We start from the raw sequence: 226,789 nt of genomic DNA on the forward strand, positions 1-226,789 counted from the left end.
CCGTGGTGGTGGTCGGGCCGGACGGCCGACCGGTCGGCACCGTGCAGGCCGAGGAGGGCAAGGGCGAGGACCCGACCCGCCTGGTCGAGCAGCCGGCCAAGGTGATGCGGATCGGCAGCATGATCAAACAGCTGCTGGAGGAGGTGAAGGCCGCCCCGCTGGACGACGCCAGCCGGCACCGGATGCGCGAGATCCACGAGCGCTCGATCGTCGAGCTGAAGGAGGGCCTCGCCCCCGAGCTGCGCGAGGAGCTGGAGCGGATCTCGCTGCCGTTCACCGAGCAGCAGGCGCCCAGCGAGGGTGAGCTGCGCATCGCCCACGCCCAGCTGGTCGGCTGGCTGGAGGGGCTGTTCCACGGCATCCAGGCCGCGCTGGTCGCCCAGCAGATGGCCGCCCGCGTCCAGTTGGAGCAGATGCGCTCCGGCCGCCAGGCGCTGCCCAGCGGCCCCGGGGCGATGGTGCCGGGCATGCCGGGGATGCCCGGTGGCCACGAGGGCCACGCCCCCGGTCAGTACCTGTGACCCGCGCGGGCCGGGGCGCGCGACGTGCCCCCGGCCCGCGCCGTCAGTCCAGCCCGAAGACCGTCTCCAAGTACGCCGCGACGCCGTCGTCGGTGTTCGCGCCGGTGACCTCGTCCGCGATCTCCCGCACCGCCGGGTGGGCGTTGGCCACCGCCACCGCCCGCCCGGCCCAGGTCAGCATCGGCACGTCGTTCGGCATGTCGCCGAAGGCCAGCACGTCCCGTTCGTCGACGCCCAGCCGGGCCGCGAACCAGGCCAGGCCGGCCGCCTTGGTGACACCGGCGGCGGAGATCTCGACCAGCCCGCTGTACGACGAGTGGGTCGCCTCGGCCAGCCCTTCCAGCGCGCCGGCCACCACCCGGACGAACACGTCCGGATCCTGCTCGCCGGCCCGGACCAGCAGTTTCACCGCGGGTGCGGCGAGCAGCTCCGCCGGCGACTCGACCGCCCGGATGGCCTCGGCGTCGGCGTCCCAGCGCAGCGGATAGTGCGCCTCGTGCCGCATCTGCCGGCTGTCCCCGACCTCCACCGCGAAGCTCACCCCGGGCACCTCGGCCCGCAGCCGGCGGGCCACCTCGGCCAGCAGCTCCGGGGCGAGCGGGTCGGCGCGCAGCACCTCGTCGGCGATCGGGTCGTACACCACCGCGCCGTTGGCGCAGATCGCCGGCAACGGCTCGTCGAGCTGGTCGTACACCAGTTGGAGCCAGCGGATCGGGCGGCCGGTGACCAGCACGACCGGCGTGCCCCCGGCGGCGATCCGGGCCAGCACCCCCGCGGTGCGCCGGCTGATCGTCCGGTCGTCGCGCAGCAGCGTGCCGTCGATGTCGGTCGCGACGAGTCGAGGTGGCTCTCCCATCACCGGGAGAGTAGTCGGTCCAGGTAGACCGCGACGCCGTCGTCGTCGTTGCGCAGGGTGATCTCGTCGGCGGCGGCGCGCAGCTCCGGGTGGGCGTTCGCCACCGCCACCCTGGACCACCCGGCCCAGCCGAACATCGGCAGGTCGTTGGGCTGGTCGCCGAAGACCAGCACGTCCGCCGGGTCGACGCCGAGCCGCTCGGCGACCACGCTCAGCCCGGTGGCCTTGTCGACCCCCGGCGGGCAGATCTCGACGAACCCGAGCCCGGCCTGGGTGAGCGTGGCCACCTCCGGCGGCACGATCCGGCGGGCGGCGGCGAGCAGCTCGTCGACGTGGTGGTCCTCGGTGCGGGCGAACGCCTTGACCACGTCGCAGGAGAGACACTCGGCCCGGCTGCGCGCCTCGAACCGGTCCGGGTAGGGCCAGCTCGGGTGGTAGTCGCCCCAGAGCGGCGCGTCGTGCTCGCCGGACGCCTCCACCATCACGGTGAGCGGGCCGACGGCGGCCTCCAGGTCGGCGAGGAGCCGGGCGAGCACCTCACCGCTGAGGCGCTCATCGCGCAGCACCAGCGGGCCGGCCGGATCGCTCTGGTCGACCACCCAGCCGCCACCGGCCATCACCAGGAAGTCGGCGGCGCGGATGTCGTTTCGGCTCAGCTCGGCCAGCCGAGGCCCGCGCCCGGTCGCGCCGACGACCGGGATCCCGGCCGCCCGCACCCGGTCCAGCACCGAGTGGGTGTACGCGGAGACGGTGTCGTCGCTGCGGACGAGCGTGCCGTCGAGGTCGGTGGCGATCAGCTTGGGCAGGCCCGGGCGGGTCATGGTTCCTCCTTCGCCCGCCACCGTCACGCCGGCCGACCAGGTCCTCGCTGCCGCGGCCACCGGACGGTGGGCAGGCAACCGTATCTCGCACGACCGGGGGCGGCCATGGCATTCCGGCGAATCGGGCGCGAATCCGAGGCGGCGATCCGGTGGCCGGCGACCGGGACGGGACCGGTCAGCGGGAGCGCTCGGGGCCGGCGAACGGCAGGGTCGGCTCCACCGTCAGGTCGGCCGGCCCCGGCGGCACCTCGTCGTCCCGGTCCCGCCGGCGCCGGGCGCACCGCTCGTCCGGCCCGTCGTCGTCCGGCGTCACGTCGGTGTCCGCCCGGTCGGTGGCCCGGTCCCCGACCCGCCCGGCCAGGTGCAGCGCGGCGGCCAGCAGCGCCACCGCCAGGAACGCGGTGATCAGGCCCCGGCCGTGCTCCACCTGGAGGCGCTGCTCGGTCGGGAAGAACAGGACATGCCGGGCGAGCTGCTGGAGGGACGCGGCGGCCGCGACCAGCACGCCGATCAGGGTCGCCGCGAGGCCCAGCCCGGCGATCCGGGCGTGCTGCCGCACCGCGGGGGCGCCGCGCAGCGCGAGCGCCACCGCGACCGACAGACCGAGCAGACCCACGAGGTACGCCGCGCCGAAGCCGCCGATCTCGGCGACGCCGCTGGGGAGCCGGAACGTGGTGTTCCCGTCCTCGCCCTCGTTCGGCACCGTGATCACCAGCCACTCGCCGATCAGCGAGGCGAGCACGGCGACCGCGCCGAGCCCGGCGAGCACCGGCGGCAGGCGGTGGTCGCGGCCCAGGCCGGCCAGTGACCGGCCCACCCGGCCGGACGGGGCGGCCTCGGCGTCGGTGTCGCCCCACTCCACCACCGTGGTGCCGTCGGCGCGGTTGTCCTGCCTGGGAATGGGGAGATCCTGCGACATGGGCCACCCTTCGGCGTCGGCGGGCCTGCGTCGAATAATGGCACAGCCGGCACCCGGCCACCGGGAGCGTGATGCGGCCGGGCGGTGCGGGGCGGCCCGGTTTCGGTTAGCGTCGGTGCCATGCCTATCCGTACCGCTTCCGCTCGTTGGCAGGGCGACCTCGCCGAGGGCTCGGGCACCGTCCGCACCGGCAAGGGCGGCCTGTCCGGCAACTACTCCTTCACGTCGCGCTTCGAGGAGGGTGAGGGCACGAACCCCGAGGAGCTGATCGGCGCCGCGCACGCGAGCTGCTTCTCGATGGCCCTCTCCAAGCAGCTCGCCGACTCGGGCGCCACCGGCACGTCGGTGGAGACGACCGCCAAGGTGCACTTCGACAAGACCGACGCCGGCATGACGGTGACCCGCATCGACCTGGAGACCGTCGGCCAGGCCCCCGGTCTCGACGAGGCCGGCTTCACCAAGCTGGCCGAGGCGGCCAAGGAGAACTGCCCGATCTCCCGGCTGCTGTCCCCGGGCGCGCAGATCACGCTGACCGCCCGCCTGGCCTGACCACGTCCGACACGGCGGGGGTGCCCGGCGGGCGCCCTCGCCGTACCGCGTGCCGACCGTGAGGGAGTGACCGGGCGACGTGGCCGTGGAGATGAGCCGGGACCGGTTCGAGGAACTGGTCGGCGAGGCGCTCGACGAGGTGCCCGAGGAGTTGCTCGGGCTGATGAGCAACGTGGTCATCCTGGTCGAGGACGATCCGCCGCCCGGCGAGAACCTGCTCGGGCTCTACGAGGGACACGCGCTCACCACTCGCGGCTGGGACTACGCGGGTGTGCTGCCCGACCGCATCCTGATCTACCGGAATCCGATCCTGGCGATCTGCGACACCGACGAGGACGTCGTCGACGAGGTCGCGGTGACAGTGGTGCACGAGATCGCCCACCACTTCGGCATCGACGACGAGCTACTGCACGCCCTCGGCTGGGGTTGACCCGGGTTCCGCCGGTCCCCGCTCGGCCGATCCCCGCGGTTGCGCCCGTCCCCTAACCTCCGGTGCAGGCACATCCCGATGCAGGAGGAAAACCATGCGCAGCGAGCTGTTCTCCGCGGCGAACCTCGAGAAGGAGTCCCAGCAGCCGGGCATGCGGCTGCAGAACTCCAAGATGCTGAAGATCGAGCTGGACGGCGAGGCGATGGCCCGCGTCGGGTCGATGGTCGCCTACCAGGGCCAGGTGCAGTTCCAGGCGCTCGGTTCGGGCGGCATCGGCAAGTTCATCAAGCAGCGGCTCACCGGCGAGGGCGTGCCGCTGATGAAGCTCTCCGGGCGCGGCGACGTCTTCCTCGCCGAGGCCGCCAAGGACGTGCACGTCATCGACCTCGAACCGGGCGACGCGCTCTCCATCAACGGGTCCAGCGTGCTGGCCTTCGACTCGTCCCTCCAGTACGACATCAAGATGGTCAGCGGCATGGGCATGGCATCCTCCGCCGGCCTGTTCAACTGCGTCTTCACCGGGCACGGCCGGATCGCGGTCACCACCAAGGGCACCCCGGTGGTGCTGAACGTGGACGCGCCGACGTACGTCGACCCGCAGGCGGCGGTCTGCTGGTCGGCGAACCTCCAGACCGGCTACCACCGGGCCGAGCAACTCGGCCTGGGCACGCTGCTCGGCCGCAGCACCGGCGAGGCGTTCACGATGAGCTTCGCCGGTCAGGGCTTCGTCGTGGTGCAGCCCTCGGAGGAGCCGCCGGTGGCCGGCAGCGGTGCCCAGCAGCAACAGCAGGGCGGCCTGCTCGGCGGCCTGCTCCAGTGACCGCCCGGGCCGGGTGCGTCCCCGCGGGGCGCACCCGGCCCGGTCAGCTCAGCTCGCCGGCGCGCAGCCGGGCCAGCCAGGCCGCCGCGTCGGCGTAGTCGGCGTCGGAGAGACCGGCCGGCGCCGGCGTCGGCCGGTCACCCGCCGCCGCGCTCCAGCGGTGCCGGGGATACGACCCGAGGAAGCGCACGTCGGCGCAGACCCGGCGCAGCCCGCGTAGCGCCTCGCCGAGGCGTACGTCGGCGACGTGCCCGGTGCAGTCCAGGAAGAACACGTACCGCCCGAGCGCCTCGCCGGTCGGGCGGGACTCGATCCGGGTCAGGTTCACCCCGCGCACGGCCAGCTCCATGAGCACGGACAGCAGCGCGCCCACCCGGTCGTGCGCGATGTAGACCGCCAGCGAGGTCAGGTCGTCGCCGGTCGGCGGCGGGGGCGGCCCGGGGTAGGACACCAGTGCGAACCGGGTCACCGCGTCGGGGTGGTCGGCGATCTTGTCGGCGAGGACGGTCAGCCGGTGCCGGCTGGCGCCGATCGGGGCGCAGACAGCGGCGTCGTACTCCCCGTTCGCCGCCCCGGCCGCGGCGGCGCCGTTGGAGAGCACGTCGACCACGGTGGCGTCGGGCAGGTGGTCGCGGAGCCAGCCGCGGCACTGGGTGGACGCCTGCGGGTGGGCCGCCACGGTGCGGATCGCGGCCGGTGTGACGCCGGACCGGCCGGCGAGCACGAACTCCACCGGCAGGACCACCTCCCGCGTGATCACCAACGGGTCGCCCTCGGCCAGTTCGTCGAGCGTCACCCCGACCGCGCCGCCGATGGAGTTCTCCAGCGGCACCAGCGCGGCGTCGGCCTCCCCGGCCCGTACGGCGTCGAGCGCCTCGCCGACGCTACGGGCGGGTGTGCGATCGCCGCGTTCGGCGGCCGGCACGGTCCGGAGGGCCTGTTCGGCGAAGGTTCCTTCGGGCCCGAGGAAGACGAAGCGGGTGGGCGGTGTTCCCGGCATGGCGACCAGCCTACGCACCCGGCATGCCGTCGCAGGCCAGGGTGCGGATGCCCGGCGGTGCGGTGGCCCGCACCTCGACGCCGCACACGTCCGTGCCGGCGGTCACCAGGATGGGCGTGCGACCCCGGGTGACCACCTGGAGTTCCTCGTGCCCGGCGACCGCCAGCACGGTGTAGTGCCAGCCCTCGGCGCAGAGCGGTCCGGTCCGGACGGTCACCCGCACGTCGCGGGGGAGCACGCCGGCGGAGCCGCGCAACAGGGTGACAATCCGGTTCCCGGACGGCGTGCCGCCGCAGGGCGCGGCGGCCGGCCCGGGTGTCGGGGCGGCGGGTACGGCCGGGACGGCCGGGACGGCCGGGGCGGCCGGCGCGCTCGCGGTGGCCGGCGCGGTCGGGGTCGGGCCGGACGGCGTGGCCGACACCGTGGGACGGGGTCCGTCGGTGCCGGCGGACGGCTCACGCAGCTCGGGCGGCTGGCCGCAGGCGGCGACCGCGAGCAGCGCGAGCAGCATCGCCGTCAGGGGCGGGGTGCGGGGCACGATGCAGTCCTCGACATCGACGGGCGTCGTCACGGCCCGGGGGCCGTGCCCATCGTAGGAAACTCGCCGGCCCGGGTGAAGCCGGGTGTCCGATCCGGTGCGCGGGCCGGCTCAGAGCACGGAGAAGAACGTCAGCGAGCCGGCCACCGCGGCGCCGGCGAGCACGGGGGTGGAGATGGCGTCCACCGTCGTGCCGGCGTCGGAGCCCGGCCCCTGCACCCGGAGCAGCCCTCGGGCCAGCCGGCCGGAGAGCAGCGCGAGCAGCGGGGGGATCTTGTCGGTCTCCTGCTCGGTCAGCTCGCTCGGGCTGGCAGTGAAGTCGACCAGGCGCAGGCCACCCTCGAGCAGGGGCAGGCCGATCACGTCCTCCGGCGCGCCGAGGCAGAGCATGTCGCAGCCGGACGAGGAGATGGCCACCACTGTGGTGTCCGCGTCGATCAGCAGGCACGGCTCGGCGGCCCGGGAGACCGTCCCGGACCACTGCGCGAAGTTGTCGGTCTCCTGCTCGGTGCGGGTGTCCGTGGGGGACGCGAACACTTCCGAGAGTGAGAGCTCGACGTGGGCCACCGCGCCTCCTATGTACACCGACGGTCCGTCCACGCTAGCCGGTCGGCACGGCGACCTTCCGGCCGCGCTGCGCCTCCCGGTCCCCACCGCGGCCGAGGGGCCGGGCGGCCCGGTGGCCGGGGACGTGCGTCGGTGCGGCGGGAGCCCCGGGGGTCGGGCGGCCAGCGACGACGCGGACCGACGGACCGGTCGGGGCGGTGTCGCGGACCGCGTGGCGTCGTCGCAGACGTTACCGCCGGGCGGCCCGCTTGTCAGCGGCCGTTCGGCCCTCGTCATACCACCGGTAGTCGGCGGATGGACGGTACGTGCCGTTCAACCACGTCGACGGAGCCTGGGCGACCCGGGACAGTTTCTCGGCGGTGGCCGGGGTGATCCGGTTGCCGGCGGCCACGAGCAGCCGGTCCAGCTCCCGGTGGGTGGCCATCAGACAGTCCTTGGGCAGGCCGTAGACGCTGATGACGCCGGAACCGACGAAGGTCAGCACCGGCGTCACCGGGATCGGCAGGCCGACCGCGTCGGAGAGCGCCTTGCTGGCCCGCTTGGCGTCGCGGCGCGCCTCGGCCACGTAGGGCGGACGCTTGCCGTTGATCTGCACGACGTCGCCGGCGACCAGCACGCGGGCCCGGCCGTGGTCGGCGATGGTGACCGCGAAGAGACCGCTCGGCCCGATCGCGAGGAACCCGGCCCGGTCGTCCGCACCGTTGTCGAACAGCGCGTCGGCGGGGTCCGTCCGGGGCCATTCGATGACGTGCCAGGCGGGCCCGAGGTGGTCGAGCTGCCCGAGGGCGCGGGCCCCGGCGGCCTCCAACCGGCGGGCGCCCCGCTCGGCCCGGCGGCGGCGGGCCCACTCCAGTGGAGTCGGCCGGGCCGGCTCGAGCGCCGACGTGGCCTCGACCCGGGGCGGTGCCGCGCGGGGCGGCAGTGCCCGGCTCGGTACGGCTCGGCGAGCGGGAAAGACAGTCATCGCGACCTCCGGCAAAAGGTCTCTCGAAGTTATGTCTCCACTACCCTACGTTGCGCACCCGGGGTCTCGGCAAGTTGGACCGCCGGAATGAGTGCGGATGAATGCCATATTCATTCACACTTCTTTTCCGGATGGTGCGGAAGCCTGCCCTAGGCTGCGAGGGTGACGCACTACGTGGACAGCGAAGTGGCCCGACTCGGCACGGTGCTGCTGCACCGCCCGGGTCCGGAACTCGCCCGCCTCACCCCACGCAACAACGACTCCCTCCTCTTTGACGCTATCCCATGGGTGGGACGTGCGCAGGAGGAGCACGACGCGTTCGCGGCGGCCCTGCGCTCGCGCGGCGTGGAGGTGCTCTACCTGGCCGACCTGCTGACCGAGACGCTCGCCGTGCCGGACGCCCGGGCCGAGCTGGCCGACCAGGTACTGCGTTCGCCGCGCCTCGGCGACACGCTCCGGGCCCGGGTCGCCGACCACCTGGCGTACCTCGATCCGGCCGCCCTCGCCGACGTGTTCATGGCCGGTCTCGCGCACGAGGAGTTGCGGATCGGCGCCGAGCGGCCGGGCGGTCTGGTCTGGACGCTGATGGACCGGCACGACTTCGTCATCGACCCGTTGCCCAACCTTCTCTTCACCCGCGACTCGTCGGTCTGGATCGGCGACCGGGTCGGCGTGACCAGCCTGGCCATGCCGGCGCGGCGGCGGGAGACCACCCTCACCGACGCGATCTACCGCTACCACCCGCGCTTCGTCGGCACCGAGTTCGTCTACCACCCCGGGCTGGAGCACCTGGAGGGCGGCGACGTGCTGCTGCTCGCGCCCGGCGTGCTCGCCGTCGGCGTCGGGGAACGCACCACCCCGGCCGGGGCCGAGCGGCTGGCCCGGCAGGTCTTCGCCGCCGGGCTGGCGCACAGCATCCTGGTGGTGCCGATCGCCCAGGAACGCGCCACCATGCACCTGGACACGGTCTGCACCATGGTCGACGTGGACGCCGTGCTGATGTATCCGAACATCGCCAGTGAGCTGTCCGCGTACACCGTCGTGGCCGGCCCCGACGGCGAGCCGAGGGTCGACGGCCCGGCCCCGTTCCTGCGGGCCGCCGCCGACGCGATGGACCTCGACCAGCTCCGGGTGATCGACACCGGCCTGGACCCGGTCACCGCCGAACGCGAGCAGTGGGACGACGGCAACAACACGCTCGCCCTCGCGCCGCGCCTCTGCGTGGGCTACGAACGCAACGTGGAGACCAACGCGCAGTTGGAACGGGCCGGCATCGAGGTGATCGCCATCGCCGGCTCCGAGCTGGGCTCCGGCCGCGGCGGCCCCCGCTGCATGTCCTGCCCCCTGGTCCGGGAGAAAGGAGGGGCCCCCTCTTAACGCCTCCGGTAGAGAAGGGGCCCCCTCTCACGCGCAGGCGTTAACAGGGGGCCCCTCCTTACACCCGGGCGGTCAGCGCAGGGTGAGCTGGCGGCCGAGCAGGCCCTGGCGGGCGCGCCGGCCGGCGGCGTCCAGCGGCTCCCGCTCGCCGAGCGCCTCGGCGTAGCGCTTGGCGAACTCGGCGACCGGGCCCTCCCACTCGGCGGCCGGAGTCTCCTCGGGCAGGTCCCACACCGGCGTCAGGCGGCCGTGCGCCCGGAACATGCCGGCGAACTTCGTGCCGTCGCCGAGGGTCAGCTCCCCGGCTGCGCCGAGGCGGGAGAGGGCGTCCAGCGCGGCGTCCTCGTCGTCCGGCAGCACCCAGCGCACGTGGGCCTTCTCCGGCACCTGGCACCAGTAGGCCGCCCGGGCCGCGTCCAGCTTCACCGTCGGGTAGATTGCCGCGTTGGCCCGCTCCAGGGACGCCTGCACCGTCCCGTCGTCGGCGGCGCCCGGGTCGAGCCAGAAGTCGAACCCGTCGTGCATGCTGATCTCCAGCGGGCCGTCCACCAGAATGTCCTGGAGACGGGGTCCGGGGCCGGGCAGCGGCGGCACGCTCACCTGCTTACCCGGCTCGGTACGCAGCGCGCAGAGCAGCGCGTCGGCCAGGTCCCGGGAGACGTCGCCGGACTGCTGGTGCCGTTGCAGGCCGACGAGGACCCGCCCGTCCGGCTTCGCCACCGCCGGGGCGGCCATCGGCAGCACGGTGGCCAGGACGACCGGCCGATCGCCGTACTCCTCGACCAGTTCCGGGGTCAGCCGCAGCGGCGCGGACGCGGCCGGCACCAGCTCACGAAGGGCGATCCACTCCGGCTCGTCGACCAGGCCCTCGAACGGTCGGGGCACGAAGACGTCCCGCACCTTCTCCCGCTTCGGGGTGGCTTCGGCCCGTTGGTTCTTTCGACGCTTGCTCACGGCGAGACAGCCTAGTACTCCAACGTCACTTCGCCTGTCTGCGCTGGTAGTGGGCCCGTCGGGCTCGGGCTTGGGATGTTCGTCGCCAGATCGACCAGTGCAGGGTGTGCGCGGGTGGGAGCGTCACGGCGAGAACGAAGGCGTTGAGGAGTCGGCGGATCTCGGCGACGGTCAGCGCGATGATCTCCGGGTCGGTGTCGGGCTGCTGGGCGGCGATGATGGTCAGGACGGCCAGGGCGAGCATGGCCAGGGTGATGAATCGGTGCCACCCGGCCCAGCCGCGGACCTGGTAGTGGTCGAGGCCGACTTGGCCTTTGCCGGTCTGGAACAGCTCTTCGATGCTCCAGCGGGAGCCGGCCACGGTGACGAGGGTGTGCAGCGGGACGGGGCGGGGTGACCAGCACAGGTAGAAGGCCAACTCACCGGTGGTGCGGTTGCGGCGGATCAGCAGCCACCGGTGCTCGACGGGGCTGGTGGCGGTGGTGATCCAGGCCCACAGGTAGTCGCGGGGACCTTTCGCTCCCGGCCCGCAACTATGCAGTTGCCACTCGGCGGTGGGGATCCGGTCGGCGAGGTCGTCGACGCGGATCAGGGTGCGACCGTCGTTGATGTGCACGCGTCGGTCGCAGCCGACGGCCAGAACGTAGCCGATCCCGCGGTGTTCGAGGTCAGCGCGTAGGCCGGGATCGGCGCCGTAGACCTCGTCGCCGGTCACCCACCCGAACGGGACTCCGGCATCCAGCGCGGCGGCGATCATCTGCCGGGCGAGGGCAGGCTTCGTGGCGAACCCGACCTGGTCGGGGACGCCGGCGGCGGCGAGGCGGTCGGGCTGCTGACACCAGGTCGTCTCGGGCAGGTAGAGCCGACGGTCGATCATCGCCCGCCCCTCGGGCGAGACGTAGGCCAGGAACACCCCGACCTGGCTGTTCTCGACACGTCCGGCGGTGCCGGTGTACTGCCGCTGGACCCCGACCGAGCACAGACCCTTCTTCAGGAACCCGGTCTCGTCGCAGGCCAGCACCGCGTCGGGGTGCCCGAGCTGCTCGATCAGCCAGGCCCGAACGTCGTCGCGGACGCCATCGGCGTCCCACACCGCCGTGCGAAGCAGCCGCTGCATCGCCTGTGGATCCTCGTGACCCGCCCGTTCCGCAAGCGACCAGCAGGTCTTGCGTTCCACGCCCGACAACAGCCCTTCCACGAACTGCCCGGCGGTCCGACGGGGCTCCGCCCGCACGAACCGGCCAGCGACACGCGCCACCGCCTCGTCCAGGACGACCCGCCACCCGGCGGGGTCTACGCTGTGGCACGCGGCCACCGCACGATCTTCGATTGTCCTCACAAACCATCGATGATCAACGCGGTGGCCGTCTTCATGCCCGCGCCACGCCCAACGCCAAAGCCAAGTGACGTTGGAGTACTAGAGCCCGGGCGGCGCCGCCGGGGGCAGGACCCGCCCTGCCCGCCCGGTCAGCCGGCGGCGACCAGGTCGGGCCGGTGCGACCGGGCCGGGTCGAACTCGGCCCACACGCTCTGGCCCAGGCCGTCCCGCTCGACGCCCCACCGGCTGGAGAGCCCGGCGACGATGTGCAGCCCGCGCCCGTCCACCGCGTCGGGTGCGGCGACCCGGAGCCGCGGGCCGGCGCCGGCGCCGCCGTCGGTGACCCGGAGCTGGACGCTCGGCCCACGATCGGTGGCGCGCAGCCGCCAGGCCACCCGGACCACGCCGCCGGGCAGCGCCTCGGCGTGCCGGACCGCGTTGCCGACCAGTTCGGCGAGGACCGCGACCAGGTCGGCCAGCAGCGCCGGGGGTACGAGGCCGGTCAGCTCGTCGGCGAGCCGGTGCCGCGCCACGCGCGCGCCGGTCGCGTGGTGGGGTACCACCACGCACCACGCACGTTCGGCCGGTCGCGTCGACACCGTCGTCCCTTCCACCGCCGTGGACACCCGGTTCATCCCCGGGGCAGCCGCACCTCCGCGACCGTACCCCCGCCGGTTCTCGGTCGCAGGGATACCCACCCGTTCTGCTGTTCAACGATCTGCCGGACGAGATAGAGACCCAACCCGGCGCCCGGGTAGCGCCGGCGGTCGCCGGACTCGCCCTGCCAGAACCGGTCGAAGGCCCGTTCCACGTGCTCCGGCCGGATGCCGATGCCCCGGTCGGCGACCCGGAACGAGACCGTGCGCTCGTTCGCGTCGGCGCCGATCTCGATCGGCGTGTCCGGCAGCGAGTACTTCCCGGCGTTGGTGCCCAGCTCGGTGAGCACGGTGGCCAGGCTGTGCCGGTCGCCGATCGCCTTGGGCAGGTCGGCCGGCAGGTCGAACACGAGCCGGTGCCGCAGGTCGGCCGGCAGGTCGAGCACCGCCGCGCGCAGCGCGTCGACCAGGTCGAACGGGGCGGCCGGTTCCCCGCCGGGACGGCTCTCGGTGGCCGCGGTGAGCAGCCTGTCGACCAGTCGGGCCAGCTCGTTGGCGCGCTGTCCGATGATCCGCGCGGCCTGCCGCCGGTCGCCGTCGCTGAGCGACTCCCAATGGTCGGTGAGCGTGTCCGCGTACCCCTTGATGACGGTGACCGGGGTGCGCAGCTCGTGGCTGGTCACCGCGACGAAGAGGTCCCGGTCGTGGTCGCGGCGCTGTTGGTCGGTGATGTCGCGGAAGGTCACCACACGCAGCGCGTTCGGGCCGGGCAGCTCACCGGAGGTGATCCGCAGCCAGCGGCCGTCCGGCAGCCGGTGATCGAGCACCTGCCCGGACGGGGGCAGCGGGAACGGCAGCGGCCGGCTCAGCGCCTCGTTCGCCGCGCGGCCGGTCACCTGGGCGGCGGCCGGGTTCCAGAGCCGGACCCGGTGGTCGCGGTCCACCACCGCCAGCCCGTCGGCGAGCGCCGCCACGACCGGGCCGTCGCCGTGCACCGGCAGGCCGGTCTGGTCGCCGTACATGTGCGCGATGCAGGCGGCCACGTAGCCGACGACCGCGCGCTGCGAGGCGTCGAGCGCCTCGCCGGCGGGATAGAGGGCGTGCAGGCTGCCCACGGTCAGCCCGGCGATCTCGGCGCGCGCCACGATCATCCGGCGCAGCCCACGCCCGGCGACCTCGTCGGCCAGCGCGCCCGGGATCGCGTCCACCCGGACCTCCCGCACCGGGGGGCCGGCCAGCAGGCAGACGGTGGCCGGGTCGGTGGCCGGCAGCGGCCGGCCGATGACGAACTCGGCGCTGCCGGTCGCCGCGATAACCCGTCCGCCGGCCGGGGTGAACTCGACGAAGACCAGGCCCGCCGCGCCGACCGTCGGCTCGACCTCGCGGAGCAGGCGGTTGAGCACGGAGAGACCGGACTCACCGGAGTTGATCATCTTGATCACGCTGGTGTGGCCGGCGATGAGGGCGGGGTAGTCGGTTCGCTCCGGCATGTCCCGAGTGTGCCGCGCCGTCCGCCCCGGTGACACCCCCGGCCGGTCGACCGCCCAACCGGCGGTCGACGGGACTCACCGGCCCAACCGGCTCAACATGCGGGCGGGTCGGTCCGTGATGACCCCGTCCACGCCCGCTGCCAGCACCAGTTCCACGTCCTCGGGCTCGTTCACCGTCCAGACGTAGACGGAGTGCCCGGCGGCCCGCAGCGCGGGTACCAGCCCCGGTCGGGCCCGGACCAGCTCCACCCCGGGGCCGGCGATCCGGCAACCGAAGGGCAGCCGGCCCAGCCGCAGCAGGCGCGGCAGCACCTCCAGCAGCAGCACCGTGGGCAGTTCCGGCGCCAGCTCGTGGATCCGGCGTACGGCCAGCGGCGAGAAGGACATCACGGTCACCCGGACCGGGTCGTCCGGGCCGGGCTCGGCGAGCCCGTATCGGCGTAGCAGGCCGATCAGCCGGCGCTCGACGTCGCCCCGGTAGCGCGACGGGTGCTTCGTCTCGATCAACAGCCGGACCGGCCGACCGGCGGCCAGCACCGCGTCGAGCAGCCGCTCCAGCGTGAGCAACCGGGTGTGCGACTCGTCGAGCCCACCGGCGCCGGCGGCCGGGTGCCAGGAGCCGAAGTCGAGCACCTCCAGCTCCGCGAGCGTCCGCGCGCTGACCAGGCCGTGCCCGTTGCTGGTGCGGTCCAGCCGGCGGTCGTGCACGCAGACCAGGTGCCCGTCGCGGGTCAGCCGGACGTCGCACTCCAGCCCGTCCGCACCCTCGTCGAGCGCCCGCAGGTAGGCGGCGAGGGTGTGCTCCGGCAGGTCGTACGAGGAGCCGCGATGGGCGAAGACCAGGGGATCGGTCATGGCCGGACGTGTCTCAGACGACCCGACCCGGCTGCCCGTCGTCGGTGACCACGGGGCGGCCGGCGGCGGCCCAGTCGCCCATCCCGCCCTCGACGTTGCGGACCTGGTCCCACCCGTTGCGCAGCAGGTAGCCGACCACCTGCCCGGAGCGCCCACCGGAGCGGCAGATCACCGCCACCTCGCGGTCGTCGGGCACCTCGGCGAGCCGGGCCGGCAGCTCGGTCATCGGCAGGTGGTGGGCGGCCGGCGCGTGGCCGGCGGCCCACTCGTCGTCCTCGCGGACGTCGAGCAGGTAGACGTCGTCGGGCACGGCCGACGCGGGCACGCTGGGAAGTTGGGCTCCGAACACGGGGAAAGCCTAGTCGCCCGTCCGGCTCAGAGCCGGTTGACCCAGCGGGGATTCGCACCGGCCCACTCCGGCACCCGGGCGTCGCGCACCGCGGTGAAGAGGTCGTCGCCGCCGGGGTCCAGCACCACGTAGGAGACCTGGTCGATGGTCTGCGGGTAGGAGGGTAGCCGCACCCCGCGCAGGGCGTCCGCCGGCAGCGCGCGCAGCGCGAAGACGAGTTCGTCCAGGGGTACGCCGTTGGTGTCGACGGTCAGCGCCCCGCCGGCCGCGCGCAGCACCCGGTCCAGCTTCACCGGGTCGCCGCGCAGGTGCGTCTCGCCGGCCCGGTCCAGTACCGCCCGCAGCATCTGCTGCTGGTGCCGTTGGCGGTCGTAGTCCCCGTTCGGCAGGTCGTAGCGCTGCCGGACGTAGTCGAGCGTCCGGGCCCCGTCCATCTGCTGGCAGCCCGGGTCGAACTGGGTCTTCGTGTGGATCGAGCGGACCGGCGTGTCCACGCACATCCGGATGCCGCCGAGCTGGTCGATCACCTGGGTGAAGCCGGAGAAGTCGACGAGCGCGGCGCCGTCGAAGCGGACCCCGGTGAGCCGGGTGAGCGTGGCGCTGAGCAGCCGGGCGCCGCCGGATCCGCCGCCGCCGTGCTCGTACGCGGCGTTGACCTTGTCCTGACCGCCGGGGAAGCCGGGCGCCGCCGGGATGGCCACCAGCAGGTCACGCGGGACGGAGATCAGGTACGCCTGCCGCATCCCGGCCGGGACGTGCACGATGAGGACGGTGTCCGAGCGCTGGTCGTCGGGGCCGGCACCGGGCCGGTGGTCGGAGCCGATCAGCAGGTAGTTGAGTGGCTGATCCAGGTTCGTCCGCTTCGTCCGGGCGGTCGGGTCGAGCAGTTGCTCCTTGGCCACCGTGCGGTCGTACCGGTGGGTGAGCCAGTGCAGACCGGCGACGCCGAGCGCGGCCAGCAGGACCAGGGCGAGGCCCGCCCCGAGCAGGAACCGGGGCCAGCGGGCCGGTCGACCCCGCCCGCGTCGGTTCCGTGCTGGCCTGGACGTGACGATCCCCCCGTGGCGTCGACATGAGACCCGCTCACATCAGGCTACGGGGGGACCGGCCGGCCGGTGCCGGCTTCCGCTATTTCCGGGTGGAGAGCACGCTCGGGTTGTTGACGACGAACTCGGCGAGCTTGTCGTCCTTGACCGCCTGGAACATGTCCATGCTGAGCTGGTTGAGCGCCTCGCGGTTGTTCCCGTTGCCGTTGAAGGTGCCGCCGTTGGTGCGCAGCGCGACGAGGTCGTTGCCGGTCACGCCCTTCATGGTGAAGATGAAATCCTCGATCGAGGTGCCGCCGGTGTCCAGGACGAAGGCCTTGCCGGCCGCCTTGATCAGCGCGTTCAGCTTGAGCGGGTTGCTCAGCGTCCCGTTCTGGGACGCCTTCTTCGCCATCGCCTTGATCAGTTGCTGCTGGTTCTGCTGCCGGTCGTAGTCACCGTTGCGGAGGGTCTTGCGCTGCCGGGAGTAGTCCAGCGCCTGCCAGCCCTCCATCTCCTGGCAGCCCTTCTTGTAGGTCACGGGCTTCATGGCCTTGCCGGTCTTCTTCGCGTCCGCGTTCCACATCGGCTTGCCGTCGACCATCGACATGTGCAGCGAGGAGACCTCTTCGGTCACGCAGATGCGCACCGTGCCGATCGCGTCGATGACGTTCTTGAAGCCGCCGAAGTTGATGATCGCGGCGCCGTCGAAGCTGATGCCGGTCATCCCCTTGATGGTCCTGGCCATCATCTGGGCACCGCCCTCCCAGCCGCCGCCGTTGCGGGCGCCGACCTGGAAAGCCGCGTTGATCTTGTCCGTGCCGCCCTTCCAGCCCGCCTTCTCGGACGGCGGGATGTGCGCCTCGGTGTCCCGGGGGATCGAGATCAGGTAAGCCTGGTCGTGGCTGGCCGGGATGTGCAGGATGATGATCGTGTCCGACCGGACGTCGTCGGCGGCCCAGCGGGCCCGCGCGTCCACGCCGAGCAGCAGCATGTCGATCGGGCCCTCGAGGCTGGCGCCACCCTCGGCGTCCGTCTTGCCCGCGTCGCCGAGCAGGTTCCGCTGGGCGATGTTGCTCGTGGCCTGACCGATCACGGCCTTGCTGCCGACGATCGCCACGCCGCTGGTCACCATCAGGATGGCGCCGAACGCCAGCGTGAGCTTCGCCCAGAGCGGGTCCTTGCGCCTGGTGCGCTTCTTCTGCCCACCGCCGCCCCCGGGGCCACGGCCGCCGGGACCGGGCTGTGTGGGGATGACCGGGGGGACCCGCCCGGAGGAACCGGGTGCCGGTGAGTGCGGGCGACGACTGGTCTGGACCGACATTCGTGCTCCAGCTCGGTGATCGGGGGCGGGACCACTTTACGTACCTGTTCCCGTTCTCGCGACCTCCTGAGGCGGGTAATCCCGTCAATCCCGGCCGATGTTCCCGAGATGTGTCCGAACGGGCGAGGGCGAGGGGCCGGTCGTCAGCCGCCGGCGTTGTCGTCCGAACCCTTCTGGTTGGCCTTGACCCAGTCGGCCATCTTGTCCCCGACGATCGCCTGGTACATCGCCAGCGCCTTCTCCCGGTCGGAGACCACCACCGACTGGCCGTCGATGGTCTGCCCGCCCAGGTTCGGGCTGGTGACGAACGTCAGGTTCTCGCCGCGCAGGCTGCGGAACTGCACCGCCATGTCGGTCAACGAGAATCCCTGGTCGACCGTGACGGCGGCGGTCACCGACTTGAGGAAGTCGTTCAGCTTCTTGGGGTTGGTCAGCGTGCCGGTGCTCGCCGCCTTGCCCATCAACGCCTTCAGGAACTCCTGCTGGTGGCGCATCCGGGCGAAGTCGCCGTCCGGGAACTGCTTGCGCTGCCGGACCCAGTCCAGCGCCTCGGCGCCGTTCATGTGGTTCACGCCCTTGGTGAACGTCCGGTACGGCTTGTGGATCGAGGTGACGGTCCGTTCCACCTTGAGGTCGACCCCGCCCAGCGCGTCGGTGACGTCCTTGAAGCCGGCGAAGTCGATGGCCATGACGTGGTCGATGCGTACGTCGGTGAAGCACTCCACGGTCTTCACCGCGAGCGGCAGCCCGCCGAACGCGAACGCCGCGTTGATCTTGTTGCGCGAGCCCGAGTCGCAGGACGCGCCCGCGTTCTCCGGGATCGGCACGTACAGGTCACGCGGCACGGAGACCAGGTAGGCGCGCTTGTGGTCGGCCGGGATGTGCATGACGATCAGCGTGTCCGCCCGCCACTTGCCGGCGCCGTCGACGGGTGCGTCCGGGTCCCGCGAGTCGCTGCCGACGAGCAGGATGTTGAACGCGCCGTCGACCTGCTTGGCCGGCCGGCCCCCGGTGATCTCCGAGAACGGGTCGGTGCGCGCCAGGTCGTCGTTGAGGTTGCGGGCGTAGAACCAGGCGCCGACGCCGCCGAGCAACGCCAGCACCAGCACCGCCACGCCGGCCACCAGGCCGATCCGGCCCCAGCGCGGGCGGGGACGGCGTCCCGGCCCGCCGGAGCCGCCGCCCGGCTCTCCGGGACCGGCCGGCCCGCCCGGCCCGCCGGGTCCGCCCGAGCGGGGCGCCTCGTCGTGCGGTGGGTACCAGCGGGCTTCGGTGGCGCGGGCGCGTGCGTTGGCACCCCGGCTGGAGCCGGGAACCTGGGCGCGGCCCGCGCCCCGGTTCAGGGGGCGGGAGAGGGGAGCGCCGGCAGACGAGGTCGCTGACATGTAACCGAGGGTAGGTCGGTCGGGCCACCGCCGCCCTCAGGCGCGCACGGCTTCCAGCCGGCTGACAGCCGGGCTCAGTACCCTAGCCGCTCGCGGAAGTACGCGATCGTGCGTCCGAGGCCGTCTTCGGGCGTCACGGTCGGCTCGTATCCCAGCAGTTCACGGGCGAGCGTCAGGTCGGGGCGGCGCATCTCCGGGTCGTCCGAGGCGCGGGTGATGTAGCTCACCTCGGAACTGCTTCCGGTGAGTGACACGATCGTCTCGGCCAGTTGCCGCATCGACATCTCGTGCTCGGTGCCGCAGTTGAGCGGGCCGGCCTGCGTCGAGTCGAGCAGCAGCAGGATGCCCCGCACCAGGTCGTCGACGTAGCAGATGGACCGGGTCTGGTTGCCGGTGCCGTGCACGGTGATCGGCTCGCCGCGCAGCGCCTGGGAGATGAAGGTCGGGATGGCGCGGCCGTCGTCCGGGCGCATCCGGGGCCCGTACGTGTTGAAGATCCGCACGATCGCGGTGTCCGTACCCCGGCTGCGGTGGTAGGCCATGGTGGCCGCCTCGGAGAAGCGCTTCGCCTCGTCGTAGACGCTCCGGATGCCGATCGGGTTGACGTTGCCCCAGTACGTCTCCCGCTGCGGGTGCTCCTTCGGGTCCCCGTACGCCTCGGAGGTGGAGGCCATCAGGAACCGCGCGCCGTCGGCGGTGGCCCGCTCCAGCAGGGCCAGCGTGGCCACCGAGCCGACCCGGAGGATCTCCACCGGGAGCTTCTCGAAGTCGGTCGGGCTGGCCGGGGACGCCATGTGCAGGATCGCGTCGAACCGCTCGGCCATCGCCGGGTGGTCGGTGGGCAGGCCGTCGGAGATGTCCGCCTCGACAAGCGTGAAGGTGGGCTTCTCCAGCAGGTGGGCCACGTTGTCCTTGGACCCGGTGACGAAGTTGTCCAGCACCACCGCGGTGCAGCCGCGCTCGACGAGCCGGTCGACCAGGTGGGACGGGACGAATCCGGCGCCGCCGGTGACGAGGATGCGGTGACCGGCGCCGAACCGGGGAGCGACCTTCATGCCCGCCACCCTATACAGGTGAGGCGGGGCCCCCGCCTGTGGCAGGGCCCCGCCTCCCGACCGTGTCGGTCAGTGCGCGCCCGCGCCGGTGAGCGAGCGCACCTCCAGTTCCGCGTACTTGTCGTCGTCGCTCTCCTTGGACAGGATCGTGCCGATCCAGCCGCAGAGGAAGCCGAACGGGATCGAGATGATGCCCGGGTTCGACAGCGGGAACCAGTGCCAGTCGTGGTCGGGGAACATCGCCGTCGGCGCGCCGGAGACGACCGGGGAGAAGAACACCAGCAGTACGGCGGCGAGCAGGCCGCCGTAGATCGCCCAGACCGCGCCCGAGGTGTTGAACCGCTTCCAGAACAGGCTGTAGAGGATCGCCGGCAGGTTGCCGGAGGCGGCGACCGCGAACGCCAGCGCGACCAGGAACGCCACGTTGAGGCTCTGCGCGAAGATCGACAGCACGATCGAGACCGCGCCGATCGCCAGCGCGGAGATCCGGGCGACGTTGACCTCCTGCCGCTCCGACGCCTGCCCGTGCTTGACGACGTTGGCGTAGAAGTCGTGCGCCAGGCTCGACGACGACGCCAACGTCAATCCGGCCACCACGGCGAGGATCGTGGCGAACGCGACCGCCGCGATGATCGCCAGCAGTGTCGCGCCACCCAGGTTCCCGCCGAGGAAGTCCACGCCGAGCGCCTCGGCCAACTGCGGTGCGGCGGTGTTGCCCGCCTTGTCCTGCGCGGTGATCGCCTGCCCGCCCACGATCGCCGCGGCGCCGAAGCCCAGGGCCAGGGTGAGCAGGTAGAACGCGCCGATGATGCCGATCGCCCAGAGCACGCTCTTGCGGGCCGCCCGCGCGGTCGGCACGGTGTAGAAGCGGATCAGGATGTGCGGTAGACCGGCGGTGCCGAGCACCAGGGCGATGCCGAGCGAGAGCAGGTCCATCTTGCTGTAGAACGTCTTCAGCGCGTCGCCTGGTGTCTCGACGCCGTAGCGCAGCCCGGGTTCGAGGAAGGCCGCCCCCTTGCCCGAGGCGTCGGCCGCGTCGCCGAGCAGCGAGGACAGGTTGAACTTGTACTTGGCGAGCACCAGCAGCGTCATCACGATCGCGCCGCTCATCAGCAGGAACGCCTTGACGATCTGGACGTAGGTGGTGCCCTTCATGCCGCCGACGGTGACGTAGATGATCATCAGGGCGCCGACCATGATGATGGTGGCGACCTTGGCGGTGTCGGCGTCCATGCCGAGGAACGTGGTGCCCGGCTTGATGCCGAGCAGCAGGGCCACCAGCGCGCCGGCGCCGACCATCTGGGCCAGCAGGTAGAAGATCGACACGGTGATGGTGGAGACCGCCGCCGCGGTCCGCACCGGCCGTTGCCGCATCCGGAACGCCAGCACGTCGGCCATCGTGTACCGGCCGGAGTTGCGCAGCAGTTCGGCGACGAGCAGCAGCGCCACCAGCCAGGCGACCAGGAAGCCGATCGAGTAGAGGAAGCCGTCGTAGCCGTAGAGGGCGATGATGCCGGCGATGCCCAGGAAGGACGCGGCGGACATGTAGTCGCCGCCGATCGCCATGCCGTTCTGGAAGCCGGAGAAGGAACGCCCACCGGCGTAGAAGTCGGTGGCGGTCTTGGTCTGCCGGCTGGCCCACACGGTGATCGCCAGCGTGATCGCCACGAAGATCAGGAACAGCGTGATGGTGAGGTTCCGGGCGGTGGTGCTGCCCGCCTCAGCCGCGAGGACCGTGTTCATCGGTCACCTCCCCCATCTCGGCGCGGATCCGGTCGGCGACCGGGTCGATCCGCCGGTTGGCGAACCGCGAGTAGAGCCAGGCGATGACGAACGTCGAGACGAACTGGAGCAGGCCGAAGACCAGGGCGACGTTGATGTTGCCGACCAGCTTCGTCCCCATGAATCCCCGCGCGTACGCGGAGAGGATGACGTAGAGCGCGTACCACAGGAAGAACGCGACGGTCATCGGGAAGACGAAGCCGCGCAGCGCGCGCCGCAACCCGGCGAACTCGTCCGACCGCTGGACGGCTAGGTACCTTTCCGCCGTCGATTCGGAGGGTGCGGACGCGGGTGTGTCCGTGGACATCTGTGGATCACCACCTTCGCAGGCGTGGGGGATTTCCGCGCACGCTAGAGAGCGCGCTTCCCGCCGCGAAAGGCTCAGTCGGGTCCCGGTCGACGGGTGCGCCGAACGGCACCACGGCTGCGCCGAGTGACGCACATCACTCCGCTAACCGGTCGGATCCAGGACGGCGCTGAACCGGGACGGAACCCGAGCCGTCGTGGGGGGCACCTTCGGAAGGAGTGCCATGCCAGCGACGAGAGGGCACCTCTACCTGCCCTACGACGACAACAGCAGCATCCAGGTCGACTACGTGCACAGCGGCAGCAACGCCCGCCGGACGACGGTGCTGGTGCCGTTCGCGGTGGACGCCGCCTGGCGCGCGCGGATCGAGGCGGCGGTCCGGGCGAAGGACCCCGGCCGCACGGACATCCAGATCAGCAACGCGGCTACCGGCGAGATCAGGCGCGTCAGCCGGCAGCCGACGGCGTCGACCCCCTCCCCGGAGCCGGACCACGTGGTCCGGCCGACCGCGGAGCAGAACAACGACCGCGCCCGGAACATCGTCGGCAACTATCTGACCGGCAGCGACATGTACACCGACCAGCACCGGTCCACGCTGGCGGACGACAGCCGGGTGCACCACCCCGGCTACAGCGAGTTCGTGTCCCAGGTGGCGGCCAACGACGCCGGCGCACCCGGGCAGGCGTTCCAGCGTGCCGCGCACGTCGAAGGCATCACCACGCGGGGGCCGGTCGGGGAACGCGCCACCTACCTCAACCCCCACAACCACACCGTGTTCGCGCAGGCCCACGAGAACTTCCACCGCATCGAGCACCCCAGCCTCCAGGCGCCCGGCAGCCGGCTCACCGACTCGACGGTGGAGGGGATGACGGAATACCTGACGCAGTCCGCGACCGGGCTGGACTTCCGCACGGCGGGCCCACCCGGGCAGCGGGGCTTCACCTACCGGGAGGAGACCCGGACCGTCCGCGACGCGGTCCGCGGCGGCGGCTACTCGAACCAGGACGTCCAACGCGCCTACCTGCGGGGCAGCGAGAGCCCGACGGAACGGATCGCGCAGGTCCAGAACGGGGGCACGGCCGCGATCGCCCGGATGACCTCCACCCCCGACGCGGGTCGGGGCGGCACCCCGGGCGCCCGACCGCCGAGCGGCGGCGCGTCCGGCCCGTCGAACGGTCAGCAGCGCGGCGGCGGACTCGCCAAGTAGCCCGGCCAGGGACCTCCGGGCCGCTCGGTCCGGAGGTCCCTAGTCGGTCAGCTCCCGGTAGCGGCCCCGGTAGTGCAGCAGGGGGGTGGTCTCACCGGGGAGGTCGACCGCCTCGACGGTGGCTTCGACCAGCAGGCCCCAGCCGTACTCCCGGGCGGCGTCGAGCCGGCAGCCGGCCCACCCACCCGCGCCCGCCGGCACCGGCCCGTACGGCGTCTCGGTCCACGCGTCGAGGGCGAACAACCCGCCCGGCGACGGGAACAGGCCGGCGAAGCGGTCGGCGAGTTGCCGGTGGGGCGGTCCCAGTGGGGTGACCGCGAACCGGCCGGCCTCCTCGACCGCCGCCCACAGTTCCGACTCCGGGTCGACGAGGCCGAGCAGCCGGTCCGGTTCCCCCTCGGCGACGAGCGTGGAGGAGACGGTGAGGCCGGCCGGGCCGGGCGCGGTCCAGAGCGTCACCGGAGCGGCCAGCCGGCCACGTAGCCGGCGAACCGGCGAACGCTGCCCGGCCGGCACCGCGAACGGGTCGGTGTGGTGGATCTCGGCACCCGGCTCATGATTCACGTGAAACATTGTGCCGCCCCGCGGTGCTTGCCGAGCTGCCTGGCGCTCCCTGGTCGCGCATTTCCACCGGGCACCACTCGACTGAGCCGCCTACCCTGCGGGGGCATGGCTCTCGTACCCCCGCAGAAGCTCGCCCAGGAGCGCGTCGTCAGCGCGGACGCCGTCCTCGGTGGCCAGGTGGACCTGCGGGCCTACCCGCACCGGCACCTGATGATCATCGCCCGGCACAAGTGGGGAAGCAGTGGCTTCCCGCCGTTGATGGAGGCGGTCGAGCACCTGTCGAACTACGGCTGGGAGTTGGTGAACGTCCTCAGCGTGGGCGAGGGCCACCACGTCTACGCGGCCATGCGCCGCACCATGTAGCGCCCTTTTTCGGCGGACGCCGACGGCGCCGAGCTAGGTGGCGAGCGAGCGGTGGGCGGCGGCCAGCACCTCCGGGTCGGCGCAGCCGGCCGCGTAGCCGGCGATCCGGCGGCGGATGTCCCGCCCGAGCAGCCACGTGCCGACCCGTTCCGCCACCGGGCGCAGGAACGCCGGGCGGCACCGGAAGTTGTAGCGCCAGGTGGCCACCGTGGTGCCCGGCTGCGGGCCGGGCGCGAAGCGCCACCCGCCGCCGAACCGCTCGAAGAACCACGGCCCACGGACCATCTTCATGCCCACGTTCGTCGGCGGCGACCAGGAGACGTACTCGCTGACCATGGTCAGGCCGTGCCGGGAGCGGGTGAAGGTGCGCACGCCACGACCGGGCCGGGTGGCGCCGTCGGTGAAGTGCTGCTCGCGGACGAACGGGTCCCACCGGTAGCGCACCGGGGCGACGGTCTGGGAGACGGCGAACGCCACGTCCGGCGGGACCGGCACGGTGACGACCGCCTCGACGACCGGCATCAGCGCTTCGGGGTGACCGTGGACAGCAGCTCCGGTTGCCGGCGGTCCAACGCGTCCCCGGCCAGGTAGGCGCCGAGCAGCGCGGCGCCCGTGCCGTAGGCCAGGCCGACCGGCAGCGCCAGCCAGAGCCAGCCGTCGCCGAGCAGGGCCGCGGCCACCACGAACGGCACCGCCGCCACCGCCGATGCAATCATCGAGAGCAGCGTGAGCAGGCTCTTCGCGATCCCCGCGCCGGTGTTCATGGCGAACGGGTTGCTCGTCTCCGGCAGCGAGTAGGCGCCGAGCACCGAGATGAAGCCGTTGATCGCCAGCCCGCAGCCGTACGCGGCGAACAGCCCGCCGGTCATCACCCCGAGCCATTCGGGCCGCCCGAGCACGGTCGCCAGCACGACCGCCACCACCAGCAGGATCGGCACCACGTAGAGCGAGAACGCCGCCATCCGCGCGCGCAGCTCCACCCGCCCGGGTACGGCGGTGACCACATTGGCGGCGTACGCGCTGCCGTCGAAGCCGAACTGGTTGGCCAGCGTCACCGAGGCGAGCACCCCGACGAAGACCATCGAGATGCTGACCAGCACCGGGGACGAGTTGGCGCTGGCCCCGCCGAACGCCGCTCCGCCCTCGGTGCTGAACGAGGCCCCGCCGAGGTTCACCATCACCGGCACGAACACGCCGACCACCGCGACCGTGATCAGGTTGGCCCGGCGCCGGGCGTCCCGCCACCAGTAGCGGCACTCCCGGGCCACCAGCGCGCCGAACCGGTCCCGCCGGGCCCAGGCGACTGCGCGGGGGAAGAGCTGCGCGATCGCGCCGCCGACCGCGCCGCGCGGAGCCTTCGCCGGCCCGGCGCTCACCGCGCCGACCATCGCCGACTCCAGCGACCGCGACCACCACAGCAGGAGTACGCCGAGCGTGGCGACGGCGATCAGCAGCTTCAGCACCGCCGCACCGGTCCGGCCCTGCGCCACGTCGATCCCGGCGGTCCACGGCGCGCCGAACGGCGTCCAGCCGACCACCCGGGCCACCCCGGTCAGCCGGTCCCAGTCGGCGTTGCGCACCGCGGCGAGCACGAGCAGCTGCAACGGCCCGAGCAGGGCGGCCAGCACCGCGAGCAGGACGGCGGCCAGATCGCGTACCCGGCGGGACCGCAACATGGTGGCGAACGCGCTGGTCACCGCGCGCGCCTCGGCCACGCAGACCAGCACCCCGGCGACCACCCCGAGCGCGCCGACCAGCGCGGCCGGCCATCCGCCCAGCGCGGCGGACGTGACCACCAGCCCGGTCACGGTGAGCGCCGTGGCCACCGCCGGGACGCTCACCAGGGCGGCGGCGAGCAGGCCGGTGACCAGGGTACGGCGGGCAAGCGGCAGCAGCGCGAACCGGGCCGGGTCCAGCGTCTCGTCCACGCCGAAGAAGACCAGCGGCAGCAGCAGCCAGCCGAGCGTCAGCACGCCGCCGCCGAACGCGGCGGTCATCAGCGCGTACCGGGGCTCGCCGGCCAGGCCGGGCGCGGCCAGCGCCAGGAATCCGCCCGCGGCGAACCAGAGCCCGAACAGCACGCCCACCACGAACAGCGCGACCCGCCATCCCTGACCGCGGAAGTTGTTGCCGAGCACCCGCAGCTTCAGCCGGACGAAGTGGCGGGGCGAGACGGCCCGCGTCGGCCGCTCGGCGGTCACCGGGACAGCCACGACAGCTCCTCGCCGGTCGCGGTCCGGCCGCCGACGACCTCGACGAACACGTCTTCCAGCGAACGGTCGCCGCGCACCTCGGTCAGCGTGCCCACCCGCTTGATCGTGCCATCGGCCAGGATCGCCACGTGCGAGCAGAGCCGCTCGACCACCTCCATCACGTGGCTGGAGAAGACCACCGTGCCGCCGCCGGTCACGTAGCGGTGCAGGATGTCCCGGATCAGCGCCGCCGAAACCGGGTCGACCGCCTCGAACGGCTCGTCGAGCACCAACAGGCGCGGGCCGTGCAGCAGCGCGCAGGCCAGGCCGATCTTCTTCTTCATGCCAGCCGAGTAGTCGACCACCAGGGTGCGGCCCGCGTCGCTGAGCGCCAGCACGTCGAGCAGTTCCGCCGCCCGCTGGTCGACCACCGCCGGGTCCATGCCGCGCAACAGACCGTGGTACGCCAGCAGCTCCGCCCCGCTCAGCCGGTCGAAGAGCCGTACGCCGTCCGGCATCACGCCGAGCAGGCGCTTCGCGCGTACCGGATCGGCCCAGACGTCGTACCCGAGGACCCGGGCCTCACCGGCGTCGGGCCGCAACAGGCCGACGGCCATGGAGAGGGTCGTGGTCTTGCCGGCCCCGTTCGGGCCGAGCAGGCCGTAGAACGAGCCGGTCGGCACGGCCAGGTCGACGCCCGCCACCGCGACCTTGGTGTCGAAGCGCTTGGCCAGGCCACGCAGGGACAGGGCCGGGTGCTGATCGGTCATGCTCCGACGGTAGCCCGCCCCGGCCAGCGCCGCTCCGGCCGGAGGACGATCTTCCCGTCATACCTGAGAGGTACGCCGACCGTCTGCAACCGGGAGCTCCGCGGGCGGGTGTCAGGCGCAGGGACGGCGACGGGGAGAGAGATGGATCCGGACAGTGGGTTCGAGGAGTTCTACCGGAGCAGCAGGCAACGGGTGGTCACCGTGCTCTACGCGTTGGGCGGTGACCTGAGCGAGGCCCAGGACGCGGCCCAGGAGGCGTACGTGCGGGCCTGGCAGCGCTGGTCACGGGTCGGCACGTACGACGACCCGGAGGCGTGGGTCCGTACCGTCGGGTATCGGCTCCTGGTCAATCGTTGGCGGAAGGTGCGCAACAGCGTCGTCGCGTACCGGCGGCACGGGCCACCACCTGCCGTCGGTCCACCCTCGGAGAACACCGTCGCGCTGATCAGCGCGCTGCGACGGCTGCCGGCCGAGCAACGGCAGGTCATCGTCCTGTACCACCTGGCCGACCTGTCGGTCGCCGAGATCGCCGCGCAGCTCGGCACGCCCAGCGGCACCGTCAAGGCGCGCCTCGCCCGGGGCCGCCGGGCTCTCGCCGCACTCCTCGACGTGACGCTCCCGGAGGAGGTCCGCCATGCCTGACCCGATCTTCTCGGATCTCTACCAGGACACCGAACACCTCATCTGGGCGCCCACCGAGCAGGTTCGCAGTCGCGGCCGGCGCCGTAGCCGGCGTAACCGGGTCGCCGCCGCGCTGACCGCCGCGGTCGCGGTGGGCGTGGTCGCGTCCGGCGTGGTGGCGTTGGCCCGCCACCCGGACGCCGCACCACCACCGGTGCCGCCGGCGACCGTCGACGCCACCACGCCGGCACCCACGCCGTCCCCGTCCGGGTCGACCGTGTCGACGCCGAGCGCGGAACCGGAGCCGAGTCGGACCACGCCCTCCGGCGCGCCCGCCACCAGTGGGAGCCCGCCCGTTCGGCCGCCCAGCCGGGCGATTCCGGTCGCGGCGATGCTGCAACTCGCCGACCTGCCCGACGGCTTCACGATGCGTACCGACGTGGACGGCGACTGGTCGCTCGAATTCATCAGCCAGTTCTGCGTGAACGAGTCACCGTCGCTCGACGTCAGGCAGGTGGCCAGCCGTTCCGCGGCGTTCGACTCGCCCTCCGACCGGCTGGTCGAACGGGTCACCCGGCACTCCGGCACCTCTGCGGCCACTGTCATGCAGCGGGTCCGCCAGTTGGTCACCGGATGTGAGCTGATGGCGTCCGGCGACTCCCTGTCGATCCTGGCTGAGTCGCTGGGCGGTGACGACGCCGTCCTGGTGGGCAGCGAGATCGGCGGAACGTCGAACCGGTGGATCTTCGTACGGCAGGGCGATCTCGTGGCGCAGATGCGACTCGATCACCAGACCACACCGGCCGAGGCCCGTGGGACCGTCAGGTCGGTGGCGAGCCGGCTCTGTGCCGGCACTGACGCCTGCTGAGGCCCGGTTGTTAACAGGGGCCCCTTCCTCTACCGAATGCGTTAAGAAGGGGCCCTTCCTTACAGGCGGAGCGACTCCGGGGTGTGCAGGCGGAGCATCGTGGTGCCGACGTCGCGTGGCAGGCGCCGCCGGCTGGCCATCGAGACCACCACCATCACGGTGAACGCCAGCGGCACCGTCCACGCCGCCGGCTGGGTGGTGAGCGTCGCCGGCCAACCGGTCAGCGGTGGCCCCAGCACCGTGAGCAACACCGCACCGATCGCCGCGCCGCCGCCGACCACCACCCCGGCGGCGGCGCCGAGGTCGGTCAGGCCGCGCCACCAGATGCCGAGCACGAGAAGCGGGCAGAAGCTCGACGCGGCGACCGCGAACGCCAGCCCCACCACCTGCGAGACGTCCAGCCCGGAGACGTTCAGCGCGAGCAGCGCCGGCACCGCGCCGGCGATCACCGTGGCGAGCCGGAACCCGCGCACCGAGCCGCGGCCCAGCACGTCCGTCGAGATCACCCCGGCCACGCTGGTGAGCAAGCCGGACGAGGTGGACAGGAACGCCGCGAACGCCCCGGCGGCGACCAGCGCGGCGAGCAGCCGGCCGGTCGTGCCGTCCCCCAGGGCCGCGCCGGGCAGCAGCACCACCACCGCGTCGGTCTGACCGGTGACCAGCAGTTGCGGGGTGTAGATCCGGCCCAGCACACCGTAGATCGTGGGCAGCAGGTAGAAGACGCCGACCAGGGCCAGCACGACAAGTGTGGTGCGCCGGGCGGCGGCGCCGTCGGGGTTGGTGTAGAAGCGCACCAGCACGTGCGGCAGCCCCATGGTGCCCAGGAACGTGGCCAGGATCAGCGAGTAGGTCGCGAACAGGCTGCGGTCGTCGTCGCCCGCGGTGTCCGGCAGCAGCCAGTCGGTGGCGGCGATCGCCGCGCCGGACACCTCCGGCACCGGGTCGCCGGCGGCGAAGTCGAGGCGGTCGCCGGGGCGTACCTCCCGCACGTCGCCGTCGGGCAGGGTGAGCGTCGCGCGGTGCTCGACCACCACGGTGGTCGCGGTCCGGAACGCCGGTCCGTCGGGCGGTGTCACCGCCGGGCGGGCATCGGCCTGCCACTGCAACGCCAGGAAGATCGCGGGTACGGCGAGCGCGGTGAGTTTGAGCCAGTATTGGAACGCCTGCACGAACGTGATCGCCCGCATGCCGCCCAGCGCCACGTTCGCGGTCACCACCACGGCCACCAGCAGTGCCCCGACCGGGTAGGGCGAGCCGGTCAGCGTGGCCAGGGTCAGCCCGGCGCCCTGCAACTGCGGCACCAGGTAGAGCCAGCCGATGAAGATCACGAAGGCGGTGGCGAGCGTGCGCAGCCGGCGCGAGCCGAGCCGCACCTCGCAGAAGTCGGGCAGGGTGAACGCGCCGGAGCGGCGCAGCGGTGCGGCCACGAACAGCAGCAGCGCGAGGTAGCCGGCGGCGAAGCCGACCGGATACCAGAGCACGTCCACGCCGTACTTGAGGATCAGCCCGGCCACGCCGAGGAAGCTCGCCGCGGACAGGTATTCCCCGCCGATCGCGGCCGCGTTCCAGGTCGGGCTGACCGCCCGGGACGCGACCAGGAAGTCGGAGGTGGTGCGGGCCAGCCGCAGCCCGTAGAAGCCGATGCCGACGGTGACCAGGGTGACCGCGACGATCGCCGGGACCACGTAGCCGTTGCCCATCAGCGCTCCGGCCGCTCGACCAGGTCGACGAAGTCCTGTTCGTGGCGTTCCGCCAGCCGCACGTAGGCCCAGCCGACGACGATCAGGAAGGGGAAGGCGGCCACGCCGAGCAGCAACCACGGCAGGTTGACCCCGAGCACGGTGACCCGCCCGACCGAGGGCGCGATGGCGAACAGCCACGGCAGCCCGCCCAACCCGATCAGCACCAGCAGGCTCAGCCGCAGGGCGAGCGAGAGCTGGGCGCGCATCAGGCCCTGCACCAGCGTCTCGCCGACCCGGGTCTGCTGGGCCAGCTCGGACCGGGTGCGGTCGGCCCGGTTGCCGGTGCGGGAGACCTCGGCCAGCACGATCCGGGTCCGCTGCGGCACGCGGGGGCCGGGCACGGCGGGCGCCTCGACGGGCCGGCCCGCCGGCGGCGACTCCTCGGCTGCGGTCATCCCCGGCAGTCTCGCCTGCTCGTCGCGAATGTCAAGAGCACCGGCGACGGCTCTGTGCACAACCTGTGGATAACCGGTCGAGCCTGTGGACAACCCGGTGGATGAGCGTGGGGTCGTTGTGGACGACCGGATCGCTCAGCCGAGGCCGACCCGGACCGGGTGGGCGGTGGCCGAGCCGAGCCAGGTGTGCGGATTGCCGAACCAGCACCAGCCGAGCTTCGGCGCGCCCTGGCTGATCCAGAGCGCCGGCACCCGACGGTCGCCGCAGCGGGAGCCCACGAGCGAGAAGCACCTGTTGCTGGCCAGCGCTGGCGGGTGCAGCGTGACGAAGGCCAGGCCCTCGTCGATGGTGATCGGCAGCCGGTCCCGCGCGGTCATGTCCTCCAGCGCGGCCGACGGGGGCTGGTTGCGGTACTCCTCGCCGCGGTCCACGTCGAACAGCAGGTACGCCGGCCCGGCGGGCACCTCCAGCTCCTTGATCGGGTGGAACGTGGGCAGGTCGTCGGCGGGGAAGTTGCGGTCGAGGACGCCGGGCTTGCGCTTGCCGGCGAGCGTGGTGAGCGCGATCCGCTCTCCGACCGGCACCAGCTCCCGCGTGGTCACCAGCAGGAACGGCACCCGCCGGTCGGTGGGCGCGGCCAAAGCGGCGGCCCCGGTGACGGCCGCGTCGCGCAGCGGGGCGAGGCGGGCGCGGAACGCCGCCTCGGGCAACCCGGCGAGCGCGGGGTAGCCGAGGGTAACCAGGCGGTCGAGTTGGCGGTCGAATTCGGCGGCGGCGTCGAACTGGTCGTCGGACATGCGGTCCTCCACGCTGTCGTACGGATTCCCGTACATTGTACGTCAGGAGGTCAGCGACTCCAGTCCTGCTTGGCCGCGCGCACCAGCTTGTCCTTCAACTCCCGGGTGTGCCGACGACTCACCGGCAGCTCCGTTCCGTCGATCACCACCACGTAGCCGGAGTTGACCAGCCGCAACTCGGCGATGAGCCGCAACTGCACCAGGTAGGAGCGGTGCACCCGGACGAAACCGGCGTCGGCCCACCGCTCGGCGAGCGTGGCCAGCGAGACCCGGACCAGATGCGACCCCTCCGCGGTGTGCAGCCGGGCGTAGTCGCCCTGCGCCTCCACCCAGCGCACCGCCGAGCGGGGCAGCATCCGGGTGGTGCCGGCCAGCTCGATCGGGATGGTCGGATCCTCCTCCGCCCGGGACAGCGCCGCCGGATGCGAGGGCACCACCCGCGAACCCGTCACCCGGCGCAGCGACTCGGCCAGCCGCTCGGCGCGCACCGGCTTGCGCACGTAGTCGGTGGCGCCCAGGTCGAACGCGTCCACCGCGCCGTCGTCGTAGGCGGTGACGAACACGATCGCCGGCGGCCGGGCGAACCGGCGCAGCACCCGGGCCAGTTCCATGCCGTCCAGGCCGGGCATCCGGATGTCGAGGAACACCACGTCCACGTCGTCGTCGCGCAGCACCCGCAGCGCCTCGGTCGCGTCGCCGGCCGTGTGCAGCCGGGCCACCCGGGGATCGGCGCGCAGGTGGTAGGCCAGCTCGTCGAGGGCCGGTGGCTCGTCGTCCACCGCCAGCACCCGGAGGAAACCGGTGCCGGGAAGCGTCATGACGAGACCCGGACGCCGGGATGGAACTTCGGCACCCGCATGCTGACCTTCGTACCCGAACCCAGGCCGGTCTCGACGACCAGGCCGAACCGGTCCCCGAACGCCGACCGCAGCCGCTCGTCGACGTTGGAGAGCCCGACGTGCTGCCCCGGGTCGTCGGTCGGGTCGCTGCCGACGCCGGACACCTCCGCGATGCCCGCGGTCAGCGTGGTCGGATCCATCCCCACTCCGTCGTCCTCCACCGTGATGTGACACTCGGCGCCCGCGTCCCGGGCCTCGATGCTCACCATGCCGGTGCCCGGCTTGCGGGACAAGCCGTGCCGGACCGCGTTCTCGACCAACGGCTGGAGACAGAGGAACGGCAGCGTCACCGGCAGCACCTCCGGGGCGATCTGGAGGCGCACCTGGAGCCGTTCGCCGAACCGGGCCCGCTCGATGGTCAGGTAGCGATCGATCGAGCGCAACTCCTCGGCCAACGTGGTGAACTCGCCGTGCGCCCGGAACGAGTAGCGGGTGAACTCGGCGAACTCCAGGATCAGCTCGCGGGCCCGCTCCGGGTCGGTGCGCACGAACGAGCCGATCGCGGTGAGCGCGTTGTAGATGAAGTGCGGGCTGATCTGCGCGCGCAGCGCGCGCACCTCGGCCCGGGCCAGCCGCTCCCGCGACGAGTCCAGCTCGGCCAGGGCGAGCTGGTCGCCCGCCCAGTGCGCGGTCTCCAGGGTCGCCTGCACCAGACCCGGGGCCGGCCGCTCGTCGGCCACCGCCACCAGCGCCCCGACCACCCGGCCGTCCGCGCTCAGCGGCGCCACCACCGCGCCGCGGACCGGGCAGTCGACCAGGTCGCAGTGCAGCTCCGACTCGTGCAGCACGGTGGAGCGCCCGCTGCCGACCACCCGCCGGGCCGCCGCGACCAACTGGTCGCCGTGGTGCGCGCCGCCGCCGTCGATGGCCAGCAGCGCGTCCCGGTCCGTCAGCGCCAGCCCGGCCGCGCCCACCAGGGCCCGCAGATGGCGTACGGCCTTCGCCGCGTCCGCCGCGCTCAGGCCGGCCCGCAGCGGCTCGGCGGCCAGCCCGGCGGTGTGCAGCACCTCGTAGGTGGCCCGCTGGGTCGCGGTGGCGATGCCCCGGCGGGCACGTAGCCGCAGCACCGCCCAGAGCGCCGCGGCCAACGCGGTGACCAGCGAGACGACGGCGAAGACCGCGGAGACGTTGGCACCCACCCCGGGAACGCTAGTACGCGCCCTTGCGCGCCAACACCACCCCGACGGTCCGCCACAGGATGCTCAGGTCGTACGCCAGCGACCAGTTGTCGACGTAGTAGAGGTCGAGCCGGACCGCCTCGTCCCAGGACAGGTCGGAGCGGCCGGAGACCTGCCACAGCCCGGTCATGCCCGGCCGCACCAGCAGCCGGCGCCGGACGTCGCCCAGGAAGTCGCCGTCGTCGGCGGGCAGCGGACGCGGCCCGACCAGCGACATCTCGCCCCACAGCACGTTGATCAACTGGGGCAGCTCGTCGAGCGACGAGGCCCGCAGGAAGCGGCCCACCGGGAAGACCCGGGGATCCTGCTTCATCTTGAACAGCATGCCGTCGGTCTCGTTCTGGTCGACCAGACCGGCGAGTCGTTCCTCGGCGTCCACGTACATGGTGCGGAACTTCCAGACCCGGAAGGTGCGCCCCTCGTGCCCGACCCGGGGCTGGCGGAAGAACACCGGGCCGGGGTCGGAGATGCGGATGGCGAGCGCGACGGCCAGGAAGAGCGGCGAGAGCAGCAGCAGGCCCATCCCGGAGGCGACCCGATCCAGCAGGCTCTTGAGCAGCAGCGCCGGGCCGGAGAGCGTCGGCTCCTCGACGTGCAGCAGCGGCAGGCCCTCGATCGGGCGGATGTGCACCCGCGGGCCGGCGATGTCGGTGAGCTGCGGCGCGACCACCAGGTCGACGCCGGAGCCCTCCAACTGCCAGGCCAGCCGGCGCAGCTCGCCCGGCTCGGCGCTGGCCGAGCCGCACACCGCGATGGTGTCCCCGCCGACCTCACGCACCAGGGCCAGCACGTCCCGGCCCGCGTACACCGGAACCGGGGTTTCCAGGCCACGGGCGGCGGCATAGCCGTCGGTGAGGTGGATGGCCACCGGCACCAGCCCGACGCCCGGGTGGCGGGTGACCGTGGTGAAGACCTCCAGGCATTCCGGCAGCGTCCCGACCAGCACCATCCGGTGCCCGGCCTGACCGGCGCGGCGGCGCAGCGCGTGCAGGCCGGCCCGGGCGATCATCCGGCCGAGCAGGATCAGCAGCAGGGCGCCGAGCAGCGCGAAACCGACCGTCCACCGGGACAGCGACGTCACCGTGGCGAAGGCCAGGAACGAGACGGTGGCGGCGACCGCCACACCGGAACGGATCACCCGCTTGAACTCGTCCGGCCCGAGGCCCAGGTAGCGCCGGTCGTACGACCGGTTGCCCCACAGGATGAGCACCCAGCCGAGCGGCAGCAGCAGGAACGCCACGGTGTAGAACCACGCCTGCGGCGAGTTCTTGAAGCCGGAGTCCGCCTGCTCGAAGATCTGCACGGCCAGGAAACTCGCCAGGGCCGCCGCGCCGAAATCGAGCAGCAGCAGCAGCGCGATGTAGGGGCGGTGCCAACGGGACACCCGACGCCGGGCGCGCGCCCACCCCGACCGGGGCACGCCGTTGTGGGACGGCGGTGTCGGCGGCTGGATCTCAAAGCTGTCGACGTGCCGCACGCTCTTGCTCCGGCCTGTGTCGGTTACCGGGCGCTGGAGGCTTGTCGTCACCTCAACCCATGTCCTCCCGCATGACCCGTTCCCTCACTCGCCGTGAGGACCCGGGTCGCTCACCGTTCCAGTCTCCCACGCGCTCGGGTGAGATCTGGCCGGCTCCCAGTCAGTTGTGAAGCCGGGGACCGAGCCACTATACCGATGGATGACCGCTCGGGTAGAGCCGCCGAGTGGGACCTTCCGCGATCCCCGGTCGATTCCGCTCAGTAATCGCCCGGTGCGATTACTCACCGTACGAGGCGGGACAACCTTCGGTCAGCCAGCGGCTTGCCGCCGGTCTGACAGGTCGGGCAGTACTGGAGGCTCGAATCGGCGAACGACACCTCCCGCACCGTGTCACCGCAGACCGGACAGGGCAGGCCCTTCCGGGCGTGCACCTTGAGGCCCGACCGCTTCTCACCCTTCAGCTCCGCGGCCCGCTGCCCCATCGACCGCCGCACCGCGTCGCCGAGCACCGTCCGGGTCGCCGCGTGTAGGCCGGCGAGCTGCTCGTCGGTGAGCCGATCGGTGATCGCGAACGGGGACAGCCGCGCCGCGTGCAGGATCTCGTCCGAGTAGGCGTTCCCCACACCGGCCAGCACGGACTGGTCGGTCAGCACTCCCTTCACCTGGCCGCGGCGGCTGCGCAGCCGCTCGGCGAACGTGGGCAGGTCGGCCGCCAGCGCGTCCGGGCCCAGCTTCGTCACGCCGGGCACCAGGGCCGGATCGGTGACCAGGTAGGCGGCCAGCTTCTTCTGCGTGCCGGCCTCAGTCAGGTCGAACCCGGAGCCGTCGTCGAGGCGCAGCCGCACCGCGATCGGACCCTTGCCGGGCCGCAGCGGGGTGGCGGACGGGAACGCCTCCCGGTAGTGCAGCCAGCCCGCGCGGGCCAGGTGGACCACCAGGTGCAGGTCGTCGCCGAACCGGACGTCCAGGAACTTTCCGTACCGGCCCGCGCCGGTGACCGTGCGGCCGGCCACCGCACTGGGCGGCGGGTCGTACGTCTTCAGCGCGTTGATCGACGCCACCTCGAACCGCTCGACCCGCCGGCCGACCGCCCGCTCACGCAGGTAACCGGCGAGCGCTTCCACCTCCGGTAGTTCAGGCACAGGACAACGGTAGCCTTTCCACCCGTGAGAATCGTGGTGGCGCACAACCGGTATCGGGAAGCCCAGCCCTCCGGCGAGAACACCATCGTCGACGCGGAGATCGCCCAGCTCACCGCCGCCGGTGTGGAGGTGCTGCCGTTCCTGCGCAGCTCCGACGAGATCCCCTCGATGTCGAAGCCGGCCAAGGCGCTGCTGCCGATCTCGCCGATCTGGGCCCCGAAGGCCCAGCACGACCTCGACCGCCTGCTGGTCGAGCACCGGCCGGACGCGCTGCACCTGCACAACCCGTACCCGCTGCTCTCGCCCTGGGTGGTGCGGACCGCGCACAAGCGCGGCGTGCCGGTGGTGCAGACGGTGCACAACTACCGCCAGGTCTGCTCCTCCGGCCTCTACTTCCGCGACGGCGTGATCTGCCAGGACTGTCGCGGTCGGAAGCTGGGCGTGCCGGCGATCGTGCACCGCTGCTACCGCGACTCCCGGGCGCAGAGCGCGCTGATGGCGACCACGCTCGCCGTGCACCGCCCCACCTGGAGGTCGGTGGACCGATTCATCGCGCTCACCACGGCCGTTGCCGACCATCTGCGGGACTACGGCATCCCGGACGAGCGGATCGTGGTCAAGCCGAACGCGGTGCCGGACCCCGGCACCCCGGTGCCCCCGGGCAACGGCTTCCTGTTCATGGGCCGGCTCAGCCCGGAGAAGGGGCTGGACCTGCTGCTGTCGGCGTGGCGTCGGCACCCGGTGGGCGCGCTCGGCCCGCTGCGGATCGCCGGTGACGGCGAGCTGCGACCGCTGGCCGAGGAGGCCGCCGCCGAGCGGCCAGACGTGCTCTACCTCGGCCAGCTCGACCGGCCGGGGGTCCGCGCCGCGCTGGCCGACAGCGCCGTGGTGCTGGCCACGTCGACCTGGCACGACGTGCTGCCCACCGTGATCATCGAGGCGCTGGCCGCCGGCCGCCCGGTGCTCGGCACCGCGCTCGGCGGTATCCCGTACCTGGTCGGCGCGGACACCCCGCGCGAGCCCGCCGGCACCGGCCCGGCCGAGGTGGCGACCGCCGCGCCCGGCGACGGTCGCGTCCCACTGCCGACCGGGGTGCAGCGCGGCGAAGCCGGCTGGGTGGTCGCGCCGGAGGTCGACGCGCTGGCCGCCGCGCTGCCGCTGGCCGCCGCCGAGGCGGGCGCGCTCGCCGGGGCGGCCCGGAGCCGCTACGAGCGCACGTTCCACCCCGACGTGATCACCAAGCGCCTGATCGACGTCTACGCCTCGCTGTCCTGAGGGGCGGTCCGTGCAGGCTGGCTTGTAGGTACAATTGCGGTGTTGTCGGCACAAGGGAGGTGTTCAGTGAGCACCGTGTCCGTGCGTGAGTTCTCCTACAACCCCAGTGCGATGTTCGCCCGCGTGGAACAGGGCGAGACGATCGAGGTCACGCGGCACGGCAGCGTGATCGCGGTGCTGCTGCCGGGCTCCGGGACGCTCGGAAGATACGCGAGCCTGGTGGCCAAAGGGGTGATTCGCCTCAAGGCGACCACCACGAACGACCTCGACCGGCTGCCCCGTTACGACGTGCCGCCCGATGTCTCCACCCTTGACCTGCTGCTGGCCGACCGCGAGGACGACGACCGGTGATCTACCTGGACGCGTCCGCCCTGGTCACTCTGATCGCGGGCCGCACCTACGTCACCGAGCTGCAGGACTTTCTGGCGAGTCGGGCGGGCATGCCGATGGGAACCAGCTCCGTCGGATTCGTCGAGACGGTACGCACCCTCGACCGGGTCGGCGACTACCCGGACGCCATGCAGATGTTGGTCCGGAACTTCACCGAGGTCCTAGTGACCGAGGAGGTCCGGGATTTGGCGGCTGCCCTCCCCACCGGTATTCGGACGTTGGACGCGCTGCACGTGGCGAGTGCCCAGGCGCTCGGTGACGCGCTCGACACGCTTGTCACGTACGACAAGCGGATGTCGGATATCGCAGCATCGGTGGGCCTGCCGGTCGCCGCACCAGGTACCGACTGAGCCTCAAGCGGCGTTAAGAGAGGCCCCTCCTCAGCGAGCGGCGCGGGCGGAGAAGGCGATGCTGGCGAGCAGGAAGCCGCCGTTCACGACGGTGAACGCCACCATCACCCAGAACGCCAGCGCCGGCGCGAACACCAGCACCAGCCCGGCCACGAAGATCACCGCGCCGTAGTCGCGGACCAGCTTCACCAGGCGTACCGGCAGCGACGTCGAAGTGACCATGCTGGCCGCGTTCGGGCCGGCCTGCATCACCGACGTCACCAGGTTGACCATCCAGGTGCCGGCGAACACCGCCACCAGCCAGACCGGCGTGGCCGGGCGCTGCGCCACCGCCACCGCTCCGATCGCGGTCACCAGCGCGATCTGGGCGGCCACGTCGCAGAGCACGTCGATCCGGGCGCCGGCCGCGCTGCCCTGCCCGGTCACCCGGGCGAGCTGCCCGTCGGCGCAGTCCAACGCGTACGCGATCTGCCAGCCGATCAGCGCGACCAGCCCGACCACCCAGGCCGCGACGGTGCCGGCGGCCACGTCGTCGGCGAGCGCGACCACGGTGATCGAGGCGGCCAGCCCCAGCACCAGGTTGGCCAGGGTCAGCGCGGTCGGGCGCAGCCCCAGCCGCTGGGCGACGAGCGCGAACGCCGCCCCGATCCACTGGCTGATCGACTCGCTGAACAGGCCGCCACCCCGGTTGACCCGGTGGAAGTCGGCGACGGTGGGACGGGGCTCAGCCACTGTGGTCGCGGAGTGCACCGGCGTAGTCTGCCAGCCGCTCCCGGGTCTCGGAAGCGGACATCGCCAGGTGTTCGAGGATGGTGTAGCGGTCCGGCCGGGTGGCCGGCGCGAACTGCACCGCCTCGACGAACCGGTCGTCGGTCAGCCCCACCTCGGCCGGCAGCCGGGGCAGCCCGTGCCGGGCCAGGCAGGCCGACATCTCGACGAACCGGCGCTCGTCGCCGCGCAGGAACGTGCAGAACAACGCGCCCAGCCCGGCCAGCTCGCCGTGCGAGGCGGTGCCGGGGAAGAGCGCGTCGATCGCGTGCATGATCTCGTGGCAGCCACCGCTGCACGGGCGGCTGGTGCCCTCGATGGCCATCGCCAGGCCACTGGAGATCAACGCGTCGGCCAGCACCGTGACGAACGCGTCGTCGGCCATGTCGCCCGGGTGGTTGAGCACCGCCTCGGCGCCCGCCCGCGAAAGCGAGGCGGCCAGCCCGTCGAACGCCTCACCGCGCACCTCGCGGGCCAGCTCCCAGTCGGCCAGCGCGCTGATGTTGCTGACCACGTCACCGAGGCCGGCGCGGTTGTGCCGCTCCGGCCCGGCCTCCACGAAGTCCAGGTCGACGATGACCGCGATCGGGATGTGCACCCCGTAGGAGCCCTTCAGGCCCTCGGTGATCAGGCTGGCCACCGGCGAGGCGATGCCGTCGTTGGCGAGCGCGGTCGCCACCGACACCATCGGCAGGCCGCGCCGGGTCGCCGCGTACTTGGCCACGTCGATCGTCTTGCCGCCGCCGATGCCGACCACCGCGTCGTACGACCGGGCGCGCAGCTTGCCGCCCAGCTCGTCGGCGGCGTCCAGGGTGCCGCCGGAAACCGTGAACACGTCCGCCGACCGCAGCGACGGCCGGAGCAGCTCGGCGATCTTCTCGCCCTGCCCCGGCCCGACCACCACCGCCACGTCGCCGCCGGCCGAGATCCGGCCGTCGGAGAGGATCGACGCCAGGTCCGCCACCGCGCCCCGCCGCACGTCGATGTGCAGCGGAGTGAGGACGCTACGGGCTAGTAGCGGCACGCGATCTCCCGCGCCCGGGCCAGGTCCTCGTGGTTGTCGACCTCGACCCAGGAGACGTCCCCGATCGGCGCCGCCCGCACCTCGCCGCCGCGGTCGGCGAACTCCTGGTAGCCGTCCTCGTAGTAGAGGTTCGGGTCGCGCCGCCAGGTCGCCTCCAGCGCGTCGGCGAGCGCGTCGGCCACCTGCGGCTCGATCAGCGTCGCGCCGATGTACTCGCCGTACGCCTCGCCCGGGTCCATCAGCTTGGTGATCCGGGTGAGCTGGCCGGCGGCGTCGAAGGTGGTCTTCATCTCCTCCTCGGCCAGTGGCTTGAGCGTGTCCACGGCAAGCAGGACGCCCGGCCCGCGCTCGGCCAGCAGCGTCTTCTCCACGCTCACCGGGTGCACGGTGTCGCCGTTGACCAGCAGCACGCCCCGGGAGAAGTGCTCCCGGGCCAGCCAGAGCGAGTAGGCGTTGTTCCACTCCTCGGCCTTGTCGTTGTCGACCAGGGTGATCGTGACGCCGTACTTCTCCGCCAGCTCGATCTGGCGCTGCCGGACCGCGTCGGCCGCGTAGCCGACCACGATCACCACCTCGGTCAGGCCCACCTCGGCGAGGTTGCGCAGCGCGATGTCGAGGATGGTGATCTCCCCGTCGACCGGCACCAGGGCCTTGGGCAGGGTGTCCGTGTGCGGCCGCAGCCGGCGCCCCGCACCCGCGGCGAGCACCATCCCGATCATGCCGACACGCTCCTCTTCTCGACCGATTCCACGAGGCGAGGATATCGTCGGCGACCCGGGAGCCGGGGTTCAGCCCGTGATCGCCCTAGAGCCCGATCGACCGCAGCGCGGCGAAGCCGTCCGTCACGATCTGCCGGATCAGCCCGTCGTTGGCGTCGCGGTGCTCGTCCAGCAGGGCGATGTCCCGCTCGGCCAGCCAGCGGAACTCGGTGTGCTCGGTAGGCTCCAGCCGGGGGCGGCTCAGGTCGCCGTCCACCCGGACCAGGAAGTCGGTCTCGATTCGCGCCAGCCCGTCGTCGCCGGTGTAGCGGTATTCGCCGACCAGGCCGAGCACGTGCGACACGGCCCAACCGGTTTCCTCGGTGACCTCCCGGCGCAGCGCGTCGTCGATCTCCTCACCCGGTTCGAGGTGGCCGCCGGCGATGTCCCAGCAGTTGGGGAAGAGCCGTCGCTCGGCGGAGCGGCGCTGGACGAAGATGCGGCCGTCGTCGTCGACGATCAGCGCGCCGGCACAGCGAAGGGGCTCGGTGGGCATCCTCCGACAGTAGCCATCCGCGCCGCTCGCGGCGATGCCCCTTCTTGTCCGGGTACGCATCGATGGCCCACCATGTCCGTAACCAGTCGCCGTCCCGCAGGAGTGATGTGTGATGCAGGTTCGGGAAGCGATGTCCAGTGAGGTTCTCGTGGTCGGCCCGGAGCACACGCTCCGCCAGGCGGCCCGGATGATGTCGGCCCGCGGTGTCGGGTCGGCGGTCGTGATCGACCCGGACTCCGAGGGGGTCGGGATCATGACCGAACGCGACGTGCTGAAGGCGATCGGCGCCGGGCTCGACCCGGACACCGAACGCACCGGCGCCCACCTGACCTGGGACGTCGTCTACGCCGGCCCGGACTGGACGGTGGAGGAGGCGGCCGCGGCGATGGCCCGGGGCGGGTTCCGCCACCTGGTCGTGCTCGACGGCCAGGAGGTGGCCGGGGTGATCTCGGTACGTGACCTGATGCGGATCTGGGCAGGGGAACACGCCCCGACCCGGGCCTGAGACGGGCGATGGCCCGGCCGGTACCGGCCGGGCCATCGTCGTGCGGTGTGTCTCGGTCGCGCCGCCCCGGTCAGGGGCCGACGAAGACCGCGGTGCCGCGCCAGTCCACGTCGTCGACGCCGGGACCGCTGCGCAGCGTGGCGGAGCCGGTCGGCGCGCCGTTGGACCAGTCCATCGAGGACAGGTTGCCGGTGCTCCGGGAGACGACGTAGAGCTTGTCACCGTCGAGGAGCAGAGCGCCCGCGTCGGCGAAACCGGTGGTGCCGGTGACCGCGGCGCGCTCCGCGCCGACGGTGCCGGTGTCCGGCGCGAACCCACGCCAGAACAGTGCGCTCTGGCCGGCCAGCGTGTAGTAGAGCCGCCCGCTCTTGTAGACCATCGCGGTCACGTTGGGCAGCTCGGCGGAGAAGTTGACGGTCATGCCCGCGTACGTCGAACCGTCCGGCGCGGAGCCGGTGACGACCTTGTCCCACTTCGCGTCGTGGTACGGGTCCACCTTCTTGGCGGTGCCGAAGTCGGCGCCGTCGAACGAGCGCTTGTAGAGGTCGCCGCCGAGGCCGTAGAACAGGTCACCGCCGACCCAGAACGCCCCCTTGACCTGCGACCAGCGGGTGTCGTCCGGGTTCGGCACCGACATCGCGTTGCCGACGTTGGTCGCGCCGTCGTAAGACCGCTTGGTGACGCTGTCGACGGTGGTGGCCGGCGGCACCGGCGGCAGCTTGACGATCTCGACAGCCTGCACCAGCGGGTTCTCCAGGACCCGGCCGAAGTCGACGTCGACGTTGCCGTCGCTGGTCACCGCGAACGCGCGCACGGTGCCCCTGTTGGTGGCGCCGGTCGCGGCGACCGGGTCGAAGTTGCTCAGCTTCTGCACCCCGTCGATGCTGACGTTGAACTTCCGCTTGCCGGCGGTGGCGGTGCCGGCGTACCGGTTGGCCAGGTAGAGCCGCACCTGCACCGGCGTGCCGGCCGGGACCGGGAAGTCCCACTGCATGTCCGGGGCGGGCGACTGGTCCCACCGCTCGCTCCGGAACAGCGTCGCCGGGGTGCCCGCCGGGACGGTGGCGTCGAGCGCCGCCTCCGTCGGATACGTATTGACCGTGCTGCCGGCGTTGTGCAAGGCGCTCGGCGCGGTCGGGGTGTCGGCGGCCCAGGCCGGGCCGCTCGGCGCCGCCACCTCCTCGCCACCGGCGTTGACCCGGTAGAGCACGTCCGACGCGTCCGGCGTCGGCGCGGTCTTGACGATCTCGATGCCCTGGACCAGCGGGTTCTCCAGGACCCGGCCGAAGTCGACGTCGACCACACCGTCGCTGACCACGGAGAAGGACTGCATGGTGCCGCGGTCGGTGCCGCCGGCGGCGACCACCGGGTCGACGTCGTTCATCTTGAGCACGCCGTCGATGCTCACGTCGAGCTTCCGCTTGCCTGCCGCCGCGGTGCCGGCGTACCGGTTGGCCAGGTAGACCCGGACGTTCACCCGGGTGCCGGCCGCAATCGGGATGTCCCACTGCATGTCGGGCGCGGTCGCCTGGTCCCACCGCTCGGTGTTGAAGAGGGTGGCCGGGGTGCTGGTCGGCACGGTGGCGTCGAACGTCGCGTTGGTCGGGTACGACTTCGCGCTGCTGCCGCCATTGTGGTAGGGGCTGGGTGTGGCGTCGGTGTCGGCCGACCAGTCCGGCCCGCCGTCGGTCGCCGGGATGGCCGGACCACCGGCGTTGACCCGGTAGAGCACCTCGGTCTGCGCCGCCCGACCGGCCTGGTAGACGTCGCCGGGCAGGCCCTTGGTGCTGGTCGAGTGCGGCGTGCTGCCCCCGTCCAGCGGGAAGAAGGCGAGCCGCTTCCGCTGGTACTCGAAGTTGCCGATGTATTCCTGGTCGCTGCCCAGCCATAGGCCCTGCGGGGTGACCAGCATCTCGGTGACGCCGTAGCCGCGCGGGTGGCGGCCCGGGTTCCAGGCCAGCGGCAGGCCGCTGAGCGGGTCGAGGGCCGCGATGCTGGCCCGCGGCACCGCGCCCGGGCCGGCCTTGTCCCGCGCCAGCGGGTTGTTGGACCAGCGGAAGTGGCCGCCGACGTAGATGGCCTTCTCGCTGATGCCGACGGAGAGGAAGGTGTCGCCGCCGCTGAAGTTGGTCCAGGTCGGCTTCTGGCCGGCGCCGGTGGCGTCGGTCTCCCAGCGGGCCGCCGAGTCGCACAACGTGCCCGGGTAGGACGCGCCGGTGGTGACCACGACGAAGTACTTGCCGTCGGGGGAGAACTGGGCATCGCGCACCCACGAGTCGAACGCGCTGTACTTGCAGGCGCCGGCGTAGCCGTCGGTGTTCCAGTCGGCGACGGTGGCCGAGTCGGCGCCCAGGTTGATCCGCACGATCTGGTCGTGCACCGCGCCGTCAGCCTTCTTGAAGTTGCCGATGACCACCAGGTGCTTGCCGTCCGGCGAGACGGTGAACTTCTCGACGCCGACGCCGGCCGAGGCGCCGCCGTTGGTCGAGGTCCAGTTGTGGTGCTCGGTGAGCGCCACGGTCAGGTAGTCGTCCACGGCGCCGGTGGTCGGGTTCAGCGAGGCGAGCCCGTTGCGGTCGGTGGTCGCGGTGACCGTGCTGAAGATGCCGCCCACCAGCAGATGGCCGTCGACGAGCACGATGTCGCTGACCGTGCCGTTGAGCGCCGGGCCCTTGAACCCGTCGACCGGGGTGCCGTCGGCGACGTTCAGCAGCGCGAGCTTGCGGACGTTCTTGTCGCCGACCTTGTTGAACGTGCCGGCGACGTAGACCGTGCCCGGCGTCGGGCCGGCGATCACGGCGGTGACGTCACCGTCGAGCACCGGCGCGAACGCGTTGTCGATCTTGCCGGTCGCCTTGTCGAAGGCGAGCAGGCCCCGGCGGTCGACCGGGGTGGGCGATGATCCGCGGTTCTGCGCGTTGGTGAACGAACCGCCGACGATCACCTTGCTGCCGGCGTCGTGGATGGCCACGACGTTGCCGTCGTTGATGTTCGGCGTCTTCGCCGAGGGCACCTCGCCGACCAGCGTGCTGTGGTCGGGCGCGACAGTCGCCGCCGGTGCGGCGAATGCCGGCACCGGGGTGAACAGGGTGGCGATGCCGAGCACGGCGGCGCCGAAGGCGGACACCGAGCGGTGTCTCAGGATCGAGGAAGGCACAGGCTGCTCCGGGGGGAACGTCGGAGGCGCTGCGATCGTGGCCGGTGCCGACGCGAGGTGTGGTGTCGCACGGCCGACCGCAGACGTGAGAGCAATACCTTCTCGCATTTGCCTGCCGCCCGTCCACCCGGGACCGGCCTTTTTGACACAACGAGCGGCCCGAGCCGAACGAAAAGACGAGTGAAGATCACTCAGTGCGTGCGGGAGATGTCGCAGCGGAGGCGCTGAGATCCGGCATCGGCGGATTGAAGTACGGATCGGTGGCCACCTCGCGGAACACCGCCGCGCTCTCCGGATCGCTGCCGAACGTGCTGTCGTACAGCGGCTTCTCGGTCTGCCTGGCCGCGAAATAGATCACGGCCTTGATCTGCGGGTGCTTCTTCAGGTACGGGCCGACCTCACGCATCCACTCGGCCCGCTGGCCCGGCCGGCCGTCCTGGGTCAGCCCGAACTCGCCGATCACCACCGGTCGCGGATGCTTCTTGGCGAACGCCATGAAGTGGTCCATCCGGTTGCTGAAGCTGTTCCACTCCGGGCTCGGATAGACGTCGGTGCAGAGCCAGTCGACCTGGTCGTCACCCGGGTAGTAGTCGGCGGCCCGGCGTTCCGGCTCGGCGAACCCGTCCGCGTGCGGGCACCACGTCCACGCCGCGTTCGTGACGCCGACCTCGGTGAAGATGGCACGCACGTGCTTCCAGGCGGCGACGTAGTCCTCGGGGGAGTGCATGCTGGCGGCCAGGTTCGGCCGGTCCATCTCCCACCGGTAGCGCAGCAGCACCGGCACGCCGAACGCCTTGACGTCCTGCGCCCGCTGCCGGATCAGGTTGTCGTAGACACCGCTGACCGTCGACCGGGTGTCGGTGCCCTGCCAGGAGATCATCTGGAGCTTGCCCTGGGCCTGGAACGCCCGCTCGGTGCCACCCGGGAACGGCTCGTTCCACTCGTGGAACATGTGCGCGATGGCGAGCTGACCGCCCGCCGCCCGGTTGAAGTCGTCCCACGCCGCCGCCCGGCCGGTCGCGTTGTGGAACTGCGGCTTCACCCAGGCGCCCACCCAGGCGCCCTTCTCCGGCAGCTCCGGCCCGCGCCCGGTGGTCTGGACCGCGCCCTTGCGGGGCGTCACCGTGGGCGGCGGCGGCACCGCCGACGCGGTCTCCCCGGCCCGGTCGCCCGACCCGGAGTCGCACGCCGCAACCGCCGGTGCCAGGAGGGCCAACGCGAACACGGCTGCCATCGTCCGTCGTAACCGTCGTACCACCGCAACCTCTCCCCAGGATGGTCGCCGGTCCACTGTCATGTCTGCCGGGCCGGCCCGCGTCCGCGGGCCGGCCCGCCGGGCGGGGCGGGCGACCCCTGGCACTCTACCCGTGCCAGCGTCCTCACGGGTGGTAGCCGAGTTCCGTCAACAGCGGGCCAGCCTGGGCCAGCACATCGGTCAGATCCTCTTCGGTCAGTCGCTTCCGCCAGCGCCCCACCGAGCCGGGCCGGGCCTGCCCGAACCGGGCGTGCAGCGCCTGCCGGCCGGCCGGGTCGCCGACCTCCAGGAAATCGGCGACCACCTCGGCCGCCTCGGCCGGTCGGGTGACCACGTCCTCGTAGCGCAGGTGCCGGACCCGGTCCGTCGGCAGCGCGGCGAGCTGGGCCAACGCGCTGCTGGTAAAGCGCCGCCACATCCAGGCGGACCGGCCCAGGTCGGAGACGCGGGTGAACTCCTCGCGCCGCTCCGGCTCCACCCAGAACCGCGGCGCGGCACCCCACGGCGTACCGCCGCGACCGCTGCGCCCGCTGCCCGTCGAGGCCGCGTTCAGCCAGGGCTGCTCCGCGTGCGACACCGCCACGTCCCGGCCGTCCCGGTGGACGTGCAGGAAGACCGCATCCGGGAAGACCTCGGCCAGGAACGGCACGATGAAGCAGTTCTCCGGGTCCTTCTCGGCGAACCGCAGCCCACCGTGACCGGCGGCGGCGAGCAGCGCCCCGTAGTAGCCGCGGAAGTAACGCGCGGCGCGCTGCCGGGTCCAGCTTCCCTCGTAGACGCACCGGGCGACCGCCTTGGTCAGCCGCGGTTCGTAGTGGTAGGACACGTCCGGCAGCGCACCCACGCAGCTACCCAGGAACGTGGTGCCGGAGCGCGGGGCGCCGAGGATGAAGATCGGTCGCTCCACCTTCAGCGTGAGCTTCCGCTTCCCGGCCTCCACCGGTCGCTCCAGGTCCCGGCGTTCCTTGCGGTCCGCCAGCAGGCCGACCGCGGCGAGCTTCGCGGCCTTCGCCGTGGACAGCCCGGATTGCGGGGCGAAGGGGGAATCGCTGGTCATCGAAGATCCCATCGGTGAGCAGGAACGGTCAGGATCGGGGCGCCGGGTCCGCCCCGGCGCGGTTGCGGCCCCGGCGCAGCGACCGGAGCGCGTCGAGGTGCAGCGTGCGCCGCCACCGCCAGGCCCCCACCAGGTACGCCGCCGTGCCGGCCAGCGCCACCAGCGCGAGCACCGGCAGCGACACGCCGAGCAGGGTGGCCGCCCCGAGCGGCAGGCCCAGCGCGACGACGGCCAGCGCCATCGCGGCCCGGGTGCCGGCGCCGAACGGGTGCAGCCGCATCGACCACCAGAGCTGGGTCAGCGGCACCAGGTTGGTGACCAGGATGGAGAGGGTCCAGGCCAGGGCGGCGCCGAGGATGCCGTAGCGCGGGATGAGCAGCAGGTTGGCGACCACGTTGAGCACCGTGCCGCCCATCGCGTTGTAGAACGTCCACGCGGTGCGACCGGCCATGTTGAGCACCATGTCGACCATGCCGCACCCGGTCGCCACCAACATGGTCAGCGCGAGCAGCACGACCACCCGGCGCCCGTCGCCGTAGCCGGCGCCGAACAGCGACAGCATGGGTGCGGCGAACGCCGCGAAGACCAGGTACGCCGGCCAGGAGAGCAGCACCAGCCAGCCGGTCGCGGCCTGGTAGAGCTGCCGGGCGTCGGCCCGGTCGTCCCGGGCGAAGGCGGCGGCGAGCCGGTGCTGAACCGAGCTGGAGAGCGCGACGCTGGAGAGCTGACCCAGCGCCAGGAACCGGGTCGCCGCCGTGTAGACCGCCGCGTCCGCCGGCCCGCGCAGCGCGCTGAGCAGCACGATGTCCAGTCGCTGCACCACGATCGCGGCCACGCTGCTGACCGCGCGGGGGCCGGTGAACCGCCAGAATGGCCCGACCATCTCGCCGGCCGGGACCGGCCGGGCCACCTGTCGGCCGGTCCGGCCGACCAACCGGCCCAGCCAGATCAGCGCGACCACGGCGGCGAGCAGGTAGGGCACCACCCAGGCCAGCGGCAGCGCGACGGTGGCGGAGAGCCCGAGCCAGGCGGCCACCGCCACGGCCAGGAACTGCACCAGGGTGCGGCCGATCCGCTCCACGGTCAGCAGCGGGCGCATCTGACCGAAGCCGCGGCAGGCGGCCAGCGCGTAGTCGTTCAGCGCGGCCAGCGGCACGAAGGTCAGCAGGATGCGCAGCGCGGTCACCGCGCCCGGCCCGGCCTCCGGCATGGTCGCCCGGGCCAGCGCCGGGGCGGCCAGCCAGCCGGCCGCGCCCAGCAGCGCGCCGACCGCCAGGACCGGCAGCAGACCGGCCAGGATCGTGCCGCGGATCTGGTCCCGCCGGTCCAGCGTGCGCTGGCGACTGACGAAGTAGACGGTGCCCACGTCGGTACCGAGCCGGGCCGCCGACGCGGCGATCATGAAGGCGCTGGTGGCGGCGAAGAACATGCCTGCCTCGCGGACCGACCAGCCGCGGGCGATCACGATGTTGAGGCCGAAGCCGGCCACCGCGGCCAGACCCACCCCCAGCAGGTTGGCGAAGCCCTGCCGGGCCGCGCCGCCCAGGCCCGCGCCCGCGCCCGGACCGACCGCCGGCAGGACGACAGTGGCGTCGGCGTCCTGCCGGGTCACCGCCGCCACGACGGCACGCGTCCCCACCACGAGGCCAGCCGCTCGTCGTACGGGGCGAAGTGGTCCTCCAGCCGGGCCCGCAGCTCGGTCGACATCGGCGAGCGGGACCGCGAGTTGTGCTTGCCGAAGGAGATGTCGGCCCAGCGGGGCAGCTCCAGGAAGTCGCAGACCGCGTCGAAGGACGGCCTCGGGTCGGCGAAGAAGTCGTCGCTGTCGATGACGTGCAGCCGGTCCCGACCGACCAGCGCCTCCAGCCGCTCCACCTGCTCGATGTAGCGACCCCGAGCCAGGTAGGAGTTGTGCTGGAGGTGCTCGCTGGCGTACGACGGGTCGGCGGTCATCCGCTCGCGCTCGCCGGCGGTCCGCTGCTCCTCCAGCGCCAGCGCCCGCTCGAAGTCCGCCTCGGTCTCGTAGCCGCGGGCCAGCTCGTGCGAGTGCGCCGAGTAGGCCCGTTCCACCGGGTCACGCAGCAGCACCAGCAGCTTCACCGAGGGCAGGTCCTTGGCGATCCGCTGCCCGGCCAGCGGGTGGAACATGTAGTAGGGGCTCGACTCGCCGGTGATCCCGCGTACGCCGACCTGCTCCCGCACCGCCTCGGCCTTGCCGGTGGTGGGGAAGTGCCCGAGGTACCAGCTCATTCCCCGGCGGTAGTCCATGTCGAAGTAGTGCACGCCCTTGTGGTAGGCGGGCGGCAGCACGCCGGGGTGCTGCGCGAGCGTCTTGAACAGCGAGGTGGTGCCGCAGCGTTGCGCCCCCACGATCAGGAATCCCGGCACCATCCGTGAGCCCGCGGTCAACCGACCGACCGTCCGGCTCACCGACTTCACCGCGCGGAGCGCCTGCTCCCTGGCCACCGTCACGTCCCCACTCCTCACTCTCACCGGGCCCGACGGGCCAGGTGCTCCTCGACGGCAGGCAGCAGCCAGGTGTCGACGTGCCCCAGTCGCGCACCCGCCTCGGCCTGCCGGTCCCGCAGATAACGCGCCGCCAGCTCCACCAGGTAGAGCACGGCGACCAGGTCGGCGCCCCCGCCGGCCTGGTCGAACGGCGCGAGCGTCCGGTCCGCGCCGGCGATCAGCGCCCGGGCGGCCGCGACCGGTTCCACCCCGTCGTGGCTCATCGCGCCCTGCACCGCGAGGTGCAGCGCGTCGTAGCCGGCCGGCACGTCGCCGGCGAACCGCTCCCAGTCCCAGACCAGCACCCGACCGTCGGCCAGCACCGCGCTGTTGCCGCCGTTCCAGTCTCCGTGCCAGGCGCCGAAGGCCACCACCGGGTCGGCGTCCGCGACCGACTTGAGCGCCGCGCGCAGCCGCCCGGCCTCCGGCCGGTCACCGAGCGCGTCCACCGCGTCGGCGAGCCGGGCCGCGTGCGTGCTGCCCGCCCACGACCCCCGGTGTACGCCGAGACAGCCGGCGACCGCCACCATGGCGGCCCGCTCGGCCTCCACCGCGACGGCCGGGGTGGCCCGGGGCAGCCGCACCGGCAGGGCCTCCTGCACCAGCAGCGCGTGCCCGTGCCAGTCACTGTGGTGCCGGACCCCGGCCAGGACGACCGGGCCGAGCGGCACCCCGGCGAGGCGGCGCAGCGCGGCGGCCTCCGCATCGACCAAGGCCCGGGTCAGCGGGTCGACGCCGAGTTTGGCGTAGCCGAGGGGCCGGCCGTCCGGGGCGAGCAGTTGCAGCACCGGTTTGCGGTTGGCCCGCGCCGGACCGATGTGCAGGCTGACCAACGCCGGCTCGCCCAGCACCTCGGTCAGGTAGGCGTTCAGCCCGCCACCGGCGACCACCAGCCGGTCGCGGAACACCACCGGCCCCAGCCCGAGCCGGAACGCGGTGGCCAGCCCCCGCCGGACCAGCTTGGCCTTGCGGCCGACCGCCTCGGTGGAGTGCCGGACGGCGGCGGCGGCGGCTCGGCCCGAGCCGGTGGGCACCAGCAGCCGGGGGCGGGCGGCCGAGGGCACCACCACCCAGCCGGCGCCGCCCCGGCGCAGCGCGGGTTCGGCAGGTGCGGGCCAGATCAGGCCGGCCAGCTCACCGAGGTAGGCGGAGCGGCCGTCGCCGTCCGGGGGTACGCGGAGCACCATCAACGTTCACCGGCTGCTTCCAGTCGGGCCCGTAGCCCGGCGATCGTGCCTTTGGGTGGCACCGGCGCGAGCGCGCGGCGGAGCTGGTCGTTGCGGGCCAGCAGGGCGACCGAGATCAGGGCGTAGGCGAGGGTGGCTTCCAGTGCGCCGTAGGTGAACTGGAAGAAGAGCATCAGAATGATCACGAGCGTGCCGGCGATCCCGATCGCGCTGTGGTCGCGCCGGTAGCGCCAGAGGGAGTAGAGGAAGAAGCCGTTGTAGGCCAGCGCGCCGACCCAGCCCTGGCCGACGAGCAGCGCCCAGAGCTGGCCGTTGCTGCCCAACTCCCGGTTGCCGCACTGCTTACAGTCGTCGGACTTGCCGATGGCGATGGACCGGTTGCTGCCGATCAGTGCCCGGTTGCCGCCGTAGCCGAGGATCGGCGAGTGGTTGGCCGCGGTGACCGCGCCCGCGGACAGCGTGGTGCGGATGTCGTCGCTGTGCCCGTTCTGCAACCGTTCGTCGAACGTCCGGCCGAGCGGGGTGGCGACGATCAGTACGCCGATCAGCCCGACCGCCAGCGCGAGCCCGCCGAGCACCACCATCCGGCCGCGCAGCGCGAGCCGGAGCGCCACATAGGCCGCGGCGATGCCGAGACCGATCCAGAGCCCGCGGTTGAGCGAGTAGATGATCGGGAAGATCGCGGCCAGCGCGATCGCCACCCCGGCGGTACGACGCAACGGCCTGCCGCCCAGCACCACCCAGCCGACGATCAGCCAGACCAGCAGGATCGCGGTGTTCTCACCCCACGAGTTCGTGTACGTGAACGGCGCGGACGGTCGCGGTGAGCTGGCCTCCCCCTCGATCACCTGCTGCACCTGGGCGAACTTCACGTCCATCAGCGAGGCGACGAAGGGGTGGGTGGCGATCGAGTGCGGCAGGACGAAGCGCAGCGGCGCGACGAAGCCCAACGTCGGGAACAGCGCGCCGATCCAGCCGCCGATGACCACCACCACGCCCATGAACCCGAAGAGCCGGATCATCCGGCGGCGGGACAGCTCCCGCTCGCCGAGGTTGTAGACGTAGAGCATGGCCACGGTCATCGCGACGAAGTTGGCCAGCCGGATGCCCCAGCCGAGGTAGCGGCCGCCACCACCGCCGGGCGGCAACGTGTTCGGGGTGGTCAGCCCGAGCATCGAGACGGACAGGAGCAGCCAGAGCAGCAGGATCAGCCAGATGCCGAAGCCGGGCGGCACCCGGACCGGACCGCGCCGGGCCATCTGCACCACCATCGGCACCGCGAAGATGATGAAGACGAAGCTGGACACCCCGAGCGCCCACCACACCGGCCAGAGCAGGAAGAGTGAGATCAGCGGCCACGCGGTCGGCAGCCGCCAGGACCAGCCCCTCGGCCGCACCGCCACCGGCCGAAAGCGCTTTCCCTCGGGCGGTGACACCGCGTCGAGGGGAACCGACCCACGCGCCGAGCGGGGCGGGGTGACAAGGCTCATTTCACGGTGACCTTGGCGGTGGTCGGCACGTAGATCACCCACGCGTTGCCGGGCGCCGGTTGCAGCAGGTCACCGCCGAGGTCGGCGATGGTGCAGACCATGCCCAGGCCAAGCTTGCGCCATCGACCCTTCGCGCTGGTCGGGCCGGACACCGCTAGCACCGCGCCCTCGCCGAAGACGTTGGCCGACGGCAGCGAGCGGTAGGACGGCTTCCGGACCTCCAGCGTGCGGTATTCCATGGTCAGCACGATCACCGAGGCCGCGGTCACCGTCGCGGTGCCGACCTTGCCCGCCCAGTGCGCCTTCTGCTTGTCGTACCGCCAGACCATCGGTGGCCCGCCGGAGACCGCGATCGACAGCTCGGCGGCCGGGATCAGGTCACGGGCGACCAGCGCGTCGCCGTCGGTGGCGTGGTCCAGCGCCGGGGTGGGCGGCTGACCGCCCTTCGGCGCGGCCTTGAACAGCGCGGCCGTGGAGGTGTAGCCACTGCTGAAGACCTTGCCCCCGTCGTCCGGGGTGACGCCGCCGAGCTTGGAGTTCTCGAACTGGCTGAGGAAGCCGGTCGGGCCGCCGTTGTAGCCGACGAACGGCTTCAGCACCGCGACCGAGCGGATGTCGACCGGCCGGATCTCGGCGACCGGGCCGATCTTGGCGGCGTCCCGGGAGTGGAACACCGCGGTCAGGTGCAGCGTGTCCGACTCGGCGAACTCGGCGTAGACCAGGTCGGCGGCGTCGAGGCCAGCCGGGGTGGTGGCGGGGCTCACCCGCATCGGCACCGCGACCGCCTGGCGGGTCGCGGCTGCCGGGGTGCCGACCGGCCCTCCGGTCAGCGGGGCCGTCGGCAGGGTCGAGGTCGGGCTGGGCGAGGCCGACGTCGGGGTGACGTCTCCCGGGTCCACCACGTCGGCGCTGCCCGGCTTGGGCTGCGGCTCGCTGCACCCCGTGCCGACGCCGAGGACGACGGCTGGAGCGAGGGCGGCGCGGAGCATCTGCCGGCGGTTCACCCCAGGTCCTCGCCCGAGTCGATGGCGTAGCTGCGGCCCTCGCCGCCGTCACCTCGGGACCGGTAGGTGCCACCGGTGCCGTTGACCGGGAGCGGCTTGCCCGGGGCCGCGCCCTCGCCGGGGACCGCGCCCTTGCCCGGCACCGCGCCCTTGACGGGGGGCGGCGGCTGCTTCGCCGGGCCGGAACGGGACGACTGCATGCGCGGCAGCACCATGGTGGACTCGGCGGACGGGCCGGGGCTGGGTCGGGGCTTGGGCCGGTTGGCCTGGCCGGCCGGCGTCGTCGAGCCGGTCGGTGCGGCCGGGCCGACCGGGCGGGTGGCGGCTCCGGTCGGTGCGGGCAGGCGCGGGGCCAGCACGGCACCGAGCACCGGCGCGTTGACCTGCTCGAACTGTTGGAGAGCGGCGGTGATCTCACCGCTGCGGGTCTTGCCGGCCTCGGCCACCACGATCACCGCGTCGACGTACCGGCCCAGCGCCTGGGCCTCCACGGCGTGGGTCGGCTGGCCGGTCTCGATCAGCACGTGGTCGAAGCGCGCGGTCAGCTCCTGCAGGATCTCCAGCAGGCCGGCGACCGGCAGCTCCACCTCCGCGTCCAGCTCGCCGGGGACGAGCACCCGGAGCTGGCCGAGGCCGGGCACCGGGGCCAGCGCCTTGAGCGCCGGCACGTCGCGACGGAGCACCGAGGCGAGGCTGTGCCGACCCTCGGTGACGCCGGTGATGCTGCTCAGCGTCGAGTCCGGCTTGGTGGTGATCAGCGCGACCTGTGCGCCGGTGCGGGCGTACGCGGCGGCCAGGTTGGCGGCGACGAACCCGGCGGCGGTGCCCGCCGAGCCGTCGCAGAGCAGGAGTTGCCGGCCGCGGCCGGCCTGGTTCGACTCGGGGACGGCGGAGAGCAAGACGTTGCGCAGCCGGCCCAGCTCGCGGGAGATGCGGTGGGTGGCGGGCAGGACGGAGAGCGACGGCGGGCGGGTCGCCAGCTCCAGCAGCAACGGCAGGCCGACCCGGTCGGAGATGTCGCGGCCGCGCCGGATCCGCGTGTCGAGCCGGTCCAGCACCAGCGCCAGCACGATGCCGAGCAGCAGACCCGCGCCCATGCCGCTGGCCAGGTTGAGCGTGCGGTTCGGTGAGCTGGGCCGCTCGGGCAGCCGGGCATCGGAGATGATCTCACCGGGATCGGAGTCGGCCGAGACCAGCGGGCTGAGCCGGTTGTTCAACCCGTTGAGCTGGTTGGTCAGCACGTTGCGGTCGGCCTCGGCGCGCTCCCGCTCGGGGGAGTTGGCCGGGGCCGCCGCGATCCGCCCGGCCACGGAGCTGAGCTGCTTGTTCAGGTCGGCGATCTGCTGCTTGAGCGCGGTGGTCTCGTTCTCCAGCGCCTTCTGCGCGGTGGCCTTGCGCAGGTCGAGGTAGGCCTGCGCGAAGGCGTGCGAACCCGCCTGCGCCTGGGCCGGGCTGGTCGCCTCATAGGCGACCTGGAGGATCTGGCTGTTCGGCGGGACGTTGACGGCCACGGACTTGACCAGCTCGTCGCCGCCGGTGGTGACCTTCATCAGGCCCTTGGCCCGCTCCGCCACCACGAGTGACCGGACCACCTGCGCCTCGGTGTCGAGGTTGACCTTGGCGTTCGGGTTGTTCTCCGGGCCGGAGCCGAGCGGGCGCACCAGCAGTGAGGTGGTCGAGGTGTAGCGCGCCTCCTGGAGCTGGCTCACCGCCAGGCCGCCGGCCAAACCGAGGACCGCGGCGAGCAGCAGGATCCACCAGCGGCGGCGCAACCAGCCCAGATAGGCCATCAGGGCAAGACCGTCGGCGTCGTTCTCGGCCAAATGGGGTGAGGGCATCAGAGTCTGTCGCTCCCTTTCGACCGAGCCGGGCAGTCCCACGGCACAGCTGGAACTGACCGTGACTTCGAGTGTCCCCGATCCGAACGTTGAGGGAAAGTCTGCTCACGTTCCGGTAAGCCTGCCCAGGTGTGGGCAGCCCGCGTAGAGATGGCCGATCGGTGCTGGCCATTCGGCGGGGTTCCCGGCAGCGGGCCCGACCTGCCCCCGGGGAGCCGACGTCGTCGCCGGTTCTCGTGCGGAGCGGTGACGGCATCCTGACACATCCCGTCGCGCAATGGTGGGCCCGCCCACCATCCCGGTGCCATCGCGCCTGACCTGCCGGCTCGCATCGTCCGCCGGATCCCGGCGGCGGGATTCCCGAGGTGACCCGACCGGCGGCCCGGGATCCGTCCAACGGCCCCTTCAGTTGTCCAGGGGCGCGCCAGTAGGTTGTCAGGGCGCGTCCGAGGGTCTTTCACGTAAACCGGACGCGGTCCGACGCGTACGGGAGGAAACGTTGTGGTGAGCGGGTCAACCGACGGCGCGGGACAGGTCCTGCTGGTCGGCTCCAGCGGCGGCCATCTGGCCCAACTGCTGGCGCTGGAACCCTGGTACCGGGATCGGCGCCGGGCCTGGGTCACCTTCGACACACCAGATGCCCGCTCGTTGCTCGACGGGGAGGACGTGGTCTGGGCCCACCACCCCACCACCCGCAACGTCAAGAACCTGGTCCGCAACGCGTTCCTCGCGCTGACGGTGATCCGCCGGCGCCGGGTGGACGCGGTGGTCACCACCGGCGCCGGGGTCGCCCTGCCGTTCGTGGTGGCGGCCCGGCTGCGTCGGATCCCGACGGTCTACATCGAGGTGTACGACCGGATCGACAGCGCGACGCTGACCGCCCGGCTCTGCCGGCCCTTCCTCTCCGCGATGCTCGTGCAGTGGGAGGAGCAGCGCCGGATGTACCCGGAGGCGACCGTCGTGGGAAACCTCCTCTGATGGCGCACATCCCCCAGCAGCGAGACCGGCGGTCGGCGCCGTTCGTGCTGGTCGTGGTCGGCACCGACGTGCACCGCTTCGACCGCCTGGTCGGCTGGCTGGAGCGCTGGCACGCCGCCCGGCCCGAGGTGCGACTCGTCCTCCAGTACGGCCACAGCCGCCCACCGGCGCTGCCCGACGCCACCCCGTTCCTCGGCCACGAGGAGCTGCAACGCGCGATGGCCGAGGCCACGCTCGTGGTCAGCCACGGCGGCCCGGCCACCATCACCGAGGCCCGACGCACCGGCCACCTGCCGATCGTGGTGCCCCGCGACCCGGCCCACGACGAGCACGTCGACAACCACCAGCAGCTGTTCTCCCGGCGACTGGGTGCGGCCGGCATGGTGCGGCTCTGCGAGTCCGAGGCCGAGTTGCTCGCCACGCTCGACGAAGGGTTGGCCGAGCCGGGCCGCTTCGTCCTGACCGTCGACCCCGGGCGGCCGGATCCGCGCGCCGAGGCGGTCGCGCGGGTCGGCGCGGTGATCGACGACCTGGTGGCCCGGCGGGTCGGCCAGCGGGCCGGCGGGCGGTGCGGATGAGCGCGCCGGAGTCGTCCCAGCCCCGGATCCTGTTCGTCGGCGGCCTCGGCCGCAGCGGCTCCACGCTGCTGGAACTGCTGCTGGCGCAGAGCCGGGACGTGTGCGCGGTCGGTGAGGTGGTGCACCTCTGGGAACGGGCGCTGGGCGCCGACGAGCGGTGCGGCTGCGGCGAGCGGTTCACCGCCTGCCCGTTCTGGCGGCAGGTCGGCGACCGGGCCTTCGGCGGCTGGTCCGCGGTCGACCGGGACGACGTCCTGGCGCTCAAGGACCGGGTCGACCGGACCCGGCACATCCCCCGGCTGGCGAAGAACTCGCTCCCCCCGGAGCAACTCGCCGACGTGCGCCGCTACGCCGACCTCTACACCCGGATCTATCGCGCCGCACTCGCGGTGAGCGGCGCGCGGGTGGTGGTCGACTCCAGCAAGCACGCCTCCCTCGCCTTCGCGCTGAGCTGGGCCGACGACCTCGACCTGCGGGTGCTGCACCTGGTCCGGGACAGCCGGGCGGTGGCCTACTCCTGGGGCAAGCAGGTGCGCCGGCCCGAGGTGGTGGACGGCGAGGACTTCATGCCGACGTTCTCGCCGTTCGAGGTGAGCAAGCTGTGGACCGCGCAGAACGCCGCGTTCCACCTGCTCGCCGCGCGGGCGAAGGTGCTCCGGTTGCGCTACGAGGACTTCACCGCCGACCCGGCCGGCACCGTACGTCGACTCCGGGAGTTCAGCGGCCTGCCGGACGATCCGGCGGCGCTGCGCATCCTGGCCGGCGGCGAGTCCGACACCTCGGCCGAGCCGGCCGCGCCGTCCCGCGCGCACAGCGTCGCGGGCAACCCGCTGCGGTTCAGCGGCGGCCCGCTGACGATCCGACGGGACGAGGCGTGGCGGGACCGCCTGCCGCGCCGCAGCCGGGCCGTGGTCGGCCTGGCCACGCTGCCGCTCCGAGTCCGCTACGGCTACCTGGGCCAGCGGGCATCCGACGAGTCCGTGGAGAGAGCATGAGTGGGCCGAGCATCTCGGTCGTCGTACCGACGCGGGACCGACCGGAGCTGCTGCGCGCGGCGCTCGACGCGATCCTCAGCCAGGCGCATCCCGGGCTAATCGAGGCGATCGTGGTCTACGACCAGTCCGAGCCGGACCGGTCGCTGGAGGCGGATCGGGGCGACCGGCGGGTCCGGGTCATCGCGAACACCCGCACCGCCGGGCTGGCCGGCGCCCGCAACACCGGCATCGAGGCGGCCACCGGCGACTGGGTGGCGTTCTGCGACGACGACGACGAGTGGCTGCCCGGCAAGCTGGCCGCCCAGTTCGGCGCGCTCGACGCGCACCCGGACGGCGCGTTGGTGAGCTGCGGCATCCGGGTCAGCTACGACGACCGCACGGTGGACCGTTCGCTGGACCGGGCCCGGATCTCGCTGGAGGCGCTGCTCCGCGACCGGCTCACCGAGCTGCACCCGTCCACGTTCCTGATCCGGCGGGCCGCGCTGCTCGACGCGATCGGCCTGGTCGACGAGCAGATCCCGGGCAGCTACGCGGAGGACTACGAGTTCCTGCTCCGGGCCGCCCGGTACGCCCCGCTGGTCAACGTGGAGAGCCCGTACGTGCTGGTCCGCTGGCACAAGCGGTCCTACTTCGCGCAGCGCTGGGAGACCATCTCGACCGCGTTGCAGTGGCTGCTGCGCCGCTATCCCGAGTTCGCCACCGTGCCGCACGGCGAGGCGCGGGTGGCCGGTCAGATCGCCTTCGCGCAGGCGGCGATGGGTAACCGGCGGGACGCGGTCCGCTGGGCCCGGCGCACGCTGGCCCGCAACCCGAAGGAGCCGCGCGCCTATCTGGCGCTGGCCGTGGCGAGCCGGGCGGTGCAGGCCGACCGGGTGCTGCGCACGCTGCACAAGCGCGGCCGGGGCATCTGAGACGGCGGCGGGCGGGCGACCTGGGGCCGCCCGCCCGCCGCTTCACTCTCGTCAGGTCAGGCCACGCAGAACGACTTCCAGGCCTGGATGCTCGGTCGGTCGAGCAGCCGGAAGTCGCCCTGGCTGACCGTCTGGTTGTAGTAGGCCACGAACTCCGGCCGCTGACCGTTCAGATAGCTGGTCATGGCGCGGATCCAGGTGGCCCGGCCGGCGCCGGAGTCCCCGGGCACCAGGTCACTGCCGGTCTCGGCGACGCCCCACGGCTTGCCCAGCGCCTTCGACTTGTTGATAATCGGGCCGTAGATCTCCTGGGGCGACGCGTACCGCTTCCATTTCTTGCCCCAGTTGTAGCAGTCCCAGCCGAGCGCCTCGATCACGTCGCCGCCGGGGTAGAACGCGTCGAAGCTGCGCCCGGACTTCGAGTCCAACGTCCAGCACATTAGTATCAGCGTGTTGATCAGCTTGGCGTTGTCGGCCCGGGCCGCCAGGCCGGCGACCCGCTTCCACGCCGCCCGGTACGCGTCCGTGGTGAACGCGCCGCGCTCGACGTCGTCCTCCGGCTCGTGGAAATAGGACCAGTAGACGTTGTGGTCGCGCGGGATCGAGGCGAACCAGGAAGCCAGGCGGGCGTCGTGCCGGCCGGAGTTGATCTCCTGGGGTGAGGCCTTGAAGGACACCACCACGGTGCGGTCCACCACGTCGGCGCGGCTGCCCTTCCAGGCCGGCGGCATGCCCGGGAAGAAGATCCGGGCCATCTGCAGCTTGCCGAACGTCTGGTCGGAACGGGTCAGCGCCTGGCCGAAGGTCTCCCCGCTCTGCACCCCGATCGACGCGCCGGGGAGCGTCAGGCGGGTGCCGGCGAAGCCCTTGGCGTTCGCGCCGGCGGACGCCGACGGCTTCGCGGCGGGCTTGCCGCCGACGCCCTGGGCGACCTTCGGGGATGCGGCACCGGGACCGGCCGGGACGCCGAGGCCGGCCGACGGCTTCGGCCCGACGGTGGTCGGCACCTCGCCCGCCTGCGGGTTGGTGGCGTCGGGCCGGAGCGCGGCCACCGCGACCCCGCCGCCGGCCACGGCCAGCACCACGGCCGCCGCGGTCATCATGCGCCAGCGTCGACGGGCCCGGCCGGGCGGCGGGGCGGGGGAGCCGGGCGGTGGCGGCGGCTGCCCCGGGCCACCGACGGCCGGCCGGGCGTGCGGCCCGACCGGGGCGTCCGGGTGCGGCGGCCCGGTCAGCGTGGCGGTCGCCGCCACGTGGCCCCAACCGGCGGTCGCCCGGTCGGCGCCGACCGGCGAGGTCGCGTCGGGTCCGGACCAGGACTGGTCGTGTCCCCACCCGGGCTGGTCGCGCCCGGATGCGGACCGGTCGTGCCCGGACCAGGACTGGTCGTGCGTCGGCCAGCTCTGGTCGGGGTGCTCGTGACCGGCCACCCCGCGTTCGGGCCAGGGCAGGTCGCCGTGGGCGTCGAGCCGGGCCGGTGGCGCGAGCGCGGCCCGGGCATCGGGCCACGGCAGCGCGACCCTGTCCGACTGGTGCGAAATGTCCTGCCCCGGCCACAGGCCGGGCGGCTGCCCGTAGGCGGCGTGCGGGTCTCGGTCGGCCGGCATGGCCCTCCCTGGCTGTCGGCGGCCCGTGTCGTGGGTTCAGGTCGGACGCGCATTCCCGCCCGACAATATCCCTCGTTCACCGTGGCCGTACGTACCGTCACTCTCAGCCGAACGCCTCACCCTGCTCACCGGTGACGGCCGAAGCGGGCATCTCGACCCCGGTACGCGAGATCGCGTCGAGCAACCGGTCTGCGATCTCGGGGCGGCAGACCAGCAGATCGGGCAGGCGCGGGTCGGACCGGTTGTAGCGCAGCGGCGACCCGTCGATCCGGGACGCGTGCATGCCCGCGCCCAGCGCGACCGCCACCGGCGCGGCGCTGTCCCACTCGTACTGGCCGCCCGCGTGGACGTACGCGTCGACCTCGCCGGTCACCACCGCGCAGACCTTGACCCCGGCCGAGCCCATCGGCACGGCCCGGGCGCCCAGCAGCTCGACCAGTTCGCCGACGAACGCCGGCGGACGGCTGCGGCTCACCGCGATGCGGATCGGCCCGTCGGTCGCCTTCGGCGTCGGGCAGGTGGTGCCGAGGACGACCGGGTCACCGTCCACCGTGGCGCGGGCCGGCATGCCGACCGCGCCGGCCACCAGCGCGCCGTCCGGCGCGGCGGAGCGCTGCCAGAGCGCCACGTGCACCGCCCAGTCGTCCCGCCCGGCCTCGGAGAACTCGCGGGTGCCGTCGAGCGGATCGATGATCCAGACCCGGTCCGCCGCGTGCCGGGGTGCGCGCTCGCCGTCGGCCCAGGCCCGGCGGGCGTCGGCCTCCTCCTCGGAGAGCACCGCGTCGGCCGGGCGCCAGCGGGCCAGCGCCGCGGTCATCAGTTCGTGCGACGCGCGGTCGCCGGCGTCCTTGAGCGCCTTCGGGTCGGCGAAGCCCTGCCGGTCGCGCAGCGCGGTGAGCGCGATCCCGGCCTCGGTGGCCAGCCACTGCGCGAACCGCTGGTCGTCGAGTCGTCCCGTCTCGTCCTCGGTCACGAGGCCCCATCCCTGTCTCGCGGGTCTGCCGACCCGTCATCCTTCGGCGGCCGGTCCGGTCGGTGCCACCGTCCGGTCGGATCGTAGACAGTCGCGAGCCGGTCTCGGCTCCGCCGGCCCTGGTGGACACCCACGACCGCCCGCATGTTGAACTTCGCGTGTATGCCGGTCGGACCCGCCGGGCCAGGCCCTAGGCTCTGCGCATGACCGCCGAGCAGCTGATCTCCTTCGCCCGTGGGGCTCCTTCGCTGGACATCGTCGATGTCGAGGGGCTCAAGGCCGCCGCCGTCCGCGCCTTCGACGCCGACCCCGCCGGGGTCACCGCGTACGGCACCTCCGTCGGCTACCCGCCCTTGCGGAAGTGGATCGCCGAGAAGCACGGCGTCGAGGCCGACCAGGTGCTGGTCACGAACGGCTCGTTGCAGGCCGACGCGTTCCTTTTCGACCACCTGGTCCGCCGCGGCGACGCGGTGGTCGTCGAGCGTCCGACGTACGACCGCACGCTGCTCAACCTCCAGCAGATGGGCGGCGAGGTGCACGGCGTGACGATCCAGCCGGACGGTCTGGACGCCGCCGAGCTGCGCAAGTTGCTGGAGTCCGGGGTCCGGCCGCGGCTGGCCCACGTGATCCCGAACTATCAGAACCCGGCCGGCGTGACGCTCTCCCTGGAGAAGCGTCGTGAGCTGCTGGACCTGGCCGCCGAGTACGAGTTCACGATCTTCGAGGACGACCCGTACGCGGACATCCGCTTCCGGGGTGAGCCGCTGCCGTCGATGCTGTCGATGGACGGCCGCGGCGTCGTGGTGCACGCCTCCAGCTTCACCAAGACGGTCTGCCCGGGGGTCCGGGTCGGCTACCTGGTGGGCCCGGCGGAGCTGATCGCGGCGATCGCCAAGAAGGCCACCAACCTCTACATCTCGCCGGGCATGGTGGCGCAGGCGATCGTGCACCAGTTCTGCGTCTCGGGGGCGATCGAGCAGTCGGTTCACACGGTCCGCACCGCGCTCGGCGAGCGGGCCGGCGCGCTGGCCGAGTCGCTGCGTCGGCACATCCCGGAGGCCCGGTTCGTGGAGCCGGACGGCGGTTACTTCCTCTGGGTGGAACTGCCGGCGGACGTGGAGGTGGACCGGCTGGCGCCGGCCGCGGCCGAGCGTGGCGTCGCGGTGGTGAAGGGCAGCGACTTCATGGTCGACGGCGGCCGGCACGCGCTGCGGTTGGCATACTCCGCCGTGACGGCGGACCGGATCGACGAGGGCGTGCGGCGGCTCGCCGACGCGATGGGCGCGGTTCGCGGCTGAAAAATCTGTCGGATTTCCGACACAAACGCCTCAGGGGTCGGCCCGGCTCTCCCGCCGGGCCGGCCCCGGGCCCACAATGCTGCGAGCGTCGCTCGTCTCTGCCGGCGGCCGCCCGGCCGGCTCGGCGACGCGTCCAGCATCACTCCCGCCCCCAAGGGTGCCGGGTGGGCCGTGTCGCCCCTCACCCCCCTGACGCGGCCGGCCCGCCCGGCGCCACACGTGATCGACAGTCCCGGTCCCCGGCGGCGTAGCCTGCAACCCGCAGCTTCGTGGAGAGGGGGCGAGAGATGACGGACCGGGTGGCACGCGAGCGAAACGCCGGCCAGCACGGCGAGCGGGCGGTCAGGCCACGCGCCTGGGCGGCCCCGGTACGCGCCATGTCCCGCATCCTCAACGCCGACGGCTCCCCACGAACGCCGCAGCCGGCCCGTTCCGGTCGCAGCGGGATCGTGGACTGCGGGCTCTACGTCGACGGCGAGCGCCGGCCCGGCCGCCCGCAGTACGCCGAGGCGCTCGCCGACGCCCGCCGGGAGCGCGACGGCTTCGTCTGGCTCGGCCTGCACGAGCCCGACCTGACCGAGATGACCGAGATCGCCGCCACGTTCGGCCTGCACGAGCTGGCCGTGGAGGACGCGGTCAAGGCCGAGCAGCGGCCGAAGCTGGAGCACTTCGGGGAGATCGCCTTCCTGGTGTTGCGCACCGCCCGCTACTGCGAGCACGCCGAGCTGACCGAGAACTCCGAGGTGGTGGAGACCGGTCAGGTGATGCTCTTCATCGGGCCGAACTTCGTGATCAGCGTGCGGCACGGCGACGCCTGCCGGCTGTCGCCGGTGCGCGCCGACCTGGAGGCGAAGCGGGATCTGCTGCGGCACGGGCCGTGGGCGGTCGCCTACGCGATCACCGACCGGGTGGTCGACCTCTACCTGGAGGTCGCCGACCGGCTGGAGGACGACCTCGACGTACTGGAGGCGGACGTCTTCGACCGCCAGAGCAGTGGCCGGATCCAGCGGATCTACCAGATGAAGCGGGAGCTGGTCGAGTTCAAGCGGGCGGTGGCGCCGTTGCAGCGACCGCTGCTCACCCTCACCTCGCAGGCCAACCGCGCGGTGCCGCAGGAGGTGCGGCGCTACTTCCGGGACGTGCAGGACCACCTCAGCCGCACGGTCGAGCAGGTCAACTCCTACGACGACCTGCTCAACTCGATTCTCCAGGCCCGGCTGGCCCAGGTCACCGTCGACCAGAACAACGACATGCGCAAGATCGCCGCGTGGGCCGCGATCGGCGCGGTGTGGACGGCGATCGCCGGCATCTACGGCATGAACTTCGACAACATGCCCGAGCTGAAGTGGACGTACGGCTATCCGGGCATCTGGGCGGTGAACCTGACCCTGTCGTTCGTGCTCTACCGCTGGTTCCGCCGCAACGGCTGGCTCTGACCGGCGCCGGCCGGGACACGGCCGGCGCGGACACGGAAGCGCCGGCCACGCGGGACGTGCCCGCGCGCCGGCGCTGCTCCGTCGGCCGTGGCCGGCTCAGCGGCGACCGCTGGCCCGGGCGGCGCTCCGGCCGTTCTGCGCGGCCTTGGTGATGTCGTCGGCCGGACGACCGGAGACGTCCCGCGCGCCCTCGGCGACCGAGGGGACCTGGCTGTTCGGGTGGATCACCGGGTCGGCGCCGGGCGCGGTGGTCGACGCGCTGCTGCCGTCGGCCACGGTCGAGCTGCCGGCGCCGGTCGGGCCGGCCTGGGTCACCTTCGCGGTCGCGTCCGGGGTCTCCACCACGATCGTGTCCACGTCCTCCCGCATCGGATCCAACGTGTCCTGCCCGGTCGGGGCGAGCGTGCCGGTCGGGTCGTACTCGGCCCACTCCGGCTGCTCGCGCCGGCGGCGCATGGCCATCGCCCCGGCCAGGCCGGCGACCGTGCCGGCGATCAGCAGGCCGGCGGTCATGCCCCGCGACCTGCGCTGCTTCTTCTTTCCGGCCTTCGTGTTCTTCGCCTTCTTCGTCATCGCGGACTGCTTCGCCGCCACGGCCTTACGGCCGGTCAGCGCCTTGCCCGCGGTCTCGGCCCGGGCGTTGCGCACGGCCAGGAGCACCGGCGCGAGCGCGGCGGCGCTCGACGCGATCCCGCTGGAAGCCCGGTCCCGGACCAGGACGGCGGCGGGTGCGACCGCGACCCGGGCTGCCTGGACCCGCGGGCCGACCGTGGCGCCGGCACCCTTCGCCGCGTGCGAGGCGGCCTGCCTCAGGTGACCGATGCCCTGGTTCAGCTCCACCTTCGCGAGCTGGCCCTGGGTCTTTCGCCGCCCGATTCCAAACACGTTCCCACCTCCTGGGAGTTGTTCCTTCGTCATCCTCCACCTTCGGATGCCTCCGCATGGCCAGATCGGGCACATGGGAGGATCCGCAAGGAACTGACCAACGAGTGAGGAGTACCCGTGGCCGAGGCTGTCTACGCCACCTTGCACACCAACGCCGGCCCGATCCGGCTGGAGCTCTTCGAAAACCACGCGCCGAAGACCGTCCGGAACTTCGTGGAGCTGGCCGAGGGCAACCGGGAGTACATCGACCCGCGTACCGGTCAGCCGGGCAGCGGGCCGTACTACGACGGCACCATCTCGCACCGTGTGATCAGCGGTTTCATGGTTCAGATGGGCGACCCGACCGGCACCGGGCGCGGTGGCCCGGGCTACAAGTTCGCCGACGAGTTCCACCCCGAGCTGCGCTTCGACCGGCCGTACCTGCTCGCCATGGCGAACGCCGGGCCGGGCACGAACGGCTCGCAGTTCTTCATCACCGTGTCGCCGACGCCACACCTGAACAACCGGCACACCATCTTCGGCCAGGTGGCCGACGAGGAGTCGGTGAAGGTGGTCGACTCGATCGCGAACACCCCCACCGGGCCGAGCGACCGTCCGCTGCAGGACGTGGTGATCGAGCGGGTCGAGATCGAGCGGCAGCAGTCCTGAGCGTCTCGCGGGTACCTTTGCTCGCATGACTGAGCGCTCCGGGCAGGCAGGCGACGCGACCGAGGGGCCGGTGCCGACCACTCCGGTCTGCTACCGGCACCCCGATCGGGAGACCTATCTCCGGTGCACCCGCTGTGACCGGCCGATCTGCCCCGAGTGCATGCGCGACGCCTCCGTCGGCCACCAGTGCCCGGAGTGCGTCGCCGAGGGACGCCGCAGCGTGCGGCCGGCGCGCACCGCCTTCGGTGGCGGTGCCGCCGGCCGCGAGGGCTATGTGACGAAGGCCCTGATCGGCTTGAACGTGGTGATGATGGTGCTCTCCGTCATCTCGGCCCGGAGCGGGTCAGCGGTCGCCGGCGGCGGTCTCGGCGGCCTGATGGGTCAGTCGACCCCGCTGACCAACTGGGGCGGCGTGATCGGCCTGGCGATCCTGCCCGACCAGACCCTGGGCGGGGTGGCCGACGGCCAGTGGTACCGGTTGGTCACCGCGATGTTCCTGCACTTCGGCGTGCTGCACCTGTTGTTGAACATGTGGGCGCTCTGGGTGCTCGGCCGGACGCTGGAGGCGGTGCTCGGGCCGCTGCGGTTCCTCGCGCTCTATCTGATCGCCGGGCTCGGCGGCAACGTCGCGGCCTACGTCTTCACCGCGCCGAACCGGTCCACCGCAGGGGCGTCGACGGCCATCTTCGGCCTGTTCGCCGCGATCTTCGTGATCATGCGTCGGTTGGGCCGGGACACCTCGGCGATCGTGCCGATCCTGGTGATCAACCTGATCTTCACGTTCACCGTGCCGAGCATCTCGGTGGCCGGGCACCTCGGCGGGCTGGTGGTCGGCGCGGTGATGGCGCTGATCCTGGCGTACGCGCCGCGATCCCGGCGGACCGCGTTCCAGGTGGCCGGCGGCGCGCTCGTGCTGGTCGCGCTGATCGGCATGACGCTGGTCCGCACCGCCGCGCTGACCGGCTGACCGTCAGCGCGCGGCGGAGCGGGCGGCGGTGAGCGCGGCGGCCACCTCGTCCAGCGGCGCGTCCAGGTCGCGGCGGCCGAACAGGTGCAGCGACTCGCCCGTGTCGATCTCCAACGTCTCGGCGGTGACGCCGCGGCGGCTGCGCCGGTCCAGCCGGATCGCCTCCACCGCCGCCCAGGGCAGTCGGCGCCGGCCGGCGTAGCCCCGGATCACGGTGAGCCCTTCCGGGTCGACGGCGAGCCGGACCGGCGCGACGAGGTCGCGCACCGCCCAGGCGAGCAGCGCGGCGGCGACCGCCCCGGCGAGCGCCGGGCGGACCGGGTCGCCGGCGGCCAGGAGCGGGCCCAGGGCGGCCACGGCGAGCGCGCCGAGTGCCTTGACCAGCGGCAGCGCCCGCGGCACCCGCCACTGCCGGGCCGGTGACGGCTGTGGATCCATGTGCCCAGCATGCCAGCCACCAACGCCGGGACGCGGGGGAGGACGACCGGACGGCCCGGCCGCGACCACCGGGGGCGCGGGGGAGGACGGCCGGTCGGGTCAGCACGTAGTATCGGGGGAAGCGAGGTTACCGGGGAGTAGACATGAGTGACGCGGTCATCGTCGGTGCGGTACGGACCCCGGTCGGGCGGCGCAAGGGCAGCCTCTCCGGCGTGCACCCGGTCGATCTGTCGGCGCACGTGCTGCGGGCCCTGGCCGAGCGCACCGGCATCGACCCCGGCCAGGTCGACGACGTGGTGTGGGGTTGCGTGTCGCAGGTCGGCGAGCAGTCCTGGAACGTGGCCCGCAACGCCGTGCTGGCCGCCGGCTGGCCCGAGTCGGTTCCCGGCACCACCCTCGACCGGCAGTGCGGGTCGAGCCAGCAGGCGCTGCACTTCGCCGCCGCGACGGTCCTCTCCGGGCAGGCCGATCTGGTCGTCGCCGGCGGCGTCGAATCGATGACCCGGGTGCCGATGGGCTCCAGCGTGGTCGGCGGGATGCCGTTCAGCGCGGCGATCCTGGAGCGTTACCGCGGGGTCGAGGGCGTCGCCGAGGACTCGCCGCTGCCGTTCAACCAGGGCGTCGGCGCGGAGCTGATCGCCGAGCGCTGGCGCTTCTCGCGCGCCCAGCTCGACGAGTTCGCGCTGGCCAGCCACGAGAAGGCGGCCGCCGCGCAGGACGCCGGCGCGTTCGACCCCGAACTGGCCCCGGTGGTGCTCGCCGACGGCGGCAAGTTCGCCGCCGACGAGGGCGTCCGCCGGGACACGTCGCTGGCGAAGCTGGGCGAGCTGGCCACCCCGTTCCGGGCCGACGGCGTGGTCACCGCCGGGTCCGCGTCGCAGATCTCCGACGGCGCCGCCGCGCTGGCGGTGACCACCGCCGAATGGGCCAGCCGGCACGGCCTGCGCCCGCTGGCGCGGGTACACACCGCGGTGGTCGCCGCCGACGACCCGGTCGCCATGCTCACCGCGCCCATCCCGGCCACCGCGAAGGCGCTGCGCCGCGCGGGGCTGGGCATCGAGGAGATCGGGGTGTACGAGGTGAACGAGGCGTTCGCCCCGGTGCCGCTGGCCTGGCTGGCCGAGACCGAGGCGGACCCGGAGCGGCTCAACCCGCGCGGCGGCGCGATCGCGCTCGGCCACCCGCTCGGCGGGTCCGGCGCGCGGATCATGACGACGATGCTCCAGCACATGCGGGACAACGGCATCCGCTACGGCCTCCAGACCATGTGCGAGGGCGGCGGCATGGCCAACGCGACGATCGTCGAGCTGCTCTGACCGGAGCCGGACGTCGCACCGTGGGTGCGATTTGCACGGATGGAAGTTCCAAAAATCGGGGGTGACCCATATCACCCCAGGTCAGCCGTTCGTTGCACCGGGTATGGACGTGTTCTCGCGAACGTTCCTTCCGGCCGCCGCCGAAACCGGGCTGGCGACCCAGACCGCCACCCGGCACATGCCGGTGTTTCGTCGCTGCGTCGGTTCCGGCGACGCCACCATCCTGGTCACCCGGTGCAGCCGCCCGGACCACCCGGTCGGCGGCGAATACCTGATGCTGCTCACCCACCGCCGGCTGGTGGTGACCCGGCAGACCCGGGTGCTGCACCGGCTGCGCCTGCACCTCAACACCGAGCTGCGCGAGCTGAGCAACGTCACCTGGAGCCCCGACCCGCGATCGCACAGCCTGGAGTTGGCGGCCACCGCCATCGACGGGGTGCGCGAGCGGTTCCTCATCCGTGCCCACCATCCCAAGCAGGTGTGGCAGCTCGACGCCCTGCTGAACCACGCCTTCCGGACCCGGCTGCGGACGCCCACGGAACGGCTGGTCGCCACCATCGGTGACCCGCCGGCCGTCGACCGGCCCGTCGTGTTCCGGCCGGCGCCGGCACGCTGACGTCCTCCTTACCGAACCCGAACATCGCCCGGACCGTCCTCGACGCCGACGGTCGGTCATCATGGGCCGGTGACCGCCGATGCCACGCAACGCGGGCTCGTCCTCGTGGTCGAGGACGAACCGGCCATCGCCGACCTGGTCCGGCTCTATCTGACCCGGGACGGTTTCGGCGTACACCTGGAACGGGACGGCACGGCCGGGCTGGCCGCGGCGCGGCGCCTGCGCCCGGTGGCCTGCGTGCTCGACATCGCGCTGCCGGGCCTCGCCGGCACCGAGATCTGCCGGCGGCTGCGCGCGGCGGACGACTGGACGCCCGTCATCTTCCTCACCGCGCGCGACGACGAGGTGGACCGCGTGGTCGGCCTGGAGTTGGGCGCCGACGACTACGTCACCAAACCGTTCAGCCCGCGTGAGCTGGTCGCCCGGGTGCGGGCGGTGCTGCGCCGCAGCGCCGGTACGCCCGTCGAGCAGCCACGGGTGCTCGGCGCGGTCACCCTGGACCCGGTCCGGCGGGCGGTGACCGCCGGCGGGGTCCCGGTGCAGCTCACCTCCACCGAGTTCGACCTGCTCGCCCACCTGATGGCCCGCCCCGGCCGGGTGTTCACCCGGGAAGAGCTGCTGGCCGCCGTCTGGGGCTACACGGCGCACGGCGGGACCCGGACCGTCGACGTGCACGTGGCGCAGGTCCGGGCCAAGCTCGGCCCGGCCGGTGTGATCCGCACCCACCGTGGCGTCGGGTACGCGGCCGATGCCTGACCAGCCCACGATGGCGCTGCCGATCGTCGGCCCCGGCGCGTCGCCCGCCCGTCGCCGGCCCGGCCGCACCCTGACCGCCCGCGCGGTGCTCGTCACCTGCGCGGTGGCGCTGGTGTCGGTGCTGGTCACCGCGTTGGTCGCGGTGCCGCTGGCGGTACGCGGCGCGGAACGGCGGGACCAGGAAGCGCTGGCCGCCCAGGCCCGGCTCGCCGCCGACGTGCTGCGGGTCCGGCCGGCACGCCAGCGCGACAACGCCGGGGACCGGCTCATCCGGCAGCTCCGCCAGCAACAGATCGACGTGTACGTGGTCCGGGGCGGCCAGGTCGACAGGCGCGGGCTGCCCGCGCCGCTCGTCGCCCGGGTCGCCGCCGGCGGGAACGTCTCCGGCCGGCGCCTCGTCGACGGGCAACGCCGGCTGGTCGAGGCGCGGGCGCTGCCCGGCGGCGACGGGGTGGTGCTCACCCGGGAGGTCACCGCCGGACCGTGGCGGCAGGTGCTGCGCGGGCTGTGGCTGCCGCTGCTGGCCGGCCTCGCCGCCGGAGCGGCCGCCGGGCTGCTGCTCGCCCGCCGGCTGGCCCGGCCGATCCGGGTCGCGGCGGACGCCGCCGCCCGGCTGCGCGCCGGCGACCGGGCGGTCCGGGTGCCGGTCGAGCCGCCCGACGAGGTCGCCGACCTGGCGTACGCGCTCAACGGGCTGGCCGCCGCGCTGGCCACCAGCGAGGGCCGGCAGCGCGAGTTCCTGCTCTCGGTCTCGCACGAACTGCGTACCCCGCTCACCGCCATCCGCGGCTACGCCGAGGCGCTCGCCGACGGCGTGCTCGACGCGGACGCGGTCCCGGCGACCGGCCGGACCGTGCTCGCCGAGGCGGAACACCTGGACCGGCTGGTCAGCGACCTGCTGGCGCTGGCTCGCCTAGAGGCCGCCGACTTCCCGCTGGAGCCGGGGCCGGTGGACCTGACCCGGCTCGCCGCCGATGCCGAGCGCACCTGGTCGGACCGGTGCGCGGCGGTCGGGGTGCCGTTCCGGGTCGAGGTGCCCGGCGTGCCGGTGCCGGCGTACACCGATCCGGGGCGCATCCGACAGGTGGTGGACGGGCTGCTGGAGAACGCGCTGCGGGTCGTACCCCCGGGGGCGCCGGTGGTGCTCGCGGTCCGGCCGGCCGGCGCGGGCCCGGCCGCCGGCGGGGTGGTGGAGGTCCGCGACGGCGGTCCCGGCTTCACCGACGACGACCTGGCGGTGGCGTTCGAGCGGGGCGCGCTGCACCAGCGGTACCGGGGGGTGCGCAAGGTGGGCAGTGGGCTGGGGCTGGCGCTCGCCGCCGGCCTGGTCCGCCGGCTGGGCGGGGACATCGTCGCCGGGCACGCCCCGGAGGGCGGCGCGGCGTTCACCGTCCGGCTGCCCGGAGACCCTTACCTGGCTCGAACATCGGCCTGACGGTCCGCTCGCGTCGGTGCGGGACGCTCCTCCCACCACCGGACGAGAGGAAACCCACGTGACACGTCAGCGGATCGTCACCGGCGTCACCGCACTGCTCGCCACCGCGGCGCTCGGCCTCAGCGGGTGCGGGGCGGCCCAGGTCGGCGCGGACCAGGCCAGGGAGAGCGCGGTCGAGGTGGCCGCCGCGATGGGCGTGGACGGGCAGGCCCTCGCCGCGCTCGGCGTCGACGCCACCGACCTGGACGTCGACCCGGTCGCCGCGCCCGCCCCGTCCGCCTCCGGCACGCCGGGCCAGCAGGCCGGCGAACACAAGGGCGACCGGGCCCAGGACTGGCGCAAGCGACACCGCGCCCGGGTGCTGCTGCGTAAGAACACGCTGCACGGCGAGGTCGTGGTGCAGACCAAGGAGAACGGGACGAAGACCGTCGCGGTCCAACGCGGCCAGGTCACCGCGATCGACGAGAAGTCGATGACCGTCAAGTCCACCGACGGTTTCACCATGACCTGGACGTTCGACGCGAAGCTGCGGGTGGTCGAGCGCCGCGCCACCATCCAGGCGACCGACGTGAAGGTCGGCACCACGGTCGGCGTGGCCGGCACCAAGGACGGTGACCAGGGGATCGCCCGGCTCGTCGTGGTGCCCCGCAAGCAGCAGTAAGGTTGACGGGCTGTCGTGACCTGCCGGATCTGCCAGGCTACGCTATGCCCCGACCTGCCATCGCGTCCGTGGAGAACCCGTGAAGCTCTCGATCCTCATGCCGGTCTATAACGAGGAAGATCGTGTCGCGGACGCGCTCAAGCAGGCGCTGGCGGTCGACTACCCGTGCGAGATCGAGCTGGTCGTGGTGGACGACGGGAGCCGGGACGGCACCGGTGAGGTGCTCGGCCGGGTCGACGACGCCCGCCTGCGGGTGATCACCCACCAGCGCAACGCCGGCAAGGGCGCGGCCATCAAGACCGCCGTCGACAACGCCGAGGGTGAATACATGGTCATCCTCGACGCCGACCTCGAATACGACCCGCAGGACATTCCGCGCCTGCTGGAGCCGGTGCTCGACGGTCGGGCCACGGTGGTCTACGGCAACCGCACCTTCGGCAGCCACAGCTCCTACAGCTTCTGGTATGTGGTGGGCAACAAGGGCGTCACGTTGGCGGCGAACGTGCTCTACAACTCCTACATCGGCGACCTGGAGACCTGCTTCAAGTTGATGCCGCTGGAGCTCTACCGCTCGCTCCAGGTGCGGTCGCGGGGCTTCGGCATGGAGGCCGAGGTCACCGGCAAGCTGCTGCGCCGGCGCATCCGCCCCTACGAGGTGCCGATCAGCTACCGGGCCCGGGGTCGCGAGGAGGGCAAGAAGATCACCTGGAAGGACGGCGTCGAGGCGATCTGGATCCTGGCCCGCGAGCGCACCCGGCGCCGCCCGGTCGGTGTCGCCGCGCGCTGACCCGCACGACCTGAGGACCCCGCACCCGGCTTCCACCGGGTCGCGGGGTCCGGTCGTGTCCGGTCCAGACCGGGGCCGAACTCGCGGCCGGCGCGCACCCGGTCCAGCAGCGCGCCCACCTCGGTGGCGGTGGTCGTCGTCATGCGGATAGCCTCGGACCTGAACCGAACTTCAACTCAAGGTCCTGTGATGCACGAGGCAACCCTCACCATCGGCCAGCTCGCCGACCGCAGCGGCGTGGCGCCCTCCGCGCTGCGCTACTACGAGCGGCTCGGCCTGATCCACGCCGCCCGCACCGGCGGCAACCAGCGCCGCTACGCCCGCACCGAGCTGCGCCGGGTGGCCTTCGTCCGGATCTCCCAGCAGGTCGGCGTGTCCCTCGACGAGATCCGGGAGGCGCTCGACTCGCTGCCCGCCGGACGCACGCCGACCCCCGAGGACTGGGCGGCGCTCTCCCGGGCCTGGCGGGACCGGCTGGACGAGCGGATCCGGCTGCTCGGCAAGCTCCGCGACGACCTGGACGGCTGCATCGGCTGCGGCTGCCTGTCGTTGCACCGCTGCACGCTCTACAACCCCGGCGACTCGCTGGCCGCCGAGGGCCCCGGCGCGCGCCTGGTGCTCCCCCGGGACTGATGCCTCACCGGACCAGCAGCACCTTGCCCAGGTGGTCGTTGGTCTCCACCAGCCGGTGCGCGTCGGCGGCGTCCGCCATGTCCACCCGTGCGTGCACCACCGGCCGGACCTTCCCGGCCTCCACCAGCGGCCACACCCGCTCGCGCACGCCCCGGGTGATCGCCGCCTTCTCGTCGACCGGTCGGGACCGCAGCGCGGTGGCGTGCACGGAGGCGCGCTTGGCCAGCAGCATCCCGAGGTCGAGTTCGCCCTTGCGACCGCCCTGCATGCCGATCACCACGAGCCGTCCGCCGGTCGCCAGCGCCGCCACGTTCCGGGGCAGGTACGACGCGCCCATGATGTCGAGGATCACGTCCGAGCCCCGGCCGTCGGTCACCCGGCGCACCTCCTCGACGAAGTCCTGCTCCCGGTAGTCGATCGTGTGGGTGGCGCCCAGCTCGCGCAGCCGCTCGTGCTTGGCGTCCCGCGCGGTGACCACCACCGTCGCGCCCAGCGCCACCCCGAGCTGGACCGCGAACGTGCCGATGCCGCTGCCGCCGCCGTGCACCAGCAGCGTGTCCCCCTCCGCCAACCCGGCCAGGTCCACCACGTTCGACCAGACCGTGCAGGCCACCTCCGGCAACGCGGCGGCGTCCACCAGGTCCACCCCGGCCGGCACCGGCAGCAACTGCCCGGCCGGCACGGCGACCTGCTCGGCGTAGCCGCCGCCGGCCAGCAACGCGCAGACCTCCTGGCCCACCGACCACCCGGTCACGCCCGCCCCGAGCGCGCGGACCGTCCCCGAACACTCCAACCCGGGGTACGCCGGCGCGCCCGGCGGTGGCGGATAGTGGCCCTGTCGTTGCAGCAGGTCGGCCCGGTTGACCGCGCTGGCCCGCACCTCGACGACCACCTCGCCGGGGCCGGGCTCGGGGTCGGGGACCTCCGCCCAGACGAGTGCCTCGGGTCCGCCGGGTTCCGTGATCGTGATCGCGCGCATGGCTCAGTCTTACCCGATCGCGCGTTCGTGGCAGACTATGCGCGGTCGGGTTCCCCATCGGGGAGCGCGTCGGGAGGGTTCGCCTAGTGGCCGATGGCGCTGGTCTTGAAAACCGGTAAGGCAGCGATGTCTTCGTGGGTTCGAATCCCACACCCTCCGCCCGCGACGCCGGGGAAGGCGCAGCTGACGGACGCGTCGGTCTGGATCGGCGAGATGGTGCGCCGGCAGCACGACAGCGGGGTATGAAGGGGCGCAGAACATTTCGCACACCCGGAAGGACCCCGTTTCGATGACCCTGGAACGACCGATCGCCCCGGACCCGTACGAGCTGCTGCCGACCGTGCCGGCGTTCGACCTGACCAGCGACGACGTGCACAACGGCGAGCCGATGGACGCCAGGTACGCGCACGGCAGCGCCGGCGGCGAGAACGTGTCGCCGCACCTGTCGTGGTCGGGCTTCCCGGCGGAGACGAAGAGCTTCGTGGTGACCTGCTTCGACCCGGACGCGCCCACCGGCAGCGGCTTCTGGCACTGGGTGCTGGTAGACGTGCCCGCCTCGGTCACCGAGCTGCCCACCGGGGCGCGGGAGACCGACCTCGGTGGCGCGTTCAGCATCCGCAACGACTACGCCGACACCGGCTACGGCGGCGCCGCCCCACCGCCGGGTGACCGCCCGCACCGGTACGTCTTCGCGGTGCACGCGGTCGACGTGGAGCGCCTCGACGTGGGCAAGGAGGCCAGCCCGGCCTTCGTCGGCTTCAACCTTGCGTTCCACACGCTGGCCCGGGCGGTGATCCGCCCGACCTACCAGGTCAAGGACTGACCCCGGGTGTAAGGAGGGGCCCCTTCTTAACACGTGGGTGTGAGAAGGGGCCCCATCTATACCGGAGGCGTTAAGAAGGGGCCCGGCCTTACACCCGGGCCACCGCGAAGACGGACTGGCCGAAGGGGGGACGGATGCGCTGCTCGGCGGCCTTGGTGGCGGGCAGCACCAGGGTGTCGTAGACCTTCACCATCGGGCCCTCCTTCGGCATCAGCCGGAAGACCTTGGTGGCCATGAAGTAGCCGATCAGGCCGAGCGCGTTCGCGTAGTGGATCTTCTCGACCGTGAGCCCGGCCTCGGTCATCGCCGTGCCCAGCGTCTTCTTGGTGTAGCGCCGCACGTGGCCGGTCGCGATGTCGGCCGGGCCCATGGCGAACTGGAACGCCGGCACGATGATGATCACCGCGCCGCCGGGCCGGACCAGGTCGCGCATGCTGCGCAGCGCGCCTACGTGGTCGTCGATGTGTTCCAGCACGTTGTAGGAGACGGCGGCGCTGTAGTCACCCCGCTCGGTGTGCGGCAGCAGCATCTGCCGGACCTCGACGCCGGGGTGCTGGCTGAGTCGCTCCTTGAGCTTGACCAGGCGGTCGGGGTCGGCCTCGGTGGCGGTGATCCGGGGGATGTGCGCCGCCCACTCGAGGGCGTAGTCGCCCAGGCCGCTGCCGATCTCGATGGGGTTGTCACCGAGGTAGGGCACCGCCAGCTCGACGAACCACCGCCGGTGGTTGACCGCCGTGGCCAGGCCTTCGAGCACCTCCGCCTGGACGCGCTGATCCCCAGTGATCTCTGCCATGCGTCGATTCCTCACGATATTACTGACCCGCGCCTGGACCGTCAGAGTCAACCATCTGGATGGCTGGCGGGAAAATCGGGGCACCGGAGTGGCCGAATTGCGGTCGGGTGGGGCACGTGATCGGCGGTCGGCGAACTCGGCACACAGTACGTGAGTCACCGAAAAATGTCACGGGCCCGTCATACTCTGACTACGCTCTGAAATGTCATGACTACTCCGCAATCGCGCGCGGGCCCACGGCGAGGCTGGCGGATCGACGCCCTCGCCGTGCTCAGTTTCGTGCTGCTGGCGTTCTGGGTGACCGCCCGACTGTGGGCGAATCCGGCGAACGGCGTACGGGACAATCGCACCGATCAGGCGCAATTCGAATGGATGATGGCGCACGGTGCCCGCGTGGCCACGGATTTCGCCTATCCGTTCACCTCGGACCAGATGAATGTGCCGGACGTCGTCAATTTGATGGCGAATACCTCCGTATTATCCATTTCGCTGCCCCTCGCGCCGGTCACGGTGTGGTGGGGGCCGCGCTGGTCGTTCCTCATTTTCCTCACCCTCGGCCTGGCCGCCACCGGAGCTTCCTGGTATCTCCTGCTCTCCCGGGTGGTGGTCGGCGCCCGCGGGCCGGCCTGGCTGGGCGCCGGCTTCTGCGCGTTCGCGCCGGCCATGGTGTCGCACGCCAACGCCCACCCCAACATCGTCAGCCAGTTCGTGGTGCCGCTGATCGTCTGGCGGACGCTGCGGCTGGCGCAGCCCGGCCGCTGGGCGCGCAACGGGGTGCTGCTCGGACTGGTGATCGTCTGGCAGGCGTTCCTCAACCTGGAGATCCTGCTGATGACCGCCATCGGCCTGGGCGTCGTGGTGCTGGCGCTCGTGCTCGGCCGGCCGGCGCTGCGGGCGGCGGCCCGGCCCTTCGCCGCCGGGCTCGCCGTCGCCGCCGTGGTGGCCGGTGTGCTGCTCGCCTACCCGCTCCACGTGCAGTTCGCCGGCCCCGGCGCGTACTCCGGGCTCTCCACGCTGATTCGCGGCTACTCCACCGACCTCGCCGCCTACCTGGCGTGGTCCCGGGAATCGGTGGCCGGCGACGCCCGGGGCAGCGCGCCGCTGGTCAAGAACGCCACCGAGGAGAACGCGTTCTTCGGCTGGCCGCTCGTGGTGCTCGTGGTAGCGCTGGTCTGGTGGCTGCGTCGCGACGCGGTGGTGCTCGGGCTGGCCGCCGTCGGGGTGGTGTTCGGTCTGTTCTCGCTCGGCCGGGAGATCCGGTTCGACGGGCGCGACACCGGCGTGCCCGGTCCGTGGGCCGCGCTGGAGAATCTGCCGGTCCTGCATTCCGTGGTGCCGACCCGCTGGTCACTCGCGCTCACCCCGATCATCGGCGTGCTGCTGGCCCTCGGCGCCGACCGGGCGCGACGCCTGGCCCGGCGGCATTCGGCGGCCCGGGGGCAGATCCGGTTCGCCACCGGCACCGTGCTCGCCATGGCGCTGCTGCCGATCCTGCCCACCCCGCTGCCGGCCACCCGACTGGACCCGACCCCGGCATTCGTCACCTCCGGGGCGTGGCGGCCCTACGTGACGGGTGGACGCAGCATCGTCACGCTCCCGCTGCCCGACACCACCTACGCGGTCCCGCTGCGCTGGTCCGCCGAGACCCGGCTGGACATGCCGCTGGCCCGGGGCTACTTCCTCTATCCGGACACCCGGCCGGGCGCCGGCCGGATCGCGCTCTTCACCGCGCCGCCGCGCCCCACCAGCACGTTCTTCGAGACGGTGCGCCGCACCGACGCGGTCCCGCCGATCACTCCGCAGGACCGGGTGGCGGCCGTCGACGACCTGCGCTTCTGGCGGGCCGGCGCGGTGATCCTCGATCCCCGGCTGCGTTCGGCGGAGTCGCTGCGCCGGGCGATGACCGAGCTGACCGGGGTCACCCCGACCCGCGCCGGCGGGGTCTGGCTCTGGGACGTCCGCCCGCTCGTCGACTGAGCGCCGGTCAGCCCTGGCGGACGCAGCAGCCCTGGCAGACCTTCGGCCGGGGCAGCGTGAAGGCGAGGCAGCAGGTGCGCCGCTGCACGGTCGGCTCACCGGCCGGGCCGGGCACCAGTTCGACCAGGTCGGCCAGGTCGAGCGCGTCGAGCAGCGTGCCGACGGTCGCGGTGGTCGGGCCGGGCAGCGCGTCCGCCGCGCGCAGGATGCCGTGCGCGATGCCGGAGGCCACCGAGCCGAGCAGGGTACGGGTACCGATCCGGACCTCGCGCTGGATGGCGGCGATCAGCGGGGCGAAGTGGGCGTCGAGCAGCGACGCGCGCAGCGCGCCGAGCAGGGCGTCCTCGTCGGCGACCACCCGCACGGCGGGCGCGCCGGCCAGCGCCAGCGGGTCGCCGGGCAGCACCGCCACGCCGGTGGAGGCGTGCAGGCCCAGGGTGAGCAACTGGTGGTGGTCCTCGAAGTGCACGAGCACGTCGGTGGGGTGGAGCAGTGGCACCCGGCGTGCCGAGGCCCAGCCGAGCACGGCCGGCAGCGCGGTCCAGTAGCTGTAGGACTTCCAGGCGAGCGCGGCGCAGGCGTGCGGGGTGCCGCCCCAGCGGCGGCCGGCGGCGGTGAGGAACTCGGGGAGCAGCGTGCCGTCGATCAGGCGGGCGGCCGGCGCCCAGCGGTCCAGCTGGTCGCGGACCAGCAGGCCGGGCGCGAGCCCGGGCAGGTCGTCGGTGCCGAACATGGCGCGCAGGGTGGCGGTCACCGGGGCGAACGGGGTGGCGACGTCGCGCCCCGGCATCACCGCAGTCACCTGGCCGTCCCCTGTCTGGTCGCCCGTCGGCCGGCGCGTGCCGTCGACCGAAGCTAAGGCTAGCCTAACCACACTCCCGGAGGAGGGGAAGTGGTGCCACGGGCTTCGGGGAGAGGTCCCGGTCACTCCGTCGCTGTCGCGTACTACCCGGCAGGGCGGGTGGAAAACGCTGCCGAGGGCCCCGGCGAACGGCGCAAGCATCGACGTGCGCCGCTGAATTGTCAAGGTGAGTGTCGAATACGAGCCAGTTTCCGTACACGGTCGGACACGAAACGTGAAGATGGTCTTCCCGCGTACGAGGATGCTGATGACCTCACCGATCGAGCGTGCCGCCGACTCGTTCGCGGCCGAACTCGCCCGGCACCGGACCGGTCGAGGGCTGTCCAAGAAGCAGTTGGCGACGCTGATGGGCTTCGACCCGTCCTACGTCAGCCACGTCGAAGGGCGCCGGCACCGGCCCACCGAGGACTTCGCCCGCCGGGCCGAGGCCGTCCTGGAGGCCAGCGGCGCGATCTGGCAGCGCTTCCGGGAGTACGACGAGCTGCGGCACAGCCGGGCCGCCGGAACCCACCGGGAATCACCCGTCCCCGGCCAGTGGTTGCCCCCGGGGACCGGCCTGGTGGTCGAACGCGAGGTCGCCACGCTCACCCACACCGGCGACGGCTACCACTGCGCGATCCGCCGCGAGCTCTACAACGCCGGCACCGAGCCGGTCACCCGCTACCTGGTCCGGGTCGCCGTCGACCGCTACCCCAACGACCCGGGCCGCTCCAACCGGCACCACCGGGAACACCCGCTCACGTTCGCCGAGCTGCAACTCACCGCCTACCGGGACGATGGCGGCGGGCGGGAGCCGATGCACTGGCGGGCCAAGCACGACCGGGACGCGTTCAAGGAGATCTGGCTGCTCTTCGAGAACGACGAGGGCCGCTTCCCGCTCTACCCGGGCGACCGGGTCACCATCGAGTACGCCTACCGCGCCGGCCGGGACAAGTGGGGCCCCTGGTTCCAGCGCGCCGTACGCCTGCCCACCCGGCACCTGGCGGTGCGGCTCGACCTGCCCGCCGACCTGGACCCGAAGGTGTGGGGCGCGGAGACCTCGCTGTCGGCCGAGGAAGGGCCGCTGCGTACCCCGATCCAGCGCGCCGTGGCGGACGACCGGGTGATCTACGACTGGGGGACCGACGACCCGCCGCTGAACGCCCGTTACCGGATGCAGTGGCGGTTCCGCAGCCACGCGGCGGACGCCGAACCGGACACGCCGCCCGCCGGCGACACCCGGGTGCGCGCCAGCGACCGGATGCGCGCGGTGGGCATCGTGCAACGCGGCGACGACGTGCTCCGGCAGCCCGCCCGCCAGTTCGACCTGCCGGCCGAGGAACCGCACGCCCGGCAGGTGGTGGACCGGCTCGCCGGCATGCTGACCCGCCTCGACGAACTGCACCCGTTCAGCAAGGGCGTGGGGCTCGCCGCGCCGCAGCTCGGGCTCGGCTGGGCCGCCGCGCTGGTCCGCCCCGCCGACCGGGCCGCCGAGCCGGTCGTGCTGCTCAACCCCCGGGTGGTCGACGCCGCCGCGGAGACCGACGAGCAGTACGAGGGCTGCCTCTCCTTCTTCGACCACCGCGGCCTGGTGCCCCGGCCGCTGCGGATCGACGTGGAACACGCCCAGTGGGACGGCAGTCGGGTCATCACGTCCTTCGAGTACGCGATGGCGCGGCTGGTCGCCCACGAGATCGACCACCTGGAGGGGCGGCTCTACGTCGACCGGATGGCGCCCAACGTGCCGCTGGTGCCGGTCGAGGAATACCGCGAGACCGGCACCCCCTGGCGCTACTGACGCGGGCGGGGGGCCGGGTCGCGTGCCCCAGGGGGCGGGGGCACGCGACCCGGCTCGGGGGGAGTAAGGCTCTAGAGGGCGCCGAACGTGTCGTAGCGGATGTGGTCCGGCGGGACGTCGTCGGCGGCGAGCGCCCGCAGGGTCGCCCGGACCATGGCGGCCGAGCCGGAGACGTAGCAGTCGTGCGTGGTCCACGGCCCGTACCGGGTGACCACCTCGGAGATGTCGCCGATCTCGCCGGCGAAGTCCGGGTCGTCGCTGCACGCCGGCGTCACCGACAGCCACGGGTGCGTGGCCACCAGCTCCTCCAGACCCGGCAGCCCGTACAGCTCGTCCGGGTGGCGGGCGCCGTAGAAGACGTGCACCCAGCGGGTCCGGTTGACCCGGGTCAACTCCTCCACCAGTGCCTTGATCGGGGCCAGCCCGACCCCGCCCGCGACGCAGAGGACGTCCCGGGTGGAATCCGGGTCGAGCGTCATCGACCCCATCGGTCCGGCCAGCCGCAGCAGGTCACCCGGCCTGGTCCGGCGGACCAGCGCGCCGGACACCCAACCGGCGCCCCCGTCCGGCGTGCGGACGTGGAACTCCAGCAGGTTCTCCTCGTTCGGCGCGTTCGCCACCGAGTACGTGCGCCAGGTGCGCGGGAGGTGGCGCGGCACCTCCACGCTCACGTACTGGCCGGCCTGCCACGGCAGCGGGTCCTGCAGGGCCCGCACGGTCAGCACCGCCGTGTCCGCGCCGTGCCGCTCGTGGGTCAGCACCTCGGCGTGCCAGAACGGCGGGTTCCCGTCCGCCTCCGCGCCGGCCTGCATCCGCTCGCTGATCCCCGCGTACGCGTCCCGCCACGCCTGGTCGTACTCCAGGTTCCAGCCGTCCCCGGCGACGCTGCGCAGCCCGTCCAGCAGCGCGACGCCGAGCGTCTCGTAGTGCTCCGGCGTCACGTGGTACTTCCGGTGGTCCCGGCCCAGCCCGCGCAGGTAGTCGTCGAACGTCTCCGGGTCGTCCATCGTCTGGGCGGCCGTGACGATCGCTTCCAGCAGGCGGTCCCGCTGCCCGCTCATCTGCACCGGGAAGAGCTTGCGCAGCTCCGGGTCGAGCAGGAACAGCCGGGCGTAGAAGTGGCCGCAGAGGCGCTCCCCGTGCTCCTCGACGAGGGCCCAGCTCTCCTTCAGCAGCCGCGCGACGTTCTCCACAGGGCACGCTCCTTCTCCGGGACGGGCGGATCGGCGCCCACAGAATGTCAACGGAGCGTGTCCACCGGTCGCACACAATGTGCGACCGGCTCATCTGCCGTCGGAAGTGGTTTCATGGTCCGGTGACGGTCGACGAGCTGGCCCGCCCGGTCTCCCGCCGGGTGCTGGGCACCGAGACGCTGCTGGTGCTCGGTCTCTCCCTCGGCCAGTCGGCCGTCTACGCGCTGGTCTCGCTGATCGGCAAGCTGACCGCGTCGGGTGGGCTGTCCAAGCAGACCGCCGCACTGAACACGTCCGCCTCGGCCCGGCCCTACCTCGACCTCACCTACCAACTACTCGGGATCGTCTTCGCGCTGCTGCCGGTGCTGCTCGCCGTACACCTGCTGGCCCGCGACCCCGGCGACCCGGCGCGGACGCTCGGCGTCGACCTCACGCGGCCCGGCTCCGACCTGGTCCGCGGCGCCGGCCTGGCCGCGCTCATCGGCCTGCCCGGGTTGGCCCTGTTCTGGGTGGCCGCCCAGCTCGGCGTGAACGCCACGCTGGTCCCGGCCGCGCTGCCGGACCTCTGGTGGGCGGTGCCGGTGCTGATCCTCGCCGCCGTGCAGAACGCGGTGCTGGAGGAGGTGATCGTGGTCGGCTACCTGGTCACCCGGCTGCGACAACTCAACTGGCGACTCGGCGCGGTGCTCGCGACCAGCGCGGTGCTGCGCGGCTCCTACCACCTCTACCAAGGCTTCGGCGCGTTCGTCGGCAACGCCGTGATGGGCGTGATCTTCGGGCTGGTCTACCTGCGCACCCGCCGGGTGGCCCCGCTCATCGTCGCGCACACGGTGCTCGACGTGGTCGCCTTCGTCGGCTACGCGCTGCTGCCGAGGTCCTGGTTCGGCTGGCTCTGACCCGTCGACCGGTAACGCCCGACCGCCCGGGCGGCGACCCGCTCGGCGGCGGCGGTCCCGCCGGTCACCGCGGCCAGCACCGCCGCACCCGGCAGCAGCCGCGCCGCCAGCCGCAGTCCGAGCCAGCCGCCCGCCTGCGCGGCCACCGGCGTGGCGAGCCGCCAGGCCGCCTCCGCCGCCCGACCCCACGGCTCGTCCGCCGGCTCGCCGGCCGCCCCGGCCGCCGCCAGCGCCGCCCGCGCGGCACCCTCGTCCGGATGCACCGACGTCAGCACCAGCAGCTCCGCCGCCCGGTCCGGGTGCGCCGGGTCGTGGTCGTAGGCGGCGGCCACGTGCAGTACCAGGTTCGCCTGCGTCCAGAGCACCGCCGCCAACTCGGCCGCCGGCGCGAACAGCCCGGCCCCCGCCGCCAGCGCGCCGCCGGTACCGGCCATCCGGACGAACCGCCGGGTCGCCAGCCGGGCCACCCCGTCGGCGTCCGCCTGCGGGTACGCCCCACGGACCTGTTCCACCCAACTGCGGGCGCGCGGCCCGAGCGCGTCCACCGCGGCCAGGGCCAGCAGCTCAGGCGCGAACCCCGGGTGGTCGCGCAGGCGCGGCCCCAGCACCCGCCAGCCCGACACCGGGGTACGCGCCACCGCCGCGATTCCGGCCACCGGCTCGGGCTCGGCCTGCTCCTGGCGGGGCGGGGTCGGTGCCGGCTGCTCGGGCCGCTCGCCGGCGGGGTCGCCGTGGTTGCCCGCGGCGGGCCGGATCGTCGACGGGGCGTCGGCCGTCTCGTCCGACGGAGTCGCGACGGGCGCCCGCTTGGCGGCGCGCTTCGCCGGGCTGGTCCGCGCCGCCGGGGCGGCCTTCGTGCTCCGGCGGGCCCGCGGGGCCCGAGGCGCGGGGTCGGCCTCCTCCGCCGGTCCGTCCGGCATCTCGGCCGACGTCTCCACCCTTTCGGGTGCGGTGAAATCGGGCGCGGCGGCGGTCTTCCGGCGAGGTGCGGCGGGAGCCTTCCGGACGGCTTTTCCGGCCGGTTTCCTCTCGGCCGGGACGGGGCGCCCCGGCTCCACGCCGACCGGGGTTTCCGGCCCCGGCCGAGTGGCCGCTGCCGTCTCCTCGGCGGGTGTGCGTCGGAGCGGCTCGTCCGTGGGCGACGTGGCCGGCGTCGCCAGGGGAGGGTGTGCACTCGGATCGGTCGGTGCCGGCGGGTCGGAGTCGGTCGGCGGCGTGGCGACCCGGGTGCCGGTTTCGCCCCCGGCGGTCGGTGCGCCGGCCGGCGTACCCGATGGGGGGGCCGGGCGCTCGACGGCCGGGCGTGGGCGCGGGGCCGGTGGGGCGTCGGCGGCCGGCTCCGGCGGCTGGAACAGGACGGTCGGCGTGGCCCGGCGCGCTCGCTTGCGCGGCGGCGCGACGTCGGTCACGTCCGCCGACGGCGGCTCGGGGGCCGGCGGCGGGCTGAAGGTGGGCCTGGGGGAGCGGCTCCGCCGGGCCTTGTCGGCGGGCTCGCGACGGGGGGTATCGCTCGGCGGCTGCTCCTGCATATCGATGGAGCGTAGTCGGCAACGTGACCTGGCACACGGCGAAGACACGGCGGCTCGGCGGGGTGCCGGTAGTCGCTTTGCCCCCGGCGGGTGTGGGCCTGTATCCTCGGGCGCGGTGACCTCCGGGTCACCGGGGAGACTTCGCCTAGTCTGGTCTATGGCGCCGCACTGCTAATGCGGTTGGGGTTTTAAAGCCCCTCCCGGGTTCGAATCCCGGAGTCTCCGCGCGAAAGCCGGTTGTGTAGACTGGCCGAGCACCAAGCGCCCGTAGCTCAATGGATAGAGCATCTGACTACGGATCAGAAGGTTAGGGGTTCGAGTCCCTTCGGGCGCACGAGATCATAAAGGGCCTGACCTGCGGAAATGTGGGTCAGGCCCTTCTTGCTGTCCGGCCTGTGGACCACAGGTGTCGCGGGATGGGACGCGGGTGCAGCCCTGGACGCCACCTTCGGGTCGAACGGGCTCCGAGCCGCCACCGGCACCCTTGGGGCCGAGGAACTGTCCGCCGCGCGGCCGGTCCGCCGATTGAGCTTCGGAGCCGGAACGAGCGGCAGGCACGTCGAGGCGCGCCTGCCGCTCGTTGTGTCCTGGATCAGAAGCCAGCCGAGATCCGGCTGAATTCCCAGTCGCTCTGGGCGATGCCACTGCAGTTGGAGACCACGCCGCCGCCGGCGCAGCCGCGATCCCGGTTCACCGCCCAGAAGGTGAATCGGGCGAGCCCGTTGCTCCTGGCGTAGTCACGGATTCGCGTCCAGGTCTCCGGCGTGGTCACCTCCTGCTGGTCGGAGAGGCCGTTCATGCCGGAGATGCCCATGTGGGCGTACGCCGTCTGGTCGTTCCAGCCGAACGTGGACTTCAGTTGGTTCTTCAGGCCCTCGGCGGCGTTGCGGGTGCTGGTGTACATGTCACTGCCGCCGCCGAAGTCGAACGGCATGATGGTGAAGACGTCCACGTTCGCGTTCAGTGCCCGGGCCTGGTTGATCAGTCGGACGCCGTGCACGTTCGGCCCGCTCGTGGTGGTGCCGAAGGTCAGGATCGTGGTGACGCCCGGGTTGTTGCGTTTGATGATGCCCAGGGCGCGCACGATGCGGTCGGCGACCGTGTAGTTCTCGAACTCGTCGTAGTTCTCGATGTCGATGTCGATGGCCTTGAGGCCGAACGTGTCGATGACCTTCTGGTACGCGCCGGCGAGGGCCTCCGGGGTCGAGCAGTTCGGGCCGAGCTTGTTGCCCTGCCAGCCGCCGATCGACGGGACGATCGTCGCGCCGGCCGCCTTGGCCTGGTTGATCCAGGACTGGTGGACGCCGCCGGTCAGGCCGCTCTCCCCGTCCCAGACCGGGTTGCAGCCGTTCGCCAGCACGAACGCGACGGTGAACGCGCGGACGCCCTGACCGGTGATCGTCGAGGGCGCCGGCGGGTTGCCCCAGCCGGGGTAGACGTACGGCGCGGCGGCCATCTTGCCGGCCGGCGGCGGGTTGGTCGGTCCGGTGGGCGGCGGGGTGGTCGGGGTGGTGCCGCCGCAGGTGCCCTGGTTGGCCCAGACGTCCCACTGGCCGCTGTGGGTGGCCGGGTTCTCGTTCTGGGTCCACCACTTGGCCTGGTAGTTGACGCCCTGGTAGGACGACTGGCCGCCGCCGACGTACACCTGGGACGCGGACCAGGCCGGGTAGCAGGCCGCGGCGGCGCTCGACGTGGACATCGGGGCGATCGCGATCGCGATGGAGGTGGCCGCTACCGCGGTCGCGGCGAGGATCTTCTGCCTGAGCTTCATGGCACTCTCCTGTGGGGGTTTCAGGGCAGGGTGTCGAGGTGGGGGCGGATGGTGTCGGCGAAGCCGTTGCCGTTGGTGACGTCCCAGTTGATCGACCAGGTCATGGCGCCACGGATGCCGGGGTAGGTGCGCGGCGGCCTGACGGAGCCGCAGTTGGTGCCGGTGGCGAGGCAGTCGAGGGCTTGGTTGACCACCGTCGGGTTGACGTAGCCGCCACCGGCGGCGCTCGGCGCGGCCGGCAGTCCCAGGGAGACCTGGTCCGGCCGGAGCCCGTTCTCGAGCTGGATGCAGGCGACCGCCACGATGAAGTTGACCGATCCCTGGCTGTACGCGGCGTTGTTGTCGCAGCCGAGCATCGCGCCGGAGTTGTAGAACTGCGTGTGGACGACGGTCAGGATGTCCTTGATGGCGAGGGCGAGTTGGAAATACTGGGCGCCGGTGCTCTGCATGTCGATGGTCTGCGGTGCCATCGTGATGATCAGGTTGGCGCTCGTCCGGTTGCGGATGTCGCGCAGCGCCTGACCCATGTAGGTCGCGTTGAGGCCGTTCTCCAGGTCGATGTCGACGCCGTCGAACCCGTAGGTTCCGATGAGGTTGACTATCGAGTTGGCGAAGTTGGTCGCGGCGCTGGCACTGGCGACCGAGATGGTGCCGCGCTCGCCGCCGACCGAGATGACGACCTTCTTGCCGCGGGCGTGCAGGGTGGCGATGTCGTTCTTGAAGTCGGTGTCGGTGTAGCCGCCGAGCGAGGCGCTCAGGCCCGCGTCGATGCTGAAGGACACCGCGCCGGGTGTGCTCGTCGCATCGGCGAACGCGACCGCCACCAGGTCGTAGCGGGCCGGGACGTCGCGGAGCCGGATCTCCCGGGCCGGGTTGTCGAAGTTCTGCCAGTAGCCGGTGAGGAAGTGCTTCGGCAGTTGACCGTTGCCGGTCGGTGGCGGCGTGGTGGCTGGCGGGGTGGTCGTGGGCGGCGGGGTGGTCGGGGGTCGCGTGGTGGGCGGCGTCGTGGTCGGTGGTGGCGTGGTCGGCGGCGTGGTGCCGCCGCAGGTGCCCTGGTTGGCCCAGACGTCCCACTGGCCGCTGTGCGTGGCCGGGTTGTCGTTCTGGGTCCACCACTTGGCCTGGTAGTTGACGCCCTGGTAGGAAGCCTGGCCGCCACCGACGTAGACGGTGGACGACGACCAGGCGGGGTAGCAGGCGGCGGCCGCGGCGGCGGACGACGCCAGATGGACGGAGGTGCCACCGGCGGCGAGCACGGCGGCCAGGACGAGGAGGGCGGGGCGGCGCATGGGGTGGGCCTTCCGGATCGGAACGGAGCCGAGGCCCTATTATTAAGAGTGTTAACAGTAAAGGTCCAGGGGTAGACCGACTTAAATTTGTCGGACAGCGCCGACGGGCCCGAGGCCCGGGGGTGCGGGTCAGCCCCCGAGGTAGTGGTAGTTCGCGTTCAGGCTGCCCGGCGCGGCCGGCGGTGGGGACAGCGCGTCCGACGGGTCGACGGTGCGGAAGCGCACCAGGTCGGGCGGGTCGGTCGAGGTGATCGTGGGCACGTCGATCGCGTCGGGCGCCTCGCCCCGCTCCACCCAGGACATCAGCGGCGTCAGGAACTCGGGAACGCCGACCTCGCTGGGCCGGTCCACCTCCGGCCCGAACAGACAGTGGTACCCGCCCGGGATCATGTAGAGCCGGGAGAACCGCTGACTCGCCGCGAACCCGCCCGCGTGCCGCTCGACCGCGGCGTACCAGTCGAGCGTCGAGAACGGCGAGATCTGCGCGTCGGCCCAGCCGTGGTAGACGATCAGCTTGCCGCCGTGCGCGCGGAACGTGGACAGGTCGGGTGACGTCGCGTTGTAGACGGCGTCGCCGAGGACCTGGAGCCGGTCGAAGGTAGCCTCGGTGAAGGTGACGTCGTCCAGGGTGAAGTCGGCCGGCGGGTTCTTCGGGTACGCCAGGTTCCTGAAGTACGCCAACGCGATCCTCGCCGCGAACGGGTCCGGCCCGACGAACGAGCCGTTCCAGCTCAGTTCCGACCCGTACGCGAATCCGCCGTTGTAGAGGTTGCGGCGCCGCGCGTCCGACGGCCCGCGGTAGGCCGCGACCGCCACCGCGACCTGCTCGCCGGTCAGGCAGTCGGGCCGGTCGGCGCCCGGGCACCGGATGGACGCGGGCTGGAAGCCGCAGGTCCGAGGATCCTCGATCAGCTCGCCGCAGGCCCGTTGCACGGCGGCGTGCAGCACCGGCAGCTTCGCCGCGGGGAGGATGTCACCCTTGTTCTTCCGCGCCAGCCAGGCGTTGGCCAAGGCGAGCGGCGCCAGGTTGTGCGCGGGCGCGCCGGCCAGGACGCCGTCGAAATCGGTTGGGAACCGCTCGGCGAGGTTCAGGCCCTGCCGGCCGCCCGTGGAGCAGCCGTCGAAGTAGCGGTAGGCCGGTCCGTGGCCGTAGAACGCTCCGGTCACCACGTCGGCGAACACCCTGAGCTTGTGCTCCGAGGTCAGTCCGAAGTCGATCCGGGCCGCCAGGTCGTGCGCCCCCCAGTTGCCGTCGCCGAGGTCGGCGCCGGTGTGCCCGCTGTCGGAGGCGGCCAGCACGATCCGCTTGTCCACCGCGGGCGCGCACCGGAATCCGAACAGCGGCAGGGTCAGGTCGGGCACCGCGCCGCAGAGGCCGCTGCAACCCTGCTGGACGTACTGCCCGGTCCAGTTGCGCAGCGGCAGCTTGATCTCGTATCTCTCGTGCGGCGGCAGCGTGCCCCGCACGTCGCAGTAGTCGGCGTCCGCCACCGCGGACTCCACGCCGGGCAGCCGGGTCAGCCCGGCGCAGCCACCCGGCGCGGCCCGGGCGGACGGCGGCGGCGGCAGGATCATGATCGCCAGGGCGGCCAGCACGGCCGTCGATGTTCGCCTCATGGTTCCCGACGCTACGGACGCGGCGCGCCTGCCGGATCGGTCCACGGAACGGCTTCCGACTCGGTCTCCCGACGGAGCGCCGACCTCGGGTGAGAAGGGGACCCCTCTCTACCGGAGGCGTTAAGAGGGGGCCCCGCCTTGCACGCCGGAGGATCTGCTCGGCGTGGTCCCCGGCGGCGGGTCGTCAGGTCGGGCCGGGCAGCCGCACCGTGACGACGAGCCCGCCGGCCCGACCGCACGCCAGATCGAGCGTACCGCCGTGGGCGTGGACGACGCTGCGCACGATGGCCAGGCCGAGGCCGGCGCCCGCGTGCCCGTCGGCGCGTACCCGTGTGGTGCCTCGCCGGAACGGCTCGGTGAGCGTCGGCACCAGGTCCGGTCGGAGCGAGGGCCCGGTGTTCGCCACCCGCAGCACGGCGCTGTCGCCGGACGCCGCGGTGTGCACCGTCACCGTGCCACCTTCGGACCGGTTGTGGACGACGGCGTTCTGCACGAGGTTGGCCACCATCCGCAGCAGCAGCTCCGCGGAGCCGCTGGTCAGGGCCGGGCCGCCGGTGACGTCGAGGGCGACCCGGCGCTGCTCGGCGACGGGGAGCAGCGTCTCGGTGGCCTCCTCGGCGAGCAGGGAGAGGTCGACCCGCTCGCGGGTGGCGACCCCGCGGTCGCCGCGACCGAGCAGCAGAAGCGCCTCGGTGAGGTCGATCGCCCGCCGGTTGACCTCGTGCAGGCGCGCGACGAGTTCGTCGCGGTCCCGCGTCGGGTCCTCGCGGGCGACGTCGAGCAGCGTCCGCGAGATCGCCAGCGGGGTACGCAGCTCGTGCGAGGCGTTCGCGGCGAACCGCCGCTGCTCGGCGACGTGCGACTCGAGCTGGTCGAGCATCGTGTCGAACGCGTCGGAGAGTTCCCGGAACTCGTCCCGCCGACCGGGCATCCGGATCCGTCGGGACAGCGATCCGGTCCCGGCGGTCCGGGCCGCCTCCGTGATCCGGGTCAGCGGGGCGAGCATCCGGCCGGCGAGGATCCAGCCGCCGAGGAGCCCGAACGCCAGCAGGAACGCCAGCGTCTCGGCCGCCCTCGGCGCGAAGACGCGCAGCAGGTTGGACCGGACCGGGAAGACGCCGGGGGTGAGCGTGTCGGCGGAGCCGGGGACGATGAGCATGGCCCGGTCGGGGACGTACCGCAGCAGGAACACCCAGACGGCGGTGAGCAGCAGGGCGCCGGCCAGCACGAGGAACCCGGCATAGCTGAGGGTGAGCTTGGCGCGCACGCTCAACCCCGGTCTCCTAGCCACGCTCGTCCCCGGTCGCCGGCGTCTGGATGCGGTAGCCGACGCCGGGCACGGTGGCGATGACCCAGGGTTCGCCGAGCCGCTTGCGCAGCGCGGAGACCGTGATGCGCACCGCGTTGGTGAACGGGTCGGCGTGCGCGTCCCAGGCCCGTTCCAGCAGTTCCTCGGCGCCCACCACCCCGCCCTCCGCGGCGACCAGGACCTCCAGCACGGCGAACTGTTTGCGGGTGAGCGCGACGTGGCGCCCGTCGCGGAAGACCTCGCGCCGGAAGGGATCGAGCCGGAGGCCCGCGATCCGGCGCACCGGAGGCCGGGCGTGCCCGCGCCGGCGGTCCAGCGCTCTCAGCCGCAGGACGAGTTCGCGCAGCTCGAACGGCTTGGTGAGATAGTCGTCGGCGCCCAGCTCGAACCCGGATGCCTTGTCGTCGATCCGGTCGGCGGCGGTGAGCATGAGGATGGGGATGCCGCTGCCGGAGGCCACGATGTGCCGGGCGACCTCGTCGCCGGAGGGCCCGGGGATGTCCCGGTCGAGCACCGCCAGGTCGTACGCGTTCACGCCGAGCAGTTCCAGGGCGGTGTGCCCGTCGCCGGCGATGTCGGCGGCGATCGCCGCCAGCCGCAGACCGTCCCGGACGGCCTCGGCCAGGTAGGGCTCGTCCTCCACGACCAGTACCCGCATGCGACTCAGTCTGCCCCGGCCGGCACCGGCCGCGGTCGCTCCGGCGCCGGCGTCCCGGTCCGCCACCAGCGGCGCGACGCGAGCCCGAACAGCGCGGCACCGACCGCGTTGACCAGCACGTCGTCCACGGACGAGACCCGGTCCAGGCGCAGCACCCACTGCAGGGTCTCGACCACCGCCGAGCAGCCCGCCCCGAGCGCGAGCAGCCGTGGCACGGACGCCAGAGCCGCGAACCGCATCGGCGCGAAGAACCCCAGCGCCGCGAGGACCAGCAGGTTGCCGCCGATCCCGAGCGGTCCCATGGTGACCAGGTCGCGCAGCGGGGCCAGGCTCACCCGACCTGGAACGACACCCGCGCCGGGTCCCGGCATCAGCGTCATCCAGACGAACGGCACCGTGCCGTAGACCATCCCCACCTCGGCCAGCGACGACCGCCACGGCGAGGTGGCGCCGGCGGCCCGACTGCGACGGGCCAGCGCCCACACCGCGAGCGCGGCCAGCGGCAGCCCGACCAGCGTCATGAGCACGACGCCGTTCTCGGTGTCGAAGCAGCCGTGCCACCGGCCGGCCCGGCAGGCCGGGGCGGCCATCAGCAGCGGTCGGCGCACGACGAACACCGCGGCGGCCAGGCCGAGGGCGGCGAGCACGACGAGCACCGTGGCCGGTGTACGGCGGGAGCCGCCCTTGCCCAGGATCATGTCGACCCGGCCGGTCTGCCCCACCTGACGAAGCTGACGCCGGCTGTCGGATCCCTGCCCATGCTCGTGCTCCTTCCGGTCGATGTGGTCGCGGTCGCCTTCCCCCTCAGCCAAGACGCCGGGATGTTGCGAGGGCGTATGCGTTTTCCGATCCGGGCAGACACGATGTTCGAGACATCTGCCTTGAAGGGTTCGTCGCCTAGGCTGGACTGCACACGGGGCCAGCAAGGTGTGACGCCGGCAAGGAGGACTGATGGCGGGATCCGTGACCGGTCCGGCCGAGCCTCCCCCGCACATCCGGTTCGTGTCGTCGGAGCCGGACGAGGCACGCGAGTTCATCGGCCGGCTGTACGACTCGCACCTGCGGGTCGGCGACGCGGTCGACGGCGGCATGTGGGTCGGCTTCGACCGTCTGGAGTTCGGCGACGTCAACCTGAGCGCGGTGCGGGTCGCGGCGGACCTCGACTTCCGGATGGAGGGCGGCGACCAGGTGCTCATCGGCACCGTCAAGGCCGGCCGGGTGGACTACTCGCGGGGTCGGGACACCGCCCGCTACGGGCCCGGCGACACATCACCCCGCTGGCCTATCTGCACCGGGTCCGTCTCGACAAGGCGCGGGAGGACCTGACTCGGGTCACGGCCGGCGACGACGGGACCGTCACGTCGATCGCGCACCGCTGGGGCTTCGCCGACCCCTCCCGCTTCGCCGAGCGCTACCGCGAGGAGTACGGCGAGACACCCGGCCGGACGCTGCGGCACTGATCCCCGTCGGCCGCCGACGTGTTGACGCGGCCGGGGAATCAGGGCAGGCTGTGGCAGCGCTCCCAACGGCGAGCTTCGATTTCCTCAGGAAGGAAGAGCTCGTGCGTCCCACCACAGCACTGCTCCCGGTCGTGCTTGCCGCCACCCTCGGTGGCCTGGCCCTGCCGGCACCCGCCCAGGCGGCGGCCGGCCCGGCGCTGGCCGTCGACGTGACCGCCGGCCGCCACGCCATCAGCCCGTACGTCTACGGCATGAACTTCGCCGACGAGGCCCTCGCCCGGGAGCTGCGGCTACCGGTGCACCGCTACGGCGGCAACGCCACCACCCGCTACAACTTCCGCACCGACACCACGAACCGCGCCTCGGACTGGTACTTCGAGAACATCCCGAACGACAACCCGGACCCGGCCAGCCTGCCCGACGGCTCGGAGAGCGACCGCTTCGTGCAGCGGAACAAGGCCACCGGCACCGACACGATCATGACCGTGCCGATGATCGGCTGGGTCGCCAAGGACCGGGCCCGGTCGTGCGGCTTCAGCGTCGCCAAGTACGGCCCGCAGGAGTCCACCGACCAGTGGGCGCCGGACTGCGGCAACGGGAAGAAGCCGGACGGCACCCTGATCACCGGCAACGACCCGGAGGACACCAGCGTGGCGGCCGGGCCGGAGTACGTCCGCGACTTCGTCACCCACCTGAAGGACCGGTTCGGCGCGGCCGGTGCCGGCGGGGTCCGGTTCTACAACCTGGACAACGAGCCGGACCTGTGGCACGCCACCCACCGCGACGTCCGACCGGTCGGGCTGGGCTACGACGAGTTGCGTGACCGCACCTACGACTACGCCGCGGCGATCAAGGCGGCCGACCCCGGCGCGAAGACGCTCGGCCCGGTCGGCTGGGGACTGAACTCGATCTTCTACTCCGGGCTGGACCAGGACACCTGCTCCCGCACCGGCTGCTGGTCGAATCCGCCGGACAAGGCCGCGCACGGCGGCCAGGACCTCGGCCCGTGGTACCTGGACCGGATGCGGGAGTACGAGCAGCAGCACGGCACCCGGATCCTCGACTACTTCGACGTCCACCTCTACCCGCAGCAGTCCGGCGTCAGCGGGTCCGGCGCGGGCAACGCCACCACCCAGGCGCTGCGACTGCGCTCGACGCGCCAGCTCTGGGACCCGACGTACATCGACGAGAGCTGGATCAACCAGCCGGTCCGCTTCATCCCGCGGATGCGCGAGCTGGCCGACCAGCACTACCCGGGCACGAAGATCGCGATGACCGAGTACAGCTGGGGCGGGTACGGCTCGCTCAACGGCGCGCTCGCCCAGGCCGACGTGCTCGGCATCTTCGGCCGGGAAGGTCTCGACCTGGCCAGCCTCTGGACCGCGCCGACCGCCGACCAGCCGGTGGCCGACGCCTTCCGGATCTACCGCAACTACGACGGCGCCGGCGGCGCGTTCGGCGAGACCTCCGTCCGGGCCACCAGCGCCGACCAGGACAAGCTGGCCGTGTACGCGGCCGAACGCACCGCCGACAAGGCGTTGACCCTGGTCGTGGTCAACAAGAGCGGCGACGACCTGACCAGCCCGGTGGCCCTCACCGGCGCCTCGGCCGGCGCCGCCCAGGTCTACCGCTACAGCGGAGCCGACCTCACCGGGATCGTCCGCGAGGTCGACCAGCCGGTGACCGCCGGCGGTTTCACCGCCACCTTCCCGGCGAACTCCATCACCCACCTGGTGCTGCCGCGCGGGACCACCCCCGGTGACACGAAGCCGCCGACCGCGCCGGGCAGGCCGACCGCCGGCACGATCACCGCCGACAGCGTCGCGCTGAGCTGGGCGCCGTCCACCGACGACGTCGGCGTCACCGGGTACGACGTGCACCGGGTCGACGCCGCCGGCACCGTGAAGGTGGGCAGCGCCACCGGCGCCACCTACACGGTGACCGGGTTGACGCCGGACACCCCGTACACCTTCGTGGTGACCGCCCGGGACGCGGCGGGGAACGCCTCGGCGGCCTCGCCCGGGCTGGCGGTGCGGACCGCACCGGCCGCCCCGACCGGCGGTTGCGCGGTCGGCTGGACGGCGAACAGTTGGCCGGGCGGCTTCACCGCGACCGTGACGATCAAGAACACCGGCACCACCGCCATCGACGGCTGGAAGCTCGCGTTCGACTTCCCCACCACCGGCCAGAAGGTCGGTCAGGGCTGGTCGGCCACCTGGAAGCAGAGCGGGGTGGGCGTGACCGCGGAGAGCCTGAGCTGGAACGGCACGCTGGCCCCCGGAGCGTCCACGAGCATCGGCTTCAACGGCACGTGGAGCGGCACCAACCCGGCACCCACCGCGTTCGACCTCAACGGCCGACGCTGCGCCTGACCGCCGCGCGGTCGCATGAGTACCGGCGTCGCAATCCCGCCGGTGCGGCGCCCCGCCCGGCCACGCTTCCGGTGTGGCCGGGCGGGGCGCCGCGGTGGGCATGGGAACTGTGGCATGTGCTGCCGTCGATGTTAGCGCCATCATCGGCCGCCGACCGATGATTCGAAAAAGTTACGACTTGACGAACGTCATGTTATCGCCCACATTCGATGGTCAAGGGCGAGGCGAGGACTCACCGGGCAGGTCTCCCTTGTCGAGATTTCGTGTACGCGTGAGTGCGCGGCATCTTGTGAGCGCTAACAACCGGATGGGCCGCCGTCCGGGCTCCAGTCATCGAGGAGGATCATGTTTGGCTTCGGTAGGTCCCCATCGGTCACCTCGCCGCCGGCACGGCGGCGGGGGTGGCTGCCGCGGGTGGTCGCGACCGGCGTGACGGCGGTGCTGGCCGGCGTCGGCGCCACGGCGGTGCTGTCGTCCCCGGCCGCCGCGGCCACTGTCGACACGAGCGCCTGGTACGTGCTGGTCAACCGCAACAGCGGCAAGGCCCTGGACGTCTACAACCTGGCCACCAACGACGGCGCGCGGATCGTGCAGTGGGCGCGCAACAACGGCAACCAGCAGCAGTGGCAGTTCGTCGACTCGGGCGGCGGCTACTACCGCCTGCGGTCCCGGCTCTCCGGCAAGGTGCTGGACGTCTACAACTTCTCCACCGCCAACGGCGGCAACATCGTCCAGTGGGCCGACGCCAACGGAACCAACCAGCAGTTCCGGCTGGCCGACTCCGACAGCGGCTACGTCCGGCTGATCAACCGGAACAGCAACAAGGTGGTGGAGGTGCAGGGCGCGTCGACCGCCGACGGCGGCAGCATCGTCCAGTACGACGACTGGAACGGCAGCAACCAGCAGTGGCAGCTCGTCCGCGTCGACGGCGGGGGCAACCCCACCACGCCGCCGCCGGGCGGCACCTGCAACCTGCCCTCGTCGTACCGGTGGTCGTCGACCGGCCCGCTGGCGCAGCCCAAGTCGGGCTGGGCGTCGCTGAAGGACTTCACCGTCGCGCCCTACAACGGCCGACACCTGGTGTACGCCACCACGCACGACTTCGGCTCGTCGTGGGGCTCGATGAACTTCAGCCCGTTCACCAACTGGTCGGACATGGCCTCGGCCAGCCAGAACACCATGAACCAGGGCACCGTCGCGCCGACGCTGTTCTACTTCGCCCCGCGCAACATCTGGGTGCTCGCCTACCAGTGGGGCGGCACCGCGTTCTCCTACAAGACCTCCACCGACCCGACCAACCCCAACGGCTGGTCCTCGGCGCAGCCACTGTTCACCGGCAGCATCTCCGGCTCCGGCACCGGCCCCATCGACCAGACCCTGATCGCCGACAGCCAGAACATGTACCTCTTCTTCGCCGGCGACAACGGCAAGATCTACCGAGCCAGCATGCCGATCGGCAACTTCCCCGGCAACTTCGGCTCCACCTACACCACCGTCATGAGCGACAGCACCAACAACCTCTTCGAAGCCGTGCAGGTCTACAAGCTCCAGGGCCAGACCCGCTACCTCATGATCGTCGAAGCCATCGGCGCCCAGGGCCGCTACTTCCGCTCCTTCACCGCCACCAGCCTGAACGGCTCGTGGACCCCCAACGCCGCCACCGAGAGCAACCCCTTCGCCGGCAAGGCCAACAGCGGCGCCACCTGGACCAACGACATCAGCCACGGCGAACTGATCCGCACCACCGCCGACCAGACCTTCACCGTCGACCCCTGCAACCTGCAACTGCTCTACCAGGGCCGCTCCCCCAACTCCGGCGGCGACTACGGCCTCCTGCCCTACCGCCCCGGCCTGCTCACCCTCCAACGCTGACACCCGGCGAATCGGATCGAGGGCCGGTCTCCCCACCCCGGGGAGGCCGGCCCGTCAGGCTGGGTAGGCCCGGGTCTCGACGGCCTTCACGGCGGCCCAGACCGGCCGGCCCGGGGCCAGGTCGAGGTGGCTGGCGGCGGCCGGCGTGATGTCGGCGGCGACCGCGATCGGGCCGTCCAGTTGCACCCGCAGGTTGTCGCCGTGGCGTTGCAGCCCGGCGATGACGGCCGGCCAGGCGTTTCGCGGGCTGCCGTCCGGCCGGCGCGGGTGCAGGGCGACGGCCGACGGTGGGAACGCGACGAACGCGTCGCCGTGCAGGGCGTCCGCCACGGTCAGGGTGAGCCGGTCGTCGACGCGTACGGCGTGGCCGTCGGCGGCGCCGCGGTAGAGGTTGAGGCCGACGAGACGGGCGACGTAGTCGGTGCGCGGCTGCGCGGTGATGGTGGCGGCGTCGCCCTCCTGCACCACCCGGCCGTCCTCGATGATGACGAGCCGGTCGGCCAGCACCAGGGCGTCCAACGGATCGTGGGTGACGAGCAGCGCGGCGCCGGCGTGGGCGTCGAGGTGCCGGTGCAGTTCGGCCCGGGTGTCGAGCCGGGTGCGGGCGTCGAGCGCGGCGAGCGGCTCGTCGAGCAGCAGCAGCACCGGGTCGACGGCCAGGGCCCGGGCGAGCGCCACCCGCTGCGCCTGCCCGCCGGAGAGCTGCCGTGGCCGGCTGCGCGCCTGGTCGGTCAGGCCGACCCGGTCCAGCCAGTCCGCGGCCCGACGTCGTGCGCCGCGCCTGTCGACGCCGTGTCGTCGCGGCCCGAAGGCGACGTTGTCCAGCGCGCTCAGATGCGGAAAGAGCAGGTAGTCCTGGAAGACCACGCCGATCGGCCGGTGCTCCGGCGGCGTCCAGCGGCGCTGCCCTGGCCGGTCGACGTCGCGCCCGGCCAGGGCCACGTGGCCGGCGGTCAGCGGTTGCAGGCCGGCGAGCGCACGCAGGGCGGTGGTCTTGCCGGCGCCGTTGGGGCCCAGCAGCGCGACCACCTCGCCGGCGTCGATCCGCAGGGGCAGGTCCAGGCGGAAGGCGGGCCGGCCGACGACCAGGTGAGCGTCCACGATCGGGCTCATGCGCTGGTGATCCACCTGTCCCGTAGGCCGGCGAGGATGGCCACCGACACGGTCAGCAGGACCAGGCTGAGCACCACCGCGCCGTCCAGGTCGCCACCCTCGATGGTCTGGTAGACCGCCAGCGGCATGGTCTGGGTGATGCCGGGATAGTTGCCGGCGAAGGTGATGGTGGCGCCGAACTCGCCCAGCGCCCGGGCCCAGCAGAGCACCGCCCCGGCGGCCACGCCCGGCGCCACCAGGGGCAGGGTGACGTGGGTGAACGTGGTCCAGCGCCCGGCGCCGAGGGTGGCGGCGGCCTCCTCGTAGCGGGCGTCGGCCCCGCGCAGCGCGCCCTCCACGGCGATCACCAGGAACGGCATGGCGACGAACGCCTCCGCGACGACCACGCCGGTGGTGGTGAACGGCAGCGTGAAGCCGAACGTGCCGTCCAGCCACTCCCCGAGCAGCCCCCGCCTGCCGAACACCAGCAGCAGCGCCACCCCGCCGACCACGGGTGGCAGCACCAGCGGAACCGTGACCAGCGCCCGGACCAGCCGGCGGCCGGGGAACCGGGCGCGGGCCAGCAACCAGGCCAGGGGTACGCCCAGCAGCAGGCACACGACGGTGGCGGCGGTGGCGGTCTGCAACGACAGCCGTAACGCGGTCAACGCGCCCGGTTCGGTGAGCCGTTGCGGCAGGGTGGTCCACGGGGCCCGGACCACCAGGCCGGCCAGCGGCAGCACCAGGAACAGCAGGCCCAGCAGCGCCGGTGCGAGCAGGGCGGCCGGCGCCCGTTGCGTCCGACGGCGGCGCGGCGGCCCGCCCGACTCGGGAGGTGCCGCCGTGTCACGGGCGCCGGTCGAGGTCATCGCCGGTCAGGGGGTCTGGAAGCCGGCGGCGGTCAGGACGGAGGTGCCCCGGTCGGAGCGCACGTACGCGACGAAGGCCCGGGCGGCGGGCCGGTTCGGCGCGTTCTTCAGCACCACGATGGGGTAGTCGTTGATCGCGCCGGCGGACTCGGGGAATTCCACGCCGTCGACGTCCGCGGCGGCCGCCCGGGCGTCGGTGCGGTAGACCAGCGCGGCGTCCACCTCGCCGAGCTTCACCTTGGACAGCGCGCCCTTGACGTCCTGCTCCAGGGTGACCGGGGTGAGCGTGACCCGCGCGGCGGCCAGCGCCTTGGTCGCCGCCGCGCCGCAGGGCACCTGCTCGGCGCAGAGCGCCACCTTCAGGCCGGGCCTGGTGAGGTCGGCCAGCGCCCGGACGCCCTTCGGATTGCCCCTGGCCACGGCGATGACGAGCTGGTTCCGGACGAACGTGGTGGGGCTGCCGTCGGCGTTGCCGGCGTCGGTGACCGACTGCATGTTCTTCGGCGCGGCGGAGGCGAACACGTCCGCGGGGGCGCCCTGGTTGATCTGGTTGGCCAGCGTGGAGCTGCCGGCGAAGTTGAACGTGACCTTCACGCCGGGGTTGGCGGCCTCGAAGTCCTTGCCGATCGTGGTGAACGACTCGGTCAGGGACGCCGCCGCGAACACCGTCACCGAGCCGGTCACCCCGGAGGTCGAGCCGCTCGGCGCGGAGCCGGCCCCGCCGGTGTCGCAGCCGGCCAGCCCCGCCATCGCCAGGGCGGTCGCCCCGGCCAGCGCGGCGCGCGCGAGACGTCTACCCACCACGTGCTCCTCCTCGTGAATCCCGGGTGCGCCGGCTCATCCGCCGACCCGTGCCCGGTGGGTCGGGGCCGACCGCTCCACCACCACGGTGGTCGACTTGATCACCGCGAACGCGACCGACCCGACCCGCAGCCCCAACTCCTCGACCGCCTCCCGGCTCATCAACGAGACGATCCGGAACGGCCCGGCCTGGATGTCCACCTGGGCCATCACCGTGTCCTTGGCGACCGCGGTCACGATCCCCCGCAGGCGGTTGCGCGCCGACGACTCCTCGGACCGGCCGTTCGCCTCGCCGGCCTGCTCGCGGACGAACCCGGCCAGCTCGACGCCGTCGACCACCCGGTGGCCCTGCTCGTCGCGGGAGGCCGCCAGCCGGCCCGCGTCGACCCAGCGGCGCACCGTGTCGGCGCTCACCCCGAGCAGCTCCGCGGCCTCCCCGATCCGAAAAACCGTCACGCCAGGCACTCTACCGACGCGCATGTACTAGGGGAAGATCGCATATCGCCTCGTGTTTGCGCCAGGAATGCGGTCATCGGGTCGGCAGGTGCGGATAGCTTTGCCGGATTGCGCGGCGGGCCCGGCGTACTGAACCAACGGCCAGCAGGTTTTTCCGGTCCGCCGGTTTCCGGCGCGTCCGAGGGGAAAGCTCGGAGGAGAAGCCAGCGCCCAGAGTCGGGAGGCGCCATGAAGATCGGTTACAAGCTGTCCAGCGAGGGATTCGGGCCGGACGAACTCGTCCGGCAGGCCGTCCGGGCCGAGCAGGCCGGCTTCGACTTCGTCGAGATGAGCGACCACTTCCACCCCTGGCTCGACGGGCAGGGGCACTCGTCGTTCACCTGGACCGTCTTCGGCGTGATCGCCGCGAAGACCGATCGGATCGGCCTGGCCACCGGGGTGACCTGCCCGACCGTGCGCTACCACCCGGCGATCATCGCGCAGGCCGCGGCCACCCTGGCCATCGTCTCCGACGGCCGGTTCACGCTCGGGGTGGGGGCCGGGGAGCGGCTCAACGAGCACGTCGTCGGTCAGGGCTTCCCGAGCGTACGAGGGCGGCACGAGCGGCTGCGCGAGGCGCTGGAGATCATCCGGCTGCTCTGGCGCGGCGGGTACCGGTCCTACGAGGGTAAACACCTCCAGTTGGAGGACGCGCGCGTGTTCGACCTGCCCGACGAGTTGCCGGTGATCGCGGTGGCGGCGAGCGGTCCGGTGTCGGCGGGGATCGCCGCCGAGTACGGCGACGGGCTGTTCGCCACCGAGCCGAAGCCGGAGCTGGTCGAGGCGTACCGGAAGGGTGGTGGCGACGGCCCGCGCTACGCCGAGGTGCCGGTGGCCTGGGCGGCCGACGAGCAGCAGGCGGTACGGGCGGCCTGGGAGACCAGCCGGTGGGCGGTCACCGGGTGGAGGGTGATGAGCGAGTTGCCGAACCCGGTGAACTTCGAGGCCGCCTCCCGGACCGTGACCGAGGACGACATCCGGCAGCAGTTCGCGGTCGGTCCCGACCCGGAGACCCACGTGGCGGCGGTGCGCACGTACGTCGACGCGGGCTTCGACCACCTCGTGCTGCAGAACGCCGGCCCGGACCCGGACGGTTTCCTCGACTTCTACCGCGACACGCTCGCCGAGCGGCTCCGCGCCCTTGGCTGACCCGATCCGGAGGTTCACCGTGAAGGCACTTGTCTACCGAGGTCCCCGCGACGTCGCCGTCGAGGACCGGCCCGACCCGACGATCCAGGCCCCCACCGACGCGATCATCCGCATCACCACCACCAACATCTGCGGCTCCGACCTGCACATGTACGAGGGACGCACCTCGGTCGAGGAGGGCAAGATCCTCGGTCACGAGAACATGGGGGTCGTCGAGGCGGTCGGCGACGCGCTCACCCGGATCAGCGTCGGCGACCGGGTGTCCGTGCCGTTCAACATCGCCTGCGGCACCTGCCGGAACTGTCTGCACGGCTGGACCAGCTTCTGCCTGCGCACCAACCCGACCGAGGGGATGGACGGCGCGGCCTACGGCTACGCCAACATGGGCCCGTACGACGGCGGGCAGGCCCAGTACCTACGGGTGCCGTACGCGGACGTCAACCTGCTGCGCCTGCCGTCCGGCACCGAGCACGAGAACGACTTCACCATGCTGTCGGACATCTTCCCGACCGGCTGGCACGGCACCGAACTCGCCGGGCAGGCCCCGGGCGACACGGTCGCGGTGTTCGGCGCGGGCCCGGTCGGGCTGATGGCCGCCCACAGCGCGATGATCAAGGGCGCCGACCGGGTGTTCGTGGTGGACAAGGAGGCCGACCGCCTGGCCATGGCCGGCAAGCTCGGCGCGATCCCGATCAACTTCGCCGAGGGCGACCCGGTCCAGCAGATCATGGACGCCACCGACGGCGTGGGCGCGGACTGCGGCGTGGAGGCCGTCGGTTACCAGGCCCACGACCCGTCCGGTGACGAGCACCCGGAGCTGGTGCTGGACAACCTGGTCAGCGTGGTCCGCTCCACCGGCGGGATCGGCGTGGTCGGGGTCTACGTGCCGCAGGACCCGAACGGCCCGGACAAGCAGGCGCGGGAGGGCCGGATCGGCTGGCAGTACGGCACCTTCTTCACCAAGGGCCAGCGGATGGGCACCGGCCAGGCTCCGGTGATGCGCTACAACCGGCAGCTCCGGGACCTGATCATCGCCGGCCGCGCCCAGCCGTCGTTCCTCGTCTCGCACGAACTGCCGCTGGCCGAGGCGCCGGAGGCGTACGGGCACTTCGACCGGCGCGAGCACGGCTGGACGAAGGTGCTGCTGCATCCCAACGACTGAGTACGCGTACGGATGGCGGGAGCGGCCGGGGCGACCAGAATTCTCCCCATGCGAACCCGAATCTCGATCGCCCTGGCCGCGGTCGGCCTGAGCACGCTCATGCTCACCACCGGCTGCTCGTTCGAGGAGTCCATCTGCGGCAGCGGTGAGTACCCGGCCATCGCGGTCGGCGCGCAGGGCGGCAGCGCCTGCTTCCCGAACGGCCAGGAGCCGACCCCGCCGTACGTCCGCTATCCGGAGGGCAAGGTGCCGCAGCACGTCGACGACGAGTGGGACGTCTACTGGCGCACCCACGGCATCGACGAGAACAACACCATCGTCGAGCGCTGAGCGCACCGGCCCCGGCGACCGGATCGCCGGGGCCGCTGCGCCGGGCGCCTACGCCGCCGGCCCGCCGGGCGCGGCGCCGAGGTGGATGTCGACGTCGGCCGGCTCGGTGAACGTCCGCTCCGCCTACCTGCGCGACCCCGAGGACAACGTGGTCGAGGTGCAGTCCTGGCTGCCCCGCTGACCCGGCCCGCTCACAACCGCTCGGGGGTGCGGATGCCCAGCAGGTGCAGGCCCTGGTGGAGCACCCGAGCGGTCACGTCACAGAGCGCCAGCCGGCTCTGGAGCACCGGTCCCGCGGACCGCAGCACCGGGCAGCGCTCGTAGAACGCGCTGAACGCGGACGCGAGCCGGTGCAGGTACGCGGCCAGGTGGTGGAACTCCAGGCTGCCGGCCACCTCGTCGACCACCGCCGGGAACCCGAGCAGCTCGATCGCGAGCGCCCGCTCGGCCGGCTCCGCCGGCGCGACGGCCGCGTCCGGCCGGGCCGCCACGCCGGCCCGCCGGAAGATCGACCGGATCCGGGAGTACGCGTACTGGAGGTACGGCGCGGTGTTCCCGTCCAGCGCCAACATCCGCTCCCAGTCCAGCACGTAGTCCTTGTGCCGGTCGCCGGACAGGTCGGCGTACTTGATCGCGCCGATGCCGACCGCGCGCCCCACCTCGGCCGCCTCCGCCTCGCCCAGTTCCGGATTACGCTCGCGGGCCAGCGCCGTGGCCCGCTGGACCGCCTCGGTCAGCAAGCCCACGAGCTTCACCGCCCCGCCGGCCCGGCTGCGCAGCATCCGCCCGTCCGGCCCGAGGATCGACCCGAACCCGACGTGCTCGGCCCGGGCCGGCGCGGCCAGCCAGCCGGCCTGCGCGGCGGTCGCGAAGACCATCTCGAAGTGCCGCCGCTGCGGCGATCCGACCACGTAGAGCAGCCGGGTCGCGCCCAGCGTGCCGGTCCGGTGCCGCAACGCGGCCAGGTCGGTCGCCGGGTAGCCGTAGCCGCCGTCCGACTTGCGGACGATGAGCGGCAGCGGCTCGCCGTCCCGGCCCACCGACCCGGGCGGGAACACGCAGTCCGCGCCGTCGCTGCGCCGCAGCAGGCCGCGCCGGTCCAACTCGGCGACGGTCGGTGCGAGCAGGTCGTGGTAGCTGCTCTCGCCCCGGAAGTCCGCCCGGGAGAGGGTGACGTCCAGCAGGTCGTAGACGGTCAGGAAGTAGCTCTCGGACTGCGCCACCAGCAGCCGCCACAGCCGCACCGTCGCCGGGTCGCCGCCCTGCAACGCCACCACCCGCAGCCGCGATCGCTCCCGGAACGCCTCGTCGTGGTCGAACTTCGCCCGCGCCGCCGTGTAGAACGCGTCCAGGTCGCCCATCGACAGCTCCTGCGCGGCCTCCGCCTCGCCCCGGTCGACCAGGTGCTCGATCAGCATGCCGAACGGCGTGCCCCAGTCGCCGAGGTGGTTGGCGCGCCGCACCCGGTGGCCCAGCCACTCCAGCAGCCGCGCCGCCGCGTCCCCGATCACCGTCGAGCGCAGGTGGCCGACGTGCATCTCCTTGGCCACGTTCGGCGCCGAGTAGTCGACCACGACGGTTTCCGGTTCGGCCACCACCGGCACCCCGAGCCGGCTGTCGGCGGCCAGCGTGGAGACCAGGTGGCCGAGCGCCCGGTCGGCCACGGTCAGGTTGAGGAAGCCCGGTCCGGAGACCTCCACCGAGGTGCAGAGGTCGGCCAGCTCCGCACGGTCCCGCACCTCCGCGGCGATCGCCCGCGGTGGCCGGCCGAGCCGGCGGGCCAGCGCGAGCGCCGCGTCGGACTGGAAGTCCGCGTGTTGCGAGCGCCGCACCACCGGGTCCACCGGCACGCCGGCCACCGCCGCGAACGCCGGCGCCAGCCGGTCGGACAACATCTTTTCAAGATCCATAGGTACGCCGATCTCGCTCGATCCGCCGCGCGGATCACCGGATGGGAGGGCGGCGGAGCGAGGGCGATCGACGACGACCGGCGGCTCGATCCGCCGGTCGCAGGAGAGGAAGGCTCAGCGCAGGCGGTCGCGGGACCGCCGGCGTCGCAGCGTGCCGAGCCGGACGTCGGGGGACGCCGTCGGGTACGCCTGCGAGCTGCTCATGCCGGCAGCGTAACCGGCCGGCCCGGGGGTGGCGCAAGCGCGTACCCGGACCGGCCGGTCGGCGTATCCGGATCGTCAGGCCGGCGTGGCGGCGGCCTTGCGGTAGCGCTCCGCCCGCCGTCGAACCTGGGTGTACGCGCTGGTCAGCCCCATCGCCCGGCGGACCTCGACGAGCGTGGCGTGCACCTGGGCGCGGGTCCGTTCGGTGCCGGCGACGATCAGCTCGTCGACCAGGCCGGGCTGCGCCTCGAACCGGGCCCGGCGCTCGCGGACCGGGTCGAGGAAGCGGTTGAGCGCCGTCGCGAGCGCCTCTTTGACCTCGACGTCGCCCACCCGCCCGGCCCGGTAGCGCGCCTTGAACTCCTCCACCTGCGCCCGGTCCGGGTTGAACACGTCGTGGTAGGCGAAGACCGGGTTTCCCTCGACCGTCCCCGGCACGTCGGCGCGGACCCGGTTCGCGTCGGTGTACATCCCCATCACCTTGCGCCGCACGGTCGCCGCGTCGTCGGCGAGGGCGATCGCGTTGCCCCTGCTCTTGCTCATCTTCCCGGCGCCGTCCGTGCCGGTGAGCGTCGGCGTCTCCGACATGATCAGGTCGGGCACCGGGAAGACGTCGCCGTAGAGGTGGTTGAACCGACGGGCGATCTCCCGGGTCACCTCGACGTGCGCGGCGTTGTCCTTCCCCACCGGCACGACCTGCCCCTTCACGCAGAGGATGTCGGCCGCCTGGAGGACGGGATAGCCGAGCAGGCCGTACGGCATCTCGTCCTTGCCGGCGTCGCGGGTCATCTCCTTGAGCGACGGCACCCGCTCCAGGCGGGGCACCGTGACCAGGTTCTGCAACAGCGTGTTCAGGTCGCCGACCTCGGGGATCGCCGACTGGAGATAGAACGTGGCGTGCTCCGGCTCGACGCCCGCGGCGAGCACGTCGGTGACCATCTCCCGGGCGTTGCCGGCCACCTGCTCGATGTCGGCGCGGGTGTTCCTCGTGGTGAGCATGTGCAGGTCGGCGATGATGAAGAAGCTCTCGTAGCGCTGATGCAGTCGCACCCGGTTGGCGATGCTGCCCACGTAGTGGCCGAGGTGCAGCCGCCCGGTCGGGCGGTCGCCGGTGAGCATGCGTGCTGAGGACATAGTGGTGGGCCTTTCGTGCCGGTCGTTGGCGGGACGCGCGGACGCGCGGACGACCCGGGTGACCCGGATCGGTGGAACGGGCTCGTCAGAACGAGCGCCGCCATCGCCCGCCGGCGCGGAACCGCAGCCCACCGGCACGAAGAACGTCGAGAATCTGCTCCCGGCCGTCGTCGGCACGACCCGGGAGACCGGCAGCGGTCTCCGGGGCACACACGCGCGACCGGTCCATGCCTGACACGGTAACCGTTCGGTCGCCCTCCGGCTGCCCTCCCGTCCGGCGACTCAGCCGTGTCGGTAGCTCTCCGAGTAGTAGGTGCCCACCCGGTCCCGGTAGTCGGGGCGCGCGAAGTCGTCCGGGTCGAACGCCGGGGACTCCTTCACCTGGTCCCGGGTCCGATCCACCCGCACGACGCGTTCCCGGTGGTCGACCCGCGCCACCGTCCCGGCGGGCAGCAGCACCTTTTTGCCGAAGATCCACGGGCCGGTGTCGACCACCAGGTAGCGGGCGTCGGCCTCCTCGCTCGCCTCGTCGATCGAGCCGATCCGGCCGTCGGTCGCCTCCACGCGGTAGCCGGTGAGGTCGATGGGCGTGCCCGGACCGGGCGCGTCCACGAGGTCGTCGCCCTCGGCGCGCTGCCGTGGCACGTCGTCCGGGCCGGTCTGGTCGTAGCCGCCGGCGAGGGCGGCCGGATCCCGCCAGGCCCATGGATTGAACGGCTGCATGTCGGCACCTCCGCGATGTCGTGTCGGCACTGACGACAGTGCCCGCCGGAACGGAGCGGGAAACGCCGAGGCACGCCGCCGAGCTGCCGGTCGTGCCAGCTCCGGTCCCGGTGCCGCTGGCATACTGGCCGACCATGGTGCTCTCGCGCGGTTGGTCGTTGTTCCTGGTCGGGGTCGGGGTGTGGACCTGGGTGATCTGGCCGAGGTTCGCGGTCGCCATCTGGCACGACACCCGGGCCTGGTCCGCCGGCGTCGTCGGCGAGGGCGGGCCGACGAGCTTCCTCTGGGTGCACGCGCTGCTCATCGCCGCGTCCCTGGCCATCGGTACGACCGCAGGCATCCTGGGCGTGCGCGGGTGGCGGGCCGCCCGCCGCGCCTCCGGACCTCGTTAGGTCGCCGGCCGGCCCACACCGCCACCCGCCGAGGTCGGGACGCCTGCGCCCTGAGCTGCGGACATAGCGCGCCGGTGATGATGTGACGCGGGACGCTGCCCCTGGATTTGACGATCAAACCCGCAGACGCGTAACTTTCTCTCTGCCAGCGCGGAACGGGGCAAACGGGATGAAAGCCCGGGAGTGCCGATCCGAGCGGGCGACCGGGTTCTCCAAGGGTGTGTTCAACCCCGAGGGCGCGGTCCGGGCGGGGCTCGCCGAAACGCCGCAGGGCGGATTTGGCGGAGCGGAACCGACGGGGTAAGGTTGTCGACCGGCAGGGCACCGGGCGAGCTTGCGGGAAACCGCGGCGGCCGGTCTGCCAAATCCGATGATCAAGCGCAGCGGTTCGCTGCTGCGCGAGTTCAGCGGCGCCGACCCGTACGAAGCATGACAGACCGGGACACACGGTTTGACACGGCGGAGACGGTGCGGTAACGTAGTAAAAGTGCCCGACGCGAGAGTGGCGGGGATGTGGACGAAATGCCCCGGGTCGGGGGTCCTCTTGGAGGGCTTCTGGGCGGTGTGTGGTTGTTCTTTGAGAACTCAACAGGGTGCTTGTAAAGCCAGTGCCAATTGTTTTATACCCCGGACTGGTCAGGCTGTTGTCTGGCTGGTTGGGATTCCTTTGGCAACACTTTTGTTGCCAGGACATTGTGTCCGACAAATAGGTTTTTGTTGGAGAGTTTGATCCTGGCTCAGGACGAACGCTGGCGGCGTGCTTAACACATGCAAGTCGAGCGGAAAGGCCCTTCGGGGTACTCGAGCGGCGAACGGGTGAGTAACACGTGAGCAACCTGCCCTAGGCTTTGGGATAACCCCGGGAAACCGGGGCTAATACCGAATATGACCTCGCATCGCATGGTGTGTGGTGGAAAGTTTTTCGGCCTGGGATGGGCTCGCGGCCTATCAGCTTGTTGGTGGGGTGATGGCCTACCAAGGCGACGACGGGTAGCCGGCCTGAGAGGGCGACCGGCCACACTGGGACTGAGACACGGCCCAGACTCCTACGGGAGGCAGCAGTGGGGAATATTGCACAATGGGCGGAAGCCTGATGCAGCGACGCCGCGTGAGGGATGACGGCCTTCGGGTTGTAAACCTCTTTCAGCAGGGACGAAGCGTAAGTGACGGTACCTGCAGAAGAAGCGCCGGCCAACTACGTGCCAGCAGCCGCGGTAAGACGTAGGGCGCGAGCGTTGTCCGGATTTATTGGGCGTAAAGAGCTCGTAGGCGGCTTGTCGCGTCGACCGTGAAAACCTGGGGCTCAACCCCAGGCCTGCGGTCGATACGGGCAGGCTAGAGTTCGGTAGGGGAGACTGGAATTCCTGGTGTAGCGGTGAAATGCGCAGATATCAGGAGGAACACCGGTGGCGAAGGCGGGTCTCTGGGCCGATACTGACGCTGAGGAGCGAAAGCGTGGGGAGCGAACAGGATTAGATACCCTGGTAGTCCACGCTGTAAACGTTGGGCGCTAGGTGTGGGGGGCCTCTCCGGTTCCCTGTGCCGCAGCTAACGCATTAAGCGCCCCGCCTGGGGAGTACGGCCGCAAGGCTAAAACTCAAAGGAATTGACGGGGGCCCGCACAAGCGGCGGAGCATGCGGATTAATTCGATGCAACGCGAAGAACCTTACCTGGGTTTGACATGGCCGCAAAACCTCCAGAGATGGGGGGTCCTTCGGGGGCGGTCACAGGTGGTGCATGGCTGTCGTCAGCTCGTGTCGTGAGATGTTGGGTTAAGTCCCGCAACGAGCGCAACCCTCGTTCGATGTTGCCAGCGCGTTATGGCGGGGACTCATCGAAGACTGCCGGGGTCAACTCGGAGGAAGGTGGGGATGACGTCAAGTCATCATGCCCCTTATGTCCAGGGCTTCACGCATGCTACAATGGCCGGTACAATGGGCTGCGATACCGTGAGGTGGAGCGAATCCCAAAAAGCCGGTCTCAGTTCGGATCGGGGTCTGCAACTCGACCCCGTGAAGTCGGAGTCGCTAGTAATCGCAGATCAGCAACGCTGCGGTGAATACGTTCCCGGGCCTTGTACACACCGCCCGTCACGTCACGAAAGTCGGCAACACCCGAAGCCGGTGGCCCAACCCTTGTGGAGGGAGCCGTCGAAGGTGGGGCTGGCGATTGGGACGAAGTCGTAACAAGGTAGCCGTACCGGAAGGTGCGGCTGGATCACCTCCTTTCTAAGGAGCACCATCCGGCGAAAGCTGGTATGGAGCCCGCGACCTGCGAATGTCGGGTCGGGGTGCTCAGATGGCGGAGACACTGGCAAGTTCGTCCTCGGCAACGGCCTGGATCCTTCTAGTACTGCTCACTTTCGGGTGGGTGTGGAGCGGAGTCCTGGTGCGGCTGGGGAGGAGCGTAAGCACCCTGTTGGGTCCTGAAGGAACAACCGCTGGTTGTTGTCTTCGGAGCCTTGGAGACGGGCGGGAGCCTGTCGGGGCGCCAGGCATGGCCTGGTTCTTCATACCGCCGGCGGTGAGCTGGGTCTGGTGGGGAACTGTTCGGGTTGTGGGTTGGTCGTTTGTTGAGAATTGCACAGTGGACGCGAGCATCTTTGTGGTCAAGTTGTCAAGGGCGAACGGTGGATGCCTTGGCACCAGGAGCCGATGAAGGACGTGGGAGGCCGCGATAGGCCTGGGGGAGCTGTCAACCAAGCTGTGATCCCAGGGTGTCCGAATGGGGGAACCCGGCATCAGTCATGTGATGTCACCCGCACCTGAACACATAGGGTGTGTGGGGGGAACGCGGGGAAGTGAAACATCTCAGTACCCGTAGGAAGAGAAAACAAATAGTGATTCCGTGAGTAGTGGCGAGCGAAAGCGGATTGAGGCTAAACCGGCGGCGTGTGATACCTGTCAGGGGTTGCGTGGTCGGGGTTGTGGGACCCTGCTGATTGTGCTGACACACGGTCGAGGAGTTACAAAGCCAGTGGTTAGTCGAACAGTCTGGAATGGCTGACCGTAGACGGTGATAGTCCGGTAGGTGAAAGCTGCTGGTCTTCTGTGGGTGTTCCCGAGTAGCGGCGGACTCCTGAAATCTGCCGTGAATCTGCCAGGACCACCTGGTAAGCCTAAATACTTCCTGGTGACCGATAGCGGACGAGTACCGTGAGGGAATGGTGAAAAGTACCCCGGGAGGGGAGTGAAATAGTGCCTGAAACCGTTCGCCTACAATCCGTCGGAGCCTTACGGGGTGACGGCGTGCCTTTTGAAGAATGAGCCTGCGAGTTAGTGGCATGTGGCGAGGTTAACCCGGGTGGGGGAGCCGTAGCGAAAGCGAGTCTGAATAGGGCGTTTTTAGTCGCATGCTCTAGACCCGAAGCGGAGTGATCTAGCCATGGGCAGGCTGAAGCGCGGGTAAGACCGCGTGGAGGGCCGAACCCACCAACGTTGAAAAGTTGGGGGATGACCTGTGGTTAGGGGTGAAAGGCCAATCAAACTCCGTGATAGCTGGTTCTCCCCGAAATGCATTTAGGTGCAGCGTCGCGTGTTTCTTGCCGGAGGTAGAGCACTGGATGGTCTAGGGGGCCCACAAGCTTACCGAAATCAGCCAAACTCCGAATGCCGGTAAGTGAGAGCGCGGCAGTGAGACTGCGGGGGATAAGCTTCGTAGTCGAGAGGGAAACAGCCCAGATCACCAGCTAAGGCCCCTAAGCGTGTGCTAAGTGGAAAAGGATGTGGGGTCGCATAGACAACCAGGAGGTTGGCTTAGAAGCAGCCACCCTTTAAAGAGTGCGTAATAGCTCACTGGTCAAGTGGTTCCGCGCCGACAATGTAGCGGGGCTCAAGCACACCGCCGAAGCTGTGGCATTCACATTTCAACTTCGCGGCGCCGTGATGTGCCGTGCAGGTGTGTGGATGGGTAGGGGAGCGTCGTGCCGGGGGTGAAGCGACGGGGTGACCTAGTTGTGGACACGGCACGAGTGAGAATGCAGGCATGAGTAGCGAAAGAAGGGTGAGAAACCCTTCCGCCGGATGACCAAGGGTTCCAGGGCCAGGCTAATCCGCCCTGGGTGAGTCGGGACCTAAGGCGAGGCCGAGAGGCGTAGTCGATGGACAACGGGTTGATATTCCCGTACCCGCGAAAGAGCGACCCTGACGAACCTCGTTGTGCTAACCACCCGAGCTCCGGGAGGTCTTCGGACCGAACGGGGGGAGCGTGGGAACCTGGCGGGTAGTAGTCAAGCGATGGGGTGACGCAGGAAGGTAGCTGATCCCGGCCGGTGGTTGTGCCGGGGTAAGCGTGTAGGCCGTGCCGTAGGCAAATCCGCGGCGCATGTAGGCTGAGACGTGATGCCGAGCCGATTCAGGTGAAGTCAGTGATCCTATGCTGCCGAGAAAAGCCTCTAGCGAGTTCTGAGCGGCCCGTACCCCAAACCGACACAGGTGGTCAGGTAGAGAATACCGAGGCGATCGGGCGAACTGTGGTTAAGGAACTCGGCAAATTGCCCCCGTAACTTAGGGAGAAGGGGGGCCGGAGACGTGAAGCCCCGCGCGGGTGGAGCGTTGTATGGCCGCAGAGAGCAGGGGGAAGCGACTGTTTACTAAAAACACAGGTCCATGCGAAGAAGTAATTCGATGTATATGGACTGACGCCTGCCCGGTGCTGGAACGTTAAGGGGACCTGTTAGCTCTTCGGGGCGAAGCGGAGAACTTAAGCGCCAGTAAACGGCGGTGGTAACTATAACCATCCTAAGGTAGCGAAATTCCTTGTCGGGTAAGTTCCGACCTGCACGAATGGCGTAACGACTTCCCCACTGTCTCAACCACAGGCCCGGCGAAATTGCATTACGAGTAAAGATGCTCGTTACGCGCGGCAGGACGGAAAGACCCCGGGACCTTTACTATAGCTTGACATTGGTATCTGAATTAGCTTGTGTAGGATAGGTGGGAGCCGGTGAAGTCCATACGCCAGTATGGGTGGAGGCAATCTTGAAATACCACTCTGGTTGATTTGGGTATCTAACTTCGGACCGTTATCCGGTTCAGGGACAGTGTCTGGTGGGTAGTTTAACTGGGGCGGTTGCCTCCTAAAGGGTAACGGAGGCGCCCAAAGGTTCCCTCAGCCTGGTTGGCAATCAGGTGTTGAGTGCAAGTGCACAAGGGAGCTTGACTGTGAGACTGACAGGTCGAGCAGGGACGAAAGTCGGGACTAGTGATCCGGCACTGGCATGTGGAAGCGGTGTCGCTCAACGGATAAAAGGTACCCCGGGGATAACAGGCTGATCTTCCCCAAGAGTCCATATCGACGGGATGGTTTGGCACCTCGATGTCGGCTCGTCGCATCCTGGGGCTGTAGCAGGTCCCAAGGGTTGGGCTGTTCGCCCATTAAAGCGGTACGCGAGCTGGGTTTAGAACGTCGTGAGACAGTTCGGTCCCTATCCGCCGTGCGCGTAGGATACTTGAGAAGGGCTGTCCCTAGTACGAGAGGACCGGGACGGACGAACCTCTGGTGTGCCAGTTGTCCCGCCAGGGGCACGGCTGGTTAGCTACGTTCGGAAGGGATAACCGCTGAAAGCATCTAAGCGGGAAGCTCGCTTCAAGATGAGGTATCCCACCCACTTTGTGGGGTAAGGCCCCCAGCTAGACGACTGGGTTGATAGGCCGGAAATGTAAGCCCGGTAACGGGTTCAGTTGACCGGTACTAATAGGCCGAGGACTTGACTACCAAGCTGCTACGCGTCCACTGTGCAACTCTGAACACTCGAACACCCCACACGCGTGTGTGTGTTTGACATGTTCATAGAGTTACGGCGGTCATGGCGGAGGGGAAACGCCCGGCAACATTCCGAACCCGGAAGCTAAGCCCTCCAGCGCCGATGGTACTGCACTCGGGAGGGTGTGGGAGAGTAGGACACCGCCGGACAATCTTTCAATGAGGGCCACCCCCGACGGGGTGGCCCTCATTGCGTTCCACCGGGAACCGCCACGACCGACCGCCGCATCTCGTACCGTCGAGCCGGGACCGCCCCACGCGTCCCCCGCCGGCCTGGCGGATCCAGAAAACGTGACATCGCGTACGGCCGGGTTCGCGCACGGAACGGACCCGCCGGGGTACAGGAGTGGTCATGGAGATCGGAATCATCGGGTCGGGGCACATCGGGGGCACCCTCACCCGTCGTCTGAGTTCACTCGGCCACGACGTCGCGGTTACCAACTCCCGCGGCCCGGAGAGCCTGACTGACCTCGCCGCCGAGAGTGGCGCGCGGGCCGGCACCCTGGAGGAGGTGGTCCAGGGCGCGGAGGTGGTGGTCGTCGCGATCCCGCTGAAGGCCGTCCCGCAGCTCCCGGCCGCGCTCTTCGACGGCAAGCTGGTCGTCGACGCCAACAACTACTACCCGCAGCGCGACGGCGACGTCGCCGAGCTGCTGGACCGCAGCCTCAGCTCCAGCCGGTGGACCGCCGACCACCTGAAGGGCGCCCGGGTGGTGAAGGCGTTCAACAACATCCAGGCGGCGCACCTGATGGACCAGGGGAAGCCGGCGGGCACCGCGGGCCGCATCGCGCTGCCGGTGGCCGGCGACGACGCGGACGCCAAGCAGGTCGTCATGGGGATCGTCGACGAGCTGGGCTTCGACCCGGTCGACGCCGGCACGCTCGACGAGAGCTGGCGGCAGCAGCCGGACACCCCGGTCTACGGCGCCGACCGGGACGCCGACGGCGTCCGGGAGGGGCTGGCCGCCGCGCGGCCCTGACCAGACCGGACATGAGGAAGGCCCCCGCCTCGGCGGGGCCTTCCTCATGCTCGGTCTCAGGCGCCGGGCTCCGGGGCGCAGATGAAGCGCGGCTCGGCGTCGTAGCGCCAGCTGAACTTCTCCCGCTTGACGACCTTGCCGTCCTTCTTGATGACCCGGAACGCGTCCTGGGCGAACCCCACGCCGCCGGCGGCGGAGATGCAGTCCGGGCCGGGCTTGAGGTAGACCGTCTTCGGCTGGGTGACGTTCCGGCGCGGTCCGTACTCGGTCTGCACGCTGTCGTAGATCTTGGTGCTCCAGATCGACACGGTGATCGAGCTGCCGGTGTACGAGGTGTCGATGAGCACCCCGTGCGGCGTGTTGTTGCGGAACTTGAAGTCGAGCTGCGGCCAGTAGATGGTCGACTCGATCACGGCCGGGTAGCGGCTGAAGTAGAACGAGTGCGGCTTGTGCTCCACGTCCTCCATGCCGGCGTAGTAGGTGGCGTTGAACAGCGTGGTGGTGAACTGCGAGACGCCGCCGCCCACCCCGGGGACCAGCTTGCCGTTCACGATCGTCGGCGCGTCCTGGTAGCCCTGGTCGTAGCCGCGCTCGCCGGTGTGGGCGTTGAGCGAGAACGTCTCCCCCGGCCGCACGATGGTGCCGTCGACGTCCTTGGCCGCCTGGACGATGTTCTGGCTGCGCGGGGAGGAGAGGCCGCCGGTGAACCGGGTGGTGAAGGTGGAAACCCGCTCCTTGATGCCCAGCTCGGCCAGCTTCGCCTCGGTCAGCTCCGGCGTGGCCGCCTTGAGCTGGGCGGTCACCGTGCGGTCGGTCGACTTGGGCAGCACCGCGAGCAGCGCGGGGCCGAGCGCGGCGGCGTCGACCTGGCGGCCGGCGCGGCTGGGCACCACCTTGGGTTTGCCGCCGGTGATGGTCAGGCCGGCGTCGCGCGGCTCCACCTCGAGCCTGGCCAGCTTGCCGCCGAGCGCGGCGCGCAGCCGCTTGACGTCGACGCGGGGCGTGACCGTGCCGTCGTCGTCGGTCGAGAAGCGCAGTGACCGGGCGATGGCGGCGGGCGGGATGGTGACCGAGCCGCCTTCGGTGGTGAGCGTGACGGGCGCGGCGACGGCCGGGCGGGCCAGCTCGGTGACGAGCCGGTCGACCTCCTCCCGGCTGGTGGCCGGCCACTTCTCCACCAGCGGCACGGTGACCGGCTGGGCGGCCAGCCAGGCCGTGGTGACGGCCTCGGTGGCGCCGGCCGTGTCGACGGTCAGCGCCGGCTTCGGGTAGACCGGCTTGGGCGTGGTGCCGGTCCAGATGACGGTCGGCATCGTCATCTCGCGCCCCTGGTCGCCGACCGCCTCGCGCAGCGCGGCACCCAACCGCTGGGCGTCCACGGTCACCACCGGCTCGATCGCCCGGGAGCCGACCAGCCGGCTGACCGCGTGCGCCTCGGCGGCGGCGGCCGCCGCCACGGTGGCGTCCACGTCGATGGCGAGCCCGACGTCGGCCGGCTTCAGCTCGGTCTTCTCTTCGCCCACGGTGACGACGATCGGGGCGTTCAGTGCGGCGGCCCGGCGCTCCAGTTCGGCGCGGAGCGCCCGGGCGGCGTCCGCCCGGCTCCGCCCGCCCAGCTCGGTGCCGAGGACCGTGGTGCCGCGGGGGACGTCGCCGGCGTACGCGTAGGCACCGACGGCGATGCCGCCGGCGAGCAGCGCGGCGGTGAGGCCGCCGGCCAGCAGCAGCCGGCCGCGCCGGGAGCGTGTCGGCTTCCGCCCGTCGGCGGCGGGCGGCGTGGCGACCGGCTCCAGCTCGACCCCGGGCCAGCTCACCGCCGCCACCTTGATGGTGGGCCGGTCGTCGGCAGCCGGCATCTTCTCGCCGCTCATCGTCACTGCAACCTCGATCGGAAATGCGTGTGCGGGGACCGCTTCCCCCGCGGGAGACACCTACGGTAACCAACGCTCGAGCCGGCCGGGAGTCTCCGGCCGGGAGGTCGTGTCGGAGCGGCGGAGGTGTCGCACCGATCACCCGTTTCGGGTCACCGTTCCGGTCCGGGTCGTGACACGGTGGGCGGGTGCGGACGGATGGCCCGGTGGTGGCGTACGGCGGCGGTTGGCTGGACCGGGCGGCGGCGCTGCGCGGCGACCCGGAGTGGCTCGCCGAGCGGCTGGGTGACCCGATGAGCGTGGTGCTGCCGCTGTGGCGGGACCGGTGTCTCGTCGACTCCGGGCGGGTGCCCGTGCGTCCGGCGGCGGTGGGCGCGGGCGAGCTGCTCGGCGGCGCCGACGAGACGGTCTTCCTCGGGCTCGACGCGGGGCGCGCGGTGTCCGCCGCCGACCTCTCCGGCCTCGAGGAGGGCGAGGCGTGCGCGCGTGCCGGCGCGGCCGAGGCGGTGGACGTCCGGGCGCTGGTGGGTGGGCTGGGCCCGGCCGAGGCGGCCGTCCAGGCGTACGCGAAGGGTCTGCTGCACTGGCACCGCGGCCAGCGATTCTGCGGCAGTTGCGGTGCCGCGACGGCGGCCGGGACGGGCGGCCACACCCGCTCCTGCACCGGTGCGGGCTGCGGCCGGTTGCTGTTCCCGCGGATCGAGCCGGCGGTCATCATGCTGGTCGAGGCGCCCGGTGAGCCGGAGCGGTGCCTGTTGGCCCGGCACCGCGGCGCGGCGGAGGACGCCTGGTCGACGCTCGCCGGGTTCGTGGAGATCGGCGAGAGCCTGGAGGACGCGGTCCGGCGGGAGGTGGCCGAGGAGGCCGGCGTGGCCGTGGGCGAGGTGACCTACCAGGGCTCGCAGGCGTGGCCGTTCCCGGCCGGGCTGATGGTCGGTTTCCGGGCGACCGCGGTGTCGACGCGGGTGCGGGTCGACGGCGACGAGGTGGTGGAGGCGCGCTGGTTCACCCGGGCCGAGCTGCGCGCGCGGGTCGCCGCGGGGCGTCCGCTCGGTCGGGTCGACTCGATCGACCGCCACCTGTTGGCGTCGTGGTTGGACGGGCGGGGCTGACCCGGTCGCCGGTCGGCGTCGGGGCCTGACCGGACGGGTGATCGCCGCCTCACCCTCAGCGGCTTACCAGCTCGCCGTTATCGAACTGTGATGTTTGGTCGTGACGGCTACCACAGGTGAAACCTCTCCGCCATCGTGTCGTAATCCAGGGGGTTTGTCCGGGCCTCCTTGCTGCCCGGACGTTAACCGTTGGTAACCGTAGGCGATCTTGATACCACATCTGTGTTACCCGTCAGTAGCAAGGGACTTGTGAGGTCTGTCGCTTCGCGAGAGCATCCAATCCGCGACCGCGCGGCCCGTTCGGCACAACGGCCTCCCGCGCCGCCCCGCAGCTTTCCCCGTCCCGCGTCGCGTCCCGCGTCCGGAGACGCACCCCCGTCGAGGAGGACCTTGTGAGTGAATCGGAGAACCGCCAGCTGAGTGGCGGCACCCGCTGGCGGCGCTTCGCCGCGATGATGGTGCCGGCGACCGTCGTGGCCGGCGGCATCGTGCTCGGCATGGCCAACGGCGCCATCGCGGCGTCGTTCGCGGTGTCGGGGCAGACCTTCAAGGTCGGCGCCTCGAAGCTGGAGGGCAACGGCTTCAAGCAGTACGGCGGTCTGGTCCAGGAGAAGAACGGCACCCAGCACCCGGTGGCCGTCTCCGAGATCGCCGACGCGAAGCTCTACGACCTCTGCCAGTCGGTCAACGCCAGCATCCCGGGTGTGCCGATCGTGCTGACCATCAACGCCGGCGGCGGCGGCAAGCCGGCCACCGCCACCAACCTGCTGATCGACATGGAGTCGCTCGAGGGCGACGCGACGTTCCAGAACATCCAGATCGGCCGCGACGCCAACGAGCTCAACCCGACGAAGGGTCAGCCCGGCGCGTTCGGGCAGAGCGCCGACTCGGTGACCATCACGAAGCTGGAGCAGGTGGCCCGCTCCACCAGCGCCGGCGTCTTCACCCTCAACGGCCTGAAGCTGAAGGTCAACGTTGGCAAGGACGCGAAGGAATGCTTCTGATCTGATGGCGAGGCCCGCGGAGGGCGCCCTCCGCGGGCCTCGACCATGTCGCACCCCGTCAGCACCGCCAGGAGGAGTACGTGACAACCGCCGAAACGCAGCAGGCCCGGCCCGGTCGGCTCGGCCAGGCGTGGCGTGGCTTCCGCCGGTGGCGCCGGGCGCGGCCGTTCTGGGGCGGTCTCCTCACCGCCCTGGCCGGGCTGGAGATCTTCGCCACCACCCAGATGAGCCTCAACGGCCTCACCTTCCAGATGGGGCCCACCGGCTTCCTGTCCTGGCTCGTCCCGACCATCCTCGTCACCTGCGGCATGTTGCTCTGGTTCAGCCCGGCCCAGCGGATGTTCTACTCGGTGGTCGCGGCGATCACCGCGCTCTACTCGCTGATCGGGGTGAACCTCGGCGGCTTCTTCATCGGCCTGCTGCTCGGCATGATCGGCAGTGCGCTCGGCTTCGCCTGGGTGCCCCGCAAGGACGCCCACGAGACGCCGGTGGCGCCGGTCGACGAGCCGGTGGCCGAGGAGCCGGTCGACGAGCCGGAACCGGCCCTGGTGGACGAACTGCTGCCGCGCCAACGGGAGGACGAAACCACCGGCGTCCTCACCGACACGCTCCCGGAGCCGCGCAACCCGCTGCGCGAGTCGGCACCCGTGGAACCGGCCGTCGACGCGCCGCCCCCGTACTCGCCGCACGGCCCGGGGCACCCGCCCAGGGCGTACGCGATCCTGCTGGTCCTCGCGGTCTCGGTGGCCGGGCTGGTCGCGCTCCGGGACGCGCGGCCGGCGGTGGCCGCGCCGGCGGCCTGCCCGACCACGTCGGCGCCCGCGCCGAAGCCGTCCGCCTCGAAGACGGCCTCGGCTTCGCCGTCGGCCAGCCCGAGCACCACCGCGCCGGCCGAGCCGGCCCAGGAGTCGGACGGCAACCTGCTGACCGACCTCGTCGACGGCATCACCGGTCTGTTCACCGGCGGGAACGACAAGACCGAGGCGTCGCCGTCGCCGTCGCCGTCGACCGAGGCGAAGGCCGCCGCCGCGCCGAGCGCCAGCACCACTCCGGAGCCCAGCGGCAGCGCGAAGCCGTCGTCGGCGCCGGCCACGCCGGGCGCCGACTGCGCCGAACCGGCGCCGACCAAGCCGAAGCCGGTCGAGGAGGGCAAGCCGCTGCCCAAGCTCGCCGCCGACCCCGACCAGCCGATCGTCGCCGACCCGCCGTCGCGGCTCACCGGCTCCAAGGTGACCATGACCGGGCTGCGCTTCGAGGGCATCGTCGAGCTGCCCACCCACGACGGCAAGCTCAAGTGCCTGAAGTTCACCATGAAGAAGGCGGTCACCGACGACTTCACGCTGCTGGCCAGCGGCCCGGCGGGCAAGAAGCAGCGGTACGTCACCGACCGGCTCACGGTCGAGGGCGACGTGGCGTTCTACGCCACCCGGTTCGTCGGGCACCTGCTCGGCATCAAGATCACCCTGACGCCGGACCTGCCGTTCCCGGACGGTATTCCGATCACCTCGCCGATCCCGATCAGCTTCGACGACCCGGTGATCGAGCTGGCCTACGAGCACTCGAAGTCGCTCACCGCCGAGCCGGTGCTCCGACTCGACCTGGCCTGACCGGCCGCACCGACGAAACGGCCGGGAGCCGGAGGGAACACCTCCGACTCCCGGCCATCGCCGTCGCCGGGAGACTCAGAGCCGGGCCAGCGCCCGGCGCAGCGGGTCCAGCCCCAGCGCGCCCAGGTCGAGCGCCTGGCGGTGGAACTCCTTGAGGTCGAAGTCGGCGCCCTTGCGGGCCTTCGCCTCCTCGCGGGCCTGCAACCAGATCCGCTCGCCCACCTTGTACGAGGGGGCCTGCCCGGGCCAGCCGAGGTAGCGGTTCAGCTCGAAGCGCAGATTCTCGTCCGGCACCCGGCAGTGCGCCCGCATGAACTCCCAGCCCAGCTCCGGGGTCCAGCGCTCACCCGGGTGGAAGCCGAACGGGTTGTCCGCCGGGATCTCCAGCTCCAGGTGCATGCCGATGTCGACGATCACCCGGGCCGCCCGCAGCGCCTGCCCGTCGAGCATGCCGAGCCGGTCACCCGGGTCCTCCAGGTAGCCCAGCTCGTCCATCAGCCGCTCCGAGTAGAGCGCCCAGCCCTCACCGTGGCCGGAGACCCAGCAGAGCAGCCGCTGCCAGCGGTTGAGCAGGTCGGCCCGGACGGCGGTCTGGGCGACCTGGAGGTGGTGGCCGGGCACGCCCTCGTGGTAGACCGTGGTCACCTCGCGCCAGGTGGAGAACTCGGTGATGCCCTGCGGCAGGGCCCACCACATCCGCCCGGGCCGGGAGAAGTCCTCGCTCGGGCCGGTGTAGTAGATGGCGCCGTCGCTGGTCGGTGCCAGGCAGCACTCGATCCGGCGGACCTGCTCCGGGATGTCGAAGTGGGTGCCGTCCAGCTCGCTGATCGCCTTGTCGGCGAGCGCCTGCATCCAGTCGCGGAACGCCTCCTTGCCCCGGACCGTCCGCGCCGGGTCGGCGTCGAGCGCGCTCACCGCCTCGTCGATCGTGGCGCCGGGACCGGCGATCCGGCCGGCGACCGTCCGCATGTCGGCCTCCAGGCGGGCCAACTCCGCGAACCCCCAGGCGTACGTCTCGTCCAGGTCGACCTTCGCGCCGAGGAAGTACTGCGAGGCCAGCTCGTAGCGCTCCCGGCCGGCGGCCTGCTTCTGCCGCCCCACCGGGGCCAGCTCGGTGCGCAGGAACTGCCCGAACTCGGCGGTGGCCGCGGTCGCGGCGGCGGCGCCCTTGCGCAGTTCGGCGCCGAGCGTGCCGTCCGCGTCGAGGCGCTCGACCAGGCCGTGGAAGAAGTTGTCGCCGTTCGGGTCGACCCAGATGTCGCACTGCTTGGCGACCTCGACGAGCTGCACCTGCGAGCTGACCCGGCGTTTGGCGGCGGCCTCGCGCAAAGTGCGCTTGTAGCCCTCCAGCGCCGACGCGAAGCGGTTGAGCCGGCTGGCCACGTTGGCCTGGGCCGCCTCGCCGTCGGTCGGCATCAGGTCGAAGACCAGCCGCAGCTCGTGCAGCCCGCTCTCGATCACGCTGACCTCGCTGGTGGTCTCGCCGGTGTCGTACCGGGCGAGCTCCAGGCCGAGGCGTTCCTGCATGGCCTCCTGGGCGGTCCGCTCCGCCTCGGTCTCCGGCTCGGTCACGTCGAGCTCGGTCAGCGTGCGCCGGACCAGGTCGGCGCGGGCCGCGTAGCCGTCGGGCGTCAGGTCGTCGAGCTGGTCGTCGTAGCCCGCGATGCCGACGTAGGTGGCGCCGGTCGGGCTCAGCGGAGCCCACTGGGCCACGTATCGGTTGGCGAGGTCATCGATTCGTCCCACCGGGCGAGACTACGTGACCGGGGCGCCCCGGTGTCGACCATGTTTGCCGTGTTCAGGGCAGCAGATCAGCCGGGTCGAAGTCGATCGGGAAAGGCAGTCCGACCTTGAGCCGCTGACCGCTGACCGCCTGGGCCGTACTGACATAGCTGCCGTTGTCGAGCGTGAGGAACTCGACGCCGACGTGCCGGATCTGCCGGGCGATCTGCACCCGCATGAAGTACGGCACCCCGGCCTCGGCGCAGAGGCGCGGCTTGTCCACGAAGTCCTGCCGCCGGCTTCCCGGCGACACGAACTCGACCGCCATCGTGCACAGCCGTACCGGGATCCAGCGATCCTCCTGGTCGCTCGCGGGCAGGGTGTGCAGGATCGTGAGGTCGGGCTGGATCCAGCGGTCGGGGGTGAAGGTCAGGTTCACCTGACCGAAGACGTAGAAGCCGGCCGCCTTCGCCGCCGGCTTGAACAGGTAACTCAGCTCACCCTCGGCATAGCTGCTGGTGCCGGTCTCGGCGGGGGTCATGACCAGCCTTCCGTCGATGCACTCGTAGCGCGCATGCGGCAGCTCGCGCAACGGGAGGTAACGGTCGGCGAGCCGGGTGGTCCACATGCCGTCGAAATCGACGAGCGGATCGAAACGCAGGGGCGCGGCCATCGACGTGTCACCTCCTCGACCGGTCAACGTCTCCACTGTAAGTCGGTTGCTGTGGCGGTCGACACCACGTCCGAATTTCGCGCGACAGCGTCGTACCCGAGGGGCAGAGTGTCAGGGGTGAACGTCGATACCGCTCCTGACCGGGCGCCGCTGCGGAGCTGGCTGCCCGGTTTCGTCGCCCTGGGCGCGATCTGGGGTTCCAGCTTCCTCTTCATCAAGGTGGGGGTGACCGAGCTGCACCCGGTGCACCTCACCCTCTACCGGGTGGCCACCGGCGCGGCGACGCTGCTGGCGGTGCTGGTCGTGCTGCGCGACCGGCTGCCCCGCGAACCCCGGGTGTGGGCCCACATGCTGGTGGTGGCCGCGTTCGGTGTCGCGCTGCCGTTCACCCTGTTCGGGTTCGGTGAGCAGCGGGTCGAGTCCATGCTGGCCGGCATCTGGAACGCCACCACGCCGCTGATCGTGCTGCCGCTGGCGGTGCTGGTGTTCCGCACCGAGCGACTGACCGCGCGACGGGCCGTCGGGCTGGCCCTGGGCTTCGTCGGCGTGCTGGTGGTGCTCGGCGTCTGGGCGGGCGTCGGCGGGGCCCACTTCACCGGCCAGCTCATGTGCTTCGGCGCGGCGGCCTGCTACGGCGTGGCCATCCCGTACCAGAAAAAGTTCATCGCGGGCAGCGCGCACTCGGGGTTGTCGCTGTCGGCGGCGCAGCTGCTCGTGGCGACCGCCCAGCTCGCCCTGGTCGCGCCGCTGGTGGCGGGCGCGCCGCCGGTGCCGACCGGCCTGTCGCTGCGGGTGGTGGCCAGCGTGCTCGCGCTCGGCGCGCTCGGCACCGGGCTGGCGTTCGTGATCAATATGCGCAACATCCGCTTGGCTGGCGCGAGCACGGCGTCCACCGTGACCTACCTGATCCCGGTCTTCGCGGTGCTCGTCGGCGCCGTGGTCCTCGGCGAGCGGATGAACTGGCACCAGCCGGTGGGAGCGCTCGTGGTGCTCGTCGGCGTCGCGGTCGCGCAGGGCCTGTTCGGCCGGCGCCGCGCCGCTCCGGCGCCGGTGGCACCCGCCGCCCGCCCGGTCGAGCCGGTCGCCCGGGGCTGACCCTCAGCCGCGGCCGGCCGTCCACTTCAGCAGGCGGTCGGCCGTCCAGGTGTTGACCACCCGGTCCGCCGGCACGCCGCAGCGGGCCGCCCGCTCGCAGCCGAACCGCTGCCAGTCGAGCTGACCGGGGGCGTGCGCGTCGGTGTCGATGGCGAACCGGCAGCCCGCCTCCAGGGCGCGGCGGATCAACCTTTTCGGCGGGTCCTGCCGCTCCGGCCGCGAGTTGATCTCGATGGCGACGTCGCGCTCCGCGCAGGCGGCGAAGACGGCGTCCGCGTCGAAGTCGCTCTCCTTGCGGGTACGCGCCCGGTGCCCCTTGTCGCCCGGCCCGGTCACGCCGGCCGGTCGGGACGACACCATCCGGCCGGTGCAGTGGCCGAGGATGTCCAGGTGCGGGTTGGCGACCGCGGCCAGCATCCGGCGGGTCATCTTCGCCCGGTCGTCGCTCAGGCCGCTGTGCACCGAGCCGACCACCACGTCCAGCCGGGCCAGCAACTCGTCGGTCTGGTCCAGCGAGCCGTCGGCGAGGATGTCGACCTCGATGCCGGTGAGGATGCGGAAGCCCTTCGGCAGCGCCTCGTTCACCGCGGCCACGTGGTCGAGTTGCTTGCGGAGCCGGTCCGCGGTGAGGCCCCGGGCCACCTTGAGTCGTGGCGAGTGGTCGGTGAGCACCAGGTATTCGTGGCCCAGCTCGACCGCGGCCAACGCCATCTCCTCGATCGGTGAGCCGCCGTCGGACCAGTCGGAGTGGCTGTGGCAGTCGCCGCGCAGCGCGTCGCGCAGCCTCGCCGCCTCCTCGTCCAGGTCGGTGCCCTCGGTGGCGAGCAGCCGGCGCAGGTAGACCGGCTCCGCACCGGCCAGCGACTCGGCCACGCAGCGGGCGGTGACGTCACCGACGCCGGCCAGCTCGGTCAGCTTTCCGGTGCGGGCCCGCTCGGCCACCTCGCCGGCCGGCAGCGCGCCCAGGGCGTTCGCCGCCGACCGGAACGCCCGGACCCGGTAGGTGGCCTCGTTCGCCCGTTCCAGCAGGAACGCGATCCGGCGCAGGTCGGCGATGGGATCCCGGGCAGTCATGCCTGGAACCTACGCGTTCCGGCGGCCCGCCGGGAGCCGCCGGGCGCGCGTCGGGTCAGCCGCCCGCGGCGGACCCGCCCGGCGACGTGGGGCAGCCGTGCTTGCGCTGCCACGCGGTGACCTCGGCGACCGGGGAACGGTTGCCGCCCTTGCGCCAGGAGTCGAGGTAGGGCGCCGGCCAGACCACGCCCCGGCGGATCCACCAGTCGTCGTGGCCGGAGCACTTCGGGGAGACCCCGAAGTGCAGGTGGCACACGTTGTTGGCGTTGCCGGTGCGGCCCACCCTGCCGAGCTGCTGCCCGGCGCGGACCCGGACGCCGGCGTCCACGCCGGCCGCGACCGCGCTCAGGTGGGAGCCGTAGTAGCGCACCCCGTCGTCACCGAGCAGCGAGACCGACAACCCGCCGTTGTTCGGCCCGAGCGGCCCGCGCTTGTCGAACCGGTCCACCCGGCTCACCTCCAGGACCACCCCGTCGGTGACCGCCACCACCGGCTCGCCGCAGTCGGCGAACAGGTCGGTGCCCGGATAGCCGCCGTGCGTCGGGTGGTAGTCGACGTTGCCGGCCCGCACCGGGAAGACCCGACGCGCCGCCGCACGGGTCGGCGTCGGTACCGGCGCGGTGGAGGAGAGCACGGACGGGGCCGGGCCCGCCGTCGGCTCGGCGGGCTGCGCGGCGGTCGCCATCGGACTCGGGTCCCGCCACCCGTCGGCCGGCCCGGCGGGACGGTCGCACCCGGCGGCCAGCGCCGCGACGAGCAGCAGGACCGGGAACGCCGGACGCGCGCGGCGTCCGATCGATGGCGAGCGCATCCGATCATCCTGGCAGACCACTACCGTGGGGACGAAAGCCGAGACCCGCCCGCACCGTCGGCGTCACTGTGCGTGATGTCGGGGCGGTGGGCCCGGATGAAGGGAGCAGCGGTGACGAACGGGTGGCACGGCAGTGGGGACGGCCCCGGCGCGGGAGCGTTCCAGCCGCCGCCGCGTACGCCGTCGGGGCTCTTCCCGTCCGGCGGGCCGATGCGGCCCAGCTATCGCGAGCCGAACCCGGTCACCGGCGGCGGCGTCGCGATCGGCGCGGTGGTCACGTTCGCCTGGCTGCTGCTGTTCGGGCTGGTAGAGCGCGACGTGCCCGGCTACGCGTGGTGGACGCTGCTCGCCGGCGCGCTCGCCTGGGCGGCCGCCGCGGTGCTGGTCCGCCACGGCGACCGGGGGGTGGCGACCGGCGTCGCGATCGTCACCGCGGGCGGCTGGAGCATCGCCGCGGCGATCGTCGCGGTGCGCTGGGCGCAGACCGGGGACTGGCCGCTCTGGTGACCTTGGGTGCCGGTTTCGCTGCGTAGCGAAGACCATCTTGACGTACGGGCGGTGACGGTTCACGCTCGCCGTATGGCCTGGACCACACCGCCGCGGCTCGACCCCGATCGGAGCCGCCGCCGCCTGCAACTCCTCGCCGAGTTGGCCGGTGCCCGCGCGGTACAGCAGCGCGAACGGCCGCAGCGGGCGCGCAGCGAACGTCTGCGCCAACTGATCGCCACCCGCCGGCGCGTCGCCGGCTGACCGACTTTCTCCAGGAACGGCCGGCCCCTTACGGGGCGTTGACCGGTCGCCTGCCGACCCGACCGGTTAACGTGCATCGCGTGACGTGTCGGCGTGCTGCCGAGGCCAGTTTGGGGGGACCGTGTCGTACTTCGCTGCTGCCGTGGCGCGCGTCGACGGCGGCTGGACCGCCGGCGAGGTGAGCCTGCGGGGTGTCACCGACGTCGAGGAGGTGGCCGACCGGCTGCGCGACGTCGAGCCGGACGCGGACCTCTCCCTGCTCTTCGTCGAGGCCGACGACACCTACCTCGTGGTGCTGCGCCTGGACGAGGGGGAGGACCTGCGGGTCTTCGGGTCCGACTCGGCGTACGCGGAGGAGTCCCGGCTGGGCGCGCTGCTGGTGGGCGACCTGAAGACGTCGGTCACCGGGCTGGAGGACGTCGACGAGCCGCGACCGTCCGGCGGCGACGACGAGAGCGAGCAGCCGGCCGTCGACCCGGAAGCCGACCCGGTGGGCGACGCCGACCTCCTCACCGACCTGGGCATCCCGGCACAGAAGCTGCTCGCGCTCTGCGCGCACGAGGGCAACATGCCGGCCGACGTGACGGCCGAGATCTGCCAGGTGCTCGGCTGCGTGGACGAGGTCGAGGAGTTGCGTGAGGTCTGAGCCCGGCGAGTCCGTGGCACCAGGCGCCGCCGAGCCGGCCGACGCGACCGACCCGACGTTGGACACACCCGGGTCGCCCCGGACGGGCCCCGGTGCCACCGAAGGGCTGGCCGACCCGGGCCCGCCGGGCCGCCGGCAGCGGCACGAGCTGTGGATGCGCCGGGCGCTTCAGGTCGCGGTGACCGGCCCGGACGGCGGGCCGCCCGACGAGGGCGCCGATGACGTGCCGGTCGGCGCGGTGCTCTACGGCCCCGACGGCGCCGAACTGGCGACCGGGCGCAACGAGCGGGAGCTGACCGGCGATCCCACCGCCCACGCCGAGGTGCTGGCGCTGCGCCGCGCCGCGCGGCGGCTGGGCCGGTGGCGGCTGGACGACTGCACGCTCGTGGTGACGCTGGAGCCGTGCACCATGTGCGCCGGGGCGATCGCGCTGGCCCGCGTCCCGACCGTGGTGTTCGGGGCGTGGGAGCCGAAGACCGGCGCGGTCGGCTCGCTCTGGGACGTGCTGCGCGACCGTCGCCTCCCGCACCGCCCGGAGGTGTACGGCGGCGTCCTCGCAGCGGAGAGCGCGGCGTTGCTGCGCGCGTTCTTCAGATAAGGAGGGGCCCCCTGTTAACGCCTCCGGTAGAGAAGGGGCCCCTTCTCAACGAACCGCCGCCCCCGGCACCGGGCGGTGACGGGGGCGGGCGGAAGACGGGACGGCGGGTCAGGCGACAGCGGTGTCCAGGGCGATCTCGACCATCTGGCCGAACGTCTGCTCACGCTCCTGCGACGTGGTCTTCTCACCGGTCTTGATGTGGTCGCTGACGGTCAGGATGGTCAGCGCGCGGGCCTTGAACCGGGCCGCGATGGTGTAGAGCGCCGCCGACTCCATCTCCACCGCCAGCACGCCGTAGTCGGCGAGCGTGTCGTACAGGTCCGGCCGGTCGGTGTAGAAGGCGTCCGCGGCCAGGATCGGGCCGACCCGCATGGTGATGCCGCGCCGCTCGGCCACCTCCACCGAGGTGCGCAGCAGCCCGAAGTCGGCCACCGGGGCGTAGTCGATCAGCCCGTCGAAGCGCATCCGGTTCATGTTCGAGTCGGTGGACGAGCCGATGGCCGCCACCACGTCCCGCAACTGCAGGTCCTCGGTCAGGGCGCCGCAGGAGCCGACCCGGATCAGTGTCCTCACGCCGTAGTCGTTGATCAGCTCGTGCGCGTAGATGGAGGCGGACGGCATGCCCATGCCGGAGCCCTGGACGGAGACGTCGACGCCGTTCCACCGCCCGGTGAAGCCCAGCATCCCGCGCACCGTGGTGTAGCAGCGGGCCTCCTCGAGGTAGGTCTCCGCGATCCACTTGGCCCGCAGCGGGTCGCCCGGCATCAGGACCCGCTCGGCGATCTCTCCCGGCTCAGCGCCGATGTGCGTACTCATGGCAAAGATCCTGCCAGGCCGGCCGGCGGGATACCGGTTCGGCGTCCGTACCGGTGGTCCTGTACCCTCGTCGGCGGTGGCGTGTCCGAGTGGCCTAAGGAGCACGCCTCGAAAGCGTGTGAGGGTTTACGCCCTCCGCGGGTTCAAATCCCGCCGCCACCGCTCGTGAACAGCGAGAACGCCCGGTGTGACCCGTGCGGGTCACACCGGGCGTTCCGTGTCCACGGGGTCAGTTCCCGGTGAAGTCCTCGCCGAGCAGCGCGCGGATCCGGCCCAACGCCCGGGCGTCGCGCATCTTCACCGCCGAGACGGACAGCCCAACGATCTTGGCGACGGCGGCGACGCTCTGGTCCTCCCAGTGCCGCAGCACCACGATCGCCTGGTCCCGGACGGGCAGCGTCGCCAGCGCGGTCATCAGCGCGACGTGCAGTTCCGGATTCGGCTCCGGTTCCGAACGGTCGGGCGGCTCCGCGCAGACCACCTCGGTGCCGCTGCGCCGTCGCCGCTGGTCGAAGAGGGCGTTCACGAGCACCCGTCGGCTGTACGCGTCGAGGTTCGCGCTCTGCCGGATGCGACCCCAGGAGGCGTACATGCGGGTGAACGTGATCTGGGTCAGGTCCTGGGCGAGGTGCCAGTCCCGGCACATGAGGTAGGCGGTGCGTCTCAGTCGGGGCGCGCTCGCCGCGACGAACGCGCTGAAGTCCTCGTCTTGGACGTCACGCTCGCGTCGGCGGGCGATTCTCCACCGGGCCAGCGGGCCGGGCTGACGTTCGGCGGCCGGCGGGGCGCAGACGTCGACCTGCCCGCTGCTCACTCGCCCTCCCCGGAACCGGTGCGGAACGCGCAGGGGTTGGCCGCGATCTGGTCCACGCCGCTCGCGTCGCGAAACTTCGCCGCGAGCCGCGCGTAGTCCGCCGTCCGCACCAGCTCGACCTGGAAGGACTCGGGAAGCTGCTCCGGTTCCACTGAGCCGACCAGATCCGGGTTGTCCTGGTAGGACTCCTTGAACCTGGCGTACGCCTCGTCGTGACCCTGGAACGTCACGCGCCGCACCGGCGGGTACGACTGGAGCGCAGCGCGCAGGTCGAGGCGCTGCTGATCGGTGACGTCCTGCCGCAGGAAGATCCGAGCGTCGACCGGCTCGCGTCGCATCTGGGGGCTGCACGCGGGGTCCGTGGACGGCTCTGGTGCTCCGATCGCCGCCGGTGGCACCGGCTCCGGGGATGTCGGTGTCAGGTTCAGGGCGACCAGGGTGGCGGCGATCGCGACGAGGCCGGCCGTCGCGCCGCCCGCGAGCAGGCCACGCCTGCGCCGCAGCGCGGTGCCCGCCACCATGGCCTCCCGGGCCAGTTCCCCGGTCGGGGGCGCGGGTCCGGCGCCGAGTGCCCGCTCGAAGAGCACGTGCAGGTTCTGGTCCACAGCTCGCTCCTGTTTCCGATGGCTTCCCTCTTTAGGACTGGTCGGGACGCCGGATCGGTCACATCTCCGGTCAGCAGGGACCGTAGCCCTCGTCGAAGAAGCGGCGGGCCCAGTTCGCGTACCCGGCGATGATCTTGCGGACGGTGACGCCGTCGTGCAGGAACAGGTAGGCGCGGTCGCCGGCGCGGGCGAGCAGCCCGGCGAAGCGGTGGCTGCCGGGCGGCGCCGGCAGCGCGACGGTGTCGGGGTACGCGGCGCGCGCCTCGGCGATCGGCGTGCCCGCGCCGATGCCCTCCGGCGTGGTCATCGGGTCGTCGAGCCAGAGCAGTACGAGCCGGTCGTCGACGAAGATCGGGCTGACCGAGCCGTGCCCGGCGAGCGTGGGCCCGCACGCCTCCTCGTCGGTGCGCAGCAGGCCGCGCCGGGTGAGGTCCTCCTCGGTGGCGCCGAACTCCGCGTTGCGCAGGCCGTCCAGGCCGACCACCTCGGCGGAGCCGACCGGGCGGGCCGGGATGTCCGACCCCTGTGGATGGACGCCGCTCCCGGCGACGGAAGCGGCGGCGAGCAGCGTGGCGATAAAGACGAATTGTCGCAATTTCATGTAATCCCCTAGTCCCCAACGGGGCCGGGGCGAAGAGGTTGCTGGTGCGGGCCGGATTGGCGCAGTTCCCACTCGTCGGCCAGATCGTCCCAATAGTCGGCGGACAGCCCGCGCCGGCCGTGCGCCAGCCAGCCGGCCGTGTCCCGCTCCAGATGCAGGCCCAACTCGGCGAACGGGTCGAGCCACGCGCCCGGCTCGACACCGAGTCGGGCCAGCGCCGCGTTGATCGGCCATTCGACGCGCGGTCGGTCCAGGACGCCGTCGTGGCGCGGCCCCCAGCTCACCTCGCCGTCCAGCCACGCCACCGCCGCCTGGTGGCCGAGCCCGCCGGCGAACTCCGCCTCCAGGTATGCCACCGGCCCGCGCCTCGACCAGCGGGCCAGCGTCTCCGCCAGCGGCGGCGAGAGAACCAGCCGGAACGGACGCACGGCGCACGGCTCGTCGGCGGCGAAGTCCGGCGGGCTGCCGGTCAGCTCCTCCACGAGCTGCGGGGTGACCGGCAGCAGCGCGAAGTCCTGGCGGAGCGCGGCCAGCACCGCGTGATCGAGGTCGGCGGTCTGCTCGCGCAACAGCTCGATGTCGGCGACCACGGCGCTGAGCTGGTAACTCATCCGATCCTCTCGGCATCCACAGCCTGTGGATAGAACATGTGTACGACGGTGGATCCTGGTGCCGTCCTGGAACGGTAGCCCGCCGCCCGGGGTGGAAAACCCTCGGATGAGGTCGGATGGTTTCCGGCTTACCGCTCCCCGGCGCGGTGCCTGGCGTCGTCCTCGTGATCGAAGTACGCGACCTGACCGAACGCTACGGCGCTCGGACCGCCGTCGACAGGCTGAGCGTCCGGATCCGACCGGGCGCGGCGCTGGACCCGCTGTCGCGGCTGACGTCACGCCGGGGCGCCGCCGACGAGATACCTCGGACGTCCGTCGCCGAGCGCGGCCACCGCGTGACGCAACCGCAGCCAGGGGTACGGGCGACGCAGCCCTTGCGCGTCGTCGAGTGCGACGAAACGCGCCTCGGCCGGCTCGCCGTCCGTCGGCCATGACGCCAGTGTCCGCGTACGCGGGAAGGGGGCCGGCCCTCGACGGGCCGGCCCCCTGGCGATCAGGTCGTCACCACGCGGACATGTCGGGAAGCTGGTCGATCGAGATGGTCCTGGGGTTGGCCATCGCGGTGCGCCACAGCCCGGCCACGTCCTTGCCGCTGCCGTTCCAGTCGCGCGACGCCCAGACCACGAAGTACGGCCAGGCCGGGTCGGAGTTCGGGTTGAGCGGGCTGAACGTCTCCGCCACGCCGGTGGTCTTGGCGCCGCTGACCGCCTTGGTGGTGGCGAAGTCGCCGCTGCTCTGGAAGTAGTCGGAGGTGACCAGGTCGACGTAGCCGTCGCCCGGGTACCAGGACGCCAGCGAGGTGCCCTGGCCGCTGGCCATGCCGTTGAACACCCAGACGATGTTGTGCGCGCCGGCGAGCTGGGCCCGCTGGTAGATCAGCCGCCAGAGCTGCTTGTAGGCGTCCTGGCCCTTCTTCGCCCACCACATGTAGTTGTTGTTCGCCTCGTGCAGCGGGCGGAACAGCACCGGCACGCCGGCGTCGCCCATCTTCTTCAGCTCCCGCACCACCAGGTCGATGTCCTGGTAGAGCTTCGACGACGGGTTGTTCAGGTCGGGCTGGAAGTCGCAGGGTGCGGAGTAGTTGCCGCCGCGCGGGCAGTACCAGTGCCACTGGAACGCGACGATGCCGTTGCGGGCCTTGGCCCAGTCGATTTCCTGCTGGGTCTGGATGCTGCCCTGGGTGTACTCCATGAAGTCGAACGCCACGATCGCCGGATAGCGGCCGGTCAACTGCTGCACCCGGTCCGCGTCCGGCAGGTCGGTCTGGCCGCTGACGTAGGTGTGCGTGCGCAGGTAGCAGATCAGGTTGCGGGCCTTCGAGTTCGCCTGCGGGTCGGCCGGGGCCTGGCCGCAGTCCGGGCCGGGCGGGGTGGGCGGCTTCACCGCGTACACCTCGAACTCGTAGAGCGAGTAACCCCAGGCGGTGCCGCGGGCGGTGCCGGACATCCGCACGTACCGGCCGCTGGCGCCGGCCGGCGTCACGTCGTCGGTGCCGCCGTCGCCGGTGGTGGTGCTGAACACTGAGGTCCAGGTGGTGCCGTCCGTCGAGGTCTGGATCTGGTACGCCCTGCCGTACGCGGCCTCCCAGCGCAGCCGCACCGTGTTGATCGGGTACGTGGCGCCGAGGTCGACCTGGATCCACTGCGGGTCGGCGTAGAGGCTGGACCAGCGGGTGCCGCCGTTGCCGTCGACCGCCTGGCCGGCGGCGTGCGGGCTCTCCGTGGACGACGCGGTGACCGGTCGGTTGAGCGCGAGGTTGCCGCTGGGGGTGGTGGTCGGGTCGGGGCTCGCCGTCGGGCTCGGGCTGCCGGTCGGGCTCGGGCTGCCGGTCGGGCTGGGTGGTGTGGTGTCGCCGCAGCTCGCGCCGTTGAGCGTAAACGCGGTCGGGGCCGCGTTCGACCCGGTGTAGGTGACGTTGAAGCCGAAGCTGACCGTGCCGCCGGCCGGGAGGCCCGCGTTGTAGGAGACGTTCGTGGCGGTGGCGTTCGCGCCGGACTGGGTCTTCGTCGCGTTCCACATGTCGCCGATCACCTGGTTGCCGGGGAACGCCCAGCCCAGCGTCCAGCCGTTCACGGTGGCGCCGGTGTTGGTGATGGTGACGTTGGTGGTGGCGCCGCCGCTCCATTCGTTGGTGACCTGCCAGGTCACCGAGCAGGCGCCGGCGGCGGCCTGGGCGGGTGGCGTGGTGACGAGGGCGGTGGCCAGCGCGGTGACGGCTGCCGCCGCCCCGGCCAGGCACGCCCGTGTGCGGGTGCGCTGGATCATGAGGAACTCCCGTGGGGTGATGGTTGCGGGGAGCCCTCGCCGCCCGGACGGGTCGGGCCGTCGGTTGCCCTTCCGGCGGCCGACCCGGCGAAGATATCCACGATGGTCTTCTTAACCGGTTAACTTTGTCAATCCCCGTCGAACTCACGTCGAACGGGAAGGTTTGTGAACCGGTCAAGAGGGGGCGCGGGAACGAAGAAGGGCCGGCACGCGGGGTGCCGGCCCTTCTTCGACTGCGGAGGATACGAGATTCGAACTCGTGAGGGTGTAAACCCAACACGCTTTCCAAGCGTGCGCCCTAGGCCTCTAGGCGAATCCTCCGCGAGCCAGGATACAGGTCCCGCGACGGCGGGCCACCCCACCCTCCCGGAAGATCCACACGGCTTCGGGTAGTCTTGGCGGCACCCCCCGTGCGGCGTGCATCTCGTGAACCTCCCCAGGGCCGGAAGGCAGCAAGGATAAGCGGGCTCTGACGGGTGCACGGGGGGCCTTTCTGTCTCCGGGGCCCGGTAGCGTCGCTGCGGGTCAGGTCACGGGGTGGTGGGTGGTCACCGGCGGCCGACCGGCGCAGAATGGCTCGGTCGAGAGGAGGCGGGACGGGTGGCACTGGCCCTTTACCGCAAGTACCGGCCCCGTACGTTCGCCGAGATCATCGGTCAGGAGCACGTGACCGAGCCGCTGTCGCAGGCGCTGCGCAGCGGGCGGCTCAACCACGCCTATCTCTTCTCCGGTCCACGCGGCTGCGGCAAGACCTCCAGCGCCCGGATCCTGGCCCGCTCGCTCAACTGCGAGCAGGGGCCGACGCCCGAGCCGTGCGGCCAGTGCGAGTCCTGCCGCTCGCTGGCCACCGACGGCTCCGGCTCGATCGACGTCATCGAGATCGACGCGGCCAGTCACGGCGGCGTCGACGACGCCCGCGAACTGCGCGAGAAGGCGTTCTTCGCGCCGGCCCGCAGCCGCTTCAAGATCTATGTCATCGACGAGGCGCACATGGTCTCGTCGGCCGGCTTCAACGCCCTGCTCAAGCTGGTCGAGGAGCCCCCGGAATACGTCAAGTTCATCTTCGCCACCACCGAGCCGGACAAGGTCCTCGGCACGATCAAGTCGCGGACCCACCACTACCCGTTCCGGCTGATCCCGCCAAAGGTGCTCCGGCCCTATCTGGAGCAGCTCACCGAGGCCGAGGGCGTCAAGGTCGAGCCGGCGGTGTTCCCGCTGGTGGTGCGCGCCGGCGGGGGCAGCGCACGGGACAGCCTCTCCGTGCTCGACCAACTCATCGCCGGCGCCGGCCCGGAGGGGGTCGGCTACGCCCGGGCCGCCGCGCTGCTCGGCGTCACCGACTCCGCGTTGATCGACGAGATGTGCGACGCGCTGGCCGCCGGCGACGGCGCGGCCGCCTACGCGACCGTCGACCGGGTCGCCGAGGCCGGCCACGACCCGCGCCGGTTCGCCTCCGACCTGCTGGAGCGGCTGCGTGACCTGATCGTGCTCCAGCAGGTGCCGGACGCCGCCGCCAAGGGCCTCATCGACGGTCCGGCCGACCAGATCGAGCGGATGGCCGCCCAGGCCCAACGGCTCGGTCCCGCCACGCTGTCGCGCTGCGCCGACATCGTGCACAACGGCCTGGTCGGGATGCGCGGCACCACCGCGCCCCGGCTGCTGCTGGAGCTGATCTGCGCCCGGATGCTCCTGCCCGGCGTCGACGACTCGTCCGGCGGCCTGCTCCAGCGCCTGGAGCGGATGGAGCGCCGGCTCACCCTGGGCGGCACCGAGCCGCCGCCGGTCGGGCACGCCGGCACCGCCCAGGAGGTACGCCCGGTGCCTTCCGCCCCGGGCGCGGCTGCCGCCGCGATCCACCCGGAGACCGCCGGCACGCCGGCGGCTGCCGACGCCCCGACCGGTGCCGCCGCCGCCCGGGCCGCCGCCATGGCAGCCGGCTCCCGTCCCGCCTCGGCCGCGCCGCGCGCCGCCAACGATGCGGCTGCCGGCCGGCGAGCCCCGGTCGGTGCGGACCCGGTGGACGGCCCGGCCGTCCCCACCGGCCTGTCCGGGGCCACCCCGGCCACCGACGACCGGCCCGCCGCAGGTGCGAGCACCGGCCCCGGCGCCGGCCCGGCCGGCGGTCCGGCCGGGGTCGACGCGGTCGCCGGTTCCGCTGGTCCGGCTGGGTCCGGCGCGGCGCCCGGTGGCCCGGGTGACCGGTCCACCCCCGGAGCGCCGGCCCGACGGCCCGTGCCGGCCTCGGCGGTGATGCCCGACCCGGTCACCCCCGAGCCGCCCCGGCCCGGTTCCGCCGGCCCCGGCGCGCTGGACGCGGTCGCGGTGCGGCGGGTGTGGCCGGACATCGTGGCCAAGGTCAACCGGATCAAGAAGCCGGCCGCCGCGCTGATGCGGGACGCGGTGGTCCGCGACGTGGACGGCGAGACGCTGGTGCTGACCGTCAAGTCGCCGGTGCTCGCCCAGATGATGGCCGCGCAGACATCGGTCCTGGCCGAAGCGCTCTACGAGGAGTTCGGCGGGCGCTGGCAGATCCGCTGCGAGGTGGCCGGCGAGCGGGGTGGCACCTCGCTCGGCGGATCGCGCCCGGCCCGCCCGGCATCCGGCCCGGCCGCCGAGCCCGACGGCCCGGCTCCTCGTCCCGGCGGATCAGCCGGGACCGGTGCCCCGGGCTCGACCGGTGGACCCGGTGGTCCGGGCGCGGCGGGCGTCGGGTCCGGTGGTCCGGGTCCGGCGGGTGCCTCGCAAGGCGATCCCGGTCCGTCCGCTGCCGGCACCGGTCGGGCTGATGCGGGCGAGGGCACGAACGGCGCTGCGCGACGGCCCGACACCCCGCCGGCCAGTCCGGCCGCCGACGACGACGACGACGAGGACTGGCCGGAGGCGGCCCGTCCCGGCGGCGAGGCGAGCGCGGCGGACCGGTCGGAGCCGGTGCGCTCCGCCGGCACCGGCACGGCGGCGGGTTCCGGCGGCGCCGAGGACTGGCCGGCGGCGGCCCGTCCGGGTGGGGGCACGGCCACCGCGACCGCGACTCCCGCCGTATCGAAGCCGGCCGGACCGGCGGCCACGCCGCCGCCGTCCGCGAAGGGCGCCGCCGGCGGGCCGCGGAACAGCGCGATCGCGGCGGCCCGGGCCGCGGCGGCCGCCGCGGCGGGTGGTGGGCCGGGTAAGGGCACCCGCGCGGCGCAGGCGGGTCAGCCGGCCGCGGACGTCGAGTGGGCCGGTGAGCCGCCCTATGACCCGGACTTCGACGGGCCGATCCGGCCCGGCCAGCGGGGAGCGGCCCCGGCGACCCCCGCCTACGAGGGGTTCGACCCGGGCGACGAGCCGCTGGACGAGGTGATCGACGAGCGGACCGCCCGGCAGTCCAGCGAGGAGCAGGCGGTGGCGCTGCTGCGCGAGGCGTTCGGGGCCGAGAGGATCAACGAGGTCGACGCGCGCTGAGCGCGCGTCGACCCGGAACAGCGGTGCCGCGACCGGACTAGGCTGGGCGCGGCCGATCAGACGAGTGCGAAGAAGGAGCGGCCCGTGCGCCCAGGTGGACAGCCCAACATGCAGCAGATGCTGAAGCAGGCGCAGAAGATGCAGCAGCAGATCGCCAACGCCCAGGCCGAGTTGGCCGAGGCGGAGCTGACCGGCACCGCGGGCGGTGGCCTGGTGACGGCCACCGTCGCCGGCACCGGCGAGCTGAAGGCGATCAAGATCGACCCGAAGGCGGTCGACCCGGAGGACGTGGAGACGCTGGAGGACCTGGTCGTCGCGGCCGTGCACAACGCCGCCGAGGCGGCCCGCGAACTGACCGAGAAGAAGATGGGCCCGGTCGCGGGCGGGATGGGCGGCCTCGGCCTGCCCGGTTTCTGAGCCGGCAGATGTACGAAGGTGCCATCCAGGACCTGATCGACGAGTTGGGTCGGCTGCCGGGTGTCGGCCCGAAGAGCGCCCAGCGGATCGCCTTCCACGTCCTGTCGGCGGATCCGGCCGACGTCAACCGGTTGGCCGGCGCGCTGCGCAAGGTCAAGGACCTGGTGCGGTTCTGCACGACCTGTTACAACGTGGCCGAGTCCGAGCAGTGCCGGATCTGCCGCGACCCACGGCGCACCGACGAGGTGCTGTGCGTGGTCGAGGAGCCGAAGGACGTGGTGGCGATCGAGCGGACCGGCGAGTTCCGCGGGCGCTACCACGTGCTCGGTGGCGCGATCAACCCGCTGGAGGGCATCGGTCCGGACAACCTGCGGATCCGCGAGCTGATGACCCGGTTGGGCGGTGGCGAGGTCCGCGAGCTGATCCTCGCCACCGACCCGAACACCGAGGGTGAGGCGACCGCGACCTATCTGGCGCTGATGGTCAAGCCGATGGGGATCGCGGTGACCCGGTTGGCCAGCGGCCTGCCGGTCGGCGGCGACCTGGAGTACGCCGACGAGATCACGCTGGGCCGCGCCTTCGAGGGGCGCCGGGCGGTCTGAGTTCCCGGCCTGGTGGTGGGCGCTGTGCTCACCACCAGGCCGTTGGGTGAGACGGCCTCGGAAGGTGTCGGCTTGATAGCGATTGCCCCTCGCCCGTTCCTCTTCTGTGTGACATGCCATAACCTCCCGCTCACGGACTGAGTCACAGCTCGGCGTGTACACATGCGCATGACAGAGGTGAGAGATGCAGGCGAGCAGGCTGAAAACGGCCGTGGCCCTCGCGGCCGTGGCCGCCCTGGCGGTCGGTGCGTCCGGCTGCGCCAAGAGCGACCGCGAAGAGGGCGGTGGTGACGCCAAGACCGGCGGCACCTTCGTCTTCGCCGGTGCCGGGGACCCGAAGAACTTCGACCCGATCTTCAACGACGACGGTGAGTCGTTCCGGCCGATCCGCCAGATGTACGACACCCTCGTGCAGAACAAGCCCGGCACCGCCGAGCTGCAGGGTGCCCTGGCGGAGAGCTGGGAGCACGACCCGGACGGCAAGGTCTGGACCTTCAAGCTCCGCAAGGGCGTGAAGTTCCACGACGGCACCGACTTCAACGCGGCCGCGGTCTGCTTCAACTTCGACCGCTGGTTCAACATGAAGGGCGCCGCCGCCCAGTCGCAGATGATCTACTACTCGGACACGTTCGGCGGCTTCGCCAAGAACGAGGCCGAGGGTGTCGGCGACCCGGTCTACAACAAGTGCGAGGCCAAGGACGACGGCGCCGCCGTCATCACGATGAACCAGTACAAGGGCGCCTTCCCGGGCGCCTTCGCGCTCACCGCGCTGTCGATCGCCAGCCCCGAGGCGCTGAAGAAGTACGACGCCGACTCGGTGAAGCAGAACGGTGACTCGTTCGAGTACAGCGCGTTCGCCAACGAGCACCCGGTCGGCACCGGCCCGTTCAAGTTCGTCGGCTGGGACAAGGCCAAGGGTGAGATCACCCTGGACCGGAACCCCGACTACTGGGGCGAGAAGGCCAAGGTCGACAAGCTGATCATCAAGATCATCAAGGACGAGAACACCCGCAAGCAGGAGCTCAAGGCGGGCACCGTCCAGGGCATCGACTTCCCGGCCCCGGCCGACCGCAAGGCGCTGGCCGGTGAGGGCTTCCAGGTCCTCGACCGTCCGGCCTTCAACATCCTCTACCTCGGCATCAACCAGAAGAACCCGAAGCTGAAGGACCTGCGGGTGCGCCAGGCGATCGCCTACGCGCTCAACCGTCAGCAGCTCGTCCAGACCAAGGGCCCGGGTGGCACCAAGGTCGCCGACGAGTTCATGCCGGACACCGTGCTCGGCTACGCGCCGGACGTGCAGAAGTACGACTACAACCCGGAGAAGGCCAAGCAGCTGCTCAAGGAGGCGGGCGCGGAGAAGTTGACCCTCAACTTCTACTACCCCACCGACGTGTCCCGGCCGTACATGCCGAACCCGCAGGAGATCTTCACCGTCCTGGCCAACGACCTGAAGGCCGTCGGCATCACGGTCAACGGTGTGGCCCGCCCGTGGAACGGTGGCTACAAGGACGACGTGCAGCAGTTCGGCAAGCACGACCTGCACCTGCTCGGCTGGACCGGTGACTACAACGACCCGGGCAACTTCATCGGCACGTTCTTCGGCCGCGGCAAGGTCGAGTTCGGCGACCAGGCCATGACCGAGATGTTCGCCGCCATCGGCAAGGCCGACGGCACTGTGGACGAGGCCGGCAAGAAGGCCGCCTGGGAGCAGGTCAACCGCGACATCGCCGCCAAGTGGCTGCCGGCCGTGCCGGTCTGGCACGCCCCGCCGGCCATCGTGGTCACCAAGGACGTCAAGGGTCTCGTCGCCAGCCCGCTGACCGACGAGCGGTTCAACACCGTCAGCGTCGGCTGACGCTGCACCACCGCTGACGCCACACGCGGAATCGGCCCGGGCCGGGCTCTCGCTCCCGGCCCGGGCCGACCCGCTGTTCACCCGAGAATCTGGTGTGTGAGAGATGTTGCGAGTCATAGTTCGCCGCCTGCTCCAACTGGTGGTGACCCTGATAGGGCTGTCCGCGCTGGTCTTCGTCTGGCTGCGGAACCTGCCCGGCGGTCCGATCGAGGCGCTGCTCGGTGAACGGGCCACGCCGGAGCGACGCGCGCTGCTGGTCAAGGCGCTCGGCTACGACCAGCCGATCCTGGTGCAGTACGCGAAGTTCATGCAGCGACTGGTCACCGGCGACTTCGGCAACTCGATCCGGAGCGGCGACCCGGTCACCGAGGTGATCGGCCGCGCCTTCCCGGCCACCGTGGAGCTGGCCGCCGCCGCGATGATCATCGCGATCGGGCTCGGCGTACCGCTCGGCTACCTGGCCGCCCGGCACCGCGGACGCCTGCTCGACAACCTGAGCATCGGCGGAACTCTGCTCGGCATCTCGATCCCGATCTTCTTCCTGGGCTATCTGCTCAAGGACGTGTTCACCCAGAACATGCACCTGTTCCCGCCGTCCGGCCGGATCAGCACCGGGCTGGACAACACCGACGTCACCGGCTTCTTCGTGCTGGACGGTCTGCTCACCCGGGAGTTCGACGCCACCGGTGACGCGCTGTGGCACCTGATCCTGCCGGCGATCACGCTGGCCACCATCCCGCTCGCGGTGGTCGTCCGGATCACCCGGGCCAGCGTGCTCGACGTGCTCAACGAGGACTACGTGCGCACCGCCGAGGCGAAGGGCCTGCGCCACAAGACGATCCGCGGCCGGCACATCCTGCGCAACGCGCTGCTCCCGGTGGTCACCACCATCGGCCTGCAGACCGGCGCGCTGCTCTCCGGCGCGGTGCTCACCGAGCGGGTCTACAACTGGGGCGGCCTCGGCACGCTGATCTACGACTCGATCAGCGGCGGTCGCGACTACCCGGTGCTCCAGGCGCTGATCCTGCTGGCCGCGCTGGTCTTCGTGCTGGTCAACCTCCTGGTCGACCTCTCCTACGCCTTCATCGACCCGAGGGTGCGTGTGCGATGAGCGATCCGATCACCCGGCCCACCGTGGGCGCACCGCGCGAGAGCGTGGACCCGTCGGCCGTCACCGAGAAGCCCGAGGGCAGCCTGCCCCGCGGCCTCGACCGGCTCGGCGAGCGCAAGCGCGCCCGGCTGGAGCAGTTGGCCCAGGCCACCGCCGACAAGGGCGGCGTCAGCCTGGTCCGCGACGCGTTCCGCCGCCTGCGGCGCAACCCCAGCGCGATGGTCGGCGCGGCGATCGTGGCGCTGTTCGTCCTGGTCGCGATCTTCGCGCCGCTGCTCGCGCCGCACGACCCGGCCCAGCGCTTCGACGAGTTGACGAAGAACCTGACCGTTGACAACATCCCCGGCGCCAGCAGCGACTTCCCGCTCGGCTCCGACCCGCTTGGCCGCGACTTCCTGTCCCGGATGATCCACGGCAGCCGCCAGACCCTGTTCGTCGGCGTGCTCGCCACGCTGATCGGGTTGGCCCTGGGCGTGCTGGTGGGCGCGCTCGCCGGCGCCTTCGGCGGCTGGGTCGACAACATCCTGATGCGTGTCACCGACGTCATGCTGGCGCTGCCGGCGCTGCTGCTGGCGATCAGCCTGGTCGCCCTGGCCAGCCGGTCCAGCCAGTGGACGGTCATCTTCGCGGTGGCCATCGTGAACGTGCCGATCTTCGCCCGGCTGCTGCGCGGTTCGATGCTCGCCCAGCGGGAGAGCGACCACGTGCTGGCCGCCCGGGCGCTCGGCGTCAAGCGGGGCGCGATCGTGCTGCGGCACATGCTGCCCAACGCGATGACCGCGGTCATCGTGCAGGCGACGCTGACGCTCTCCACCGCGATCCTGGAGGCGGCGTCGCTGTCCTTCCTCGGCCTCGGCGACCCCGACATCAACCGCGCGGAGTGGGGCCTGATGCTCGGCGTGGACGGTCAGCGCTACTTCGAGGTCCGGCCCGAGCTGGCCTACTTCCCGGCCGCCGCGATCATCGTGGTCGCGCTCGGCTTCACCCTGCTGGGCGAGGGCATGCGCGAGGCCATCGACCCGAAGAGCCGGCGGTGACCCGGTGCGGACCAACGACCAGCACGATGAGGACGTGACCCGATGAGCCTGCTCGACGTACGCGACCTGAGCGTCGTGTTCCAGCGTAAGGGTGAGCGGCCGTTCACCGCGGTCGACCAGGTCAGCTTCAGTGTGGAGCCGGGGCAGACGGTGGGCCTGGTCGGCGAGTCCGGCTGCGGCAAGAGCGTCACCAGCCTGGCGATCATGGGCCTGCTGCCGCGACGCGGCAACAAGGTCACCGGCGAGGTCAACTTCGACGGCGCCGACCTGCTGAAGCTGCGCCCGGAGGACCTGCGGGACCGCCGTGGCCGGGACATCGGCATGATCTTCCAGGACCCGCTCTCCTCGCTGAACCCGGTCATCCCGATCGGCACCCAGGTGGCCGAGGTGCTCGAACGGCACCGCGGCATGGATCACAAGGTGGCGCTGAAGGAGGCCCGGGAACTGCTCGACGCGGTCGGCATCCCGGACCCGACGCGGCGGTTGAAGGAATACCCGCACCAGATCTCGGGCGGGATGCGGCAGCGCGCCCTGATCGCCATCGCGCTGGCCTGCAAGCCGCGGCTGCTGATCGCCGACGAGCCGACCACCGCCCTAGACGTGACGATTCAGGCGCAGATCCTCACGCTGCTCAAGCAGCTCGTCGACGAGACCGGCACCGCGCTCATCATGATCACGCACGATCTGGGTGTGGTGGCCGGGCTCTGCGACACGGTGAACGTGCTCTACGGCGGCAAGATCGTGGAGCGGGCGGAGCGGCACGAGCTGTTCGCCCGGCCGGAGCACCCGTACACCCACGGGCTGCTCAACTCCGTGCCGAGGCTCGACTCGCCGCGCGGCGAGCGGCTGCACGCCATCCGCGGCTCGGTCGCCGACAACATCCCGTGGGCCGAGGGCTGCGCGTTCGCCCCCCGGTGCGACAACGTGGTGGACGCGTGCCTCGACGGCACGCCCCCGCTGGAGCCCACCGCGAACGGCGGCGACCTGCGCTGCAACAACCCCGTTTCCGAGGAGGTGGCGGTCCCGTGACCGAGTCGACCGAGCGGACCGGACCGCTGATCGAACTGCGCGACGTCAAGGTCCACTTCCCGATCAAGAGCGGCGTGCTCGTCGACCGGACGATCGGGCACGTCTACGCCGTCGACGGGGTCTCGCTCTCCATCAACCGTGGCGAGACGTACGGGCTGGTGGGCGAGTCGGGCTGCGGCAAGTCCACGCTGGGCCGGGGCCTGCTGCGGCTGGTCGAGCCGACCGACGGCGAGATCGTCTTCGACGGCACCGACCTGCGCGCGCTCAAGGACGAACCGATGCGCCGGATCCGCCGCCGGATTCAGATGATCTTCCAGGACCCGCTGTCCAGCCTCGACCCTCGGCAGTCGGTGGAGTCGCTGCTGGTCGAGGGTCTCAAGGCGCACGGCCTGGCGAAGGACAAGGCCGCCGTCGCCAAGCGGCTGCGCGAGGCGCTCGCCGCGGTCGGCCTGCCCGCGTCGGCGCTGAGCAAGTATCCGCACGAGTTCTCCGGCGGCCAGCGCCAGCGCATCGGCATCGCCCGGGCGCTGGTGCTCGAACCGGACCTGATCGTCGCCGACGAGCCGGTCTCCGCGCTGGACGTGTCGATCCAGGCCCAGGTGCTCAACCTCCTCGACGATTTGCAGGAGGAGCGCGGCCTGACCTACCTGATCATCGCGCACGACCTGGCGGTGGTCCGGCACATCGCCGACACGGTCGGGGTGATGTACCTCGGCGGCCTGGTGGAGGAGGCGTCGAGCGACGACCTCTACCGGGAGCCGATGCACCCGTACACCAGGGCGCTCATGTCCGCGGTGCCGGTGCCCGACCCGCAGGTCGAGGACCAGCGGGAGCGGATCCTGCTCGCCGGCGACCTGCCGTCACCGGCGAACCCGCCGGCCGGCTGCCGCTTCCACACCCGCTGCCCGTGGGCCCAGCCCACCCGCTGCGCCGACGAGCGGCCGGCGCTGCGCGAGGTGCTCGACGGGCACCGGGTCGCCTGCCACTACGCCGAGGACATCGCGGCCGGGAAGATCCGGCCGCACGAGGTGGAGCCGGAGCTGGTCCGCCCGGACGACGGTGGCGCGTCGGGCGAGACGGGGGACCTCATCCCCACCCCGTGACACGACGACGCGTCGGCCCGCCGGGGCCGACGCGTCGTCCGGGGATCAGCCCTCGGGGCGGTTGAGCAGCCCCACCGCGACCGTGTGCACCGCGTCCAGCCCGGCCGGGTCGGCCAGCGGCGCGGTGCCGCCGGTGACCGCGTACCACTCGTCGGCGTCCTTGTACTGCACACGCAACGTGACCCTGCCGTCGGCGTGCTCGGTGCGCAACGTCAGCTCGCCGGTCACCACACCCACCTCGTCGGTCATCACCCCGCCCGGGCCGGCCGTGATGTCGGCGGTACGTGCCGTCGGCCCGCCCCCGGCGGGGGCGGCGTCGGCGGACATCCCCGCGCCGGAGACGTCGGCGGGCGCCGCCTGCTGGCCGTCCGCGGTCATCCCGGCCGACGCCGGACCGGTCGGGGTCGGACCGGTGCCGGCCGCCGCGGCGTCGTCACCGGTGGCGTCCGGCGTTCTCTCCTCCGCCGGTGCGCCACCCGCCCCGGTCACGGCTTGCTCGCCCATGTGCAGCCCTCCAGCATGTCGGTGAGGGCGGCCTTCTCGGCGGTGGTCACCGTCAGCCGCCAGTAGTGCTTGACCGTCACCCAGTTGGCGGCGTACTGGCACCAGTACTGCCGGCTCGCCGGCTTCCACTGCGACGGGTCCTGGTCACCCTTTGCCCGGTTGGAGCGCGCGGAAACCGCGATGAGCTGCGGCCGGGTCAGGTCGTTGGCGAAGTCGCCGCGCTTCGAGTCGTCCCACTCGTCCGCGCCGGAGCGCCAGGCGTTCGCCAGCGGCACGGTGTGGTCGATGTCGACATCCGACGGGTCGGTCAGCTCCACCCCGTCGTACACGCTCTCCCATCGCCCACCGACCACGTTGCAGCCGGACAGCTTGATCCCCGCACCGTCCTTCTGGAGGACGCTGTCCCGCACGTCGCAGTTCTTGCCGGTGTCCCGCCAGTGCGGGAACCGGGAGCGGCTGTAACCCTTCATCGAGCCGGCAGCGGCCACGGTGAGCTGGCCGAGCTGCTGATTCACGTTTCCCGAGGCGCTCGGCGGCGCGTCCGGCTCGGTGACGGCGGGGTCACAGCCGGCCGCGCCGAGGGCGAGCACCGCGGTGAGCGCGGCGGTCAGCCCGGCTCGGACTCCTGAACTCGTACGCACAGACGACACCTCTCCAGCTTGCGGGCTCCGGGCGAGTCCGCACAGTACCCGGCGGCGGTTTCTCTGATTCGTGGCGTCGGCGGTGGATCGAGGGCAGAGTGGATGGACGTGACCTCACCCGCTTCCGCGCCCAGCCTGCGTACCGGAACCGCCGCCGGGCGCGGCACACTGCTCGCGGCGGTCCTCGCCTCCGGCATGGTGTTCCTGGACAGCACCGTGGTCAACGTCGCGCTGCCCCGCCTCGGCGCCGAACTGGACGCCACGGTGGCCGGTCTCCAGTGGACCGTGAACGGCTACCTGCTGATGCTCGCCGCGTTCGTGCTGCTCGGCGGCGCGCTGGGGGACAGGTTCGGCCGGCGACGGATCTTTCTGCTCGGGGTGCTCTGGTTCGCGGGGGCGTCGGTGCTCTGCGGGTTGGCCCAGGGCACCGGCTGGCTCATCGCCGCCCGGTTCCTCCAGGGCGCCGGCGGGGCGCTGCTCACCCCCGGCTCGCTCTCCGTGCTCCAGGCCAGCTTCCACCCCGACGACCGGGGTAGGGCGATCGGCACCTGGTCCGGCCTCTCCGGCGTGTCCACCGCGCTCGGACCGCTGGTCGGCGGCTGGCTGATCGACGCGCTCTCCTGGCGGTGGATCTTCTTCGTCAACCTGCCGCTGGCCCTGGGCGTGGTGCTCGCCGCGATGCGCTGGGTGCCGGAGAGCCGGGACGAGTCGGTCTCGCGTACCGGTGGGGAGCACCACGGGTTCGACGTGGCCGGCGCGCTGCTCGGCGCGCTGGCGCTCGGCGGCGTCACGTACGCGCTCATCGACGCCCCCGCACACGGCGCCTCCCCGGCGGTGCTCGCCGCCGCCGTCGTCGGGTTGGCCGCCGTGGTGGTCTTCGTGCTGGTCGAGCGGCGACGCGGCGACCACGCGATGCTGCCCACCGGCCTGTTCTCCAGCCGGCTCTTCTCGGTGCTCAACGTCTTCACCGTGGTGGTGTACGCGGCGCTCGGCGGGTTCACCTTCTTCCTCGCCGTCTACCTGCAGAACGTGGTCGGCTGGTCGGCGCTGCTGACCGGGCTGGCCACGGTGCCGATGACGGTGCTGCTGCTGGTCGGCTCGCCCCGGGCCGGCGCGCTCTCCGCCCGGATCGGCCCCCGACTGCCGCTGACCGTCGGCCCGGTGATCGCCGCCGCCGGTCTGCTGCTGCTGCGCGGGGTCGGGCCGGGCGCCTCCTACTGGACCGACGTACTGCCCGGCGTGGTGCTGTTCGGCGCCGGGCTCACGCTGGTGGTCGCGCCGCTGACCACGTCGGTGCTCGGCGCCGTGTCGGACCGCTTCGCCGGGGTGGCGAGCGGCTTCAACAACGCCGCGTCGAGGGCCGGTGGCCTGCTCGCGGTGGCCGCGCTGCCGCTGCTGGTCGGGCTCTCCGGGACCGGGTACGAGCAGAAGGGCGCACTGGCCGACGCCTACCGGGGCGCGTTGGCGTGGTGCGCCGGGCTGCTGCTCGCCGGCGCCCTGCTCGCCGCCGTGCTCATCCACCGCCCCCCGGCGAAAGGAGGGGCCCCCTCTTAACACCTCCGGTAGAGGAGGGGCCCCCTGTTAACACCACGCAGCCGGTGCGGGCGGCGTGGGCGGTGCGGGCGGCGTGGGCAGCGGGCGCGGCGCGGCGCGGCGGGCGTGCCGTGTTAAGCGGGGCCCCCTCCTATGCCTCAGGCGTTAAGAGGGGGCCCCGCCTTGCGCGTCAGCGGGTGCGGTTGACGGCGCTGGTGACCGCCTTGATCGAGGCGGTGACGATGTTGGCGTCCACCCCGACGCCCCACACCGTCCGGCCGTCCACCTCGCACTCGACGTACGCGGCCGCCTGGGCGTCACCGCCGGAGGAGAGCGCGTGCTCGTGGTAGTCGAGCACGCGTACCGCCACGCCCAGCGACTGCAACGCGTTGACGTACGCGTCGATCGGGCCGTTGCCGACCGCGGCGAGCGCCCGTGTCCCGCCGCCGAAGCCGACCCGAGCGTCGATCTCGACCTTCCCGTCGACGGTGCCGATGGTGTAGCCGGCCAGCGTGACCGCCGGGTCGACCTGGTGGTCGACCAGGTAGTTGCGGGCGAAGATCTCCCACATGGTGCCCGGCTCGACCTCGCCGCCGTCGTGGTCGGTGACGGCCTGCACCACGCCGGAGAACTCGATCTGGAGGCGGCGCGGCAGGTCGAGCTGGTGCTCGGACTTCATGATGTACGCGACGCCGCCCTTGCCGGACTGCGAGTTGACCCGGATGACCGCCTCGTAGGTGCGGCCCAGGTCCTTCGGGTCGACCGGCAGGTAGGGCACCGCCCAGGTGACGTCGTCGATCGGCACCCCGGCCGCCGCGGCGTCGGCGTGCAGCGCGGCGAAGCCCTTGTTGATGGCGTCCTGGTGGGAGCCGGAGAACGCGGTGTAGACCAGGTCGCCGGCGTAGGGGTGGCGCTCGTGCACCGGCAACTGGTTGCAGTGTTCGACGGCGCGCCGGATCTCGTCGATGTTCGAGAAATCGATCATCGGGTCGATGCCCTGGGAGAACAGGTTCAGGCCCAGCGTGACCAGGTCGACGTTGCCGGTGCGTTCGCCGTTGCCGAACAGGCAGCCCTCGATCCGGTCGGCGCCGGCCAGCAGCCCCAGCTCGGCGGCGGCCACGCCGGTGCCCCGGTCGTTGTGCGGGTGCAGGCTCAGCACCAGGCTGTCCCGTCGGGGCAGGTGCCGGTGCATCCACTCGATCGAGTCGGCGTAGACGTTCGGCGTGGCCATCTCGACGGTGGCCGGCAGGTTGACGATCAGCTTCCGGTCCGGCGTCGGGTCGATCACCTCGATCACCGCCGCGCAGACCTCCAGCGCGTAGTCCAGCTCGGTGCCGGTGTAGGACTCCGGCGAGTACTCGTAGTGGATGTCGGTGTCCGGGGTGTGGATCTCGGCGTACTTCTTGCAGAGCCGGGCGCCCTGGGTGGCGATGTCGGTGATGCCGTCGCGGTCCAGCCCGAAGACCACCCGGCGTTGCAGCGTCGAGGTGGAGTTGTAGAAGTGCACGATGGCCCGCCGGGCGCCGCGCAGCGACTCGAAGGTCCGCTCGATCAGGTGCTCCCGGCACTGGGTGAGCACCTGGATGGTGACGTCCTCCGGGATCAGGTCCTGCTCGATCAGCTGGCGGACGAAGTCGTAGTCGGTCTGGCTGGCCGACGGGAAACCGACCTCGATCTCCTTGTAGCCCATCTGCACCAGGAGCTGGAACATCCGGCGCTTGCGCTCGGGCGACATCGGGTCGATCAGGGCCTGGTTGCCGTCGCGGAGGTCGACGGCGCACCAGCGGGGCGCGGCCTCGACGCGGCGGGTGGGCCAGGCGCGGTCCGGCAGTTCCACGCGGAACTGCTTGTCGTACGGCAGGTAGCGGTGGACCGGCATCCGGCTCGGGCGCTGCCGGGCGAACGGATCGGTCTCGGTGACAGGTTGAGCCATCTCGGAGTGCTCCCTGGAACATGTGGCGTCAGCAGATCGGAAGGTGTCGGCGAGGTGCCGGGCGACGGTGCGCGGCGGTGCCGAGGGGAGGTTCGGATGTGCTGGACGGCGCGGTTCAACTCCGCGACGAGGTGCCGGCCGGTCAGGCCTCGTCGCGGCAGCCAAGGAGAAGAGACGCCTGCCACATGACAGAGTCACCCTACGTGGTGGGACGGACGGTGGGAAGGCCGGTCCGGACTATGGGACCGGAGTCACCGTACGGGCGGGCTCCGGCGCCTCGCCCAGCCGGGGCGTCCGCTCGGCTCGGGTCACCGCCGGCACGATCGCCAGCCCGACCAGCACGAAGATCGCCGCCGCCGGGTACCAGCCCCAGCCGCCGGTGCTCACGCCGAGCGCGGTCAGCCCGGCCGGGGCGATCAGGAACTGGAGTTGTGAGCCGAGCCCGAACGCGCCCACGTACGCGCCGCGTTGGGCGGCGGGCGGCAGCGTGGCGGTGAGCCCCCAGGTGCCCGCCGACTCGATCAGCTCGGCCAGGATGAGCAGCGTCGCGGCGGCCACCAGCGCCACCACGGTGAGCCAGCCCCGGGTCTGCGCCGAGATCGGCAGCACCACGCAGAACAGGGTGATCAGCAGCGCGCCCCGGCGGGACGCCCGGGCCGCGCCCGACGCGGTGTCCGCGCCCCGGCTGGCCCGCACCTGGAGCAGCACGATCAGGACGGTGTTGAGCAGCACCAGCGCCGCGATGATCGTCTTCGGCGCGTCGGTGTGGGTGAGGATCCACAGCGGCATCACCGTGAGGTAGAGCGTCTGGTGCGCGGTGAGCAGCCCGGACAGCAGCGCGACGGTCATGAACGGGCGGTCCCGCAGCACCGCGAGCCGGCTCATCGGCTCGGTCGGTCGGGTCACCTCCGGCAGCCGGGGCAGCCGGCGCACGAAGACGGCGGTCACCACGAAGACCGTGGCGATGAAGAAGACCATGCCCCGGTACGCCCAGATCGTGTCGACGGCCAGCACCAGGCCGCTGATCAGCGCGCCGATCCCGAAGCCGACGTTGAGCGAGGAACGCTGGTAGGCCATCGCGGTCACCCGTTCCTCCGGGCGCAGCACGTTGATCGAGTAGACCTGGCGCGCGGTGTTCGCGGCGGCGCCCACCACGGCCAGCGCGAGCACCACGGCGAGGAACCCGGCGAAGCCACCGACGAACGGGTACGCCGCGAACAGCGCCGCGTCGAGCAGTAGACCGACGATCCAGACCCGCTGCGGGCCGTACCGGTCGGTGAGCCCGCCCAGCGGGACGGTGCCGAGCAGGGACGCCCCGGCGGCCAGCGAGAGGCCGAGACCCACCTGGGCCGGGCTCAGCCCCAGCGCCCGGGTGAAGAAGACCGCGCTGCCGGCCTGGAACAGGCCGTGGCCGACGGCGTTCACCATGGCCTGCACGGCCAGCGCGCGGGTCAGCCCGGCCGGCGGTACGACGTGTCGGACGGCGGTGCGGATGCTTTCTCTGGCCCCCATGACCGGTGAGCAAACCGTGCCCCCCGCCCTCCGGTCGAACGTTTTAGGCTGGGTCGAATCCTGGCTCCGGGGGTGCGGGTGTCCGAGTTGCGGTTCAATCTGGCCGACGTGGCGGGCGTGCGGTTCGCGGTGTCGCCGGTCAACGAGACGGTGATGAGCCTGTGGGCGCTGTCCCAGCCGGTCCGCTACGCGGTGCACCTGCCGTGGATCGACCGGGCCCGGTCGACGCTGCGCCGTCCGGAGGTGGCGGTCCGGGTCCGCCCGCTGGTGGAGTTGACCCTTCCGCGCCGATGGCTGCCCGACTTCCTCACCCCGGCGGCCCGACCGGACGCGGGGATCACCGAGCAGCTCGACCAGATCGCGGCGACACCGCCGGACGTGGTGGTCCAGGACCTGCTGGCGACCCTGCCGAGCCGGCCGCTGAGCCCGTTCGGCGCGGCGTTGCTGGCGGATCCGCGCGGGCTGCTGCCGCAGCTCGTCGACGCCGTCCGGATCTGGCACGACGAGGCGATCGCCCCGGACTGGCCACGGATGCGGGCGCTGCTCGACGCCGACGTGGCGCACCGGGCCGCCCAGCTCGCCGAGGGCGGCGCGGGCCGGCTGTTCGAGCAGCTCCACCCGAGCCTGCGCTGGCTCGGCGACCGGGTGGTCAGCGACGACCCGTTCGAACGCGACTTCGACCTGCGCAGCCGGGGCTTGGCGTTGAACCCGAGCGTGTTCACCGACCGTCGGGTGCTGTGGAACCTGCTGGAGGACTCGCTGCCGGCCGGGGCGTACCCGGTCCGGGCGGTCGGGACGCTCTGGGAGCGGGCCCCGGCGCCGCCCGGCGACCCGCTGGCCCGGGTGGTCGGCGCCGGCCGGGCCGCGCTGCTGCACCGGCTCGATTCGGCGGTGAGCACGACCGACCTGGCCCGGCTCACCGGGATGTCGGCGGGGAACGTCTCCCAGCACCTGACCGCGCTGCACGCGGCCGGGCTCGTCGCCCGGTCCCGGGCCGGGCGGCACGTGCTCTACCGCAACACCGACGTCGGCGACGCCCTGCTCCGGGCCGCTCGGGGCGGCTGAGTCGGCCGTGCGACGCCGGGGCCGCCGGCCGGCGGCGCTCAGCGGAGCAGCAGGGCGGCGGCGTGCCGGGCCCAGCCCTGGTCGGTGTCGGGGAGGCCGACCAGGATCCGCTTCCAGGTCTCGTCCTGCCGGCGCCCGAGCGCGAACCGCCACGGCTGGGCGTTGCCGGCCGAGGGGGCCCAGCGGGCCGCCTCCAGCAGGGTGGCCACCTCGTCGGCGGTCAGCTCCGCGTCGGGGTCGAACGCGCGGGGGCTCCACCGGAAGGCGAGCAGCGGGGTCAGGTCCGTCATGGAGTCAGCGTCCCCGATGACCGTTTTGTCGGGGAGGTGAGGGTGTGCGGGTGTGGTCAAGGACACCCGTAACGGACAAAAGCTAGGGTGTTCCGGGCGGCGGCGCGTCCCGGCCGACCGGCTCGTCCTCGGTCACCGCGCCGGCCAGCTCGACCGTCCCCGGCCCCGGGCCGGGCTTCCCGGTCAGGGTGAGGCTGCCCAGGGCGGCGCGGACCGCCAGTGGCGTGCCGTCCTCGCCGAAGCAGTAGACGCCCACGTCCAGCGGCGCGTTCATGGAGGCCGCGGTGGAGTCGACCGAGTAGCACCGGCCGGTGACGCCGGCCGGCGAGGTGGCCGAAGCGACCGCGAGCGGCGCGCGCCGGTCGGTGAGCACCTCCAGCCAGTCGGTGAACGGGTGCTGCACCCGCGGGTCGAGCCGGCGGGGCACCGCGTCGTCGGTGTCGCCGAGGCGCACGCAGCCGGCCGGCCGGGTCCGGCCGGTCGAGGGCAGGGCGCACTGGAACAGCCCGTCGGAGGTGCCGGCGAGGGAGACGTCCACCGTGCCACCCTGCCCCCAGCCGGGCACGTCGACCCGCCAGCTGTCGTCGTTCGCGCTGGTCCAGGTGACGGTCCGGGACGGCCCGCCGGGCGGGGCCCAGGCGTAGGTGGCGACGAAGTGTAGGTCCTGCGCGGCGGCGGCCAGCCCGGCGAGTTCGTCGCGGGCGGCGTCGACCTGCACCGGCACCGGGTCGGCGCCGTCGGCGGGCGCTGTCCGCGGATGGTCGGTGGCGCAGGCGGCGAGCAGCGCCGGCAGGGTGAGCGCGAGTACGCCGGTCAGCCGCCGGGCCGCGCGTCGATGAGCGAGCACCAGGTCATTCTGCGACGTCCCGGTGGCCCGGGTCAGCCCACCGTACGGCTGTACCGGTTGGCGTCCCCGGGCCGGATGGTGGGATCACCCGCTCCGGCCGCGCGGCCCGCCCGATACCCTGAGGAGGTCTGACACGCGCCGCCGGACCGAGAAACCCGGCGGCGTCGGCACGCTCAGGGCCGTCATGGGAGGGGAGCGCACCGTCGTGGCACTCGTGGTGCAGAAGTACGGCGGGTCCTCCGTCGCCAACGCCGAGCGGATCAAGCGGGTGGCCGAGCGCATCGTGGCGGCCCGCAAGGCGGGCGACGACGTGGTCGTGGTGGTCTCCGCGATGGGTGACACCACCGACGAGCTGCTCGACCTGGCCAACCAGGTGAGCCCGCTGCCGCCCGGCCGCGAGTTGGACATGCTGCTCACCGCCGGCGAGCGGATCTCCATGGCGCTGCTGGCCATGGCGATCCACAACCTGGGCTACGAGGCGCGGTCGTTCACCGGCTCCCAGGCCGGCGTGATCACCACCTCGGTGCACGGCCGGGCCCGGATCATCGACGTGACCCCGGGGCGGCTCAAGGGCGCGCTGGACGAGGGCGCGGTGGTCATCGTCGCCGGCTTCCAGGGCGTCTCGCAGGACACCAAGGACGTGACCACGCTCGGTCGGGGTGGCTCGGACACCACCGCCGTCGCGCTGGCCGCCGCGCTCCACGCGGACGTCTGCGAGATCTACACCGACGTGGACGGCATCTTCACCGCCGACCCGCGGATCGTGCCGAACGCCCGGCACATCGCGCAGATCACCTACGAGGAGACGCTGGAGTTGGCCGCGTGCGGCGCGAAGGTGCTGCACCTGCGCAGCGTCGAGTACGCCCGGCGCGCGGGGTTGCCGATCCACGTCCGTTCGTCATACTCGACCAACACCGGCACGATGGTCACCGGATCGATGGAGGACCTTCCTGTGGAACAGGCACTGATCACCGGGGTCGCCCACGACCGCAGCGAGGCGAAGATCACGATCGTCGGGGTGCCCGACGAGCCGGGCGCCGCCGCGCGGATCTTCGACACCGTCGCCGGTGCCGAGATCAACATCGACATGATCGTGCAGAACGTGTCCACCGAGGGCACCGGCCGCACCGACATCTCGTTCACGCTGCCCAAGGCCGACGGTCCGACCGCGATGGCCGCGCTCAGCAAGATCCAGGAGACGGTCAAGTTCAAGGGCCTGCTCTACGACGACCACGTCGGCAAGGTCTCGCTGATCGGCGCCGGCATGCGCTCGCACCCGGGCGTCGCCGCCGGCTTCTTCGCCGCGCTGGGCACCGCCGGGGTGAACATCGAAATGATCTCCACGTCGGAGATCCGGGTCTCCGTGGTCTGCCGCGACACCGACCTCGACAAGGCGGTCCGCGCCATCCACGACGCCTTCGAGCTGGGTGGTGACACCGAAGCCGTCGTCTACGCCGGCACCGGGCGGTAACGCGGATGCGGCCGCTGCCCACCCTCGCCGTGGTCGGTGCGACAGGTGCCGTCGGCACGGTGATGTGCCAGATCCTCTCCTCCCGCCGCAACGTGTGGGGCGAGATCCGGCTGCTCGCCTCGGAGCGCTCGGCCGGCCGTCGGTTGCGGTGCCGGGGCGAGGAGCTGACCGTCCAGGCCGTCACGCCGGAGGCGTTCGACGGCGTCGACGTGGCGATGTTCGACGTGCCCGACGACGTCTCGGCCGAGTGGGCGCCGGTCGCGGTGACCCGGGGCGCGGTGGTGGTGGACAACTCCGGCGCCTTCCGGATGGACCGCGACGTGCCGCTGGTGGTCCCCGAGATCAACCCCGAGCAGGTGCGCAACCGGGCCAAGGGGATCATCGCCAACGCCAACTGCACCACCCTGGCGATGATCGTCGCGATCGCGCCGCTGCACCGCGAGTACGGCCTGCGTGAACTGGTCCTCGCCTCCTACCAGGCGGTCTCCGGCGCGGGGCAGGCCGGTGTGGACGCGCTGCACCTCCAGCTCGGCAAGATCGCCGGGGATCGGGCGCTCGGTTCCCGCGCCGGCGACGTACGCCAGGCCGTCGGCGACGAGCTGGGCCCGTTCCCGGCGCCGCTGGCGCTCAACGTGGTGCCCTGGACGGGCTCGCTGGCCGACGCCGGCTGGTCCTCCGAGGAGCTGAAGCTGCGCAACGAGTCGCGCAAGATCCTCGGGCTGCCCGACCTGAAGGTCTCCGCCACCTGCGTGCGGGTGCCGGTGGTGACCGGGCACTCGGTGGCCGTGCACGCCGTCTTCGCCACCGAGGTGGACGCCGAGGGCGCCCGCGAGGTGCTGCGCAACGCGCCGGGTGTGATCCTGGTCGACGACCCGGCGGCCGGGGAGTTCCCGATGCCGATCGACGCGGTCGGCACGGACCCGTCCTGGGTCGGCCGCATCCGGCGCGCCGTCGACGACCCGAGAGCCCTCGACCTCTTCGTGACGGGCGACAACCTCCGCAAGGGCGCCGCCCTGAACACCGCCCAGATCGCCGAACTCCTGGCCCGCGAACTCACCGCCTGACCCCCGCGATCTTGCAGTTCCTGCCCCGGCAGAAGGCACATCTGCCGCGTGATCCGGGCCGAAAGTGCAAGATCGACGCGCGGGGGGTGGGGGTCAGGCGGCGGAGAGGTGGACGCCGTCTCGGCCCTGGCGCTTGACGGCGTAGAGGGCCTGGTCGGCTCGGTGCAGGGTGCCGTCGGGGGTTTCGCCGGGGCGGGGCAGCGCGATGCCGACGCTGATCGTCCGGCCGGTGCGGCGGGCCGCCTCGGTGAGCCGTTCGGCGATCCCGACCGCCTCCTGCGGGTGGCTCACCTCGATCACCGCGACGAACTCGTCGCCGCCGGTCCGGTACAGCTCGTCGCCTTGGCGCAGCGCGCCCTCCAGCGCCCGGGCCAGCCCCACCAGCAGCCGGTCGCCGGCCTGGTGGCCGAAGGTGTCGTTGACGTCCTTGAACCCGTCCACGTCGATCGCCAGCAGCGCGGTACGCCCCGGCGTGGCACTGGCGATCCGCTGCCCGAACGGCCCGGTGTGCCGCAGCCCGGTCAGCGGGTCGGAGCTGGCCTGCTCGCGCAGGCGTGCCAGGGTGCGCAGCCGGTCGAGGCAGGTCCACGCCTGCCCGGCCAGCAACTCGATCAGGTTGACCGTGGTCGGGTCGGGCCGCAGCGACCGCTCGTCGGCGACGAGCAGCACGCCACCGGCGGTCGGCGCGCCGACCGGCACCGCCACCAGCGTGCGCGCGCCGGCCCGGGTCAGCGGCAGATATTCCCCGGTCGGCGGGTGCCCCGCCTCGCCCAGCGTGTACGCCGAACCGTAGCGGTGGGCCCGGTCGATCATCCGGTCGAGCGCGGCCGGGCCGGCGTCGGTCAGCTCGGCCCGGATCCGGGCCTCCAACTCGCCCGGGGTGTCGGTGGGTGCGCCCAGCCGGGGGCCGCGCCGGCCGGTGAGCACCAGCACGGCGGCGGAGAGCGCGGACACGTCCCGGGCCGCCGCGATGGCGGCGGTCATCAGGTCCCAGTCGGTCGGCGCGGCGGTGAACGCGGCGGCGTGCCGGAGCAGCTTCTCGCTGCGGCTCTCGGCCGGCGGGCCGCCGAGCGTCGCGATCCGGGCACCGAGCCGGTCGGCCAGCCGTTCGGCGGTCTCCCGCCACGGCGCGAGCGTGACCGGCTCGCTCCACTGGAGGTCGAGCACGCCGATCGGCCGGCCGGCCGGGTCGCGTACCGGCACGCAGAGCTCGGCCGTGACGTCCGGTCGGACCGGCAGGTAGTCGGGGTCGGCGGTGACGTCCGGGACGGCGGCGGTCTCACCGGAGGCGTAGACCCGCCGCACCACCGACGGCTCGGGCCGGTGCCGGGCCGGCCCGTCGGCGGTGGCCGGCACGTGCGAGAAGACCTGCCAGGCGCCGGTGGCCGCGACGCACCTCAGGCGGTCGTGGACCCGGAGCAGGATGGTGGCGGTCGCCGGGGTGTGCCGGGCGAGCGCGGCGACGGTCCACTGGCACGCCTCCGGCACGGTCGACGCCGTGGGAAGGCGCACCGTGACATCGCGGAGGACTCGCTCGTGATCCACGTCGTTCCTGCTGGGAGGGGGGATGGTCGCGATCAAGCGTACTCAGCGTGGGCATCGTCGACCTTCGTACACATGTGCTATCCACAGGCTGTGGACGCCGCCTGTGGGTACGGTGGAGATCCCGGGCCCGAGGAGACGCCGATGCTCATCGCCCAGCTCAGTGACCCGCACGTGACCACCGGCCCGCTCGCCGCCGAGCCGGCCGCCGGGCTGCACCGGGCATTGGGCACCGTGCTCGCCCTGCGCCCCCGGCCCGAGTGCGTGGTGATCAGCGGGGACCTCACCGGCAACGGCCGGCCGGACGAATACCTCGCCCTCCGCGAGATCGTCGGGCGGTTTCCGCTGCCGGTCCACCTGGCCGCCGGCAACCATGACGACCGGGAGTCGCTGCTCGACACGTTCGGCGGCACCCCCCACCTGGCCGGCGGGTTCTCCGCGCATTACCACGTGGACCACGAGGAGGCGACGCTCGTGGTGCTCGACTCGCTCGCGCCGGGCGGCTCCGGCGGTCGGCTCGGCGACGAGCAGCTCGACTGGCTCGACGGGGTGCTCGCCGGGCGACCGGAGGCGCCGGCCGTCGTGTGCCTGCACCATCCGCCGGTCGCGGTGGGCGTGCCGGCCGCCGACGCCGTCCGGCTCGCCGACGCCGACGCGCTCGCCGCCGTGATCGGCCGGCACCCCCATGTCGTACGCGTCGCCGCTGGTCACCTGCACCGGCCGGTGACCAGCGCGTTCGCCGGCACGGTGCTGACCACCGCGCCGAGCACCTGGGTGCAGGCGAGCCTGACCATGACCGACGGCGACGAGATCGGCTGGGTCGCCGAGCCGACCGCGTTCCTGCTGCACCGGGTGGCCGACGTCGGCTGCGTCACGCACACCGTCCAGGTCAGTCACGCGGCCGGGCGGACCTGTTGGTTCTGACGCTCCGTGTCGTTCCTCTGGTACGTCGCCTACGGCTCCAACCTGCACGCGGCGCGACTCGACTGGTATCTGCGCGGCGGACGGCCGCCGGGCGGGCTGCGCGCGTACCCCGGTTGTCGTGACTGCCGGCCACCACGGCGGACGGTTCCGGTGCTGATTCCCGGCGGGATCTACTTCGCAGGCGAGTCGCGGGCCTGGACCGGCGGCATGGCGTTCTACGACCCGGAGCTGCCCGGCCGCGCGGCGGTCCGCGGCTACCTGGTGACCATCGAGCAGTTCGCCGACATCGCGGCCCAGGAGATGTACCGGCCGCCCGGCGCCGACCTGGCGGGGATCCGCACGGCGGCCGGGACCGGCCGGGCCACGCTCGGTCCGGGCCGCTACGAGACGCTGCTGCGGGTCGGCGAGCGCGACGGCCTGCCGATGCTCACCTTCACCGCCGGGCACCGGGCGGTGGAGGTGCCGTGGAACCGTCCCGCCGCGGTCTACCTCGGCATGCTGGCGCGCGGGTTGCGGGAGGCGCACGGCTGGGACGTCGCGCGGACCGTCGGCTACCTGGCGGGTCGGCCGGGGGTGGCCGGTAGGTGGTCCGGTGCGGCGTTGCGCGCACTGGTGCGGGCCACCCACACCGGGTCCGGATCCCGGCCCTCCGGCGCTCGTGTCGAGTTCGGACAGTCCGTGCCGGATGCCGGACCGGTCGGGGTGAACGGCCGTTCGGTTCGCGATGGGTGACCTGCCGGGGGTGTTTCGGCCAACGACGGTTGCCAGCGCAAGGAATTCCGCGTGACATGAGCGTCGGCGTCGGCTCCCTGGTCCCTGGGGGCCGACGCCGTGGGCTCGACCTGCGGCCCGGCGGATGAGAAGCTACCCCGGCGGGCGGCGTTCCCCCGAGTGCCGCCTCTCGCGATCGACCCCTGTCACGGCACGGATCAGGGTCACCGGGCGAACCATCGCCCGGACACCACGCGCCGGTATCTCACGAGGAGTTCCATGTCCGTCTCCGGGATGCGCCGCCGGGCCACCGTAGGCCTGGCCGCACTCGCCGCGACCGCGTTCACCGCGGTCGCCGTCACCCCCGACCAGGCCGAGGCCCACTCGAAGCCGGTCGACGTCCAGCTGCTCGCGATCAACGACTTCCACGGCAACCTGGAGCCGCCGAGCGGGTCCAGCGGCACCATCGACGGCCAGCCCGCCGGTGGCGCGGAATACCTGGCCAGCCACCTGAAGGCGATGCGTGCGGCGGCCCAGGCGCAGGGCAAGGGCACGGTCACGGTCGCCGCGGGCGACCTGATCGGCGCCTCCCCGCTGCTCTCCGCCGCGTTCCACGACGAGCCCACCATCGAGGAGATGAACCTCGCCGGGCTCGAGTTCGCCAGCGTCGGCAACCACGAGTTCGACGAGGGCGCCAAGGAGCTGCTGCGGATGCAGCGCGGCGGCTGCCATCCGGTGGACGGCTGCGCCGACGGCACGCCGTTCGAGGGCGCCAAGTTCAGGTACCTCTCCGCGAACGCGTTCAAGACCTCCACCGGCCTGCCGCTGATGCAGCCGTTCGGCATCAAGATCGTCAAGGGTGTGCCGATCGGGTTCATCGGGATGACCCTGGAGGGCACCCCGAACATCGTCAGCCAGCAGGGCGTCGCCGGGCTGCGCTTCACCGACGAGGCCGACACCGCCAACAAGTACGCCAAGATCCTGAAGCTGCTCGGCGTCAAGAGCATCGTCGTGCTGCTGCACGAGGGCGGCGTGCAGAACGGCGGCGGCATCAACGACTGCACCGGCTTCAGCGGCCCGATCGTCGACATCGCCAACCGGATGGACCCGGCCATCGACGTGATCGTCAGCGGGCACACCCACGCCGCGTACAACTGCAACATCAACGGCAAGCTGGTCACCAGCGCCAGCTCGTTCGGCCGCCTGGTCACCGACATCAACCTGAAGATCGACCCGCGTACCCGGGACGTGATCAGCGCGTCGGCGAACAACGTGGTGGTCACCCGGGACGTCGCCAAGGACCCGGCCTCCACCGAGCTGATCAGCCGGTACAAGACCGCGCTCGGCCCGGTGGCCGACCGGGTGGTCGGCGAGACCACCGAGGCGATCACCAAGACCCAGGAGAACCTCTTCCAGACCGGGGTCGACGCCAACGGCAAGCCGACCTACCAGACCGGTGAGTCGCCGCTGGGCAACCTGATCGCGGACGCGCAGCTCGCCGCGACCGACAACGAGCAGAACGCCGTCGCCGCGTTCATGAACCCCGGTGGGGTGCGCGCCGACCTCGACGCCGGCCCGGTCACCTACGCCGAGGCGTTCACCGTCCAGCCGTTCGCCAACAACCTGGTCACGCTGGACCTGACCGGCGCGCAGCTCTACTGCATGCTGGAGCAGCAGTTCACCGTGGCCCGGGTGCTCTACGCGTCCTCGACCGTGAACTACGTGGTCGACGTCAACGGCACCACCGCGCCGGCCGGCACGCCCTGCGCCGGCACCCGGGTGGTCCGGGGCAGCCTCACCATCAACGGCACCCCGGTCACCGACACCGCGACCTACCAGGTCACGGTGAACAACTTCCTCGCCGGTGGCGGCGACGGCTTCAGCGTCCTGACCGGCGGCACCAACGCGGTGACCGGCCAGATCGACCTGGACGCCTTCACCGCGTACCTGACCGAGAAGTCGCCGGTGTCCGCGCCGGCGCTGGACCGGATCCGGACCACCGCGGAGGTCCCCGCGGCCTGACCCGCACCGACGACGGGCCCCGGAGCAGCGCTCCGGGGCCCGTCGCCGTCCGCGCCGCTCCGGCGCAGGATGGCTGGATTCTTCGCGGCCGGTGTCTGCCATGCTGACCCGGTGACCACGACCTGGCGTCATCTGCCCGCACCGGTGCGCGAGATCGCCGTGACCGCCACGGACGCGGTCGACGCGGCGCGGGCCCGGGACGCCGAGGCGTACCGGCCGGCCGTGGCACGGCTCGCCACCGCCGACCGGGCCGGGCTGGTGCTCGGCGGCGTGGTCCGGCTGCTGCTGGAGGAGGGCCATCCGGACGGGCTGGACGGCGACGACGTCCGCCAGGTGCTGGAACGCTGCGTCCGGGCCGCCGCGACGTGGTGGCCCGAGGTCGACCCGCACATCCTGCTGGTGCTGCTGGCCGGCGCGCTCGGCGTCTACGACCCGGGCGACGACGACGCCCCGCCCGACCCGGCGGCCGTGGCCCGGCACGCCCCGCTGCTCGTCGCCGACCTGCTCACGGTCACCGGCCGCCCGTTCGCGGACTACCTGACCGCGGCGTTCGGCGAGGTGGCCCGCACCGAGCTGCACGACTGACCGCGACCGTCCGGGTTGGTCACGGGCTGGCGGCCAGGAAGACGAACGCGGCGAGCAGCACCAGGTGCACACCGCCCTGGAGCACGGTGGCCCGCCCGGGCACCACGGTCAGCACGGCGGTCACCGCGGTCAGCGCGAGCAGCGTCATCTGGGTGCCGCCCAGGCCCAGCAGCAGCGGACCGTCCAGCCAGATCGAGGCGATCGCGATGGCCGGAATGGTCAGCCCGATGCTGGCCATCGCCGAGCCGAGGGCGAGGTTCAGGCTGATCTGCACCCGGTCCCGCCGGGCCGCCCGCGCGGCGGCAAGCGTCTCCGGCGCCAGCACCAGCAGCGCGATGACCACACCGACGAACGCCTGCGGCAGGTTCGCCGCCTGCGCGGCGCTCTCGATCGCCGGGGAGATGGTCTTCGCGTCGCCGACCACCGCCACCAGCGCCACCACCAGCAACGCCAGGCTGGCCAGCGCGGTACGGGTGGACGGCGGCTCGGCGTGCCCGTCGCCGTCGCGGTCCTCGGCCATGATGCTGCCCTCCTGGGTCACCGGGAGGAAGTAGTCACGGTGCCGGCCGGTCTGCACCATCACGAACAGCAGGTAGAGGGCGAGCGAGGCGACCGCCGCGAAGGCGAGCTGGGCCGGGGAGAACTCCGGGCCGTGCCGGCTGGTGGTGAACGTCGGCACCACCATGCTCAGCGTGGCCAGGGTGGCCACGGTGGCCAGCGCCCCGCCGGTGCCCTCCGGGTTGAACACCGCCACCTGCCGGCGCAGCGCGCCGAGCAGCAGGGACAGGCCGAAGGATGCCGTTGCAGGTGATCATCACGGCGGCGAAGACGGTGTCCCGGGCCAGCGCCTGCGTCTTGTCCCCGCCGTTGATCATCAGTGTGACGATCAGACCGACCTCGATCACGGTGACCGCGACGGCCAGCACCAGCGACCCGTACGGCTCACCCACCTTGTGCGCGACCACCTCGGCGTGGTGGACGGCGGCCAGGACCGCGGCCGCGAGCAGGGCGGCCACCACGAAGATCAGCGGACCGGGCAGCTCGCGGCCCCAGGTGAAGACCAGCAGGAGCACGGCGAGCACGGGGACGACGGTGGTCCAATCGGTCAGGCGGGATCGGATCATCATCGCTTGCATGCGTCCTACTCTGCCAGGTGGACGGGTAGACCGCCCGCAGCCGGGCGTGCCCTCGTCGTCGACGTCACCGACGCAATCTGGCTGGCCGGTGTCACGTGTACGCCGTCGGAGACACCCATCGTGTTCCAATCGCCGGCTGGCTGAACCACGAGTGGAACGCCATGGGTGTCTCCAGAGCGCGGAGACATCCATAATGTTCCACTCGTGGACCGGATGAGGCGTGAATGGAACGCCACGGGTGTCTGCACGGGGGCCGGGTGTCGTCCTCAGCCCGTTCCGAGCGTGGCGGCGAGTTCGGTGAGCGTCGTCGGGGCACGCGGGTCGCGGGCAACCTGGGCGAGTACGTCCCGGCCGGCCGGCCGGTGGCGGATCTCGGCCGGCGCGATGCGATCGGCAGCGATCAGGGTGCGGCCGGCGTTGACCGGGTCGCCGGTGTGCAGGTACATGCGGGGCGGCGTCGATCAGGTGCGCGGCGCGGTGTTCGGCGGGCAGCCACCGCCAGCCGTCGCGGGTGGTCACCTCCTCGTGCCGGGCGACGGCCTGTCGTGCGTCGCCCCGCTCCGCCGTTGCGGCGATCCGAGCAAGCTCCACCGCAGTTGGTCCGAATCCGGTCCGGTGGTGGTCGTGGCCGTCGCCCACCCGCGCGGCCATCTCGGCGGCCTCGTCGATCAGCTCGACTGCGGTGCGATCTTCCCCGTCGCGGGACGCGGCCAGGGCAGCCTGGACGAGAAGCGTGCCACACAGGGACAGCTCGGGCGGGGTGCTGTACCCGGCAACCGGCGGGGCGATCCGGTAGGCGGCGGCCAGCATCGCCGATGTCGCCAGCTTTGCCCGACCCGACTCGCGTAGGACCGGACCGAGCTGCACGGCGGCGGCAGCCACCGAGAGTCGGTCGCCGGTGGCGGCGATCATCGCCCGGTCGACGGCCAACCACGCGACGTCGGTGGAACCCAGCTTCGTCAGCAGCGATGCCGTGACCCGGTACGCCTCCACCAGCAGCGCTCGGCCTGCCTCAGGATGGTGGGCGTGGGTCCGCTGCGCGTCGGCCACCATCCGGGGTACCAGGTCGACCGCCTGCGGATAGCGGGCGTGCTGGAAGGTGCTCCACACGTGCGCGACCCCCCGCGACAGCGTCTCGACCGACAGCGGGGGACGGCGGCCGGCCGGGCGCCCCAGGGCGATTTCGTAGGTCGACAGTGCCGCGCGGATCCGCTCCACACCCTCAACGCGCTCGGTCGCCCCGACCGGCCGGGCAGCTCGACCGAGCAGCACCGCCGTGTCGATCCGCAGGGCGGCGGCGATGTCCTGAAGCGTCGACACCTTGTCCAGCGACCGGACACCCCGCTCCACCTTGTCCACCCAGCTCTTCGACTTGCCCAGCCGGTCGGCCAGCATCTGCTGGGAGAGCTTGCGCCGACCACGCCAGTACGCCACCCGCCGGCCGATCGGCAGCAGGTCACTGCTGTCCACGGCGCCACCGCCGGTCCGGCACCGCCCGGGTCGTGTCCTCGGCCGGTATTCGATCCGCCTCGGCCTGCTGGAGAAGCCGCTGACGGGCGGCCTCCCGCTCCGCCTTCTGGACTTCCTCGCCTCGGCGTCCCGACGGGGCCTTCTCGCTCATCCCTACCTCCGCTGGCAGGGGCGTGACGGCATGCTCGGTTAAGGACCGCGACCGCCGCGCCCGACCTCCAGGCGGGTCACCTGGGTAACTCCGCCCTGGTCACAGCATCGAGGGATCGGCCGGTTACCTAAAGGTGCCGCGTGTCCGCTGGACGAACGGGTTGTCCGCTGTCAGGACGCGGGCCGGTACGCCTCGTAGACCTCGCGAAGCGTCGACACCTCTGACGCGCCGGTCTGCTCGACCCGCCGGAGCACCTCTCGCGCCCGCCACCAGTTTGAAGGCACCACCCGTCCGGAGCGGATCGCCTCGACGGCGACCGCACTGGCTTCGTCGGGCTGATCAGACGCGACCAACGCCAGGGCCAGGTCGAGACGCGCGGAAGCGGAGCGTCTAGGGCGGTCGCCACCGTCCCCGCGCGGATCCAACTCCGCCAACACGACCCGGGCGACCTGCTCCGCAGCCGGATCGCCCGCCCAGGACAACGTCGTCGCCGTGTACGCCAACGCTTTCGTCGGGTCGTACCGGTAGTGATGCTCGGCCCGCTGCGGCACGGCCAGGTTCGCGGTCGCCCGCTCCAAACGGTCCAACGCACGGCGGGTCAGCCGGACATCACCGACGCGTGCCCAGCCCCGCGCCTCCTGCGCCGTCGCCTGGATGTGCGCCGAGCTTCCCCGAGGCGCCACCCGCTGGGCCTGCTGCGCCAGTGCGATCGCCGGCCGGTGCTCGCCCCGGGTGAGGTGGTCCCACGCCCGGGTCTCCAGGCACCACGCCTGCATCTCCGCATGCTCGCCGTGATCGGCGAGCTTGGCAGCGGCAGCCAGATGCGCCCCGGCCGCTGAACGCTGCTGAAGGTCGATGTGCACCGTCGCCCGCAGCACGGTCAGCCAACCGCCGGCAACGATCAGACTCCGCCGCTGCGCAACGGTGCCCCGGCCGTCGAGCAGCCGACCCACGTACGCCAGATGCCGGCGCACCGCCGGAAGCAGGTCCACCGGGCGGGTGGTCGCGTACGCACTCGCCAGATCGTCGACGCCCGCCTCGATCCGGCTCAGCGTCTCGGCGCTCACATCACTGGCGCGCACCCGAGCCAGCAGCTCATCTGCCTCCGCGTCGTGGTCGACGGGCTGATCGACAAGCCGTACGAGTGCCCCACCAGCCTGAAGAATCTCATCAAGGTGCCGGGCCGTTTCGGGCGTCGGAGCCTTGACGCCGGTCTCCAGGTCGTGCAGATGGCTCTTACCCCGGTGGGCGAGCTGCCCGAGCGCCCGCAGAGACAGCCCACGGTCGGTACGCAGGGTCCGCAACCGAGCCCCGAAACGCGGATCGACGTGCGACACAACGACGCTCCAAGCGTTAGAGGAGGACGCGCCACCACATCGGAAGGTACACCGGAGCGCCACGCTATGTAATGCCACGCTGACCTGATCGCGAGCGACCTTGACTCAGTCGTGTCCGGAACGTGGTCGGTTCGGTGCGGGGGATCAATACCTGACGCCTTCGTCGCCAAGCTGAAGAACAGCTCCCGTCCGGTCGATCACTCCGTCCTCGGCGGGGCGTTCGCGGACGAACCCGGCCATCGAGCGTGGATCGACGTGCGGCTCGTCGAGGGGAGCGGTGCGACCCGCGAGGTGACGCTCTCCCTGGCGGGCCGCGACCGAGCCTGGCGGGTCTGCGGAGACACATTCATCTAGGCCAGGACGTGGGGCGCATCGGCGGCGAGGACATCGCCGACCTGTGCGGCTACTCCGGCGTAATCGCTCAGTTGGTCACCCAGAAAGCACAGAGGGCACATCCATAGATCGGATGTGCCCTCTTACCTCTGTCGGGGTGGCCGGATTCGAACCGACGACCTCTTCGTCCCGAACGAAGCGCGCTACCAAGCTGCGCCACACCCCGAGGCGTGCCGACAAATAGTAGCCCACCCGCCCCCGTGGTCAAACTCGGTACCCCCCGCCTGCCTCGGCACCTGGATCTTGGTACGAATCCGCCCCGCCATGAGCGCGGATCCGTACCAAGATCGCCGGAGGCGGGCCCGGGTCAGCGGGAGATCAGGGTCAGGATGCTCGCCTCCGGCCGGCACGCGAAGCGGATCGGCGCGGTCGGGTGGGTGCCCAGGCCGGCGGAGACGTGCAGCCACGAGTCCGAGCCGGGCCAGCGGTGCAGGCCGCGGGCCATCGACCGGGGCAGCCCGCAGTTGGTCACCAGCGCGCCGTAGCCGGGCACGCAGACCTGCCCGCCGTGGGTGTGCCCGGCCAGCAGCAGCCCGAAGCCGTCGGCGGCCATCCGGTCCAGCACGGCCGGCTCCGGGGAATGGGCCAGGGCGATCGACAGCGCGGCGGAGTCACCGGCCGGCCCGGCCACCGCGTCGTAGTCGTCCCGCTCGATGTGCGGATCGTCCACGCCGACCAGTTCGATCTCCCGGCCACCGGCCTTGAGCGTGGTGCGCGCGTTGTTCAGGTCGGCCCAGCCGGCACCGGTGAGGATGCCGCGCAGTTCCTCGTACGGCAGCGGCACGCCCTCGGTGTACTCCCGGTCGGGCAGGAAGTAGGCGAACGGGTTCTTCAGCACCGGCCCGGTGTAGTCGTTGGAGCCGAACACGAACGCGCCGGGCAGATCGAGCAACGGCTGGAGGGCCCGCAGCACGCCGGGCGCCGCCTCCGGGTCGGCCATGTTGTCGCCGGTGACCACCACCAGGTCCGGGTCGAGCGCGGCCAGCGAGGCCACCCAGTCCTGCTTGCGCCGCTGGTTGGGCATCATGTGCAGGTCCGACAGGTGGAGCACCCGCAGCGGTTCGGCGTCGGTCGGGAGCACCGGCACGTCATAGCGGCGCAGGGTGAACAGGTTGCGCTCGACGAGCGACGCGTAGGCCAGGGTCGCCGCGCCGAAGGCGGCGGTGCCGGCCGCGAGCCGGAATAGTGTGCGCTTTCGCATGGTGTTCAGGGTAGTTTCACCGTCCATGAGCACGCTGAAGGACCGTCTCACCACCGACATGCGCGCCGCTCTCAAGGCGCGCGACGAGCTGACCACGTCCACGCTGCGGATGGCCCTCGCGGCCGTCGGCAACGCGGAGGTGGCCGGCCGCGAGAAGCGCGAGCTCAGCGACGACGAGGTGCTCGCGGTGCTGACCAAGGAGGCGAAGAAGCGGCGCGAGGCGGCCACCGCGTTCGCCGACGCCGGGCGCGCCGAGCAGGCCGGCAAGGAGACCGCCGAGGGTGAGGTGCTGGAGCGCTACCTGCCGAAGCAGCTCTCCGACGACGAGCTGGCCGAGCTGGTCTCGGGGGCGCTCGCGGCGGGCGGCTTCACCGGCAAGGCGCAGATGGGCCCGGCGATGAAGGCGGCCCAGGCCGCGGTGGCCGGTCGGGCCGAGGGTGGTCGGGTGGCCGCGGAGGTACGCCGCCAGCTCGGTCTCTGACCGCCGGACGGGGACGGAACGGGCGGGCACCCGCTGGGGTGCCCGCCCGTCGTCGTTGCTCTCCGGTCAGCCGCGGCGTCCCGGCCGGCCGTTGCCCGGGTTGGCCGGTCCGGTGGCGTCGCCGGGTTTCGGCGCGCCCTGCCCGGAGCTGACCTCGATCAGGACCACGCCGCCCTTGATGGTGCGCCCGTCCGGGCTGGTGCCGGCCGCGGTGCCGGCGGGGCACTCGGACGGCACCTTGTTGCTGGACACCACCGGCTCGAAGCCGGCGCCGCTGATCCGCGACTTGGCGGCATCCACCGACTGGCACTTCACGCCCGGGATCGAGCGCTGGTCACCCATGACGATCTTGCCGTCCGGCGGGGTGAAGTTCTTCCGTTCCTTGCCCTTCATGGCGTCGCGCAGCGTCTCGTAGACCGCCGGGTTGATGCCCTGGGGCGTCTCGTTGTGGAGCATCTTCTGGGTGGTCTGCGCCCAGTCCGGGTCGGCCATGATGCCGGCCACCGCGTACTGCTTGGTCATGGCGACCAGCGCGGAGGTCTTGTCGCCGTCGGTGGTGCCGGACTTGCCGGCGACCGGCGCCTTGACGATGCCGCGGACGTTGCCGGCGGTGGCGGAGGGGCCGCACTTCGACGTGTCGGAGTGGTCGCCGACCGGGCAGCGGGCCGCGTCCACTGCGGCGCGCGCCACCTCGGTGCTGACCCGCTGCTCGCAGTGCGGGTTGGCGATGTCGAGCTTGTTGCCGTCCGGTCCGCGGATCTCCTGCACCGGGATCGGCTCGCAGTATTTCCCGTCGGCGGCCAGCGTGGCGTACGCGTTGGCCAGCTCGAGTGGGGTGGTCTGCGAGACGCCGAGGCTGAACGCGCCCCACTGGTGCGGGTTGGCGGCGAGCTTGGCGTCCTCGGACGAGCGGAAGCTGATGCCGAGCTTCTGCGCCGCCTTGACCGCGTTCTCCGCGCCGACCCGTTGCTGGAGGTCGATGAAGAACGTGTTGACCGAGAAGCTGAAGCCGCTCCACATGGTATGCGTGCCGGCCATCGACTTGCTGGCGTTCTGCGGGCAGTACTTGTTGGTGCCCTTGCAGGCGGCCGGGGAGTTGACCTCGACCGGGTAGTCGGACTTGAACTGCTGCGGCGCGTTGATGGTGTAGCTGAGCGGGTAGCCCCTCTCCAGCGCGGCCACCAACGTGAAGATCTTGAAGGTCGAGCCGGCCTGGTAGCCGGAGATGCCCGGGCCGCCGGTGACCAGCGGGTTCACCGTGTTCGGGTAGTTGCCCCGGATCTTCTTCTTGGCCTTCTTCGGGTCGCTGGAGATCTTGTTCTGCGGGTTCTTCGGGTCGTCGATCTTGAACTTCCGGTTCACCGCGACGGCCCGGACCCGGCCGCTGCCGGGCTCGATCACGGCCACCATCCGGGCCGCCTTGCTGCTCTCGCTCAGATGGTTGCGGACGGCCTTGTCGGCGGCCTTCTGCGCCTGCACGTCCATGCTGGTCACGATGGTGTAGCCGCCGCTCTTCAGCCGCCGCTCGCGGTCGTACGAGGTGGCGCCGAACGTCTCCTGCTGGAGCCACCAGCGGTAGAAGTAGTCGCAGAAGAAGCCCCAGGAGTTGGTGGCCGCCTGCACGCAGCCGTTCGGCGTGCGCTTGTCCTTCACCACCAGCTTGATCTTCTTGGCGGCGTCCGCCTCGGCCTGGTTGATCGCGCCGATCTGCACCATGTTCTGGATGACGTAGTCGCGCCGCCCGACCGCCTCCGGGTAGCCGGCCTTGGTGGTCGGGTCGAACGAGGTCGGCGCCTTGACCAGGCCGGCGAGCATCGCCGACTCCTGGATGTCGAGCTTGCTCGGCAGCTTGCCGAAGTAGACCTGACTGGCGGCGAAGATGCCGTACGCGCCGTTGCCGAACGCGGCGATGTTCAGGTAGCGCTCCAGGATTTCGTCCTTGGAGAGTTCCTTGTCGACCTGGAGCGCCAGGCTCATCTCGCGCAGCTTGCGGGCGCTGGTGTCCTCGGTGGCGGCGACCACGTCGGCCGGGTGGGTGGCCGAGTAGGAGATGGCCAGCCGGACGTACTGCATGGTGAGCGTGGACGCGCCCTGCTGCGAGGAGCCGGCGGACTGGTTGTTGACGAACGCCCGGGCGACGCCGTTGAGGTCCACGCCGTTGTGCTTGTAGAAGTCGTGGTCCTCGGCGGCGACGATGGCCTTGCGCATGAACGGCGAGATGTCCTTGAGCTTGACGTCCTTGCGGTTCTCGTCGTACATGGTGGCCAGCGGCGTCTTGCCGTCCGAGGCGTAGACGTTGGTGATCTGCGGGGCCCGGGCCACCGTCAGCTCCTTGGGCAGCGCGCCGAACGTCTCGGCGCCGGCCTTGGCGGCCAGGCCGGACATCGCCACCGCGGGGAAGGCCGCCGCGGCCACCACCACACCGGCCAACAGGCCGCAGATCAGCAGCGATGCGGCGTTGGTAAAGACGTTGTGGTCACGTTTCCGCATCCAGGTCACCTCGACAGGGTACGCGAGCAGGGATCGGCGGGCGCATGGGGAAGTTTCCCCATTTCCATCACGCGCCGGCCTCGTTGTGCTAAACGCGCGGCCCCCGGTTCGGGGTTGCGTGAGATCCACAGAAGTTCCTTCAAACAGCCGCGTTTTGCCGTACCGGGGTCGGGTAGACGGCGGCGAAGGCCCGGGAAGCCGGGTATGTCCGGAACAATGGATTTTGCCGACAACGTTGCGTAATCGAGTGACTACGCAGCATGATGGTGACGGCGATCGCAGTCACCTGTCGTCCGTGCCGCCTTGGGGAGGCCGGCCGGGACGACCGGGGGGAAGTTCGGGGGCTGCTCGCGCGAAGTCGGTAGGTACTGCAAGGGGGGACGTGTACAGATGGGCATGATCACTGACTGGCCGTCGCTGGCGGCGTGTCAGAACGGGGACCCGGACGCGTTGTTCGTACAGGGCGCCGAACAGAACGTGGCGAAGAGGATCTGCCGGAGCTGCCCAGTTCGGTACGAGTGCCTGGCTGACGCGCTCGACAACCGGATCGAGTTCGGCGTGTGGGGCGGCATGACCGAACGCGAACGCCGCGCGTTGCTGCGCCGTCACCCGCAGGTGACCAGTTGGCGCAAGATGTTCGAGGCGGCGATGAGGAAGAACGCCAAGGAGAAGGCCGGCAAGGACAAGGTCCTGGTCACCACCGCGACCTGACCGTCACGGCCGGCTGATCGCCTCGCCGATCGTCCGCAGCCCGTCGACGTCGTGCACGTCGGCGGGCTGCGCCGTCACCGACACCGCCGGCACCGCCGGGAACGCCTCGGTGAACCGGGCCGCCACCCGCCGCTCCCGGTCCGCCTGTCGGGCCAGCGTGGCGTGCGCGCGCAGCACCTCGACCGTGCTCTCGTGCCCGCCGGCGGTCGCCAACCGCTCCGCGGCGGCCAGGCTCTCCGCCGCGCCCAACTCCGACGCCGCCGGCTCGTGCACCCGGTTGAGCACCAGCCCGGCCAGCGGCATCCGCTCGTCGCGCAGCCGGCCGGCGAAGTAGGCGGCCTCCCGGACCGCGTCCGGCTCCGGCGCCGCGACCAGCAGGAACGCCGTCTCTCCGGCCTGCAGGATCTGGTACGTCTGCTCGGCCCGCTGCCGGAACCCGCCGAACATCGAGTCGAGTGCGGCGACGAAGCCGGACAGGTCGGTGAGCAGTTGGGCGCCGAGCACCTTCTGCACCACCTTGGAGAACATCCCGAAGCTCGCCGTCACCAGGCTGAACATGCTCCGCCCACCGCTGCGCGCCGGGGCCAGCAGCAGCCGCAGCATCCGGCCGTCGAGGAACCGCGACAGCCGGGCCGGCGCGTCGAGGAAGTCGAGCGCGGAACGCGACGGCGGCGTGTCCACCACGATCAGGTCCCAGTCGCCCCGGGCGTGCAACTGCCCCAGCTTCTCCATCGCCATGTATTCCTGCGTGCCGGCGAAGGTGGAGCTCATGGCCTGGTAGAAGGGGTTGGCGAAGATCTCCGCCGCCTTCGCCGGGTCGGTGTGCTGGAGCACCACGTCGTCGAACGTGCGCTTCATGTCGAGCATCATGGCGTGCAGCTCGCCGCCGCTGGCCTCGACGTCGATGCCCTTGACCTGCCGGGGCGTGTTGTCCAGCTCGGTCAGGCCGAGCGACTGGGCCAACCGGCGGGCCGGGTCGATGGTGAGCACCACCGTCCGCCGGCCGTGCCGCTCGGCCGCCCGCAGCGCCAGCGCCGCGGCGGTGGTCGTCTTGCCCACGCCGCCCGCACCGCAGCAGACCACGATCCGCACGCCCGGGTCGGCGAGGATCTGGTCGACGTCCAGCGGAGGCGCCGCGTCTTCGGAAGGCACCAATCGAGCGTATCGGTCCCGAGGGGCTCTCTGCTCCGTGCCGGCCGCAGGTGTGAGTCAATCCGCCCGGACGAGCGCCTCGGCGAGCGTCGCCAACCCGGCCCGGTCGACCCCGTCGGGGAGCAGCGGCAACTCGGTCAGGGGCAGGCCCAGCTCCACCAGGTCACCGCGGAGCGAGTCCTCCAGCTCTCGGCGTACCCGCTGGTCGCGGGCCTCCTCGGCGAGGCCGGCCGCGGTCCGGGCGTCGGCGGGCAGGCCGGCGGCGGCCAAGCCCCGCCTCAGCTCGGCCGCGGTCACCGCGCGGCCGGCGGGCACCGGCGGGCGGACCCCGTTGACGATGACCCGGCCGACCGGGAAGCCGAGCTGGGTCAGGTCGGCCACCGCGTCGAGCGTCTCCTGGACCGGCATCTCCTCCAGCAGCGTCACCACGTGCACCGAGGCCATCGGCGAGCGCAGCAGCGCGGAGACACCCTCGCTCTGGGTCTTGATCGGGCCGACCTTGGCCAGCCGGGCGGTCTCCGCCGTGACGTTGAGGAAGCGGCCGATCCGCCCGGTCGGCGGGGCGTCCAGCACCACCGCGTCGTACGCCCGGCGGGACCCGACGGTGCGGGTGGTGGCCTCCTTGACCTTGCCGGTGAGCAGCACGTCGCGCAGGCCCGGGGCGATCGTGGTGGCGAAGTCGATCGCGCCGAGCTTGCGCAGCGCCCGGCCGGCCGCGCCGAGCTTGTAGAACATGTCCAGGTATTCGAGGAGCGCCTCCTCGGCGTCGACCGCCAGGGCCCGCACCTCACCGCCGCCGGGGGCGTCGGTGAGGTGCCGCTCCTTGTAGGGCAGCGGGTCGGTGTCGAAGAGCTGGGCGATGCCCTGCCGCCCCTCGACCTCGACCAGCAGGGTGCGTCGCCCCCCGGCGGCCAGTCCGAGGGCCAACGCGGCGGCCACGCTCGTCTTGCCCGTGCCGCCCTTGCCGGTCACCACGTGCAGGCGCCCCCGCCATCTGCCGGCGGACTCGGCCGGCTGCTCACTCGCTGCCACCCGTCGAGCCTAACCAGCCGCCGCGATCAGGCGACCTCGCAGACCCACCAACCCGTCTTCCGCACCACGGTGAAGCGCAGTTCCTGGTCGGCGACCTTCTCGTCGGCGGTGGTCATGGTGACCCGGGTGGAGACCGTGGCGCGGTCCCCGGTCTGGTTGTCGACCGTCGGGTTGGTCCAGCGGAACCGCGGGTTCTGGTACTGCCCGGCGTACTTCTGGACCTCGGCGACCTTGGCGGCGATCTTCTCCTCGTCGCGGGCCGCGGAGCAGACGAACGTGGCCGCCTTCTCGGCGTCCCGGTCCTGGTAGACGGCCTTGACGAAGCCGTCCACCGCCACCTGTGGCTCCTTCGCGCCCTGGCCGTCCTCGCCGTTGCGGAGGGCAAGGAAGGCGGCGGTGCCGCCGCCGCCGCAGAGCAGCACCGCCGCGGCCAGCACGATCGAGGCGATCAGCAGCGTCGGGCGCTTGCGCGGCGGCGCACCCGCGGGGTGCGGCGGGTGGCCGGGCGCGGGGCCCGGTGGGGTGCCGGTGGGCGGTGGCTGATGGGGCCCGGCCGGCGTGGCGCCGGTGGACGTGGGTGGTGGGAAGGGGTCGCCAGGCGTGCCGGTGGCGCCGCCGGCGGGTGGTTGGGTCATCGATCTCCCCCGGGTTGCGGCGCGCCCGTCGCCGCCCCAGGCGACGGGCACGGGGTCGAGGTGGTGGGCGTGCGACCGCGCGCGCCCAGTCCGAGAGGGTAGCGGTCGGCGGGCCGCTTGCCAGCCCCGCGTGGACGGCGTGCCGGACGTGAGAAAGCCATCGCGTTCCCGACCAGCCTTGTGTCGCATATGTGACTTAACGTAATCAATCATGCGCGTCCCGTTGTCGGGGCGGTCGCCGCGTCCTACGTTCGTCGCGACGCGGTGGCCGACTCGGGGGACTTCGGGCCGCCCGATGGTGCTTGTGAACAGGTATGACGCCCGGAGGCAGCGGATGCGCGACGCGGAGAACATTCCCCGAGCCCAGTTTCCCCTCGGCGACCGGGCGGCGCGGCCCGGCGACGCCGACGGCCCCGGCGCGGGCGCGTCGTTCAACGAGCGTTCCTACCGCCCCCCGGTCGAGGTGGTCCGTACGCTGGTCCGACCGGCCGGTCGCGGCCGGGACGAGGAGGAGCCCGGCTACGTCATCCACCTGCCGGTGCGGGTGCCCGACCTGGCGGCGGCCACCGCGCTCGCCAGCATCGTGGCCACCTCGCTGGGCTTCCTGGCCGAGTTGGACGCCGGGGAGACCACCGTCTCCACGGCCGACGACCAGAACAACCGGCACCGGGTCTTCTGCGACCTGCTGCTGGCCGACCGCAGCCGCTGCCCCCAACGCTACGAGCACCTGGGCCCCTGCGGCGAGCCGCCCGCCCCGGAGCAACGTCCCGCGACCGGCTGAGGTCGCCGGACCGTAGGCTGTGCCTGACCGAAGTCCAAGCCAGGCAAGGGAGCCTTCCTCCGATGCAGAAGTGGGAATACGCCACGGTTCCGCTGCTGGTCCACGCGACCAAGCAGATCCTCGACAACTGGGGCGAGGACGGCTGGGAGCTGGTCTCCGTGGTGCCCGGCCCGAACCCGGAGCAGCTCGTCGCGTACCTGAAGCGCCCGAAGGGCTGACGCCGTGAGCAACGGACCCCACGCGAAGCTCGCCGAACTCGGTCTCGACCTGCCCGAGGTGGTGCCGCCGGTGGCCAGCTACGTCCCGGCCGTCCAGTCCGGGCAGCACGTCTACGTCTCGGGTCAGCTCCCGATGGCCGAGGGCAAGCTGCTCGCCACCGGCAAGGTCGGCAACGGTGTCTCCGCCGAGCAGGCAAAGGATCTGGCGGAGCGGTGCGCGTTGAACGCGCTCGCCGCGATCGACGCGCTGGTCGGGCTGGAGAACGTGGTCAAGATCGTGAAACTGACCGGCTTCGTGGCGAGCGCGACCGGCTTCACCGGCCAGCCCGGCGTGATCAACGGCGCCTCCGACCTGCTCGGCGCCGTCTTCGGCGAGGCCGGCCGCCACGCCCGCAGCGCCGTGGGCGTGGCCGAACTCCCCCTCGACGCCCCCGTCGAGGTCGAGCTCATCGTCGAGGTCGCGTAACCCCTCCCCGCGATCTTGCAGGTTCCGCCCCGGCAGAAGCCCCGAACGAGGACAAACTCCGGGCCGGAAGTGCAAGATCGCGGGGGATGGCGGGTGGGGTCGTACGATCGCTGCCATGGGTGGGCGCGTGACCGGGGCCGCAGGAGCACTCGCGGAGGAGTTGCCGCGGTGGGTGTCGCTTCTTCGTGCGCCCAATCCGGGGCCGATGACGCTCGACGGGACCAACACCTGGGTGCTGCGGGCCGGCCCGGACGCGCCGGCCGTGGTGGTCGACCCGGGCCCGGCCGACGAGGGGCACCTGGCGGCGATCGCCGCGCACGGGCCGATCGGGCTGGTGCTGATCACGCACGGGCACCCGGACCACACCGAGGGCGCGCCCCGGCTCAGCGAACTGCTCGGCGGCACGCACGTGCTCGCCGCCGACCCGGCGCACACGATCGGCGGCGAGCCGCTGACCGCCGACACTCCGCTCGACGGAAGCATCGACATCCGGCTGCTCAAGACCCCCGGGCACACCGCCGACTCGGTCTGCTTCCTGGTCGAGCACGCCGGCGAGCGGGTGGTGCTGACCGGCGACACCATCCTCGGCCGGGGCACCACCGTGGTCGCCCACCCGGACGGGCACCTCGGGGACTACCTGTCGAGCCTGGAGCTGCTCTCGACGTACCGGGGGATCCCGGCGCTGCCCGGCCACGGCCCGGCGCTGGCCGACTGCGGCGCGGCGGCCGAGTTCTACCTGGCGCACCGGCGGGCCCGGCTCGACCAGGTGCGCGCCGCCGTGGCCGCCGGCGCGACCACCGCGCCCGAGGTGGTCGCCGTGGTCTACGCCGACGTCGACCGGTCGCTGTGGTGGGCCGCCGAGTGGTCGGTCCGCGCCCAGCTCGAACACCTCGGGGTGGAGCAGCCGTGACCTGCCCGGTGTGCGGGACCGTCGCCGTGCCCGGCGCGCGGTTCTGCCACAACTGCGGCGCGGCGCTGCCGGCCGCGGCCACGCTGCCGGCCGCCGAGCGCCGCGTGGTCACCGTGCTCTTCGGCGACCTCTCCGAGTTCACCTCCTGGTCGGAGGACCTGGACCCGGAGCGGGTCGGCGCGGTCACCGACCGGGTGCTCGCCGCCCTGGCCGGCGCGGTCAAGACGTTCGGCGGGCACGTCGACAAGCTCACCGGCGACGGGATCATGGCGGTCTTCGGCGCGCCGGTCGCGCACGAGGACGACGCCGAGCGGGCGGTCCGGGCGGCGCTGTCCATGCAGCGGGCCGTCCGCCGGGCGCTCGACGACGAGCGGGGCGGCGGCGCGCCGCTGGGCCTGCGGGTCGGGCTCAACACCGGGGACGTCATCGCCGGCATCCAGGCCGCGATCGAATACACGGTCATCGGCGACACGGTGAACACCGCAGCGCGGCTCGCCGACGCCGCCGCGGTCGGCGCGATCTACGCCGGCGCGCGGACCTCCACCGCGACCCGGCACGTCGCCTCCTGGCGGGCGCTGCGCCCGCTGCGGCTCAAGGGCAAGCGCGAGCCGGTCGAGGCGTACGAGCTGCTGGGCCTGCTGGACGCGCCGGGCACCCGGTCCGGTCTCGGCGACGAGGCGCCCTACGTGGGCCGGGAGACCGAGATCGGCCGGATGGCCGGCCGGCTCGCCGAGGTGATCGACCGGGGTGAGCCCCGGGTGCTGCTGATGACCGCCGAGGCGGGCATCGGCAAGTCCCGGTTCGCCGCCGAGGTGGAGCGGCTCGCCGCCGGCTACGACGTCGGCGCCGGCCGGTACGCGGCGCACACCGGCGCCCGGGTGCTCTCGGTCCGCTGCGCCGCGTTCGGCGAGCGGCGCCGGCTGGCGCCCCTGGCCGACCTGGTCCGCGCCGCGGTCGGCCTGCCCACCGACGCGGCGACCGCGGTCACCCGGGCCGCCGTCGAGGAGCGGCTGCGCCGCCTCGGCCAGCGCCTCGCCCGGCTCCCCGGCGACCCGCCGCCGATCGCCGTGGACCAGCTTCTGGCCCTGCTCGGGTACGCCGAGCTGCCCCCCGCCGCCGACAGTGTCGAGTGGAACGCCGCGGGCGCCCCGCCGGACGCCGAGGCGGTGCCGAACGCGGTCGCCGAACTGCTCAGCGCGCTGGCCGGCGAGGCGCCGCTGGTGATCGTGGTGGACGACCTGCACGACGCGACCGCCGAGACGGTCAAGGCGCTCGCGCTGACCCTCAACCGGCTCGCCGGGCCGGTGCTGGTGCTGCTGCTCGGCCGCCCCGAACTGGTGCGGACCGCTGGTGCGCTGACCCGGCTCGCCGACGCCGAGGTGCACGCGCTGCCACCGTTGCGCGGCGCCGACGCGGCGCGGCTGCTCACCAGCTATCTGGCCGGGGGCCGGCTGCCCCAGGCCGACGCCGACCGGCTGCTCGCCACCGCCCAGGGCAACCCGTTCTACCTGGCCGAACTGGTCACGCTGCTGATGGAGCGCGGCGCGCTGACCGCCGGCGCGGGCCGAGGTGCGGACGTGTCCTGGCGCCTGGCCCCCGGCTCGCTCGGCAGCCGGCTGCTCTCCCGGGACCTGGCGGCCGTCCTGGCGGCCCGCATCGACGCGCTGCCGCCGGACGCCCGCTCGGTGCTGCGCGACGCCGCGGTGGTCGGCGACACGGTGGCCACCGGCACGTTGGAGGCGCTGCGCGAGCAGCGGGTCGGGTGGGACGGGCGGCCCGCCGCGGTGGCCGCGGTCGAGCTGGACCGGGCCGTCGAGGAACTGCTGCAACGCCGGATGCTGCACCGCACGCGCACCGGGTTCGCCTTCGCGACCCCGCTGATGCGGGAGGCCGCCTACGCCGGGGTGAGCAAGGCCGAGCTGGCCGAGCGGCACGCCGCGCTGGCCCGCTGGGCGGCGCCGGATAGCGCGGCCGAGGCGGGCAACCCGCCGGGCGGGTTCACCGAGCCGGCCCGGGACGACTTCGTCGCCGAGCACGTCGAGCGGGCCACCGCGTTGGCCGACGCGGTGAAGCTCCGCCCGGACGCGCCGGCCCGGGCGGTCGCCGGCCTGGGCGTGGCCGCGCTGGGCCGGGCCGCCCGCCGGTCGTTGCGGCTCGGCGAGCCGGCGCTCGCCGTCGAGTACGCCGAACGCGCGGCCGAACTGGCGCGTGGCGCGGTGCCCCCGGCCGACCGGGTGGTGCACGCCCGGGCGCTGCTGCAGATCGGCCGCCCGGCCGACGCGCTCGCCTCGGCCGAGAAGATCGCCGCGAACGCCGGCGAACCGTCCATCCGGGCCGCCGCGCTGCTGCTCGCCGGACAGGCCCAGCAGACCCTGGGCGACGCCGAGCGGGCCGAACGCAGCTATCAGGAGGCGTTGCAGGTGGCCACCGACGCCGACCTGCCGACCGTGCGCGGTTCGGCGATGCGCCGGCTCGGCATGGCCGACTTCATCGCCGGCCGGCTCGGGCAGGCGAGCAGCCGGCTGGCCGCCTCCTACCAGGTAAGCCTCTCGGCACGCGACCCGCGTGGGCAGGCCTGGTCGTTGCAGAACCTGGCCTGGGTGACCACCACCCGGGGCGACTTCGCCGGCACCGACGCGGTGCTCGGGCGGGCCGCCCGGCTCTTCGCCGAGCTGAAGGACCCCTACGGGCGAGCCTGGCTGCGCGGCACCACCGCGTTCGCCCGGCTGCTCGCCGGCCGGCTGCGGGAGGCGGGCCGGCTGGCCCGGGTGTTCCTGCCGTTCGGTGAGCGGGTCGGCGAGGCGTGGGCGGTGGGCACGCTGCGGGCGGTCGAGGCGTACGCCACCGCCGAGCTGGGCGACCTGGCCGAGGCGGATCGGGCGGCGCGGCGCGCGTACCGGGACTTCGCCGAGGTGGGGGACGACTGGGGGCAGGGCTTCGCGCTCGTGGTGCGCGGCGTGGTGGCGCGCGGCCTGGGCGAGCCGGAGCACGCGGCCGACCTGTTCTGCGACGCGCTCGAGTACGCCGACCGCACCACCCATCCGCTGCTCACCGGGATGGCCGGCACGCTGCGCGGCTTCGTCGCCCTGGACATGGGCGACTGCGAAACCGCCGAGCGGGAGGCGCGCGCGGTGCTGACCAGCGTTGAGCCGCACAACCCGCAGGCGCCGGCCCAGGTCGCGCCGCGGGTGCTGCTGGCCATGGCCCGGGTGGCGGCCGGTGACCCGGGCACCGCGGTGGGACTGCTCGCGCCGGTCGCCACCGGCGCGGCGAACGCGCCCTCGCTGCTGTTCTCCCGGCGCCAGACGATGGCCCGGTACGCCGGCGCGCTGCTCGCGTACGGCCAGCGGGAGCAGGCGCTGGACTGGGCGCAGCGGGCGATCTGCGCCCCGGCCGAGGACGTCCGCAGCCAGGTGGTGGCCCGGCTGGTGCTGGCCGAGGCGCTGGACGCCTGCGGCCGTCCGGCGGAGGCGCTGGCCAGCGCCGAGGAGGCGGTGCGCCTGGCGTACGCCACCGAGCAGCGCAGCGAGCGGGCTGCCGCCGACGCGTTGCGGGCCCGCCTCGCCGCGGGCTGAGCGGTTCCGGTTCTGCCGGTTCCGGGGATGTGTTCGGCGGTGCGGCCGGTTAGCGTGGGGCGGCGGCGCGCGTGGGCGATCGCCGCCGCGGGCGTGCATGGGGAGGGACGATGAGGCTGCCGCGCTCCGGCGCCGGCTGGACGATCGCGGTCTTCGGGCTGCTGGCGCTGCTGCTCGGCGCGCTGGGTCTGATCTGGCCGGAGACGCAGCTGCGCTTGCTCGGCTTCGAGGTGCCGGCCGAGCGCGCTCCCGGTGACTACACCGGCACGTTCCTCACCGCCTCCTCGATGGCCTCGTTCAACATGGGCGTCTACTACCTGCTCGCGGTCGCCACCGAGTGGCGTCCGTTCTACCGCTTCACGGTCTGGTTTCGGCTGGTCACGTTCACCGTGTTCACCATCGCGGTGCTCTCCGACGTGGCGCCGGGGCGGTTCTTCGGGGTGGCCGCGTGGGAAGGGCTGGGGGCGCTGGCGACCGCCGCCGGGCTGTGGTGGGACGCGCGCCGAGTGACCGCCGATCCGTCCGGTCCGACCGGGCCGGATGCGTCAGTGCCGACGCCGGCCCCCGACGCGGCGCGCTGACCGACCGGGACCGTTGGGTATTTTCGAGCCGTGACCGAGACCCCGCCCGGCGCCCTGCGGCTGCCCATCGTGCCCGGTCTGACCGATCTGGAAGTTTTCGCCCGGGGTGGTTACGCCACCGTCTACCGGGCGACCCAGATCTCGGTGGGGCGAGAGGTGGCTGTCAAGGTCGAGAACCGGACGCTGGACAGCGAGCGCGACCAGGCCCGGTTCCTGCGCGAGGCCCGGGCCGCCGGCCGGATGTCGTCGCACCCGCACGTGGTCGACCTCTTCGACGTCGGGGTCACCGTCGACCAGCACCCCTACCTGATCATGGAGCTCTGCGACGGCTCGTACGCGGAACGGATGCGCACCTCGCCGCTGGGCCCGCTGGAGACCCGCGACCTGGGTGTGAAGATCGCCGACGCGTTGGCCCACTCGCACGCGGCCGGCGTGCTGCACCGCGACGTCAAGCCGGCCAACATCCTGCACTCCGAGTTCAACTCGGCGGTGCTCGCCGACTTCGGCCTGGCGGTGCTGGCCGAGGTGCGCGATGCCTCGGTCACGATGGAGGTCCTCACCCCGGCGTACGCGCCGCCGGAGATGTTCAGCCACAGCCCACCCAGCCCGGCCGTCGACGTCTACGCGCTCTGCGCCACGCTCTACGCGGTGATGCACGGCCGCCCGCCGCGTTGGCAGTCCGAGCGCAACCCGAGCCTGGTCACCGTGCTGGAGATGTTCCAGCAGCCGATCCCCGGCCTGCCCGGGGTGCCCGAGGAACTGGTCGACGTGCTGCGCCTGGGCATGTCCAACGATCCGGGTGCACGCCCCTCCGCCGTCGAGCTGCGCGGCATGCTCGCCGCGCTCCCGCTCGACCCGGGCGCCCCGACGCCCCCGTTCGTCGGCACCTGCGGCCCGTACTGCCGGCCCGACGGGCCGAGCCCGCGGCAGCCCGTCAAGGACGAGCACCCGACCGTGCCCGCCCGGAGCCGGCGCTGGCCGAGGCGCTGGTTCCTCGGCGGAGCCGGGGTGCTCGCACTTGCCGCCTCCGCCGGTGGCGGCGCCTGGCTCGCCGGGGGGTCGACCTCCGGGGTGTCGCCGACCGTGCTGGCGACCGGTGCGGCCGGGGCGACGCCGCTGCCCGGCTGCGCCTCCGCCGACGTCCGGCTCCCGGCCGGCGCGCGCTGCGGCTCCGAGTTGGAGTGCTACGGCCCGGTGCGGTTGCGCCGTGACCGGGCCGAGGCGAGTCGGGTGCCGTGCGACGGGCAGCACACCTGGGAGACCTACGCCGCGGGCGACCTGCCGGCCGCGCTCGCCGGGGCGGCGTACGACGCGGTCACCGCCGACCCGGCCGTCCGAAAGATCTGCAACACCGGCACCCTCCGCCTGGTCAGCGGTGCCGCGTCGGCGAGCGGATGGAACCTGGAGGTGCTGCCGCCGGACGCGACCGGGTCCGACCGCACCTACCGCTGCCTGGCCGGGCAGGGCGTGAACGCGCTCGCCCGCCCCACCCTCACCGGTCGCTGAGCCCGTTCCCGGCGCGCTGCTGCTGTCGCACCGAGCGCGGGTCGAGCGTCTCCAGCGTGTCGGCGTCGACCGGGTGACCGCCGGGGGTACGCAGGTTCCGCACCGCGCGCGGGTCGATCGCCTCGAGCGTGTCGGCGTCCACGCCGTATCCCGGGTCGGGGACCGGCCAGCCCTGGGGTCGGGAGGTGTCGGCGCCGCCGCCGGACTGCCGGGCGGCGGTGATCGTCACGCCGGCGACCATGCCGAGCACGACGCAGACCAGGGCCAGGACCACCGACAGGATGCCGGACGGCCGCCAGAGGGCCAGCGTCACCAGCGCGGCCAGCGTCGCCACGGATGCGACGAGGGCCTTCGTCCGCGCAGTCGACCTCGGGAACGAACTCACCCGACAAGCATGGCCCAGCGCGTCCACCTGTCAACCGCCGGCTCGGGACGGCTTCCCGTCACTGGCGCGCTCCACATCGGAGCGCGGAAGCGGCACGGACATCGCGCTCGCCGCGCCCTACTTCCTCGGCGACGACCTGCTCGACCGCTTCGACATCGTCGGCGTCGACCCGCGCGGGGTCGCGGCCAGCGACAACATCAGGTGCTTCCCATCCGTGGAGGAACAGACCCGGGCGTACGCCGGGCTGAACGTCGCGTTCCCGTGGACGAAGGCCGAGGAGAAGGCGTACGTCGCCTCCTCCAAGGTGGTCGGCAAGGCATGCTCGACCACCGGCGAGCCGCTCACCGGCGCGGCGTCCACCGCGGAGGTGGCCCGCGACATGGACGTGCTGCGCCGTGCGGTCGGCGACAAGAAACTCAGCTACCTGGGCTTCAGCTACGGCACCGCGCTGGGCCAGCACTACGCCAACATGTTCCCGGACCGGTTCCGCGCGCTCGTCGTCGACGGCGTGCTCAACCCGAACGCCTGGGTCGGCCAGGGCAAGGCCCGCAACCAGCTCCAGGAGACCCGACTGCGCAGCGCCGACGGCGCCTACCGGGCGCTGCACGAGATCCTGGTCCGGTGCGGCAAGGTCGGTCCCGCGAAGTGCGAGTTGGCGGCCAAGGGCAACCCGGTCGCCGCCTACGAGACGGTGGCGAAGCGGCTGCGCAAGAAGCCGGTGGTGATCGACGACCCGGACTACGGCTCGTACACCGTCAGCTACGCCGACTTCGTCGGCGCCACGCTCGGCGCGCTCTACGACCCGTACGGCTGGTCGTCCGTCGTGGAGATCACCGTCCAGTTGCTGGCCGCCACCGACCCGGCCGCCGGGAAGGCCGCCACCGCGGCGGCCCGCAAGGCACTCGCCGCCGTTTGCTTCCAAGATCTGCCCGGCGCCCGGCGCCCGGCGCCCGGCGCCCGGAGTCGGCAAGGGGCCTGGTCAGCGCGTGCTTCGGGGCAGGTCGACCAGGTCTGCCGCCTCGGCCAACTCGTCGCCGAGGAAAGTGCCCGCACTGGCCACCGCCGCCGTCCACAGCAACTCCGCCGGGGTGCCGGAGGTCAACCAGCGCGCCAACTCCCGCCCGGACCGCTCGTCCGGCGCCGACCACCGCACGACCTCCGCCAGGTGACGGGTGGGCGCCTCGCCCGGCAGCTCGGCGAAGTCCGCCAGGTAGGGGCCGGTGTTCAGCTCCAGCGCGGCCACCGCGTCCAGCACCTCCTCCGCCGGACATGTCGACGGCCACGACGACAACGTCCACCGCCACCAGGCGCGGAGGAAGTCCTCGACCGCGTCCCGCTCGGCCGGTGTCCAGCCCGCCCACTGCGCGCCGATCCGGCGGGTGCCGTTCGACGGCCACCACCAGTCGGTCAGCTCGCCGGCGGCGTAGGCGGTCAGCAGTCGAGGCACCAGGTGTGGCAGTTCGCTCCCGTCGCCCCAGGTGCCCGGGTTGCCGAGGTAGCTTCCGAGCTGGTCCGGGGTCAGCGCGCGCAGCGGCGTACGTCGAAACCGGTCGACCTCCGCCGGGTCCACGCAGTGCTCGCACGCCGCCATGTCGGGCGGCATCGGGTGACGGGCGAAGACGGCGTACAGCCGCTCGCCCTGCCCGCTCCACCTCACCCGTCCACACCGCGCCAGTGTGACACCCACGGCGTTCCACTCGGCGCCGAGAACGGCGGTCAGTAGGACTTGTCCTGGCCCAGGACGTGCTGGGCTACGAAGTTGAGGATCATCTCGCGGCTGACCGGGGCGATCCGGCCGGCCCGTACCGCGCCGAGCAGCGTCGCCACCCCGTACTCGGTGGTCATGCCGGCCCCGCCGAGCGCCTGGACGGCGGTGTCCACGGCGAGCGCGGCGGCCTCGCCGGCCGCGTACTTGGCCATGTTGCCGGAGACGCCGGCCTCCAGGTCGCGGCCGGCGTCGTAGAGCGTGGCCGCCTTGTGGATCATCAGCCGGGCCAGTTCCACCTGCACTGCCGCGTGCGCGAGCGGGTGCGCCACGCCCTGGTGCGAGCCGATCGACCGGCCGCCCCACACCTTGCGGGTGGCGGTGTAGTCGGACGCCTTCTCGATCGCGTACCGGCCGGTGCCGGCGCCCATCGCGGCCACCGTGATCCGCTCCGGGTTGAGGCCGGCGAACAGCGCCGGCAGGCCGGCGTCCAGCGACTCGCCGACCAGCGCGTCGGCGGGCAGCCGGACGTCGTCCAGGAAGAGCAGGAACTGGTTCTCCGGAGAGAGGATCTCCATGTCCAGTTTGGACTTCTCCAGCCCGGGCGCGTCGGTCGGCACGATGAACAGCGCCGGCTTGAGCTTTCCGGTCGAGGAGTCCTCGGTCCTGGCCACCACCAGCACGTGATCGGCCTCGTCGACGCCGGAGATGTAGACCTTGCGGCCGGTGAGCAGCCAGTCGTCGCCGTCGCGGCGGGCCACCGTGCCGAGCCGGTGGAAGTTCGAGCCGGCGTCCGGTTCGGTGATCGCGAAGACGATCTTCTGGGAGCCGTCGGCGAGGCCGGGCAGGTGCCGCTTGCGCTGCGCCTCGGTGCCGTGCTTGGTGATCACCGTGGCGGCGATGGCGGGGGAGACGACGAGCAGCAGCAGTGGGCAGCCCGCCGCGGCCAGCTCCTCGCAGACCAGCGCCAGTTCGGTGATGCCGCCGCCCCCGCCGCCGTACTCGGTGGGGATGTTGACGCCGAGGTAGCCGAGCCGGCCGGCCTCGTGCCACAGCTCGGTGGTGTGCTCACCGGCCTTGGCCTTGCGGACGAAGTAGTCGTGGCCGTACCTGCGGCCCAGCGCCCGCACGGCGTCGCGGAGCTGGTCCTGTTCCTCGGTCAGGTCGAAGTTCACTGCGGGTCCTCCTCGGGGTCGACCACGGCCAGTACCGCGCCCGTCTCCACCTGGCCGCCGGGTGGCACCGGCAGCTCCGCCACCACGCCGTCGGCCGGGGCGAGCACGGGGTGTTCGAGCTTCATCGCTTCCAGCGTCAGCAGCAGGTCACCGGCGGCGACCCGCTGGCCGACCTCGACGTGCACCCGGGTCACCGCGCCGGGCAGCGGTGCGAGCAGCGAGCCGGCCGCCAGTGCCGCGGTGGGCCGGGGCAGCCGGGGCAGCTCGGTGAGGCTCGCCGCCCCGTCCGGGCCGTCCACGAAGACCGACGACCCAACCCGGTGTACGCGGAAGGCGTGCCGCACCCCGTCGACGTCGAGCACCACCCGCTCCGGCGTGGCGCTCACCAGCTCCACCTGCGCCTGCGGCTCGGTGTTGAGAGGGGGCCCCTTCTCTACCGCAGGCGTTAACCGGGGGCCCCTGCTTTCCCACGCGGCGAGGGTGTTGGTGCGGGTGAGGCGGTAGCGGATCTCCAGCTCGCCGTCGGCGGTGCTGAAGCGGGTGACCTGCGGGACGGCCGGCACGTTGCGCCAGCCCGACGGCAGCCCAGCGAGCACCGGCGCGGCGGCCCGGCGCGCGGCGGCACCGGCCAGCGCGGCGGCGAGCGCGGCCAGCGGGAGCTGCTCGGGCGGCAGCAGCGGCGCGAAGACCTCGGGATGCCGGTCCAGGAATCCGGTGTCCACCTCGGCGGCGGCGAACTGCGCGCTGCGCAGCACCCGGACCAGCAGGTCCCGGTTGGTGGCCACGCCGTGCAGCTCGGCCCGGGCCAGCGCGCCGGCCAGGGCGCGGGCCGCCTCGGCCCGGGTCGGCGCCCAGGCGACCAGCTTGGCCAGCATCGAGTCGTAGTGCACGCTCACCGTCGAGCCGTCCACCACGCCCGAGTCCAGGCGCAGCCGGCGTGCCGGCCCGAACTCGGCGTCGACCCCGGGAATCGCGAACCGGTGCAGCGTGCCGGTGGCCGGGCGGAAGCCCTGGGCCGGTTCCTCGGCACAGAGCCGCACCTCGATCGCGTGGCCCTCGGCGGCGGGGGTCGCCGACAGCGGCAACGGCTCGCCCTCGGCCACCAGCAGTTGCAGCCGGACCAGATCCAGCCCGGTGGTCAGCTCGGTGACCGGGTGCTCCACCTGGAGGCGGGTGTTCATCTCCAGGAAGTGCACCTGACCGTCCGGCGCGAGCAGGAACTCCACAGTGCCCGCGCCCACGTAGTCGACCGCCCGCCCGGCCGCCACCGCCGCGGAGTGCAGCTTCTCGCGCACGTCGTCGGGGAGCACGCCCGGCGCCTCCTCGACGATTTTCTGGTGCCGGCGCTGGATCGAGCAGTCGCGTACCCCGAGCGCCACGATCGTGCCGTGGGTGTCGCCGAAGATCTGCACCTCGACGTGCCGGCCGCGTTCGACGTACCGCTCGATGAAGACGGTGCCGTCGCCGAACGCCGCCGCCGCCTCGCGGCGCGCGCCCGCGACGGCCTCGGCCAGCCCGGCGGCGTCGCGGACGATCCGCATGCCCCGCCCGCCGCCGCCCGCGCTGGCCTTCACCAGCACCGGGAACGCGGTGACCTGGTCCGGGTCGGTCCAGGTGGGCAGCATCGGCACGCCCGCGTCGGCGAGCAGCGCCTTGGCGGCCATCTTGTCGCCCATCGCGGCGATCGCCTTGGCGGGCGGTCCCACCCAGGTCAGGCCGGCGTCGGTCACCGCGGCCGCGAACTCGGCGTTCTCGGCGAGGAAGCCGTAGCCGGGGTGGACGGCGTCCGCGCCGGACCGGCGGGCCGCGTCCAGGATCGCCTCGATGCGCAGGTACGTCTCGGCGGGCGTGTTCCCGGGCAGCCGGACCGCCTGGTCGGCCTCGGTCACGAACGGCGCGTCGGCGTCCGCGTCGGAGTGCACGGCCACGGTTCCGACGCCGAGCGCCCGGCAGGTGGCGAGGACCCGGCGGGCGATCTCCCCCCGGTTCGCCACCAGAAGCTTCGTGATCATTCGCGCTGAGCCTGCCTTTCGTTCGCGACTGCGGGACTCCGCTTCGCTGCGTTCCTCGCGCTCACAGGTCACATCCGGAAGACGCCGAAACCGTCGGCGCCCTTCACCGGTCCGTTGTGGATCGCCGACAGGCAGAGCCCGAGGACGGTACGGGTGTCGCGGGGATCGATCACCCCGTCGTCGTAGAGCCGGCCGGAGAGGAAGAGCGCCCCGGACTGCGACTCGATCTGCTGCTCGACCATCATCCGCATGGCGGTGTCGGTGTCCTCGTCGTAGTCGCGGCCCCGGGCCGCGGCGGCCTGCCGGGCCACGATCGACAACACGCCGGCGAGCTGCGCCGGCCCCATCACCGCCGACTTCGCGTTCGGCCAGGTGAACAGGAACCTCGGCTCGTACGCCCGGCCGCACATGCCGTAGTTGCCGGCGCCGTAGGACGCGCCCAGGTTGACCGTCAGGTGCGGCACCCGGGAGTTCGACACCGCGTTGATCATCAGCGCGCCGTGCTTGATGATGCCGCGCTGCTCGTACTCGGTGCCGACCATGTAGCCGGTGGTGTTCTGGAGGAAGACCAGCGGCGTGTCGGACGCGTTGGCGAGCTGGATGAACTGCGCCGCCTTCTGCGCCTCCTCGCTGAACAGCACGCCCCGGGCGTTCGCCAGCACCCCCACCGGCCAGCCGTGCAGCTCGCCCCAGCCGGTCACCAGCGCGGTGCCGTAGCCGGGCTTGAACTCGTCGAACACGCTGCCGTCCAGCACCCGGGCGAGGACCTCGCGCGGGTCGAACGGCACCTTCAGATCGGCGCTGGCGATGCCGAGCAGCTCCTCCGGGTCGTGCCGGGGTGGCAGCGGGGACAAGGTGCGCGGCGGCGGGCCGCCCTTGCGCCAGTTGAGCCGGCGGACGCACTGCCGGGCCAGCCGGATCCCGTCCCGCTCGTCCTCGGCGAGGAAGTCGGCCAGGCCGGACGTGCCGGCGTGCATCTTCGCGCCGCCCAACGACTCGTCGTCGGTGACCTCGCCGGTGGCCATCTTCACCAGCGGCGGCCCGGCCAGGTACACCTGCGAACGGTCCCGGATCATGATGGTGAAGTCGGACATGCCCGGCACGTACGCGCCGCCGGCGGTGGCGTTGCCGAAGACCACGCTGACCGTGGGGATCCGCGCCGCGGAGAGCCGGGTCAGGTCGCGGAACACCCGCCCGCCGGGAATGAAGATCTCCGCCTGGGTGGGCAGGTCCGCGCCGGCCGACTCGACCAGGTTCACCATCGGCAGCCGGTTGGCCGCCGCGATCTCGCCCGCCCGGCGGGTCTTTGCCAGCGACCACGGGTTGATCGCGCCGCCGCGTACCGTCGGGTCGTTCGCCACGATCAGGCACTCCACGCCCTCGACCACGCCGATGCCGGTCACGGTGCTGGCGCCGACCGGGAAGTCCGTGCCGTACGCGGCCACCGGCGACAGTTCCAGGAACGGGCTGTCCGGGTCGAGCAGCAGCTCGATCCGCTCCCGGGGAAGCAGCTTGCCGCGCTCGTGGTGCCGGGTCACGTACTTCTCCCCGCCCCCGGCCCGAGCCTGGTCGAGCGCCGACTCCAGCTCGGCGAGGCGCTCCAGCAGCGCGTCGCGGTTGGCGGTGAAGGCCGGCGCGGACGGGTCGATAGTGCTCTGGAGAACGCTGCTCATAGGCCCATGCCCTTCGCGATGATCTCGTTCATGATCTCGGTGGTGCCGCCGCCGATGCCGAGGATGCGGGCGTCCCGGTAGTGCCGCTCCACCTCGGCGTCGCGCAGGTAGCCGAAGCCGCCGTGCAGTTGCAGCGCGACGTCGACCACCTGGTCGCAGGCGGCCACCGCCGCGTTCTTCGCCATCGCCACCTCGGTCACCACCGGTTCCCCCGCGGCCACCCGCTCGGCCACCTCGTGCACGTACGCGCGGGCCGCCTCGGCGCGGGTGTGCATCTCGGCCAGCCGGTGCCGGACGAGTTGCCGGCTCGCCAGCGGACGGCCGAACGTGGACCGGTCCCGGCACCACCGCACGGTCAGGTCCACGCAGCGCTGCGCGGTCGCGTACGCCTGGGTGGCGAGCGACAGCCGCTCGGCGGCGAACTGCTGCATGATGGCGAGGAAACCGGTGTCCTCCGGGCCGACCCGGTTCGCCACCGGCACCCGGACGTCGGCGAACGACAGCTCGGCGGTGTCCGAGCAGTGCCAGCCCAGCTTCTCCAGCCGCCGGCCCACGGTGAACCCGGGCGCGCCCTTGTCGATCACCAGCAGGCTCAGCGAGCCGGACCCGGGAAAGTCGGTGCAGACCGCGGTGGTCACGAAGTCGGCCCGGACGCCGCTGGTGATGTAGGTCTTCGACCCGTTCACCACGTAGCGGTCGCCGTCGCGTACCGCGCAGGTGCGGATGCCGGCCACGTCCGAACCGCCGTCCGGCTCGGTGATCGCCAACGCGCCGATCATGGTCCCGGCCAGGGTGGGCCGGACGTACCTGTCGACGAGCGCCTCGTCCTGTGCCGCCACGATGTGCGGCAGCGCGATCCCGTGCGTGAACAACGCAGCGACCAGCCCGGACGAGCCGCCCGAGCGGATGATCTCCTCGGTGACCACGATCGAGTCGAGCAGGTCGCCGCCGCTGCCGCCGACCGACTCACCGAAGCCGATTCCGAGCAGCCCGATCTTCGCGGCGGTCCCGTGCAGTGACCGGGGTACCTCGCCGGCCCGCTCCCAGTCCGCCAGGTGCGGCAGGACCTCCCGGGTGACGAAGGCCCGGGTCAGCTCACGCAGTTGGCGACGCTCCGGCGTGTCCACGATGGTCATGCCGGCACCTCCGCCGGCAGGTCGACCACCCGGGCCCGGAGCAGCTCACCGAGCGCCTTGGCCTGCGGGTCGAACCGGGTGGACGCGGCCACACCCTGCCCCAGCAGCCCGCGGATCACGAAGTTGACCGCGCGCAGGTTCGGCAGCTCGTACCGCTCGACGGTCAGCTTCGCGGTCTCCGGCAGCAACTCGGCCAACCGCTCCACGGTGAGCCAGCCGCGCAGCCAGGCCCAGGTGGCGTCGGTGCGGGCCCAGACGCCGAGGTTGGCGTCACCCCCCTTGTCGCCGGACCGCGCGCCTACCACCTCACCCAGCGCCCCCCGCCGGGTGGGATGTAAGGAGGGGCCCCCTGTTAACGCCTGGTGCATAACAGGGGGCCCCTGCAAACCACCACTGGCGGGCGGCGGCGGGATCGGCACGCGCTCGCCGGAGGGGAGCACCGCCACGTGCTCCACCGCGTCCTGCGCGACGGCGTCGGCGGTGAACACCCCGTACGGGGTCGCGTCACCGGGCAGCGTGGTCAACGTGCAACCCGGGTAGGAGGCGAGCGCCAGCTCCACCGCGGCCGCCGAGAACGCCCGCCCGGCCCGTGCCTTGTCACCGTCGCGCAGGTGTACGTGCAGCAGCGCGCTCGCCGCCTCGGTGTCGGTGGCGTCCGGGTGATCGGTGCGGGCCAGCGTGAACTCCAGCCCGTCCGGGCCGACCGCCTCCTCCACCTGACCGCGGACCAGGGCCGCCTTGGCCGGGATGTCCAGCCCGCACAGCACGAACGTCATCGAGTTGCGGAAGCCGCCCAGGTTGTTGACGCCCACCTTGAGCGTGTCCGGGGGCGGTGTGCCGCGCGCCCCGGAGACCCGGACCCGGTCCGGGCCCGCCTGCTCCAGCCGTACCGTGTCCAGCCGGGTCACCACGTCCGGGCCGAGGTAGTCCGGCCCGCCCACCTCGTACAGGAGCTGGGCGGTGACCGTCTCGACGGTGACCGCGCCGCCGGTGCCCGGGTGCTTGGTCAGCACCGACGACCCGTCCCTGTGCAGCTCGGCGATGGGGAAGCCGGGTCGGTGGCCGCCGTCCGGCAACTCGGTGAAGAAGCTGAAGTTGCCGCCGGTGACCTGCGCCCCGCACTCGATCAGGTGCCCGGCCACGGTCGCCCCGGCCAACGCGTCCAGGTCGTCGCGGGTCCAGCCGAAGCGGGCGATCGCCGGCCCGACCGCCAGCGACGCGTCGGTGACCCGCCCGGTGACCACCACGTCTGCGCCGGCGTCGAGGCAGGCCGCGATCCCGAACGCGCCCAGGTACGCGTTCGCGGTCAGCGCGTCCGGTCGCCGGAGCGCGTCGCCCGCCACGTACCCGACGCGCACGTCGAGGCCGAGCCGCGCGGCGAGCGACCGGACCGCGTCGGCCAGGCCGGCCGGGTTGAGGCCGCCGGCGTTGGTGACCAGCGTGACCCCGCGCTCCAGCGCGGTGCCGAGCACGCCCTCCAGTTGCCGCAGGAACGTCCTGGCATAGCCGAGCGACGCGTCCCGCATCCGGTCGCGGCCGAGGATGAGCATGGTCAGCTCGGCCAGGTAGTCGCCGGTCAGCACGTCCAGCTCGCCGCCGTCGAGCATCTCCCGCCAGGCCGCGAAACGGTCGCCGTAGAAGCCGGACGCGTTGCCCACCCGCAGCACGCTCATGCCCGATCCCCGTTCGTGCCCCGGTGACCCGCATGCGCGCGATGGTCACCCACGCCCGCCGGCTCGCGCTTGTCGCCGGGTGGGCCGGCGAACGCCTGGGCCACGTCCAGCCACTCGTCGGCGACCGGTCCGGTGGCGACCATGGCCAGGTCGGCGCGGTGCCGGCGCTGGGTGACCAGCAGGCAGAAGTCGAGCGCCGGCCCGGTCACCCGGTCGGCCGCGTCCGCCGGCCCGAACGCCCAGACCTCGCCGCCGGCGGGCGCGGTCAGCTCGACCCGGACCGGGTCCGTGGGCACCGCGCGGCCGTGCGCGGCGAAACCGTGCCCGAGGGTACGGAAGCCGAGGTGGGCGACGTGTCGAAGGCGGGCGGTCGGGGTGCGGGTGATGCCGAGCGCGTCGGCGACGTCCTCGCCGTGTGCCCAGGTTTCCATGATCCGGGCGGTGGTCATCGAGGCCGGCGACATCCGCGTCCCGTACCAGGGCAGTTTCTCGCCGGCCGGGGTGGCGGCGAGGGCCGCCGTGAGCGTGGACCGGCCGTCGCGCCAGCGGGCCAGCAACGCGGGCGGTGGGGCGAGGAAGGACTCCGTCCCGTCCTCGACCAGGCGGGACGGGTCCGGCGCGGCGGTGACCGAGGCGAAGAACGCCGACTCGTCGGTGGCGGCCAGGTGCGCCACGTGGTCGGTCCAGGCCAGGTGCGCGATCTGGTGCGAGACGGTCCAGCCCGGTGCGGGTGTCGGGCGTTCCCATCCGTCCGCCGGCAGCTCCGCGACGAGCGCGTCGAGCTGCTCGGACTCGGCGGCCAGGTCCGCGAGCAGGGCGGTCAGGTCGACCATGGTGCCTCCGGGCGAATTGTGCCGGTCAGGGGCTTCGGGTCAGGGCCGCGCCGTCGGCGGACGGGCCGGCGGTGGGCGGGCCGACGTCGGCCGGCCCCGGTTCGGCCGAGCGGGCGCCGAGCGGGCCGGCGGTGGCGTCGGGCGTGAGCAGGCTGGCGAGCTGGCGTTTCCAGGTGCGCAGCAGGGCGGTGCGGCGGGTCGAGTCGTCACTGAGCAGGTTGGCGACGCCCAGCCCGCGCAGCAGGTCGAGGGTGGCCTGCACCGCCTCGCGGACGCCGGGGCGGCGCTCGTCGACGCCGAGCAGCTCGACGGTGAGCCGGTGCATCTCCCGGCCCACCGTGGCTTCCAGCGGCACGAGGGCGTCGCGCAGTTCGGCGTCGGTGCGGGCGGCGACCCAGAGTTCGAGGGCGGCGACGAAGAGCGGCCCGGTGAAGGCCGCGCCGAGCAGGTCGATCACCCGGTCCAGCCGGCGCGGGCCGGCGGGCAACGCGTCGGCCTCGGTGCGCAGCTCCACCGCCCGGCGTTCGGCCAGGTGGGCGACGGCGGCGGTGACCAGGGCGGCCTTGGTGGGGTAGTGGTGCAACTGCGCGCCCCGGGAGACTCCGGCCCGGGCGGCCACCACGGTGGTCGTCGTGCCGGACCAGCCGTGCTCCACCAGGCATTCGACGGTCGCCTCCAGCAGCCGGGCCTGGGTGGCGCGGCTGCGCTCCTGCTGCGGGACGCGGGTCGGTGCGGGGGGCACGGGGACAGCGTCCCGCCCCCGAAACAAACAGTCAAGACTGACTTTTTCTGCGGCCGACATCGGACACCGTCGAGGGAGGGATTCCGCGATACTGGGCACCGTTCCCGGGGAGGGCGCGACATGGATGATTTCGTGCTGGTCGGCGGCTCCGGTTTCCTGGGCACCGCGACCGCTGGGGCGCTGCTGGCCGCCGGCGCGCGGGTGACCACGGTGGACCGCCATCCGCCCGCCGAGACCGACACCGCCGCCGGGCTCGACTGGATCCGGGCGGACCTGCTCACCGACGACCCGCCCGAGCTGCCGCCCGGCATCGTCGTGGTGCTGCTCGGCGCGAGCGAGCCGCGCCCCCGTCGGCCCTGGACGCTGCCGCTCGACAACGCCGTCAGCACCGCCCGGCTGCTGCCCCGGCTGGCCGGCCGCCGGGTGGTGCTCACCTCGTCGGTCGAGGTCTACGGCGCGGTGGCCGGTCCGCTGGCCGAGGACACCGCGCCCGAGCTGCCGTGGACCCTCGACGAGATCGACGACTGGTGCGTGCTCGTCCGCGAGCTGGCCCGGACCCCCTGCCCGCCCTGGCGGGCCGCCCCACCCGCCCGCGCCATGGCCGACGCCGACCCCACCGGCCGCTGGACGTACGCGATGGCGAAGCTCGCCCAGGAGCGGCTCGTCGCCGGCGCCGTCGACCCCGACCGGCTGACCGTGCTCCGCCTCGCCAACGTGATCGGCGCGGGACAGCACCGGGTCGCCACCAGGCTGATCCGCCGGGCCCGGCAGGGGCTGCCGCTGCCGGTCACCGCGGACGCCGTACGCAGCTTCCTGCCCGCCGCCGCGCTCGCCCGGATGCTGCTCGACGGCATCGGCCCCGGCGTCTGGAACGTCGGCGGGAAGGCGGTGCCGCTGGCCGACCTCGCCACCTGGATCCGGGACCTGTGCGGCTCGTCGGCACCACTGCTGACCACGCCCCGCCGGCTGCCGGACAGCTCCGGTCAGGTGGTCACCGACCGGCTGACCACCGCCGGCCACCGGATCGACCCGCTCCGCCCGCACCTGGCGGCGCTGGTCGCCGAGGTGGACCACGACCGGACGCCGTTGTTCCGGCCGCCGCTGCCGGTCGTCGTGCCGCCCCCGCCGACCCACCCCGAGCTGGTCGCCGCCCGCCAGCAGGAGGCGCTGGCGAGCGGCGAGGTCAAACACGGCAACCGCTGGACGCGGGAGCTGACCGAACGGCTGGGCAAGGAGCTGGAACTCGACGACGAGCACCGGGTGCTGGTCACCGCGTCCGGCACCGCCGCACTGCGGATCATGGTGGCCGCCACCGTCGGTCCGGCCCGACCCGGCGACGTGGCGGTGCTGCCCTCGTACACCTTTCCCGCCACCGCGGAGATCCTGGTCCAGCTCGGTTACGCGCTGCGCTTCGTCGACGTGGACGCCGCGACCTGGACGCTGGACCCGGCGGCCGTCGCCACCGCGATCGCCGGCGGCGGCGTACGGGTGGTGCTCTGCGTCGACACCTTCGGCAACCCGTGCGACTATCCGGCCCTGCGGGCGGTCTGCGACCCCGCCGGGGTGGTGCTGCTGGCCGACTCCGCAGCCGCCCTCGGCAGCCTGCACCAGGGGCGGCCGGTGGCCCAGCAGGCGCTGGCCCACTCGTACTCGATGAGCTTCGCCAAGGTGGTCTCGGCCGGTGGGGCCGGCGGTGCCCTGGTGCTGCCCGCCGGCGCCGCCGAGGCGGTACTCGACGCGCCGGCCGGCTGGACCCGCTCCGAGCTGATGAACGAACTGCACGCCGTGGTCGCCGTCGACCAGCTCGCGGAGCTGGACACGCTGGTCCGCCACCGGGGCGAGGTGGCCGAGGTGTACGCCGAGGCCGCCCGCACCCTGCCGGTCGAGATCCAGCGGGTCCGCCCCGGGGACCGGCACTGCTGGGTGCACTGGGTGGCCCGGCTCGCCGACCGGGATCGGGTGGCGGCGGAGCTCGCGGCCCTCGGGGTGCGGACCAAGCCCTACTTCGCGGCGCTCCACCGTGGCCCGCTGGGCGGCGGCGAGCGGCTGCCGGTGACCGAACGGCTGGACATCGAGGCGCTGGCGCTGCCCATGTCGTCGGAACTCACCGTGGGACAGGCGGAACGAGTCGTCGCCGCGCTGCGCCGCTGCCTGGGCTGAACCTCGCCGCGGCGACGTACGCGGCGGCTTCGAGCGACTGCCGGGCGATGTCGACCCGGCCGCCGGGCGGCGGCCCGAGCGGTCAGGTCGGGGCGCGGTGACCGGTCACCAACAGCTGCTTGCCGGCGTCGGCGAGGACCGGGTCGTCGCCCAGCCGGCGCTCCAGAGCCAGCAGCCCGCCCCGGTCGGCGGCGAGCCGATCGGCCAACCCCGCCCGACCCAGCGGGCCGGCGCTGACCAGCAGCCCGGCGCTGCGCACCTGGACCAGCCCGGCGGCGGCGAACGCGGCCTCCAGCCGGGCGCGGTCCAGCAGGTGCAGATCGGCCGCGTGCCCGTCGGACCGCCAGACGCCCCGGCGGCGGGACAACCGGTCCACCGCCTCGTCGTCCCGGCCGGCGCCGACCAGCTCCAGCACCAGCCCCACCAGCGAGTCGACGAGCACCGCCAGCACCCCGCCCGGCCGCAGCCAGCCGGCCAGGTGCCGGACCGCGGCCTCGGGATCGGCGGTGTACTGCAGCGAGCCCATCGCCAGCACCGCGCCGGCCGTGGCGGGCAGCGTCACCTCGGTCATCGAGCCCTCGACCAGGGTGAAGCCCCGGCCCGGCGGGCGGCGGCGCAGCTCGGCGACCATCCCCGGGGCCTGCTCGACGCCGGTCACCGGATGGCCCAGGTCGAGCAGTCGCCGGGCCCACCGGCCCACGCCGCAGCCGGCGTCCACCACCGGGGCGTCCGGCGGCAGCAGCTCGCGCACCCGCTCCCACGCCAGGTCGTCGTAGGCACGCCGGTGCGGCACCGCGAAGTGCTCCTCGTAGCCGGGGGCCAGCGCGTCGTACAGCGGCTGGCTCGGGCGCATCGGCTCAGACAAGGCTGCGCCGCCCGCGCCGCCACTGCCGGTCGGCCAGATAGGTGCCCGGTCGCCACCGCAGGTTGAGGCTGTAGTTGCTGCCGCAGCCGACGCACTCCTTGCGGAACAGCCTCGCGTGCTCGGCGCGGTATTCCGGGGCGTCGACGATCTCGGCGATCGGGCGCTGCCGCACCGAGGCGGTCGGATCGTGCGCCCAGCAGCCGCCGACCTCGCCCCGGGAGTGCACCATCAGCTTGAGCTGCGACTCGGCGCAGGGCAGGTCGCGCTGCACCAGGTCGTCGAAGTGCCCGCGCAGGTAGCGCAATTCGGAATAGCGCGGCAGCCACCGCCGGTCGGCCCGGGCCATCACCTCCAGCTCGGCCAGCGCGGCGTCGAGCCGGTCGCCGGACACGTCGGTCTGCCCGGTGACCGCGTCGGTGCGGAACAGGAACGTCCGGTCGGTGACCAGGTTGAGGTAGAGCGCCACACCCAGCTCCTGGGCCAGCGCCGCGATGCCGGGCAGGCCGTCCACGTTGTCGCGCATCACGGTGAAGTTCATCCGCACCTTCAGGCCGAGCCGGTCGCGCTCCGCGACCAGGTTGCGCAGGTGCCGGGTCGTCGTCTCGAACGCGCCGAGCCGGCCCCGGATCCGGTCGTGCACCAGCGCCGTCGGGCCGTCGACCGAGACGTTGAAGCTGCGTACGCCGGCGGCGAGCACCTCGGTCAGGACGGGCGGGGTGAGCCGGATGCCGTTGGTGTTCAGGTGCAGGTGGCGCACGCCGACGTCGCGGGCGTACGCCATCAGCGCTGGCGCGTCCGGCCGGATCAACGGCTCACCGCCGGTGAAGTTCACCTTGTGGATGCGCAGCGCGACGAGTTGGCGCAGCACGTCCCGCCACTCCTCGGTGGACAGCTCACCCTTCGTGTTGGTCGTCCAACAGCCGCAGCTCGTGCAGCGCAGGTTGCAGTTGTCGGTGAGGAACAGCTCGGCGACCAGCGGCCGGACATGCAGCCGGGGCGCCACCCGCTCCTTGACCGCGAGCCGGCCGAAGAACCACGCCAGCCGAGCGGTGTCGGCCACGCTCACGGGCACCTCCGAGCGGTGTCGGCGGTGCTCACGGGCACCTCCGGGCGAGGACGAAGAGGTTGGCCGAGCGGAACAGCCGGCCGTCGAGGTGGATCCCGCGTTCCAGCAGGCGGCGTACCGGCCCGCCGGTGAGCAGCGCCGGGATCTGCAAGCACCGCCAGAACAGGTTGGCGCCGGTCACCGTGGTCGGTGCGAAACCCGCGGCGCGCAGCAGCCGGAGCAGGTCCGCGGTGCGGTAGTTGGTGTGCCGGTCCCGGCCGACCGACATGTCCCCGCGCAGGTCGTCGGAGAGGTCGGCGAACCGGCGGCGCCACACCTCGGCACCGAAGCGCCACGAGTAGATCCGGCGGTGCAGCCGGGGGAAGTCGAACTTCGCGTTGTCGGGGTCGAGGAAGCTGAAGACGTGCCGGCGCGGCACGGTGAGCACCAGCAGACCACCGGGGACGAGCACCCGGTGCGCCTCGGCGAGCGACGCGGCCTCGTCGGGCACGTGCTCCAGCACGTCGAGCAGGCTGACCGAGTCGAAGCTGCCGTCGGCGAACGGCAGCGGCGCGCCGACCCGGAGCCGGTGCAGCGGCAGGCCCGGGTGGCGGGCGGCCAGCCCGGCCAGGTAGCCCGGGTGCGGGTCGGCGCCCGCGCAGGTCACGGTGCCGTGCTCGTGCAGCGCGCCGAGGAAGTCGCCCGGACCGCAGCCCAGGTCGAGGTGCCGGCCGGTGCGGCCGGCCAACGCCGACCAGGCGAACGCGTAGCGCCGCAGCGGGTGGGTGGCGAACGGCGTGCCCGACCGGCGGGTCGCCTCGTCGGCGCGGCTCATCGGACCAGCCGGGCGCAGAGCGCGTCGAGCGTGGCGGCCAGCCGTCCGCCGTCGACCGCGCCCGGCAGCGGGCGCTCGGCGAGCAACCGGCGCTGCCGTTCCGGGTGCGCGGCCACCACGGCCGGCAGTTCGGCCACGTCCCACACCGCGACCACCCGCCCGGACCGTTCCTCCGCGCGCAGGTAGGCGACCTGGTGGTCGTTGCCCATCTCGCCCCGCGCCGCCTCCCGGGCCACCGCGACCGGCACCCGGCCGAGCCGCTGGACCAGCCGGACGGTGTTGCCCGCGTGGGTGACCACCACGTCGGCGTCGGCCAGCCGCTTCCGCAGGTCGTCCAGGGGCAGGAACGCGGCGTGCGGGCACGGCGGTGTCACGGCCGAGGTGCCGGTCTGCACGAACACCTCGTGCGCGGCGCAGAGCGGCGCGACGGCGCCGACCAGGCGGTCGAACGGCCAGGGGCCCATGCCGACGGTGACCAGGACACGGGCCATGGTCAGTAGAGCTCCCCGACGAACACCGCGCGGGGACGGGAGGCCAGCAGCGCGGGACGCTGCACCAGCACGGCGGCGGCGAGTCGGGAACAGAGCCCGGCGGCGGCGCCGGCGGGCCCGGTCATGTTGAACGTCTCCAGCCAGAGCGACGGCACCCGGAGCAGGCGGGCGGCGAGGAAGACGCCGACGGCCACCCCGGTGCCGGCCGACACCACCACGTCGGGTCGCTCCCGGCGCAGCAGCCGCAGCGCCCGCCAGGTCGCCGGCAGCACCCGCAGTCGGGTGCGGGTCGACAGCTCGGGCCGCCAGTGCACCCGCTGCCCGGCCAGCGCCACCTCGGTGTCGGGGGCGGGCACCGCCACCCAGACCGGGTCGTGCCGTTCCCACCAGGGGCGCAGGGCGAGCAGGTCGAGCAGGACGCCACCGCTGCTGGAAACGAGGAGTATCCGGTATCGCCGGCCCATCACGCCACGCTATCGCAGAGTCGCGGATCGGGGTGACCCGTCCAGAGTGGACGGTCGAGGTGTCGGCGCCACCCTCCCTGCCGCGATCCTGCACCTCGGGCCGTCAGGCCGCGCCTCCGCGCGGTGCGCCGGAGCGGAAAGCGCAAGATCACACAGGGAACGGGTGGGCGTCAGACGCGCGCGCGGCGGGCCAGGCGCTCCGGGTCGAGGATGATGATGCTCTTGCCGTCCAGGCGCAGCCAGCCGCGGGAGGCGAAGTCGGCGAGCGCCTTGTTGACGGTCTCCCGCGAGGCGCCGACGAGCTGGGCGATCTCCTCCTGGGTGAGGTCGTGGGTCACCCGCAGCACGCCGCCGTCGCGGGTGCCGAACCGGCCGGCCATCTGGAGCAGGTTCTTGGCGACCCGGCCCGGCACGTCGGTGAAGATCAGGTCGGCGAGCGAGTCGTTCGTCCGGCGCAGCCTGCGGGCCAGCACCCGGAGCAACTGCTCGGCGATCTCGGGGCGGTTGTTGAGCCATGGCCGCAGGGCCTGCTTGCGCAGCCGGACCAGCCGGGTGTCGGTGACCGCGGTGGCGGTCGCCGTCCGCGGGCCGGGGTCGAACAGCGACAACTCGCCGACCATGTCCGACGGGCCCATCACGGCGATCAGGTTCTGCCGGCCGTCCGCAGCCCGGCGACCCACCTTGATCTTGCCGGACAGGAGGATGTAGAGACTGTCGCCGGGCTCGCCCTCGTTGAAGACGACCTCGCCCTTGCGGACGTCGATCGTCTCCATCTCCTTGGCGAGCGCCTCGGCAGCCTCCGGGTCGACACCCTGGAAGATCCCGCTGCGGGCCAGTACCTCGTCCATCGCGCACCTCCGCCTGCGCGTGCCGTCCGTCGGCCCGGGTCCGCCGTCCGCTGATCCCTCGCGCGCCGCCAGTCTAGGCGCACATGAGCAGGAATCGGAGGTGCACCCCTGGATCCCCGCCCTCCGGGCCGGGGCAGCACGACCCGTTCCCACCTGTGATCGTAGGGTGATCGGCGTGCTGAGCGAGCCGACCCTGACCAGCCGATACGAAACCGGGTGGAACATCCCGTTGCTGTGCTGGCGGGCCGAGACGCCACTGCTGGCGGTCGGCTCCGCCCCGCTGGGCGGGGGGATCGGCGTCCGCCGGTGGGTGCTGAACGCGACAGTGCCGATGTCGTACGACCGGGACGACCCCGCCGCCCACCTGGCCGAACTGGCCCACGGTCTCGACCTGACCGGGCCCGGGGTCGGGCTGCTGACCGGGGTGGACGTGGCCGAGGTGGTGCGCCGGACCGACCAGGGCGTGCGGGTCTGGGCGACCGTCGGCCTGGGCACCCCGGTGTGGGCCGCCGCGCCCGCGCCCGCGCCGCCCGCCCAGCGCGTCGGCACGGTCAACCTCGTGGTGCACGTGCCGGCCCGCTTCGGTGACGCGGCACTGGTCAACGCGGTCGCCACGGCCACCGAGGCGAAGGCGCAGGCGATCTGGGAACTGGGACTGCCGGCCACCGGCACCGCCACCGACGCGGTCACCGTGCTCTGCCCGGCCGACGGCGAGCCGGCCGCGTACGGCGGCCCGCGCTCCGCCTGGGGAGCCCCGCTGGCCCGCGCCGTGCACGCCGCCGTCCGGGCCGGGGGCGCCGGCACCGTCGTCCCCTGGTCCGACCGGCGGGCCCGCTGACGTGCCCACGCCGAGAGGCAGCGGCTCACCGGCCGGCGACGCGGCGGCGTCGTGCTCCGGTCCGACCGGGCCGGCCGGACCGCTCCCGCCGGCACGCCGAGCGTCCGGAGGTGGGCCGCCGGGCCCCGCCCGACGACCGCTGGTCCGGGTGTTCCGGCCATTCGGTCCTCGTCGTGGCGTTCCCGGCACGGTAGCGTCGCCGACGATGTACGCTCCCGCCCGCTCTCTGTCCCGTTCCCGCCGCGCCGCCGGCCCGCGCCCGGCCGGTCCCGGCCCGCGCCGTGCCGTTCCCGGTCGGCCGGCCACCGCCCCCGGCTCGCGCCTCGCCGCGCTGGTCGCGCTCGTCGTCGTCCTGCTCGTCGCCGGCTGTTCCGACTCCGGCGGCGCGGACGACCCGCTCTGGCAGACCGGGCAGGGCGGGGGTTCGACCGGCTCGGCCGAACCCGCGACGGGTGACCAGCCGGCGGCCCCCGACGGGACGACCGAGGCGTCGATCTCCCTCACCGCGACCGGTGACGTGATCATGGGGAACGCGCCCAACCGGCTGCCGCCCAACGGCGGCAAGGGCTTCTTCGACGACGTGAAGTCCGCGCTCAAGGGCGATCTGGTGATGGGAAACCTGGAGGAGCCGCTCACCGAGGACACCGGGGCCGGGAAGTGCGGCCCGAACCCGAAGAACTGCTACCAGTTCCGGGCGCCGCCCGGCTACGCGGCCCACCTGCGCTCGGCCGGGTTCCAACTGCTCAACCAGGCCAACAACCACGGCAACGACTACGGTCAGCAGGGCTACGAGAACACCCAGTCGGCGCTGGAGGCGCACGGGCTCAAGCACACCGGCGCGCCCGGTGAGATCACCGTGGTCGACGTCAAGGGCGTCACGGTGGCGGTGGTCGGCTTCTCGTCGTACCCCTGGTCGAACAGCCTGGTCGACCTCGACGCCGCCAAGCAGGTCATCGAGATGGCCAAGGGGATGGCCAAGCTCGTGGTGGTGCAGGTGCACATGGGTGCCGAGGGTGCCGAGAAGACCAGGGTCAAGCCGGGCACCGAGACCTACGTCGGCGAGAACCGGGGCGACCCGATGCGTTTCGCCCGCACCGTGATCGACGCCGGCGCCGACCTGGTGATCGGGCACGGCCCGCACGTGCTGCGCGGCATGGAGTTCTACCAGGGGCGGCTGATCGCCTACAGCCTGGGCAACTTCGCGGGCGGCGGGAAGTCGCTGAACAGTTCCGGCCGGCTCGGCTGGGGCGGCGTGCTCAAGGTGTCGCTCACCGCCGACGGCCGCTTCGCCGGCGGCACGTTCACCTCGACCGCGATGAACGGCGTCGGCCGTCCGTCGGTCGATCGGCAGGATCGCGGCCTCGGGCTGGTCCGCGAGGTGACCCGGGCCGACTTCCCGGACACCGGCGCGAAGATCGACGCGTCCGGGAAGATCAGCGCGCCGAAGGGTGGCTGAGCGCACGCCGCCCGCGGCGACCCGCCGGAGCGTCGGCCCCGCGACGTAGGCTGGCCGGCGTGACCACGCGCTCCCCCGAGACCGACCTCGGCCGTACGCGTCGGGCCCGCCGCATCGGGCGGGTGCTGACCGAGACCCACCCCGACGCGCACTGTGAACTCGACCACTCCGACGCGTTGGAGTTGGCGGTCGCCACGATCCTGTCCGCCCAGTGCACCGACAAGAAGGTCAACGAGGTCACGCCGAAGCTGTTCGCGCGCTACCGCACCGCCGCCGACTACGCCGGGGCGGACCGCGGCGAGCTGGAGAAGCTGATCCGGCCCACCGGTTTCTACCGCAACAAGACCAGCTCGCTGATCAACCTGGGTCGCGCGCTCTGCGAGCGCTACGACGGCGAGGTGCCCGGCCGGCTGGCCGACCTGGTCACCCTGCCGGGCATCGGGCGCAAGACCGCCAACGTCATCCTCGGCAACGCCTTCGACGTCCCGGGCATCACCGTCGACACCCACTTCCAGCGACTGGTGCAGCGCTGGCAGTTGACCGCCGAGACCGACCCGGTCAAGATCGAGCACGCGATCGGCGCGCTCTTCCCGAAGCGCGACTGGACGATGCTCTCGCACCGGGTCATCTTCCACGGCCGCCGGGTCTGTCACGCCCGCAAGCCGGCCTGCGGCGCCTGCACGCTGGCGAAGCTCTGCCCCGCATACGGCACCGGGCCGACCGAACCGGTCGCGTCGGCGAAGCTGCTGAAGGGCCCCCGCGCCCGGGATCTCGCGGCGGCCGTCGGCCTCGACCCCGACCTGGTGCCGCAGCAGGCGGCCGGGGCGGACGCGCCGTGACCCGCCGGCTCGCCCACCTGCTCGTCCCGCTGGCGCTGCTGGCGGCGGGTTGCACGGCCACGGCCGAGGAGCCGGCCGGCCCGCCGCCCGCCACCCGCGCGGAACGCCCCTCGCCGTTCGCCGACTGCGCCCCGCTGACCGTGGCGCCCACCTCGGCCGCGCCCGCCCCGGCCGGCGCCGCCGGCGGTCCGCTGCCCGACCTGACCCTGAGCTGCTTCACCGGTGGCCCGCCGGTCAAGCTGCGCGACGTCAAGGGCCCGGCGGTGATCAACGTGTGGGCCTCCTGGTGCCCGCCCTGCCGCAAGGAGCTGCCCGCCTTCCAGCGACTCAGCGAACGGGCGGACGGCCGCTTCCAGGTGATCGGCGTGAACAGCCGGGACAGCCGCGGCGGCGCGCAGTCCATCGGCGAGGACTTCGGCATCGGTTTCCCGATGCTCGTCGACCAGGGCGACGCGTTCGAGCGTGCGCTCGAACGCAGCGCGTTCCCGCTGACCGTCCTGGTCGGCACCGACGGCCGGATCCGGCACATCGAGGGCACCGGCGCCCTCGACGACGCCCGCCTGGCGAAGCTCGTGCAGGCCCACCTCGGGGTGCGGGTGTGACCCGACAGCCCCCGGGATGGTTCGACCCGCTGCTGGGCCGGCTCGGCACCGCGCGGGCGGAGGACTTCACCCGGCTCACCACGCCGGAGACCGGCGGCCGGGAGAGCGCCGTGCTGGTGCTGCTCGGTGAGGAGCCCGGCGCCGGGCCGGACGTGCTGGTCCTCCAGCGCGCCGCGACGCTGCGCAACCACGCCGGTCAGCCGGCCTTCCCCGGCGGCGCCGCCGACCCGGAGGACGCCGACGCCCGGGCCACCGCGCTGCGCGAGGCGAACGAGGAGGTCGGTCTCGACCCCGGCTCCGTCACCGTGCTGGCCGAGCTGCCCCGACTCTGGATCCCGGTCAGCGACTTCGTGGTCACCCCGGTGCTCGCCTGGTGGCACGACCCGCACCCGGTGCACCCGCGCGAGCCGGCCGAGGTCGCGCACGTCGCCCGGCTGCCGGTCGCCGAACTGGTCGACCCGGACAACCGGATGCGGGTCCGCCACTCCAGCGGTTGGATCGGGCCGGCCTTCTCGGCCCGCGGCATGCTGGTCTGGGGCTTCACCGCCGGCGTGATCGACACGCTGCTGGAGATGGCCGGCTGGGCCCGGCCCTGGCCGCGCTCGCGGGTGGTGGAGCTGCCGCCCGTCGCCGCCCCGGCACCGTCGGCCGGCACGGACGCCGCCGACGAGAGTCCGGTGCGATGATCACTCGCCCGGATCCTCAGGTCACGTTCAGCGAGCGCTGAGTCGACCGGGAGCCCGGTGCCCGTACCCTTGGGGCGTGTCCGCCGTGGATCTCGTCCTGCTCCTGCTCATGCTCGTGTTCGCGATCAGCGGATACCGTCAGGGCTTCGTCATCGGTGCCCTGTCGTTCTCCGGGTTCTTCCTGGGCGCCTTGCTCGGCCTCCAGGTCGGCCCGCTGATCGCCCAGCAGTTCGCGTCCAGCGGCACCCGGGTGCTGGTCTCCCTGGTGGCCATCTTCGGGCTCGCCGTGCTGGGCCAGGCACTGGCCGGTTGGCTCGGCTCCAACCTGCGCGCGGCCATCACCGGGCCGGCCGGGAAGAAGGTCGACGACGTCGGCGGCGCGTTCATCTCGGTCGTCGCGGTGATGCTGGTGGCCTGGTTGGTCGCGGTGCCGCTCGGCTCCTCCTCGGTGCCGTGGCTGGCCGCCTCGGTCAAGGACAGCGCGCTGCTCACCGTGGTCGACCGGGTGCTGCCCGACCGGGCCCAGGAACTCTCCACCGCGCTGCGCGACACCGTCGACACCAACGGCTTCCCCGACGTGTTCAACGGCCTGGGCAGCACCAACGCGCGGCAGGTCTCCCCGCCCGACCCGGCGCTGGCCAACTCCCAGGTGGTGCAGAACAGCAAACGCTCGGTGGTGAAGGTGCTCGGCTCCGCGCCGAGCTGCTCCCGCCGGATCGAGGGCTCCGGCTTCGTCTACGCCGACGACCGGGTGATGACCAACGCGCACGTGGTGGCCGGCACCCGCTCGGTGGCGGTGGAGCTGCGCGGCGAGCGCTACGACGGCGAGGTGGTGGTCTACGACCCGGAGCGCGACCTGGCGGTGCTCTACGTGCCGGGGCTGCCCGGGCCGTCGCTGCGCTTCGCCGCCGGGGCGGCCGCCAGCGGGGCCGACGCGATCGTGCTCGGCTTCCCCCTCGACGGCCCCTACGACGCCCGGCCGGCCCGGGTGCGGGACGTCGACCGGATCACCGGGCCGGACATCTACTCGTCCGGTGACGTGACGCGGGAGATCTACACGATCCGGGCGCTGGTGCGCAGCGGCAACTCCGGCGGTCCGCTGGTCTCCTCGAACGGCCTGGTGCTCGGCGTGATCTTCGCGGCCGCCGCGGACGACCCGAACACCGGCTTCGCGGTGACCGCCGCCGAGGCGCGGTCGGTGGCGCTGACCGGCGCGGAGCGTACCCGGGGAGTCGCCACCGGCGACTGCACCTGAGCCGCCGGCGTGAGGCCGGCCGGCTCAGTGGTCAGCCGGCCGGGGCGGCGGCCGGCGCCACGTCGTCGCCCGACCGGCTCAGCGGCAGCTTCGCGCGACCCCAGGTGAGCGTCTTGTCGAGCACCGCCCGCGCCATGATCGCCACGCAGATGCCGCCGTTGAGGAATGAGGCCACCACGTCACTGGGGTGGTGCATGCCCCGGTACATGCGGGTGAGCGCCACCCCGACCGGCACCAGCACCAGCAGCGTCCACCAGGCGGCCTTGGCCGGTGTGCTGCGTGCCCGCAGCGCCAGCAGCACCGCCAGGCCGACGTAGAGCGCCGTCGCCGCCGAGGTGTGCCCGGAGGGGAAGCTGGAGGTCGGCGGGGACGCGTCCATGTGCTCCACGGCCGGACGCTGCCGGTCGATCACCATGGTGGTGAACAGGAAGATCAGCGCCTGGGCGGTCACCGCCGCGCATAGGAAGATCGGCTCCCGCCAGCGGTGCAGCACCAGCCGTAGCACCAGCGCGGCGAGCACCGTCACCACGACGATCATCTGGGTGCTGGCCAGCGTGCTGAAGACCAGCGACACGTCGTTCCAGCCGGGCGTCCGGTCGCCCGCGAACTCGCGGTTCACCCCGTCCTCCACGGTGAACGGCCAGGTGTGCGTGAGCACCCGGCTGACCAGGAGACCCAGCCCCACCATGACGGCGAAGAGCAGGGACACCGGCAGCAGCACGCGCCGGGCGATCTGAACCGCGACATCGGACATGAGCCGCCCATTACCCCGGCGGACGCCCCGCTACGCGCGTGCGTCCTCCGGCCCCGGGTCGGCCAGCTCCGGCTCGACGCCCTCCCGCATCGGGCGGGCCGACCGGTGACCGGCCCTGGTCCGCCAGGTGGCGAACCCGGCCGCGGTGGACGCGACCACGGCCACCCCCAGCACCCAACCACCCACCACGTCGCTGCTCCAGTGCACGCCCAGCGCGATCCGGCTGAGCCCGGTCACCACGGTCAGCAGGACCGCCGCGGTCCACAGTGCGACCCGCCCGGCCAGGCTGTGCCGGGCGAACGGCAGGAAGACCAGCAGCAGCACCCCGGCGGCCAGCGCCGCGTTCAACGCGTGCCCGGACGGAAAGGAATAGCCGGCGGCCCGGGCCACCGGCTCCAGCAGGTCCGGCCGGTTCCGGCCGGCCAGCAGCTTGAGCAGCGCGCCGAGAAACCCGCCGACAAGCATCGTGGTGACCACCCAGGCGGCCAGTCGCGGGGCCCGGCGTCGCCGGAGCAGCCAGACCACCACCACGGCGGCGGCCACCCGCAGCGGACCCGGCCCGAAGACGTGCGTCCACACGGTCACCGCGCGTACCCAGGCCGGATGCGCCAACGCGTAGCCGTGGAACGCGTCGGTGACCGAGGCGTCCAGCCGGAACAGCGGCGGCCAGGCACCCAGGACCAGCAGCGCGAGCAGGGCGAACGGCACCAGCACCAGGACCGCGGCGACGGCGGCCAGGGTGAGCCGCAGGCCCAGCGAGCGGTCGGGGTCCAGGCGGCGGTTCCGCCAGGACCGGTCACGGGTGGACGTCGGACCGGTGGTGTTCATGCGCCGTTCACTACCCCGCAGGGCCCGGCCAGACCGGTCAGCGACGGGCCCGCCGGAACCGGCGCACCATCAGCGCGGCGCCGGTGAGCAGGGCGACGAACAGGGCCAGCCCGGTCCAGAGCCGCTCCGGCGCGGAAACCTCGGCCTGGCCGGCCGGGCGGGCCGACCACCCCGTCTGCTTCGGGCCGCCGAACGGGTCGCCACCCTGCCCCGCCACCGCGGCCCGGGTGTCCGGGCCGTCGCCCGGGGCCGGCCCGAAGCCCACCACGCCGGGAGAGGCGTTGTCGTCCAGCGGGTTCTGCCCCACCGCGGCCACGTCGGCGGTGAGCGCGGCCACCGGGTCGACCATGCCGTAGCCGAAGCGGTCGTCCCGGCCCGTCGGGCCGAGATCCCGCGCGGTGCTGACCAGCCGGTTGACCACGTCACCGGCGGTCATCTTCGGATATCTCGCCCGGACCAGGGCGGCCGTCGCGGCGACCAGCGGCGCGGCGAAGCTCGTCCCCTGCACCCGCCAGTAGCCGCCTCGGGACCGGGCGCCGTAGAGGGCGGTGGCCGGTGCGCTCAGCACCGTCTCGTGGCCGGTGATCGAACCGGACCAGAGGTTCTCGCTGTCGCGGTCCAGGCCGGTGACCGCCAGCACGCCCGGCTCACGGGCCGGGTACCAGACCTTCGTGGTGGTCGAGGTGGCCAGGTTGCCGGTGCAGGCGACCACCACCACGTCGCGGGCGAAGGCGTAGTCGAGCGCCGCGGCCAGGGCCGGGCTGTCACCACTGCCGCCGAGCGACAGGTTGATCACCCGGGCGCCGTTGTCGACCGCCCAGCGCACCGCCTTCGCGATGACCAGGGCGTCGTCGTAGCGGTTCTCCGCGTCCAGCACCCGGATCGGCAGGATCTTCGCGTCCGGCGCGAGGCCCACCACGCCCCGGTCGTCGTCGGCCCGCCCGGCGATCAGGCCGGCCACCGTGGTGCCGTGCCCGACCGGGTCCGGCTCCTCCCGGCCGCCGGCGGGGTCGACCAGGTCGAGACCGGGCAGGACCTGACCGGCCAGGTCGGGATGGGAGCCGTCCACCCCGGAGTCGATCACCGCGACCACCACGCCGCGCCCGGTGGAGGTCCGCCAGGCGGTCTTCGCCCGCAACTCGGTCAACTGCCACTGCTCGTCGCGGACCTGGTCGGTGCGGAGCGCGGCGACCGGGGCGGCCGGCGCGGCGTAAGCCGGCGCAGCCAGCGGGCCGGCCGAGAGGGTCAGCGCCGCCGTGGCGGCGAGCAGCGCCCGCCCGGCGGTACGCCGGGGCGGCACGTCGGGAAGTCCCTGCCGATCCCTGGTCACATTCCCCAGCCATTCCGTCGCTTCCGACACATGCTGCTCGGAGATTACCGGTTGTCCCGGCCGTCCCGGGTCAACTCCGGGCACCCGGTCATCCGGGCGGGAGATGAGCCAACTGCACCAGACGCACACCCTCACGGCGGGTGACCAGACGCGCCCGGCCCGGGGGCAGCGGACCGGCCTTGACCTGACCGACGAGCGGCCCCTCCTCCGGGCCGCCCGACATCACCAGCCCGGCCGTGGACAACTCCCGCAACCGCTGGATGATCGGCTCGTACGCGGTCCGGCCGGCCCCGCCGGAGCGCCGGGCCAGCACCAGGTGCAGGCCGACGTCCCGGGCGTGCGGGAGGTGCTCCTCCAGCGCGCGCAACGGGTTCGTCGGGCCGCCGGCCACCAGGTCGTAGTCGTCCACCAGCACGAACAGCTCCGGCCCGGTCCACCAGGAGCGGGCCCGCAACTCGGCCGGGGTCACCTCGGGGCCGGGCTGCCGTCCCTGCAGGTAGCCGGCCGCCGACTCGATCAGCTCGGCGGTGTGCGGGGCCGCCGTGCCGTAGCCGATCAGGTGCGGCGTCTCGATCGTGCCCATCAGGCTCCGCCGGTAGTCGACCAGGATGACCCGGGCCTGCTCCGGGCTGAACCGGCCGACGATCGAGGTGGCCAGCGCGCGCAGGAACGAGGACTTGCCGCACTCGGCGTCGCCGAAGACCACGAAGTTCGGCTCGGTGGCGAAGTCCAGCACCACCGGGGACAGGTCCGCCTCGGCCACCCCCACCGGAAACGCCAACCCGGTGGTGGCGGTCTGGTCCAGCTCGGCATAGGAAAGCACCGGCGGGAGCAGCCGCACCCGGGGCGCCACCGGACCGGTCCACCCGCCGACCACCGCCTTGACCAGGTCGCCGGTCTCGCCGCCCAGGGCGGCCACCCGCGACTGCGCGGTGAGGAAGTGCAGCCCGCCCGCGGTGATCCCGCGTCCCGGCCGCTCCTCCGGGACGGTCGCCGCCAGCGCGCGCTTGACCACCACCGAGTCGGACGGGTCGCCGAGGCGCAGCTCCAGCCGGGAGCCGAACAGGTCGCGGATCGCCGGCCGGAAGTCCGACCAGCGCAACGCGCTCGCCACCACGTGCACCCCGTACGCCAGACCCCGGGTGGCCAGCTCGGTGACCAGCGGCTCCAGGTCCTCGTACTCGCCGCGCAGCGTGTTCCAGCCGTCGACGACCAGGAACACGTCCCCGAAGGGATCGGCCCCGGCCGGCCCGCCCGCCGGCGTCGCGGCCCGCCGTCGGCGCCACGCCGCCATCGACTCCACCCCGGACTCGGTGAACCGCCGCTCCCGTTCGGCGAGCAGACCGGCCACCTCGCCGACGGTACGGCGGACCGCGGTGCCGTCGGTCCGCCCGCTGACGCCGCCCACGTGCGGCAGGTCGCGCAGCGCCCCGAGCGTTCCGCCGCCGAAGTCGAGGCAGTAGACCTGAACCTCGGCCGGCGTGTGGGTGAGCGCCAGCGCGCAGATCAGCGTGCGCAGCAGCCCGGACCGACCGCTGCGGGTGGTCCCGACCACCGCGACGTGCCCGGCCGCGCCGTCCAGGGCCAGCCACAGCAGGTCCCGCCGCTGCTCGAACGGCTTGTCCACCACGGCCACCGGCACCTGCAACGCGCCGTGCAGCTCGGGGTTGGCCACGGTGAGCCCGCGCCCCGGGTCGACGCCGACCGGGCCGAGCAGCTCGTCGAGAGTGGGGGAGGCGTCCAGCGGCGGCAGCCACACCTGGTGCGCGGGCGGCCCCTGCCCGGCCAGCCGGTCGACGATCGTCTCCAGCAGCGTCTCGCCGCTCTCCTCCTCGGTCGGCCGGGCGGCCGGCGTGGCCGGTCGGGGCACCGGCGCCAGGTGGGTGGAGAACGCGAGCACCCGCGGCGACCCGCCGTTGGTCGCGCCCGCCGCGCCGGTGCGGCGACGCACCGCCCCGGAGACGTACGCGGCCTTGAAGCGGACCAGCGGGTCGGTGCCGGAGCGCAGGTAGCCGTGCCCAGGGCTGCGGGGCAGCTCGTGCGCGTCCGGCACGCCGAGCACCGTCCGGGACTCCAGCGCCGAGAACGTGCGTAACCCGATCCGGTACGACAGGTGGGTGTCCAGCCCGCGCAGCCGCCCCTCCTCCAGTCGCTGGCTGGCCAGCAGCAGGTGCACCCCGAGCGACCGGCCCAGCCGGCCGATCTGCACGAAGAGGTCGATGAAGTCGGGCTTGGCGGAGAGCAGTTCGGAGAACTCGTCGCAGATCAGCAGCAGCGAGGGCAGCGGGGCGAGCGGGCTGCCGGCCGCCCGCGCCCGCTCGTAGTCTCGGACGCTCGCGAAGGTGCCCGCCCGGCGCAGCAACTCCTGCCGGCGCATCAGCTCGCCGTTGATCGCGTCGACCATCCGGTCGACCAGGGGCAGGGCGTCGGCCAGGTTGGTGATCACGGCGGCGGTGTGCGGCAGCCGCTCGAACGGCGCGAAGGTGGCGCCGCCCTTGAAGTCGACGAGAACGAAGTTGAGCTGTGCCGAGCTGTGCGTGGCGGCCAGCCCGAGCACCAGCGTGCGGAGCAGCTCCGACTTGCCCGAGCCGGTGGCGCCGATCAGCAGCCCGTGCGGGCCCATGCCGTCCAGCGCCGACTCCTTCAGGTCGAGGTCGATCGCCCCGCCGTCGGCGCCCACCCCGATCGGCACCCGCAGCCGGTCCCGGGCGGCCCGGGGCGCCCAGCCCTGCTCGGCGGTGAAGCCCTCCGGGTCACCGAGGCCGAGCAGCTCGGGCAGGCCCGGTTCGGCGCCGGCGGGCGCGTCCGGTCCGCGTACCGTGCCGGCCAGCCGCAGCGGCGCGAGCCGCCGGGCGACCGCCTCCGCGTCGGCCGGCGCCAGCGCGTCGGCGGCGCCCACCTCGGCGTGCCCCGCCGACGAGTGCGAGTGCAGCCGGCCGTCGACCAGGTCGAGCAGCAGGGCGTACCGGTCGAGCAGCCGGGGCGGTGGGGTGTCCAGGTCGAGCACGGTGACCGCGTCGATGCCGCCGTCACCGGCCAGGTCGGCCGCCCCGGTCAGGTCGCCGCCGTCGAGCACCACCACCACGTGCGGCCCGTCGGTGGCCGGGCCGTGCGGGCTGAACCGGGACCGGCTGCCGAGCACGTCACCGAGGAGCCGTTCCAGGTCGGCCGCGGAGCTGGTGACCAGGCGCACCGGGCCGAGCGCGTCGGTGCGGGCCGGGTGGTGGGCGTGCGGCAGCCACTTCACCCACTCCCACCGGTCCCGGCGTTCCGGGCCGGCGCAGACCGCGATCAGCAGCTCGTCCGGGGCGTGGAAGACGGCGAGCTGGGTGAGCACCGCCCGGGCCAGCGCCTGCGCGGCCGGCGAGCCGGACCCGCGCACCGTGCCGCCCGGGCCGCGCACGAACACCCGGGCGAAGCTGCGCAGCGACAGCGCCACCGGCAGGTCCGGCACCACCGAGTACGCGTCCAGGAAGCGCCGCAGCGCCCCGGCGGTCATCGGCTCCAACTCCTCCAGCGGTCGGGTCACCGGTGGGACCAGGGGGGTCGCGAGCGTCTGCGGCCCGGTGCCGACCCGGACCACGGCGAAGTCCGGGTCGCCCGGGCGGCGCTCCCACACCCGGTGACTGTCGACCGTGGACCAGAGCCGCCCCGGCTCCGGGTGGCGGTAGGACAGGCCGGCCCGCTGGGCGCCGGCGGTCTCCCGGACCCGCCGGCGCAGGGTCGCCAGGTGGCGCAGGTACTCCCGGCGGGCGGCGATCAGCTCGGACTTCTTCGGCCCGGCGCTGCCCCAGGTGGTCACCAGCATCGCCAGCGAGGAGAGCCCGAACATTCCGCCCACCACGTACGAGTAGGCGCCGCCGCCCCGGCCGAACATCATCGCCATGGCCACCGTGCCACCGAGCATCGGCAGCACCAGCAGCGCCTGCTGCCAGCGCCCGCCGGCCGCCGCGGGGATCTCCGGCGGGGCCTCGACGGGCAGCTCGCCGACCGGGATCTCCGGGGCCGGTCGGCGCGGCGGCCGCTTGATGACGACAGTGGACACGCAGCCCTCCCATGGCTCTCGGTAACCCGAGCCTGGCTCATAGTAGGTAAAGTCCTCTCGTCCGTCAGCCCACCGATCCGGCTCGATGATGGAGATACGTCGATGACAAGCGGGCTCGCCCGGGTCACGATCAGCGCGCCCCGCCGCCGCGTCGACGTGGCCCTGCCGGAGCAGGTTCCCCTGGCCGAGCTGCTGCCGGAGGTGCTCCGGCACGCCGGGGAGGGGCTCGCCGACGACGGCGAACGACACGGCGGGTGGGTGCTGCGACGCACCGACGGCGCGGTGCTGGCCACCGCCCAGGCGCTGCTGTCGCAGGGCGTCCGCGACGGCGAGGTGCTGCACCTCGTGCCGGCCCGCGCCGAGTGGCCCGAGCTGGAGTACGACGACGTGGTCGAGGCGATCGTCGACGGGGCCCGCCGCCGGGGTGCCGCCTGGTCGGCCGGCGCGACCCGGGTCGCCGCGCTGGCCGGCGCCGGCGTGCCGCTGGCGGTCGGGCTGGTCGCCGTGCTGTCGGCCGGCCCGGGGGAGCCCGGCTGGCCGGTCGCCACCGCGGTCGCGCTGATCCTGGTGCTCGCCGCCACCGCCGCCTCGCGCGCCTACTCGGACGGCCCGACCGGCGTCACCCTCGGCGGATACGCGCTGCCCTGGGCGGCGGCGGCCGGCGCGCTCGCGGTCGGCTCCGGCGACCCGGTCGGCCCGATCCCCGGCCTGCGCTGGGTCGGCGCGCCCGAACTGCTGGTCGGCTCGGTGGGGCTGCTGCTGGTGGCGGTGCTCGCCCTGCTCGGCGTGGCGCACCGGTCCCGCGTCCCGGTGGCCGGCGTGACGGTCGGCGTGGCCGGCGCGGCGGCCGCCCTCGGGGCGTTGCCGCTCGACCCGGCCGGCGCGGCGGCGGTGCTGCTCGCCGTGCTGGTCTTCGCGCTCGGCGGGCTGCCGCTGCTGGCCATCCGGGTCGGCAAGCTACCCCTGCCACCGCTCACCCTGCCCACCCCGGCCGGGACCCGTGACCTGCCCGACCGGGGGCGGGTGCACGCGGCCGTGGCCCGGGCCGAGGAGGTGCTGACCGGGATGCTGCTCGGGCACGCGGTGCTGGCGGTGGGCGCCGCCGCGGTGCTGGTCGCCACCGGCGGGACGGCCGGTCGGCTGCTGGTCGCGGTCGGCTGCGCGGTGCTGCTGCTGCGCTCCCGGCTGTTCGTGGCGATCCGGCACCGGGTGCCGGCGGTCACCGCCGGGCTGGCCGGTTTCGCGCTTCTCGGCGCCGTCCTCGCGGACCGGGCCGGCCCGGGCGGCCGGCTCGCGCTGACCGTCGGCGGGCTGGCCCTGGCCCTGGTGGCGGTCACCGCCGGCGCCACGTACGCCCGCCGGCCGGTCTCGCCGTACCTGGGTCGGCTGGCCGACCTGACCGACACCGCGTTGGTGGTCGCGGTGGTCCCGGTGGCCTGCGCGGTGCTCGACCTCTACGACCGGGCCCGTGGCCTGCTGGCCTGAACACGACGGGGCCCGGGTCGCGGGTGCGACCCGGGCCCGGAGAAGTCTCGCCGTCAGTGCAGCGTCTCGCCGCGCTCCTCGGCCTCCTTGGCCCGCTGGTAGGAGGCGACGATCTCGGCCTCCGCCTCGACCCGACCCACCCAGGTGGCGCCCTCGACCGACTTGCCCGGCTCCAGATCCTTGTAGACCTCGAAGAAGTGCTGGATCTCCAGCCGGTCGAACTCGCCGAGGTGGTGGATGTCGCGCAGGTGCTCCTGGCGCGGATCCTCGTAGGGCACGCAGAGGACCTTGTCGTCGCCGCCCTTCTCGTCGGTCATCCGGAACATGCCGATGGTGCGGCAGCGGATCAGGCAACCCGGGAAGGTCGGTTCGGGCACCAGCACCAGCGCGTCCAGCGGGTCGCCGTCCTCGCCCAGGGTGCCCTCGATGAAGCCGTAGTCGGCGGGGTACTGCGTGGAGGTGAAGAGGGTGCGGTCCAGCCGGATCCGGCCGGTCGCGTGGTCCACCTCGTATTTGTTGCGGTGACCCTTGGGGATCTCAACCGTGACGTCGAAATCCATCTTCCACGCTCCCTCGTTGCCCACGCTGGCTGACGGAAACCGGCGGCTCGCCACCCGCGCGGGAGGAACGCCCCCGCCGGCTCCGGCCGCCGCATAGTGTTCGGACCGAAGTAGTGTCACCCAAGGCGATTTCGAGCGGGGGAGGAGGGGGCCGTGGGGAGGGAAGATTCACACTACCGCCCCGAGGGGGTTGACGGCCGGCGGTCCGCCGGATTCGGTTCCGGTCCCGCCGGCGCCACCGGCCGGGTGTCCGTCCCCGGCGCCAACGTCACCCACCGTGGCGCCCCTGCCACCGGATCGGCCCGCGTCGGCCGCCCTGACGACCGGGCGCGCCCCGGGAACTGGCCGGCCCCGATCCCGGTGAGCCCGCCCGTCCCGCCGGTCGGAACGGCCCCACCGCCGCCCCCCGCACCGGCCGCCGGTCCGCGCCGCCGGGCCCGGCTGGTCGCGGTGCTCGCCACGGTGCTGGTGCTCGTCCTCGCCACGGCCGGGCTGGCCGTGCTCCGGCCTGGCCCGGTCGCCGGTTGGCTGGGCGGCGGGGCCACCCCGTCCGGCGCGGCCGCCGCGCCGCCCGAGCCCGACCCGCCGGCGGTGCTCGCCGGTCCGGACGCGAACGCGCCGCTGCCCTCCGGGGCCGGCATCCGCGCCGTCCTGGATCCGTTGGTGCGCGCCGCCGCGCTCGGCGACCGGGTGAACGTGTCGGTGGCGGACGTGACCACCGGCCAGGCGCTCTACGGCAGCGGACCGGACACGCCGACCGTGCCCGCCTCGGTGACCAAGCTGGCCACCGCCGTCGCGGTGCTCTCCGCACGCGGCCCGGCCCACCGGATCCCCACCCGGGCGGTGGCCGGCGCCAACCCGGGCGAGGTGGTCCTGGTCGGCGGCGGTGACCCGACCCTCGCGGTGGACCGGAAGAACGCCTTCTACCCGGGCGCGGCCCGGCTGGACGATCTTGCCGGTCAGGTGCGCGCCGCGCTTGGCGGCACCGCCCCGACCAAGGTGATCGTCGACTCGTCGCTGTTCAGCGGCCCGGTCTTCGAGCCCGGCTGGGACGCGGACATCCCCACCGGCGGGTTCGGCGCGGCGATCACGGCCCTGATGACCGACGGCGCCCGGAAGGACCCCGCGCAGGCCCGGCGCACCGCCGAGGAGACCAACCACGCCGCCGACCGGGTGCCCCAGCCGGACCTGACCGCCGGCCGGCAGTTCGCGAAGCTGCTCGGGCTCGCCGGGAGCGCCGCGCAGGTGACGCGGGGGACCGCGCCGGCCGCCGGAGCGGCGGGCCAGCCCGGCGCCGAGCTGGGCACTGTCGAGTCGCTGCCGGTGATCCGGCAGGTCGACATCATGATCAGCGACAGCGACAACGTGATCGCCGAGGCGATGGCCCGTCAGGTGGCGCTGGCCAAGGGCAAGCCCGGTTCCTTCGTCGGGGGCGCGGCGGCGACCGACGAGGTGCTCGGCGGGCTGGGGCTGCCGGCCGGTGAGATCAGCCTGGCCGACGGCAGTGGCCTGTCCCGCACCAACCGGATCAGCCCGTCGCTGCTCACCGACCTGATCACGCTCGCCGGGAACGGGAGTCACCCGGAGCTGGCCGCGATCTTCGGCGGCCTGCCGGTGGGCGGCTGGTCCGGCACGCTGGACGAGCGCTACCGGGCGGACGCCACCCGGACCGGGGCCGGCGTGGTACGCGCCAAGACCGGCACGCTGAGCGGGGTGAACGCCATCGCCGGGACGGTGACCACCGCGGACGGCCGGCTGCTCACGTTCGCCGTGCTCACCGACCGGACGCAGGGCTCGCTCGACGAGACCCGGCAGGCGCTCGACCGGATCACGTCCGCGCTGGCCGGCTGCGGCTGCCGCTGACCGACGGGCGTCGATCGGCCGGCGCGAGCCCGGGTGGGGGTGTCGCGGCGCGGGTACGGTGGGTTCATGGCGCAGTTCGTGGACTGGGATCTGGCCGCCGCCACCGCGGGGGCGCTGAGCAAGTCGGGCCCCCGGGTGTCGTACACCGAGGCCACCGACGTGGTCGGCGACCTGCGCCGGCTGACCGAGGAGGCCGCCGGTCACGTGGCCGACCACACCGGCCTGCGGGCCCAGGTGGCGCACCCGCCGGTGCGCGTGGTCGACCGCCGGGACTGGGCGGCGGCCAACATCGCCGGGCTGCGTGAGGTGATCACCCCGCTGGTCGAGCGGCTCTCCGGCGACAAGCGGCCGGGCGCGCTCACCGAGGCGATCGGCTCCCGGCTCACCGGCGTGCAGGCCGGCACCGTGCTGGCCTACCTGTCCGGCCGGGTGCTCGGCCAGTACGAGGTCTTCGCCGGCGACCCCGGCCAACTGCTGCTGGTGGCCCCGAACATCGTCGAGGTGGAGCGGAAGCTCGGCGCCGACCCGCGTGACTTCCGGCTGTGGGTCTGCCTGCACGAGGTGACCCACCGGACCCAGTTCACCGCCGTGCCGTGGATGCGCGCCTACTTCCTCGGCGAGGTGCAGGCGTTCGTCGACGCCTCGCAGGGCGGTGAGCACCTGCTGGAGCGCCTGCGTCGCGGCGTGGCCACGCTCTCCGACGCGGTCAAGGACCCGGAGAGCCGCGCCAGCGTGCTCGACATCGTGCAGACCCCGGCACAGCGCGCCGTGCTGGACCGGCTGACCGCGCTGATGACGCTGCTGGAGGGGCACGCCGAGTTCGTGATGGACGGCGTCGGTCCGGCGGTCATCCCCAGCGTCGAGTCGATCCGGGCGGCGTTCAACCGCCGCCGGGAGTCCGGCAACCCGCTGGAGAAGGCGATCCGGCGGCTGCTCGGCGTCGAGGTCAAGATGCGCCAGTACGCCGAGGGGCGCAAGTTCGTGCACGGCGTGGTGGAGCGGGTCGGCATGGCCGGCTTCAACAAGATCTTCTCGTCCCCGCTCACCCTGCCCCGGCTCGACGAGCTGGGCGACCCGGAGGCCTGGGTGTCCCGGGTGCACGGGCCCGCCGGTGCCACCCCGACCGCCGGCTGAACCGGCCGCGCCGGCTGCGGCGGGCCCGCCGACGTCGGTCACGCCGGCGCCGGCGCCGGCCGTCGCCGCCGTGCGGCTCGCCGTGCGCCGGCTGCTGGCCGGGCTGCCCGCGGCCGGACCCGTGCTGGTGGCCTGCTCCGGCGGCCCCGACTCGCTGGCGTTGGCCGCGGCCACCGCCTTCGTGGCGCCACGGCTCGGCCGCCCGGCCGGCCTGCTGACCGTCGACCACGGCCTGCAACCGGGCTCGGCCGAGCGGGCCGAGGCGGTCGCCGGCTGGGCCCGTACTGCCGGGTTCGACCCGGTCGAGGTGCTTCCGGTGCGGGTGGCGGGCCGCTCCGGCGGCCCGGAGGCGGCCGCCCGGACGGCCCGCTACGAGGCGTTGGTCGCGGCGGCCCGGCGCCACCACGCGGCCGGGGTGCTGCTCGGCCACACCCGCGACGACCAGGCCGAGACCGTGCTGCTCGCGCTGGCGCGCGGCGCGGGCCCGCGCGGGTTGTCCGGGATGCCGGAGCGGCGGGACCTGGACGGGGTGCCGCTGCTGCGTCCGCTGCTCGACGTGGCGCGGTCCGACACCCGGGCGGCCTGCGCCGCGCTCGCGCTGGCGCCGTGGACCGACCCGCACAACACCGACCCGGCGTACGCCCGGGCCCGGGTCCGGGCCGAGGCGCTGCCGGCGCTCGTCGACGCGCTCGGGCCGGGGGTGGTGGCGAACCTGGCCCGGACCGCCCGCCTGCTCGCCGCCGACGTGGCCGCGCTGGACGCGCTGGCCGCCGCCGCGCTCGACGAGGTCCGGGCCGCCGGCGGCGGGCTCTCGGTGGACGGGCTGGCCGGGTTGCCGGACGCGGTCCGTACCCGGGTGCTGCACGCCTGGGCGCGGGAGGTGGGTGCCGCGCCCGCCGACCTGTCCCACCGCCACGTGGCGGCGCTCGACGCCCTGGTCACCGACTGGCGCGGGCAGGGCCCGACGCACCTGCCCGGCGGCCTGCCGGTACGCCGCCACTCGGGTCGCCTGGTGCAAGGCGGGGATCCCGCTTGACGCCTCCGGTATAGGCGGGGGCCCCGCTCTGCGCTCTTCCCGGGCGCCGGTCAGGCGTCGGCGCGCTCCCGGAACGTGGTCCGGTAGGCGTGCGGCGTGGTGCCGACCCGGCGGGTGAAGTGGTGCCGCAGCGCCGCCGCGTCACCGAAGCCGGCCCGGTCGGCGACGCTCTCCACGCTGAGCGGGGTGTCCTCCAGCAGCCGCCGGGCGAGCAGCACCCGCTGGTTGGTCAGCCAGGCGTGCGGCGTGGTGCCGGTCTCGGCGCGGAACCGGCGGGCGAAGGTGCGCGGGGCCATCCGGGCCCGGGCGGCCAGCTCGTCCACGGTGACGCCGCGGTCCAGGTGGCCCATCAGCCACTCCAGCACCGGTTCGAGGGTGAGCGCCTCCGGCGCGGTCGGGATGGGCGCCTCGACGTACTGGGCCTGGCCGCCGTCGCGGTGCGGCGGGACCACCATCCGTCGGGCCAGCCGGGTGGCCACGGCCGAGCCGTGCTCCTGGCGGACCAGGTGCAGGCAGGCGTCGATCCCGGCGGCGGTGCCGGCGCTGGTCAGCAGCCGGCCGTCCGGCACGTAGAGCGAGTTGCACCGGACCCGGGCCCGGGGGTTGCGGCGCTGCAGCTCGTCGCCGTAGAGCCAGTGGGTGGTGCACTCCCGGTCGTCGAGCAGACCGGCCGCGCCGAGCACGAACGCGCCGGAGCAGACGCTCAGCACGTACGCGCCGCGCGCCGCGGCCCGTCGCAGCGCCGCCAGCACCTCGGCCGGGATCGCGTCCATGTCCTCGTCGCCGGGCACGGTGACGCCGCTGAAGTGCGCGGGCACCGCGACGAGGTCGGCCTTCTCGAGCGGCGCCAGGTCGGCGTGCGGCTGGAGGTGGAAGCCGGAGGAGGTGCGCACCGCGCGGCCCCCGGGCGTGCAGACCTGGAACTGGTAGGCGGGGAAGCCGTCGTCGGTGCGGTCGGTGCCGAAGACCTCCGCGAACACGCCCAGCTCGAACGTGGCCACCCGGTCCATCGCGAGGACGGCGACGGTACGCAGCATGTGACGAGGGTAACCCCAGTGGTGGCAGGAAATCGATGATCGCGGTCATTCCTGCCACTGTCCGCAGCGGACGGCGGGCCGCAGGCTTGGGGGTGTCCGGTGCGCACCGGCGGCGAAAACAGTCTCAACCATGTGAAAGCGAGCGCCGCCATGACCGTTCTGCTGCTCCTGCTCTTCCTGCTCCTGCTCGTCGGGGCCAGTGCCCTCGGGCTCACCGCCGACACCCGCGACTCGGCCGACTGGAAGCCGACCGAGGACGGGCGGCGCTGGCGCTCCCGTACCTGCTGAGGTGATTTGTTTCGTTCGCGCCGAAAATTCCCGGCGGGACCGCGCCAAAAGGGGCGGCCCCGCCGACGGAGGCCATCCGGCGTACGGCAGGCTAGGAGCATGGCTGACGGCTCCTGGTACGACGCCGATATCGATCACGTGATCATCTCTGAGGCGCAGATCCGCGAGAAGACGGCGGAGCTGGCCAAGCAGGTCTCGGCGGACTACGCGCACGTCGAGGACGGCCTCCTGCTCGTCTGCGTGCTCAAGGGCGCGGTCATGTTCATGGCCGACTTCGCCCGCGCGCTGGGCCGCCAGGGCCCGCCCGCCGAGTTGGAGTTCATGGCCGTCTCGTCGTACGGCCAGGGCACCACCTCCTCCGGCGTGGTGCGCATCCTCAAGGACCTGGACCGCGACATCGCCGGCCGGCACGTGGTGGTCGTCGAGGACATCGTCGACTCCGGCCTGACCCTCTCCTGGCTGCTGCGCTACCTCGAGTCCCGCTCCGCGGCCAGCGTCGAGGTGGTTGCCCTGTTCCGCAAGCCGGACGCGGTCAAGGTGCAGGTTCCGGTGAAGTACGTCGGCTTCGACATCCCGACCGAGTTCGTCGTCGGCTACGGCCTCGACTTCGGCGAGCGCTACCGCGAGCTGCCCTACGTCGGGGTGCTCAAGCCCGAGGTCTACGCGCGCGCCTGAGCGCCGGCGGGCCGCTCGTCAGCGGACGTTCAGCGGGCTCTCAGTCTTTCGGTCTACGGTAGGGGCCGGTGACGTGGAGGCACCCTCCACGCCCGACCCCTCGAGCCGCAAGACCGTGCGGCATGGGCGGGTCGGGTGCGGAGCTCCCCGCCACGCCGGCTCGAACCCTGGTTCGCCGTACGCGTAAGTGCCGGGCTCGCAAGCTCACACCTCGCCCATACGGTGTACCGTCGAATGACCGTGGTGCGGCAGTTCGCGCGCCCCGGGGGTCGGGCCGGCCCGCACGGCGGCTCCGGCCGCCGCCCGAGGCGGCGACACCATTCAGACGGTCAGGACGTCGATCAGGAGGATGCGGGCGCCTCGGTGCCCGACGACAGCATGGAACGTACGCGTTTCTTCCGCCGACCGGTGGTCTGGATCATCCTGGTCATCCTCGGCGCCGTTGTGCTCAGTCAACTGTTCACCGCTGGTCCCAGCTACCACCGGGTGGACACATCCGTTGCGCTCGACCAGCTCAATTCCGGTGGCATCGAGAAGGTCGTCTTCCAGGACAAGGAGCAGACGCTCCAGCTCGACCTGAAGGACAAGGCCAAGTTCGACGACACCACCACCGACAAGATCGAGGCGCAGTTCCCGTACGAGGTCGGCGGCCAGGTCTGGAACCAGGTCCGCGAGGCCGAGGCGGCGGACCGGATCACCGGTGCGGTCGACACCAAGGTGTCGTCGGACAGCATCTGGGTCAGCCTGCTGGTCAACCTCCTTCCCATCGCGCTGCTCGTGCTCCTGCTGCTGTTCTTCATGTCGCAGATGCAGGGCGGCGGCTCGCGGGTGCTCAACTTCGGCAAGTCCAAGGCGAAGATGATCACCAAGGACACGCCGAAGACCACCTTCGCGGACGTGGCCGGGGCGGAGGAGGCCGTCGAGGAACTGCACGAGATCAAGGACTTCCTGCAGAACCCGGCGAAATACCAGGCCCTGGGCGCCAAGATCCCGAAGGGCGTGCTGCTCTTCGGCCCGCCCGGCACCGGTAAGACGCTGCTGGCGCGGGCCGTGGCCGGCGAGGCCGGGGTGCCGTTCTACTCCATCTCCGGCTCCGACTTCGTCGAGATGTTCGTCGGTGTCGGTGCCAGCCGGGTCCGTGACCTGTTCGAGCAGGCCAAGTCGAACGCCCCGGCGATCGTCTTCGTCGATGAGATCGACGCGGTCGGCCGGCACCGGGGCGCCGGCATGGGTGGCGGCCACGACGAGCGGGAGCAGACCCTCAACCAGCTCCTCGTCGAGATGGACGGCTTCGACACCAAGGGTGGCGTCATCCTGATCGCCGCCACCAACCGGCCGGACATCCTCGACCCGGCGCTGCTGCGTCCGGGCCGGTTCGACCGGCAGATCCCGGTCGACGCCCCCGACATGGAGGGCCGCAAGGCCATCCTGCGGGTGCACGCCAAGGGCAAGCCGTTCACGCCCGACGTCGACCTCGACGCGGTCGCCCGGCGTACCCCGGGCTTCTCCGGTGCCGACCTGGCCAACGTGATCAACGAGTCCGCGCTGCTCACCGCGCGTAAGGAGCAGCGGGCGATCACCAACGACTCGCTCGAAGAGTCGATCGACCGGGTGATCGCCGGCCCGCAGCGCCGCACCCGGGTGATGAGCGACCAGGAAAAGAAGATCACCGCCTACCACGAGGGCGGGCACGCGCTGGTCGCCTGGGCGCTGCCGCACGCCGCACCGGTGCACAAGGTGACGATCCTGTCCCGCGGCCGGTCGCTGGGGCACACGCTGGTCCTCCCCACCGAGGACAAGTACACCCAGACCCGGGCCGAGATGATCGACACCCTGGCGTACGCGCTGGGCGGCCGGGCGGCCGAGGAACTGGTGTTCCACGAGCCGACCACCGGCGCCGGCAACGACATCGAGAAGGCCACCCAACTGGCCCGCGCGATGATCACCCAGTACGGCATGAGTTCCAAGCTCGGCGCGATCAAGTACGGCACCAGCGGCGACGAGCCGTTCCTCGGCCGCAACATGGGTCACGAGCGGGACTACTCCGACTCGGTGGCCGCCGAGATCGACAGCGAGATGCGCGCGCTGATCGAGCTGGCCCACGACGAGGCCTGGGAGATCCTGGTGGAATACCGGGACGTGCTGGACACCATGGTCCTGGAGCTGATGGAGAAGGAGACCCTCTCCACCGCCGACATGGCGCGGATCGCCGCCCGGGTGGTCAAGCGCCCGCCGATGGCCCCCTACCACGGCTTCGGCAAGCGCCAGCCCTCCACCGAGCCGCCGGTGCTCACCCCGGCCGAGAAGGACGCGCTGCAGAAGCAGGCGACGGCCGACGGCATCTCGGTCGGCGGATCCAGCAACAACTCGGACGGTACGCACTGAGCAGCGACCCGACGGCCGGCTCCCCCCACCGGGAGCCGGCCGTTTCCGCGACCGAGCCCGACGGGGACGACGCCCTCGACTACGTGGCCGCGCGCCTGATCAGCGGCAAGCTGACCGGTGGCCCGGTCGAGGAGAGCGTCGACCTCGGCCGGATCGAGAAGGCCGTCCGGGAGATCCTCATCGCGGTCGGCGAGGACCCCGACCGCGACGGCCTCCAGCAGACCCCGGCCCGGGTCGCTCGCGCGTACGCCGAACTCTTCGCCGGCCTGCGCGTCGATCCGACGCAGGTGCTCCGCACCACCTTCGAGGCCAACCACGAGGAGTTGGTGCTCGTCCGGGACATCGACGTGATGAGCCTCTGTGAGCACCACCTGCTGCCGTTCCGGGGCAGCGCGCACATCGGCTACATCCCCGGCCCGGACGGCCGGATCACCGGCCTGTCCAAGCTGGCCCGGCTGGTCGAGGTGTTCGCCCGCCGGCCGCAGGTGCAGGAGCGGCTCACCTCGCAGATCGCCGACCTGCTGATGTCCAGCCTCGCCCCGCGCGGCGTCATCGTGGTGCTCGAGTGCGAGCACATGTGCATGGCCATGCGGGGCATCCAGAAGTCCGGCGCCAAGACCATCACCTCCGCGGTCCGCGGTGGCCTGCAGAACGACGCCAAGTCGCGCGCCGAGGCGATGGCCCTGATCATGCACCGCTGACCCGACGGCTCCCACGGCCGCGCGCTCCCCACCGGCGGAGGCGCGGCCGTCGCCGTCTCCGGACGGTCAGCCCGGCAGCACGGCCAGCAGCAGACCGGCGGCCGTGAGCACCGCCGGGACCAGGCACACCAGGGCGCCGAACCGGGGCGTCCGGTCCACCCGGTCGGTCGGGCGCGGGCGGAAGACCCGCCCCACCACGAGCCAGCCCAGCATGAACGCGACAGCCGGCAGCGGCAGCCCCACCAGCAGCGCCAGCACGGTCACCGGGCCCGGGCCGGCGACCGCGTAGAGGAGAAGTTGCAGCAGCGGCACCACGAGCGCCACCGGCCCGTACACCAGCAGGTTGCGTGGCCGGGACGGCCAGCGGGCCAGCCGGGGCAGGCCGCGCGCGGACAGCGTGTCGTCCGCCGCGTCGGCCCAGCCACGGGCCGCGCGCAGCGCCGCCAGCACGGCGGACGGCCCACCCGCCATCGACCGGGCCGCCTCGGTCACCTCCGGCGGCGTCGGGACCAGGGAGATCGCCGGCACCCCCAGATCGCGTAGCCGCGACTGCTGGGACGCCAACCGCTCGCGTACCCCGGTCAGCTCCTCACGGGCCGCCGCCACCGACCGGGCCTGCTCCCCGGCGGCGGTCGCCGCGGACCGGCGTACGCCGTCGAGCTGCCGCGCGGCCGCGACATATTCCGCCCAGGCCGACTCGGCGGGGTCCACCGCCACCGTCGGGTCGCCGACCCGCGGCCCCGGCACTGCCGTACCCGTCTCGCTCACCGGCTCGCCCCCTCGGCGCCGAACGGCACGAAGACCGTGCCCTGCTCCTCCGGGCCGTCCCACAGCACCGCGCGACCGGGGCGGGGCTGCCACCACACCGGACGGTCGAAGAGCCGCTCCAGCCGGCCCGCCGGCACGTCGGTGACCGCCACCGCGGTGAGCTTGTCCACCTCGCCCTCCGGGCCGAGCAGCCCGGCCAGCGGTGCCGGGCTCCGCCACCAGCCGAGCAGGTGCCGGCCGGCCGGCGGCCCCTCCAGCAGCAGCGACCGCAGCAGCTCCGGCGGCAGCTCGGTGGCATCCGGCACGTCCGCGCCGAACACCACCAGGTAACCCGGCTCACCCGACTCGACGGCCGCCCGCAACCCGGCCGCGTCGACCGTCTCCACCCGGTGCCGCCCGGCCAACTCGGCGGCGAGCGCACCGGCCGGCTCGGCCGACCCGTTCGCCAGCGGCGCGAGCACGAACCGCCCCGGCTCCGGCTGCGCCGCCGCCGCGCTGCGCACCGCGGTGACCAGCAGCCGTTCCGCTTCCTCGTTCCGGCCCAGCACGGCCAGGTTCCGCCCGGCGGCCGGGCCGAGCGGCACCGCCACCGTGCTGCGCCGGACGTCCACCGCACGGCCCAGCAGCGCGGCCGGCGCGTGGACCCGACCGGCCAACGCGGCCCGGTGCCGCGGATCGTTGGCGAGCAGCGGGCGGGCGTAACCGGCGAACACCACCGGCGGGACGGACCCCTCCGGCCGCGCCGACCAGAGCCGCCGCCGCAGCTCGGTGAGCACCTCCGGATCCCCGTACGGGTCCGGGAAACGGATCATCCGCTCGTGACCCCGGGTCGCGCCGCGCGGACCGCCCAGCCCACCGGCCGTGTTGACCACCGCGCTGCCCACCGGCAGGCCGGCCGCCGAGTCGTTCGCCGGCTCCAGCACCGCCGCGCCGCCGGGCAGCGCCACCCGCACCGGGAACTGCCCGAGCAGCGGATCGCGTGGGCCACCGATGCCCAGGTCGCCCTCGCCGGCCAGGACCAGATGGATCCCGTACGAGCGGGCGGCCCGGGCCAACGCGTCCAGCCGGGCCAGCAGGTCGCCGGCGAGCCGGTCCCGCTCGCGCAGCAGCAGCGGGAAGTTGTCGATCACGCAGACGATCCGGGGCAGTGACTGGTGCTGGCGCAACTCGGCGTAGCGCTGCCCGCCGGCCCGCCGGGACGCCTCCTCTCGGCGGCGCAACTCCGCCTCCAGCTCGCCGAACAGGTCCGCGACGTACTCCCGGTCGGCGGCCATCCCGGCGGCCCGGACCTGCGGCACCCAGGACCGGTCCCGCTCGGTCTGCAGGAACTCCACGAAGGACTCGCCGTCGCCCAGATCGGCCAGGTAGAGCGCCAGCTCGTCCGGACCGTACCGGGCGGCCAGCCCGAACAACGCGTCGGTGAGGAACGCCGACCGGCCGGCCTGCGACCGGCCGCTCACCAGCCAGTGCGGGGTCAGCTCGGTGAAGCCGAGACTCACCGGCCGCCCGGCCGCGTCACCCACGGTGGTGCTGAGCCCGTCGACCGAGCCGGCCGTCCACACCCCCTCCGACGGCAGCAGGTCGGCCAGGGCCAGCCGGGAACCGTCCTCGACCTGCCGGGCCAGCCGCCGGCACACCTCGGTCACCAACTCGGCCGGCGGGTCGTCGTCCACGAACACGGGCGAGTTCAATCCGCCCGGCGGCTCGGCGCCCGGACTGCTGAACCCGGCCCCGGGCGGATCCCCGACGAGCGCGTAGGCGGTGCGTACCGCGAGCGGGGTGGCCCGGGGCAGCGGATCGCCGGTCGGCCAGCCGGCGACGACCAGGTGCAGGCCGGCGCGCGGCCCCCGGTCGGCCAGGTCGGCGAGCCGCCCCCGGTCGGTCGAGGTCGCCCCGGCCGGGAGGGACGCCACCACGAGCAGCAGCGTGCGATCGTGGCCGCGCTGCCGGGCGGTCCCGGCGGCCACCCACTGCTCCGCCTCGGCCAGCACCGCATGCCACCCGGCCAGGTCGGTGGCGGGCGGCGGCAGCAGGCCCGCGTCGGCGAGCGCCGCGAAGCCGGCGAACGTGTCACCCTGGCCCCCGTCGACCGCCCGAGCCAGCAGCGCGCCCGCCGGCGTCGCCGCGAACAGGCGCAGCAGCAGCGCCCGGAGCAGGCCGGCCAGCCGCGGATCCGTGGCGTCGACGTCGACGCTCAGGTGGCCGCTGCCGAACAGCGGCACCAGCGCGGGGAACCGGGCGTCGTCCAAGGGTGCGGCGACGCCGACCCGGACCCGCGCCGGCGGGCCGTCGCCGGGCGGCGTGGCGGCCGTCAACGCCTCCAGCGGCGCGCCGGCCCAACCGGGGGCCACCCGCTCGGCCGCCGCCCGCAGGCGCTCGGCCAACTCGTACTGCCGGTGGTGGTCCGCGGGCGCGGGCCGGATCTCGTCGAGAATGCCGGCCGCCGCGGTCGCCGCGGCCTCGGCCCGCCGGTGCAGCGCGGCGGCCCGGCCGGCGCGTGCCTTCGGAGTCGCCACCGCGTCCACCTCTCTTCCCGAGGCCGACATCTTCCCCCCGAGCTGTGACGGTAACCCAGCCGGCAGCCGTCCATGGGGACGTCGGTCGGCGCGGTGATCTGCCCGGCGGTGAGCAGCCTCACCCGACCGCCGGCCGGCGACCGCCCGGCGGTTCGCCACGATCCGCCAGTTCTGAGGCATTGGGTACGCGGCGCGCAGCCGATAGCCTCAGGAGGTGGAATCAGTGCAGCCCCCCGCCGGTTCCCAGGTCTCCCGCGTACCGGCGCAGCGGACCCCACCGGAGCAGTTGGCGCCCCCCGCGCCCGCTCCGGCTCCGGTGCGGCCGAAGCGTCCGCTGCGCACCCTGCTCGCGATCGTCGCCGGGGTGTTGGCGTTGCTCTGCACGGGCGGCGCAGTGGCCGGGTTCGTCCTGTACGACCGAGCGACGGCACCGGACCGCAGCGCCCCGGACGTGGTGGTGGACAACTATCTCCGGGCATTCTTTGTGGATCGCAACGACACCAAGGCGGATGAGTACACCTGTGGTGGGCGGGCAGACGTGGACGGCCTGCGGGTGCTCCGGGACGACCTCGTCGCCAGGGAACAGCGGTTCGACGCGACGATCGCGGTGAGTTGGGGCCCGCTGACCGCCCAGGAGTCCGCCGATGTGGCGGTGGTCAACGTGGAGCTCATCATCTCCGCCTTCGTCGACGGCGTCTCGCAGGCCGACCGGCAGGGCTGGCGAATCGAGACGAAGCGCGAGGACGGCTGGGGTGTGTGCGCGGCTCAGCGTGCCGGCTGAAGCCTGCCTATTCCAGCCAGAGCAGGTGGACCGGCACCTCCAGCGTGGTGGGTGCCTGGCCGCGCCAGGCCCAGCGGTACCACTCCAGTTCAGGTGCAACCCGGACGCAGATGTCACCGTCGGCGCCGGAGTAGGTCTCGGTGACCGCGCGTAGGTCGCGTCGCTCCGCGCCGCCGTCCATGTGCACCACCCGCCGCCCGGTCACCGCGTCGGCCTCGAACACCGGCGTGGGCGGCCGGCGGCTCGGCGCGTCGAGCGAGACCAGCCGGATGCCCGATCCGGCGAGCGCCCGGGGCGGCCGTCGTTCGCCGACCGTCTCGACCCAGACGCGTTCCACCGGCACCAGCGGCGCGAACACCTCCACCTGCTCGGACTCGGCCCGGTACCACTCGTGTTCCGGAATCACCGGCACGTAGGTGCGGCTGCCCTGCACCACCCGCTCGTCGGCTCGCAGGTCGCTCCGCCAGCCCAGACCGGGCAGGCCGACCAACACGCGGCGACCGCGTAACTCGGCGCCGCCGACCGCGGGCACGACGTCGACCGGTCGGGGCGGCAGCGGGGCCCAGTCGGGCCGGTCCGCGAAGGGATCGGGGAGCGGGTCGCTCATCGGCGGGACCTCACTTGGTCTCGCCCAGGGGTGCGCCCCGTTCCCGCATGAACGGGACCGGGTTCTCGGCGCCGTTGCTCGACCGGTCGCTGTCGTGATGCACCTCGAAGTGCAGGTGCGGGCCGGAGGAGTTGCCGCTGGTGCCGGAGAGCCCGATCACCTCGCCGGCCGCGACCTCCTGACCCGGGCGGACCTTGGGCCGTTCGATCATGTGGCAGTAGCGGGTGATGAACCCGCCGGCGTGCAGGATGTCCACGAACCATCCACAGCCGCCCTTGTTCGGCCAGCCGTCCCGGTCGCAGTCCCGCCGACCGGAGTGGTCGGGGTCGCACCTGGACACCAGCACCCGCCCCGCCGACGCGGCGTGGATCGGGGTGCGCTTGCCGGCGGCCAGGTCGACGCCGTCGTGGCTCGGGCGGGCCTCGGTCCGGAAGCCGGACACCACGCCGCCGGGGAGCGGCGCGGTCCAGCCGGAGGCGGCGATCCGGGCCCCGGCCGCGGCGTCGCAGACGGCCTTGCCGGCGATCTCGACGGTCCGGGCCGCGCCTCCGGCCAGCGCGTCGACGATCCGGCCGGCCAACTCCTCATGCTTGGCGTACGCGTCGGGGAACGCGCTGACCTGCACCCGCTGGGCCACTACCGTGAGGGGTCGCCGCTCCCAGTTCGGCACCTTCACCATCTTCTGGTAGAACTTGCGGGCCGTGTAGGAGGGCGTCATCCGTTGCTCGACGCTGCCCCAGCCGGGCCGCTGCTGGAACAGACCCAGCGAGTCGTGGTCGGAGCCGACCCCCTCGTGCGGCAGGGCCAGCGACGCCGGCACCGTGCTGTTGGCCAGGTTGCGCAGCGCGGACTCCTGCATCGCGGTGGCCAGCGCGATCACCCAACCGCGGGCGGGCAACTTCATGTCCTGCCCGACCTTGATGATGACGGCGGCGTTGCGCAACTGGCCCTCGCCGTAC

202 protein-coding genes, 6 tRNA genes, 3 rRNA genes, 1 other RNA gene and 4 pseudogenes (2 of these 216 cut by a window edge) are annotated in these 226,789 nt (G+C 72.7%); 98 read left to right on the top strand and 118 right to left on the bottom strand.

Annotation, left to right across the window (positions count from 1 at the left end; translation table 11 throughout):
- A protein-coding gene (locus O7618_RS26635) for a bacterial proteasome activator family protein (RefSeq protein ID WP_278108881.1) crosses the window boundary here: on the top strand, positions 1-521 show its 3' portion. Its footprint begins 70 nt before the window's first position; only the last 521 of its 591 coding nucleotides appear in the window; its start codon lies beyond the left edge, outside the window; its stop codon occupies positions 519-521.
- A 43-nt stretch (positions 522-564) separates the two neighbouring features.
- Here O7618_RS26635 and O7618_RS26640 read toward each other — a convergent pair whose 3' ends face one another.
- The 3 genes from O7618_RS26640 to O7618_RS26650 form a co-directional block, all read right to left on the bottom strand.
- Entirely contained in the window at positions 565-1,377 is an 813-nt protein-coding gene (locus tag O7618_RS26640; RefSeq protein ID WP_278108882.1) for an HAD family hydrolase, read from the bottom strand.
- Positions 1,377-2,198, bottom strand: a complete 822-nt coding sequence (locus O7618_RS26645; protein WP_278108883.1) for an HAD family hydrolase — start codon at positions 2,196-2,198, stop codon at positions 1,377-1,379. The genes O7618_RS26640 and O7618_RS26645 overlap by 1 nt, the downstream gene beginning before the upstream one ends.
- Before the next feature lie 175 nt (positions 2,199-2,373).
- Positions 2,374-3,117, bottom strand: a complete 744-nt coding sequence (locus O7618_RS26650; protein WP_278108884.1) for a hypothetical protein — start codon at positions 3,115-3,117, stop codon at positions 2,374-2,376.
- A 120-nt stretch (positions 3,118-3,237) separates the two neighbouring features.
- On the opposite strand from O7618_RS26650, the gene O7618_RS26655 reads away from it, so the two are divergent.
- The 3 genes from O7618_RS26655 to O7618_RS26665 all read left to right on the top strand — a co-directional run bounded on the left by O7618_RS26655 (position 3,238) and on the right by O7618_RS26665 (position 4,916).
- Positions 3,238-3,666 (top strand): OsmC family protein, encoded by a 429-nt coding sequence (locus O7618_RS26655; protein WP_278108886.1) that lies wholly within the window; start codon positions 3,238-3,240, stop codon positions 3,664-3,666.
- 85 nt (positions 3,667-3,751) lie between these two features.
- Complete coding sequence (locus O7618_RS26660; RefSeq protein ID WP_278110155.1) at positions 3,752-4,096, top strand: metallopeptidase family protein; 345 nt, start codon at positions 3,752-3,754, stop codon at positions 4,094-4,096.
- A gap of 94 nt (positions 4,097-4,190) precedes the next feature.
- Positions 4,191-4,916, top strand: coding sequence for an AIM24 family protein (locus O7618_RS26665; protein WP_278108887.1), 726 nt, complete (start codon positions 4,191-4,193; stop codon positions 4,914-4,916).
- Positions 4,917-4,959: 43 nt separating this feature from the next.
- On the opposite strand, the gene pheA is transcribed toward O7618_RS26665, so the two are convergent.
- The 4 genes from pheA to O7618_RS26685 form a co-directional block, all read right to left on the bottom strand.
- Positions 4,960-5,916 (bottom strand): prephenate dehydratase, encoded by a 957-nt coding sequence (gene pheA / locus O7618_RS26670; RefSeq protein WP_278108888.1) that lies wholly within the window; start codon positions 5,914-5,916, stop codon positions 4,960-4,962.
- 10 nt (positions 5,917-5,926) lie between these two features.
- A complete protein-coding gene (locus O7618_RS26675; protein WP_278110156.1) occupies positions 5,927-6,427 on the bottom strand; it encodes a hypothetical protein in 501 nt (166 codons plus the stop codon).
- Positions 6,428-6,565: 138 nt separating this feature from the next.
- Positions 6,566-7,021: a hypothetical protein gene (locus tag O7618_RS26680; protein WP_278108889.1), complete on the bottom strand. Its 456-nt coding sequence runs from the start codon at positions 7,019-7,021 to the stop codon at positions 6,566-6,568.
- Between the two features lie 229 nt (positions 7,022-7,250).
- Entirely contained in the window at positions 7,251-7,985 is a 735-nt protein-coding gene (locus O7618_RS26685; protein WP_278108890.1) for a hypothetical protein, read from the bottom strand.
- Positions 7,986-8,147: 162 nt separating this feature from the next.
- On the opposite strand from O7618_RS26685, the gene O7618_RS26690 reads away from it, so the two are divergent.
- Positions 8,148-9,362: an arginine deiminase gene (locus O7618_RS26690; RefSeq protein ID WP_278108891.1), complete on the top strand. Its 1,215-nt coding sequence runs from the start codon at positions 8,148-8,150 to the stop codon at positions 9,360-9,362.
- 72 nt (positions 9,363-9,434) lie between these two features.
- On the opposite strand, the gene O7618_RS26695 is transcribed toward O7618_RS26690, so the two are convergent.
- The 12 genes from O7618_RS26695 to O7618_RS26750 all read right to left on the bottom strand — a co-directional run bounded on the left by O7618_RS26695 (position 9,435) and on the right by O7618_RS26750 (position 21,802).
- Positions 9,435-10,316, bottom strand: coding sequence for a DUF5926 family protein (locus O7618_RS26695; protein WP_278108892.1), 882 nt, complete (start codon positions 10,314-10,316; stop codon positions 9,435-9,437).
- Positions 10,317-10,341: 25 nt separating this feature from the next.
- On the bottom strand, positions 10,342-11,574 hold the full coding sequence (locus O7618_RS26700) for an IS701 family transposase (RefSeq protein WP_278108893.1): 1,233 nt from the start codon (positions 11,572-11,574) through the stop codon (positions 10,342-10,344).
- Positions 11,575-11,783: 209 nt separating this feature from the next.
- The gene (locus O7618_RS26705; RefSeq protein WP_278108894.1) at positions 11,784-12,200 is read right to left on the bottom strand and encodes an ATP-binding protein; all 417 of its coding nucleotides are present in this window, start codon (positions 12,198-12,200) and stop codon (positions 11,784-11,786) included.
- 65 nt (positions 12,201-12,265) lie between these two features.
- Entirely contained in the window at positions 12,266-13,720 is a 1,455-nt protein-coding gene (locus O7618_RS26710) for an ATP-binding protein (RefSeq protein ID WP_278108895.1), read from the bottom strand.
- A 75-nt stretch (positions 13,721-13,795) separates the two neighbouring features.
- A complete protein-coding gene (locus O7618_RS26715) occupies positions 13,796-14,575 on the bottom strand; it encodes a glycerophosphodiester phosphodiesterase family protein (RefSeq protein ID WP_278108896.1) in 780 nt (259 codons plus the stop codon).
- A gap of 13 nt (positions 14,576-14,588) precedes the next feature.
- Entirely contained in the window at positions 14,589-14,924 is a 336-nt protein-coding gene (locus O7618_RS26720) for a rhodanese-like domain-containing protein (RefSeq protein WP_181570919.1), read from the bottom strand.
- Between the two features lie 26 nt (positions 14,925-14,950).
- Positions 14,951-15,886 (bottom strand): LCP family protein, encoded by a 936-nt coding sequence (locus O7618_RS26725; RefSeq protein WP_278110157.1) that lies wholly within the window; start codon positions 15,884-15,886, stop codon positions 14,951-14,953.
- A 166-nt stretch (positions 15,887-16,052) separates the two neighbouring features.
- Complete coding sequence (locus O7618_RS26730; RefSeq protein WP_278108897.1) at positions 16,053-17,273, bottom strand: LCP family protein; 1,221 nt, start codon at positions 17,271-17,273, stop codon at positions 16,053-16,055.
- A 143-nt stretch (positions 17,274-17,416) separates the two neighbouring features.
- Positions 17,417-18,658: an LCP family protein gene (locus O7618_RS26735; RefSeq protein WP_278108898.1), complete on the bottom strand. Its 1,242-nt coding sequence runs from the start codon at positions 18,656-18,658 to the stop codon at positions 17,417-17,419.
- 74 nt (positions 18,659-18,732) lie between these two features.
- Positions 18,733-19,713 carry an NAD-dependent epimerase/dehydratase family protein gene (locus O7618_RS26740; RefSeq protein ID WP_278108899.1) on the bottom strand — a complete coding sequence of 327 codons (981 nt, stop codon included), beginning with the start codon at positions 19,711-19,713 and terminating at the stop codon, positions 18,733-18,735.
- Positions 19,714-19,782: 69 nt separating this feature from the next.
- Positions 19,783-21,456, bottom strand: coding sequence for a cation acetate symporter (locus tag O7618_RS26745; protein WP_278108900.1), 1,674 nt, complete (start codon positions 21,454-21,456; stop codon positions 19,783-19,785).
- The gene (locus tag O7618_RS26750) at positions 21,434-21,802 is read right to left on the bottom strand and encodes a DUF485 domain-containing protein (protein WP_278108901.1); all 369 of its coding nucleotides are present in this window, start codon (positions 21,800-21,802) and stop codon (positions 21,434-21,436) included. Before O7618_RS26750 ends, O7618_RS26745 begins: the two co-directional genes overlap by 23 nt.
- A 223-nt stretch (positions 21,803-22,025) precedes the next feature.
- Here O7618_RS26750 and O7618_RS26755 point away from each other — a divergent pair, with 223 nt between their 5' ends.
- Positions 22,026-23,009 (top strand): hypothetical protein, encoded by a 984-nt coding sequence (locus O7618_RS26755; RefSeq protein WP_278108902.1) that lies wholly within the window; start codon positions 22,026-22,028, stop codon positions 23,007-23,009.
- Positions 23,010-23,048: 39 nt separating this feature from the next.
- Here the strand turns inward: O7618_RS26755 and O7618_RS26760 are convergent, their stop codons facing one another.
- Positions 23,049-23,582 carry a flavin reductase family protein gene (locus tag O7618_RS26760; protein WP_278108903.1) on the bottom strand — a complete coding sequence of 178 codons (534 nt, stop codon included), beginning with the start codon at positions 23,580-23,582 and terminating at the stop codon, positions 23,049-23,051.
- Positions 23,583-23,678: 96 nt separating this feature from the next.
- Here O7618_RS26760 and O7618_RS26765 point away from each other — a divergent pair, with 96 nt between their 5' ends.
- A complete protein-coding gene (locus tag O7618_RS26765; RefSeq protein ID WP_278108904.1) occupies positions 23,679-23,936 on the top strand; it encodes a hypothetical protein in 258 nt (85 codons plus the stop codon).
- 33 nt (positions 23,937-23,969) lie between these two features.
- On the opposite strand, the gene O7618_RS26770 is transcribed toward O7618_RS26765, so the two are convergent.
- Genes O7618_RS26770 through O7618_RS26780 form a run of 3 tightly spaced genes read right to left on the bottom strand, consistent with a single transcriptional unit; the run spans position 23,970 to position 26,898 of the window.
- A complete protein-coding gene (locus O7618_RS26770; RefSeq protein WP_278108905.1) occupies positions 23,970-24,458 on the bottom strand; it encodes an SRPBCC family protein in 489 nt (162 codons plus the stop codon).
- Positions 24,458-26,149, bottom strand: a complete 1,692-nt coding sequence (locus O7618_RS26775) for an ABC transporter permease (protein ID WP_278108906.1) — start codon at positions 26,147-26,149, stop codon at positions 24,458-24,460. The genes O7618_RS26770 and O7618_RS26775 overlap by 1 nt, the downstream gene beginning before the upstream one ends.
- On the bottom strand, positions 26,134-26,898 hold the full coding sequence (locus O7618_RS26780; protein WP_278108907.1) for an ABC transporter ATP-binding protein: 765 nt from the start codon (positions 26,896-26,898) through the stop codon (positions 26,134-26,136). Before O7618_RS26780 ends, O7618_RS26775 begins: the two co-directional genes overlap by 16 nt.
- Before the next feature lie 141 nt (positions 26,899-27,039).
- Here O7618_RS26780 and O7618_RS26785 point away from each other — a divergent pair, with 141 nt between their 5' ends.
- Complete coding sequence (locus tag O7618_RS26785; RefSeq protein ID WP_278108908.1) at positions 27,040-27,540, top strand: SigE family RNA polymerase sigma factor; 501 nt, start codon at positions 27,040-27,042, stop codon at positions 27,538-27,540.
- Complete coding sequence (locus O7618_RS26790) at positions 27,533-28,387, top strand: hypothetical protein (RefSeq protein WP_278108909.1); 855 nt, start codon at positions 27,533-27,535, stop codon at positions 28,385-28,387. Before O7618_RS26785 ends, O7618_RS26790 begins: the two co-directional genes overlap by 8 nt.
- A 59-nt stretch (positions 28,388-28,446) precedes the next feature.
- Here O7618_RS26790 and O7618_RS26795 read toward each other — a convergent pair whose 3' ends face one another.
- The 7 genes from O7618_RS26795 to O7618_RS26825 all read right to left on the bottom strand — a co-directional run bounded on the left by O7618_RS26795 (position 28,447) and on the right by O7618_RS26825 (position 36,018).
- The gene (locus O7618_RS26795; RefSeq protein WP_278108910.1) at positions 28,447-30,087 is read right to left on the bottom strand and encodes a cation acetate symporter; all 1,641 of its coding nucleotides are present in this window, start codon (positions 30,085-30,087) and stop codon (positions 28,447-28,449) included.
- Entirely contained in the window at positions 30,087-30,524 is a 438-nt protein-coding gene (locus O7618_RS26800) for a hypothetical protein (RefSeq protein ID WP_278108911.1), read from the bottom strand. The genes O7618_RS26795 and O7618_RS26800 overlap by 1 nt, the downstream gene beginning before the upstream one ends.
- Before the next feature lie 135 nt (positions 30,525-30,659).
- Complete coding sequence (locus O7618_RS26805; protein ID WP_278108912.1) at positions 30,660-31,322, bottom strand: DUF5701 family protein; 663 nt, start codon at positions 31,320-31,322, stop codon at positions 30,660-30,662.
- Positions 31,323-31,372: 50 nt separating this feature from the next.
- Positions 31,373-32,140 carry a LytTR family DNA-binding domain-containing protein gene (locus O7618_RS26810; protein ID WP_278108913.1) on the bottom strand — a complete coding sequence of 256 codons (768 nt, stop codon included), beginning with the start codon at positions 32,138-32,140 and terminating at the stop codon, positions 31,373-31,375.
- Positions 32,137-33,360 carry a histidine kinase gene (locus O7618_RS26815; protein ID WP_278108914.1) on the bottom strand — a complete coding sequence of 408 codons (1,224 nt, stop codon included), beginning with the start codon at positions 33,358-33,360 and terminating at the stop codon, positions 32,137-32,139. The genes O7618_RS26810 and O7618_RS26815 overlap by 4 nt, the downstream gene beginning before the upstream one ends.
- 10 nt (positions 33,361-33,370) lie before the next feature.
- On the bottom strand, positions 33,371-34,876 hold the full coding sequence (locus O7618_RS26820) for a sugar transferase (protein ID WP_278108915.1): 1,506 nt from the start codon (positions 34,874-34,876) through the stop codon (positions 33,371-33,373).
- Positions 34,877-35,157: 281 nt separating this feature from the next.
- Positions 35,158-36,018 carry a DNA-formamidopyrimidine glycosylase family protein gene (locus tag O7618_RS26825; RefSeq protein WP_278108916.1) on the bottom strand — a complete coding sequence of 287 codons (861 nt, stop codon included), beginning with the start codon at positions 36,016-36,018 and terminating at the stop codon, positions 35,158-35,160.
- Between the two features lie 24 nt (positions 36,019-36,042).
- Between O7618_RS26825 and O7618_RS26830 the strand changes: the two genes are divergently transcribed.
- The 3 genes from O7618_RS26830 (at position 36,043) to O7618_RS26840 (ending at position 38,033) form a co-directional block, all read left to right on the top strand.
- Positions 36,043-37,293 (top strand): glycosyltransferase family 4 protein, encoded by a 1,251-nt coding sequence (locus O7618_RS26830; protein ID WP_278108917.1) that lies wholly within the window; start codon positions 36,043-36,045, stop codon positions 37,291-37,293.
- Between the two features lie 66 nt (positions 37,294-37,359).
- Positions 37,360-37,644, top strand: coding sequence for a type II toxin-antitoxin system Phd/YefM family antitoxin (locus O7618_RS26835; RefSeq protein WP_278108918.1), 285 nt, complete (start codon positions 37,360-37,362; stop codon positions 37,642-37,644).
- Positions 37,641-38,033, top strand: a complete 393-nt coding sequence (locus tag O7618_RS26840) for a type II toxin-antitoxin system VapC family toxin (protein WP_278108919.1) — start codon at positions 37,641-37,643, stop codon at positions 38,031-38,033. Before O7618_RS26835 ends, O7618_RS26840 begins: the two co-directional genes overlap by 4 nt.
- A 30-nt stretch (positions 38,034-38,063) precedes the next feature.
- Here the strand turns inward: O7618_RS26840 and O7618_RS26845 are convergent, their stop codons facing one another.
- The 4 genes from O7618_RS26845 to O7618_RS26860 form a co-directional block, all read right to left on the bottom strand.
- Positions 38,064-38,783 (bottom strand): CDP-alcohol phosphatidyltransferase family protein, encoded by a 720-nt coding sequence (locus O7618_RS26845; RefSeq protein WP_278108920.1) that lies wholly within the window; start codon positions 38,781-38,783, stop codon positions 38,064-38,066.
- Positions 38,758-39,825, bottom strand: a complete 1,068-nt coding sequence (locus tag O7618_RS26850; protein ID WP_278108921.1) for an iron-containing alcohol dehydrogenase family protein — start codon at positions 39,823-39,825, stop codon at positions 38,758-38,760. The genes O7618_RS26845 and O7618_RS26850 overlap by 26 nt, the downstream gene beginning before the upstream one ends.
- Positions 39,813-40,544, bottom strand: a complete 732-nt coding sequence (locus O7618_RS26855; protein WP_278108922.1) for a phosphocholine cytidylyltransferase family protein — start codon at positions 40,542-40,544, stop codon at positions 39,813-39,815. The genes O7618_RS26850 and O7618_RS26855 overlap by 13 nt, the downstream gene beginning before the upstream one ends.
- A gap of 85 nt (positions 40,545-40,629) precedes the next feature.
- A complete protein-coding gene (locus O7618_RS26860) occupies positions 40,630-41,079 on the bottom strand; it encodes an NUDIX domain-containing protein (protein ID WP_278108923.1) in 450 nt (149 codons plus the stop codon).
- Between the two features lie 112 nt (positions 41,080-41,191).
- Between O7618_RS26860 and O7618_RS26865 the strand changes: the two genes are divergently transcribed.
- Complete coding sequence (locus tag O7618_RS26865; RefSeq protein WP_278108924.1) at positions 41,192-41,584, top strand: CBS domain-containing protein; 393 nt, start codon at positions 41,192-41,194, stop codon at positions 41,582-41,584.
- 70 nt (positions 41,585-41,654) lie between these two features.
- On the opposite strand, the gene O7618_RS26870 is transcribed toward O7618_RS26865, so the two are convergent.
- The 9 genes from O7618_RS26870 to O7618_RS26910 form a co-directional block, all read right to left on the bottom strand.
- The gene (locus tag O7618_RS26870) at positions 41,655-44,741 is read right to left on the bottom strand and encodes a malectin domain-containing carbohydrate-binding protein (RefSeq protein ID WP_347405395.1); all 3,087 of its coding nucleotides are present in this window, start codon (positions 44,739-44,741) and stop codon (positions 41,655-41,657) included.
- A gap of 187 nt (positions 44,742-44,928) precedes the next feature.
- Positions 44,929-45,975, bottom strand: a complete 1,047-nt coding sequence (locus O7618_RS26875; RefSeq protein ID WP_278108926.1) for a glycosyl hydrolase — start codon at positions 45,973-45,975, stop codon at positions 44,929-44,931.
- 145 nt (positions 45,976-46,120) lie between these two features.
- On the bottom strand, positions 46,121-47,053 hold the full coding sequence (locus O7618_RS26880) for a sulfotransferase (RefSeq protein ID WP_278108928.1): 933 nt from the start codon (positions 47,051-47,053) through the stop codon (positions 46,121-46,123).
- Positions 47,054-47,081: 28 nt separating this feature from the next.
- Positions 47,082-48,695: a polysaccharide biosynthesis C-terminal domain-containing protein gene (locus O7618_RS26885; protein WP_278108929.1), complete on the bottom strand. Its 1,614-nt coding sequence runs from the start codon at positions 48,693-48,695 to the stop codon at positions 47,082-47,084.
- Entirely contained in the window at positions 48,662-49,525 is an 864-nt protein-coding gene (locus O7618_RS26890) for a sulfotransferase domain-containing protein (protein WP_278108930.1), read from the bottom strand. Before O7618_RS26890 ends, O7618_RS26885 begins: the two co-directional genes overlap by 34 nt.
- Positions 49,526-49,542: 17 nt before the next feature.
- Positions 49,543-50,748 (bottom strand): hypothetical protein, encoded by a 1,206-nt coding sequence (locus O7618_RS26895; RefSeq protein WP_278108931.1) that lies wholly within the window; start codon positions 50,746-50,748, stop codon positions 49,543-49,545.
- Positions 50,748-52,184 carry an O-antigen ligase family protein gene (locus O7618_RS26900; RefSeq protein ID WP_278108932.1) on the bottom strand — a complete coding sequence of 479 codons (1,437 nt, stop codon included), beginning with the start codon at positions 52,182-52,184 and terminating at the stop codon, positions 50,748-50,750. Before O7618_RS26900 ends, O7618_RS26895 begins: the two co-directional genes overlap by 1 nt.
- 50 nt (positions 52,185-52,234) lie before the next feature.
- Complete coding sequence (locus O7618_RS26905; protein WP_278108933.1) at positions 52,235-53,242, bottom strand: DUF3048 domain-containing protein; 1,008 nt, start codon at positions 53,240-53,242, stop codon at positions 52,235-52,237.
- A complete protein-coding gene (locus O7618_RS26910; protein WP_278108934.1) occupies positions 53,239-55,080 on the bottom strand; it encodes a Wzz/FepE/Etk N-terminal domain-containing protein in 1,842 nt (613 codons plus the stop codon). Before O7618_RS26910 ends, O7618_RS26905 begins: the two co-directional genes overlap by 4 nt.
- Before the next feature lie 501 nt (positions 55,081-55,581).
- On the opposite strand from O7618_RS26910, the gene O7618_RS26915 reads away from it, so the two are divergent.
- From O7618_RS26915 to O7618_RS26930, 4 genes are read left to right on the top strand one after another with little or no spacing between them, the layout of a single operon-like run.
- Complete coding sequence (locus O7618_RS26915) at positions 55,582-56,058, top strand: UDP-N-acetylglucosamine--LPS N-acetylglucosamine transferase (protein WP_278108935.1); 477 nt, start codon at positions 55,582-55,584, stop codon at positions 56,056-56,058.
- Entirely contained in the window at positions 56,058-56,636 is a 579-nt protein-coding gene (locus tag O7618_RS26920) for a glycosyltransferase (RefSeq protein ID WP_278108936.1), read from the top strand. Before O7618_RS26915 ends, O7618_RS26920 begins: the two co-directional genes overlap by 1 nt.
- Positions 56,633-57,631 (top strand): sulfotransferase, encoded by a 999-nt coding sequence (locus tag O7618_RS26925; protein ID WP_278108937.1) that lies wholly within the window; start codon positions 56,633-56,635, stop codon positions 57,629-57,631. Before O7618_RS26920 ends, O7618_RS26925 begins: the two co-directional genes overlap by 4 nt.
- A complete protein-coding gene (locus O7618_RS26930) occupies positions 57,628-58,542 on the top strand; it encodes a glycosyltransferase family 2 protein (protein ID WP_278108938.1) in 915 nt (304 codons plus the stop codon). Before O7618_RS26925 ends, O7618_RS26930 begins: the two co-directional genes overlap by 4 nt.
- Before the next feature lie 56 nt (positions 58,543-58,598).
- Here O7618_RS26930 and O7618_RS26935 read toward each other — a convergent pair whose 3' ends face one another.
- Complete coding sequence (locus tag O7618_RS26935; RefSeq protein WP_278108939.1) at positions 58,599-60,149, bottom strand: hypothetical protein; 1,551 nt, start codon at positions 60,147-60,149, stop codon at positions 58,599-58,601.
- A gap of 103 nt (positions 60,150-60,252) precedes the next feature.
- Complete coding sequence (locus O7618_RS26940) at positions 60,253-61,122, bottom strand: 3'(2'),5'-bisphosphate nucleotidase CysQ (RefSeq protein ID WP_278108940.1); 870 nt, start codon at positions 61,120-61,122, stop codon at positions 60,253-60,255.
- 203 nt (positions 61,123-61,325) lie between these two features.
- On the opposite strand from O7618_RS26940, the gene O7618_RS26945 reads away from it, so the two are divergent.
- Both O7618_RS26945 and corA read left to right on the top strand, forming a co-directional pair.
- Positions 61,326-62,420, top strand: coding sequence for a PLP-dependent aminotransferase family protein (locus O7618_RS26945; RefSeq protein ID WP_278108941.1), 1,095 nt, complete (start codon positions 61,326-61,328; stop codon positions 62,418-62,420).
- Positions 62,421-62,707: 287 nt separating this feature from the next.
- Entirely contained in the window at positions 62,708-63,856 is a 1,149-nt protein-coding gene (gene corA, locus O7618_RS26950; RefSeq protein WP_278108942.1) for a magnesium/cobalt transporter CorA, read from the top strand.
- 96 nt (positions 63,857-63,952) lie between these two features.
- Here the strand turns inward: corA and O7618_RS26955 are convergent, their stop codons facing one another.
- Positions 63,953-64,774, bottom strand: a complete 822-nt coding sequence (locus tag O7618_RS26955) for a hypothetical protein (RefSeq protein ID WP_278108943.1) — start codon at positions 64,772-64,774, stop codon at positions 63,953-63,955.
- 84 nt (positions 64,775-64,858) lie between these two features.
- Here O7618_RS26955 and O7618_RS26960 point away from each other — a divergent pair, with 84 nt between their 5' ends.
- Positions 64,859-65,389: a peptidylprolyl isomerase gene (locus O7618_RS26960; RefSeq protein ID WP_278108944.1), complete on the top strand. Its 531-nt coding sequence runs from the start codon at positions 64,859-64,861 to the stop codon at positions 65,387-65,389.
- A 25-nt stretch (positions 65,390-65,414) separates the two neighbouring features.
- Complete coding sequence (locus tag O7618_RS26965) at positions 65,415-66,356, top strand: rhomboid family intramembrane serine protease (protein ID WP_278108945.1); 942 nt, start codon at positions 65,415-65,417, stop codon at positions 66,354-66,356.
- A gap of 3 nt (positions 66,357-66,359) precedes the next feature.
- Here the strand turns inward: O7618_RS26965 and O7618_RS26970 are convergent, their stop codons facing one another.
- The gene (locus tag O7618_RS26970) at positions 66,360-66,794 is read right to left on the bottom strand and encodes a PH domain-containing protein (RefSeq protein ID WP_278108947.1); all 435 of its coding nucleotides are present in this window, start codon (positions 66,792-66,794) and stop codon (positions 66,360-66,362) included.
- 143 nt (positions 66,795-66,937) lie between these two features.
- Between O7618_RS26970 and O7618_RS26975 the strand changes: the two genes are divergently transcribed.
- The 7 genes from O7618_RS26975 (at position 66,938) to soxR (ending at position 72,998) form a co-directional block, all read left to right on the top strand.
- Positions 66,938-68,110 (top strand): acetyl-CoA C-acyltransferase, encoded by a 1,173-nt coding sequence (locus O7618_RS26975; protein ID WP_278108948.1) that lies wholly within the window; start codon positions 66,938-66,940, stop codon positions 68,108-68,110.
- A gap of 103 nt (positions 68,111-68,213) precedes the next feature.
- Positions 68,214-68,726 (top strand): hypothetical protein, encoded by a 513-nt coding sequence (locus O7618_RS26980; protein WP_278108950.1) that lies wholly within the window; start codon positions 68,214-68,216, stop codon positions 68,724-68,726.
- A 69-nt stretch (positions 68,727-68,795) separates the two neighbouring features.
- The gene (locus O7618_RS26985) at positions 68,796-69,482 is read left to right on the top strand and encodes a response regulator transcription factor (protein WP_278108951.1); all 687 of its coding nucleotides are present in this window, start codon (positions 68,796-68,798) and stop codon (positions 69,480-69,482) included.
- A complete protein-coding gene (locus O7618_RS26990) occupies positions 69,475-70,917 on the top strand; it encodes a HAMP domain-containing sensor histidine kinase (protein ID WP_278108952.1) in 1,443 nt (480 codons plus the stop codon). The genes O7618_RS26985 and O7618_RS26990 overlap by 8 nt, the downstream gene beginning before the upstream one ends.
- A gap of 58 nt (positions 70,918-70,975) precedes the next feature.
- Positions 70,976-71,578 (top strand): hypothetical protein, encoded by a 603-nt coding sequence (locus tag O7618_RS26995; RefSeq protein ID WP_278108953.1) that lies wholly within the window; start codon positions 70,976-70,978, stop codon positions 71,576-71,578.
- 79 nt (positions 71,579-71,657) lie between these two features.
- Positions 71,658-72,365 carry a glycosyltransferase family 2 protein gene (locus O7618_RS27000; protein ID WP_278108954.1) on the top strand — a complete coding sequence of 236 codons (708 nt, stop codon included), beginning with the start codon at positions 71,658-71,660 and terminating at the stop codon, positions 72,363-72,365.
- Positions 72,366-72,554: 189 nt separating this feature from the next.
- Positions 72,555-72,998, top strand: coding sequence for a redox-sensitive transcriptional activator SoxR (gene soxR / locus O7618_RS27005; protein WP_278108955.1), 444 nt, complete (start codon positions 72,555-72,557; stop codon positions 72,996-72,998).
- A gap of 4 nt (positions 72,999-73,002) precedes the next feature.
- Here soxR and O7618_RS27010 read toward each other — a convergent pair whose 3' ends face one another.
- Positions 73,003-73,977 carry an NAD(P)H-quinone oxidoreductase gene (locus tag O7618_RS27010; protein WP_278108956.1) on the bottom strand — a complete coding sequence of 325 codons (975 nt, stop codon included), beginning with the start codon at positions 73,975-73,977 and terminating at the stop codon, positions 73,003-73,005.
- A gap of 72 nt (positions 73,978-74,049) precedes the next feature.
- Between O7618_RS27010 and O7618_RS27015 the strand changes: the two genes are divergently transcribed.
- A tRNA-Ser gene (locus O7618_RS27015) sits at positions 74,050-74,136 on the top strand.
- A 130-nt stretch (positions 74,137-74,266) separates the two neighbouring features.
- Complete coding sequence (locus O7618_RS27020) at positions 74,267-74,800, top strand: YbhB/YbcL family Raf kinase inhibitor-like protein (protein ID WP_278108957.1); 534 nt, start codon at positions 74,267-74,269, stop codon at positions 74,798-74,800.
- An 88-nt stretch (positions 74,801-74,888) separates the two neighbouring features.
- Here the strand turns inward: O7618_RS27020 and O7618_RS27025 are convergent, their stop codons facing one another.
- The gene (locus tag O7618_RS27025) at positions 74,889-75,593 is read right to left on the bottom strand and encodes a class I SAM-dependent methyltransferase (RefSeq protein ID WP_278108958.1); all 705 of its coding nucleotides are present in this window, start codon (positions 75,591-75,593) and stop codon (positions 74,889-74,891) included.
- 207 nt (positions 75,594-75,800) lie between these two features.
- On the opposite strand from O7618_RS27025, the gene O7618_RS27030 reads away from it, so the two are divergent.
- Positions 75,801-77,570: a hypothetical protein gene (locus O7618_RS27030; protein WP_278108959.1), complete on the top strand. Its 1,770-nt coding sequence runs from the start codon at positions 75,801-75,803 to the stop codon at positions 77,568-77,570.
- Positions 77,571-77,577: 7 nt separating this feature from the next.
- Here O7618_RS27030 and O7618_RS27035 read toward each other — a convergent pair whose 3' ends face one another.
- Positions 77,578-78,360, bottom strand: a complete 783-nt coding sequence (locus O7618_RS27035; RefSeq protein WP_278110159.1) for a ferric iron reductase — start codon at positions 78,358-78,360, stop codon at positions 77,578-77,580.
- A 316-nt stretch (positions 78,361-78,676) separates the two neighbouring features.
- On the opposite strand from O7618_RS27035, the gene O7618_RS27040 reads away from it, so the two are divergent.
- Positions 78,677-80,209, top strand: coding sequence for a peptide deformylase (locus O7618_RS27040; RefSeq protein WP_278110161.1), 1,533 nt, complete (start codon positions 78,677-78,679; stop codon positions 80,207-80,209).
- Between the two features lie 71 nt (positions 80,210-80,280).
- Here the strand turns inward: O7618_RS27040 and O7618_RS27045 are convergent, their stop codons facing one another.
- Positions 80,281-81,402: a globin domain-containing protein gene (locus tag O7618_RS27045; protein WP_278108960.1), complete on the bottom strand. Its 1,122-nt coding sequence runs from the start codon at positions 81,400-81,402 to the stop codon at positions 80,281-80,283.
- A 122-nt stretch (positions 81,403-81,524) separates the two neighbouring features.
- Here O7618_RS27045 and O7618_RS27050 point away from each other — a divergent pair, with 122 nt between their 5' ends.
- On the top strand, positions 81,525-82,298 hold the full coding sequence (locus O7618_RS27050; protein ID WP_278108961.1) for a CPBP family intramembrane glutamic endopeptidase: 774 nt from the start codon (positions 81,525-81,527) through the stop codon (positions 82,296-82,298).
- Here the strand turns inward: O7618_RS27050 and O7618_RS27055 are convergent.
- On the bottom strand, positions 82,259-83,218 hold the full coding sequence (locus O7618_RS27055; protein WP_278108962.1) for a hypothetical protein: 960 nt from the start codon (positions 83,216-83,218) through the stop codon (positions 82,259-82,261). The genes O7618_RS27050 and O7618_RS27055 overlap by 40 nt on opposite strands.
- A gap of 743 nt (positions 83,219-83,961) precedes the next feature.
- Between O7618_RS27055 and O7618_RS27060 the strand changes: the two genes are divergently transcribed.
- Positions 83,962-84,052, top strand: a tRNA-Ser gene (locus O7618_RS27060).
- Between the two features lie 36 nt (positions 84,053-84,088).
- Positions 84,089-84,161 (top strand) — tRNA-Arg (locus O7618_RS27065).
- A 258-nt stretch (positions 84,162-84,419) separates the two neighbouring features.
- On the opposite strand, the gene O7618_RS27070 is transcribed toward O7618_RS27065, so the two are convergent.
- The 6 genes from O7618_RS27070 to O7618_RS27095 form a co-directional block, all read right to left on the bottom strand.
- Positions 84,420-85,598, bottom strand: a complete 1,179-nt coding sequence (locus O7618_RS27070) for a glycosyl hydrolase family 18 protein (protein ID WP_278108963.1) — start codon at positions 85,596-85,598, stop codon at positions 84,420-84,422.
- Positions 85,599-85,618: 20 nt separating this feature from the next.
- Entirely contained in the window at positions 85,619-86,887 is a 1,269-nt protein-coding gene (locus tag O7618_RS27075; protein ID WP_278108964.1) for a glycosyl hydrolase family 18 protein, read from the bottom strand.
- 129 nt (positions 86,888-87,016) lie between these two features.
- On the bottom strand, positions 87,017-88,504 hold the full coding sequence (locus tag O7618_RS27080; RefSeq protein WP_278108966.1) for a tannase/feruloyl esterase family alpha/beta hydrolase: 1,488 nt from the start codon (positions 88,502-88,504) through the stop codon (positions 87,017-87,019).
- A gap of 184 nt (positions 88,505-88,688) precedes the next feature.
- A complete protein-coding gene (locus O7618_RS27085) occupies positions 88,689-89,771 on the bottom strand; it encodes a HAMP domain-containing sensor histidine kinase (RefSeq protein ID WP_278110162.1) in 1,083 nt (360 codons plus the stop codon).
- A 16-nt stretch (positions 89,772-89,787) separates the two neighbouring features.
- Positions 89,788-90,471 carry a response regulator transcription factor gene (locus O7618_RS27090; RefSeq protein WP_278108967.1) on the bottom strand — a complete coding sequence of 228 codons (684 nt, stop codon included), beginning with the start codon at positions 90,469-90,471 and terminating at the stop codon, positions 89,788-89,790.
- A 5-nt stretch (positions 90,472-90,476) separates the two neighbouring features.
- A complete protein-coding gene (locus O7618_RS27095; protein WP_278108968.1) occupies positions 90,477-91,283 on the bottom strand; it encodes a VanZ family protein in 807 nt (268 codons plus the stop codon).
- A gap of 139 nt (positions 91,284-91,422) precedes the next feature.
- Here O7618_RS27095 and O7618_RS27100 point away from each other — a divergent pair, with 139 nt between their 5' ends.
- The 3 genes from O7618_RS27100 to O7618_RS27110 all read left to right on the top strand — a co-directional run bounded on the left by O7618_RS27100 (position 91,423) and on the right by O7618_RS27110 (position 96,175).
- A complete protein-coding gene (locus O7618_RS27100; RefSeq protein ID WP_278108969.1) occupies positions 91,423-91,797 on the top strand; it encodes a hypothetical protein in 375 nt (124 codons plus the stop codon).
- Positions 91,798-92,032: 235 nt separating this feature from the next.
- A complete protein-coding gene (locus O7618_RS27105) occupies positions 92,033-94,303 on the top strand; it encodes a glycoside hydrolase family 44 protein (RefSeq protein WP_278108970.1) in 2,271 nt (756 codons plus the stop codon).
- A 345-nt stretch (positions 94,304-94,648) separates the two neighbouring features.
- A complete protein-coding gene (locus O7618_RS27110; protein ID WP_278108971.1) occupies positions 94,649-96,175 on the top strand; it encodes a non-reducing end alpha-L-arabinofuranosidase family hydrolase in 1,527 nt (508 codons plus the stop codon).
- Positions 96,176-96,229: 54 nt separating this feature from the next.
- On the opposite strand, the gene O7618_RS27115 is transcribed toward O7618_RS27110, so the two are convergent.
- The 4 genes from O7618_RS27115 to O7618_RS27130 form a co-directional block, all read right to left on the bottom strand.
- Positions 96,230-97,288 carry an ABC transporter ATP-binding protein gene (locus tag O7618_RS27115; protein ID WP_278108972.1) on the bottom strand — a complete coding sequence of 353 codons (1,059 nt, stop codon included), beginning with the start codon at positions 97,286-97,288 and terminating at the stop codon, positions 96,230-96,232.
- Positions 97,285-98,136: an ABC transporter permease gene (locus O7618_RS27120; protein WP_278108973.1), complete on the bottom strand. Its 852-nt coding sequence runs from the start codon at positions 98,134-98,136 to the stop codon at positions 97,285-97,287. Before O7618_RS27120 ends, O7618_RS27115 begins: the two co-directional genes overlap by 4 nt.
- 6 nt (positions 98,137-98,142) lie before the next feature.
- Positions 98,143-98,886 carry a molybdate ABC transporter substrate-binding protein gene (modA, locus tag O7618_RS27125; protein WP_278110163.1) on the bottom strand — a complete coding sequence of 248 codons (744 nt, stop codon included), beginning with the start codon at positions 98,884-98,886 and terminating at the stop codon, positions 98,143-98,145.
- 87 nt (positions 98,887-98,973) lie between these two features.
- Entirely contained in the window at positions 98,974-99,393 is a 420-nt protein-coding gene (locus O7618_RS27130; RefSeq protein ID WP_278108974.1) for a TOBE domain-containing protein, read from the bottom strand.
- Between the two features lie 228 nt (positions 99,394-99,621).
- On the opposite strand from O7618_RS27130, the gene O7618_RS27135 reads away from it, so the two are divergent.
- From O7618_RS27135 to O7618_RS27145, 3 genes are read left to right on the top strand one after another with little or no spacing between them, the layout of a single operon-like run.
- A complete protein-coding gene (locus O7618_RS27135) occupies positions 99,622-100,581 on the top strand; it encodes a TIGR03557 family F420-dependent LLM class oxidoreductase (RefSeq protein WP_278108975.1) in 960 nt (319 codons plus the stop codon).
- A gap of 19 nt (positions 100,582-100,600) precedes the next feature.
- The gene (locus tag O7618_RS27140; protein WP_278108976.1) at positions 100,601-101,743 is read left to right on the top strand and encodes a glutathione-independent formaldehyde dehydrogenase; all 1,143 of its coding nucleotides are present in this window, start codon (positions 100,601-100,603) and stop codon (positions 101,741-101,743) included.
- Positions 101,744-101,791: 48 nt separating this feature from the next.
- Positions 101,792-102,073, top strand: a complete 282-nt coding sequence (locus O7618_RS27145; protein ID WP_278108977.1) for a hypothetical protein — start codon at positions 101,792-101,794, stop codon at positions 102,071-102,073.
- A gap of 191 nt (positions 102,074-102,264) precedes the next feature.
- On the opposite strand, the gene argS is transcribed toward O7618_RS27145, so the two are convergent.
- From argS to O7618_RS27160, 3 genes are all read right to left on the bottom strand, one after another.
- On the bottom strand, positions 102,265-103,983 hold the full coding sequence (gene argS, locus O7618_RS27150) for an arginine--tRNA ligase (RefSeq protein WP_278108978.1): 1,719 nt from the start codon (positions 103,981-103,983) through the stop codon (positions 102,265-102,267).
- A 279-nt stretch (positions 103,984-104,262) separates the two neighbouring features.
- The gene (gene trpS, locus O7618_RS27155) at positions 104,263-105,321 is read right to left on the bottom strand and encodes a tryptophan--tRNA ligase (protein WP_278108979.1); all 1,059 of its coding nucleotides are present in this window, start codon (positions 105,319-105,321) and stop codon (positions 104,263-104,265) included.
- Between the two features lie 282 nt (positions 105,322-105,603).
- Entirely contained in the window at positions 105,604-106,044 is a 441-nt protein-coding gene (locus O7618_RS27160; protein WP_278108980.1) for a PRC-barrel domain-containing protein, read from the bottom strand.
- Between the two features lie 92 nt (positions 106,045-106,136).
- On the opposite strand from O7618_RS27160, the gene O7618_RS27165 reads away from it, so the two are divergent.
- The 5 genes from O7618_RS27165 (at position 106,137) to O7618_RS27185 (ending at position 113,179) form a co-directional block, all read left to right on the top strand.
- Positions 106,137-106,436 carry a hypothetical protein gene (locus tag O7618_RS27165; protein WP_278108981.1) on the top strand — a complete coding sequence of 100 codons (300 nt, stop codon included), beginning with the start codon at positions 106,137-106,139 and terminating at the stop codon, positions 106,434-106,436.
- Positions 106,437-107,150: 714 nt separating this feature from the next.
- A 16S ribosomal RNA gene (locus O7618_RS27170) occupies positions 107,151-108,665 on the top strand.
- A gap of 378 nt (positions 108,666-109,043) precedes the next feature.
- A 23S ribosomal RNA gene (locus tag O7618_RS27175) occupies positions 109,044-112,152 on the top strand.
- Between the two features lie 81 nt (positions 112,153-112,233).
- Positions 112,234-112,350 (top strand): 5S ribosomal RNA (gene rrf / locus O7618_RS27180).
- The 16S, 23S and 5S rRNA genes sit together here, the layout of an rRNA operon.
- Before the next feature lie 202 nt (positions 112,351-112,552).
- Positions 112,553-113,179, top strand: coding sequence for an NAD(P)-binding domain-containing protein (locus tag O7618_RS27185; RefSeq protein ID WP_278108982.1), 627 nt, complete (start codon positions 112,553-112,555; stop codon positions 113,177-113,179).
- 56 nt (positions 113,180-113,235) lie between these two features.
- On the opposite strand, the gene O7618_RS27190 is transcribed toward O7618_RS27185, so the two are convergent.
- On the bottom strand, positions 113,236-115,050 hold the full coding sequence (locus O7618_RS27190; protein ID WP_278108983.1) for a VanW family protein: 1,815 nt from the start codon (positions 115,048-115,050) through the stop codon (positions 113,236-113,238).
- A 188-nt stretch (positions 115,051-115,238) separates the two neighbouring features.
- Between O7618_RS27190 and nudC the strand changes: the two genes are divergently transcribed.
- The 3 genes from nudC (at position 115,239) to O7618_RS27205 (ending at position 118,773) form a co-directional block, all read left to right on the top strand.
- Positions 115,239-116,162 carry an NAD(+) diphosphatase gene (gene nudC / locus O7618_RS27195; protein ID WP_278108984.1) on the top strand — a complete coding sequence of 308 codons (924 nt, stop codon included), beginning with the start codon at positions 115,239-115,241 and terminating at the stop codon, positions 116,160-116,162.
- A 452-nt stretch (positions 116,163-116,614) separates the two neighbouring features.
- Entirely contained in the window at positions 116,615-117,166 is a 552-nt protein-coding gene (locus tag O7618_RS27200) for a DUF6230 family protein (RefSeq protein ID WP_278110165.1), read from the top strand.
- Positions 117,167-117,246: 80 nt separating this feature from the next.
- Positions 117,247-118,773 carry a DUF6114 domain-containing protein gene (locus tag O7618_RS27205; protein ID WP_278108985.1) on the top strand — a complete coding sequence of 509 codons (1,527 nt, stop codon included), beginning with the start codon at positions 117,247-117,249 and terminating at the stop codon, positions 118,771-118,773.
- A 75-nt stretch (positions 118,774-118,848) separates the two neighbouring features.
- On the opposite strand, the gene O7618_RS27210 is transcribed toward O7618_RS27205, so the two are convergent.
- Together O7618_RS27210 and O7618_RS27215 are read right to left on the bottom strand one after the other, a co-directional pair.
- Positions 118,849-120,519 carry a DUF885 domain-containing protein gene (locus O7618_RS27210; protein ID WP_278108986.1) on the bottom strand — a complete coding sequence of 557 codons (1,671 nt, stop codon included), beginning with the start codon at positions 120,517-120,519 and terminating at the stop codon, positions 118,849-118,851.
- A gap of 52 nt (positions 120,520-120,571) precedes the next feature.
- On the bottom strand, positions 120,572-121,168 hold the full coding sequence (locus tag O7618_RS27215) for a Uma2 family endonuclease (RefSeq protein ID WP_278108988.1): 597 nt from the start codon (positions 121,166-121,168) through the stop codon (positions 120,572-120,574).
- A 117-nt stretch (positions 121,169-121,285) separates the two neighbouring features.
- Here O7618_RS27215 and O7618_RS27220 point away from each other — a divergent pair, with 117 nt between their 5' ends.
- Positions 121,286-122,263: a DMT family transporter gene (locus O7618_RS27220; RefSeq protein ID WP_278108990.1), complete on the top strand. Its 978-nt coding sequence runs from the start codon at positions 121,286-121,288 to the stop codon at positions 122,261-122,263.
- Positions 122,264-122,266: 3 nt separating this feature from the next.
- On the opposite strand, the gene O7618_RS27225 is transcribed toward O7618_RS27220, so the two are convergent.
- A complete protein-coding gene (locus tag O7618_RS27225; RefSeq protein ID WP_278108991.1) occupies positions 122,267-123,337 on the bottom strand; it encodes a PHP domain-containing protein in 1,071 nt (356 codons plus the stop codon).
- Between the two features lie 55 nt (positions 123,338-123,392).
- Complete coding sequence (locus O7618_RS27230; RefSeq protein ID WP_278108992.1) at positions 123,393-124,148, bottom strand: peptidoglycan DD-metalloendopeptidase family protein; 756 nt, start codon at positions 124,146-124,148, stop codon at positions 123,393-123,395.
- Between the two features lie 210 nt (positions 124,149-124,358).
- On the opposite strand from O7618_RS27230, the gene O7618_RS27235 reads away from it, so the two are divergent.
- The 4 genes from O7618_RS27235 (at position 124,359) to O7618_RS27250 (ending at position 126,142) form a co-directional block, all read left to right on the top strand.
- Complete coding sequence (locus O7618_RS27235; RefSeq protein ID WP_278110166.1) at positions 124,359-124,655, top strand: hypothetical protein; 297 nt, start codon at positions 124,359-124,361, stop codon at positions 124,653-124,655.
- Between the two features lie 72 nt (positions 124,656-124,727).
- Positions 124,728-124,898: a hypothetical protein gene (locus O7618_RS27240; RefSeq protein WP_175441502.1), complete on the top strand. Its 171-nt coding sequence runs from the start codon at positions 124,728-124,730 to the stop codon at positions 124,896-124,898.
- Positions 124,899-125,019: 121 nt separating this feature from the next.
- Positions 125,020-125,544: a tRNA adenosine deaminase-associated protein gene (locus O7618_RS27245; RefSeq protein ID WP_278108993.1), complete on the top strand. Its 525-nt coding sequence runs from the start codon at positions 125,020-125,022 to the stop codon at positions 125,542-125,544.
- Between the two features lie 154 nt (positions 125,545-125,698).
- On the top strand, positions 125,699-126,142 hold the full coding sequence (locus tag O7618_RS27250; protein ID WP_278110167.1) for a nucleoside deaminase: 444 nt from the start codon (positions 125,699-125,701) through the stop codon (positions 126,140-126,142).
- 108 nt (positions 126,143-126,250) lie between these two features.
- Here O7618_RS27250 and deoD read toward each other — a convergent pair whose 3' ends face one another.
- Positions 126,251-126,958: a purine-nucleoside phosphorylase gene (gene deoD / locus O7618_RS27255; RefSeq protein WP_278108994.1), complete on the bottom strand. Its 708-nt coding sequence runs from the start codon at positions 126,956-126,958 to the stop codon at positions 126,251-126,253.
- 75 nt (positions 126,959-127,033) lie between these two features.
- On the opposite strand from deoD, the gene O7618_RS27260 reads away from it, so the two are divergent.
- Positions 127,034-127,120, top strand: a tRNA-Ser gene (locus O7618_RS27260).
- Between the two features lie 67 nt (positions 127,121-127,187).
- On the opposite strand, the gene O7618_RS27265 is transcribed toward O7618_RS27260, so the two are convergent.
- The 6 genes from O7618_RS27265 to O7618_RS27290 form a co-directional block, all read right to left on the bottom strand.
- Positions 127,188-127,772 (bottom strand): SigE family RNA polymerase sigma factor, encoded by a 585-nt coding sequence (locus O7618_RS27265; RefSeq protein WP_278108995.1) that lies wholly within the window; start codon positions 127,770-127,772, stop codon positions 127,188-127,190.
- On the bottom strand, positions 127,769-128,377 hold the full coding sequence (locus O7618_RS27270) for a permease-like cell division protein FtsX (RefSeq protein ID WP_278108996.1): 609 nt from the start codon (positions 128,375-128,377) through the stop codon (positions 127,769-127,771). The genes O7618_RS27265 and O7618_RS27270 overlap by 4 nt, the downstream gene beginning before the upstream one ends.
- A 70-nt stretch (positions 128,378-128,447) precedes the next feature.
- Positions 128,448-128,978: a hypothetical protein gene (locus O7618_RS27275; protein ID WP_278109000.1), complete on the bottom strand. Its 531-nt coding sequence runs from the start codon at positions 128,976-128,978 to the stop codon at positions 128,448-128,450.
- 8 nt (positions 128,979-128,986) lie between these two features.
- Positions 128,987-129,589 carry a hypothetical protein gene (locus tag O7618_RS27280; RefSeq protein WP_278109001.1) on the bottom strand — a complete coding sequence of 201 codons (603 nt, stop codon included), beginning with the start codon at positions 129,587-129,589 and terminating at the stop codon, positions 128,987-128,989.
- Positions 129,590-130,090: 501 nt separating this feature from the next.
- Positions 130,091-131,854: a glycosyl hydrolase gene (locus O7618_RS27285; protein WP_278109002.1), complete on the bottom strand. Its 1,764-nt coding sequence runs from the start codon at positions 131,852-131,854 to the stop codon at positions 130,091-130,093.
- Between the two features lie 236 nt (positions 131,855-132,090).
- Positions 132,091-132,175 (bottom strand) — tRNA-Ser (locus O7618_RS27290).
- 81 nt (positions 132,176-132,256) lie between these two features.
- On the opposite strand from O7618_RS27290, the gene ffs reads away from it, so the two are divergent.
- The 9 genes from ffs to O7618_RS27335 all read left to right on the top strand — a co-directional run bounded on the left by ffs (position 132,257) and on the right by O7618_RS27335 (position 142,449).
- Positions 132,257-132,347, top strand: an RNA gene (gene ffs / locus O7618_RS27295) — signal recognition particle sRNA small type.
- Positions 132,348-132,454: 107 nt separating this feature from the next.
- Positions 132,455-135,295 (top strand): DNA polymerase III subunit gamma and tau, encoded by a 2,841-nt coding sequence (locus tag O7618_RS27300; RefSeq protein ID WP_278109003.1) that lies wholly within the window; start codon positions 132,455-132,457, stop codon positions 135,293-135,295.
- 108 nt (positions 135,296-135,403) lie between these two features.
- Positions 135,404-135,712, top strand: coding sequence for a YbaB/EbfC family nucleoid-associated protein (locus O7618_RS27305; protein ID WP_269694699.1), 309 nt, complete (start codon positions 135,404-135,406; stop codon positions 135,710-135,712).
- Between the two features lie 8 nt (positions 135,713-135,720).
- Entirely contained in the window at positions 135,721-136,314 is a 594-nt protein-coding gene (recR, locus tag O7618_RS27310; RefSeq protein ID WP_013289050.1) for a recombination mediator RecR, read from the top strand.
- Positions 136,315-136,498: 184 nt separating this feature from the next.
- The gene (locus O7618_RS27315) at positions 136,499-138,169 is read left to right on the top strand and encodes an ABC transporter substrate-binding protein (protein ID WP_278109004.1); all 1,671 of its coding nucleotides are present in this window, start codon (positions 136,499-136,501) and stop codon (positions 138,167-138,169) included.
- Positions 138,170-138,272: 103 nt separating this feature from the next.
- On the top strand, positions 138,273-139,280 hold the full coding sequence (locus O7618_RS27320) for an ABC transporter permease (protein WP_278109005.1): 1,008 nt from the start codon (positions 138,273-138,275) through the stop codon (positions 139,278-139,280).
- Positions 139,277-140,317, top strand: a complete 1,041-nt coding sequence (locus O7618_RS27325; RefSeq protein WP_278109006.1) for an ABC transporter permease — start codon at positions 139,277-139,279, stop codon at positions 140,315-140,317. Before O7618_RS27320 ends, O7618_RS27325 begins: the two co-directional genes overlap by 4 nt.
- Positions 140,318-140,359: 42 nt before the next feature.
- On the top strand, positions 140,360-141,346 hold the full coding sequence (locus O7618_RS27330) for an ABC transporter ATP-binding protein (protein ID WP_278109007.1): 987 nt from the start codon (positions 140,360-140,362) through the stop codon (positions 141,344-141,346).
- On the top strand, positions 141,343-142,449 hold the full coding sequence (locus O7618_RS27335; protein WP_278109008.1) for an oligopeptide/dipeptide ABC transporter ATP-binding protein: 1,107 nt from the start codon (positions 141,343-141,345) through the stop codon (positions 142,447-142,449). Before O7618_RS27330 ends, O7618_RS27335 begins: the two co-directional genes overlap by 4 nt.
- A gap of 45 nt (positions 142,450-142,494) precedes the next feature.
- On the opposite strand, the gene O7618_RS27340 is transcribed toward O7618_RS27335, so the two are convergent.
- Together O7618_RS27340 and O7618_RS27345 are read right to left on the bottom strand one after the other, a co-directional pair.
- Positions 142,495-142,953 (bottom strand): hypothetical protein, encoded by a 459-nt coding sequence (locus O7618_RS27340; protein ID WP_278109010.1) that lies wholly within the window; start codon positions 142,951-142,953, stop codon positions 142,495-142,497.
- Positions 142,935-143,594: an HNH endonuclease family protein gene (locus tag O7618_RS27345; RefSeq protein WP_278109012.1), complete on the bottom strand. Its 660-nt coding sequence runs from the start codon at positions 143,592-143,594 to the stop codon at positions 142,935-142,937. The genes O7618_RS27340 and O7618_RS27345 overlap by 19 nt, the downstream gene beginning before the upstream one ends.
- A gap of 102 nt (positions 143,595-143,696) precedes the next feature.
- Between O7618_RS27345 and O7618_RS27350 the strand changes: the two genes are divergently transcribed.
- A complete protein-coding gene (locus O7618_RS27350) occupies positions 143,697-145,148 on the top strand; it encodes an MFS transporter (protein ID WP_278109014.1) in 1,452 nt (483 codons plus the stop codon).
- 169 nt (positions 145,149-145,317) lie between these two features.
- On the opposite strand, the gene leuA is transcribed toward O7618_RS27350, so the two are convergent.
- Positions 145,318-147,060, bottom strand: coding sequence for a 2-isopropylmalate synthase (gene leuA / locus O7618_RS27355; protein ID WP_278109016.1), 1,743 nt, complete (start codon positions 147,058-147,060; stop codon positions 145,318-145,320).
- 237 nt (positions 147,061-147,297) lie between these two features.
- Positions 147,298-148,572, bottom strand: a complete 1,275-nt coding sequence (locus O7618_RS27360; RefSeq protein ID WP_278109017.1) for an MFS transporter — start codon at positions 148,570-148,572, stop codon at positions 147,298-147,300.
- Positions 148,573-148,650: 78 nt separating this feature from the next.
- Between O7618_RS27360 and O7618_RS27365 the strand changes: the two genes are divergently transcribed.
- On the top strand, positions 148,651-149,637 hold the full coding sequence (locus O7618_RS27365; protein WP_278109018.1) for an ArsR family transcriptional regulator: 987 nt from the start codon (positions 148,651-148,653) through the stop codon (positions 149,635-149,637).
- A 44-nt stretch (positions 149,638-149,681) separates the two neighbouring features.
- Here O7618_RS27365 and O7618_RS27370 read toward each other — a convergent pair.
- A pseudogene (locus O7618_RS27370) lies at positions 149,682-149,927 on the bottom strand (nitroreductase family protein); the annotation flags it as partial.
- A gap of 82 nt (positions 149,928-150,009) precedes the next feature.
- Positions 150,010-150,774, bottom strand: a complete 765-nt coding sequence (locus tag O7618_RS27375; protein WP_278109019.1) for a hypothetical protein — start codon at positions 150,772-150,774, stop codon at positions 150,010-150,012.
- A 205-nt stretch (positions 150,775-150,979) separates the two neighbouring features.
- On the opposite strand from O7618_RS27375, the gene O7618_RS27380 reads away from it, so the two are divergent.
- Entirely contained in the window at positions 150,980-152,245 is a 1,266-nt protein-coding gene (locus tag O7618_RS27380) for an aspartate kinase (protein ID WP_278110169.1), read from the top strand.
- 5 nt (positions 152,246-152,250) lie between these two features.
- Complete coding sequence (locus O7618_RS27385; protein WP_278109020.1) at positions 152,251-153,309, top strand: aspartate-semialdehyde dehydrogenase; 1,059 nt, start codon at positions 152,251-152,253, stop codon at positions 153,307-153,309.
- 93 nt (positions 153,310-153,402) lie between these two features.
- Here O7618_RS27385 and O7618_RS27390 read toward each other — a convergent pair whose 3' ends face one another.
- Positions 153,403-154,854 carry a sensor domain-containing diguanylate cyclase gene (locus O7618_RS27390; RefSeq protein ID WP_278109021.1) on the bottom strand — a complete coding sequence of 484 codons (1,452 nt, stop codon included), beginning with the start codon at positions 154,852-154,854 and terminating at the stop codon, positions 153,403-153,405.
- Positions 154,855-154,995: 141 nt separating this feature from the next.
- On the opposite strand from O7618_RS27390, the gene O7618_RS27395 reads away from it, so the two are divergent.
- From O7618_RS27395 to O7618_RS27410, 4 genes are all read left to right on the top strand, one after another.
- Complete coding sequence (locus O7618_RS27395; protein ID WP_278109022.1) at positions 154,996-155,775, top strand: phosphodiesterase; 780 nt, start codon at positions 154,996-154,998, stop codon at positions 155,773-155,775.
- A gap of 6 nt (positions 155,776-155,781) precedes the next feature.
- Complete coding sequence (locus tag O7618_RS27400; protein WP_278109024.1) at positions 155,782-156,507, top strand: histone deacetylase; 726 nt, start codon at positions 155,782-155,784, stop codon at positions 156,505-156,507.
- Between the two features lie 258 nt (positions 156,508-156,765).
- A complete protein-coding gene (locus tag O7618_RS27405; protein ID WP_278109026.1) occupies positions 156,766-158,508 on the top strand; it encodes a bifunctional metallophosphatase/5'-nucleotidase in 1,743 nt (580 codons plus the stop codon).
- A gap of 111 nt (positions 158,509-158,619) precedes the next feature.
- Positions 158,620-159,093, top strand: coding sequence for a hypothetical protein (locus O7618_RS27410; protein ID WP_278109027.1), 474 nt, complete (start codon positions 158,620-158,622; stop codon positions 159,091-159,093).
- 19 nt (positions 159,094-159,112) lie between these two features.
- Here O7618_RS27410 and O7618_RS27415 read toward each other — a convergent pair.
- From O7618_RS27415 to O7618_RS27440, 6 genes and pseudogenes are all read right to left on the bottom strand, one after another.
- Positions 159,113-160,217, bottom strand: a pseudogene (locus O7618_RS27415) (ionic transporter y4hA).
- Positions 160,218-161,558: 1,341 nt separating this feature from the next.
- Positions 161,559-161,624, bottom strand: a pseudogene (locus O7618_RS27420) (hypothetical protein); the annotation flags it as partial.
- Positions 161,625-161,685: 61 nt separating this feature from the next.
- Positions 161,686-161,850: a hypothetical protein gene (locus tag O7618_RS27425; RefSeq protein ID WP_278109028.1), complete on the bottom strand. Its 165-nt coding sequence runs from the start codon at positions 161,848-161,850 to the stop codon at positions 161,686-161,688.
- Positions 161,851-162,020: 170 nt separating this feature from the next.
- Entirely contained in the window at positions 162,021-163,250 is a 1,230-nt protein-coding gene (locus O7618_RS27430; RefSeq protein WP_278109029.1) for a helix-turn-helix domain-containing protein, read from the bottom strand.
- A gap of 422 nt (positions 163,251-163,672) precedes the next feature.
- Positions 163,673-163,746: transfer RNA gene (locus tag O7618_RS27435), tRNA-Pro, on the bottom strand.
- Between the two features lie 141 nt (positions 163,747-163,887).
- The gene (locus tag O7618_RS27440) at positions 163,888-164,781 is read right to left on the bottom strand and encodes a metallophosphoesterase (RefSeq protein WP_278109030.1); all 894 of its coding nucleotides are present in this window, start codon (positions 164,779-164,781) and stop codon (positions 163,888-163,890) included.
- A 25-nt stretch (positions 164,782-164,806) separates the two neighbouring features.
- Here O7618_RS27440 and O7618_RS27445 point away from each other — a divergent pair, with 25 nt between their 5' ends.
- Entirely contained in the window at positions 164,807-165,262 is a 456-nt protein-coding gene (locus O7618_RS27445) for a GatB/YqeY domain-containing protein (protein ID WP_278109032.1), read from the top strand.
- A gap of 66 nt (positions 165,263-165,328) precedes the next feature.
- Here the strand turns inward: O7618_RS27445 and O7618_RS27450 are convergent, their stop codons facing one another.
- Positions 165,329-167,752 carry a transglycosylase domain-containing protein gene (locus O7618_RS27450; RefSeq protein WP_278109033.1) on the bottom strand — a complete coding sequence of 808 codons (2,424 nt, stop codon included), beginning with the start codon at positions 167,750-167,752 and terminating at the stop codon, positions 165,329-165,331.
- Between the two features lie 390 nt (positions 167,753-168,142).
- Between O7618_RS27450 and O7618_RS27455 the strand changes: the two genes are divergently transcribed.
- Positions 168,143-168,463: a WhiB family transcriptional regulator gene (locus O7618_RS27455; protein WP_091070295.1), complete on the top strand. Its 321-nt coding sequence runs from the start codon at positions 168,143-168,145 to the stop codon at positions 168,461-168,463.
- A 3-nt stretch (positions 168,464-168,466) separates the two neighbouring features.
- On the opposite strand, the gene O7618_RS27460 is transcribed toward O7618_RS27455, so the two are convergent.
- Genes O7618_RS27460 through O7618_RS27470 form a run of 3 tightly spaced genes read right to left on the bottom strand, consistent with a single transcriptional unit; the run spans position 168,467 to position 171,282 of the window.
- Positions 168,467-169,618, bottom strand: coding sequence for an ArsA-related P-loop ATPase (locus O7618_RS27460; protein ID WP_278109034.1), 1,152 nt, complete (start codon positions 169,616-169,618; stop codon positions 168,467-168,469).
- Positions 169,619-169,672: 54 nt separating this feature from the next.
- Positions 169,673-170,647: an ArsA-related P-loop ATPase gene (locus tag O7618_RS27465; protein ID WP_278109035.1), complete on the bottom strand. Its 975-nt coding sequence runs from the start codon at positions 170,645-170,647 to the stop codon at positions 169,673-169,675.
- 26 nt (positions 170,648-170,673) lie between these two features.
- Positions 170,674-171,282, bottom strand: a complete 609-nt coding sequence (locus O7618_RS27470; RefSeq protein WP_278109036.1) for a hypothetical protein — start codon at positions 171,280-171,282, stop codon at positions 170,674-170,676.
- 334 nt (positions 171,283-171,616) lie between these two features.
- Here O7618_RS27470 and O7618_RS27475 point away from each other — a divergent pair, with 334 nt between their 5' ends.
- The 7 genes from O7618_RS27475 to O7618_RS27505 all read left to right on the top strand — a co-directional run bounded on the left by O7618_RS27475 (position 171,617) and on the right by O7618_RS27505 (position 179,319).
- The gene (locus O7618_RS27475) at positions 171,617-172,063 is read left to right on the top strand and encodes a hypothetical protein (RefSeq protein ID WP_278109037.1); all 447 of its coding nucleotides are present in this window, start codon (positions 171,617-171,619) and stop codon (positions 172,061-172,063) included.
- 62 nt (positions 172,064-172,125) lie between these two features.
- Positions 172,126-172,281: a DUF4177 domain-containing protein gene (locus O7618_RS27480; protein ID WP_013289021.1), complete on the top strand. Its 156-nt coding sequence runs from the start codon at positions 172,126-172,128 to the stop codon at positions 172,279-172,281.
- Between the two features lie 4 nt (positions 172,282-172,285).
- A complete protein-coding gene (locus O7618_RS27485; RefSeq protein WP_278109038.1) occupies positions 172,286-172,747 on the top strand; it encodes a RidA family protein in 462 nt (153 codons plus the stop codon).
- A 115-nt stretch (positions 172,748-172,862) separates the two neighbouring features.
- On the top strand, positions 172,863-173,657 hold the full coding sequence (locus O7618_RS27490) for an MBL fold metallo-hydrolase (RefSeq protein ID WP_278109039.1): 795 nt from the start codon (positions 172,863-172,865) through the stop codon (positions 173,655-173,657).
- The gene (locus O7618_RS27495) at positions 173,654-177,232 is read left to right on the top strand and encodes an adenylate/guanylate cyclase domain-containing protein (RefSeq protein WP_278109040.1); all 3,579 of its coding nucleotides are present in this window, start codon (positions 173,654-173,656) and stop codon (positions 177,230-177,232) included. The genes O7618_RS27490 and O7618_RS27495 overlap by 4 nt, the downstream gene beginning before the upstream one ends.
- Before the next feature lie 110 nt (positions 177,233-177,342).
- Positions 177,343-177,813 (top strand): hypothetical protein, encoded by a 471-nt coding sequence (locus O7618_RS27500; protein WP_278109041.1) that lies wholly within the window; start codon positions 177,343-177,345, stop codon positions 177,811-177,813.
- A 30-nt stretch (positions 177,814-177,843) separates the two neighbouring features.
- The gene (locus O7618_RS27505; RefSeq protein ID WP_278109042.1) at positions 177,844-179,319 is read left to right on the top strand and encodes a serine/threonine-protein kinase; all 1,476 of its coding nucleotides are present in this window, start codon (positions 177,844-177,846) and stop codon (positions 179,317-179,319) included.
- Here O7618_RS27505 and O7618_RS27510 read toward each other — a convergent pair.
- Positions 179,306-179,632 carry a hypothetical protein gene (locus O7618_RS27510; RefSeq protein WP_278109043.1) on the bottom strand — a complete coding sequence of 109 codons (327 nt, stop codon included), beginning with the start codon at positions 179,630-179,632 and terminating at the stop codon, positions 179,306-179,308. The two genes, O7618_RS27505 and O7618_RS27510, sit on opposite strands and share 14 nt — an antisense overlap.
- Between O7618_RS27510 and O7618_RS27515 the strand changes: the two genes are divergently transcribed.
- Positions 179,601-181,427, top strand: a complete 1,827-nt coding sequence (locus O7618_RS27515) for an alpha/beta fold hydrolase (RefSeq protein WP_278109044.1) — start codon at positions 179,601-179,603, stop codon at positions 181,425-181,427. The two genes, O7618_RS27510 and O7618_RS27515, sit on opposite strands and share 32 nt — an antisense overlap.
- Here O7618_RS27515 and O7618_RS27520 read toward each other — a convergent pair.
- The 7 genes and pseudogenes from O7618_RS27520 to O7618_RS27550 all read right to left on the bottom strand — a co-directional run.
- Positions 181,421-182,584 carry an acyl-CoA dehydrogenase gene (locus O7618_RS27520; RefSeq protein ID WP_278109045.1) on the bottom strand — a complete coding sequence of 388 codons (1,164 nt, stop codon included), beginning with the start codon at positions 182,582-182,584 and terminating at the stop codon, positions 181,421-181,423. The genes O7618_RS27515 and O7618_RS27520 overlap by 7 nt on opposite strands.
- On the bottom strand, positions 182,581-184,596 hold the full coding sequence (locus tag O7618_RS27525; protein WP_278109046.1) for a biotin carboxylase N-terminal domain-containing protein: 2,016 nt from the start codon (positions 184,594-184,596) through the stop codon (positions 182,581-182,583). Before O7618_RS27525 ends, O7618_RS27520 begins: the two co-directional genes overlap by 4 nt.
- 68 nt (positions 184,597-184,664) lie before the next feature.
- A complete protein-coding gene (locus tag O7618_RS27530) occupies positions 184,665-186,269 on the bottom strand; it encodes a carboxyl transferase domain-containing protein (protein ID WP_278109048.1) in 1,605 nt (534 codons plus the stop codon).
- Complete coding sequence (locus O7618_RS27535) at positions 186,266-187,405, bottom strand: acyl-CoA dehydrogenase family protein (protein ID WP_278109050.1); 1,140 nt, start codon at positions 187,403-187,405, stop codon at positions 186,266-186,268. Before O7618_RS27535 ends, O7618_RS27530 begins: the two co-directional genes overlap by 4 nt.
- A complete protein-coding gene (locus O7618_RS27540) occupies positions 187,402-189,078 on the bottom strand; it encodes an acyclic terpene utilization AtuA family protein (protein WP_278109052.1) in 1,677 nt (558 codons plus the stop codon). The genes O7618_RS27535 and O7618_RS27540 overlap by 4 nt, the downstream gene beginning before the upstream one ends.
- Positions 189,075-189,911, bottom strand: a complete 837-nt coding sequence (locus O7618_RS27545) for a TIGR03084 family metal-binding protein (protein WP_278109053.1) — start codon at positions 189,909-189,911, stop codon at positions 189,075-189,077. Before O7618_RS27545 ends, O7618_RS27540 begins: the two co-directional genes overlap by 4 nt.
- A gap of 139 nt (positions 189,912-190,050) precedes the next feature.
- Positions 190,051-190,653: pseudogene (locus O7618_RS27550) on the bottom strand (TetR/AcrR family transcriptional regulator); the annotation flags it as partial.
- 120 nt (positions 190,654-190,773) lie between these two features.
- Between O7618_RS27550 and O7618_RS27555 the strand changes: the two are divergent.
- Positions 190,774-192,813: an aminotransferase class I/II-fold pyridoxal phosphate-dependent enzyme gene (locus tag O7618_RS27555; protein WP_278109055.1), complete on the top strand. Its 2,040-nt coding sequence runs from the start codon at positions 190,774-190,776 to the stop codon at positions 192,811-192,813.
- A gap of 82 nt (positions 192,814-192,895) precedes the next feature.
- Here the strand turns inward: O7618_RS27555 and O7618_RS27560 are convergent, their stop codons facing one another.
- From O7618_RS27560 to O7618_RS27585, 6 genes are all read right to left on the bottom strand, one after another.
- Entirely contained in the window at positions 192,896-193,666 is a 771-nt protein-coding gene (locus O7618_RS27560) for a class I SAM-dependent methyltransferase (protein ID WP_278109056.1), read from the bottom strand.
- Positions 193,667-193,670: 4 nt separating this feature from the next.
- Entirely contained in the window at positions 193,671-194,738 is a 1,068-nt protein-coding gene (locus O7618_RS27565) for a radical SAM protein (protein ID WP_278109057.1), read from the bottom strand.
- A 34-nt stretch (positions 194,739-194,772) separates the two neighbouring features.
- The gene (locus O7618_RS27570; RefSeq protein WP_278109058.1) at positions 194,773-195,558 is read right to left on the bottom strand and encodes a class I SAM-dependent methyltransferase; all 786 of its coding nucleotides are present in this window, start codon (positions 195,556-195,558) and stop codon (positions 194,773-194,775) included.
- Complete coding sequence (locus O7618_RS27575; protein WP_278109059.1) at positions 195,555-196,049, bottom strand: hypothetical protein; 495 nt, start codon at positions 196,047-196,049, stop codon at positions 195,555-195,557. Before O7618_RS27575 ends, O7618_RS27570 begins: the two co-directional genes overlap by 4 nt.
- 2 nt (positions 196,050-196,051) lie before the next feature.
- The gene (locus O7618_RS27580) at positions 196,052-196,513 is read right to left on the bottom strand and encodes a glycosyltransferase (RefSeq protein ID WP_278109060.1); all 462 of its coding nucleotides are present in this window, start codon (positions 196,511-196,513) and stop codon (positions 196,052-196,054) included.
- A 170-nt stretch (positions 196,514-196,683) separates the two neighbouring features.
- Positions 196,684-197,361: a Crp/Fnr family transcriptional regulator gene (locus O7618_RS27585; protein WP_088976469.1), complete on the bottom strand. Its 678-nt coding sequence runs from the start codon at positions 197,359-197,361 to the stop codon at positions 196,684-196,686.
- A 175-nt stretch (positions 197,362-197,536) separates the two neighbouring features.
- Here O7618_RS27585 and O7618_RS27590 point away from each other — a divergent pair, with 175 nt between their 5' ends.
- The 6 genes from O7618_RS27590 to O7618_RS27615 all read left to right on the top strand — a co-directional run bounded on the left by O7618_RS27590 (position 197,537) and on the right by O7618_RS27615 (position 203,037).
- Positions 197,537-198,199 carry an adenosylcobinamide amidohydrolase gene (locus tag O7618_RS27590; protein WP_278109061.1) on the top strand — a complete coding sequence of 221 codons (663 nt, stop codon included), beginning with the start codon at positions 197,537-197,539 and terminating at the stop codon, positions 198,197-198,199.
- A gap of 205 nt (positions 198,200-198,404) precedes the next feature.
- Positions 198,405-199,655 carry a CapA family protein gene (locus tag O7618_RS27595; protein ID WP_278109062.1) on the top strand — a complete coding sequence of 417 codons (1,251 nt, stop codon included), beginning with the start codon at positions 198,405-198,407 and terminating at the stop codon, positions 199,653-199,655.
- Between the two features lie 59 nt (positions 199,656-199,714).
- On the top strand, positions 199,715-200,494 hold the full coding sequence (nth, locus tag O7618_RS27600) for an endonuclease III (RefSeq protein ID WP_278109063.1): 780 nt from the start codon (positions 199,715-199,717) through the stop codon (positions 200,492-200,494).
- Entirely contained in the window at positions 200,491-201,096 is a 606-nt protein-coding gene (locus tag O7618_RS27605) for a TlpA disulfide reductase family protein (protein ID WP_278109064.1), read from the top strand. The genes nth and O7618_RS27605 overlap by 4 nt, the downstream gene beginning before the upstream one ends.
- Entirely contained in the window at positions 201,093-201,782 is a 690-nt protein-coding gene (locus O7618_RS27610) for a CoA pyrophosphatase (RefSeq protein WP_278109065.1), read from the top strand. The genes O7618_RS27605 and O7618_RS27610 overlap by 4 nt, the downstream gene beginning before the upstream one ends.
- A gap of 76 nt (positions 201,783-201,858) precedes the next feature.
- A complete protein-coding gene (locus tag O7618_RS27615) occupies positions 201,859-203,037 on the top strand; it encodes a MarP family serine protease (RefSeq protein WP_278109066.1) in 1,179 nt (392 codons plus the stop codon).
- A gap of 31 nt (positions 203,038-203,068) precedes the next feature.
- Here O7618_RS27615 and O7618_RS27620 read toward each other — a convergent pair whose 3' ends face one another.
- The 4 genes from O7618_RS27620 to eccCa all read right to left on the bottom strand — a co-directional run bounded on the left by O7618_RS27620 (position 203,069) and on the right by eccCa (position 209,994).
- Positions 203,069-203,791 (bottom strand): phosphatase PAP2 family protein, encoded by a 723-nt coding sequence (locus tag O7618_RS27620; RefSeq protein WP_278109067.1) that lies wholly within the window; start codon positions 203,789-203,791, stop codon positions 203,069-203,071.
- 30 nt (positions 203,792-203,821) lie between these two features.
- Entirely contained in the window at positions 203,822-204,619 is a 798-nt protein-coding gene (locus O7618_RS27625; protein ID WP_278109069.1) for a phosphatase PAP2 family protein, read from the bottom strand.
- A gap of 37 nt (positions 204,620-204,656) precedes the next feature.
- Positions 204,657-205,847 carry a type VII secretion-associated serine protease mycosin gene (mycP, locus tag O7618_RS27630; protein WP_278110170.1) on the bottom strand — a complete coding sequence of 397 codons (1,191 nt, stop codon included), beginning with the start codon at positions 205,845-205,847 and terminating at the stop codon, positions 204,657-204,659.
- A gap of 190 nt (positions 205,848-206,037) precedes the next feature.
- A complete protein-coding gene (gene eccCa / locus O7618_RS27635) occupies positions 206,038-209,994 on the bottom strand; it encodes a type VII secretion protein EccCa (protein WP_278109070.1) in 3,957 nt (1,318 codons plus the stop codon).
- A 102-nt stretch (positions 209,995-210,096) separates the two neighbouring features.
- On the opposite strand from eccCa, the gene eccD reads away from it, so the two are divergent.
- Positions 210,097-211,479: a type VII secretion integral membrane protein EccD gene (gene eccD / locus O7618_RS27640; RefSeq protein WP_278109071.1), complete on the top strand. Its 1,383-nt coding sequence runs from the start codon at positions 210,097-210,099 to the stop codon at positions 211,477-211,479.
- Positions 211,480-211,532: 53 nt separating this feature from the next.
- Here eccD and O7618_RS27645 read toward each other — a convergent pair whose 3' ends face one another.
- The gene (locus O7618_RS27645) at positions 211,533-212,039 is read right to left on the bottom strand and encodes an inorganic diphosphatase (protein WP_278109072.1); all 507 of its coding nucleotides are present in this window, start codon (positions 212,037-212,039) and stop codon (positions 211,533-211,535) included.
- Positions 212,040-212,480: 441 nt separating this feature from the next.
- On the opposite strand from O7618_RS27645, the gene dacB reads away from it, so the two are divergent.
- From dacB to tilS, 3 genes are all read left to right on the top strand, one after another.
- Positions 212,481-213,902, top strand: a complete 1,422-nt coding sequence (gene dacB / locus O7618_RS27650) for a D-alanyl-D-alanine carboxypeptidase/D-alanyl-D-alanine-endopeptidase (RefSeq protein WP_278110172.1) — start codon at positions 212,481-212,483, stop codon at positions 213,900-213,902.
- A 66-nt stretch (positions 213,903-213,968) separates the two neighbouring features.
- Entirely contained in the window at positions 213,969-215,036 is a 1,068-nt protein-coding gene (locus O7618_RS27655) for a zinc-dependent metalloprotease (RefSeq protein ID WP_278109073.1), read from the top strand.
- Between the two features lie 70 nt (positions 215,037-215,106).
- A complete protein-coding gene (tilS, locus tag O7618_RS27660; RefSeq protein WP_278109074.1) occupies positions 215,107-216,072 on the top strand; it encodes a tRNA lysidine(34) synthetase TilS in 966 nt (321 codons plus the stop codon).
- A gap of 50 nt (positions 216,073-216,122) precedes the next feature.
- Here tilS and O7618_RS27665 read toward each other — a convergent pair whose 3' ends face one another.
- A complete protein-coding gene (locus O7618_RS27665) occupies positions 216,123-217,109 on the bottom strand; it encodes a helix-turn-helix domain-containing protein (RefSeq protein WP_278109075.1) in 987 nt (328 codons plus the stop codon).
- 150 nt (positions 217,110-217,259) lie between these two features.
- On the opposite strand from O7618_RS27665, the gene O7618_RS27670 reads away from it, so the two are divergent.
- From O7618_RS27670 to folE, 4 genes are all read left to right on the top strand, one after another.
- The gene (locus tag O7618_RS27670; RefSeq protein WP_278109077.1) at positions 217,260-217,397 is read left to right on the top strand and encodes a hypothetical protein; all 138 of its coding nucleotides are present in this window, start codon (positions 217,260-217,262) and stop codon (positions 217,395-217,397) included.
- A gap of 99 nt (positions 217,398-217,496) precedes the next feature.
- Positions 217,497-218,072 carry a hypoxanthine phosphoribosyltransferase gene (gene hpt / locus O7618_RS27675; RefSeq protein WP_091070183.1) on the top strand — a complete coding sequence of 192 codons (576 nt, stop codon included), beginning with the start codon at positions 217,497-217,499 and terminating at the stop codon, positions 218,070-218,072.
- 378 nt (positions 218,073-218,450) lie between these two features.
- Entirely contained in the window at positions 218,451-220,457 is a 2,007-nt protein-coding gene (ftsH, locus tag O7618_RS27680; protein WP_278109079.1) for an ATP-dependent zinc metalloprotease FtsH, read from the top strand.
- A gap of 83 nt (positions 220,458-220,540) precedes the next feature.
- Positions 220,541-221,158 (top strand): GTP cyclohydrolase I FolE, encoded by a 618-nt coding sequence (gene folE / locus O7618_RS27685; protein ID WP_278109080.1) that lies wholly within the window; start codon positions 220,541-220,543, stop codon positions 221,156-221,158.
- Between the two features lie 66 nt (positions 221,159-221,224).
- On the opposite strand, the gene O7618_RS27690 is transcribed toward folE, so the two are convergent.
- Together O7618_RS27690 and O7618_RS27695 are read right to left on the bottom strand one after the other, a co-directional pair.
- On the bottom strand, positions 221,225-221,926 hold the full coding sequence (locus tag O7618_RS27690) for a hypothetical protein (RefSeq protein WP_278109081.1): 702 nt from the start codon (positions 221,924-221,926) through the stop codon (positions 221,225-221,227).
- On the bottom strand, positions 221,923-224,451 hold the full coding sequence (locus tag O7618_RS27695) for an FtsK/SpoIIIE domain-containing protein (RefSeq protein ID WP_278109082.1): 2,529 nt from the start codon (positions 224,449-224,451) through the stop codon (positions 221,923-221,925). The genes O7618_RS27690 and O7618_RS27695 overlap by 4 nt, the downstream gene beginning before the upstream one ends.
- Before the next feature lie 214 nt (positions 224,452-224,665).
- Here O7618_RS27695 and O7618_RS27700 point away from each other — a divergent pair, with 214 nt between their 5' ends.
- On the top strand, positions 224,666-225,223 hold the full coding sequence (locus tag O7618_RS27700; RefSeq protein ID WP_278110173.1) for a hypothetical protein: 558 nt from the start codon (positions 224,666-224,668) through the stop codon (positions 225,221-225,223).
- Positions 225,224-225,230: 7 nt separating this feature from the next.
- Here O7618_RS27700 and O7618_RS27705 read toward each other — a convergent pair whose 3' ends face one another.
- Positions 225,231-225,830, bottom strand: a complete 600-nt coding sequence (locus O7618_RS27705) for a hypothetical protein (protein ID WP_278109083.1) — start codon at positions 225,828-225,830, stop codon at positions 225,231-225,233.
- Positions 225,831-225,840: 10 nt separating this feature from the next.
- On the bottom strand, positions 225,841-226,789 hold the 3' portion of the coding sequence (locus O7618_RS27710; protein WP_278109084.1) for a M23 family metallopeptidase. It continues 227 nt past the right edge of the window; the window shows 949 of its 1,176 coding nt (coding positions 228-1,176); its start codon lies off the right edge, out of view; its stop codon occupies positions 225,841-225,843.

Origin of the sequence: Micromonospora sp. WMMD980 (assembly GCF_029626035.1) — a bacterium.
Classification (GTDB): domain Bacteria; phylum Actinomycetota; class Actinomycetes; order Mycobacteriales; family Micromonosporaceae; genus Micromonospora.

What these genes read in the sequence shown, in the direction of transcription:
- O7618_RS26640 (WP_278108882.1), bottom strand. Translation starts at nt 1,377, where the DNA reads ATGGGAGAGCCACCTCGACTCGTCGCGACCGACATCGACGGCACGCTG.
- O7618_RS26645 (WP_278108883.1), bottom strand. Translation starts at nt 2,198, where the DNA reads ATGACCCGCCCGGGCCTGCCCAAGCTGATCGCCACCGACCTCGACGGC.
- O7618_RS26650 (WP_278108884.1), bottom strand. Translation starts at nt 3,117, where the DNA reads ATGTCGCAGGATCTCCCCATTCCCAGGCAGGACAACCGCGCCGACGGC.
- O7618_RS26655 (WP_278108886.1), top strand. Translation starts at nt 3,238, where the DNA reads ATGCCTATCCGTACCGCTTCCGCTCGTTGGCAGGGCGACCTCGCCGAG.
- O7618_RS26665 (WP_278108887.1), top strand. Translation starts at nt 4,191, where the DNA reads ATGCGCAGCGAGCTGTTCTCCGCGGCGAACCTCGAGAAGGAGTCCCAG.
- pheA (WP_278108888.1), bottom strand. Translation starts at nt 5,916, where the DNA reads ATGCCGGGAACACCGCCCACCCGCTTCGTCTTCCTCGGGCCCGAAGGA.
- O7618_RS26675 (WP_278110156.1), bottom strand. Translation starts at nt 6,427, where the DNA reads ATGCTGCTCGCGCTGCTCGCGGTCGCCGCCTGCGGCCAGCCGCCCGAG.
- O7618_RS26685 (WP_278108890.1), bottom strand. Translation starts at nt 7,985, where the DNA reads ATGACTGTCTTTCCCGCTCGCCGAGCCGTACCGAGCCGGGCACTGCCG.
- O7618_RS26710 (WP_278108895.1), bottom strand. Translation starts at nt 13,720, where the DNA reads ATGCCGGAGCGAACCGACTACCCCGCCCTCATCGCCGGCCACACCAGC.
- O7618_RS26715 (WP_278108896.1), bottom strand. Translation starts at nt 14,575, where the DNA reads ATGACCGATCCCCTGGTCTTCGCCCATCGCGGCTCCTCGTACGACCTG.
- O7618_RS26730 (WP_278108897.1), bottom strand. Translation starts at nt 17,273, where the DNA reads ATGTCGGTCCAGACCAGTCGTCGCCCGCACTCACCGGCACCCGGTTCC.
- O7618_RS26735 (WP_278108898.1), bottom strand. Translation starts at nt 18,658, where the DNA reads ATGTCAGCGACCTCGTCTGCCGGCGCTCCCCTCTCCCGCCCCCTGAAC.
- O7618_RS26740 (WP_278108899.1), bottom strand. Translation starts at nt 19,713, where the DNA reads ATGAAGGTCGCTCCCCGGTTCGGCGCCGGTCACCGCATCCTCGTCACC.
- O7618_RS26745 (WP_278108900.1), bottom strand. Translation starts at nt 21,456, where the DNA reads ATGAACACGGTCCTCGCGGCTGAGGCGGGCAGCACCACCGCCCGGAAC.
- O7618_RS26750 (WP_278108901.1), bottom strand. Translation starts at nt 21,802, where the DNA reads ATGTCCACGGACACACCCGCGTCCGCACCCTCCGAATCGACGGCGGAA.
- O7618_RS26755 (WP_278108902.1), top strand. Translation starts at nt 22,026, where the DNA reads ATGCCAGCGACGAGAGGGCACCTCTACCTGCCCTACGACGACAACAGC.
- O7618_RS26760 (WP_278108903.1), bottom strand. Translation starts at nt 23,582, where the DNA reads ATGTTTCACGTGAATCATGAGCCGGGTGCCGAGATCCACCACACCGAC.
- O7618_RS26765 (WP_278108904.1), top strand. Translation starts at nt 23,679, where the DNA reads ATGGCTCTCGTACCCCCGCAGAAGCTCGCCCAGGAGCGCGTCGTCAGC.
- O7618_RS26770 (WP_278108905.1), bottom strand. Translation starts at nt 24,458, where the DNA reads ATGCCGGTCGTCGAGGCGGTCGTCACCGTGCCGGTCCCGCCGGACGTG.
- O7618_RS26780 (WP_278108907.1), bottom strand. Translation starts at nt 26,898, where the DNA reads ATGACCGATCAGCACCCGGCCCTGTCCCTGCGTGGCCTGGCCAAGCGC.
- O7618_RS26785 (WP_278108908.1), top strand. Translation starts at nt 27,040, where the DNA reads ATGGATCCGGACAGTGGGTTCGAGGAGTTCTACCGGAGCAGCAGGCAA.
- O7618_RS26790 (WP_278108909.1), top strand. Translation starts at nt 27,533, where the DNA reads ATGCCTGACCCGATCTTCTCGGATCTCTACCAGGACACCGAACACCTC.
- O7618_RS26795 (WP_278108910.1), bottom strand. Translation starts at nt 30,087, where the DNA reads ATGGGCAACGGCTACGTGGTCCCGGCGATCGTCGCGGTCACCCTGGTC.
- O7618_RS26800 (WP_278108911.1), bottom strand. Translation starts at nt 30,524, where the DNA reads ATGACCGCAGCCGAGGAGTCGCCGCCGGCGGGCCGGCCCGTCGAGGCG.
- O7618_RS26805 (WP_278108912.1), bottom strand. Translation starts at nt 31,322, where the DNA reads ATGTCCGACGACCAGTTCGACGCCGCCGCCGAATTCGACCGCCAACTC.
- O7618_RS26810 (WP_278108913.1), bottom strand. Translation starts at nt 32,140, where the DNA reads ATGACGCTTCCCGGCACCGGTTTCCTCCGGGTGCTGGCGGTGGACGAC.
- O7618_RS26855 (WP_278108922.1), bottom strand. Translation starts at nt 40,544, where the DNA reads ATGATCGGGATGGTGCTCGCCGCGGGTGCGGGGCGCCGGCTGCGGCCG.
- O7618_RS26860 (WP_278108923.1), bottom strand. Translation starts at nt 41,079, where the DNA reads ATGCCCACCGAGCCCCTTCGCTGTGCCGGCGCGCTGATCGTCGACGAC.
- O7618_RS26865 (WP_278108924.1), top strand. Translation starts at nt 41,192, where the DNA reads ATGCAGGTTCGGGAAGCGATGTCCAGTGAGGTTCTCGTGGTCGGCCCG.
- O7618_RS26875 (WP_278108926.1), bottom strand. Translation starts at nt 45,975, where the DNA reads ATGGCAGCCGTGTTCGCGTTGGCCCTCCTGGCACCGGCGGTTGCGGCG.
- O7618_RS26880 (WP_278108928.1), bottom strand. Translation starts at nt 47,053, where the DNA reads ATGACCAGCGATTCCCCCTTCGCCCCGCAATCCGGGCTGTCCACGGCG.
- O7618_RS26895 (WP_278108931.1), bottom strand. Translation starts at nt 50,748, where the DNA reads ATGGTGCTCCGCGTACCCCCGGACGGCGACGGCCGCTCCGCCTACCTC.
- O7618_RS26910 (WP_278108934.1), bottom strand. Translation starts at nt 55,080, where the DNA reads ATGCCCTCACCCCATTTGGCCGAGAACGACGCCGACGGTCTTGCCCTG.
- O7618_RS26920 (WP_278108936.1), top strand. Translation starts at nt 56,058, where the DNA reads ATGGCGCACATCCCCCAGCAGCGAGACCGGCGGTCGGCGCCGTTCGTG.
- O7618_RS26925 (WP_278108937.1), top strand. Translation starts at nt 56,633, where the DNA reads ATGAGCGCGCCGGAGTCGTCCCAGCCCCGGATCCTGTTCGTCGGCGGC.
- O7618_RS26930 (WP_278108938.1), top strand. Translation starts at nt 57,628, where the DNA reads ATGAGTGGGCCGAGCATCTCGGTCGTCGTACCGACGCGGGACCGACCG.
- O7618_RS26935 (WP_278108939.1), bottom strand. Translation starts at nt 60,149, where the DNA reads ATGCCGGCCGACCGAGACCCGCACGCCGCCTACGGGCAGCCGCCCGGC.
- O7618_RS26945 (WP_278108941.1), top strand. Translation starts at nt 61,326, where the DNA reads ATGACCGCCGAGCAGCTGATCTCCTTCGCCCGTGGGGCTCCTTCGCTG.
- corA (WP_278108942.1), top strand. Translation starts at nt 62,708, where the DNA reads ATGACGGACCGGGTGGCACGCGAGCGAAACGCCGGCCAGCACGGCGAG.
- O7618_RS26955 (WP_278108943.1), bottom strand. Translation starts at nt 64,774, where the DNA reads ATGACGAAGGAACAACTCCCAGGAGGTGGGAACGTGTTTGGAATCGGG.
- O7618_RS26965 (WP_278108945.1), top strand. Translation starts at nt 65,415, where the DNA reads ATGACTGAGCGCTCCGGGCAGGCAGGCGACGCGACCGAGGGGCCGGTG.
- O7618_RS26970 (WP_278108947.1), bottom strand. Translation starts at nt 66,794, where the DNA reads ATGGATCCACAGCCGTCACCGGCCCGGCAGTGGCGGGTGCCGCGGGCG.
- O7618_RS26975 (WP_278108948.1), top strand. Translation starts at nt 66,938, where the DNA reads ATGAGTGACGCGGTCATCGTCGGTGCGGTACGGACCCCGGTCGGGCGG.
- O7618_RS26980 (WP_278108950.1), top strand. Translation starts at nt 68,214, where the DNA reads ATGGACGTGTTCTCGCGAACGTTCCTTCCGGCCGCCGCCGAAACCGGG.
- O7618_RS26990 (WP_278108952.1), top strand. Translation starts at nt 69,475, where the DNA reads ATGCCTGACCAGCCCACGATGGCGCTGCCGATCGTCGGCCCCGGCGCG.
- soxR (WP_278108955.1), top strand. Translation starts at nt 72,555, where the DNA reads ATGCACGAGGCAACCCTCACCATCGGCCAGCTCGCCGACCGCAGCGGC.
- O7618_RS27010 (WP_278108956.1), bottom strand. Translation starts at nt 73,977, where the DNA reads ATGCGCGCGATCACGATCACGGAACCCGGCGGACCCGAGGCACTCGTC.
- O7618_RS27020 (WP_278108957.1), top strand. Translation starts at nt 74,267, where the DNA reads ATGACCCTGGAACGACCGATCGCCCCGGACCCGTACGAGCTGCTGCCG.
- O7618_RS27025 (WP_278108958.1), bottom strand. Translation starts at nt 75,593, where the DNA reads ATGGCAGAGATCACTGGGGATCAGCGCGTCCAGGCGGAGGTGCTCGAA.
- O7618_RS27030 (WP_278108959.1), top strand. Translation starts at nt 75,801, where the DNA reads ATGACTACTCCGCAATCGCGCGCGGGCCCACGGCGAGGCTGGCGGATC.
- O7618_RS27035 (WP_278110159.1), bottom strand. Translation starts at nt 78,360, where the DNA reads ATGCCGGGGCGCGACGTCGCCACCCCGTTCGCCCCGGTGACCGCCACC.
- O7618_RS27055 (WP_278108962.1), bottom strand. Translation starts at nt 83,218, where the DNA reads ATGCCGGACGGACCGGCGGAGGAGGCCGACCCCGCGCCTCGGGCCCCG.
- O7618_RS27070 (WP_278108963.1), bottom strand. Translation starts at nt 85,598, where the DNA reads ATGAAGCTCAGGCAGAAGATCCTCGCCGCGACCGCGGTAGCGGCCACC.
- O7618_RS27075 (WP_278108964.1), bottom strand. Translation starts at nt 86,887, where the DNA reads ATGCGCCGCCCCGCCCTCCTCGTCCTGGCCGCCGTGCTCGCCGCCGGT.
- O7618_RS27080 (WP_278108966.1), bottom strand. Translation starts at nt 88,504, where the DNA reads ATGAGGCGAACATCGACGGCCGTGCTGGCCGCCCTGGCGATCATGATC.
- O7618_RS27090 (WP_278108967.1), bottom strand. Translation starts at nt 90,471, where the DNA reads ATGCGGGTACTGGTCGTGGAGGACGAGCCCTACCTGGCCGAGGCCGTC.
- O7618_RS27100 (WP_278108969.1), top strand. Translation starts at nt 91,423, where the DNA reads ATGGCGGGATCCGTGACCGGTCCGGCCGAGCCTCCCCCGCACATCCGG.
- O7618_RS27110 (WP_278108971.1), top strand. Translation starts at nt 94,649, where the DNA reads ATGTTTGGCTTCGGTAGGTCCCCATCGGTCACCTCGCCGCCGGCACGG.
- O7618_RS27115 (WP_278108972.1), bottom strand. Translation starts at nt 97,288, where the DNA reads ATGAGCCCGATCGTGGACGCTCACCTGGTCGTCGGCCGGCCCGCCTTC.
- O7618_RS27120 (WP_278108973.1), bottom strand. Translation starts at nt 98,136, where the DNA reads ATGACCTCGACCGGCGCCCGTGACACGGCGGCACCTCCCGAGTCGGGC.
- modA (WP_278110163.1), bottom strand. Translation starts at nt 98,886, where the DNA reads ATGGCGGGGCTGGCCGGCTGCGACACCGGCGGGGCCGGCTCCGCGCCG.
- O7618_RS27135 (WP_278108975.1), top strand. Translation starts at nt 99,622, where the DNA reads ATGAAGATCGGTTACAAGCTGTCCAGCGAGGGATTCGGGCCGGACGAA.
- O7618_RS27145 (WP_278108977.1), top strand. Translation starts at nt 101,792, where the DNA reads ATGCGAACCCGAATCTCGATCGCCCTGGCCGCGGTCGGCCTGAGCACG.
- argS (WP_278108978.1), bottom strand. Translation starts at nt 103,983, where the DNA reads ATGGATCTTGAAAAGATGTTGTCCGACCGGCTGGCGCCGGCGTTCGCG.
- trpS (WP_278108979.1), bottom strand. Translation starts at nt 105,321, where the DNA reads ATGTCCTCAGCACGCATGCTCACCGGCGACCGCCCGACCGGGCGGCTG.
- O7618_RS27160 (WP_278108980.1), bottom strand. Translation starts at nt 106,044, where the DNA reads ATGCAGCCGTTCAATCCATGGGCCTGGCGGGATCCGGCCGCCCTCGCC.
- O7618_RS27185 (WP_278108982.1), top strand. Translation starts at nt 112,553, where the DNA reads ATGGAGATCGGAATCATCGGGTCGGGGCACATCGGGGGCACCCTCACC.
- O7618_RS27190 (WP_278108983.1), bottom strand. Translation starts at nt 115,050, where the DNA reads ATGAGCGGCGAGAAGATGCCGGCTGCCGACGACCGGCCCACCATCAAG.
- O7618_RS27200 (WP_278110165.1), top strand. Translation starts at nt 116,615, where the DNA reads ATGATGGTGCCGGCGACCGTCGTGGCCGGCGGCATCGTGCTCGGCATG.
- O7618_RS27215 (WP_278108988.1), bottom strand. Translation starts at nt 121,168, where the DNA reads ATGGCCGCGCCCCTGCGTTTCGATCCGCTCGTCGATTTCGACGGCATG.
- O7618_RS27225 (WP_278108991.1), bottom strand. Translation starts at nt 123,337, where the DNA reads ATGACTGCCCGGGATCCCATCGCCGACCTGCGCCGGATCGCGTTCCTG.
- O7618_RS27230 (WP_278108992.1), bottom strand. Translation starts at nt 124,148, where the DNA reads ATGCGCTCGCCATCGATCGGACGCCGCGCGCGTCCGGCGTTCCCGGTC.
- O7618_RS27235 (WP_278110166.1), top strand. Translation starts at nt 124,359, where the DNA reads ATGCGGCCCAGCTATCGCGAGCCGAACCCGGTCACCGGCGGCGGCGTC.
- O7618_RS27240 (WP_175441502.1), top strand. Translation starts at nt 124,728, where the DNA reads ATGGCCTGGACCACACCGCCGCGGCTCGACCCCGATCGGAGCCGCCGC.
- O7618_RS27250 (WP_278110167.1), top strand. Translation starts at nt 125,699, where the DNA reads ATGCGCCGGGCGCTTCAGGTCGCGGTGACCGGCCCGGACGGCGGGCCG.
- deoD (WP_278108994.1), bottom strand. Translation starts at nt 126,958, where the DNA reads ATGAGTACGCACATCGGCGCTGAGCCGGGAGAGATCGCCGAGCGGGTC.
- O7618_RS27275 (WP_278109000.1), bottom strand. Translation starts at nt 128,978, where the DNA reads ATGAAATTGCGACAATTCGTCTTTATCGCCACGCTGCTCGCCGCCGCT.
- O7618_RS27280 (WP_278109001.1), bottom strand. Translation starts at nt 129,589, where the DNA reads ATGAGTTACCAGCTCAGCGCCGTGGTCGCCGACATCGAGCTGTTGCGC.
- O7618_RS27285 (WP_278109002.1), bottom strand. Translation starts at nt 131,854, where the DNA reads ATGATCCAGCGCACCCGCACACGGGCGTGCCTGGCCGGGGCGGCGGCA.
- O7618_RS27305 (WP_269694699.1), top strand. Translation starts at nt 135,404, where the DNA reads ATGCAGCAGATGCTGAAGCAGGCGCAGAAGATGCAGCAGCAGATCGCC.
- recR (WP_013289050.1), top strand. Translation starts at nt 135,721, where the DNA reads ATGTACGAAGGTGCCATCCAGGACCTGATCGACGAGTTGGGTCGGCTG.
- O7618_RS27315 (WP_278109004.1), top strand. Translation starts at nt 136,499, where the DNA reads ATGCAGGCGAGCAGGCTGAAAACGGCCGTGGCCCTCGCGGCCGTGGCC.
- O7618_RS27320 (WP_278109005.1), top strand. Translation starts at nt 138,273, where the DNA reads ATGTTGCGAGTCATAGTTCGCCGCCTGCTCCAACTGGTGGTGACCCTG.
- O7618_RS27325 (WP_278109006.1), top strand. Translation starts at nt 139,277, where the DNA reads ATGAGCGATCCGATCACCCGGCCCACCGTGGGCGCACCGCGCGAGAGC.
- O7618_RS27330 (WP_278109007.1), top strand. Translation starts at nt 140,360, where the DNA reads ATGAGCCTGCTCGACGTACGCGACCTGAGCGTCGTGTTCCAGCGTAAG.
- O7618_RS27340 (WP_278109010.1), bottom strand. Translation starts at nt 142,953, where the DNA reads ATGGGCGAGCAAGCCGTGACCGGGGCGGGTGGCGCACCGGCGGAGGAG.
- O7618_RS27350 (WP_278109014.1), top strand. Translation starts at nt 143,697, where the DNA reads ATGGACGTGACCTCACCCGCTTCCGCGCCCAGCCTGCGTACCGGAACC.
- leuA (WP_278109016.1), bottom strand. Translation starts at nt 147,060, where the DNA reads ATGGCTCAACCTGTCACCGAGACCGATCCGTTCGCCCGGCAGCGCCCG.
- O7618_RS27360 (WP_278109017.1), bottom strand. Translation starts at nt 148,572, where the DNA reads ATGGGGGCCAGAGAAAGCATCCGCACCGCCGTCCGACACGTCGTACCG.
- O7618_RS27385 (WP_278109020.1), top strand. Translation starts at nt 152,251, where the DNA reads ATGCGGCCGCTGCCCACCCTCGCCGTGGTCGGTGCGACAGGTGCCGTC.
- O7618_RS27395 (WP_278109022.1), top strand. Translation starts at nt 154,996, where the DNA reads ATGCTCATCGCCCAGCTCAGTGACCCGCACGTGACCACCGGCCCGCTC.
- O7618_RS27405 (WP_278109026.1), top strand. Translation starts at nt 156,766, where the DNA reads ATGTCCGTCTCCGGGATGCGCCGCCGGGCCACCGTAGGCCTGGCCGCA.
- O7618_RS27425 (WP_278109028.1), bottom strand. Translation starts at nt 161,850, where the DNA reads ATGAGCGAGAAGGCCCCGTCGGGACGCCGAGGCGAGGAAGTCCAGAAG.
- O7618_RS27440 (WP_278109030.1), bottom strand. Translation starts at nt 164,781, where the DNA reads ATGCGAAAGCGCACACTATTCCGGCTCGCGGCCGGCACCGCCGCCTTC.
- O7618_RS27445 (WP_278109032.1), top strand. Translation starts at nt 164,807, where the DNA reads ATGAGCACGCTGAAGGACCGTCTCACCACCGACATGCGCGCCGCTCTC.
- O7618_RS27450 (WP_278109033.1), bottom strand. Translation starts at nt 167,752, where the DNA reads ATGCGGAAACGTGACCACAACGTCTTTACCAACGCCGCATCGCTGCTG.
- O7618_RS27455 (WP_091070295.1), top strand. Translation starts at nt 168,143, where the DNA reads ATGGGCATGATCACTGACTGGCCGTCGCTGGCGGCGTGTCAGAACGGG.
- O7618_RS27470 (WP_278109036.1), bottom strand. Translation starts at nt 171,282, where the DNA reads ATGACCCAACCACCCGCCGGCGGCGCCACCGGCACGCCTGGCGACCCC.
- O7618_RS27475 (WP_278109037.1), top strand. Translation starts at nt 171,617, where the DNA reads ATGCGCGACGCGGAGAACATTCCCCGAGCCCAGTTTCCCCTCGGCGAC.
- O7618_RS27480 (WP_013289021.1), top strand. Translation starts at nt 172,126, where the DNA reads ATGCAGAAGTGGGAATACGCCACGGTTCCGCTGCTGGTCCACGCGACC.
- O7618_RS27490 (WP_278109039.1), top strand. Translation starts at nt 172,863, where the DNA reads ATGGGTGGGCGCGTGACCGGGGCCGCAGGAGCACTCGCGGAGGAGTTG.
- O7618_RS27500 (WP_278109041.1), top strand. Translation starts at nt 177,343, where the DNA reads ATGAGGCTGCCGCGCTCCGGCGCCGGCTGGACGATCGCGGTCTTCGGG.
- O7618_RS27515 (WP_278109044.1), top strand. Translation starts at nt 179,601, where the DNA reads ATGCCGGACGGCCGCCAGAGGGCCAGCGTCACCAGCGCGGCCAGCGTC.
- O7618_RS27525 (WP_278109046.1), bottom strand. Translation starts at nt 184,596, where the DNA reads ATGATCACGAAGCTTCTGGTGGCGAACCGGGGGGAGATCGCCCGCCGG.
- O7618_RS27530 (WP_278109048.1), bottom strand. Translation starts at nt 186,269, where the DNA reads ATGAGCAGCGTTCTCCAGAGCACTATCGACCCGTCCGCGCCGGCCTTC.
- O7618_RS27535 (WP_278109050.1), bottom strand. Translation starts at nt 187,405, where the DNA reads ATGACCATCGTGGACACGCCGGAGCGTCGCCAACTGCGTGAGCTGACC.
- O7618_RS27540 (WP_278109052.1), bottom strand. Translation starts at nt 189,078, where the DNA reads ATGAGCGTGCTGCGGGTGGGCAACGCGTCCGGCTTCTACGGCGACCGT.
- O7618_RS27545 (WP_278109053.1), bottom strand. Translation starts at nt 189,911, where the DNA reads ATGGTCGACCTGACCGCCCTGCTCGCGGACCTGGCCGCCGAGTCCGAG.
- O7618_RS27555 (WP_278109055.1), top strand. Translation starts at nt 190,774, where the DNA reads ATGGATGATTTCGTGCTGGTCGGCGGCTCCGGTTTCCTGGGCACCGCG.
- O7618_RS27560 (WP_278109056.1), bottom strand. Translation starts at nt 193,666, where the DNA reads ATGCGCCCGAGCCAGCCGCTGTACGACGCGCTGGCCCCCGGCTACGAG.
- O7618_RS27570 (WP_278109058.1), bottom strand. Translation starts at nt 195,558, where the DNA reads ATGAGCCGCGCCGACGAGGCGACCCGCCGGTCGGGCACGCCGTTCGCC.
- O7618_RS27575 (WP_278109059.1), bottom strand. Translation starts at nt 196,049, where the DNA reads ATGGCCCGTGTCCTGGTCACCGTCGGCATGGGCCCCTGGCCGTTCGAC.
- O7618_RS27580 (WP_278109060.1), bottom strand. Translation starts at nt 196,513, where the DNA reads ATGGGCCGGCGATACCGGATACTCCTCGTTTCCAGCAGCGGTGGCGTC.
- O7618_RS27585 (WP_088976469.1), bottom strand. Translation starts at nt 197,361, where the DNA reads ATGGACGAGGTACTGGCCCGCAGCGGGATCTTCCAGGGTGTCGACCCG.
- O7618_RS27595 (WP_278109062.1), top strand. Translation starts at nt 198,405, where the DNA reads ATGTACGCTCCCGCCCGCTCTCTGTCCCGTTCCCGCCGCGCCGCCGGC.
- O7618_RS27620 (WP_278109067.1), bottom strand. Translation starts at nt 203,791, where the DNA reads ATGTCCGATGTCGCGGTTCAGATCGCCCGGCGCGTGCTGCTGCCGGTG.
- O7618_RS27625 (WP_278109069.1), bottom strand. Translation starts at nt 204,619, where the DNA reads ATGAACACCACCGGTCCGACGTCCACCCGTGACCGGTCCTGGCGGAAC.
- eccD (WP_278109071.1), top strand. Translation starts at nt 210,097, where the DNA reads ATGACAAGCGGGCTCGCCCGGGTCACGATCAGCGCGCCCCGCCGCCGC.
- O7618_RS27645 (WP_278109072.1), bottom strand. Translation starts at nt 212,039, where the DNA reads ATGGATTTCGACGTCACGGTTGAGATCCCCAAGGGTCACCGCAACAAA.
- O7618_RS27655 (WP_278109073.1), top strand. Translation starts at nt 213,969, where the DNA reads ATGGCGCAGTTCGTGGACTGGGATCTGGCCGCCGCCACCGCGGGGGCG.
- O7618_RS27665 (WP_278109075.1), bottom strand. Translation starts at nt 217,109, where the DNA reads ATGCTGCGTACCGTCGCCGTCCTCGCGATGGACCGGGTGGCCACGTTC.
- O7618_RS27670 (WP_278109077.1), top strand. Translation starts at nt 217,260, where the DNA reads ATGACCGTTCTGCTGCTCCTGCTCTTCCTGCTCCTGCTCGTCGGGGCC.
- hpt (WP_091070183.1), top strand. Translation starts at nt 217,497, where the DNA reads ATGGCTGACGGCTCCTGGTACGACGCCGATATCGATCACGTGATCATC.
- ftsH (WP_278109079.1), top strand. Translation starts at nt 218,451, where the DNA reads ATGGAACGTACGCGTTTCTTCCGCCGACCGGTGGTCTGGATCATCCTG.
- O7618_RS27705 (WP_278109083.1), bottom strand. Translation starts at nt 225,830, where the DNA reads ATGAGCGACCCGCTCCCCGATCCCTTCGCGGACCGGCCCGACTGGGCC.